The following is a 227,887-nucleotide window of genomic DNA, read 5'->3' on the forward strand; positions in this document are numbered from 1 at the left end:
CGCGACATCTTCTGGCGGGCGATCTACAACACGTCCTGGTTCGTCGTGCTGCAGGTCGGGTTCATGATCCTGTTTTCCCTGCTGACAGCGCTGATCCTCAATCGCGACATCCCCTTCCGAGGCTTCTTTCGCGGCGTGTTCTTCTATCCCGTGCTCCTGTCGCCGGTGGTGGTCGCACTGATCTGGAAATGGATCCTCCAGCGCTACGGCGTGCTGAACGCCGGGCTTGAAGGCGTTGGCCTGCCGACGGTCAACTGGCTGATCAGCGCCGACTGGGCGTTTTTCTGGGTGATCTTCGTCTCGATCTGGGCGCATATGGGCTTCTACACGCTGATCCTCCTCGCCGGCCTTCAGGCCATCCCCTCCGACGTCTACGAGGCGGCGGAGATGGACGGCGCCTCGCGCTGGCGTGTGTTCTCCAGGATCACCATGCCGCTGTTGATGCCGACCATGGTCGTCGTCCTTGTCCTCTCACTCATCCGCGCGGTGCAGGCATTCGACGAGATCTTCGTCCTGACCGGCGGCGGTCCGGGCACGGCGACGACGCTGATCCTGCAATATATCTACGAGACGGGCTTTGCCTCGCGGCCGCAGCTTTTCGGCCTCGCCGCCGCCGCCTCGATCCTGATGGCCGTGGTGCTCCTGGTGCTGACATTGTTGCAATTGCGGGCGACCCGCAGCCAGGCGGAGGGCTGAGAACATGGTCTGGTCCTTCATCTCGCGCACCCGCGGCCGCAATCGCTTCGATCTGACCGACTGGCTCACCTGGGGCTATCTGATCTTCGGCATCCTCCTGATGTTCGGGCCGGTGCTCTGGGTTGCCATGAGTTCGTTCAAGACCGACGCGGCCCTGTCTGAATATCCGCCGACCTTCTTGCCGCTTTCGCCCCAGACTGTCATGGTCGAGGGCTATGACGAGCCGCTGCCGCTCTACGAGATCACCGGCGGCGAATATGAAGGCCGCACGCTGGCGCAGATCCGGCGCATCGGGCTGAACGCCCAGATGGTCGATCCGCAGGCGCCGGGCGAGAGGCTCAACGTCTCGATCAACGACCGCGAACCGGCACGGGAGTTCTCGGTGGCCTGGGGCAATTACACCCAGCTCTTCGAGCGCTTCAATTTCATGCAGTATTTCTGGAATTCGGCCTTCATCACCGTGGTCGCGACGATCATCACCGTGATCTTCAACTCCATGGCCGCTTTCGCGCTGGCGAAATACAAGTTCCGGGGCCGAACGGTCGTGTTCCTCCTGATCATCGCGACCCTGATGATCCCGCCGACCATCAATCTCGTGCCGATCTATCTGGTCGTGAACGAGCTCGGCATCGTCAATTCGCCCTGGGGCGTCATCTGGCCCGCCGTGGCGACGCCGACGGGTGTCTTCCTCCTGCGCCAATACATGCTGACGATCCCGGATGACCTTCTCGACGCGGCGCGCATGGACCACGCATCCGAATGGCGGGTCTATTGGCGGATCGTCCTGCCGCTCGCGGCTCCGGCCATCGCGGTTCTGGTCATCTTCTCGGTGATGTGGCGCTGGAACGAGTTCCTCTGGCCATTGATCGTTCTCACCCGGTCGGAAGAATTCACCCTGCAGCTCGCGCTCAACGCCTTCCAGGGCGACCTTCAGACCTCGTGGAGCGGGCTCCTCGCCATGACCGTGCTGACGCTCCTGCCGATCACCATCATCTTTGCGCTTCTGCAGAAGAACATCACCGCCGGCATCGCCCAGAGCGGCGTGAAATAGGAAGGCGAGCATGGCCGTCGTCGAACTTGAAAAACTCGTCAAGGATTATGCCGGTTTCCGCGCGATCCACGGCGTCGACCTGACCATCGAGGACGGAGAATTCTGCGTCTTCGTCGGCCCGTCCGGCTGCGGCAAGTCCACGCTCCTTCGGATGATCGCCGGGCTGGAGGACATCTCCGGCGGCGAACTTCGCATTGATGGTGAGCGGGTCAACGAGCAGCGGGCCGCCGAGCGCGGGCTCGCCATGGTGTTCCAGTCCTACGCCCTCTATCCGCACATGACCGTGCGCGAGAACCTTGCCTTCGGGCTGGAGAACATCCGCACACCCAAGGACGAGATCCGCCGCCGCGTCGACGATGCGGCGCGCATGCTGCAGATCGAGGAGCATATGCAGCGCCGGCCGAAGCAGCTCTCCGGCGGCCAGCGCCAGCGCGTCGCCATCGGCCGGGCCGTGGTGCGCGAGCCGAAGGTCTTCCTGTTCGACGAGCCCCTCTCCAATCTCGACGCCGAGCTTCGAGTCGTCATGCGCGGCGAGATTTCCTCGCTCCATCGCCGGCTCGGCAACACCATGATCTACGTGACCCACGACCAGGTCGAAGCCATGACCATGGCCGACAAGATCGTCGTCCTGAAGCTCGGCACGATCCAGCAGGTCGGCTCGCCGCTCGATCTCTACAATCGCCCGGCCAACCAGTTCGTCGCCGGCTTCATCGGCTCGCCGCGCATGAACTTCCTTAAGATGAGCGTCGCCGAAACCCGCGCCGAGTCCATCGTGGTGAAAGAGGAAAACGGCCGCAGCTTCGAGGCGGCGGTCTCCCCGGAGGGGGTCAAGGCCGGGGACAAGGTAACGGTCGGCATCCGCCCCGAACACCTGGAGATCGGGTCCGAGCGCGGTCACCCCGTCACGATCGATTCCATCGAGCAGCTCGGCGGCGAATCCTATCTCTACTGCACCGACGCCGGCGGCCATCCCGTCACCATTCACAAATCCGGCCAGACCCGTCTGCGCGCTGGCGAGGAGGCGCAGGTCTTTCTGCCCGCCGAGTCGATCCACGTCTTCAAGGAAGACGGGATGGCGCTGGAGCGGCTGCGGATCGGCGAGGCGGTGTAGGGTTTAAAAGGCAAATGATGGTGGAGGCGGCCTGCCCCCTCTGTCCTGCCGGACATCTCCCCCACAAGGGGGGAGAGTGATCTCGCGCCCTTGCTCACATACTCTGAATCGTCGCATTTGGCACAACCGCTGAAGGAAAAACGCTATCCGCCGAAGCTGCCAGTCTCCCCCCTTGCGGGGGAGATCTCCGGCAGGACAGAGGGGGGTACCCAGGGCGCTGGCCTCTCGCGCTTGCGACCCATTGCAACAGACCACCAAGGCTCCCGCAAATGACCATCCTCAGCGCCACCGGCCCGGCAGAAGCGACATCGAACGGGCTCGCCATGCCGCTCAGTGCCGGCTTCACCCTTAAGATCGAGGTGCTGGAGGACTGGCTGACCCGCATCGCCATCGTGCCGGAGGGCGGGTTCGGCGTCGACCGCACCTGGATGGTCGCGCCGACGGGCGATACGCCCTGGGAGGGCCGTGGCCGTCTATCGTCTGAGGATTTCTCGCTGCCCGGTGCCAGCCATTCGGCCGAGAACGGCGTCGAAACCCTCACGGCCGGCGACACGCGCATCCTGATCGAGCCCGCGCCCCTGCGGCTCACGGTCCAGCGCAAGAGCGGCGAGAGCTGGCGCACGGTCCTCAAGGACCGCGAGCGCAGCGCCTATGACTGGCTGGAGAAGCGGGGCGGCTTTCGTCATTACCAGACGCGATCGCCGAGCGAGCGCCATTACGGCCTTGGCGACAAGGCCGGCGCGCTCGATCGGACCGGGCGGCGCTTCCGCTGCCTGCAGATCGATTCCATGGGCTACAACGCCGAGACCACCGATCCGCTCTACAAGCACGCCCCCTTCGTCATGGTCGAAGCCGAAGACGGCACGGCGACGGGGCTTCTCTACGATACGATGTCGGAGATGGCGGTTGATCTCGGGGCCGAGCATTCGAACTATTACGACCCCTATCGCCATGTCGACATTCTGGAAAAGGGCCTCGTCCTTTACGTGATCGCCGGCCCGCGCCTTGCCGACATCACGCCGCGGCTGATGCAGCTGACGGGTAAGCCGCACCTGCCGCCGCGCTGGTCGATGGGCTTTGCCTTCACCACCATGCACCATGCCGACTCCCCCAATGCCCAGGAGGTGATGACGGGATTCGCCGAGCGCTGCCGGGCCGACGACATTCCGATCTCGGCCATCCATTCGGGCTCGGGCTACACCACCAAAGCGGATGGGCGGCGCTATGTTTTCACGTGGAACATGTCGAAGTTCCCCGATCGCGCCGGCTTCTTCAAACGCCTCAAGGAACTCGGCTATCACACCTGCGCCAACGTCAAGCCGGTGCTTTTGAAAGAGCATCCGGCCTATGAGGCAGCCGCCGAGGAAGGTATCTTCGTCAAGCGCGCCGACGGCACGCCCGCCGTCGAGATGTTCTGGGGCGGCGAGGGCGCGAGCCTCGATCTGTCAAACCCGGACACCGTCGCCTGGTGGCAGACCGGCATTCGCGAGCAGGTTCTCGAAGCCGGCTTCGACGCCGCCTGGAACGACAATAACGAGGCGGAACTCTGGGACGAGACGGCCCGCGTCGACGGGTTCGGCAACGAAATGCCGGCGATCGAGGCGAAGCCCCTCCAGGCCCTGCTCATGACCCGCGCGACCTTCGAGGCGACCCAGGCGCTCGATCTCGACAAGCGCCCCTACACGATCAGCCGGGCGGGCCCCATCGGCATCGCCCGCTATGGCGAGACCTGGACCGGCGACAATTATACGAGCTTCCATACGCTGAAGTGGAACATCCGCAACGGCGCCTCGATGAGCCTCTCGGGCATGCCCTTCATCGGCCACGACATTGGCGGCTTTTCCGGACCGAAGCCGGGGCCGGAACTCTTCGTGCGCTTCGTCGAATTGATGGCGCTGCATCCGCGTGCGGTCATGAACTCCTGGAAGCCCGACCTCGCCGATCCGGTGAACGTGCCCTGGATGCACGATCGGGTGACGGAGCATGTGCGCAGCGCCTTGCGTCTGCGCTATCGGTTCCTTCCGCTGCTCTATTCCCTCGCCCATCGCTGCCATCAGACCGGCGAGCCAATCGTCGCCCCGCTGCTCTATCATTTCCCGGACGCGTCCTGCCGGACCGATCCCGACGCCTTCATGCTCGGCCCGGATGTGCTCGTCGCACCCAACGTCACCGAAGGCGCGGACACGGTGACGATCGACCTGCCGCAGGCCGGAGGGGGCTGGCACGATTTCTGGAGCGATACGATCCATGAAAGCGGAACCCGCGTGACGGTAGCGGCTCCGCTCGGCCGGCTGCCGCTCTTCGTGCGCTCGGGCGCCATCCTGCCGCTGGCGACCGACTGGCCGGCAGAAAGCCCCCATGACGCGACCCATGTCGCGCTCACCGCCTTCGCCTCGCCAGGTGCCGGGCAATCCAGCCGCACGCTCTTCTTCGACGATGGCGAGACCTGGCGCTACCGCGACGGGGATGCCTCGCTGCTGACCTGCGATCTGACCTGCGATGCGAACCTGGTGCGCCTGGCCGTCACCGAAACGGCGACGGGCCGCGGCCGGCCGGTCCTCTCGGTCGGATTTCGCGGTCTCGCGGGGCGCTCCTTCGAAAAAGCCTTGCCTTGACGGTGATGATCACACCGCCAATCCTCGGCGCCGAGACATGCGGCCAACGCTGACCCCGCGCCGGTCGACACTGAAGCCCACGGCCTCGCAGCCAGAGCAGTGCAACACGATATCCGGAGGACCCGATGACCCAAGATTCCTTCGAACTCACCCTCGATGCCGGCTGCGCGCTGGGCGAATGCCCGGTCTGGTCGGGAGAGGAAGGCGTCCTTTACTTCGTCGACATCAAGGGCATGAAGCTTCACCGCTTCGATCCCGAAGCCGGACGGCACACCTCCATCGGCCTGTCGGAGGAGATCGCCTGCTTCGCGCCGATGAAGGGCGGCGGCTTCGTCGCGGGGCTGCGCTCGGGCGTCTGGCAGCTCGACGAAAAGGGTGAGCGGGTCGCGATGCTAGCACCCAATCCTGAGGACCAGGCGGCGAGCCGCTTCAATGACGGGCGGACCGACCCTTCCGGCCGCTTCTGGCTCGGCACGATCGACGAGCCCAAGGCCGGCGGCAAGGCGCATCTTTACCGCTATGACAAGCGCGGGCTGGTCGCGGTCGAAGGTGGCCTGATGACATCCAACGGCCTCGCCTTCTCGCCGGACGGGCGGACGATGTATCATTCGGACACGCCTCGCTTCACCATCTATCGCTACGACTACGACGTTGAGACCGGAGAGGCGACGAACCGGGCCGTGTTCAAGACCTTGCAGCCCGAAGGCGCGGATCGCGGCCGGCCGGATGGCGCGGCCGTCGACGCGGAAGGCTGCTACTGGACCGCGCTCTACGAGGGCGGGCGGGTGCAGCGCTACTCGCCGGACGCCGAGCTTCTGGCCGAATATCCCGTGCCGGCGCAATGCCCGACCATGCTCGCCTTCGGCGGCGCCGACCGCAAGACCCTCTACGTCACGACCGCCCGCGACGGCCGGCCGGACGCAGAACTCAAGACCCTCCCCCATTCCGGCGGCGTCTTTGCCATGCAGGTAGAGACGCCGGGGCTTCCCGAGCCGCTATTCGATCCGGAGCGCTGATCCGCCCATGTCCACACCCTATGATACCGTCCGCTACACCTCGCTCGACGGGCGCGCGGTCCTTGTCACCGGCGGCGCTTCCGGAATCGGCGAAGCCATCGTGAGAGCCTTCGCGGCCCAGAATGCCCGCGTCGCCTTCCTCGATATCGACCGGGAAGCCGGCGAAAAGCTCGCGGGAGAAACCGGCGCAAGGTTCGAGCCTTGCGACGTGACCGACATCGCGGCGCTGCGCAAAGCGATCGCGTCGATCGAAGAGGCGTTCGGCGGGATCGACGTTCTCGTCAACAATGCCGGCAAGGACGACCGGCACGCCATGGAAACGGTCGAGCCGGACTACTGGCGGCGCATGCTGTCGCTCAATCTCGACCATCAGTTCTTCGCGACCCAGGCCGTCGCCAAGGGCATGAAGGCGCGCGGCGGCGGCTCGGTCGTCATGCTCGGTTCGATCTCCTGGATGCGCGGCCGGCCGGGCCTCGTCGGCTACACCACCGCCAAGGCGGCGATCAACGGCATGACCAAGACGCTCGCGCGCGAACTCGGCGCCGACGGCATCCGCGTCAACTGCATCGTGCCGGGCGCGATCCTCACCGAGCGCCAGAAGGCGCTTTGGCTGACGCCGGAACTCGATGCCGAATTCATCCGTCTGCAGGCGCTGAAGTTCCGGCTCGACGCCGGCCATGTCGCGCGCCTTGCCCTCTTCCTCGGCTCGGACGAAAGCGCCGGCTGCACGGCCGCCAATTTCGTCGTCGATGCCGGCCTGACCCAGAATTGAGGCCCTGCCCGTGAAGCTCGTTCCGCATGATGGAGGCTTCGACCTCCTGTTCGGCGATCGCCTGATCCTTCGCCATCGCTCCGACTCGCCGTCGCTGTACGTCGGTCGCGGCGAAGAGCGCATGGCGATGTATCGCGGCAATTTCGACATCGAGGACTATGTCACCGCCCGCGTCCCGCTGAGCGCGGCGACGATCGAGAGCCTCGAAGACGGATGGCGCGTCGCCTTCGCCACTCAGCCGGACACGACCCCGGCCCTGACGCTGGACGTCAAGGGTGACAAGCGCAGCGGCTCGATTGCATTCACCGCCCATGACGAGACCCTCAACCGCTTCTGGCTGCGCGTCGCGTCGGAGGTCGGCGAGCATGTCTGGGGCGGCGGCGAGCAGATGTCCTATCTCGACCTCAAGGGCCGGCGCTTTCCTCTCTGGACCTCCGAACCGGGGGTCGGGCGCGACAAGACGAGCCCGATCACCTTCGAGGCCGATCGCACGGGACGCGCCGGCGGCGACTATTACAACACCAACTATCCGCAGCCGACCTGGCTCTCCTCGCGCCGCTACGCGCTGCATGTGGAAACCAGCGCCTATGCGGTGTTCGACTTCCGGCATGAGGATTTCCACGAGATCGAGGTGTGGGCACTGCCTCAACGGATCGAGCTTTTCGCCGGCGCGAGTTTCGTCGATCTGGTCAAGGCGCTGTCGGATCGCTTCGGCCGCCAGCCACGCCTGCCGGACTGGGCGCTGGAAGGCGCGATCATCGGCCTGAAGGACGGCGAAAACTCCTTCGCGCGCCTGGAACGCTATCTGGAAGCGGGCAGCGTCGTCTCGGGCCTGTGGTGCGAGGACTGGGTGGGCCTGCGCGAAACCTCCTTCGGCCGGCGCCTGTTCTGGGACTGGACGGCCAGCGAGAGCCGCTATCCGGACCTGAAGCAGCGCATCGCAAAGTTGCGTGATCGCGGTATCCGCTTTCTCGGCTATGTGAACCCGTATCTCTGCAATGACGGCCCGCTCTTTGCCGAGGCCGAAAGCCAGGGTTTCCTCGCGACGGACACCGCCGGCGCCACCTATCTCGTCGATTTCGGCGAATTCGATTGCGGCGTGGTGGACTTTACCATCCCCGAGGCCTCCCGCTGGTTCGAGGACCGGATCATCGGCCGGAACATGATCGATCTCGGCATGACCGGCTGGATGGCAGATTTCGGCGAATATCTGCCGATCGACCTGTGCCTCAAGGACGGCTCCGACCCCAAGCTCATGCACAATCGCTGGCCGGTGCTCTGGGGCGAGATCAACGCCCGCGCCGTCGAACGGGCCGGGCAGACCGGCGACACAGTCTATTTCATGCGCGCGGGCTACACTGGCATCCAGGCGGCCTGTCCGCTGATCTGGGCGGGCGACCAGTCGGTCGACTTCTCCCGGCATGACGGCCTCGTCACCGTCATCGTCGGCGCGCTCTCCTCCGGCCTTCTCGGCAATGCCTATCACCACTCGGATGTCGGCGGCTATACGAGCCTCTTCGGCAATCGCCGCACGGCCGAACTGATCATGCGCTGGGCCGAGATGGCGGCCTTCACCCCGGTCCTGCGCACCCATGAGGGCAACCGGCCGACGGAAAACCTGCAGATCGACCAGGACGGCGACGTGCTCACGCATTTCGCCCGGATGACCCGCATCCATGCGGGCCTGAAGCCCTATCTCGCCGCACTCTGCGACGAAGCGGCAGCGACGGGCCTGCCGCTGCAGCGCCCATTCTTCCTGCATCACGAGGACGACGCCCGGGCCTACACCATCTGGGACGCCTATCTGCTCGGCCCGGACCTCCTCGTCGCGCCGGTCTGGCATGAAGGGGCCCAGGAATGGCGCCCTTATCTGCCCGCGGGCGCAGAGTGGATGCATCTGTGGACCGGCGAGCGCCATGCCGGCGGCAGCGAGCCGACGGTTGCGGCTCCGTTCGGCCACCCGCCGGTCTTCTATCGCGTCGGCTCGGCCTTCACGCCGCTGTTCGAGGGCCTGCGCTCACTTTGAGACGAGGGCTGTGACTGTCGCGGCCGAGCCGCGAGCATAGAGCGCCGTCAGGGCATTGGTCACCGGAACGGTGAAGGCGGAATTGTCGCGCAGGTCGCGGCCGAAGACTTCGCTCACCGCCAGATAGCCGGCGGCCACGTCGTCCGGCTGGTGGCCGGCCTCGTCGGCGATCGCCTTCAGGCGCACGGCGAGCGGGTCCTTGACGTCGATCGTCGCACCCTTTTCGTCGACGCCGGTGACATAGCGCATCCAGGCGGCAACGCCGAGCGCCAGCCGGTCGATGGGCTGGCCCGCTTCGAGCCGATCGCGGATCGTGCCCAGCAGGCGCTGCGGCAGTTTCTGCGATCCGTCCATGGCAATCTGCCAGGTTCGGTGCTTCAGGGCCGGATTGTGGAACCGCGCAATCAGCGCGTCGCGATAGGCCGGAAGATCGGCGCCGGCAACGTCCAGCGTCGGGATCACCTCCTCGCTCATCAGCTCCCCGACCAGACGCTCGAATGCAGGATCGGCCATCGTCTTCGAGACGGTCTCGTATCCGGCGAGATAGCCGAGATAGGCGAGCGTCGAATGGGAGCCGTTGAGCATTCTGAGCTTCATGCGCTCATAGGGCTCGACATCGGGGACCATCTCCGCGCCGACGCTCGCAAAGTCCGGTCGCCCGGTCGGGAAGCGATCCTCGATCACCCATTGGGTGAAGGGCTCGGTCACCACCGGCCAGGCGTCCTTGACCCCGAGGGTGGCGCAGATCTCGTCCGTGTCCGCGTCGGTTGTCGCCGGCACGATCCGGTCGACCATGGTGCCGGCCACCGCCACGTCCCGTTCGACGAAGCGGGCGAGTTCGCCGTCGATGAGAGCTGCATATTGCGACATGATGCGGTGGACGGTCGGCCCATTAGCCGGCAAATTATCGCAGGGCATGACCGTGAACGGCACGATGCCGGCGTCGCGCCGGCGCCGGAGCGCCTCGACGAGAAGGCCCGGCGCCGAGGTCGGCGCGCGCGGATTCGCCAGATCCGCCTTCACGTCCGGATGCTCGGCATTGAGGTCTCCCGTCGCCGGATCGTGGCAATAGCCCTTCTCCGTCACCGTCAGCGAGACGATCTTCACGTTGGGATCGCACATCGCCGAAAGCAGCGCCTCCGGGTCTTCCGGCGCGACGAGAATGTCGCGGATCGAGGCGACGATGCGCAGTTTCGTGCCCTCGCCCGAACGCACCGCCACGGCGTAAAGACCATCCTGCGGCGCCATGGCGTCGCGCATGTCCGGCCGGCGCAGCGAGGCGCCGACAATGCCCCATTGCGGATCGGTGGCCAGGAGATCGTCGAGATAGACCGCCTGATGCGCGCGATGGAAGGCGCCGACGCCGAGATGGACGATGCCTGTCGCCACCTGGCGCGGATCATAGCCCGGCCGCGCCACGTCTTCCGGCAGGCGGCCGAGGGTTTCGAAGGACAGGCGGTCGTCTGCGGAATTCATGGCGTCGTTCTCGAGACTGGGGCTGAAGGAGGATGCGGGAAGATAGGTCACCGGCACCGCGGCGGCGAAAATCGAAACCGGGCATCGGGGCGTCGACTGGCGATTCCCCCGAAAAGGCAAACTCGACAGGCTACCGCCCGAATGACCGCCGAAACCGAACCCAACTCCCGCCGCGACTGAGATGTGCGGGTTGGTATGGTAGTATCCTAGAAGCGTCAAGGAACCACCTTCCGGCCCCTCACGTCCTCGTCAAGCACGGCCATCGCGGCGGCCCGGATCGCTATTCAAAGCCGAAGGGCACGATATCACGGCGCTGGTGATCGATGATCAGCCGGCGTTTCAGCGGCGGCACGGCGCGCTGGTGGCAGTTCACGCGTTCGCAGATCCGGCAGGAGATGCCGATCGGCTCGAAGGCCTGATCGCGACCCATGTCGAGATCGTCCGCATAGACGAGATCGCGCGCATGGGTGACCTCGCAGCCGAGCGCCAGCGCATAGGTCTGCACGGGGGCGCGAAAGCCGCCGGTCGGCTTGGTAACGGTCATGGCCAGGCATAGATAGCGCCGCCCGTCCGGCGTCTCGGCCAATTGCCGAATGATCGCGTTCGGCGTCTCGAAGGCGCGATGGACGTTCCATAACGGACAAGCCGAGCCGAAACGGGCAAATTGCAGCTTAGTCGCGCTGTGGCGCTTGGTGATGTTGCCGGCCCTGTCCACCCGCGCGAAGAAGAACGGAATGCCCTGCCGCCCCGGCCGCTGCAGGGTCGACAGCCGGTGCATCACCTGTTCGGCGCTGGTCCCGAAGCGCTCCGCCAGAAGATCGAGGTCGTGGCGTAGCTCCTGCGCGGCCGCGAGAAACGCGCCGTAGGGCAAGAGAACCGCGCCGGCAAAGTAATTAGCCAGACCGATGCGACAGACCGCACCGGCATCGCGCGAGCGGAAGTCGGCCTTCGCAATCACCGCGTCGATCGTCTCGCCATAGGCGACAAGGGCGATCTGGTGGGCGATCTGAAAGGCATTGGTGGACGGCCCCGAGCGGGCGTTGAGCGAGAGGAGGCGTGCTTTCGGATCGAAATGCCGCAGCGCGCCGGGCAGGGACGGAACGTCGTCGATCACAACACGGATGCCGTGGGCCTTTTCGAGATGGACGGCGAGAACGCGCAGCTTGTCCTCTCTGCCGCCGCCGAGTTCACCCGCAAGGGCTTCGGCCGCCCGGTCGAGCGGATCGATGTAGTTGTCGATGTAGTGGAAGAAGTCGCGCACCTCTTCATAGGGGGTCGGCTCGGCCTCGGCGCCCCGTCGCTCGATTGTATCGCCGAGTTCGGCAAGCCGCTCGCCGGAGCGGCGCAGCGCCTGATGCATCGACAGGAAGGCGTGGGCGACCGCCGGGGCGTTCTGGACGAGAAGCCGCACATCCTGCATCGGCGGCTGCTGGCCACTGAAGGCCGGATCGGCAAAGGCTTCCGCCAGATCGGCGAGCAGGCGGTCATCGTCGCTGCCGGAGAATTCGCGGATCTCCACGGCAAATTTTTCGGCCAGCGCCAGAAGGACGGGCGCCGTGACGTGACGCTGGTTGTTCTCGAGCTGGTTCAGATAGCTGGTGGAAATGCCGATCTCACCAGCGAACACGGCCTGAGTCAGGCTGCGCTCCTGGCGGATGGCGCGAATTTTCCGCCCGGCGAAGATTTTGGAAGTGCGCATATTTGCAAATTCGCAAATGACAGTTTGATAATTTCCTAAATTCACAAGGTCGCTAATTCAACCCTGTCTCGTCCCGGGCAAACCCGCTATCGGCTGAAAATCAGGCTGGCAGCGCTAGTATTGCGTGCAGTCATGGTGAGTGGGAGTGAAAGGGCCTGATGCAGGAGATTCTCCAACAGCTCGAAGAAAAGCGCGCCGAGGCGCGGCTCGGCGGCGGACAAAGACGCATCGACGCCCAGCACGCCAAGGGCAAGCTGACGGCCTATGAGCGCCTCGACGTGCTCCTCGACGAGGGCTCCTTCGAGGAATACGACACGTTCAAGACCCATCGCTGCACCGATTTCGGCATGGCGGAGCAGCAATATCCCGGCGACGGCGTCGTCACAGGCTGGGGCACGATCAACGGCCGGCCGGTCTACGTCTTCTCCCAGGACTTCACCGTCTTCGGCGGCTCGCTGTCGGAAACCCACGCGGAGAAGATCTGCAAGATCATGGATCTCGCCGTCCAGAACGGCGTGCCCGTCATCGGGCTCAACGATTCCGGCGGCGCGCGCATCCAGGAGGGCGTCGCGTCCCTCGGCGGCTATGCCGAGGTCTTCTGGCGCAACGTCCAGGCCTCGGGCGTGGTGCCGCAGATCTCGGTGATCATGGGCCCCTGCGCCGGCGGCGCGGTCTATTCCCCGGCGATGACCGACTTCATCTTCATGGTGCGCGACACGAGCTACATGTTCGTCACCGGGCCGGACGTGGTGAAGACCGTGACCAACGAGGTCGTCACCGCCGAGGAGCTGGGTGGCGCGACGACCCATACGAAGAAATCCTCCGTTGCGGACGCCGCCTTCGACAACGATGTCGAGACGTTGCTGGAAGTGCGGCGAATGTTCGATTTCCTGCCGCTGTCGGCCCGAGAAGCGCCGCCCGCCATCCCGACCCCCGATCCCGGCGAACGGCTCGAGCTCTCCCTCGACACGATCATCCCCGCCAATCCGAACATTCCCTATGACATGCGCGAGGTGGTGACGAAGACCGCCGACGAGGGCAATTTCTTCGAGATCCAGAAGGATCATGCCGGCAACATCCTCACCGGCTTCATCCGGCTCAACGGTTCGACGGTGGGCGTCGTCGCCAATCAGCCGATGGTGCTCGCCGGCGTCCTCGACATCGATTCGGCCCGCAAGGCCGGCCGCTTCGTAAGGTTCTGCGACGCCTTCAACGTTCCGGTGCTGACCTTCGTCGACGTGCCGGGCTTCCTGCCGGGTGTGTCTCAGGAACTCGGCGGTATCATCAAGCACGGCGCCAAGCTGCTCTTCGCCTATGCCCAGGCGACGGTGCCGAAGGTCACCGTCATCACCCGCAAGGCCTATGGCGGCGCCTATGACGTGATGGCCTCCAAGCACATCCGTGCCGACGTCAATTATGCCTGGCCGACCGCCCAGATCGCGGTGATGGGGGCGAAGGGCGCCACCGAGATCCTCTATCGCTCCGAACTCGGCGATCCCGACAAGATCGCCGCGCGTACGAAGGAATACGAAGACCGCTTCGCCAATCCCTTCGTCGCCGCCCAGCGCGGCTTCATCGACGAGGTGATCATGCCGCACTCGACCCGCCGCCGGGTGATCCGGGCGTTCGAGATGCTGAAGACGAAACAGGTCCCCGAGCCGAAGAGGAAACACGACAACATCCCGCTGTGAGGCGAAAGGCGGGGCATCGTTTTGCGGACGGACCGTCACCGCTCGCCGTCCGCGCCCGCCTCGATATGTTCTCGCATGCGATGCGTCGCATCGCCTCGGATTTTGAATAAAGACAGGTCGAACCCTCATGGCCGACGAAAACAAGTTTCCGCCCGAAAAGAACCTTCCGGCAGGCTATGTGCCGGCCAAGGTCTGGAGCCCGAACGCCGAATCCGGCGGTGCTTTCGCCTCGATCAACAAGCCGACGGCCGGCGCGCAATATGAGAAGGAGCTGCCGGTCGGCGAGCATCCGCTGCAGCTTTATTCCCTGGGCACGCCCAACGGCGTCAAGGTGACGATCATGCTCGAGGAGCTGCTCGCCGCCGGCCACTCTGAAGCCGAGTATGACGCGTGGCTGATCCGCATCAACAAGGGCGACCAGTTCGGCTCGGGCTTCGTGTCGGTCAACCCGAACTCGAAGATCCCGGCGATGATGGATCACAAGCCGAAGGACGGCGGCGCGCCTTTGCGCCTGTTCGAATCCGGCTCGATCCTCCTCTACCTCGCCGAGAAGTTCGGCGCCTTCCTGCCGGGCGACATTCGCGGCCGCACGGAGACCCTGAACTGGCTGTTCTGGCAGATGGGCGCCGGCCCGTTCCTCGGCGGCGGCTTCGGCCATTTCTACGCCTATGCGCCGATGAAGATCGAATATGCCATCGACCGCTTCGCCATGGAGGTGAAGCGCCAGCTCGACCTTCTCGACAAGCAGCTGAAGGACAACGAGTATATCGCCGGCAGCGAATATTCGATCGCGGACATGGCGATCTGGCCCTGGTACGGGCGTCTCGCGGCCCATGGGGCCTATGATGACGCCGGCACGTTCCTCGCGGTGGACGAATACGAGAACGTCCAGCGCTGGCGAAAGCAGATCGGCGAGCGCCAGGGCGCGAAGCGCGGTTCGATGGTCAATTCCGTGACCGGCGATCCCTCCACCCAGCTCCACGAGCGCCACGACGCCTCGGACTTCGACACGAAGACCCAGGACAAGATCGGGGATGGCGCCGCCTGATGATCAAACGTCTGATCGAGCACTGGGTCTATGGTGGCTTTCTGGCGGGACTCCTGTTCCTCGCCCTGACGCCGGTCTTCGCCTGGCAGTGGACGGCGGCCATGACGCTCGTCTTCCTGCAATTGCCGGTCTACATGATCCATCAGTTCGAGGAACATGACGATGGCCGCTTCGCGGCGGCCATCAACGCCCTGCTCGGTCGGGGCCGGATCGTGCTCGACGACACGGCGGTGTTCGTCATCAACGTTCCCGGCGTCTGGGGCGTCAACGCCATCTCCATCTGGCTCGCCTTCGCCGCCGGGATCGGCTGGGGTCTCATCGGCGTCTATCTCACCCTCGTCAACGCGCTGGCGCATATCGGCCAGGCGATCCGGCTGAGGGCCTACAATCCGGGACTCGTCACGGCGGTCCTTCTCTTCCTGCCGGTCGGGCTCCTTGCGGCCTTTACCGTGGGCGCAGAGCCCACCGTCACCACGACACACCATGTCGTCGGCCTTCTGGTCGCGGTGGCGATCCACGCTGCAATCATCGTCTACGTCTTCTCGCGCCGGAGGTCCGCAAGCTGATGGCGAAACTCCCCGACATGACCAAGCACCGCGGCATTCCTTCGGGACTGCCGGGAACCGGTTTCCAGTTCACAATTCGCAGAGCCAATCCGAAAGGCGCGACGAAGATCATCGAGCGCAAGCGCTACAATGATCGCACCCCGACCGAGAAGCTCGCCGACGCCGCCTTCCTCCATGCGCTCTGGCACCAGTTCGGCCCCGAGCCCTTCGAACGCGGCAATCTCGACGCCGGCCGCATCTCCTGGCTGTTCAATCGCGAGATCGTGCCGGCGGAAAAGCCGTTCGACCCGGCCTCCTACGAGGCGCTGCTGATGATCGACGAGGATGCGGGAAGGAAAAGCTATCCGGAGGCGTTCGAGGAGGTGCTGGAGGTGTGAGCTGCCATTTCTCCCCCTGGGAGGGGGAGAAAGCAAAAGCTTGGGCTTGGCCCCGCCAAGTCCTTAGCTTTTGCAAGAGAGGGGGACATGGGTTGCAGGAAAGGCTGCGAGGGTTTGCCAAGGGCATGCGCAAGGCGCCAACGGATGCGGAATACGCTCTTTGGCAGATGCTCCGTGCCCGGCGCCTCAATGGACTGAAATTCAAACGGCAGGAGCCGCTCGGACCATACATATGCGATTTTGTCTGCCACGAGCGGAGACTGATCGTTGAGGCCGATGGATGGCAACATGAAGGATCGAAGCGCGACGCCGATCGCGATCGGTACTTCGAAGATCGCGGGTACCGGACCATCCGGTTCAGCAACGGGACAATATTGGAGGACGCGGATGCGGTTGCATCTCAAATCATTGACGCAGCCCGGCGCTAGGCCCCCTCTCTTGCGATTTCTGGCACTTGGCCTTCGGCCAAGACACCGAAATCGCTTTCTCCCCCTCAAGGGGGGAGAGGGAGCGAGCTGATGACCAAACCCTTCTCCAAAATCCTCATCGCCAATCGCGGCGAGATCGCCTGCCGGGTCATCAAGTCCGCCAGGAAGATGGGCATCGCCACCGTCGCGGTCTATTCAGACGCGGACAAGGATGCGGTGCATGTGCGCATGGCCGACGAGGCGGTGCATCTCGGCCCGCCCCAGGCGGCGAAATCCTATCTTCTGGCCGACAAGATCATCGCCGCCTGCAAGGAGACCGGCGCGGAGGCGGTGCATCCGGGCTACGGCTTCCTGTCGGAAAACGCCAAATTCTGCGCCGCACTGGAAGAGGCGGGGATCGTCTTCATCGGCCCGAAGCCCAAGGCAATCGAGGCGATGGGCGACAAGATCACGTCCAAGAAGATCGCGGCCGAGGCCGGCGTTTCCACCGTGCCCGGCCATATGGGCCTGATCGAGGATGCGGCCGAGGCGGCGCGGATCGCCGCAGACATCGGCTATCCGGTGATGATCAAGGCATCGGCCGGCGGTGGCGGCAAGGGCATGCGCATCGCCTGGACCGACGAGGAAGCCAAGGAAGGCTTCGAGCGCTCCAAATCCGAAGCCGCCTCCTCCTTCGGCGACGACCGGATCTTCATCGAGAAATTCGTCGTCGAGCCGCGCCATATCGAGATCCAGGTGCTGGCCGACGCGCACGGCAACTGCCTCTACCTCAATGAGCGCGAATGCTCGATCCAGCGGCGCAACCAGAAGGTCGTCGAGGAGGCGCCCTCGCCCTTTCTCGACGAGGAAACCCGCCGCGCCATGGGCGAACAGTCGGTGGCGCTGGCGAAAGCCGTCGACTATCAGAGCGCCGGCACGGTCGAGTTCATCGTCGACAAGGACCGGAACTTCTACTTCCTCGAGATGAACACCCGCCTGCAGGTGGAGCATCCGGTGACGGAGCTGATCACCGGCGTCGATCTGGTCGAGCAGATGATCCGGATCGCGAGCGGCGAAAAACTGGCGCTGACCCAGGCCGATATCGGCATCGACGGCTGGGCGATCGAAAGCCGCCTTTATGCCGAGGACCCCTATCGCAACTTCCTGCCCTCGATCGGCCGCTTGACGGCCTATGCTCCGCCGCCCGAAGGACCGGTGGGCGATCATCGGGAGGCGAAGCCGATCACTGACGGGCCGGCCGGCTCGGCAATCGGGGGCGGCCTGCCGGTCATCCGCAACGACACCGGCGTCGACGAGGGCGGCGAGATCTCGATGTTCTACGATCCGATGATCGCCAAGCTCTGCACCTGGGCGCCGACGCGCGAAGCGGCCATCGAAGCGATGGCGGATGCGCTCGACAGTTTCGAGATCGAGGGCATCGGCCACAATCTGCCCTTCCTGCAGGCGGTGATGGAGCACCCGCGGTTCAAGAAGGGCGAGCTGTCGACCGCCTTCATCGCCGAGGAATATCCGGACGGCTTTGCGGGCGCCGCGCTCGACGACGACAGGCTCCGCCTCGTCGCCGCCACCGTCGCCATGGCGCGCTGGATCACTGAGCGGCGCGCCTCCTTCATCACCGGCCGCATGAAGCCGGTTTCGAAAGCGGGTCCGAAGACGGTGCCGCTGATCGTCTCGGCGGCGGGCCAGAGCTTCGAGATCGCCATCGATCACGCCGCGAGCGCCGGCTTCTACGAGCGTGACGCCATCGTCTCACCCTATGAAGACGAGACAGGTGCTCCGGTCTTCCTCCGCTTCGTCGATGAGGACGAGGCGCGCAGCTACCGGATCGCCTGGAAGCCGGGTTTCAAGGTCGCGACCCTGTTCTCGGGCCAGGCCGGCGGCGAGGACTGGCGGAAGATTGCCGCCCTCAAGCTCGATCTGCTGCCCGGCGGTTTCCGTGTCCGCTATCGCGGCGCCGATCTGAAGGTCGCTGTCATGTCGCCGAAGGTGGCGAAACTCGCCGCCCTGATGCCGGAAAAGGTGCCGCCGGACACCTCCAACCTGCTTCTCTGCCCCATGCCGGGCCTCGTCGTGGCACTGCATGTCGAGGAAGGCCAGCGCGTCGAACAGGGCCAGGCGCTCGCCATTATCGAGGCGATGAAGATGGAGAACGTCCTGCGGGCCGAAAACGCCGGAACGGTCGCCAAGATCCCCGTCGCGGTCGGCGAAAGCCTCGCGGTGGATCAGGTGATCATGGAATTCGAGCGGTGAAACGCGGCGACGCCGCAGGGGAGGAGTGCCATGTCTAGGACCAAACGCGACTGGCTCGATCTGGCCGCCAGGGAAATCAAGAAGGATCCCGACGCCCTCGACTGGGAGACCGCCGAAGGGATCACCATCAAGCCGCTCTATACGGCCGAGGACATGCCGAGCGGCATGGCGGACGAGCTGCCGGGCTTTGCGCCCTTCACCCGCGGCGTCAAGGCGACGATGTATGCGGGACGGCCCTGGACGATCCGGCAATATGCCGGCTTCTCGACGGCGGAGGAATCGAACGCCTTCTACCGGCGCAATCTCGCCGCCGGTCAGAAGGGGCTGTCCGTCGCCTTCGATCTCGCCACCCATCGCGGCTATGATTCCGACCACCCCCGCGTGTCGGGCGATGTCGGCAAGGCGGGCGTGGCGATCGATTCCGTCGAGGACATGAAGATCCTGTTCGACGGCATTCCGCTCGACGAGATGAGCGTCTCGATGACCATGAACGGCGCGATCATTCCCGTGCTCGCCATGTTCATCGTTGCCGGCGAGGAGCAGGGCGTCGACAAGGCCAAGCTCACCGGCACGGTCCAGAACGACATTCTCAAGGAGTTCATGGTCCGCAACACCTATATCTATCCGCCCGAACCCTCGATGCGGATCGTCGCGGATATCATCGAATTCACCGCGCGCGAGATGCCGCGCTTCAACTCCATCTCGATCTCCGGCTACCACATGCAGGAAGCCGGCTCGACGCTCGCCCAGGAGCTCGCCTATACGCTGGCCGACGGCATGGAATATGTCCGCGCCGCCCTGTCGCGCGGGCTCGATATCGACGCCTTCGCCCCGAGGCTCTCCTTCTTCTTCGCGATCGGCATGAACTTCTTCATGGAGGCTGCCAAGCTCCGGGCCGCGCGCCAGCTCTGGGCGAAGATCATGGAGGATTTCGGCGCCAAGTCCGACCGCTCGAAGATGCTGCGCACCCACTGCCAGACCTCGGGCGTCTCGCTGACCGAACAGGACCCCTACAACAATGTCGTGCGCACGGCCTATGAGGCGCTGGCGGCGGTGCTCGGCGGCACCCAGTCGCTGCACACCAACGCCTTCGACGAGGCGATGGCGCTGCCGACCGAGTTTTCCGCCCGCATCGCCCGCAACACCCAGCTGATCCTCGCCCATGAAACCGGCATCACCAATGTCGTCGACCCGCTCGGCGGCTCCTACTATGTCGAGGCGCTGACCAAGGAACTGGCGGACAAGGCTCAGGAGCTGATCGCGGAGGTCGAAGCCGCCGGCGGCATGACCAAGGCCGTCGAAGAGGGGCTGCCGAAGATGCGGATCGAGGAGGCGGCGGCCGCCCGTCAGGCGCGCATCGACCGCGGCGAAGACGTGATCGTCGGCGTCAACCGCTTCCGTCCCGCCGATCCGGACAAGGTCGACATTCTCGACATCGATATCTCCAAGGTCCGGGCCGCGCAGATCGCCAAGCTGAAGAAGGTTCGCGAGAGCCGCGACCAGGCGCGATGCGACGAAGCCCTCGCCCATCTGGAGAAGGTCGCGAAGGGGGAAGGCAATCTCTTGGAAGCAGCGGTCGAGGCCGCCCGCGCCCGCGCGACGCTCGGCGAGATTTCCGACGCAATGGAAAAGGCCTTCAACCGCCACAAGGCGGTCACGCGCGTCATCTCCGGCGTCTATGGCAACGCCTACAAGGACGATCCGGAATATGTGTCAATCCGCTCGAAGATCGCCGAGTTCGCCGAGTCGCGAGGGCAACAGCCGCATATCCTCGTCGCCAAGATGGGCCAGGATGGCCACGACCGCGGCGCCAAGGTGATCGCCTCGGCCTTTGCCGACATGGGCTTCAAGGTCGATCTCTCCGACATGTTCGAAACACCGGAAGAGGTGGCCGAGAAGGCAGCGTCCATGGGCGTCGACGTGGTCGGGGTCTCGTCGCTTGCCGCCGGCCATAAGACACTGGTGCCGGAACTGATCGAAAAGCTGAGGGCCGCGCCCGGTGGTGAGGACATCATCGTCGTTGCGGGCGGCGTGATCCCCGAACAGGACTATGCGGGCCTGCGCGAGGCCGGCGTGGCGGAAATCTTCGGGCCGGGCTCTAACGTCCTGGACGCGGCCAACGCCGTGCTCCAGCAGATCCAGGGCGTGAGGCGAAACCGATAGAGCAGCAGCCCCTTGGGCCGCATGTTGCTCGTCATCCACGGGGGGCCGCCAGGCTGACCAGCGCGTCAATGCCAGTGACGGAATGGATTGGATGAATCGCCGCCGGTTTGGTCCCCTCCATCCTCCTCACGCCCGCGCTCTCTCGTTACTTTTGCGGCGGCGGTGGCGCACGCGTTCCGCGAGCGAGGCGTTGGCGGGGACGAGCACCATCTGCAGGAGCGCGGCGAAGAGGACGCCGAAGCCCAGGCTGACGGCCGTCGGGATCAGGAACTGGGCCTGCACGGAGGTTTCGAGGATCAGGGGCGTGATGCCGAGGAAGGTGGTGAGCGTTGTGAGCACGATCGGCCGGAAGCGGGCGATCGCCGCTTCCTCGATGGCGTCGGCCGGCTCGGCGCCGTCTGCTTCCTGCTGCTGCATGAAGGTCACGATCAGCAGGCTGCCGTTCACCACGACACCGGCCAGTCCGATGATGCCGAACATGCTGAGGAGCGTCAGGTTCAGCCCGAGAAGCAGATGCCCGAGGATCGCGCCGATCACGCCGAAGGGGATGACCAGAAGGACGACGATCGGCAGCAGATAGCTGCCGAAGGCGAGCGCCAGCACGGCATAGATGCCGAACAGGGCCAGCGAGAAATTATAGGCGAGATTGGAGCCGAAGCGGCCGGCCTCCTCCTGCTCGCCGCCGGTCTCGACGACGAGGTCGGGATAGTCCTTGAGCAATTGCGGAACGACATTGTTCATCAGCCAGGAGGTTTCCGCTCCGCCGGTGGTGACCGCATTGTCGACATCGGCCGTCAGCGTCGTGATCGTGCGGCCGTTGATCCGGCTGATCTCGACCGGCGCCGACTGATAGTTGAGATCGGCGAGGACCGTGAGCGGGATCAGGTCGCCCCGCTCCTCCGAGGTCGCCGGCGCCGGAATGCGCAAGGCCAGGAGGTCGGCCACGGAATCGCGCTGCTCCTCGACGAGGCGCAGGCGGATGTCGACCTCCTCGCGCTCGCGGGCGAACTGGTCGATCTGCGCGCCATAAAGCGCCGCGCGGACGTTCTGCGCAAGCTCCTCGACGCTCACGCCATAGGCCCGCGCGGCCGCCGTCGGCTCGATGGCGATCTCGCGGGCCGCGCTGAAGCGGTCGTCCCGGATGTCCACCACCCCGTCCCGCTCGCTCACAGCCTGCCGCAAGCGCTCGGTCGCGCCGAAGCGCGTCTCCTCGCTGTCTGCCGAGATCTCGATCAGGATAGCCGCGCCGACGCCGACGACGGAGGACGAAAACAGGACCTCCTTCGCCCCCGCGACGTCGCCGACCGCCTGGCGCCAGGCGCTCTCGAAGGCGGCCGCCGCGGTCTCGCGCTGATTGGCGGCCAGGAGCTTCGCCTCGATCGTGGCGGTGGAGCCGGTCTGGGTTCCGGAGGCGGCGCTCGGATCGCCACCACTGCCGGCAAAGCCGACGCGAACCGCCACGTTCTGGAGCAAATTCTCCTCGCCGAGTTCGTCGGCCGCCGCCTGGGCGGCTTCAACGAAGCGGTTGGCGCGCCGCACCGTCTCCTGATCGCTCGTGCCTTCGGGAAAGCGGAGCTCCGCATTGACGAAATTGCCCTCGATCGCGGGGAAGAAGACGAAGCGCACGAGCCCGCCATTGATCACGCCGACCGAGGCGATGCCGATCGCCAGGCACGCGACGACGACGAAGATCGGATGCCGGATCGACACGCGCACAACCTTGCGCAACGGGCCGTTGGCGAAACGGTCGAAGCCGCCATTCAGCCGCTTGCGCAGGGGCTCGGTCAAGCGGCGCGGCGAGAGCTTGCGGGGGCGCTTGAGTTTCACATGGCTGAGATGGCCGGGCAGGATGAAGAAGCATTCGACCAGGGACACGACCAGCACGTAGATCACCACGGCGGCCACCGGTCCGATGAACGAGCCGGAGGAGCCCGGCAGGAACAGCAGCGGCACGAAGGCCAGGACGGTCGTCGAGACGGCGAACATGATCGGCCGCCACACCTTGGTAATCGCCCGCTCGGCCGCGTCGTCCTCAGATCCCGCTTCGAGTTCCGAAAAGGTCTGCTCGCCGACGACGATCGCATCGTCCACGACGATTCCGAGCGCCAGAATGAAGCCGAAGAGAGAAAGCTGGTTGATCGTCGGCCCCAGGAACAGCATCGGTGCAAAGGCGCCGATGAAGGCGACCACCACGCCGGCGGCGACCCAGGCGGCGACACGCAGGTCGAGCACCAGCATCAGAACCGTCAGGATGAGCATGGCGCCGAGGGCGCCGTTCTTGGTGAGAAGGTCGATGCGCCCCTGCAGCACGGCGCCCTCATTGCGCCAGACCTCGGCCCGGATGCTGTCCGGCAGGGAAGGTTTCAACTCCTCCTCCAGATAGGTGAGGACGGCGGAGGAGACGCCGAGCACCTGTTCGGAAGCTGCCCGGTTGACCGATACAAAGACCGCCGGTTCGCCTGATACGGTCGCGCGGATGCCGCTCTCGGCCAGCGTCTCGCGGATCGTGGCGATGTCGCTCAACTGAACCGTCGCACCGTTTTCGTCGGAGAAGAGTTCGGTGTCGCGAAACTCCTCGGCGCTTTGCGCCTCGCCCAGCGTGCGCACCTGAACCGTGGAGGTGCCCGTATCGAGCTGCCCCGAACTCAGGTCGACATTCTGCGAAGACAGGCGACCGGCAAGGTCGAGAAGACCAAGACCATAGCTGCGCAGCGTCTCGCGCCGCACCTCGATGTCGATCTGATCGGCCGGAACGCCGGCGAGCGAGACCTGGCTGACGCCCTCGAGGCTGGTCAGTTCGTCGCGGACCCGAAAGGCCAGATCCTTGAGCGTCTCGCGCGCCACCGCGCCGTAAAGGACCAGTTCGACCGCAAGTTCTTCGGGTTCGACCTCGGCGATGCGCGGCGACTCCGCTCCGTCGGGAAAGGTGGTGATCCGCGCCACCTCGGTCTCGATATCGTCTTTCACCAGCCGCGGGTCTGCGCCGCTGGTGAGTTCGGCGACGACTGTGCCGACATCCTGCGCGGCCGTCGACTGAAGCTCGCGCACGCCCTCCAGCCCTTCGAGGCGCTGCTCGATCGGGGTCAGGATGGATTGCGCGATATCGGACGGGCTCGCACCGGGATAGGCGACGGTCACCGAAATTCGCGAGGTGGCGATTTCGGGGAAGGTGCGCACCGTCACGCTGGTCATCGCCGTTGCGCCGATGGCGAGCAACGAGACCATCAGGAGATTGACGGCGACAGGATTCTTGAGGAACCAGCGGATCAGTGCGCCCATGTCACTGCCCCGCCGCTGCCGCGCTTTCGGTAGCTTCGGCCCTCTCGTCCGCGACGCGTACCTCCTGGCCTTCGATCGCTGCCGGGAGGTCGCTGACCATGACCTCAGAGCCCTCGGGGAGCATTTCGCCATCCAAGAGGACGCGTGTTTCCTCGCGCAGGATCAGGCCCGGCTCTGCGCGGCGCAGTCTGCCGTTCTCGACGATCCAGACGAGGTTGCGACCCTTGACCGCCTCCGGCGGCACCTGAACGACGAGCCGGCCTTGGATCGCCACCGGGAGCGCCGCTTCCACCAGTTCGTCGATCCTCAAGGGCCGGCGGCGGTTCTCGTCGGCATCGGCGGAAAACGGCCGCGGCACCTCGACGATAAGCGCGACGGTCCGTGTTCCCTGGACGATCTGGGGATCGACGCTGACGACGGTTCCCGATCCGAGTGCCATGGCGTCCGCGCCGGTGCCACGGAGCTCGACCCGGCCGCCGATCGCGCGCTCCGGCGTGCCAAGGATTTCGAGGTCGGCGGGCGTCAGCCCCATCTTCAGCTCGGCCGCTTCGGCATCGATGAGCGTGCCGAGCATCGTCCCCGGCTGAACGAGGCTGCCGACAGCCGCCGATTCCGCCGTGACGAGGGCATCGAAGGGCGCGCGAATCTCGGCGTCCGCCAGGGCGTTCTGCGCCTGCGTCAGCCCGGCCTCGGCATTGGCGAGATCGGCTTCGGCGCTGGCGACCTGGACGATCGTGTCCTCAAGTTCCGCTTCGCTCGAAAAATCCTGCTGCGCCAGCCGTTCCTGGCGTTCGCGGGCGACGCGGGCATCCGCCAACGAGGCTCGTGCCTGCGCCACGCGGGCTTCGGCCTGCTCGACATCGGCCTGAAGGTCTTCGGTTTCGAGGGCGACGAGAAGCTCGTCTTCACTCACCCGCTCTCCGACGCGGAGATCCTCGCTCACCATGCGAATGCGACCCGGCGCCTCGGCGGTTACCGAGACTTCGGCGCGAGGCCGCAGGAATGCCGTCTGGGTGATGACGAGTTGCGAAGCGGCCTGCGCCGTGGCCGTTTCGACCAGGGGAGCCGCCGGCGGCTGCTGTTCCGATTGCGGGCCGGGCCGGGTCAGCCACCAGTAGGCCCCGGCACCGATGGCGAGAACCACCAGCCCTGCCAGCGCCCACAGAACCCACCCCCAGCGACTGGAAGATTCCCGATCGCGATCGTCCCGTTCTTCCTCCGCGGTCGTCATTCGGCGTCGTCGGAGCCAGAATCCTCGACGACCACCGAGCCATCGAGCGGATCGATGACGATCTGTGCCACCGGGACGCGGCGCGTCTCCTCGTCGCCGAAGCCGAGAAAGCCATCCGACGTTTCCAGGACGACCGTGCGGACCCGCGCATCTTCCAGCGTGACGAGAACATCCGAGATGGTGCCGATCTCGTTGCCTTCGCCGTCCATGGCGGATTGGCCGATGAGATCCGCCGTCGAAACGATCTCGCGGGTCAGCCCGACATCGGGCACGGCCGGAGAGTCTGTCTCGTCCGGCGTCTGCGCCCCGTCAGCCGATGCAACTTCCTGCCCGGTCCGGGTGTCATCGCTGGCATTCGTGGCCGTCGTCATATCGGCATCGGCCTCATGGCGGGAATCGCCGGGTGTCGTATCGGTGGTGACGATCCCGTCAATGTTATTCGGACCCTGATCCTCTTGCGGGGACGGATCCTGGTTTCGCGATGCCTGATCCTCCGGAGGCGCGATCGTGACCGTGCTGCTGCTATCGACCATCTCCCTTGCGTCCGCCGTCTCGCCGTCGAGGCCGGTCGTATCGGAGTCGGAGCCGGGCAAGCTCGTCTCGGAGGAACGCATTTCGGCATCGCCGCCGGGTGCCGCGGGCGTCGGCCCTCTGTCAGACGCCACGATCTCGGACGCGAAATCCTCGCCGGTGCCGTCGTCGGCCGGACTGGTCTCGGCAGCGCTGACGTCCGTGTTCCCGCCGTCGCTCTGGCGCGCCGCCCCTGTCGAGGCGTCGTCAGCCGAAGCCACCTGATCGCTTGGCTGGTCGTCGTCGACGAAAGCCGTGGGAGCGAAGCCGGGCGGCAGAAGCACACGGTCGATCGCATGGACGATGATCCCATCCTGCCCGGCAACATTGCCGGTCACCACGCGCGTTTCATCCGCGGCGCGGGCGCGCAGGAGGTCGGTGAGATTCTCCGTCCCCTTCGGCGGAGGAACCTGCAACGTCAATTCGCCCCGCGAATAGGTGGTGACGAGACGCCCGAGCCCTTCTTCCTCGGCAAAGGTCTGCATCTCGACGGGAATGTCATCGGCATCATGCGGGCCCGATGGCACGATATGAAGCTTCACGATCTGGTCGGCCGCTTCCTCGTGCTGGGTGCCTTGCATTTCCTCGACCAGCGCGGCCGGAAGACGGTCGAAGGCCTCGTTCGTCGGGGCAAAGACCGTCGCGGTCTCCAGCCCATCCAGATCCGCGGACTCTGCCAGCGCGGCAAAGGTGCTGAATCGGCTTTCGTTCTGCAAAAGCTCGCGTAACGTCGCCTCGTCGGCAGGGGCCGCGCCCGTCGAAGAGAGCAAAGCAGCAAGCGACACGGTCACCATCGCGCTGGTGGCCCCGCGCTTGCGGGCCGGATATCGATGCCCGCGGCCCTTCACCTGTGCCTCATGCTCTCGAACTCCGTGATCGACGTCATTGCCTGCTTCTCCGAAAGCCTGTTGGGTGTTTCGAGCCGCCATTCGACAGCGGATGCGGGGATGACAACGAGCCGATCAGAAGATAGTCCCGGCTCGTGGCCAGGCGAGTTTCACCCGCCGTCGCCTTCCAAGTCTGCCGCGAGAACCGCCAGCGGTGGCTCGTGTCAGATGAGCTCGGGCTCGCTGAAAAGCGGGGGGCGGAATGCCCGGCGCACTTGATCCCAGGGCTCCTGCGGACAGGCTCCAAGCGGAAATTCGACCTTCAGGGAATTGTTCCGGTCGAGGTCGCTAGGCGGGGCCCGATCCGGCCTTACCCTCAGGGCGCTCAAGAGCCCCAACCAGTTGAAAAGCATCTGTCACGAGGCCGTCGTCGCATGCGTCAAATCGCGCAGGTGGCCGGCTTTGCGGATAATCAGGGGTGCTGGCTTTTTCCGCAGAAGAGGAAAAGACGCTGGAGCCCGAAGCACCAGCACCGGCCGTGCAACGAGGCACCCCGTCTTCAGACCGGCCGGCTCCAGCGGCAGGAATCAGCGCAGGACCTTCACCAGCGCCGCGATCACGAGGACGATCAGGACCAGCCAGAGCAGCCCCCATAATCCCATTCCGAAGGGCATCCAGCCCCACATGCCGTCATACCCATCATGCATCATGACTGGGAGTCCTTTCCGTGTTCCACAGGTCGGCCGGCTTCGCGCCAGCCCTTGAGGCCCCCTTCGATCGGCTGGGCCCGATAGCCCATCTCTCCAAGGGTCGCGGCGGCAAGGCTCGCCCGGGCGCCCGAGGCGCACAGCACGTGGACGGGATCGCCCTTGGCATGGGCCTCGTGAAGCGCCTTCTCGCCGCCCTCATTGGTCGGATCGGCCTTGGCTTCGAGAAAGCCGCGCGGAACATGCAAGGCGCCGGGCACCTTGCCGTCTTCGGTGAGTTCGTGGGCTTCACGGACATCGAGGACCAGTCCGTCGACGTGCTGTGGCTCGATCGACCCGCCGGTCATCTCTTTCGCGTCTGCCACGAAGTCTTTCATCGTCTTGGCCATCAGGGCCTCCCTCACAATCGATTCACGGGAATCTTCAGATAGACATGGCCGTCGGACTCCGCCGGCGGCAGGCGACCCGCCCTGAGATTGATCTGCAGGGCGTGCAGCATGCGGTCCGGCAGGGAGAGCGTCTCGTCGCGCTCGGTGCGCGTCTTGACGAACTCCTCCTTGGTGACGCCGTCGCGGACATGCTTGTTGTCGCGCCGGTGTTCGGCGACCGTCGCCTCCCAGAAGATCTCGTCGCGCTCCTCGGTTCCGTAATCGTGACCGACGAAGAGCCGGGTCTCTTCGGGCAGTGACAGGATCGTCTGGATCGAATCCCACAACATGCCCGCGTCGCCGCCGGGAAAGTCTGCCCGGCTCGACCCCATGTCCGGATACATCAGCGTGTCGTGGACGAATGCCGCATCGCCGACGACATAGGTGATGGAGCCAAGCGTGTGACCGGGAGACAGGATCACCCGCGCCTCGATCCCCCCGATCCTGAAGATCTCGCTGTCCGAGTACAGACTGTCGAAGTCACGGGCCGGGTCGAAGGCGTCAGGCAGGTGATAGAGATCCCGCCACAGATCGGCGATTTCCAGGACCTTCTCGCCGATCGCGTTCGGGACGGAGAGCTTGTCCTTCAGATAGGCGGAGGCCATCAGATGGTCGGCATGGGGATGGGTGTCGAGCACGCGCTCGATCGCGATCCCTTGTTCCTCGGCGAAAGCAAGGATCTCGTCGGCGCTCTCGAAACTGGTGCGCGCTTCCGCCGGATCGAAATTCTGGACCACGTCGATCACGGCGCCCTTACGGCTGTCGGGATCGGCGACGAGATACTGGATCGAGCCGGTGTCTTCTTCGTAGAAGCCCCAGACGTCCGGAGAGCCTGGCCCTTTCGAGGGACTGTGGCGAGTCAGCATGGCTGCCTCCATTGGTGTATTGCAGTTCAAGCGGTTGTGCGCGATATATGAGCGATGTCTAAATTAGCAAGTCCTGATATAGAGATGCTGGAGCAGCGATCCGAGCATGTGGCGGCGCTGCTTTCCCTGATCGCCAATCCGGCGCGCCTGCGGATTCTCTGTCTTTTGGCCAAGGAGGAGATGCAGGTCGGGGCGATGGCGGGTGCGCTCGGCCTCAGCCAGTCTGCGCTCTCGCAGCATCTTGCGAGGCTCAGGGCCGGTGGGGTCGTCGAGACCCGCCGCGACCGGCAGGCGATCTTCTATCGCCTCGCCGATGGCGAGATCCGCGCCATCATGGACAGCCTTTACGACATCTTCTGCGGCAGCGCAGAGACGGATCTCGAAGACAACGCCTAGGTGCTGCCCTTGGTTGGCCTGCGGCGTTTGGTTGGCTCCACCAGACATCTCCTGGCCTCCTTCGGCAGCAGGCTGCGTCAATACGCCCGCAGCAGCCGGCGGCATGCGTGACGCGCGGCTTCATTTTCCGCCGATCCGGCGCATAGAGGTCATGCAACCGCAAAAATCACGGGTCCTGAAGGCCGTCCCGCACCGCGATTTTTGGAGGCTGCTAGCATTTCGTCAGGCTTCGGATCGTTGAACCCAGGGGGCTCCGGGCTAGCTGGGCGCTGACCAACCGGTGGCCCCGTTCGGCAGGTTCGAACGTACGGGTCGGCCGGACACGGCGATCAGCCTGGAGGAACATCATGGCCCGCCTCTCTCCCCAGCCCCAATCCCATGCCGCAGCCAGCCCCTCGACGCTTGGTGACCAGTACCGACGCGTTCGCGAGGACAGCCGGCGGCTCGGCGAACCGCTCTCGGACGCGGATGCGACCGTCCAGTCCATGCCCGATGCAAGCCCGGCGAAATGGCACCTCGCCCACACCACCTGGTTCTTCGAGACGATGGTGCTGAAGCCCAATCTCGACGGCTACAAGCCGTTCGACGAGCGCTTCGACTATCTGTTCAACTCCTATTACGAGACGCTGGGCGAACGGCATCCGCGGCCGCGCCGCGGCATGATCACCCGGCCCGCGCTCGATACGATCTTCGATTTCCGTGCCCATGTGGACGAAGGGATCGACAAGCTTCTCGCCAGCGATCCCGATCCGTCCGTCGCCGAACTCGTCGAACTCGGCTGTCATCACGAGCAGCAGCACCAGGAACTGCTCCTCACCGACATCCTACATCTCTTCGCGCAAAACCCGACGAAGCCGGCCTATCGCGATCCCCAGCCGCTGGCCGTCGAGCCGGGCGAGGCGGATGACGCGCGCTTCGTCTCCTTCGACGGCGGTATCGTCGAGGTTGGCCATGATGGCGAGGGCTTCGCCTTCGACTGCGAAGGGCCGCGCCACCGCGTCCTGCTGGAGCCCTATCGCCTCGCCGACCGGCTGGTGACCAATCGCGAGTTCATCGCCTTCATCGAGGATGGCGGCTATTGCGATCCGCTCCTGTGGCTCTCCGCCGGCTGGGCCGACATTCTGGCGAATGGCTGGTCGAAGCCCTTCTACTGGGAGGAGCGCGACGGCGAATACTGGACAATGACCCTGCGAGGCGCCCAGCCAGTCGACCTCGACGCGCCCGTCACCCATCTCAGCTATTTCGAGGCCGACGCCTTCGCCGCCTGGTCGGGCAAGCGCCTGCCTACCGAGTTCGAATGGGAAAACGCCGTCCAGTCGCTGCCGGTGGAAGGCAATCTCGCCGATTCCGGTCGCCTGCGTCCGCGCCCGGCCCAGGCGGGCGAGGGGCTGCGGCAGATGTATGGCGACGTGTGGGAGTGGACGCGCAGCGCATTCTCGCCCTATCCGCGTTTCAAGCCGGCCGAAGGCGCTGTCGGCGAGTACAATGGCAAGTTCATGTGCGGCCAGTTCGTGCTGCGCGGCGGCTCCTGCGCGACGCCGGCCGGGCACATCCGTGCGACCTACCGCAATTTCTTTCCACCCGACGCACGCTGGCAGTTCTCCGGCCTGCGGCTGGCGGAGGATGCGTGATGCTCGACCGCACCGATACTCTGACGCTCCAGCGCGAAGCCTTTCGCCGCGACGTGCTGGAAGGTCTCGCCCTGTCGCAAAAGACCATTCCGGCCCGCTGGCTCTATGATGATCGGGGCTCGGAACTCTTCGAGGACATCACGAAGCTCGACGAGTATTACCCGACGCGCACCGAGCGGGCGATCCTGGAACGCCACGCCGGCGACATCGCGCAGAAGCTCGGGCCCAAGGCGTCGCTCATCGAGTATGGAGCGGGCGCCGGCATCAAGACGGAAATCGTCCTCGATGCTCTCGACGACCCGGAACTCTACGTGCCGATCGACATTGCCGGCGACTTCCTGGAGGCTTCGGCCGAACGGCTCCGCGGGCGCTTCCCGGCTCTCGACGTGCATCCCGTGGTCGGCGACTTCACCGACGACATCGACCTGCCGGACAGCCTCCCCGACGAGGGGCGGCGGTGCGGCTTCTTTCCCGGTTCCACCATCGGCAATCTCGACCCGAAGGATGCGGTGACCTTCCTGAAGCGCATGCGCGGCCATGTGGGTCGAGGCGGCCGGGCGGTGCTCGGCGCCGATCTGAAGAAGCCGATCGAAGACCTTCGACGCGCCTATGACGACAGCGAGGGCGTGACGGCCGCCTTCAACCAGAACCTCCTGATCCGCATCAACCGCGAACTCGGCGGCGATTTTCCCCATGACGCGTTTCATCACGAGGCGCGATGGAACGACGCGGAATCGGCGGTCGAGATGCATCTCGTCGCCGACCGGGAGGTTTCGGTCAGCGTTGCCGGCCAGAGTTTCGACTTCCACGAGGGCGAGACGATCCATACCGAAAGCTCGCGCAAATACGATCGCGCGAGCCTCGGAAAACTCGCCGGATCGGCAGGATGGGAGATCGAATCCTTCTGGACCGACGACAAGGACCGCTTCTCGGTGACCATGCTGAAGGCGGCGTAACAGGCCGGAGGACATCAAGGCGGCCGGGAGTTCCGCAAGGCCCGGCCGTCTGCTTTGTCCAACGCCCCGCCTTCCCGGCGGACGCCGACCCATCGACGACGGCTCAGACAAGGGTTGATGATGGGAAGACAGAAGCCGACTAGCGACCACTTGAAACGGCGCAAAATCAACACCTTGCTGACGCGTCCTTCGGCATCCGGCCAAGCCTGATCGCGGATCGCCCGCATTGAAACGGACGCGCATCGCCTTAATCCTCAAACCATGTTCGTCTTGAGAAGATCGTGAGGGTGGGGCTCGTGGATCTGGTCACGAAGATCATCGTCATTTGCGCGGTCTCGGCGCTCGCCATCTTTGCCCTCTGGCGAACCGGAGCGAAGGACGCCACCGCGCCCCAGCAGCTTCCCTATCTCGGCGGCGGCACCCCGGATACCCATGCCTGGCAGCGCTATCATGTGCGCTATTACTCGATGACGCTGCTCTTCATCGCCTTCGAGATGGAGATGATGTTCATGTATCCCTGGGCCGTCGTCTTCGTCGAAGAGGGCGGCAAGGCGATGATGGAAATGGGGATGTTCCTGGCGATCCTGTCCATCGGCATCGTCTATGCCTGGCGCGAGGGCGTGTTCCGGTGGCAGTGAGCGCGCTGAAGAGATGGGCGGGCAAGGCCCCGGCGTCGGTCTTCGTCGCAATCGGCGAAGGGATGCGCGAACGCGTCGAACGCCTCTTCGCCGATCCGAGGATCGAGCGGGCGGCGACGCCGCGCCATGCCGCGATCTTTCTGATCGCCGGACCGATGCGACTTGAGGATCGCGAGGACCTGCGCCGCCTCCACGACCAGATGCCGCATCCCCGCGCGACGCTTCTGTGGGCTGCAGAGGTCGGCGAGGCGTTGGGCGATGCCGAAAAGCTCAACTTCACCCTCCAGCCTGCTGACACGAGCCGGGCAGATGAGGCAGCGCTTGACCGTCTCACCCGGATCTGGGCCGAACTTTCGGACGGCGAGCGGCCGAGTGAACCGGACCTGTTGCACGACGAGCCGCCCAATCCCTGGCAGGGGATCGGTCCCCACGGCCAGGGCGGCAAGGGCATGATGGGCGGCACGCCCTACGGACGGCCGATGGCGATGACCGCCGACGATCTGAGAGACGGCCTCGCGCTCGATCCGTATACCGCGCGCTTCGGCCCGTTCCTGCCGATGTTTCCGCCTGGGTTGTTGTTGGAGATGACGTTGCAGGGCGACGTGATCCAGTCCGCCAAGGTCTTGCGACCGCCCCTGCCTCAGGCAGCGAGGGATGATGCTTCGGCTGCGCTGCTCAGGCTGGCGCGGCTCCTCGATCTCCTTGGCCTGCCCGTGCTCGGCCATCGCGCTCGGCTTGCGGCGGCGGGCGATCGGCCATCATCGACGCTTGAAACTCTCGGCCGTGCCATCCGCTGGTCCGGCTCCACGCTCGCCATCCGCCCGGGGCTTGGTGCGGTCGAAGGACAGGGGGACCTGCGCACCCGTTTTGATGATCTCCTGGCCGTGACGGGCGGTTCTTCGGCCGAGACACGGCCCGAACTGCCGGAATCGGCCCATCTCTCCTCGCTCCTGCCCGGCCTCGAATGGTCCGAGGCTATGCTCGTCCTGAACAGCTTCGACGACGAGACGCTTTCGGCGCTGGCCGTGGTCAAGGAGGACGAAGACAAGGATGGCCACGACCATGAGGGCAGCGGCTACATGCACCATGAACACCACGGCCATGGGGGCCATCAAGGCGACGGTGGGCATGACCATCATGCGGGCCACGGAGGCGGCGCATGACCACATTTCTCGCCGCTCTCCTCCTCATCCTCTTCCTGTCGGTCGGCTTCGCCGGCGCGGCCGTCGCCGACCGGGCCATTCCCGCTTTTCTCGCCGGACAAACCGCCCCGTCCTGGCGTCTCTCCCTCGCCGACGCCGTGCGTCTTCTCCAGACCCAGCGCATCCGCACCGAAGCGCCCGACGCGCTGCTCTGGTGGCTCGCGCCAGCCCTCTACCTCGCCCTCGCGATCGTTGGTCTCGCCGTTATCCCCTTCGGCCAAGACCTCGTTGCCATCCCGAGCGAAGTCGGCATCGTCGTCTGGGGCAGTTGCGAGGCGTTGACCATCGTCGCGGTCTTCATGTTCGGCTGGTCCGCCAATGCGCCGCTGGCGTTGATCGGCGCTTATCGCTATGTGGCGATCGGCTTGCCGGCGATGCTTCTGTCGATGTTCGTGCTGATCGGCGCGGCGCTTCCGGCGGAGTCCCTCGGCTTCATCGAGATCGTCGAGGCGCAGCGCACGGTCTGGAACGTCGTGCGCCAGCCGGCGGGGCTGATCCTCTTCCTGATGCTCGGCCTCGCAATCAGCCTGCGCGGACCCTTCGACTATGCCAGCCCGGAAGACCTTGCCGGCGGCGTGACAGCGGATGTCTCCGGTCCCGGCCTGCTCGCCTGGAAGATCGCCCGGCTCACGATGCTGGTCTCGGTCTCGGCGGTGACGGCTACGGCCTTTCTCGGCGGCTATCTCGGGCCGATCCTGCCGGGCTTCGTCTGGCTGCTGCTCAAGACTGCGGTGGTTCTGCTCGTCCTGATCTGGGCGGGCAGCGTGTTCGCGCGCATGCCCCCCGCCCGCATGATGAGCGTCATCTGGACGATGCTCCTGCCGCTCTCCTTCCTCATGCTTCTCGTCGTCGGAGTGGAGTTGCTGCTATGGGGCTGACCGATCTTCTCTTCTTCGCCCTGTCGGCCGTCGCGATCGTTTCCGGATGGCGTGTCTTCGCCACCGATTCCATGGTGCGCGCGTCCTTCCTGCTGCTTCTCTCCTTTGTCGCGGTCGGCCTGATCATCGTCATGCTGGCCGCCCCCTATATCGGCGTCGCGACCGTTTTCATGATGGCTGTCGAGATGATGGTCATGGCCCTCTTCATGGTCATGTTCATGATGAACCCGGCCGGGCTCAACCCGATGATGATGGTGCATCAGCATCGCTTCTCGATCGCAGCCGGCGTTCTCGCCTTCGCCGGGCTCACCGCCGCGATCCTCTTCACGAGCTTTCCCGAAAACTCCGTCGATCCTTCGACGCCGGTCGTCCACGATCTCGGCATCGAGCTTCTCGGGCCCTCCATGCTGATCTTCGAGACGGCAGGCGTGACACTGCTCGCCACCATGATCGGCTCGGTGATCCTCTCCTCGCGCTCGGGCCGTTTCGGCATGGCGGATCAGGGCTCGAAACCGCCCGGCCTCGAACCGGACGGCGAACCCGCTGGACGCCAGCCCGAACAGGGCGGCGGCCACCATCATCATTAGGAGGCCGAAACCCGTGACGCTCGCCACCGTCCTCATCGTCGCCGCGGCCCTGATCGGCATCGGACTATACGGCGCCCTGTCGCAGCAGAGTTTCGTCATGCTGATGATGGGGCTCGAACTGATGCTGAATGGCGGGCTGCTCGCCGTGATCGGGCTATGGGCGAACACCATGGGCGGCGCGCCGGAGGGCCAGCTTCTGGCGATCATCATCATGGCGGTGATGGCCGTCGACATGGCGATCGGCTTCGCTCTGGTGACAGCCGTCTATCGCAAGCGGCAGGCCGACGTGACCGAAAGCCTGACGACGATGAAGCACTGATCGATGGCGTTTCTTCTCCCCCTCCTGCCGATCCTCTTCGCCATCGCAACCACGTTTGCGCCGCGCGGAGATGATGGACGTCAGCGTCTTTGGCTGACGGGTCTGGCGGTCGCCGCCATGGCGCTGACGGCATTCGCCGCCGCCCTGGGCGCGGCAGGGGGATGGACCGGCCATATCGCCTGGCACGAGCCGCTCGGGCTGACGGCCGCCCTGCCGCCACTGGCCGGGGCGATGGCGATCCTCGTGCCGCTCATCGCGCTGCCCGTCCTCGCCTATGCCGCTTTCCATGAGGAAGGCCGCGGCCTGCGCCGGCTCGTCGCCATCCTCCTCGTCTTCGTCGGCGGCATGGAGCTTCTGGTCGTCGCGGCGGATTTCCTGACGCTTCTGATCGGCTGGGAGCTGGTCGGCGTCTGCTCCTATCTCCTGATCTCCCATGAGTGGCGAAACCGCGAAAACACCGCCTCCGGCCTCTATGCCTTCCTGATGACGCGCTTCGGCGATCTCGGGCTCTTCGCCGCCGCCATGGCGGTCTTTTCGGCGACGGGCTCCTTTTCCTATGACGGCCTTGGCCTCATGGAGGGCGTGCCGGCGGCGGTCGCGGGCTTTGGCCTGCTCTTGGCCGCCGCCTCGAAATCCGGCCAGATCCCCTTCGCGCCCTGGCTCTTCCGGGCGATGGCGGGGCCGACCTCGGTCTCGGCGCTCCTCCATGCCGCGACCATGGTCGCGGCTGGCGCCTTCATCCTCTTGCGCCTCGAACCCTTCCTCGCCTCCGTGCCGGGCCTGCCGGGGACGATCATCGCCGTAGGTGCTGCAACCGCGCTCTCGGGTGGCATCGTGGCGCTGCTCCAGACCCATGCGAAGCGCCTGCTCGCCGCCTCCACCTCGGCCCATTATGGGCTGATGTTCGTGGCGGTCGGCGCCGGCTATCCGGGCGTCGCCTTCCTCCACCTCGTCGCCCACGCGGCCTTCAAGGCCCTGCTCTTCCTCGCGGCCGGTGTCGCTCACGAGAAGACTGGCAGCTACGATCTCTCGGCAATGCGCCTCGGCCGGGCCTTGCCGCTGGTGGGCCTTTTGACACTCGTCGGCGCCCTGTCGCTCGCCGGCGTGCCGCCGCTCGGCGGGGGCTGGACCAAGGAAGCGGTAACGACGGCGGCCGAGCATTGGAGCCTATGGGCCGCCGGGGCGGTGATTCTCGCCGGGGCTCTCAGCGCCGCCTATGCCGCACGATTCCAGCTTTCCGCCTTTGGCCAGGCCGAGGAACAGGACGATGAGGACGAGGGCGAAACCGCGCCGCTCTGGCCGCAGACCCGCGCCCGGCAGGTCGAGATTGGCGCGATGGCGCTGCTTGCCCTCTTCGTTCTCCTGACCTCGCTGCTTTGGCTCCCGCCGGTCCGGTCGACCCTCGAAGAACTCCTGCAAACCGCGCTTCCGGAGGCGAGCGTCGCGACCCTTGTTCTCTCGCTGATCGGCGTCGGTCTCGGCCTTCTCACCGGAACCATGATCGCCCGGCAGTATCGCACTCTCGGCACCGAGGGCGCTGCCGCCGAAGCGGCCCACTGGCTCGGCCTGCCGGCGCTGATCGATGCCGCGGTCACCGGCCCCGTGCTCTGGCTGTCACGGAAGGCCGCCAAGCTCGATGACAAGCTCATCGACGGCGCGGTTCGGCTCGTCGCGCTCGGCGGCCGAGGCGCCTCCTGGGTGATGCGCCAGAAGGGCGAGGCCGGCGCGGAAGGCCTCGTCACCCAGGCGACCGGTCTCGTCGGAAGCCTTTCGCGGACCACGTCCCGCTTCGGCGAATGGCTGACCGACGGCCTCGTCGAAGGCCTCGCGCTCACCGTCGGCCAGAGCGGGCGCGATGCACGGCGCCTGCAAACCGGCCTTTCCCACCATTACTATGCGATCGCAACGCTCGGTGCCGGCGCGGCGATCATCCTCCTGTTGGGCCTGTCCTGATCCATGCTGACGCTCTCGATCCTCATCCCGCTTCTTGCCTCGCTCGGCCTGTTCGTCTGGTCGGATGCCACCAAGGATAAAGCACGCCGCGTCGCCCTCGGCGCCTCGGCCCTGTCGCTGATCTGCCTGATCATCGTCTGGCTCGGCTTCGATAGCGGGCCCGAGGCGCCAGCCTTCCAGGCGGTCTCGGAGGTCGGCTGGATCGACGCGCTAGGCGTCGCCTGGCGGGTGGGCGTCGACGGCATGTCGCTCGCCGTCTCGCTGATGAGCGGCCTCCTGTTCCTCTGTGCCATTGCCTGGCCGGCGGAGACGAAAGGCCGCGCCCGGCAATATTACGCCTGGTTCCTGTTTCTCCAGGGCGTCTCGCTCGGCCTCTTCCTGACGCTCGATCTCCTCATCTTCTACGTCTTCTTCGACCTGACGCTGGTCGGCATGTATTTCCTGATCGGCCGCTGGGGTCATGACCAGGCCGAATACGCGGCGCTGAAATTCTTCGTCTATACGCTGGCCGGCTCGCTCGCGATCCTTCTCGCCATCCTCGGCCTGGTGCTTGCGAACGACACGCTCACCTTCGACATGCCAGCCCTGATCGCCGCCCAGCCGCTCGGCGGAACAGACCTGCGTGCAAGCCTCATCCTCCTTGGCTTCCTCGTCGGCTTCGCCATCAAGACGCCGCTGGTGCCGTTCCACACCTGGCTTCCGCTCGCCCATGTGGAGGCGCCGGGGCCGGCCTCGGCCGTTCTCGCGGGCGTGCTTCTGAAAATGGGCACCTATGGCATGGTGCGCATACCCTTCCAGATGATGCGCGAGACCTTCGCGGCCTATGCGTTTCCGCTGGCCATCGTCGCCCTCGTCGCAATCCTCTGGGGTGCGCTCGTGGCGCTCGGCCAGACGAACCTCAAACGCCGCATCGCCTACACCTCGGTCAATCACATGGGCTACACCGTGCTCGGCATCGCCGCCGCCGGTGCGATGATCGGCAGCGACAGCGTGCGGACACTCGCCCTGTCGGGCGCGGTGACGGAGATGGTCGCCCACGGCCTCATCACCGGTGCGCTCTTCCTCATCGCCGGCAGTTTCTATACCCGCACCGGCACCTATGATCTCGCCCGCTATGGCGGCCTCGCCCGCATCGCGCCGCTTCTGATGGCGGCCTATTTCCTCTCGGCCTTCGCCAGCTTCGGCCTGCCGGGCCTCGCGGGCTTCGTCGCCGAGTTCCAGATCTTCGCCGGCAGTTTCGGCGTCTATCCCGTCCTCGCCGCGATCGGTCTTCTCGGCCTCGTTGTCACCGCGGCGCTCTTCCTGATGATGGGCCAGCAGATCTTCTTCGGCACGCCCGCGCCGGGGATGATGGCGATCAAGGACCTGAAACCCGCCGAAATCGGGCCGCTCGCGGTGCTCCTTGTCCTGGTGGTGTTGATCGGCCTCCTGCCCGGCTGGCTCCTTGACATGATCCAGACCGGCTCGGCCTTCGCGCCGTTCCAGGCAGTCGGCGGGGCGCAGTAACGTGATGCCGCTCGGAGATATCCTGCCGGAGATCGCCGTGCTGCTGACGGCCGTGGCGATCGTACTCCTGGCCAGCTTCCTGCCGCGCCGGCTGCAGTGGACCGGCGCGCCGGTGGCGCTGGCAGGGCTCGCAATCGCGGCCCTTTTCCTGCTTGCCCAAGCGAGCGGCGAGGCCCGCGCGACCTTCTCGCAGACCTACGCGCTCGACATGGCGAGCGTCGAGGGCCGTCTCCTCATCCTCTTCGCGACGGCCGTCACCGTGCTCCTCTCCCCGCGGTGGTTCGCCACTGACCAACGCCACGGCGAATTCTACGCCATGCTCCTGTTTTCGACCCTCGGCGCGATGGTGCTGGCCGGGGCGCTCGACCTGCTCCTCGTCCTGATCGGCGTGCTTCTGTCCTCGGCCACGGGCTACGTGCTCGCCGCCTATCACCGGGATTGGGCGCTCTCGGTGGAAGCGGGGATGAAATACTTCCTCGTCGGCGCGCTGGCGAACACCGCGCTGGCGCTGGGTGCGACCTTCATGATCGGCATGCTCGGCTACCCCGGCTTCGGCGAGATGGCGGCGGCGCTCGCCGTCGGCGAAGCCTCGCCGCTTCTCCTCGTCGGCCTCGGCCTCGTCGTGATCGGCATGGCCTACAAGCTTGGCGCCGTGCCCGCCCATGCCTGGCTGCCGGATGTTGCGGAGGGCGCCCCGGCCCCTGCCGCCGCCTTCCTGACGGTCGCGCCCAAGATCGGCGCGGCGATCGCGCTCGCCCGGCTCGTTTCGCTCTTTCCCGAGACCGGTTTCGCCATCCGGCCGCTGGTTGCCGCGCTCGCCGTCATCACCATGACCCTCGGCAATCTCGCGGCCCTGTGGCAGGACGACATGCGCCGCATGCTCGGCTGGTCCTCGGTCTCCCAGGCGGGCTATCTCCTGATGGCCGTCACCGTCGCGGGCCTGAGCGATCAGGCGATGCCTGCCCTACTCATCTTCCTCGCCGGCTACACCGCCGCCAATCTCGCCGCCTTCGCGGCCGTTACCCATCTGCGCGGCCGGACCGCCCGAAACGACTATGCCGGCCTCCTGAAAACCGCGCCGTTCGCCGCGATCGCCCTCATCATCGCCTTCCTGTCGCTGGTCGGCATCCCGCCACTCGGCGGCTTCCTTGGCAAGCTGGAACTCTTCCTCGTGACGATCGACGGCGGCTATGGCTGGCTCGCCGTTGCGGCGCTCTTCAACACCGTTCTGTCGCTCGTCTACTATCTGCGCTTTGCCGTGCCGATGATCTGGCGCGAGCCAAGCGGCACTCTTTACCGGCTGGGGGCCTGGTCGGCCGTCGCCTTGGGAATCGCCCTCGCCGCGACAGTGGCTGTCGGGCTCCTCGCGCAAGCGATCCTTGGCCCGCTGGCGGGGGCGGCATTCCTTCCCTGAGGGAGAATTGCCAGACCCACAAGAACCGCGGTCGGCGCGTTCATTGCTCCCGTGCGAGGGCGACGACGATCGCGCCGAGGATCGAGAAGCCCGCCGTGATCAGGACGGCTTCGTCCCATCCCTCGACGAGACCCTCCGCGCCGCCCACCTCGGCGCCATGGGCGATCAGCACGGCCCCGATGGTGATACCGATCGCCGAGCCGAGATAGCGCGCCGTGTTGTTGGCGCCGCTTCCCATCGCCGTGCGGTCGGCGGGAACGGTCGCCACCGCCTGTTGCCCGAGCGCGGCGTTGAGCACGCCGTTCGCCACGCCGGCGAGAAACAGGCCCGGCAGGAGCGCGACGATCGATCCCCCCACGGACGGGCCGTAGACCAGAAGCTGGGCCAGTGCGCAGCCGCCGAGACCGCCGGCGAGAACCATTCGGCGCGACCAGCTCTCCGGGATCCAACGCCCAGCGAATGCGGTGACGACGCTCGTCGCCGACCAGGCGCAAAGCACGATGCCGGCAGTGATCGCGCTGACGCCCATCGCCCGCGACATGAGCACCGGCACCAGCGACATCAGTGCGAGAATGCCCGCACCCGAGGCAAAGGCGGCGACGGTCGCGCCGACGAAGCCACCACTGCGAAAGAGGCGAAGGTCGAGAAGCGGATCGCGGCGCCGCGCCTCGACGAAGACGAAGCCTGCGAGAAGCGCGAGCCCCCCGAAGAGGAGACCGAGAACGAGGGGCCGGCCGATCCCGAGCCGCATTTCGGTCAGCCCCGCCATCACCAAGGCGAGCCCCGCCATCAGGAGGGCGGCTCCGAACCAGTCGACCCGGCGGTTTCCGGACGTCTCGTCCGCCGGCAGAACCCTGTGACCGACGGCAAGAAGAGCGAAGGAGGCGAGCGCATCGCCCCAATAGGAAGCCGTCCATCCGCCCGCGCTGGTCATCAGCGCCGCGAGGATCGGCCCAGTGGCGACCCCGGCCCCGAGAGAAGCCGCCCAGACGGCGGTGGCGCGGGTCCGCTCCTGTCCGCCGGGATAGACGCGGCCGAGAAGCCCGAGGCCGCAGGCCATGACGGCCGCGCCGCCGAGCCCCTGCACGATGCGGGCGAGGATCAGAACAAGCGGGGTCGGCGCGAAGGCACCGGCAACCGATGCCGCCGCCATCACGGCCAACCCGAAGAGAAAGACGGTCCGGCGTCCGCGATCGTCGCCGAGCGCGCCTGCGCTGAGAAGGCCGGTCGCGGCGCCGAGAGGCATGGCGCTGAGGAGCCAGGCCTGGGCGCCCGGCCCGGCGGCAAGGGCGGCCGCCGTGGGTTCGATCGTCGTCAGAGGCACGGTGAAGATGACGAGGACGAGCATCGTCGCCGCCGAGACGACGGCGAGAGTGGGCGCGCCCTGCGCGCCCACCGACATGTCGGCCGTCGTCACTCTGCGGCTCGGGCATATTGCTCGTCGGTCACCGGGTCGCCCCAGACGACGTTCTCGCCCTCCTCATATTGCTGGACAGCGTAGTGCGTGACCGCCGTGGTGTCGGTCGCGCCGTGCCAATGCTGGACGTCCGGCGGACACCAGACGACGTCACCGGACTGGATGATCTCCTTCGGCTGGCCTTCCTCCTGAACCCAGCCGGTGCCCTCGGTGACGATGAGCATCTGGCCGGCCGGATGGTGATGCCAGTTCGACCGGGCGCCGGGCAGGAAGGTGACCTTGCCGGCATTGACGACGAAGGGATCACGGTTGTCGAATACGGGTTCGACATAGGCCGTGCCGGTGAAATAGTCGGACGAGCCGATCATGCCCTCGCGACTGCCGTTCTTGATGATCTCCTGGCTCTGCGCCAGGGCGCCGGTGCTGACGATAGCCGCGGCGAGAGTAGTGGCTGCAAGTCTGAGCATTCTCTGGTCTCCTTCAGTCGTCACTTGATTGCTTCTGGCGGCCGTGGACCGCGATGATGCGCTCCCTGGATCGGAGCGCGCTTCCGCCGTTGGGGCGGAATTCCTGTCTCCGTCCGGTCGAACGGAACGGAGCGAGATGCCGGTCGAACACTTGATGAGCCGGCTTATTTTCGAACAATTTCGTGACGCAGCCAGACCACGCCGCCGTCGAGCACCTCGCAGGCAGAGAGCCGCAGATGCTGACCCCCGGCGGGATGGCTGCCGGTTTCGCCCGGATGGTCGTAGATGGCGGCGATGCCGGCCAGGCCGTCGATCGCCGGGCAGATCAGCGTGCTTGTCTCGTCGATCAGGCCCGCGGCCAGAAATGCGCCATTGGTCACGCCCCCGCCTTCGAGGATCAGACGCGTGGCCGCGAACCTCTCTGCGATGGTCTCAAGCGCCGCCTCGAGGTCGCGGCCGTCGCCGCCGGCAAAGACGTAGGCCACGCCTGCCGCACGAAGCCGGTCGAGCGTGGCGTCACTGACACGTTCGGAAAGGATGGCGATTACCTGCTCTCCCTCCAGTTCACCACTCTCGAAGCCGAGCCGTCCGGAGGGGTCGAGCGCGATGGCGAGCTGGCGGCCTTTTCGCTCCGTCACATGGGGCTCACGCGGTTGCGGCTCATCGAGAAGTGCGAGGGCTTCGATCTCGGGCACATAGGCTGCCATCGTCTTGCGCCCGACGATCCAGCCATCGGCTTCGAGACGCTCGGCGGTCGTGTCGTAGTGCCGGCCGATCAGATCGTCGATCGTCCCCTCCGCCGGATCGCTCCAGCGCTCCGGGTGCAGGCGCCCGTCGAGCGAGGTGACCATGTGGCAGGTGATTCTGGGTCGCGTCATCCTTCGGCTCTCTTGCGAATGTGGAATACCGTCCAGCTAGGTCGTCGGAAGCGCGACGATTACCGACCGGTTTTCACTGGCACCTATGAGAGGGGCTCATGGGCCGTGTGTAGCGGCAGCCGATCGAAGCGACCAACGAGCTTTGAGCCGCCGGGCTGGGCGCAGGCAAACCCGGCCGTCACCACGGCAAAGGGTTTGAGGAAGCGGGCGATGCGAAGCGGCCCGGAATTGAGCTCCCGGCCTTCAACGTCATTGTGAACGCCCTGCGGCATCCTTGGGCGCTCTGACACTGCCGCAATCCCTTCGCTGTCTCTCAGGGACGGCAAAGATCGCCGCGTCTCGTACAGAGGCGGCACCCGCTCCCGCGGGAGCCGCCCACGCATCACTTGCGAAGCCTCGGGCGTCGCCCGGACATCAGCTCTCCCGGCCGTCGAACACTTCCTTGGCGACCGGCATGGCGGAGAAGACGTTTGGCCAGCCGGCATAGAAGGCGAGATGGGACAGCAGCGCCGAGGCCTCGTCCTTCGACAACCCATTGTCCATCGCCCGGTTCAGGTGGAAGGTGATCTGCTGGACGTGGCCGGCGGCGATCAGCGCCGCGACGGTGACGAGGCTGCGGTCGCGCGGTTCGAGACCGGGGCGCAGCCAGAGATCGAGGAACAGAAGCTCCTCGGTGTTGTCGACGACGCCCTGGCTGACGTCACCGTAGCGCTCCTGAACCGACGATTGGCGTGCGTCTTCGGCCTCCTGGTCGAGCGGCAGCATGTCGTCGGGCTCGGCCGCCGGCAGCTGATCGGCGGAGATGCCACGCTCGGAGAAAACGCTTCCCGCCGCATCGACGCCGATCATCGCGTTCTGCCAGCCGGCATAGAAGGCGAGATGGGTGATCGTTTCGGAGACCTCCGTCGGCGTCACCCCATTGTCGAGAGCGTAAGCGATGTAGTCGCGCAGCCCTTCGCTCTGGCTGCGGGCGATCAGCGCGGCAATCGTCGCAAGGCTGCGATCGCGTTTCGAAAGAGCCTCGTCGCTCCAGACCTGACCGAAGAGATCGTCGGCGGTGTAGGATTCGAGCGCCGGCGAGACGTCCCCGATCGGGGCCCGGTCGAGGGGCAGGCTTTCTTGGGCGAAGACCGGCGAGGCGGCCAGTGTGAAGCTGCAGGCAATGGCTGCGATCTTGCGCATGGTCGATCCTTTATCGTCTTGAGCGCCGCACGGGTGGCGGCGCGATGATCCGGCGTCGGTTTCGCCGATGATTGTCAGCTAGGCCCTGCACGATCGATCATTGAGCGCATCGAGATGATAGGTCTCATGAGACAGGCTCATCGATCACGGGCCGACCTTCCGAAAAGGAAGCGCGGCAGGGGAAACAGCGTTCCATGAACGCGACTCATAAGTCTTCGCTGCGAAATCATCCTAATCTCATCGGCATGTCAGCCCACCTCGTGTGGTGCTTGGTGTAAAGCGAGGGAACAACGCGCCCTCGAACAGGCTCAGGCGATGCGGAACGATCGGCACGCCCCGGGCTTCAGCTCCCGGGATACCCGGCCTCCGTTGAAAGGCCGCGCCCGGCACATCCGCGCACAAAGGAGACACGATATGAAGATCACCCGTCCTGGAGACACACCCTCCGGCAAGGGCCCGGCAGACTATTTCACCGGCACGGTTCGCCTCGATCCGCTCTTTTCCGCGGAGGAGCCGGGGCGCGTATCGGGCGCCTCGGTGACGTTCGAGCCGGGTGCGCGCACAGCCTGGCACACCCATCCGGCCGGCCAGACGCTGATCGTGACGGCGGGCTTCGGCCGCGTGCAGCGCGAGGGCGGCCCGATCGAGGAGATCCGTCCCGGCGACATCGTCTGGTTTCCCGCAGGCGAAAAGCACTGGCACGGGGCCGCGCCCGAGGTCGCCATGACCCATATCGCCATCCAGGAAGCGATCGACGGCAGCCCCGTCACCTGGCTGGAGAAAGTAACCGACGAGCAATATGAGGGCTGACAGCCCCCGCTTCGGTCTTGTCAGGGAAAGCAGAAAGCGGGGCTGGTGCCCCGCTCAGCGGATCTCCAGCGGCTCCTGCTGCAGCGTGACGCCAAAGCGCTCGAAGACCGCGGACTTGATCGTCTCTGCGAGGGCCGAAATATCGTGGGCGGTGGCGCGGCCGTGGTTCACGATGATCAGCGCGTGCTTTTCGTACACGCCGGCATCGCCGACACGATGACCCTTGAGGCCGCAGCTCTCGATGAGCCAACCGGCCGACAGCTTCACCGTGCCGTCGGGCTGGGGATATCTCGGCGCCCCCGGGATCGTGTCGGCAACGGCTCCGGAAACGACCGGATTGTGGAAGAAGGAACCGGCATTGCCGAGAACGCGCCAGTCCGGGAGCTTCGAACCGCGCAACGCGAGCACCCGCTCCATGATGGTCTTCGGATCGACGGTCTCGTCCAGGCTGTCGAGGCCGGCATAGCCGAGGATCGGTCGCCATTCACCCGGCAGGGCCAGCGTCACCTCGGTGATGACGAAACGGCCCGGATCGTCCTTGAAGACGCTCTGGCGGTAGCGGAAGCGGCAATCCTCGCGCCGGAAGACCCGCCAGTGCCGCTCGGCCCTGTCGTAGGCGGTCAGCGAATGGAAACGGTCGGCGAGCTCGATTCCATAGGCGCCGATATTCTGGACCGGCGCCGCCCCGACCGTTCCGGGGATTCCGGCGAGATTCTCGATTCCGCCAAAACCCTGGGCGACCGTCCATTGCACGAAGTCCGGCCAGTCTTCGCCCGCCTGGGCGGTGACGAGGAGATCACCGTCCGCCTCGCCGGTCACCGCCCGGCCCCGAGTCGCGAGCACGGCCACGACCGCGTCGATCTCGGGATGGAGAACGACATTGCTGCCGCCCCCCAGGACCACGAAGGGAAGCCCCACTTCCCCCGCGAAACGCGCCAGCGCGTCGATTTCCTGCGCCTCGTGCACGAAGGCGCCATAGCGCGCCCTTGCCGCCAGCCCCAGACTGTTGCGCCGGCTCAGATCGAAATCCGAAATGGCCCGGCAGTCCGCCGCATCAGGCCTGGTCATGGGCCGACTGTCCATCGCGATCCTCGCTCGCTCCCCCCGTCCCCGAGGCACTCCCGGTCGAGATGCTCGCGTTCGAGCGGCCTCAGATGCAGGATATCCTCGCCCCGCCGCATCTTGATGTTGATACGGAAGGAATTGCCGATCCGTTCCGAGCGCTCGATAAAGGCCGCCGCCACATCCGGCGGGCAGGTGTCCTGAACCGTCAGCCGGAAGAGCGCGAGCCAGCGCCTGAAATGGGCGTCGCCCAGTTCGGGAATCGCCAGATGCCTGGGCATCGGCCGGCCGTCATAGCGCCGCGTGCCCAGAAAGGACGCACTCCAGAAGTCGGTGATCGTGTCCAGATGGTCCTGCCACTGAGCGTCCGGCACCACGCGCCGGAAGATGGGCCCGAGGAGGTCGTCCTCGCGCGCGGCCGCGTAGAAGCGCGTCACCACCTGTCGGATCAGGGCCTCGTCCAGACCGGGAAGCGATCGGGTCGGAACGGCCGTCTCCGCCCGCGCGGCATCGATGCGTGTCGTCGGCATGCTCATGCCTCTTTGATGATGTAGGTGCAGCGTCGACCGCCCGAGACGATGTGTTCGGCGCGGTCAATCGCGACGGAGGGCCCCAGCACGGACTTGAAGACCTGCAGCTCGGCCCGGCAGAAGCCCTGGCAGGCGCTGGCGGCGGCGCAGATCGGACAGTGGTTTTCGGTCAGAAGCAGGGAGCCATCCTCCCGCTCCTGCCATTCGGCCATGTAGCCCTCGGCGGTGCGCATGGCGGCCAGCGCCGCGACGCGTTCGTTCAGCTGCGAGCAGTCGCGCATCGCGGCCTCGTAGGTTCGGCGGGTCTCGGTCTCCCTGCGGGCGATGACGCGATTCAGCGCGTCCTCGCCCAGCGCCGTGCGAATGCTGTCGAGAAGCTCGACGGTCAACGCCGCATGGGTGTCGGGAAAGCGCGCCTGGGCGGCCTCGGTCAAGGCCCATCTCTGGGTCGGCCGACCCCGGCCCGCCGGCCGGCTCTCGGCCGCGACCAGCCCATCCTCGCCCAGCCGCACAAGTTGCTGACGCGCCGCTTCCGCGGTCGTGCCGAGCTTGTCGCCCAACGCCGCGGCGGTCATGGCGCCATGCATCTTCAGCGTCATCAGCACCCGCTCCGACGGCTTGCGCGGCGACCACGCCGTTTTTTCCAAGAGATTGCTTGACATAATCCTTGCGATATTTTTCAAAGATCTCACTTGGAAAATAGCCGCCCGCGCCTTTCGGCGCAACCGCGGCACAGGAAAACAAGGAGATACATCATGGCTTTCGTGCTGCCCAATCTGCCCTATGCCCATGCAGCCCTCGCCACCCGCGGCATGAGCCAGGAGACCCTGGAACTCCACCACGACAAGCACCATCAGGCCTATGTGACGGCCCTGAACGGTTTCGTCGAGAAGTACGACGATCTGAAGGACAAGTCGCTCGAAGAGATCATCACGCTCGTCAAGGACGATGCAGACCGCGCCCCGGTCTTCAACAATGCCGGCCAGCACTGGAACCACATCCATTTCTGGAACGCGCTGTCCCCCGAAGGCGGCCGCCTGCCGGGCCGGCTCGAAGCCAAGATCACGGAAGATTTCGGCTCGGTCGATGCGTTCAAGGAGGCCTTCAAGGCCGCGGCCCTCGGCCAGTTCGGTTCGGGCTGGGCCTGGCTCGTCCTCGGCCCCGACGGCAAGCTGAAGGCCACCAAGACGCCGAACGGTTCGAACCCGATCGCCACCGGCGAGGGCACCCCGATCCTCGGCCTCGATGTCTGGGAGCACAGCTATTACGTCGACTTCCGTAACCGCCGGCCCGACTATGTGGTGAACTTCCTCGACAATCTCGCCAACTACGAATTCGCCGAGGCCAATCTCGGCTGAGACGGTCCTGACCTCGATGCACCATCCGCGCACGGACACGCGGCGGGATGGTGCATCGCTTTTTCTGATCCCTGAGAGGAGCGGCTGCTCGTGCGGCCTTTTCCGATCGTGCGAAGGAGGCTCGCGGGTGAAAATTCTCCAGAACGAACCCGAGATGCCGGACGGACTCAATCTGAGATCGCCCGCGCGGCCGGCGGTCGATCCGCGCCCCTATCGCGATGCCATGGCTTCGATCGGCGCAACCGTCGGCCTTGCCACCGTCCGGCTCGACAATGACCGCCTGGGGCGAACGGTGACGTCCTTCTTTTCGCTGTCGATCGACCCGCCCACGATCCTGGTCTCGATCGACCGCGGCAGCAGCTTCGCCGCCCATGTCGTCACGACCGGGGGCTTTTCCTTCGCCATGCTCGCCGAAGGCCAGGAGGATGTGGCCAATACTTTCGCCGGGGCCGGCGACCCGGAGCGGCGCTTCGACACGGGACGCTGGACGACCTGGAATTCCGGCCATCCCCGGCTCGAGGAGGCGCTCGTCGCCATGGATTGCGAACTCCTCGGGGTCATCGAGACAGGCAGCCACATGCTTTTCGCCGGCGGTGTCGTGGGCCTCGCCACGCCCCAGGACCGCGCCCCCCTGATCTGGCACCGCCGCCGCTACACCTGCGTCACGCACTGACGAGACGCAGTTTCGCCAAAGCGCGCAGCGCCGGCCACCTGAATCCGGTTCCGGAAATGGGCCAAATTCGGCTCCACCTTACGGGACCTGATCGATGACGAGATCGCCTGCCACGGAAAATAACCGTTTCCCGCATCAGGCCGGTGTGCGAGCGCGCTGAGAGTTCGACACTGCGGTGTTCACCGGACAGTCGTTTCGCGCCCCGTCATGTCCTGACGAGGGCATGAGGCAAAAGCGCGCATTTCTCTACCAGCCTAGCAAGTTTTAGAAGCATTCCACATTTGCGGACCTGCCTCTCCTCCTAGGTCTCTTCCCAATCTCGAAACGAGCGATCCGACAGGGTGGCCGACGACGAGCCCATGCGGGCCGGCGGCTGCTGCTTGTCGCCATCACAACGGGAATGGAGGATGGATCGAATGGGCCATCACCGAGACGACGAGCAGAATAGCGCCGGCAAGCCGAAGGCCGGGGTAACGAGCCCGGAGGTCACGCGGCGCGGCTTTCTGGGTGGCACGGCGACGGCAGGGGCGACCGCCCTTGCAGGCATCGCCAGCACCGCCAAGGAGGCGATGGCCCAGGAAATGGAGGCCGGCGGCAGCGAGACCGTCGATGTCAGCCTCGTCATCAATGGTGGCCCTGTCGAGCGGAGCCTCGACGCGCGGACGACCGTCCTCGACCTTCTGCGCGAGGAGCTCGACCTCACCGGCACCAAGGTGGGCTGCAATCACGGCCAGTGCGGCGCCTGCACGGTGCTGATGAATGGCACGCGGATCAATTCCTGCCTGACGCTGGCGGCCATGGCCGATGGCGCGCGCATCACCACGATCGAAGGGGTGACAGAGGGCAAGGGCGAGTTGCATCCGATGCAGGCGGCCTTCCTCGAACATGACGGCTTCCAGTGCGGCTACTGTACGCCGGGCCAGATCGTCTCGGCGATCGGCTGCGTGAAGGAAGGCCACGCCGACAGCGAGGCGGAGATCCGCGAATACATGTCCGGCAATCTCTGCCGCTGCGGTGCCTACAAGGGCATCACCGAGGCGATCCTCGAAGCGCGCGACGCCACGCGTTCCAGCGACGGGGGGGGTGCGTGATGAAGCCGTTTCGCTATCAGGCCCCCGGCTCGGTCAATGCTGCCGTGGAGGCGGTCGAACCGATGGGCATCGCCGGACAGGGCGGAGCCTTCCTCGCCGGCGGCACCACGCTCATCGACCTGATGAAGCTTCATGTGCTGACGCCGCCGAGCCTCACGGACGTCAAGAATCTCGGCCTCGACACCATCGAGGAGAGTGATGGCGAGGTGCGGATCGGCGCCCGCGTCACCATGGCGCAAGCCTCCGAGCATCCGATCTTCGTCGAGCGGGCGCCGGCGCTGTCCGACGCCTTGTGGAAAGCGGCGAGCCCGCAGCTTCGCAATGTCGCGACGCTCGGCGGCAATGTGCTTCAGCGCACGCGCTGCCCTTACTTTCGCGACAATGTCAGCCCCTGCAACAAGCGCGATCCCGGTTCCGGCTGCGCGGCGATCGGCGGCATCAACCGGCTTCTGGCCGTCCTCGGCACGTCGGAGAACTGCATCGCCACCTATGCCGGCGACTTCGCGAATGCGCTCATCCTGTTCGATGCGACGGTCGAAACCCGGACGGACGAAGGCTCGCGCGAGATCGCCTTTGAAGATCTCCATGTCCTGCCGGAAGACCACCCCGAGCGCGAAACCATCCTCGGCGACGACGAGCTGATCACCGGCTACCGATTCCAGCTTCCCGACTGGGCGCGACGCTCGGTCTATGTGAAGGCGCGCGATCGCGAGTCCTATGCCTTCGCGCTGGCCTCCGCCGCCGTCGCGCTCGATCTCGATGGCGACACGATCCGCGAGGCACGCTTGGGCCTTGGCGGCGTCGCGACCGTCCCATGGCGGGCACGCGAGGCGGAGGAATTCCTGCAAGGCAAGACGGTGAGCGAGGACACGGCTCTCGAAGCCGGCCGCATCGCTTTCGAAGGCGCGCAAGGCTACGAGCACAACACCTTCAAGATCCCGCTCGGGCGGCAGGTCGTCGCCAAGGCGATCCTCGATGCGGCGCGGATGGATCTTTCCGGCGCTCCCAACTCCAGCGGCACATCCGAAGGAGCCAACTGATGGCCGACGACACGATGACCTTCGAAGCAACGCCCACCATGGACATCGAAACCCAGGACAAGGTGGAAAGCGCCGAGCGCGCTGCGGAGAACAACAATGTCGGCGCCGCCATCAGCCGCGTCGATGGACCGCTGAAGGTGACCGGCCAGGCGCGTTACGCCGCCGATTTCGCCGTGCCCAACCCGCTCTATGCCCATCTCGTGATTTCGACCATCGGCAAGGGGCGGATCACCGGGATCGACGACCAGGCCGCGCGCCAGGTGAAGGGCGTGCGGGAGATCTACAGCCACGCCAACAAGCTCGACGAGGGATCGGCGAAGTTCTTCGCCGCCGGCGGTCAGGCCCAGCAATCCTGGGAGCCTTTCGCGGAACCGGATGTGCGCTTCTACGGCGAGACGATCGGCCTCGTCGTCGCCGAGACCATCCTCGGCGCACGTGAGGCCGCGGCCGAACTCGTCTTTCAATATGAGAGCGAGGATCCCGCGGCCGTCATCGACGCGTCAGGCGTGGAACGCCAGGAGATGCCGGACAAGGCGGTGACCAAGGGCGATTTCGACAGCGCCTTCGAGGCTGCGCCGGTGAAGATCGACAGCGACTACGAGACCGCGCCAAACGTCCACAACGCCATGGAGCTCTTCGCCACCACGGCCCATTGGGTCGGCGACAAGCTGACGGTCTATGTCCCGAGTCAGTGGGTGAAGGGCTTCCAGATCGGGCTCGCCGAGGAACTCGGCATCGACGAGGCCAATATCGAAGTCGTCTGCCCCTTCGTCGGCGGCGGCTTCGGCGGCAAGGGCTCGCTCTTCACCTGGGTGTCGCTGATCGCGGCCGCCTCGCGCGATCTCGGCCGTCCGGTGAAGCTGTACGTGACCCGCGAACAGGGCTTCACGACCGCCTCGTTCCGCGCCGAGACCCGCCAGAGCGTCCGGCTCGCGGCGGCTGAGGACGGCACGTTCCAGGCGCTCGAACACACTGGCGACGAACTGACCTCGCGGGCCGACAACTACTTCGTCAACGGCCAGGACGCGACGGTGCGCATGTATCAGGCCGATGCGATCCGCACCGGGCTCACCACCGTCCATGCCGACCGCCAGACGCCGGGCTTCATGCGCGCGCCGGCGGAGACGCCCTATTTCTTCGGGCTGGAATCGGCGGTGGACGAGATCGCCCGTGAACTCTCGATGGACCCGGTGGAACTCAGGATCAAGAACGACACCATGATCGATCCGGTCGACGGGGTGCCCTACACCTCGCGGTCGCTGAAGGAGTGTTTCCGCCAGGGCGGCGAGTCCTTCGGCTGGTCGAACTACACGCCCGAGATCGGTTCGATGAACGAGGGCGAATGGATGATCGGCTGGGGCGTGGCGACAGCCACCTATCCGACCCAGATGTCACCCTGCACGGTACGGATCCATCTCGACGTGTCCGGCGAGGCGCGGCTGCAGGTGGCGAGCCATGATGTCGGCACCGGCGCCTATACGGTGCTCACCCAGGCGGTCGCCGACGAGCTCGGCATCCCGGTCGAGAAAGTGCGCGTCGAACTCGGCGATTCCCGTCTGCCGCCCGGCACCATCGCCGGCGGCTCGATCTCGACGGCTTCCAACGTCTCGGCGATCATGATCGCCTGCGAGCGCATCCGCCAGCGGCTCGGCCTCGAACGCGGCGCAGACAACGATCTGGCGGCGGCCTTCGAGAATTTCGGCCAGGCGGGCATCGAGGAATATGCCGAGTGGAACCCCTCCGCCGCCAAGAAGAACGCAACGAAGACGCTCTATAACGGGCAGGTGATGATCGTCGGCGGCCCTGAGGAGGACTATACGGCCTTCGCCTTCGGCGCGATCTTCTCCGAAGTGCGGATCAACCGGTTCACCCATGAGATCCGCGTGCCGCGCATGACCGGCGCCTTTGCCGCCGGGCGGATCATGAACGCCAAGACCGCCAAGAGCCAGTATCTCGGCGGCATGGTCTGGGGCATCGGCCACGCGCTGCACGAAACGGCGGAAGTCGATCCGCGGACCGGCGCCTACATGAACGACAACATCTCGGAATATCTCGTGCCGGTGAATGCCGACGTTCCGAACATGGACGCGATCATCGTGCCCGAGGTGGACGACAAGGTGAATCCGGCAGGGGTGAAGGGCATCGGCGAGATCGGCATCGTCGGCGTCGCCGCTTCGATCGCCAATGCCGTCCATCATGCGACTGGCACAAGGCTCCGCCGGATTCCGATCCGGCTGGAAGATCTCGTTCAGGCGTAAGCCGCGCCCTCGGGTGCCGAGTTCGACCTCGGTCAGCCCTACCGCAGAAAAAAGCTGACAGATCGGCCCGTTCCCGCGGGCCGATCTTCGTGCGGGAAGTTCACGACGTCGGATGGCGAGCCGACGAACTCCTCAACGAAAGAGCCGCCGAGCCCGCGCAGGATCCCCTTCAGATCAGCGTCATGCCACCGCGCGCTGGCGGGGCACGATGCGCAGATGGCTGGCGGTCTTGCCGCCCGGCAGCGCCGCGATGCGGTCGGCGGCGGCCAGAAGCTTCGTCCGGTCGATGCCGGTCGCAACGCCGCCTTCCTCGAAGGCGAAGTGCAGATCCTCGGTCGCCGTATTGCCGGTCGCGCCCGGCGCAAAGGGGCAGCCGCCGAGGCCCGCTGCGGCGCCTTCGATGATCGAGACGCCGACCGAATGGGCAAAGAGCGCGTTGGCGACGCCCATGCCGAAGGTATCGTGACCGTGAAAGGCCCAGACCGCGCCGGCCGGGCCATCGGCCATGACCGTCTCGAAGCGTCGGGCGACGGTCAGCGGGTCGGCGCGCCCGGTCGTGTCGCAGAGCGCGAATTCCGCCTTCGGCGCGATCTCCAGTGCCTCGGCGAAGACCCGCCGTACGTCATCGAGCGGGACGGTCCCTTCAAAGGGACAGTCGAAGGAGGTCGCGAGATCGACGCGGATTCCCTCCCCGCCGGTGCCGGCTTCGGAGACGATCGCGCGAAGCTGGTCGAGCGACTGGGCGACCGTCTGGCGGACATTGTTGAGATTGTGGGCCTCGGAGACCGAAACCACGAAGACGAGATCGGGATAGCCCGCTTCGAGCGCCAGACTCGCGCCCTTGGCGTTGGGCACCAGAACCGAGAGCTTGCAGCCTTCCCGGCCTTTGAAATGCGCAGCGATCTTCGCCATGTCGCCCATTTGCGGAATCGCCTTGGGGCTGACGAAGGAGCCGAGCTCCATGCGGGTCACGCCGGCATCGAGCAGCATCTCGACGATGGCGATCTTCTCTTCGGTCGGAAGCGGCTCGGCGATCGACTGGAAGCCGTCGCGCGGGGCGACTTCGAGAAGCGTGACGGATGCCCTGTCGTTCATGCGGCCCCCTTGGCGTTCTGCCCCGGCGCGATTTGATTATGGCGGCGCTTCGCGATCCAGCTGACGACGCCACCCTGTTCCATGATCTCGATCTGGCGCGGCGTCAGATCGTGACGAAGCGTCAGCGACCGCTCGTTTCCGTCCTCGCCGATCGCCTTCGCCGCGACCCGCCGGCCGTTTTCGAGCTGACCCCGGATATCCTCGATCACGATGCGTTCGCCCACGGAAAGCCCGACCGGTTCCCCGTCGAACACCAGCGGCAAGACACCGAAGCTCGACAGGTTCTGCCAGTGGATGCGGGCGAAGCTCTCGGCGATCACCACGCGCAGACCCATGATCCGGGGCACGAGCGCGGCGTTCTCGCGGCTGGAGCCCTGTCCGTAATTCTTGCCGCCGACGATGGCGTGGCCCGCTTCGGCCTGTTTCGCCCGATCGGAATAGGTATCGTCGACCTGTTCGAAAGCGTGATCCGCCGTGGCGAAGACATCCGACCAGAGCGGCAGGACGCGGCCGGCGGGGATGATGTCGTCGGTCGAGACGTCGTCGCCCAGCGAGAGCAGCACCGGCACATCGATCCGATCGGGATACCGGTCGAAATCGGGAAGCGAAGGTGTGTATCGGGTGCGATAGAGTTCCGGCCGATGACCGGATTTCGGGAAGACGAAACCGGCTTCGTTCATCGGCATCCGGACCGGCTCGGCGTTGCGGGGATAGGCCATGTCGAGGGTGCGCGGATCGGTGATGACGCCAAAGAGCGCGGAGGCCGCCACCGTTTCGGGGCTTGCCAGAAAGACCGAATCCTCGCGCGTGCCGGAGCGGCCGGGGAAGTTGCGCGGCACGGTTCTGAGCGAATTGCGGCCCGTCGCGGGCGCCTGGCCCATGCCGATGCAGCCGTTGCAGCCCGCCTGGTGCAGCCGCGCGCCGGCCGCCACCAGCGCGCCGAGCTTGCCTTCCGAGACGAGCGTCTGCAGCACCTGCCGCGAGGAGGGATTGATGTCGAGGGAGACGCCTTCCGCCGCCCGCCGGCCGGCGACGATGTCGGCCACGACCGCGAAGTCGCGATAGCCTGGATTGGCCGAAGAGCCGACATAGGCCTGATAGATCGGCTCGCCAGCGATCTCGCGCACGGGCACGACATTACCGGGACTCTGCGGCTTGGCGATCAACGGTTCCAACTGAGAGAGATCGATCCGGTCGTGCCGGTCGTAGGAGGCGCCCTCGTCGCGGGAAAGCGGCTTGAAGTCGGCGCCGCGCCCGCGCGCTTCGAGGAAGCGCTTCACTGCGTCATCGCTCGGGAACACGGAGGTCGTGGCGCCCATCTCCGCGCCCATGTTGGCGATGACGTGCCGATCCATGGCCGAGAGACAGTCGAGACCCGGGCCATAATATTCGATGATGGTGTTGGTGCCACCCGACGTTCCGTGCCGGCGCAGCATTTCCAGGATCACGTCCTTGGCCGAGACCCAGTCGGGCAGTTCGCCGACGAGTTCGACGCCGAAGATCTCGGGACAGGCGATGTAGAAGGGCTCGCCCGCCATGGCCAACGCCACCTCGACCCCGCCCGCACCGATCGCCAGCATGCCGAGCGAACCGGCCGCCACCGTGTGGCTGTCGGAGCCGATGAGCGAGGCGCCTGGCACGCCGAAACGTTCCATGTGAACGGGATGGCTGATGCCGTTGCCGGGGCCCGAATAGACGACGCCGAAGCGTTCGCAGGCGCTCTTCAGGAAAAGATGCGCGTCGGCATTGATTTCGTCGGACTGGACGAGACCATGGTCGATATATTGCACGCTCGGCCGGGTGGTGACGCGCTCGACGCCCATGGCTTCCAGTTCGAGCATGACCAACGTGCCGAGCACGTCCTGCAGCAACACCTGCTGCATGGTGAGCGCGATCTCCGCGCCGGGCTTCAGCTCGCCGCCGGCGAGATGGGCGCGCAGGAGCTTGGTCGCGAGGTTCTCAGACATAGTTCGCGCCGTCCGACTTCGGCTGCTTCGGTCGCACGAGGTTAAGAAGGAACTGCAGGCCGAGCGCCCCGAACCCGATCGGGAGCATCGCGTAGGGGATCCAGTTGGGCGTGCCGAAGGCCGAGGAGACTCGCTCGCCATAGACCCAGGCGTCATGGGTCATCAGCCAGCCGCGCCAGGCCAGGATCCCGCAGAAGACGAGGCCGATAAGGCTGATCAGGCCGAGAACGATCCGCCGTGCCGTGGGGCGGAGCGCATCCGGCAGGAGCGTGATGCCGATATGCTCGCCGCGCCGTTCGACATCGGCCGCACACATCAGCGCCAGATAGACGACCAGGAAGGAGTTGATCTCCAGGCTCCAGGACGTCGGCGCCGCGAAGGCATAGCGCATCAGGGCGTCATAGGTGACGGTGACCGCCATGAAGGCGAGCGCCACGACACCGCCGATTTCCAGAATGCGGGCCAGGCCGTCGATCGTCCGGATCACTCCCGCCTTCATGGCGTCCTCCTCAAGGTCGGTCCACGCGCCGGGCAGGGTGGCACCGGCGCGTGGGTTTCAGCGTTCCTCAGGCGTCTTCGCCCATGGCCAGCGCGATCGCCTTGCGGCCGACCTCCTCGCCAACCTCCGACGCCCAGGCGTCGCGAACGTTGGAGCTGACCTCGGCGAAGCGGTCGAGCATGGCCTGGTCAGGCTCGATCACTTCGAGACCACCCTCCTTGAAGGCCGGCCAGTACTGCTCCTCGTAATAGTCCTGGTTCGCGGTGCGGGCGCTGTTCTCGTCGAACCAGTCGACGCCGGCCATGATGGCGTTCCTGACGTCCTCGGGCATCGCCTCCCAGCGATCCGTCTGGACGAAGATGCCGATCGCATAGGCCGTCACCGGGACGCGGAGCACCTGCTTGACCTGCTCCTGGATGGAGCGGCCGTTGATGGTCGAGATATTGGCGACCGCCGCATCGACCGTGCCGCGCTGAAGCGCGAGGTAGAGTTCGGACGAGGGAATGCGCACCGCGGCCCCGCCGAAATCCTCGATCGCCTTGGTGGCCTCGAAGGAGACGACGCGGATCTTCTTGCCGTCGATCGCCTGGAGATCGCGAATACCCGGATCGCCGGCCGACCAGATATATTCCGGCTCCATGATGCCGCCGCCGAGCGACAGGACGGTCAAGCCCTGCTTCTTCAGCTCGTCCTGGATCAGGTTGAACAGCGGCGAGCCGCGCTTCAGGCGCTCCGGGTTCTCGTAGAGCGGTCCGACGACGCCCGGCAGGCCGGTGATGCCGAGGATCGGCAGCGAGCGGGTGATGTAGCTCGTCGTGTGGAACATGAAGTCGATCGTTCCCGAGCGAAGCGCCGGAAGCTGCTCGTCGGCCGAAAGCAGCCGGCCGGAATCGTAGAAATCGATCGCGACGGCGTCGGGCGAGTTCTCGTTGACGAAGTCGACGAAGCCCTGCGAGCCATAGGCGAGATCGGCGTAGGACGGCGGAAGATAGGTGACGCCGGTGAGCGTCTGCTGGGCGTAGGCCGGCATCGCGCCGAAGCCGAAGGCGGTACCGGCCGAAAGCGCGGCACTGCCGGCGAGAAAGCTGCGTCTGTGAAGTTTCATATCGTTTTCTCCTCCCTTTGAGACAGTCATTTGACGAGGTTCGGCAGCCAGAGGCTGATCGAGGGAACCAGGACGAACAAGGCGAGCATCAGGAACTGGATGATGACGAAGGGTACGACCGAACGGATGATCTCCTCGATCTTCAGGGTCGGCACGACCGCCTTCAACGTGTAGAGATTGAGCCCCACCGGCGGCGTGATCACCGCGATTTCCAGGTTCATGACGAGGATGATGCCGAACCACAGCGGATCGTAGCCGAGCGCTGTGACGAGCGGCAGAAGGATCGGCGTCGTCACCACGATCAGCGAGACGGCGTCGACCAGCATGCCGAGGCCGACCAGGATCAGCATGATCAGCATCAGGATGACTTCGGGCGGCAGGTCGGTGCCGATCAGCAGGCTGGAGACCGCATCGGGGACGCGAACCAGGTTGAGATAGTCGCCGAAGATGCGGGCGCAGCCCATGATGATCAGGATCGCGCCGGAGATGCGCGCGCTCGAACCGAGCACCTTCATAACGCCCTTCAGATCAAGGCAGCGGAAGACGCCAACGGCGATCAGGAACGCGCCGACCGCACCGAAGGCGGCGGCCTCGCTCGGCGTGGCGATGCCGGAATAGATCGCTCCCAGAACGACGATGATCAGAAGCATCGCGTGCCAGATGCCGCCGAGAGCCCGCAGCCTTTCGCCCCAGCTATAGTGGACGCGCTCGCCGCTCGGCGCCTCCTCCGGGTTGAGGAGCGCGCGGAAATAGACATAGACGCAGAGTGCCAGCGCCAATGCGATCCCGGGGACGATGCCGCCGATAAAGAGGTCGGCGACCGAGACCGAGGACACCGCGCCATAGATGATCAGCGGCACGCTCGGCGGAATCAGCATGGCCAGCGCGCCGGAGGCGACGACGCTGCCTGCGGCGAGCGAGCGCGAATAGCCACGGTCGAGCATCTGTGGCACCGCGATCGAACCGACGGCGGCGACACCCGCGATCGACACGCCGCTGACCGCGCCGAACACCGCCGAGGCGTTGACGGTCGCGATCGCCAGCCCGCCGCGCAGCCATTGCAGCCAGATCACCGCCGCCCGGAACAGATTGGCGCCGACCGGAGTCGCAGCAAGGAAATTGCCCATCAGCACGAAGAGCGGCAGCGCCAGGAGTTCGAAGCTGTTGAGCTGACCGAAGATCGAGGTCGGCCCGAAGAAGAAGGCCATGGCGCCGCGCGCCATGTAGAGACCCGTGAGCCCGGCCGCGCCGAGTGCCAGGAAGATCGGCGCGCCGAGCGCGATGAGGCCGAGCAGGATGACGACGACAATGATGGGTTCAATCATCGCAGCGCCCCCTCTGGCGTGTCAGGAGGAAGCACGGCGCCATCAGACGACATGCGCCGATTTGAGGGCCGCGATCCGGGCGTCGTCGTAGCCGAGCCACTCGCCCAGAACAGCGTCGGTGTGTTCGCCAAGCTTCGGACCGGTGCGCTCGATCGAACCGGGCGAAGCGGACAATTTCGGAAACACGTTCTGCATCGCGAGTGAACCGATCTCCGGATCCTCGACCCGGGTGATCGATTCGCGCGCCTGAAAATGCCGATCGGCCAGCATATCCGGCGCCTTGTAGGTCAAGCCCGCCGGCACGCCGTTCTCCGCAAGCGTCTCGACGATCTCGGAGGCCGTATGCCCGGCGGTCCACTCTGAAATGATCGCGTCGATTTCCGCCTGGTTTCGGCCGCGCGCCTGGTGGGAAGAAAAGCGTTCGTCCTCGCTGAGTTCCGGCTGGCCCATGACCTTGCAGAGGCGCCTGAACAGGCTGTCCTGATTGGCGCCGACGATGACCGTTTCGCCGTCCCTGGTCGGATAGGCGTTGGAGGGCGCGATGCCCGGCAGGAAGCTGCCCGAACGCTCGCGCACATGGCCGCCGCCGTCATATTCGGAGACGACGCTTTCCATGACCGACAGCACGGCCTCGTAGATCGAGGCGTCGACGACCTGTCCTTCGCCGGTCCGGTTGCGGTGCTGAAGCGCGAGCAGCGCGCCCTGGAAGCCGCTCTGGCCGGCCAGCGTATCGCCGATCGAGATTCCGGCCCTGACCGGCGGGCGATCGGGATATCCGGCGATGTAGCGCATGCCGCCCATCGCCTCGCAGACCGAGGCGAAGCCCGCCCGATCCGCATAGGGACCGGTCTGGCCAAAGCCGGTCACGCGCACCATGATCAACCCCGGATTGCGCTCTTTCAGCACATCATAGCCAAGGCCCCATTCCTCCATGCGACCGACACGGAAATTTTCGATGAGAATATCGGCCTTTTCGGCGAGCTCGCGCACGATCGCCTGGGCTTCCGGCTTGCGAAGATCGAGCGTCAGCGACTTCTTGCCGCGGGCGATGACAGGCCACCAGAGCGTGTGCCCGGCTTCATCCTTGCGACCCCATTGGCGCATGGCGTCGCCGGTCTTCGGCGGCTCGATCTTCACGACCTCGGCGCCAAAATCCGCCATCAGCTGGCCGCAGAACGGCCCGGCGATCAGCTGTCCCATTTCCAGGACGCGAATGCCCGTCAACGGTTTCAAGTCTTCCTCCCGATCGAGGGCGTTTCCTCCCGCCCCCGAAACGCCGACCTCCCGGCGCCATGCTGTTCCTCGAACGCGAAAAGGCTTCGTCTATTGTATCCAAATTGTCAAGTCCGCTACAATAAGCCCCGGTTACGAGGCGTTATTTGTATCCAATGAGGCTCGACATGGCGGGTGAGAGGCGCAGCAGCAAGGCCGGCAAACGCACCGCCGACCGGGTCTATGAGGACATTCGCCGGGGCATCCTGACGGGGCTTCTGAAACCCGGCGAACGCATTACCGAGGAGCTTCTGGCAGAGCGTTTCGGCGCCAGCCGCACCCCCGTCCGTTCGGCGATGGTCCGGCTCGCCGGCGACGGGTTCGTGGAGATGACGCCACGCTCGGGCACGATCGTGAAGCAGCGCAGCCCCCGCGAGATCGCCGAGATTTACGACGTGCGCGCCCTTCTGGAGAGCGAGGCGGCGCGGCTTGCGGCCGAGCGCCACGACGAATCCGATCTTTCGACCCTCAAGACCGTTCAGGACGAACTCGATGCCCTGGCTGCGCGCGAGGAGAAGACGGAACCCGTGATCGAGAAACTCTCGATGCTCAATCGCGATTTCCACCACGCCATCCTGGCGGCAGGGCGCAATACGACGCTCACGGATTCCGCCGTGCGGCTGATGGAGATCGGCTTTCTGATCAACACCTATGCCCGGTTCGGCTGCGACGAGATCGAGCGGAGCCTGTCGGATCACCGCAAGCTTCTGGCCGCCATCGAGACGCGGGACGGGGCCTGGGCCGAAGCGATCATGCGATCCCATATCCTCGGCGCCCGCAACAGCCTGGCCGACGCCGTCGACATTCCCCGCACTTCGGCGCCGAAGCGCGTGAGGCGGCGGGATTGAAGCATTCGGCGAGTTCCGACGGGGACCTCAGGCTTTCGCATTTCAGAAGCAACCTGCCTCATGAAACCAGCGGTGTCCCCTGCCGTCTCAGGCGGATCGTCTCCACCCAGAGGCGTCCCTCGATCGCGCCTTCCAGGATCTCGAAGGCGAGCGAGATCGGGCGGCCGACATCCTCCACGGTGAAGGCCTGAGTAAGAGCAAGGCGCCCCTGCCCGGGCAGGATCGTTTCCAGTTGGCTGCGATTGAGCGCTCCCTCGAAAACTTTGAAGGCAAGCTTGTTCTCAGACCAATTCTCGTCGATCGCAATAACCACTTCGACCAGCCAGTTGCCCGGCACCAGGTGATAGGCTGGCCCCGTCAGGAGCCGGCGGGCCTTGCCGACCATTTCGATGGGGGCCTCGAACGGTTCGTCGCGTTGCTGCGGTTCGAAGAGCGCCTGAACGGGCCAGGAGAGTTGATGCGTCGTCTCCACCTCCGTCGGCCTTCCATAGTAAGTCCTGACAGAATCCAGCAGCGCCAGCTCGCCCTCGTTCAATCGCTCGATTTCACCGCGGATCTTGTCGATGTAAGGTGCAAAGGCCTGGAGGGCCTCGCCCACCGTCACGTCGGCATGGGTGGATTGAAGCCCCAGCGCCTTAAAGACCGTCTCGATCCCTTCGCTGTCTAGTTCCACCCCCACGAAACCGGACAGGGATTCGATCAACGGGACGAGGCGTGAATCCAGATGGGGCTGCGGGTAGAAGAGCGTGCTCGCCGTCTCCGCAAACCAGGCAAAGTTGGCCGACATCCATGTTGCATGCTGAAGCGACGACCGGAAACTGCGCTTGTCGCGGATCATGATGGTTCCGACCAGATCGGTCAGTTCGTCCTGAAACAGGACAACGATCGACTGGGTCTTCTGCAGGAGCTTCGGGATACGGGAATCGCCTGGCTGGATCAAAGCCACCAGCGCCTTGTCACCCCGATTCTTGTAGTGCTCATGAAACTTCTCGAGACGCGCAAACCGAGCTGCCGCGACCTCCGGATAAGCGTTGCGAGCAATCGCCTGCACCAGGGTGAAACCGAATTGGCTGTAAACGCCATTCAGTCCCGACAGGAGAAACAGCATCGAAGGCCCTTCCAAGAGACGATTGCCGTCCAAGACGCAAAGGGGAGATCGAGGGCGGGTTCAGCGGCGTTCGACCGAACATGCCGCGCCCTGTGCCCGTGAACAACGGCCGATCCCGGCAGAATGATGGCGGAGGCGCTGTCAGTCCCGTCGCTTGAGATCGTTCGAGTCGACTCATATTGCCGCCCCTCATGGGCTGACGGCCCTGGACAAACGTTCGGCGCAGGATTCGACAACCCCGTTCAGTAAGATCGCTGAAACGTAACGGTGAAGTAACCCCCTCACCCCATAGTCTCCGCCCAAGGCGCATTGGGGACTGTACCCGACTGCGCCCGATGTAAGCCGGGTACATGGCGAGAAGATGCGTAAATGTCGATCAGGATAAGACTCATCGCCGGTTGCATGGTGTTCGCCTGCCTTACGATCGCCTTCGGATTTCTTGCCTACACCAAGCAGACTGCCTCGATCGCACAGATGGGTCTGTTCTATACCGACAGTGTCCGACCGCTGACCCGGATCACGTCCAGCCTCACGAACATCAACGAGGTGCGAAGCCGGCTCGCAGGATTCCTCGAGGTCGCGGGGGAGGAAACCAGACGCAGCCCTCTGTCCGGCCGCAATCTGGAAGACGTGCTCGCCGCGATCTCGGAATTTCGAAGCCAGGCCGACGAAGTCCTTGCGGCAGACATTCCCGAACCCGCCGCCCGGACGCTGCGTGATGCCCTTTATCCCGCCCGCCTTGTGGATTCCGGTTACGCGTCCCTGACTCATCTGACCATGGTGCGAGAACTGAACAAGATCGCACTCGGCCTCGAAAAGGCCGCTCGTCAGATGCGCAGCGATCTTGAGGAACGGAAGGACACTGCGGAGAATGCGCTTGCCAGCACCACGGTCCAGAATGTGGTCGGCCTTGCTTCGGTGCTTCTGGCGACGATCGGCTTCGCCTTCTTTCTGATCCGTTCGATCGCCGGTCCGGTCCGGCGCCTCGCCGATACAGCCCAGGCGATCGCGGCCGACGAACCAGGCATTTCGCTCGAAGCCAAGGGTCCGTCCGAAGTCCGCCGCGCCATGGATGCGCTCCGCGAAGTGGCGACGAGCTACGAAGAACTGAAGTCCACGCTGCACGAGAAGACGAACCTTCTCTCCGGCCAGATCGCGACCCAGCAGGATCAGCTGCAAGCGGCGCTCGACAACATGACCCAGGCGCTCTGCATGCTGAACGGGCAGAAACAGCTACTCCTGTGCAACGGCGTCTTCGCCGCCCGATTCGGCGAATTCGAGCCGCTGACGCCGGCCAAGAAGTTCTTCACCGATCCCCAGCTCACCGCGCCCCTGCGCGAACACGAGACCGATTCCCATCACATGCAGACGCCGGAGGGCGTCATTCTCGACGTCAAACGCCGGGGCATGGCCGGCAAAGGTCTTCTGCTCACCTTCGAGGACATCACCGAACGCGAGCGGATTTCCCAGCGCCTTCAGCATCTCGCCGGCCATGACGGGCTCACCGACCTTCCCAATCGTCGCAAGTTCGGCGAGGAGCTTGACCAGCTTCTGAGAAGCGCGCGCAAGCCCTTCGCCGTGGCCGTCATCGACATTCGCAATTTCAAGTCGATCAACGACACGTTCGGCCACCCTGTCGGCGACGCTCTGCTGCGCTCATGCGGCGACCGGATGGCGTCGCTGGTCGATGCCCGGGCGAGCGTCGCCCGGCTGGGCGGCGACGAATTCGCGATCATCGCACCGCAGGCGAGGTCCGGAGTGGAAGCCGACGCGCTCGGCGCGTCGATCGTCGAAGCCTTCGACCAGCCCTTCGAAATCGACGGCCGGCGTATCTTCGCCAGCGCAAGCGTCGGTCTCGTCGCGCATTCCCCTTCCGGCGACGACAAGGACGCGATCAACGCGGACATCATGCTGCAGAATTGCGATCTCGCGCTCTACAAGGCCAAGGAGGAGCGGCAGGGCGCCTATCGCATCTTCCAGCCGGCGATGCGGCAGAAGCTGAAGCAGCGCCGAGAAATGGAACTCGACCTGCAGGTCGCACTCGAACAGGACCAGTTCGAACTCTATTATCAGCCCTTCGTCGACATTGCCGAAAACCGCGTGAGCGGCTTCGAGGCGCTGCTGCGCTGGCGCCATCCCGAAAAAGGCATGATCTCGCCCGGCGAATTCGTGCCGCTCGCCGAGGAGACCGGGCTGATCGAACGGCTCGGCATCTGGTGCGTCGAGACCGCCTGCGCGGAAGCGGCGAGCTGGCCCGCCTCGATGATCATCTCGGTCAATTTCTCGCCGGTGCAGTTCAAGAGCGCGAGCCTCGTCGCCGACATCGATCGTGCGCTGCAGACTTCGGGCCTCGCCGCAAACCGGCTGCAGATCGAGGTCACCGAATCGCTGTTCCTCGACGAGAGCGACGAAATCCTGAAGATCCTGAGCGAGCTTCGACGCCGCGGCCTGACCATCTCCATGGACGATTTCGGCACCGGCTATTCCTCGCTCGGCTATCTCAGCCGTTTCCCCTTCGACAAGATCAAGATCGACCAGTCCTTCGTGCGCGATCTGGCCCGCTCCGAGAACATGGCGATTGTGCGGTCGGTCATCGGCCTGTCGCGGGCGCTCAACATGCAGGTGATCGCCGAAGGCATCGAGACGCAGGGCCAGATGCGGGCGCTCTTCAACGAAGGCTGCCGCGAGATGCAGGGCTATTTCTTCTCGAGGCCCCAGCCGAAAGAGGAACTGCCGGCAACGATCGCCGCGATCACCAAGCGCTTCACCACCGATCTTGCCATCGAAGGTCCGAAAGAGCGGTCCAGGGCGGCCTGAGTCGCGCGAGCCGATTTTCCGTCAGTCGCGCGGCCTGATGCCGTTCAGAACGATGGTCAGCACTGCCTGGGCGGCCTGCTCGTAAAAGCCCGGCTGTTCGACCTGCGATCCCAGGACCGCCCGGATCTGCGCGTCGAAATCGGCGTAGTGCTGGGTCGTTGCCCAGATCAGGAAGATCAGATGGACCGGATCGACCGGTGCCAGACGGCCCTCGCCCACCCAGCGGCGGATCACGGCTGCCTTGTCATGCACCAGGGTGCGCAGCCGGCTTCTGAGAAAATCGCCAATGACCGGTGCGCCGGCCAGGATCTCATTGGCAAAAAGCCGTGAGGCGGCTGGATTTTCCGCCGACATTTCGAGCTTCAGCGTGATGTAGCGCCGAAGCTGCTCGATCGGATCGCCCTCCGCATCGATCGCCTCGAGCGGCGCCAGCCAGTCGTCCAGCGTATGCTGAAGGACGGCGTAGTAGATGTCCTGCTTGCGGCGATAATAGTAGAGGAGGTTGGGCTTCGACATGGCGGCCCGGGTCGCGATCTGATCGACCGTCGATCCCCGGAAGCCGTGGGTCGCGAAGACTTCGAGCGCCGCCTCGAGAATGATCTCCCGATTGATCGCCTGAATGCGCGTCGGCTGGCGCTTCGCCTCGCCCTCCTCCGTCTCCCCGTCGAGCTTGGCGTCCAAGACTTCCCCCATCTGGCTCGCCGTCCGTCGCGGCAAATCCGCTTGACCGGTCCGAGCCGAGCTTCTAGCGTCCGATTTGACCAAATAGTCAAGATTCCGGACGCGAAACGCAACCGCTTCCGCGGATCGGCGGCTCAAGACCGACGGAAGGCGAGCGGCGATGAACGAGCATTCCACCATCGTTCCCAACAATCTCGAAGCCTTCTGGATGCCGTTTTCGGCAAACCGGCAGTTCAAGAAGGCCCCGCGGCTCTTCGCCTCGGCCCGCGACATGCACTACACGACCGTGGACGGGCGGCAGGTGCTGGACGGAACGGCGGGCCTCTGGTGCGTGAATGCCGGCCATTGCCGGCCGAAGATCACCGAAGCGATCCAGACCCAGGCCGCCGAGCTCGACTACGCCCCGGCGTTTCAGATGGGCCATCCCAAGGCCTTCGAACTCGCCTCGCGCCTCGCCACCATCGCGCCAGAGGGGCTCGACCACGTCTTCTTCACAAATTCCGGTTCGGAATCCGTCGAAACCGCGCTGAAGATCGCCCTCGCCTATCACCGAGCAAAGGGCGATGGCGCGCGGTTCCGCCTGATCGGCCGCGAGCGCGGCTATCACGGCGTCAATTTCGGCGGCATTTCGGTGGGCGGCATCGTCGCCAACCGCAAGATGTTCGGCACGCTGCTCACCGGCGTCGACCACATGCGCCATACCCATGACCCGGCCCGCAACGGCTATTCGCGGGGCGAAACCGAACACGGCGCGGAGCTGGCCGAAGACCTTCTCAGAATCGCGACGCTGCACGATCCTTCCACCATCGCCGCCGTCATCGTCGAGCCGGTTGCCGGCTCAACCGGCGTGCTGCCGCCGCCGAAGGGCTATCTGAAGCGGTTGCGCGAGATCTGCGATCAGCACGGCATCCTCCTGATCTTCGACGAGGTCATCACCGGCTATGGCCGCATGGGCACCGCCTTTGCCGCCGACTATTTCGGCGTGACGCCCGACATCATGATCACCGCCAAGGGGCTGACCAACGGCGTCATCCCGATGGGCGCGGTCTATGTGAAGAGCGAGATCTACGAGACCTTCATGAGCGGGCCGGAACATCTGATCGAGTTCGCCCACGGCTACACCTATTCCGGCAACCCGATCGCCGCCGCCACGGCCCTCGCCACGCTCGAGACCTATCAGGAAGAAGGCCTGTTCGAGCGGGCGAAGGCGCTGGAGCCGGTTTGGGCCGACGCCATCCATTCCCTGAAAGGCACGCGCCACGTCATCGACATCCGCACCATCGGCCTCATCGGGGCGATCGAGCTGGAACCGATGAAGGGTGAGCCGGCCAAGCGCGCCTTTTCCGCCTTCGTGAAGGCCTTCGAAGAGGGGCTGCTGATCCGGGTGACCGGCGACATCATCGCTCTGTCGCCGCCGCTGATCGTCTCGGAAGAGCAGATCGGGGAGATCGTCGATACACTGAAAGGCGTTCTCGAAGCGCTGGATTGATCCCTGAACCGGTTCGACCGAATGCCGAAGAAGACATGAGCATCAATGTCGTCATCCCAGGCTTGACCCGGGATGACGCGGCTTTCGGGAGCTGCGCAGAATAGTCATTCCCGATTTTGCCCTCGCCCTGGGTCGGGCAGAACTTTCAGTCATTGCAAGAGGACAGACCATGAGCCAGCTTTCCAACCTCCAGATCAACGGCGATCGGCTCTGGGATTCGCTCATGGAAATGGCGAAGATCGGCCCGGGCGTGGCGGGCGGCAACAACCGGCAGACCCTGACCGACGAGGACGGCGAGGGCCGCCATCTCTTCAAGCGCTGGTGCGAGGAAGCCGGGCTCGAAATGGGTCTCGACACGATGGGCAACATGTTCGCCCGGCGCGAGGGCACCGATCCCGACGCCCTGCCCGTCTATGTAGGCTCGCATCTCGACACCCAGCCGACCGGCGGCAAGTATGACGGCGTTCTCGGCGTGCTCGGCGCTCTGGAGCTGGTACGCACGCTGAACGATCTGAACATCAAGACGAAACACCCGATCGTCGTCACCAACTGGACCAACGAGGAAGGCACGCGCTTCGCCCCGGCGATGCTCTCCTCCGGCGTCTTTGCCGGCGTGCATGAGGAGGAGTGGGCGAAGGCCCGCGTCGATTCCAAGGGCAAGAGCTTCGGCGAGGAGCTGAAGCGCATCGGCTGGGAAGGCGACGAGCCCGTCGGCGCGCGCAAGATGAAGGCCTTCTTCGAACTGCACATCGAGCAGGGTCCGATCCTCGAGGACGAAGACCTCGACATCGGCGTCGTCACCCATGGCCAGGGGCTCTACTGGCTGCAGGTGACGCTGACCGGCAAGGAGAGCCACACCGGCTCCACGCCCATGCCCAAGCGCCGCAATGCCGGCCTCGGCATGGCCCGCGTCACTGAGCTCGTCCACGAAACCGCCATGGACTATCAGCCGAACGCCGTCGGCGCGATCGGCCATGTCGAGGTCTATCCGAACTCCCGCAACATCATCCCCGGCAAATGCGTCTTCACGGTCGACATCCGTTCGCCATCGAAAGAGACGCTGGAGACGATGAAGATGCGGATCGAGGACGGGATCGAGACCATCGTCGATGCGATGGACATTTCGGCGGAAGTCGAGGTTGTCGGCCATTTCGACCCCGTCACCTTCGACGAGAATTGCGTCAAGGCCGTGCGCGACGCCGCCGAGCGTCTGGGCTACTCCCACACCAACATCGTCTCCGGCGCCGGCCACGACGCCTGCTGGATCAACCGCGTCGCCCCCACCGCCATGGTCATGTGCCCCTGCGTCGACGGGCTGTCGCACAACGAAGCCGAAGAGATCTCGAAGGAATGGGCGACCGCCGGCGCCAATGTGCTGATGCATGCGGTGGTGGAGACGGCCGGGGTGGTGGAGTAGGATCGCCCTCGCAGCACGGATCAGGAGGCGGCGATGGGACGCCCAACGGAATTGACGGAAGAAGAGCGGCAGGAACTGCTGGCGCAGGGCTGGCGACCGCATGAAATCTGGTTGCCGGATTGGAACAATCCGCTGTTCAAGGCCAAGATTGAAGAGGAAGCCAGGGCAATCTATCAGTCCGATCGCAATGATCCGGATGTCGATGACTGGATCGTGCAGGTTCGCGGCGATCTGTGGGACGATGACGCAGCGTGAGGCGGGGCGACGTCTTTACGGTGTCCGTGGGAGGCCAATCGAAGATACCCCGCCCTGGCGTCATCATCCACGCGACGAGCCTGATCATTCCGGATGGTCCGATCCTTGTCTGCCCCCTCACGAGCCGTTTGCTCACGGATATGATCACCCGGCCGACGATCGAACCGTCGCAGTCCAATGGTCTGCTCGTCCCATCGCAGCCAATGGTGAACCGGATGACCAGTGCATCTCCTCGGGAAATCGGATCGATCATCGGCAGCTTGAGCCAGGATGATCTGCAACAATTGGATCTCGCGCTCATCATCGTACTTGAATTGGGGCCGGCGTTTTTTGCAGCCCCGCCGAAAGGAGAGGCTTCATGACCACAGTCATCAAAGGCGGCACCATCGTCACCGCCGATCTCACCTATAAGGCCGACATCCTGATCGACGGCGACAAGATCGTCCAGATCGGACCGGACCTTTCCGGCGACGAGGTCATCGATGCCTCCGGCGCCTATGTCATGCCGGGCGGGATCGATCCGCACACCCATATGGAAATGCCCTTCATGGGCACCTTTTCCTCGGACGACTTCGATTCCGGCACGGCCGCCGCGCTCTCCGGCGGCACCACGATGACGGTGGATTTCTGCCTGCCGGGGCCGGACGAGAGCCCCATGGACGCGCTGCAGACCTGGTTCCAGAAGGCCGGGCCCGCGCGCACGGACTATTCCTTCCACATGGGCGTCACCTGGTGGGGCGAGAAGTTCTTCAACGACATGCCGAAGGTGGTCGACGCCGGCATCAACACCTTCAAGCACTTCATGGCCTATAAGGGCGCCTTGATGGTGAATGACGACGAGATGTTCGCGTCCTTCAACCGCTGCGCCGAGATCGGCGCGATGCCGCTCGTCCACGCCGAAAACGGCGACGTCGTCGCCTTTCTCCAGCAGAAGCTGATGGCCGAGGGCAACAACGGCCCCGAAGCCCATGCCTATTCCCGCCCGCCGGAAGTCGAGGGCGAGGCGGTGAACCGGGCGATCATGATCGCCGACCAGGCCGGCGTTCCGCTCTATGTGGTGCACACCTCCTGCGAACAGGCCCATGAGGCGATCCGGCGCGCCCGGCAGAAGGGCATGCGGGTCTATGGCGAGCCGCTGATCCAGCATCTGGTGCTCGACGACACCGAATATTCCCATCCCGACTGGGATCATGCCGCCCGGCGCGTCATGTCCCCGCCCTTCCGGAACAAGCAGCATCAGGATTCGCTCTGGGCAGGTCTCGCGAGCGGCTCGCTGCAGGTGGTCGCGACCGACCATTGCGCCTTCACCACCGAGCAGAAGCGCATGGGGCTGGGCGATTTCACCAAGATCCCCAACGGCACCGGCGGTCTCGAAGACCGGCTCTCGGTGCTCTGGACCAAGGGCGTCGTCACCGGCCGCCTGACCATGAACGAGTTCGTCGCCGTCACCTCGACGAACATCGCCAAGATCCTGAACATCTATCCGAAGAAGGGCGCGATCCTTGTCGACGCCGACGCCGATCTCGTGATCTTCGACCCCACCGCGTCCAAGACGATTTCGGCCAAGACCCAGAAATCGGCGATCGACTACAACGTCTTCGAGGGCGTCGAGGTCACCGGCCTCGCCGTGATGACCTTCTCGCGCGGCAAGCTCGTCTACAAGGAAGGCGACGTGCGCGCCGAAAAGGGCGACGGCCGCTTCGTCGAACGCCCGGCCAACGCCCCGGTCAACAAGGCGCTGTCGACCTGGAAGGAACTCACGGCGCCGCGCAAGGTCGAGCGGACGGGGATTCCAGCGAGCGGGGTTTGATAGGGCCGACAAGGTCGCAATCGTCACGGCCGGTGGGTCGGGAATGGGTGCGGGCGCAGCCCGCAACCTCGCCGAGAAGGGCTTCCGTGTGGCGATCCTGTCCTCTTCGGGCAAGGGCGAGGCGCTGGCCAAGGAACTTGGCGGGATCGGGGTCACCGGCTCGAATCAATCGAACGAGGACCTCAAGCGTCTGGTCGATACGGTTCACGAAGAGTGGGGCCGGGTTGACGTCCTGGTGAACAGCGCGGGCCATGGTCCCCGCGCGCCGATTCTCGAGATCACCGACGAGGACTGGTATCGCGGCATGGAGGTCTACTTCCTGAGCGCGGTCAGGCCGACCCGCCTCGTCGCGCCGATCATGGCCGAGAATGGCGGCGGCGCGATCATCAACATCTCGACCTTTGCGGCCTTCGAGCCGAGCGAGGTGTTTCCGACCTCGGCCGTGTTCCGGGCGGGGCTAGCGTCCTTCACCAAGCTCTTTGCGGACCAATGGGCGGCGAAAAACGTCAGGATGAACAATGTCCTGCCGGGCTTCATCGACAGCCTGCCGGAGAAGGAGGCTTTTCGCGAAAAGATCCCGCTCGGGCGCTACGGGCATGTGGAGGAGGTGGCGGAAACCATCGCCTTTCTCGCCTCCGATGGCGCGGCCTACATCACAGGACAGAACATCCGGATCGACGGTGGCATCACGCGGTCTGTGTGAGTTCAGATGCCTGATCTCTTCGAGGCACAGGGCCCAAACCCGTCACTGAGCCGTGATCTTGATCGTCCGCGCCGAACCCTCCCAGCTGTAAGCCACACTTGACGCTTCGCCTTGCTGAATGAGATGGCCTCGAACGCTTGATCCGAACATTTTCATCCAGCTTCCAGATGAAGAGGACGTCGGCCACGGATTCAGCCATGTCTTACTCAAAGACGAAGGCAAAACCTTTAATCACTTGTTTTTCCCGTTCTGGCTAACATCATCCAAATTCCCCAAATCTTAGCCGCAAATGATGCGCGATGCTCTGGGAGAGCGTATCCTGGGCCAAGTGGCGAATTACGGTGTCGATCAGGACGCGGTTTTATACAGATGGCTGGAATTTATGAGATTGTGTAAAAGTAAAACATACACATACAGAGGTCCATGGTACGAGATACTTGCTTTTTTCTTAATTCCTATTTTTGCTGCCAACTCCCTGCTGCTACCGGGAATTATATCGCGAATCTTCACAGGAAAATATGGTTTATCTCATTTCATTTCACCTTCTAGGGTACTCGACGACATTATTACACTTATCACTTTTTCAGTTGTCGTTTATCCTCTTGCTGCAATGTATAGTATAATACCATTCTTTGTGGGTATTGGCGCAATTCATAGTTTCAGATTCCAAAGTCGCACCAGTTTCGCAATTGTCGGCGCTCTTTCTGGTTCTTTATTGAATATTCCAGTAATTGCAGATGGACATATTTCGCTAGCGGCGCTGATGCTATTTCCGTTTGGCGGTTGTTTGACCGCTCTAGGGTATCATCTCGTGGTGTACAGCAGCCGCGCCATACACGTCGCTGCCCTCATCCTCATCCGCGCCGACGGCAAGACGCTCCTCGTCCGCAAGCGGGGAAAAAGGCGGTTCATGCCGCCAGGCGGCAAGCCGGAGAGGCTTGAGATCTTCCGCGAGGCAGCTGTGCGCGAAGCGTCCGAAGAGTTAGGCGTGAAGCTCAATCTTCACGTGCTGTCAAAGCATGGTGTCTATACCTCAAAGGCCGCGAACGAGAAGGGCAGGAAGGTCGTCGCCCATGTTTTCAGCGCACGATATGACGAGCCAATCGTTGCGGGTACGGAAATTGAGGAAGCGATATGGATCGACCCCCGGGCCAAACTGGCCGTTCCGCTCGCTCCCCTGACCGAAGAGCACATCCTTCCCCTCTGTCGTGAGTTGACAGATCGCACAGCTGACCGGCAGAGCACGGCGAATGGGCGGCAATACCGGATTTGAGTATGATTACCGGCAAAAGGCCCGCGCGTTGAACACGCGCGAGCCTTTACTCACCCAAGGGGACAGCGTGGCCGCCTAACCCTTCTTGTTCTGCCGATTGTCGATCAGATCATCCACCACGCCCGGATCAGCCAGTGTCGACGTATCGCCCAGCGAGCCGAAATCGTCCTCGGCGATCTTGCGCAGGATGCGGCGCATGATCTTGCCGGAGCGGGTCTTGGGCAGGCTGGGGGCGAACTGGATCTTGTCCGGCGAAGCGATCGGGCCGATCTCGTTGCGGACATGGGCGACGAGCTCCTTCTTGAGATCGTCGGTGCCTTCCTCGCCCTCCATGAGGGTGACGTAGCAGTAGATGCCCTGCCCCTTCATGTCGTGAGGATAGCCGACCACCGCGGCTTCCGAGACCTTGGCGTGGGAGACGAGCGCCGATTCCACCTCGGCCGTTCCCATGCGGTGGCCCGAGACGTTGATCACGTCGTCGACGCGGCCGGTGATCCACCAATAGCCGTCCTCGTCGCGCTTCGCCCCGTCGCCGGTGAAGTACTTGTTCTTGTAGGTCGCGAAATAGGTCTGCTCGAAGCGTTCGTGATCGCCATAGACGGTGCGCATCTGGCCTGGCCAGGAATCGATGATGCACAGATTGCCCTCGGTGGCGCCCTCCAGCACATGGCCCTCATTGTCGACCAGTTGTGGCTGGACGCCGAAGAAGGGTCGCGTCGCCGAACCGGGCTTGAGGTCCGTCGCGCCCGGCAGCGGGGTGATCAGGATGCCGCCGGTCTCGGTCTGCCACCAGGTGTCCACGATCGGGCAGCGCTCGTCGCCCACCACCTTGTAGTACCAGTTCCAGGCTTCCGGATTGATCGGCTCGCCGACCGAGCCCAGTACCTTCAATGTTTCACGTGAAGCGCGGGTGACCTTGTCGTCGCCGGCGCCCATCAGCGCGCGGATCGCGGTCGGCGCGGTGTAGAAGATCGAGACCTTGTGCTTGTCGACCACGTCCCACATGCGGCCGGCATCGGGATAGTTCGGCACGCCCTCGAACATCAGCGTCGTCGCGCCATTGGCGAGCGGGCCGTAGACGATGTAGCTGTGGCCGGTCACCCAGCCGACATCGGCGGTGCACCAGTAGATGTCGCCCTCATGCCAGTCGAAGACGTATTCGTGGGTCATCGAGGCGTAGACGAGGTAGCCACCCGAGGTGTGGACGACGCCCTTCGGCTTGCCGGTCGAGCCCGACGTATAGAGGATGAACAGCGGATCCTCGGCCTTCATCTCTTCCGGCGCGCAATCGGCGGAGGTCTTTTCCTTCGCCTCGTGCCACCAGATGTCTCGGCCCTCGGTCCATTCGATGTCGCCGCCGGTGCGCTTGACGACGAGGATCGTCTCGACCGTCTGCCCGGCCTTCTTGGCGATCTCGCAGGCCTTGTCGGCGTTCTTCTTCAGCGGCACCTTGCGTCCGCCGCGCAGACCTTCGTCGGCGGTGATCAGGACGCTGGAGGCCGCGCCCTCGAGGCGCCCGGCCAGCGCATCCGGCGAGAAACCGCCGAAGACCACCGAGTGGATCGCGCCGATCCGTGCGCAGGCGAGCATGGCGAAGGCCGCCTCCGGAATCATCGGCATGTAGAGGGTGACACGGTCGCCCTTCTTCACGCCGCGCTCCTTGAGGACGTTCGCCATGCGGCCAACCTCCTCGTGGAGTTCGCGATAGGTGATCGCCTTGGATTCCGAGGGGTCATCCCCCTCCCAGAGGATCGCCACCTGGTCGCCGCGCTTGTCGAGATGGCGGTCGATGCAGTTCGCCGCGACGTTCAGCGTGCCGTCCTCGAACCAGCGAATGTCGATATTGCCCGGCGCGTAGGAGGTGTTCTTGACCTTCGAATAGGGCTTGATCCAGTCGATCCGCTTGCCGTGCTCGGCCCAGAAGCCCTCCGGGTCCGAGACGCTCTTTTCGTACCATTCGCGATAAGTGGCGTCGTCGATCTTGGCGCGCGCCTTCCACTCGTCCTTGACGGTGATCGTCGTCATGAAACCTCCTCCCATGAATTCTTGAGGCCGCCCTGGGCGGCACCCGTCGCGCAAACTTACGGCGAAAGAGCCGGAGCGGTCCAGTTCAGGCCCATAAGACTTTGGGCCCGGATCGCGCCTTGCATGTCACTTTGCCGGCGCGATCTGTCGCCGAATTGAGACGCGCCCTATGGTGGGCGCATTTCTTGAGCGAGTCAGGCCATGATGCCGATGACGAGACTCATGATCACGAAGACGCCCAGCCAGTGCCCGGCATTGATCAGGGTCAGCTTGCGCGGCCGCGCCTCGAAGGAATGGTCGACGACGATGGTGGCGAGGACGAAGCCCGCCCAGATCATGATGCCGCTGACCAGGGTGTTCCAAAGCGTCACGCCGCCGATATGGCCGACGATGCCGGCGAGCATGCCGGCAATCACCAGATAGGCGATGAAGACGACGACCAGCGGCGCGACCTTCAAGGCCGGCTTGCCGCGATAGCCTTCCGCGGTCATCCAGGATTTCTCGAACATGCGGTGCCAGGCAAAGCCGAAGGCGAAGGCCAGAATGGCGGCGATCACGGTGGCGAGCGAATCGATGGCGGCAAAGCCCATCGGGCGTTTCTCCCATTTCAAAGGCGTTTCCCATCCGGGTGGACGGCGCCGTTTCAATCGAGAGGAGAACGCCGCGGGCCGCGCTTCGTTTCAGCCCTTCGACCAGCCCCGGCACTCGCCATCATACGCCCCGCCGAGCGTGTCCTTGACGTAGAGCTCACGCACGAACACCATCAGCACCGCGACCATCGGCACGGCGAGCGCGATGCCGAGCGTGCCCAGAAGCACGCCGAACACCACCTGTGAACCCAAGGTCAGCACCGGCGGCAGCGCGCTCGTGTAGCGCTGGGCGATCGGCTGCGAGACATTGCTCTCGACACCCTGGACCAGCACATAGACGCCGAGCCCCCACAGCGCCTGGGTCATGGAGTCCGACAGACCGACGAGCACGATCGGGATTCCGGCGATGAAGGGGCCGAGTGTCGGGATGAAGGCGAGAAGGCCGGCCTGGAGCGCCAGCAGGAAGGCGTTTGGCATCTCGACGAAGATCAGCCCGACCCAGGTGACGGCGAAGACCGTGACCATCGAGATGCCGGTGCCGCAGACCCACAGGATCAACTCATGGGTGGCCTCGTAGATCGTGTGGTCGATGCGGTCGCGTTTCGAAGCGGGAAAAAGGCTGACCACGCCATGGCGATAAAGCCTTGGCTGGGCCAGCGTGAACAGGGCGATGAAGACGATGACGAAGATGTTGCCGAGACCGCCGAGCACGGAGAACATGGCCTGCGAGGCCGAAGAGAAGATCCCGGAGGCGTCGGGGAAGAGGGCGCTGATCCCGACCGGATCCGTGCCCTGCCCTGCATCCTCGCCGCTGGGCCCGACGCCCATCTCCGCCAGCATCTCGGCGATGGCGCGAAGCTGATCGCGCAACTGCCGCCAGAGCTCGTTGAACTCGCTGACGAGCGTCATCCCACCATAGAACAGGCCGGCCGCCAGGGCCCCGAAGAACACCAGGGAGACGATGCCGACCGCCCAGCGATAGCTCAGCCCCAGCCATTGCAGGGGCCGGGCAAGGGCGGCCAGAATCGCGGCGAGAAGCAGACCGCCAAAAAGCAGGAGAAATGCCGGCGCAGCCGCCCAGACCAGCGCCGCCGTCGCTCCCATGGCCAGAACGACGGACGTGACGATCGTCGCCTGCTTGACCAGTCGCTCCTCGGTTTCGTCCTTCACGGGGCCTCCAATCCTGCTCCTGGGTGGAGAGCCATATGGGACCGTCGGCCCGCATGCCCTCCCCTGCCAAACGATCGAGACCGTCGCCGACTAACGAAATCTAGGCGTCGTCCGGAGCGCCCGGCGGCAAGGCTCAGCCATAGTCCCGGGCGCCAAAAATCGCCGACCCGACGCGGACCGAGGTCGCGCCCATCTCGACGGCCGTCTCGAAGTCACCGCTCATGCCCATGGAGAGCTTGGCGAGACCGGCGTCCTCGGCGAGCTTGCGAAGCAGCGCGAAATGCGGGCCGGGGTTCTCGTCGGCCGGCGGAATGCACATCAGCCCCTCAATTGCGAGGCCGTGCTCCTCGCGGCAACGCGCGACGAAGGCGACAGCCTCCTTCGGCGGAATGCCGGCCTTCTGCTCCTCCTCGCCGGTGTTCACCTGCACATAGAGCCGCGGCGCCCTCTCCTGCTTCTTCATCTCCTTGGCGAGCTCCCGCGCGATCTTCTCGCGATCGACGGATTCGATCACGTCGAACAGGGCGACGGCATCCCCCGCCTTGTTGGACTGCAACGGCCCGATCAGCCTGAGCTCGATGTCCGGGAACCGCTCCCGCAAGGCCGGCCACTTCCCCTTGGCCTCCTGCACCTTGTTCTCCCCAAACACACGCTGTCCGGCCTCGATGACCGGCAGGATCGCCTCCTCGCCATGGGTCTTGGAGACGGCGACGAGGGTGACGGCGGCAGGGTCGCGGCCGACGTCTGCGGCGGCTTTGGCAATGCGGGTGGTCACGTCGTGGTAGCCGCTGAGATGGGGATCGGCGGCAGTCTCGTTGGTCATGGAGAGTGTCTCGGTTCGAATTCTGGCTACGCCTCATATCGGTCATCCGCGTCCCGATTCCAGAATGGCGGAAAGCGGGCCGGCATCTCTGGGGCAATCGAGCCGGGAAGCTGCCGTCTCGCAGTCGACCCTTCCAAGCCATTGTGAGCCCAGAGCGCAGGCAGTCTGCGCCTGTGATCGGACGGTGGCCGCTATTGCCAATCGCATCGGCCGTTTCGATATCCGGGGTCAGCGAGCGAACTCATGAGGACCCGACCCAATGGATATTCAGCGCCTTCTCTCCGATTTCCTTGGCAGCCAGACGCAGGGGGGCTCGTCGTCCCGCCGCGATCCCTATCGCGCCGGTGACGCGGCGCGGGGCGGCAGTTCGGGCGGCTCTCTGATCGATCAGGTCGGCGGCATGCTTCAGGGGCGCGGCGGCTCGATGGTGACCAGCGCTGTCGTCGGCGGTCTGGCCTCGCAGCTCTTCAAGAAGAAGCGCGGCAAGTCCTTCGGCAGCAGCGCGCTCAAGCTCGGTGGCGCCGCGCTGGTCGCGGGCCTCGCCTACAAGGCCTACCAGAACTACCAGACGAAATCCGGGGCCACCGCATTGCCCGGCGCCGAACCCGTGCGGACCCTGCCCTCGACGCAGAGCCCCGACGAGGTACCAGAGCCCCATGGCACCGCCTTCATGCCCTCCGGCGAGGAGGATGATCGCGCCCGGCTGATGCTGTCGGCCATGATCGCCGCCGCCAAAGCCGACGGCTATATCGACGCCGACGAGGAAAATGCGATCTTCGGCAAGATCGACGAGATGGATATGGCGAGCGGCGAAAAGGCCCTCGTCATGGACGAACTCCGCCGCCCCAAGACCGTCGACGACCTCGCCTCTGAAGCGAAAACGCCCGAAATCGCCATGGAAATCTACACCGCCTCGGTTCTGGCCATCGACGCCGACCACCCGGCCGAACGCGCCTATCTCGATCTCCTGGCGGCCAGGCTCAACCTGCCTGCCGAGCTCGCGCGGGAGATCAGGCAGACGGCAGGCGCGGAGTAGGGGGCGAAGCGGCCACGCTCCGGCATCCGTCTTCGCGGTGCATTATCAAACAAGGCTCGATCGGCGGCATTTGATCCTTTGCGGTAATTCGGGCCCCGCGTTGGGAATGTTCGCTTCAAACCGAATCTCACCGATGCTGCAATTTGATCGAATGACGGCTTGTAGACGGTCGCAGGCCAGCGACTTACAGCACGCGTGAAGATCAATCTTTACTAGCTACGGTATTAACGGTAGGCTGAAGATATCGGTGACTGTGAGCAGATAGAGCTGCCGTCCATAAGAGGAAAATCGACCCTGTTTGAGAAGATAAAGAAAGCGGAAGGTGAAATATCGGTTCAATTGGCTGATTTACTCGTCTTTTTCGGGTATTTTGGCCTATGTCTTTATATTGGTGGCGTCGCATACACCACTGCCTTCAATGATTTTTTTGGAATAACAATATTAGATAAATCGGGAGTAGTTGAAACGTCATTTTTGTTCGTAAGATCAGCCCAGCTGGGTGTATTCGGATTTGTTATACTTGTCATATTCATATTAATTCTATCAATTTTCTTCTTCTTGTCACGTTTTGTTTTCAAGCTATATTTTGGCTATTCTGCTATTATTACGATATTCTGCATATCCACGCTGGTGGCATCATATATCGGCGCATATCTAGGAACTAAGACCGCATCAAACTCGGTTGACGCTGATACCTCAAATCTCCCAACTTTTAAGTCTTCTGACAAAGATGAGCGATATCAAAACGGCTCTTACAAGCTCCTCCATGACGACGGAAAAAATCTGTACTTAACGAAATTGGTTGCAGCGGGTTCGCTTGTCCAGATCGATATTCTGTCGAAAAGCAAGATTACGAATTACGAGGTTACACTAAAATGAAAGTCCAACTTGTAACCCTGTTTTTCATTTGTCTTTCTAAACCAGCGATCTCAGATGTCTTGAAGATCGAAACTAACAATTGGGATCTGCGTCGGGAGCTCGTATGGACAGCAAAACTGGTGGAACTTAATCAAGAAACCGGAATTGCCGAATTTATCTACATTAATAAAGGAATCGAAGAGAAAATACTGGTCCATTTTACTCGTATATATTCAATCACATTTGACAATGATCAAATTGTTAACAGCACATTTCCACCAACGAGATCCGACTTAACAACACCTCTCGGTGATATTCCCAGGAGCCGAGAACGTATCTTACTGGAAAATGATGGATTTCTAGAAATACCAAGCGACGTGAAAGTTGTACCCGATCGTGATGCTAGAAATTATACTCTCAAAGGTGGCATTGTGTCATTGACGACCCAACAAGTGAATATTGAAGCATTGGCAGAACGAAACGAGCAAAAGTTATTCACCGTACCACAAGCCGCATTCATCAACTGGATTCGGGGATAATAGATGACTGCAGAAATTGACCCCATTTGATCTCACGGTATTGCGGGCTCGGATAGCGGGCTCTCAATGTTGAAATCTCAAATTCCACCTCCGCATAGTTGCCGCTGGCCAGCGGTCCCGCGAATGACAGCTTTCCACCCTTGGCGGTCAATCGGGCCGGCCAGTAGCGCGTCAGCTTGGGTGAGTTGCGAAGAACCCAGCTGACGTGCAGTGCAGCCCGCCATTGCGCTTTGGCACGGACGCGGATAACCCCTCGCATGAGGGAAAAGTCGGTTCTTCATGACCGATCTCCCGCCCTTTCATCCGCACGAAGACCGCCCGAGCATCCAATCCATGACCACCGAACGCTACAATCCCCGTACCGCCGAGCCGAAATGGCAGAAAGCCTGGGCCGAGGCGAAGCTCTTCGAGACGCAGACGGACGCGGCGGGCGAGAAATACTACGTCCTCGAGATGTTCCCCTATCCGTCAGGGCGCATCCATATGGGCCATGTGCGCAATTATGCGCTGGGCGACGTGGTGGCGCGCTACAAGCGGGCCAAGGGATTCAACGTTCTCCACCCCATGGGCTGGGACGCCTTCGGCATGCCGGCAGAAAACGCCGCCATGCAGAACAAGGTGCATCCGGCGAAATGGACCTATGAGAACATCGACGCGATGCGCACCCAGCTGAAATCGATGGGCTTGTCGCTGGACTGGTCGCGCGAATTCGCCACCTGCGACGTCGATTACTATCACCGCCAGCAGATGCTCTTCCTCGACATGCTGGACAAGGGCCTCGCCTATCGCAAGAAGTCGAAGGTGAACTGGGATCCGGTCGACATGACCGTGCTCGCCAACGAGCAGGTGATCGACGGCAAGGGCTGGCGCTCGGGCGCCGACGTGGAGCAGCGCGAACTGGTCCAGTGGTTCTTCAAGATCACCGACTTCGCCGACGATCTGGCGGCCGCCCTCGACGCCCTGCCGAACTGGCCGGAAAAGGTCCGGCTGATGCAGCGGAACTGGATCGGCAAGTCGGAAGGCCTGATGCTGCGCTGGGCATTGGAGACCGCGACGGCGCCCGAAGGCCAGCGCGAGGTCACGGTCTTCACCACGCGGCCCGACACCCTTTTCGGCGCATCCTTCATCGCGGTCGCCGCCGATCATCCGCTGGCGCAGAAGGCCGCCGAGAACAATCCCGACCTGCAGGCCTTCATCGCCGAATGCCGACGCACCGGCACCAGCGCCGAAGCGCTGGAAAAGGCGGAGAAGAAGGGTTTCGCCACCGGGATCGAGGCGGTGCACCCGTTCGACCCGGAATGGCGCGTGCCGGTCTATGTCGCAAATTTCGTGCTGATGGAATACGGCACCGGCGCGGTCTTCGGCTGCCCGGCCCACGACCAGCGCGACCTCGATTTCGCCCGCAAATACGGCCTGCCTGTCAAGCCCGTGGTGCTGCCGCCGCATGAGGACCCGGTGGCCTTCTCGGTCGGCAACGAGGCCTTTACGGACGACGGCACGATCTACAATTCCGGCTTTCTCGACGGCAAGACGCCGGACGAAGCCTTCGAGGCGGTGGCCGAGAGGCTGGAGGCGACGGACCTGTTCGGCGCTCCCCAGGCCGAGCGACGGGTGAACTACCGCCTGCGCGACTGGGGCATTTCGCGCCAGCGCTATTGGGGCTGCCCGATCCCGGTGCTCCATTGCGAAAGCTGCGGCGTCGTGCCGGAGGCCCGCGAGAACCTGCCCGTCAAGCTGCCCGACGACATCGACTTCGAAAAGCCCGGCAATCCGCTCGACCGTCACGCCACCTGGCGCAAGGCCATCTGCCCGCGCTGCGGCGGCGATGCTTCACGTGAAACAGACACGATGGACACCTTCGTCGATTCCTCGTGGTACTTCGCCCGCTTCACCGCGCCGCGCGCCGACGAGCCCACCGACCCGCAGGCCGCCAATGCCTGGCTGCCGGTCGACCAGTATATCGGCGGCATCGAGCATGCGATCCTGCATCTCCTCTATTCCCGCTTCTTCGTGCGCGCGATGCGCAAGTGCGGTCATCTGGATCTCGACGAGCCCTTCAAGGGCCTGTTCACCCAAGGCATGGTCGTTCACGAAACCTATCGCGACGGCCGCGAATGGGTGCCGCCGGTGGATGTGCGCTTCGAGGAGGCGGAGGGAGCCCGCCGCGCGATCCGCATCTCCTCCGGCCAGCCGATCGAGATCGGCGGCATCGAGAAGATGTCGAAGTCGAAGAAGAACGTGGTCGATCCGGACGACATCATCGGCTCCTACGGCGCCGACACCGCCCGCTGGTTCGTCCTGTCGGACTCGCCGCCGGATCGCGACGTGATCTGGACCGAGGCCGGCGTCGAAGGCGCCCACCGCTTCGTCCAGCGCTTGTGGCGGCTCGTCACCGAGACCGCTCCAAAGCTGAGGGACGCGCCCTCCTCCGCGTCTGGTGGAGAGGACGACGAGGCGCTGACGATCCGCAAGGCCGCACACCGCACCGTCGCCGGTGTCGGCGAAGACATCGAGCGTCTCGGCTTCAACAAGGCCATCGCCCGGGTACACGAGCTGGTCAACCAGCTCGCTGCGGCCTTCGCCAAGCTCGATGCGGGGAGCCCCCCTGCCCGGCTCGCCGCGGCGCGCGAAGCCCTCTCGATGCTGGTCCGCGCCATCGCACCGATGATGCCGCATCTCGCCGAATCCGCCTGGGAGGCGATCGGCGAAGACGGGCTCGTCGCAGCCGCGCCCTGGCCAACGGTGGACGACACGCTTCTGAGCGACGATACGGTCACACTCCCGGTCCAGATCAACGGCAAGAAGCGCGGCGACTTGACCGTTCCGGCCGAGGCCGGCAAAGCTGACATCGAACAGGCGACCCTGGCGCTCGATTTCGTCGTGGCCGCGCTGGACGGGAAGACACCGAAACGGCTCGTCGTCGTGCCGGGGAGAATCGTCAATGTGGTCGTGTAAGGTCTCCGGCAATCATCCCGGAACGCCCTCTCGCCGAAATCGCCGCGGGAGCCGTACGTTGCGTGTCGGCCTCGCGCTTGCCGCCGCGACGGTGCTCGCCGGCTGCCAGGCCGGACCGCTCTACGGGACGGCCGGCGTGTATACCTTCTCCACCGAGCCGCAGAGCTATGGCTATGAAGGCCGCATCGCGATTCCGGAGCCGAATTCGCGCACCGAACAGCTCCTGCGCAACGAGCTTCTCTTCCGGCTCAATCGCGGGACACCGGTCACCCAGCCGATCTACGAATTGCGGCTCGCTCTCGACAGCCAGGCCCGCGGCCTGATCGCCGATACGGGCGACATTCCCCGTTCGGCGATCTTCGTGGAGAAGGCCCGATTCACGCTGGTTCGTCTCTCCGACAATCAGGTGGTGCTCTCCGGCGACCGCATGGCAACAGTGCCCTATGATTCGACCGAGCAGCTCTATCAGAACCAGCGCGCTCTGCTCGACGCGCGCAAGCAGACGAGCCGGCTCCTCGCCTCGCAGATCGAACTCGCCGTCAACGCAGCCTTGAGCGGCGGCGCCTGACGTCGGCCGGTACTGACGTCTCGGCCGGACTGACGCATCGCCCTCTCCTGGCAAACGACGGTCCTGATCACTGGCGAAGCGCGGGAGGTTCGATCCGTGGCCCAGAAGAAAGCCGGAGAAGTCGAGGCCTTCCTGAGCCGACCGGACTATTCCCATTCGCTCGTCCTTCTTTACGGACCCGATACCGGCCTCGTGGCGGAGCGCTCGGCGAAACTCGCCAAGAATTTCGGTGTCGATCTGACCGATCCGTTTGCCGCCGTCACGCTGGCGGCCGATGATCTGGAGAAGGATATCGGCCGGCTCTATGACGAGGCCCGCACGCTCTCACTGATGGGCGGGCGGCGCTATGTGCGGGTACGCGGAGCGGGGGCCGGCAAGAGCCTCGCCGATGCGGTGGCGGAGCTTGCGGGCGAGAAGCTGGAGGAAACGCTGATCGTCATCGAGGCGGGCGATCTGAAGAAGAGCGCAGGTCTCAGGATCAATGTCGAGCGTGGCCGGTTCGCCGTGGCGCTGCCCTGCTACCAGGACGAAGGCCGGGCGCTCGACAGGATGATCGACGAAGAACTCGACCTCGCCGGTCTCACCATGGATCGCGAGGCCCGCGAAGCGCTGAAGGCACGCCTCGGAGCGGACCGCATCGCCTCGCGGGGTGAGGTGCAGAAGCTCTGCCTCTACGGCCTCGGCGCCCCCACGATCACCGAAGAGGATGTGCGCGCCGTCGTCGGAGACGTTTCCTCGGACACGCTGGAGGAAGCCGTCGATGCGGCCGCCGCCGGCGAGGTCAAGCGCCTGCCCCATCTCATCGAACGGCTCACGACCGCCGGCATCGCGACGTTCCAGCTTCATCTTGCCCTTCTGCGCTATTTCCAGCAGCTCCAGGCCATGCGCGAGACCGTCGAGCGACGCGGCGAAACGGTCGCCCGCGCCGTCGAACGACGCCGCCCGCATTTCCGCCGCCGGCACGCAATGGAAACCGCGCTCGGCGCCTGGACCCTTTCGGCGATCGGCGATCGGTTGCAGGCAATCGAGGCCGACATCCTGCAAAGCCGCAAGGAGGCTGCGCTAGCGCTCACCATCACCCACAAGACGCTACTCGACACCGCCGTCGAGGCCGCGCGTCTGAAGGCGCGGCGCCTGAGCTGAGCGTTCTTGGGTCACCCGATCATCTGCTGGAGGGCGGCCGTGAAGCTGGCCCTCGCTCGAGCCCGGAGACGCTCTCACGCTTGACGCAGTCCGATGAACAAGACGCCTGACGAAGAAGATCCGACTACTTGTTCACTCGAGACGTGGCGTGCTACTTGACCAAACGTCAGTCTCGCTTGGGAACATCGTGGATGAAAATATCGCTTCTCATGGCCGCCTCAGTCGTCGCGGCCATTTTCGTCGCTCCCGCACAGGCACAGTCCATCGACATCTGGAGCTACAACACCCTTTCCACCGAATTTCGCGGGCCCAATATGCGGCTCGACGTCTATAATGGCGGCCCGAAGAACAACTTGACGCATCTGGCGCCGGCCCAGGACGTGTCCGGCCAGTACTGGCGTTTTTCTCCGGCGGGAGGCGACTATTGGCGCCTGACCACCATGTTCCGCGGTCAGGACATGTGCCTCGACGTCTTCAATGGTGGTCCGCGGAACAACCAGGTCCATCTGGCGCCTTGCGGCAATTATACCGGCCAGTTCTGGTCGTTCCGCCCGGATGGCGGCGCGTACCGCCTCGTGACCCAGTTCCGGGGACCGAACATGTGCCTGGACATCTTCAATGGCGGTCCCGACAACAACCAGCCGCATCTGACACGTTGCGACAACTATTCAGGCCAGTACTGGCAGGTTCGCTCGACCGGGCAACCGGTGGATTGAGACCGACGGCATCGGTCGTTGACCGGTGCCGCTCCTGTCCAATCCGCGGAGGCCGGAACGATCCAACGGCCGAGTGCGTCGGCACCCTCGGTCATTGCTACGGGACCGGCGAGAAATCTGCGGCCCGAACCGGTCTCAAACCGACCGGAGCCGCGGTCCCTGCTCGATATGACGCACCGCGCGGGAATCGGCATCCTGCAAGCGCTGAAGCAGGTTTTCCACGTCTCCCGGGCCAGAGAGGCTGAGTTCGACGCTGACGCCGCCGCCCTTGGTGCGGGAGACGGCAACCGGATGGCCCACCGCATCGCCAAGGCGCCGCTCCCAGTCGAGGATCTCCTCGCTCTTCTTCGTTTCGCGCGCCGCCCGTCCACGTCCTGAAGACACAGACTGACCCGCCGCGGGCTCGATCACCTCAGGATCGCGTGCCAGCGCTTCGGCCTCCCGCACCGAGAGGTTCTCCTTGACGATCCGCTGGGCGAGCGCCACCGGATCTTCGGCAGTGACGACGGTGCGCGCGGCGCCGGCCGAAAGGGCACCTTCCTCGACCATGGCGCGGACTTCCGGCGGAAGCTTCAGGAGCCGCAGCGTATTGGCCACATGGCTGCGGCTCTTGCCCAGGATCTCGGCCAGATCCGCCTGGGTGTAGCCATGCTCGTCGATCAGCGTCTGATAGCCCTGGGCCTCCTCGATCGCGTTGAGATCGGCCCGCTGGACGTTCTCGATGATGGCGATTTCGAGCGACTGCCGGTCGTTGATCTCCCGCATGACCACAGGCACTTCGGCGAGGCCCGCGAGGCCCGCCGCCCGCCAGCGCCGTTCGCCGGCGACGATCTCGAAGCGCTCGCGTTGCCCGGGCTGAGGTCGCACCAGCAAGGGCTGGACGACGCCGTGCTGGCGGATCGAGGCGGCAAGTTCGTCGAGTTCGGCCTGGTTGAACACCCGGCGCGGATTGTGGGGGTTCGGCGCGATCCGGTCGATCGGCACCGAGCGCTCGGGCTGGATCGTGGGCGCGGCCGGCTGCGGATCGAACCCGGGAACCGGCCGGGCAGGGGCGGCGACGCCTGCCCCGATCAGCGAGGCGAGACCCCGCCCCAGTCTTTGCCGCGATCTGTCTTCGCTCATGTCATTCTCCCATGCGGCCCGTCGCGAGGCCCCGGATTCTGCCGAAATCTCAGGCGGCGACCAGCCGGCGCTCGCGCTGGATCACCTCCGAGGCGAGCTGGATATAGGCCTGGCTGCCCGGGCATTTCATGTCGTAGAGGATCGCCGGCTTGCCATAGGATGGCGCCTCCGAGACCCGCACATTGCGGGGGATCACCGTGTCGTAGACATGCTCGCCCATATAGGCGCGCACATCCCGCACCACCTGCGTCGCAAGATTGTTGCGGCTGTCATACATGGTCAGGACAATGCCGTGGAGCCCGAGCATCGGGTTGAGGCTGTCACGCACCTGCTCGACCGTCTGCAGAAGCTGCGACAGGCCTTCCAGCGCGAAGAACTCGCATTGCAGCGGCACCAGGATCGCGTCGGCGGCCGCCATGGCATTGATGGTCAACAGATTGAGGGAAGGGGGGCAGTCGATCAGCACGAAATCGAACTGTGCGCCTTCCTCCTGATGAAAGTGCAGGGCGTCGCGCAGCCGATAGGCGCGGCCATTGACGCCGGAAATCTCCATCTCCAGCCCCAGAAGATCCATGGTGGAGGGGATGATCGAGAGATTGGGCACGACCGTCGGCTGCGCCGCATTGGTGATCGAGACCGTCTCCTTCAGGACATCGTAGGACGAGACCTCGCGATCGTCCTTGTCGATGCCGAGACCGGTCGAGGCGTTCCCTTGGGGATCGAGATCGATCAGGAGGGCGCGCTTGTCGATCGCGGCGAGCGCCGTCGCGAGATTGATCGCCGTCGTCGTCTTGCCGACGCCACCCTTCTGGTTGGCTATGGTGATGATCCGCATGGGCTCTTCGCTTGCCACATCCATCGGCTGAAACATCCGCTTGTCTTGTGGTCGGTCTGGGTCGAGCGGCCGCCGCGCTCCTCTTTCAGAACCGCGGTCCGGGCGGCGCTCACGCCGAATATCGCGCGCTCAGCCGTCTCGCGCGACGATCTCGGAGACTTCCAGCACGACCGAATCGTCTTCGACCTCCGATTCGTGAATTATCATGCTGAATCGCCAATGGGCAGCGGCATCGGAAATTTCCTGTTCATGACTGCGGCCCTTGGCGAAGAAACAGCGTGTTTCACGTGAAATATGCGGCGCGACGAGGCTCAACAGATCACCGAAAGGCGCCAGCGCCCGGGCCGTGACGATGTCCGCCGAACCAAGCACCCCTTCAGCATCCTCGATGCGCGCAGCGTGGACCCGGCCGCGAACCCCCATCTCGCGCTGTGCCGTCGCCAGAAACGCGGCCTTCTTGCCGCTCGACTCGATCATGTCGACCGCGGCCTCGGGTCGGCAAGCCGCGATGACCAAGGCCGGAAGCCCGCCACCCGAGCCGAGGTCAACGGCCTGCGAAAAGGCCGGCAGGCGGTGTTCCAGAGAGATCGCATCCGCGACATGCCGATGCCACACATCGCCGACCGTGGAGGGCGCCACGAGATTGATCCGCGCCTGCCACTCGGTCAGCAACCGGACGAACAGGTCGAGACGCGCCTGCGTTTCACGTGAAACGGCGAAGCGCTCCGTGAACCATTGCCGGCCTTCGGCTTGGGCGGACGCGATTTCGCTTGCGGACGGCTTCTTTGCTGTCGGCTTCGAGAAATTTTGCCCGGCGCGTGCTCGCGGATCGAAGCGACCGGCTCGGCCGTCTTCCCGGCCCCGTCCTTCATCGCGCGAGAAGCGGCCGCGAGGGCGATCACGCCGCATTGGCAAGAGCGCTCCGGCGGGTGGCAACGAGGATCAAGGCGAGGGCGGCCGGCGTCATCCCGTCGATGCGTTCGGCCTCCGCCACACTCGCGGGACGCCGCTCTGCGAGCTTCTGCTTGAGCTCGTTCGACAGGCCGGGGATGGCGGAGAAATCAAGCGTTGCAGGGATCTCGTGCGCTTCGTCCCGGCGAAGCTGTTCCTGGTCACGGCGCTGGCGCTCCAAATAGACGTCATAAGCCGCTTCGATCTTCACCCGCCCGAAGGTCCCGGGCGTGATCGTTTCCAGCTGCGGCCAGATGGACAGGAGCCGTGGCCGGTCGAGGCCGAGGTCGCTCTGGGCGAGAAGCTGCCAGGCGCTGCGGCGCCGGCCATCCTGATTGACGTTGAGACCATGGCGCGCCGCCTCGGCCGGCGTCAGCGTGGCGGCCTCCAGCTCCCGGCGCGCCGCGAGGAAGGCCTTTTCGGTCTCGGCGAAGACCCGAGCCCGTTCGGACGAAGCAATGCCCCATTCGATCGCCGAAGGCGTCAGCCGGCGATCGGCATTGTCGGCCCTAAGCGACAGGCGGAATTCGGCCCGCGAGGTGAACATGCGATAGGGCTCGCTGACGCCGGTTCGAGTCAGATCGTCGATCATCACGCCGATATAAGCGTCGGCCCGACCGATGATGACGGGTGCCGCGCCACCGGCCAGCCGCGCCGCGTTCAGCCCGGCGACGAGACCCTGGGCAGCCGCCTCCTCATAGCCGGTCGTGCCATTGATCTGGCCGGCGAGAAACAGGCCCGGCGCCTTGCGCACGGCGAGCGAGCGGTCGAGCTCGCGCGGATCGACATGATCATATTCGATGGCATAGCCGGGCTTCAGGATCGTAACCCGTTCGAGCCCCGGGATCGAGCGCAGGAAAGCGTCCTGAACCTCTTCGGGAAGCGAGGTGGACAAGCCGTTCGGATAGACCGTGTCGTCGTCGAGGCCTTCCGGTTCCAGAAAGATTTGATGCCCGTCGCGATCGCCGAACTTGACGATCTTGTCCTCGATCGACGGGCAGTAGCGCGGACCGACGCCCTCGATCTTGCCCGAATAGAGCGCCGAGCGGGAAAGGTTTTCGCGGATGATCGCATGGGTCGCAGGCGTCGTGCGGGTGATGCCGCAGTCGATCTGCCGGGTTTCGATGCGCTCGGTGAGGAAGGAGAAGGGGACCGGCTCGTCATCCGGTCGCTGCCGGTCGAGCGCGTCCCAGTCGATCGTCCGGCCGTCGAGGCGGGCGGGCGTGCCGGTCTTCAACCGGCCGAGTGCGAGCCCCAACCTGCGCAGCGTACCGGAAAGCCCGAGCGTGGGATCCTCGCCCATCCGCCCGGCCGGAATCTGGCGATCGCCGATATGGATCAGGCCGCCGAGGAAGGTTCCGGTCGTCAGCACAACGGCGCGGCAGGCGATCCGCCGTCCATCACCGAGGATGACGCCCGAGACCGCGCCCGCCGCATCCAGCTCCAGATCGAAGACATCGCCCTCGACGATCGAAAGCCCCGCCTGAGCGCGGATCAGCTCCTGCATGGCGGCGCGATAGAGCTTGCGGTCGGCCTGGGTGCGCGGGCCCCAGACCGCCGGCCCTTTGCGGCGGTTGAGCATGCGAAACTGAATGCCGCCGCGATCGGCCGCAAGCCCCATGAGCCCGCCCAGCGCATCGATCTCGCGCACCAGATGGCCCTTGCCGATCCCGCCGATCGCCGGATTGCAGCTCATGGCACCGATCGTGTCGAAGCGGTGAGTAACGAGCACGGTTTCGGCCCCCGCCCGTGCGGCCGCGCTCGCAGCTTCCGAGCCCGCATGGCCGCCGCCCACCACGACGACGTCGCAGGCGGCGGGGGAAGGGGATTGTGTCTGGTCGATGGCACTCATGGCAGCGAGATCGATCCGAAGTGTGTGGGTTTCAAGCGCCTTGTGACGGTTTGGGAGACTTGTCGGGCCTCTCAGACATGGCGCTCGCGCGCCAGTGCGCGGCAATTGTGACCTTGCTATAGAAGAAAGGCTGGCGGGGAACAATGATTAGCGGCTCGGAGCATCAGAACCGATCACCACAGGAGTATGGCGGGCACTTGCATCATGGCGGACGCTGACCTGCGCACCGCGCACGGTGTGGCATGCGCCCCGTCTATAAACAGAGCGCAGCCATGGACTGCGGTGTGGTGCTCAGTTGGCTCTTTTTTCAGCGCTCATCCCTTTGCGTCTCTCAGACGCCATCCCTCCGTGTCCGTCATTCTCGGGCTTGTCCCGAGAATCTACCAAGGCTGTTTGTCGACCGCTCCGTGGGACGAAGAGTATCCGGGTACGGTTTTGGTGCGTCACCGGCAGTAGATCCTTGGGACAAGCCCAAGGATGACGATGCGTCAAAGGGTTAGAGAGTTTTCATCCGCTCGGCGCGGCGGCCTGGTTCTGTTGTGCGCGCTCTTCGCGACCACATCTGCTGGACTGGCTTAATACGTGAGGATCGAGGTAAAATGGGCGCGGTTCAGCAAGGGACCGTTCCTATGAGCTTGTCCGACTATCAGCCCTGGACCGTCGCGGATTTCTTCTCCTGGCAGCAAGACCAGGAGGAACGCTATGAGTTGGTCGGCGGCTTTCCGAAGCTTCAGCCGTTTCGCAGGATGGGCCACAATCTCATCGTGACCAACGTTCTGACCAGTCTCGTCGACCTCCTCCGAAAAACCCCGTTCAGACCTTTCTCGGCAAACATCGGGGTCGAAACCTTTCCCGGCCAGATCCGTCGACCGGATGCCGGTGTCGATTGCGGGGCGTTCGATCCGGACGGGTATCTCGCGGCGGAACCGGTCGTCGTCTTCGAAGTCCTCTCGCCGTCGACTCGGGATTTCGATCGGTTGCGCAAGGTCGAGGAATACAAGGGCGTATCCTCCATGCGCCATATCGTCGTGGTCGAGCCGGAAGGGCCACAGGTGCTGGTCTGGAGCCGCGAGGAGCAAGGGGAATGGAGCGTCGAGATCATCACCGGGCTTGAGGCCAGTCTACCGCTTCCCGCACTCGCGATCGACCTGCCGATGGCCGAGCTCTACGACAGGCTGGACGTTTCCGACTGATCGGCCGTTGCCGGCTCGTTTACACCCTCCGCCTCGCGTGGCGGTGCTGCGCGAAGACGCGCCATCAGGAAAGTATCGACGAGCCTGCCATCGCTCACTTTCCGATGCAGAATTCGGAGAAGATCACGTCAAGGAGGTCTTCCACCCCGACCTGGCCGGTGATCGCGCCCAGCCGGTTGGACGCGCGGCGCAGCGTCTCGGCGCCGATCTCGGCCGGCTGATCGGCATTTTCGACAAACTCATCGAGGTTTCGGAGCGCATCGGCGACCAGCTCCTTCTGGCGCGTGCGCAGCGGGATCGCCTCGCCCAGGGAGCCGGCGCCATCGAGCCCGGCAGCCTCCGCCGCGAGTTCGGCAATCCTGTTCATCAGGGCGTCCAGACCCTCACCGGTCCTGGAGGAAATCTGAAAGTCGAATTTGAAATCCGTCCATTCGTTTCCGAACCGGGCGACGAGGCCCCTGGGCTCCGCCTGGTCGGCTTTGGTGCGCACGGTGAGGATCCGGCGGCGTCCGCGTGCGGTGCCCTGATCGAGATCCTCCAGCGAGGCATCGGCGGCGAGCATCATCGGATGTTTCACGTGAGACAAAAGGTCGGTGATGCGAGCCAGCGGCCCATGACCATGCTGCGGGTCGACGAGGGCCAGAACCAGATCGGCCCGGGCCATCACCTCCCGCGCCCGCTCGACGCCGATGGCCTCGACCTTGTCGGATGTCTCGCGAATGCCGGCCGTGTCGGAAAAGCGGACCGGAATGCCGCCGAGATCGAGCGTCGCCTCGATCACGTCCCGCGTCGTTCCCGGAACTTCGGTGACGATCGCCACCTCGCGATCGGCCAGCGCGTTCAGGAGGCTCGACTTGCCGGCATTCGGGGCACCGACGATCGCGACCTTGAAGCCGCTCTTCAGGATCTCGCCCCGGTCGGCACGTTGCAGATGCCGACGGATTTCCTTGATGAGGGACGTGATCTCGCCCGCGACGGCATCGGCGACGTCCTCGCCGACATCGCCTTCGTCGGAAAAGTCGAAGGAGGCTTCGAGGCGAGCCCGGGCGTCGGTCAGGCGCTTCATCCAGCCTTCGTAGAGTGCCCGCAGCGCGCCGCCAGCCTGCGAGATCGCGGCCCTGTGCTGGCCTTCGGTCTCCGCCGCGATCAGATCGGCGAGGCCCTCGGCTTCGGTCAGATCGATCCGGCCGTTCTCGAAGGCACGACGTGTGAACTCCCCGGCTTCGGCCAGTCGCACACCGACCGTTGCCGTGATGGCGTCGAGACAGGCCTCGACCACAGCCCGGCCGCCATGGAGATGAAATTCGGCGATATCCTCGCCGGTGACGCTGTTCGGCCCGGGAAAGAAGATCGCGATCCCCCGGTCGATGATGTCACCGGCCTCGTTGCGAAAGGCGCGCAGGCTCGCCCGCCGCGCCGGCGGCACGGCGCCGCAGAGGTTTTCGAGAACCGTCTTCGCATCCGCCCCGCTGACGCGCACCACCGCGACACCGGAGGGCAGGGCGCCAGAGGACAAGGCGGCAATGGTATCGGCGTGCATGAAGCGCCCTTGGCAAGGTGGGGAGGGATCGACGGTCGTTCATCGGCCGCGGTCGGGCCGCTCCGGCAGAGCCTACGACATTGTGGTCGCAGTTGCGAACCGTCCCATGTGGAAATTGCGCTTTCCGTCCCGCAATCCCGGAACGTCAGACCCGCCGGAAGGCCGCATAGGCGGCCTCGCCAAGGATCAGGGCGCCGGCGCTGCCGATCGTGGCACCGGCCGCGCGGTTCAGCCGCTTCAGCGCCGCCGGCCGAGTCATCAGGCTGCGCGCCTTGGCTGCCAGAAGGGCGTAGGGTGCCAGGACGGCGAAAAGCACCAGCACCGTCACCACGGCAAGCAGCGTCCATTCGAACAGGCCGACGGCGTTGAGATCGAGGACGGTCGGAAGGAGGGCAAGATAGAAGACGATCCTCTTCGGATTGCCGAGCGTCACGGTGAATCCCGCCAGAAAGGCCTTTCCACCGCCCCGCGCCCTGGCGGTCCGGACACCCACGAGCCCCGCTCCGCTCGTCCAGAAAACCCATGCAAGATAGACGAGATAAAGACCGCCGATGATCTTCACCACGAGAAAGGCCTCGGCAAAGAGCTCGGCCAGCGCCGCCAGACCGGCCACGGCAATCGAGAGGTAGACGAGGTCGCCCAGCGCCAGGCCCGCCAGGAAGAAAAAGGATGTCCGCAACCCGCTGCCCAGAGACTCTCCCACGAGCGCGGCGACACCCGGCCCGGGGATGAAGGCAGCAATGCCCAAGGCAGCGGCGTAGGCGAGGAGCGGGAGGAGGGAAGCGGCCATAGTAGCCAAATGCAGGCGGGTGGTTGGCGGGACGAAAAAACCCCGCAGAAGCGGGGTTCTCTCGTAGATTTACACGGGTAGCTATTGGGTCGTTCCGAACAGCAACGCTGTTGCCTTGGCCTCAGCTCCCATGTGCTTTTCGCCCCTGAACACCTCTCCCAAGCGGTGAGTGTTGGTGCCAAGATGCTGGGCAATGATATTGTACTTGCATCCTTGGGCGCGCAGCACGAACGCTGTTACAGCCTCCTCGTAAGTGAGGGCCTTACGTTCGATCACCACGGGGTTCAGTTCTATTCCTGTCAAAGGATGAAGATAAGCAGCCATTAAGGGCCCTTCCTGAAAGAGCTGGCCGGACGGATTGACAAACACAAGAGATGACGTAAAACCATACCCAAGTGATCACTTAACCCGCCGGCCAGCGGGAAACCAGACAATCCAGAAGCCGAGGCGTCCTACCGCCTCGGCTTTGTCTTTGGTGCTGGTGATTCCAAAGACCCTTGAGAATTCGGAATTTGCCTGTTGCGAGTCAAGTCGATTTCAGTCTTTGACTTCTGCTATGCACGGAAAAACGCAAAAACTGGCGATTTTGGAAGCACATCAGCGAAAGCTAGCATGGTTTCATGAGCCCGCTGACAGAATCGCCGCTCGCATTGGCTTTACCCATTGGCGGAAATGCCAGAAGTAAAACCACGCCGATTCGTCATTTTATCCATCGAACTCTCCCGCCAATGCACTAGCCTCCGTCCAAATCAAGCAATGTATCGCTGATTACGGAGGCCGCGATGATCGAAGGCAACCAGCTCGCCGAAGCCGTGAGCCCCTATCTCCTGCAGCACAGGGACAATCCCGTCCATTGGCGGGAGTGGTCCGATGCAGCCCGCGAGGAGGCGAAGACGCGTGACTGCCCGATCCTTCTCTCGGTCGGCTATGCCGCCTGCCACTGGTGCCATGTGATGGCCCATGAGAGCTTCGAGGACGACGGCGTTGCGGCGGTGATGAACCGGCTGTTCGTCAATGTGAAGGTCGACCGGGAAGAACGGCCGGATATCGACCATCTCTACATGACCGCACTCCACGCGCTCGGCGAGCAGGGCGGCTGGCCGATGACCATGTTCCTCACGCCCGACGGCCGGCCGTTCTTTGGCGGCACCTATTACCCGAAAGAACCGCGCTACGGCCGTCCGGGCTTCGTCCAGGTGCTGGAGGCCGTCGCCAAGGCCTGGAACGAGCGCCGCGCCGAGATCGACCAGAGCGCCGGCACCATCGCCGAGCGGCTTCAGTCGGTGATCGGCGGTGCCGGGGCGAACGGGCCGCTGGAAGCGCTGGATCTGGAAAAAAGCGCCGCGCGGATCGCCCAGATCGTCGATCCGGTCCAGGGCGGGCTGTCCGGTGCGCCGAAATTCCCGAACGCGCCCCACATGGAAATCCTTGCCCGCTCGGCCTTCGAGACCGGCAACGAGGCCCATCGCGACGGCTTTCTCAAGACGGTGCGGGCGCTTTCGAGCGGCGGCATCTACGATCATCTCGGCGGCGGGCTCCACCGCTATTCCACCGACGATCGCTGGCTGGTGCCGCATTTCGAGAAAATGCTCTACGACAACGCCCAGTTCCTGCGGCATCTCGGTTGGGCGTATCGGGCGACCGGGGACACGCTCTATCGCGAGCGCATGGAAGAGACCATCGGCTGGCTCGACCGCGAGATGCTAACGACCGGCGGCGGCTTCGCGTCCTCGCTGGATGCCGACAGCCTCAATGCCGACGGTCATTCGGAGGAGGGCGCCTTCTATGTCTGGCGTGAAGACGAGGTCGATGCCCTGCTCGGCCGCGACGCGGCCGAGTTCAAACGCGCCTATGACGTCAGTGCGGAGGGCAATTGGGAGGGCAAGTCGATCCTCCATCGCCTGCATCCCGGTGCCCGAACCGGCGATCCCGATTTCGGCGAAGCCCGCACCCGACTGCTGGATGCGCGCGAAGAGCGGCCCTGGCCCGGACGCGACGACAAGGTGCTCGCCGACTGGAACGGCATGACGATCCGCGCTCTCGCGGAAAGCTCGGCGATCCTCGGACACACACGGGCATTAGATATGGCGAAAGGCGCCTTCGCCTTCGTCATGGACGCGATGGTGGTGGACGGAAGGCTTCACCACGCGACGCGCGACGGCCGCATCGCCGGGCTGGGACTGTCATCCGACTATGGCGCTCTGATCCACGCGGCGGTCGCGCTCTTCGCTCAAACCCTCGACCGGACTTATGTGGATCAAGCGCTCTGGCTCGCCGAAGAGCTCGCGAAATGGCATGGCGACGGGGCCGACGGGCACATGCTGACGAGCCGCGATGCGACCGATGTCCTCTTCAGCCTGCGCGGCGACCAGGACGATGCGGTTCCGAGCGGAACGTCGCTGGTGATCGAAGGCCTGTCGTTGCTGGGCCAGGTCTCGGGCTCGATCGCCATCGGCGAACAGGCCGAGCGCGCCGCCATGGCAGCAGCCGGCCGCGTTGGTGAAGCGGCAGTCAATCACCCGGGCATCGTCACCGCAGCCAGTCGCATCCGCCGCGGCAGCGAGCTTTGCATCATAGCCGAGGAAGGAGACGAGACCGGTCAGGCGATGCGCGAAGCCGCATGGAGCGCCGTCGATCTCGATCGCCTCGACCTCTTCGCGAACGATCTGTCGGGGCTTCCGGAAGAGCTGCCGATCGCATCGATGAAGCCGGCAAAGAAACCCGCTGCGTTCCTCTGCCGCTCCCGCGTTTGCGAGGCGCCGACATACGATGCAACGGAGCTGAAACGCCGGCTTATTAAGATTTAGATTAGTCGGCGTATTTAAGCTGCAGAAACGATCAGCGCACCGGCCCGACGGTTGCGCCCGTCGCGCTGCGGAGCTGAAGCGGCACGACTTCGAAGACGTGGTTCGGCGAGCCGGCTGCCGCCCAGACCGTTGCGTATGCGAAGAGATCCTCGTCCATATAGACGACCGCCTCTCCGGTCCCGCCGATCGGGGCGACCCCGCCAATGGCAAAGCCCGTCACCTCGCGCACGAAGTCGGCGTTCGGCCGCTCGAGCGCTTCGCCCAGCGCGCCCATCACCGCCGTCTCTTCCACCCGGTTGGCCCCGGAAACCAGGAGGAGATAGGGCTTGCCACTGTCGACGCCCCGGAACACCAGCGACTTGACGATCTGGCCGACCTCGGCGCCGACAGCCGCGGCGGCCTCCTCGGCCGAGCGGGCCGTCTTCTCGGTTCTGACGATCTTGATCTTGAGGCCCTTGGCTTCGGCTGCCTCGGCGACGCGCGCGACAGCGGGCGGTTGCTTCTCCGTCATGATCGCTCCGTTCGATGTTCTGCCGCGTTCCGTGATGCCCGCGCCAGATGCCGCGGGTCAAACGACAATGTGACCGCCAAGCGTTCCGTCAACGGGTTTTTGCCGTGCCCGATCCCTGTGCGGCTTCGAAAAGCTGGGGTATAGCATGTCTTCCCTAACGGAAGCATGGAGGCAGGCATGCGCAGTTTTCGCTATGGTCTCGCCGCAATTTCACTGACTCTTGCCGCCACTGCCGCAACAGGCGCCGCGACCGCCCATGACTGGCGGTCCCATTTCGCCACCGAGATTCCCTATCGCGTCACCGGCATCGCCTATAACGACGTTCTCAATGTCCGCGAGGGACCCGGCACCGACTACCGGATCATCGACGGGCTTCATGACGGTGACAGCGGGATCTTCATCGAACGTTGCGTGCGGCATGCAAGCTGGTGCCTGATCAATTATGGCGGCGATGGGCGTCGTGGCTGGGTGGCGTCGCGCTTCCTGAGCGGTTACGCGACCTGACGCCGCCCGATCCTGCCGACGGCGACGCCCCGGACGCCACGTTCCTTATGCGACTGCCCGATCTCTGCGAGCGGATGCCATGCTCCGTGTCGCTTCCTGCCCCGAAAGAGCAGCCGGATCCCTGTCGGGCGCGAAGGGCGCAATGGTCATCCGACCGTCCGGCCAGACCGAGAGCACGGAGGAGGGCGGCACGATCGTCCACGCCTCGTCTGCCGCGTCGTAGGGCTCGGAGGCGATCACCACACCGGCTCCCGCCGCATGGTTGAGCCGCCGCCAATAGAGCGAGGGAGGCTGCCCGCGATCGGACCAGCGAAAGGCGATCAGCCGCTCGCCGTCGCAATAGGTCGCGGCGAAGGAGAGGTGGCCGTCCTCGCACCCTTCCGACTGGCTGTTCGTTCCATCCAGGCCGGCTTCAGCGACGATGGAAGCGATGGCGGCCAGGGTCTTGGAAAGGGCGGCGATGGGGTCGTTCTGCAGCCCGCGGCCGCAGGCCGACAGGAAGATCGCCTCGGAGTCGCAGCTTCCTCGGCGCAAAGGTGCATGATCCTTGCCGATCAGGGCATCGATCCGGTTGTGGAGGCGCTCATAGTTCCGAACCTGGCCATTGTGCATGAAGAGTTGCCGCCCCTCGCCAAAGGGATGGCAGTTTTCGGGAGAGACCGCGCCACTGGTCGCCGCGCGCACATGGGCGAGAAACAGCGGCGACGAGGTCTGGCGGGCAAACGCCAGGAGTTCGTTGTCCGACCAGGCCGGCCGCGTGCCCCGGTAGAGCTCGGGTTCAGGCCGGGCGCCGTACCAGCCGACGCCGCTGCCATCGCCATTGACCGGCGTCTTCGCCAGCCGCGCCGCCCGCGACTGGGCGATCAACGACCACTCCGGCTCCACCAGAAGCTGGTGCAGGCAGATCGGCGATCCGGCATAGGCAAGCTGGCGGCACATGGGCGAACGACGAAAGGCTCCGAAACCAAGGGGCTGCCCCTCGGAATGGAAACGCCAGGGGCCTGCTGGACGATCTTCGTCGGTATCGATGGCGCCGGGCTGACGTCACGCGGTACGGGCTCTTTGCCCAGGGCGGCGGACGAATGTCGCGATTGACTTGCCCCCGCGATTCAAGCGAGGACGAAGCGCAACCCGCCGCTGGAAGACCGCATGAAGAATGCCCTGATCGCCCTCGCCATCACCGTCGTCCTGGCGGCGCTGATGTTCCTCCTGATTCCGGCTTCCGCCTATCTGTGGGTCAAGGTCGTTCACCTCTTCGCGGTGATCGCCTGGATGGCCGGCATGCTCTATCTGCCGCGGCTCTTCGTCTATCATGCCGAGGCCGGCCCCCACACGCCGCAGTCGGAGACCTTCAAGGTCATGGAGCGGCGGCTTCTCAAGGGCATCATCAATCCGTCGATGATCGCGACCTGGGTTGCCGGCCTCTGGCTCGGCGTCTTCGGCGGCTGGTTCACAGGCGGCGCGTGGCTCCACGCCAAGATCGTGCTCGTCCTGATCCTGTCCGGCATCCACGGCATCCTGTCGGCCGCCGTCCGCCGCTTCGCCGAAGACCGCAACACCAAATCCTCGCGCTATTGGCGCATCCTCAACGAAGTGCCGGCGGTACTTCTCGCCTTCATCCTCATCCTGGTGGTGGTGAAGCCGTTCTGAGGGTCAGAGCGCATGCGGTCTCTGAGGCTCGGCGCGCCGCGCATACTCTTGCACTGGCAGCGTTCCGAAGGCGGAGTGGCTACTCCCGCCGCTCGTCCTCGTCGTTCCGCTCGTTCCCATTGGAGCGAACCGGCTCGTGACCGCCAGTCGTCTCCTCGTCGAGACTGTCTTCGCCCTCAAGCGTGTCCAGGAATTCCCGAGCCGAAAAATCCTCGTCCGTCATGGGCTCGCCCTGCGCCTCGCCGCCGAGGACGGCCGCGGCGATCGCGGTCTGGGCCATGACCGGCTTCTTGGGCGGTACGAGCACGGTCGCCGGGCGGATGCGCAGCTTGGAGATACGGTTCTTCTCACGCTTCAGGACGGTGAAGCGCTTGTTGAAGAAGGTGAAGGCCTGGCGTTCCTCGGGGATCGTCTGGGTCTCGTGGATGACAAGACCGGCGATCGTCACCGCCTCGTCGTCCGGCAGGTTCCAGTCGAGTGCGCGGTTGAGGTCGCGGATCGGCACCTGACCGTCCACCACCACCGAACCGTCGGCCTCGGTCTTCACGCCCTCCATCTCGAGGTCGTGTTCGTCGGCGATGTTGCCGACGATCTCCTCCAGAATATCTTCCAGCGTGATCAGGCCTTCGACTTCGCCATATTCGTCGACGACGATGGCGAAATGGCTCTTGCGACGCAGAAAGGCGTTGAGCTGGTCCTGAAGCGTCGTCGTCTCGGGAACGAACCAGGGCCGGGCGCAGATCTTCATGATGTTGATCTTGCTCGGATCGTTGTCGACCTCGTGCAAGGCGCGCAGGAGGTCCTTGGCGTGGACGACGCCGACGATGTTGTCGTAGTGGCCGCGCCAGATCGGCATGCGGGTATAGGGGCTTTCGAGGATCTGCTTGACGATGTCGGCGGGCGGATCGTCGGCATTGACCTGCCGCATCCCCGTGCGATGGACCATCACGTCGGAGACTTCGAGCTCGTGCAGGTCGAGAAGGCCGCCGAGCCGGTTGCGATCGGCATTGACCAGCGAGCCCTCGCGGTGAAGCACCTCCACGGCGCCGCGCAGCTCTTCGTGTGCCGTCAGCAGCGAGGCGTCGGAGTCGAGGCCGAAACGGAACAGCGCCAGGATGCGCCGGACGATGAAGTTCACACCCGCCGTCAGCGGCCCGAGCACCGCGACGACGATCGAGACCGGCCGGGCCACCGTGAGCGCAAAGCCGTCCGGGCGCGCGATGGCGGCCGATTTCGGCAGCACCTCGGCGAAGATGACGACGAGGATCGTCATGCCGACGGTCGCATAGACGACGCCCGTCTCGCCGAAGAGGCCGATGAAGGCGGTCGTAGCGAGCGAGGAGGCGAGGATGTTGACGAGATTGTTGCCGATCAGGAGCGCGCCGATCAGCCGGTCCTTCTTCTCGATCAGGCTCTGAACGATGCCGGCGCGCTTGTCGCCATTCTTCTCATAGCTCATCAGCCGCGCCCGCGAGACGGCGGTCAGCGCCGTCTCCGAGCCCGAGAAGAAGGACGAGACACAGATCAGGGCGAGAACGATCGCCAGGTAGATCCACAGCGCCGTCGTCATCGGGCGAGTTCCTCGTCGAGAAAGGATTCAACTTCAGCCGGCTCGACATCCCTGGCGATGAAGGACTGGCCGATGCCGCGGGTAAGGATGAAGACGAGCTGCCCGCGCGAGACCTTCTTGTCCTGGGCGATCGCGTCCATCAGGGTTTGGCGGTCGAAGCGCTCGCCGGGAATCTCGGCAAGACTGGTCGGCAAACCGACGGCACGAAGATGGGCCGTCACGCGGCCGGCGTCCTGGCCGGTGCAAAGGCCGCGCCTGACGGAAAAGCGATGGGCCATCGCCATACCGATCGCCACACCTTCGCCATGGACGAGCCGGGCCGCGTCGTAGCCGACGGCGGCTTCCAGCGCATGGCCAAAGGTATGGCCGAGATTGAGAAGCGCCCGCGCGCCCGTCTCCCGCTCGTCCGCCGCGACCACCGCCGCTTTCGCCTCGCAGGATGTGGCGATCGCCTCGACCCGCTGCGGCCCGCCGGCGAAGACCTCGCGCCAGTTCTCTTCCAGAAAGGCGAAGAAGTCCGGCCGGTCGATCAGCCCGTATTTCGCGACTTCCGCATAGCCGGCGGCGAATTCGCGCGGGGTCAGCGTGTCGAGCAGCGCCGTGTCGGCAAGGACGAGGGCAGGCTGATGAAAGGCGCCAACGAGGTTCTTGCCGCGATGGGTGTTGATGCCGGTCTTGCCGCCGACGGACGAATCGACCTGGGCGAGCAGTGTCGTCGGGATCTGGACGAAGCGGGTGCCGCGCTTGACAATGGCCGAGGCAAAACCGGCGAGATCGCCGATGACACCGCCCCCGAAGGCGATCACCGCGTCACCGCGTTCGAGGCGGGCGGCAAGAATGGCGTCGACCGTCTGTTCCAGATGCGCGAAGGACTTGGTCTTCTCGCCAGCCGGCAGGCGGACCACGGACCAGTCGATCCCGGCGGCGCGCAGCGCGATTTCGAGGCGCTCCAGATGCAGCCCCGCCACCGTTTCGTCGGTGACGACGACGGCGCGGATGCCCGGGAGCCGCTCGGCGAACTCTTCGCCCGCCCGGTCGATCAGGCCGGGGCCGATCAGAATGTCGTAGGCGCGCTCGCCCAGCGCGACCCGCACTTGCCGTTCCTCGCCGGCCTTGCGCGCCGGCGTCGTCAGCGAACTCATCGCTCGGACCTTTCGGATAGATACTCCTCGATCGCCTGGATCACCTCGGCGGCGACCACCTCGCGCTTGACCGCGCGCGACTGCACGGTGACATCGGCCTCGCCATAGACCGGATAACGAACCGCCATGAGATCCTGCATAACCTGCCGCGGATTCTCCGCCTTCAGGAGTGGCCGATCGCCGCGCCGTCCGACCCGCTCCATCAACGTGTCGAGATCGGCCTTCAGCCAGACGGTGACGGCGCTGTCGGCGAGGAGCGACCGGGTTTCGGCATTCATGAAGGCGCCGCCGCCGGTGGCGATCACCTGCGGCCCTTCCTGGGCGAGCCGCGCGATCACCCGGGCTTCCAGCGCCCGGAACTCCGGCTCGCCATAGGCTTCGAAGAGTTCGGGGACGGACATGGTCGAAACCTGTTCGATCTCCGCATCGCTGTCGACGAAGGGCAGGGACAGGAGCGTCGCGACGCGCCGCCCGACCGTCGTCTTGCCGGCCCCCATCAGGCCGACGAGCACGATCGAGCGGTCGCCGAGCCGCTCCTGGATCGAAGCCCTGTTGTTCGACGCGATATCCGTTTCCATGCGCTCAAGCCCGCGCCCGCAAGCGGAGCCCTTCCCCTCATTCCTCGTTTGCGGCGGGCCTCAGCGGCCTCCACGCGTGTTCATCCGTTGGTTCGGCTTGCGTCTTTCGCCACAGCCGGTAGAAGCAGGCATCAGGGACGCCGGCCTAGCCGCCAAACGAGTCAACGCCCTTAATGCCGACCCTGACACGCCTTTTGACGATCCTCGCCGTTCTTGCCGGCATCATCTACGGCATCATGGCCGCCCTCGTCTACTTGGTCGAGCCGGTCCGCCGCGAGGTGACAGTGCCGATCGAACTGCCCGAACCAGATGGTGCGGCCCGCCAGATCGACACCGAAGGCCTGTCGGAACTGCGCCGATGAGCGGCAAACCCCGACCCCAGACGGGTGTGCCCGGCCGACGGGGCGCGGCGATGGCAGCCGACATCGAGGCGTTCCTGGAGATGATGGCGGTGGAGCGCGGCGCTTCGGAAAACACGCTTGCCGCCTATCGACGCGATCTGGAGGACGCGAGCGGCCATCTCGCCCGCCGCGGCACCTCGCTGAAGCGGGCCGATACGGACGCGATCCGCTCCTATGTAGCTGCGCTGGCCGCCGAGGGGCTGGCCGAGTCGAGCCGGGCCCGGCGGCTTTCGGCGCTTCGCCAGTTCTACCGCTTTCTCTACACTGAGGGTCTGCGCGGCGACGACCCGACTGGGCCGATCGAAGGTGCCAGGAAGAAGCGGCCGCTGCCCAAGGTGATGAGCGAGGAGGAGGTCGATCGGCTGATCGATCTCGCCGCCGCCGAGGCCGCCAACACAGCCCTCTCGCCCTCAGCACGGCTACGGGCCGCGCGCCTGCATGCGCTGGTCGAGCTTCTCTATGCGACGGGCCTGCGCGTTTCGGAGCTCGTCTCGCTGCCCCGCTCGGTGCTGCGCACGACCGGCCAGGCGATCGTCGTGCGCGGCAAGGGCAACAAGGAGCGGATGGTGCCGATCGGCGACGCGGCCGAAGACGCGATCCGGCGCTTTGCCGAGGTGGCGAAGGAAACCAGGAAGACCGGGGACGAGCGCTTCCTGTTTCCTGCCGATTCCGAAGCCGGCCACCTGACGCGGCAGGCCTTTGCCCGCGATCTCAAGGCGCTCGCCGCCCGCGCCGGCATCGCGTCGGCGAAGATCTCGCCGCATGTGCTGCGCCATGCCTTCGCCAGCCACCTCCTGAAACACGGGGCGGATCTGCGCGCCGTGCAGGAGCTTCTCGGCCACAGCGATATCTCGACCACGCAGATCTACACCCATGTGCTCGAAGAGCGTCTCATCCGCCTCGTCAGCGATCATCACCCGCTATCGCCAGCGAGCCGGGAATAGCGGCCGACGTTCGATCGCGGAATCAGGCGTGCCCGATCCAGCCGCGCCAGGTGAAGGCGGCGTAGAAAAGGGCGGCATCCGCGAAGCCGCCATCCCGCAGGATTGCTTCGTCCTGTTCGGGGGCGAAGCTGTTCAGGCTGGCAGCGACCGCGGCGCGGGCCTTATGCACGTCGGCCGGTTCCGCTCCCATGGCGATCGGATAGGCGGCGTAGCGATCGAGCCAGATGTCACGCTCGGCGGCGTCTTGGGGAAAACTCGCATGGGCGGCCACGAACGGCGCGCCAGGGCGCAGCCTGCGATGGATTTCCCGGACCGTGCGGGTTCGCTCCGGCTTCTCGAGAAAATGCAGCGTCAACAGGCAGGTTGCCGCATGGAAGGGGCCCTCCGGCGCATCGTCGATATAACCCTCGAGGAGTTCGACCCGCTCCATCAGCGGTCCCAGCACCCGTTCGGCAAGACCCAGCATCTCTCCGGCGGGATCGACCCCGACGAACCGCCATCCCGGATGGGCCTCGGCCAGCGCCTTGAGTTCGCTGCCGCCGCCCGCCCCGAGGACCAGCACCCTGGCGTCTTCGGGGGCGCATTCGGCCAGCATCAAACCCGTCATGCGATGCAGCGCTTCGAGGCCGGGCACGAAGCGGCGCGGGCCTTCGGAGTACCGCGCAACGGCGGCAGGATCGTTGAAACTTTTGAGAAACATCTCCTGGCCAGGCTGGACATCAATGCTCATGGCGATCTCCGGACGGCGTGTGTTTCGTATCGGGATGGTGTGCGGTGGAGGCGCTGTTCCACTCCGGGTGCGCCGCGAGACGCCGGTGGAAACTCGCGCTCAACTGCGCGAGCGTGACCGTGCCGAAGGAATCGAGAAGCAGCGTCTCGGCTTCCTGCAGCCTTTGATCGAGCGCTTCGTTGACGGCCTGCTCGACAGCGCAGCCCGGCGCCTCATGGCGATGGCCGATCGCAAACAGCGATGGCGAGCCAATGCCGCGATAGATGTCGAGCAGGGTGAGGGTGGAAAGATCGCGGGCGAGCGACCAGCCGCCGCCATGCCCTCGTTCCGAACGTACATAGCCCTGGTCGCGCAGTCCCGCCATGACGCGTCGGATGACGACCGGATTGGTTCGCATCATGCGCGCGAGCGCTTCGGAGGTCACCGGCCCCTCCTGCTCGGCCATGTGCAACAGGACGTGCAGGACACCGGACAGTTTGCTGTCCCGATTCATGTAACTTCATATGTTACAATTCGGGCCATGCGTCAAGCGGCGGGCTCGAGGACATCCGCCTGCCGCAACGGATCAGCTCATGAAGGTCAGGCCGGCCCTTTATCGCTGGCTGAGTTCTGATCTGAGTTGGGCCATCTCCGCACGGAGGGCCCGCACCTCTTCGAGCACATGCCCTGTCTCGTTCATCATCGCCTCGCGCTCGGCATGGGCGTCGGTCTGGTGCTGGCTCTGCATCGCGTCGACGATGATGCCGACGAACAGGTTCAGGACGGCGAAGGTGGTGATCACGATGAAGGGCACGAAGAACGCCCAGGCATAGGGGAACGCTTCCATCACCGGCCGCACGATGCCCATCGACCAGCTCTCCAGTGTCATGATCTGGAACAGCGAATAGGCCGAGCCCCCAAGCGTGCCGAACCAGTCAGGGAAGGCGGCGCCGAAGAGCTTCGTCGCCATCACGGCGAAGACGTAGAAGATCAGCGCCAGAAGCAGCGCGATGGAGCCCATGCCAGGGATCGCCTTCAAAAGGCCGGCGACGACGCGGCGCATGGAGGGGATCGTGCCGATCAGACGCAGAACCCGCAGAATGCGGAAGGCGCGCAGGATGGAAAGATTGCCCGTCGCCGGCAGCAGCGCGATCCCGACGACGACCAGATCGAACACCCGCCAGGGATCCCGGAAGAAGGCGAGCCTGCGAACATAGAAGCGGATCGCGAGTTCGATGACGAAGATGGCCAGGATCAGGCGATCCACGGCGATCAGGAGCGGGCCGGCCGCCGCCATGGCCCGCTCGCTGGTCTCAAGACCCAAAGTGACGGCGTTCAGGATGATGAGTGCCATGATCGCGCGCTCGAAGGCGCTCGTCTCGATCAGGGCGCGAAGGCGCTCGCGAAGGGAAGGATGCATCGGGGGTCAGTCTGTCTCTGGCTGATCTCGCGGTGACGACGCTCGCAGTGGGACGCCTCCGATTCCCCTCCGGGGTGTCGGCAGCGGTCCATCGGTGACGCCGCCGCAAATCTGATGTCTGCGACGCTCCTCGGCAAGCGATTTGCGCTGAACGGTCTGCAGACAATCGCCGGCAATGCGCTCGATCGAGCGAAAACGGAAAGGTGGCCGCTGACCAGATGAGGAGCGAGGAGTTCCGACGGCGGCCGTCATCCCGCCCTTGCGACGACCAACCGATAGCATCCGCGCCGGGTTCAGAATCACCCGCGCCCAGAGCGAAGCTTCGCAGCGACCAATGGGCAAGGCAAAAAGCGGGCTTCTCGTCAGAGCGCCGCCCCGGCTGCGGCCGCGCTCAGCGATAGACCATGTCGATACTGTCGAAGGCCCCCTGGGCATGGTCCTGGCGGAAGAAGGCGTGATCGGCTTCGAGCCGGTCGGCGGCCTCCTCGGCAAAGCGCATGATGTCGGCGACGAAGAGCCCCCGCGGACTCGCGGCCGCAATGATCGAGGGTTCCACGTCGTAGTCGATCTGGCCGAGATCGTCGGAAAGCGCGTGGGCCTGGGCCAAGGCTGCTCCGCAGGTTCGTGCGTATTCCTTCCAGGTGCCGTAGCTGAGCTCGTCCAGATCGATGTCGTCGCGAAACGGGGCGCGTTCCCGGCTCATGAAGCTCTCGCCGTCGATCTCGACGGCGCCATAGAAAATGTCGCCCCTGGCGAGCTGCACCGCCTGGCCATGCGCGATCCGGTCGGCCTTGTCACCGGCATTGAAGTCCGATGGCGGGGACAGGCCGTCGAGCGCCGAGCGCCGGGCACGCTTGAACTCGATGATCAGGTCGTCGGTTGCGTCCTTCGAAGGTCCCTCGAGCAGGACGTAATAGCGCGGCAGGCCGAGCGAGGCCGTTCCCTGGCCGTGGCGGACGCAGACATCCTTGACCTTGAGTTCGCCCGTCCGCTCGGGCGCGTCGATCCCGTTGGATTTTGCCAGATCGTCGATGGCCTTCTGGAACTTCTCCACCTGGTTGGTGATCGGCTGCAGCTCGTCACTGGCCTTGAAGCCCCGTCCCGAAGGCTTGAGATAGTCATCCCACAGCCATGTCTGCCGTTCTTCCCAAGCTTCCTTGAAAAGCCGCTGGACCACCTCGGGGGAGTTGTCCATCCGGTAGTTGTCGTTCTTCTCGGTGGCATGTTCGGCATAGGCCTCCATCGCCTCGAGATAGCCCTTCACGAACTTCTTGACGATCTTGCGCCGCTTCTTGCGCGTGAAACCGGCCTCCTCGCCGGCTCCGATCCAGAAGCCCACGGCACCGCGCTTGAGGTCCCAGGTGAAGGGGGCATAGACGGTCTCGTCGAAATCGTTGACGCCGAAGATCGGCGTCCCGTGCGCGTCCGGCATTACCCCGAAATTCTCGGGATGAACGTCCCCCAGCGCCATCACGGAGGGCATGTTGGAATCCTGCCCCACCATGTCACGGTAGAACAGGAGGGCGGTGCCGCGAAAGAACTTGAAGAGATTGTCGGCCAGCTTGTCGAACTTTTCCTCCGCGCCATGGCTGCGCTGTTCGATCCGTTGGGCATGGTCCTCGCGCAACGTCGAGCGAACATGCTCGCGACGCGCCTGGCCGGTCAGAAGAACAGGCGGGATGACCTCTTCCCCGGCGGCGATACGCTGGGAGAGTTCGCGAAACGCATCGACCCGGCCGCTCGCCTTGCGGGACGGCTTGATGTCGGCTGGCTGCGCTTCCGTGTCCGTCGCCTTCTTCTTCTGTCCTGCGGCCATGAGCACTGATCCTTTCCCGTTATCACGGCAACGCGGCGCAAAGCACTGCCGTTCCGTCATCCCGCGCGATCCTTCCGGGCGCAGTCCGGACCGGAGTTGGAGGCTGAGGTTCAAGAGCAGCACCAGGACGTGACGAGAAGGATCAGAAAGGGGTGGATATGGAAGCGAGCCGAGCGCAGCACGATGAAGACGACGCGGCAAACATCGCGCGAAAGGGGCCATGGCCAGGCCTTCACTGGCTATGGCCGGTCAGGACCGGCGGCGTCCGAAGCCCTCCGATCCTTGAGCGGCCGAACGCCGGTGCCGTCCATCGTTCATTCGGATGCCCTGGCGCCATCGACAGAGCGCTGCTGATCGCGCGATCGGGACCGAAGGGTTTCGAAGAGTTTTCTCAGGAAGGACTTGGTTCCGCATGATGTCTTCGCTGGCGTCTCGTCGATGCCGTCAAAATATTTCTCAAGTTCCGTCATGTTGATCATCGGTCCTTTCACCGCTTTCTTGCTTGGGAATCGTGCCGCGTTTCCTTGGCGAGGTCCGGTTTAGGCGGCTCGAGGCGGGCCGGCTGTGTCGCGGGTCACAGGGAAGCGGGTTCAGGATTTGCGCTGACGCTACCGCCGATGGACAGGGTGCGCGATCGGTGTTCGGGGGGTTATCCCTCCGGCTTACCGCGACTGTCGTTTCGCGATGACAGGAACGGTCGCGATCGCTTCGCGCGGTTTTCCGTCTCTGCCTTCGATGGTCGCTGTCAGGACCAGCTTGCCGGGCCGTATCCCCGTATCGAAGCTTGCCGAGAACGACTGCTCGTACGGGTTTGTGGGATCGGACGCGCTCTCGTCTCTTTCCAGACGCAGCGGAATCGGAGCTTCGCCGGGCCTCGCCAGTGTCAGGTGGATCCGGCCGGCATCGACCGCCGCCATCGTGTCCGGGCGGATGTGAAGGAGCGCCTTGGCCTGCTGGCCCGTCCGAAAGATCGGCTGCTCGGGCTGAAGGCTCACGCCGACAAGCGAGACGAAGTCGCCGAGCGATGTCAGGATCGACGTTCTCTCGCGAACCGGAACCCGGTGCAGGGCCTCCTGCGGGCCATGGGCCAGCGCGGCGACGACGAAATCCTGCGCCGACGACTCATTAAGGATGCCCTGATGGGTGGCAAAGCTCGTCCGGAAGACATGGCGGCCGTCGAGCATGGCGCTGTCGCGGATGACCACGCCGTCGCCGTTCCAGCTCGTCTTGATCAGAAGCTCCGCCTCCTCGGCCTCGAAATCGAGGGCATATTGTTCGGGCGTGCGTTGATCGACGCCAATGATGATCGCCTCCTCGATCCCGGCCGGGAGCGGGCGCTCGAGGATCTGTCGGAGCCTCATCTGGCGTTCGCGAACCGCTTCGGGATCAGGCAGGCTCTCCTCGTTTACACCCGTCCAATTGAGCGCGACCCAGGTCTTGAGATCGTTCGGATCGAACTCCGAGCCGGCGGCAGCTGCGTGAGCGTAAGATCCCGCATAGCGGGGCGTGAGATCGAAGGTCGAGGGAAATGTCAGGACGGTGCGTCGGAAGGTCTCCAGGCCGCCCATGAAGACATTGGCAAGGCCCCAGCCATTCTCGATCTGGTCGAACACCTCGACCGAGCCGCGCAATGGCGCGCCGGCGCTCATCAGCTGCGCGATCCGGTCCGTTCCCCCTTCTTCGAGCGCATAGATGCGGGCGATCAAACCGCCCATGCTGTGTGCGACGATATCGATCTTGCGATCTTCGGGGACGTTTTCGTCGACGAATTCGGCGAGCTTCCTGGCATTGTCGAAGACGCTGAGCCGCCAGTCATAGTCGAAAAGGAAGAGCGTCTTGCCTTCGACGTAACCGTCGCTCTCCAGCCGCTCGACGAAGCCGGAATAAACCGCCTGACTGTAGACGCCGAGATAGGAGATTTCACGGATGAGGCCGCACGGGTAGACCTCGCCCGGGGCGGAGCCAAGCGCCAGCGCCGGGAATTCGGTGATCGCGCCGACCGTGCCCCAGACGATCTCCTCGTCGCCCGAGTCCGTCTTGCGGCACAGTTTCGAGCCGAGGAGACCCGGCACCATCACCACGGGTCTCTTATCCGCTGCGGCGGCACTCGTCTTCGCGGCGGCGGCATTCGTGTTCGCGATGCTGCCGGCCAGGGCGATCCCGAGGGCCAGCAGGAGATGGCAGACCGGGTTGGAAAAACTGAACTGTCTCATCTGACGTCTACTTCTGAACTCTGCCGTGCTGAGAAGGATCTCCTGATCTCTGAGCTTGTCGCGAGACGATCCTTCCGGACATTCGGCTGCTATCGGTTGCGCTGTCCTCCATCGGCGATGCGTGGAGGAGCAATCTCGGTGAGCGAATAGCCGAGCGGCCGAGCGGCATCTGTGACGCGCGTTACACCGACTTTCCCGTCGGTCGCCGAAAATGGATCGTCGGCCTCCGGCCGGGCGAAGCGTTCCCTTCTATCGCCTTGCTTGACATTGCCCCGCCCCATCGCCAGTTTCCGCCGCGATTGAATTCCCGCCGCAGGCGGGGCGGTGCCGGGTCGAGCGGTGCTGCCGAAACCGCCTTGCGGTCGGCCTGCCGGCGTTCACCCTTATCCCTTTGCCGGAACGGCCTCACGCCGCAGGACGCATGCACAACTATCTGGATTTCGAAAAACCGGTCGCCGATCTGGAAGGCCAGATCTTCGAATTGAAGAAGATCGAGACGGGCGAGGACGCCGTCGACGTGACCGAAGAGGTCCAGCGCCTGGAAAAGCGCTCCCGCGACGCGCTGGAAGACCTCTACAAGAAGCTTACCCCCTGGCAGAAGACCCAGGTCGCCCGCCATCCCGACCGGCCCCATTGCCTCGACTATATCGGACGGCTGATCACCGATTTCGTGCCGCTGGCCGGCGATCGCTATTTCGCCGAGGACTACGCCATCATCGCCGGCTTCGGCCGCTTCGACGGGCAGTCCGTCGCGGTGATTGGCCAGGAGAAGGGCAACGACACCCAGACCCGGCTGAAGCACAATTTCGGCATGGCGCGGCCTGAGGGCTATCGCAAGGCGGTCCGCATCATGGAGCTTGCCGAGCGCTTCGACATTCCGGTGCTCACCCTGGTCGACACGGCCGGCGCCTATCCCGGCATCGGCGCCGAGGAGCGCGGCCAGGCCGAAGCGATCGCCCGTTCGATCGAAGCCTGCCTCAATCTCAAGGTGCCGCTGGTCTCGCTGGTGATCGGCGAGGGCGGCTCGGGCGGGGCGATGGCGATCGCCGCCGCCAACCGCGTCCTGATGATGGAACACGCAATCTACAACGTGATCGCGCCGGAAGCCGGCGCCTCGATCCTTTACCGCGACTCGACCCGCGCCCGCGACGTCGCCCAGGCGATGAAGATGACCGCCCAGGATCTGAAGGGCTTCGGCATCGTCGACACCATCGTCCAGGAACCGATGGGCGGCGCCCATCGCGACCCGGACGCGGCGATGGAACAGGCCGCCGAGGAGGTCCGCGGGGCTCTCGCGGAACTCGCCGGCAAGGACGGCCCGACGCTGCGCAAGGAGCGGCGGGAGAAGTTCCTCGCCATCGGCCGCAATCTCTGATCCGAATAGCCACGAGGAGTTGCCCGTCTGCCACAGACTCGCGCTTCCCTTCCCGAGAGTCATTTGCCAGAATATCGCCATCGTCTCGGGAGATGATCCCGATCGACACAAGGCATGGCATGCGGCCGATCGCGAAAGGGGAGCGAGAGGCCGTCGAGGGGGCGAAACGGTTTACGGCTGTTTAAGAAAACCGTGACAAAATCGCCTGCAAGCAGGCGCCGCGGCGATCGATCTTGAGATCGCCCAGGGCGTGAAGGAGGGCGATGCATCGTTTCGGCATCGTCGTTCGATTGGGGGCGGTGAGCCGCTTTGGCGGTTCCCGCAAGGCGATGGGGACTTGAGGGGATGTTCGTCCGACGTATCGTGACGGCCGCGGCTCTGGCCACGGCACTTTTGACCGTTTCCGCCTGTCAGTACGAAGACATGATTCCGGCCGATGCGCCGCTTCCGGCCGACCTTGTTCGCGCCATGAAGGCGAACGGCATGGGCGAGAACTCGCCGATCCTGGTCCGGCTGTTCAAGGAAGAGTCGGATCTGGAAATCTGGAAGCAGAAGACCGACGGCACTTACGCGCTTCTGAAGACCTACGAGATCTGCGCCTGGTCGGGCAAGCTCGGGCCGAAGAAGAAGGAAGGCGACCGGCAGGCGCCCGAGGGCTTCTACACCGTGACGCCGGCGCAGCTGAACCCGAATTCGAACTACCATCTCGCCATCAACATGGGCTATCCGAACGCCTATGACCGGGCGAACGGGCGCACCGGCAGCCATCTGATGATCCACGGATCGTGCAACTCGTCCGGCTGCTACGCCATGGACGACGAGCAGGTTCAGGAGATCTACGCGCTCGCCCGCCATTCGTTCGAAGGCGGCCAGCGCGCCTTCCAGATCCAGGCCTATCCCTTCCGGATGACACCGAAGAACATGGCCCGGCACAAGAATTCCGAGCATTACGACTTCTGGAAGATGCTGAAGAAGGGCTCGGATCATTTCGAGATCACCCAGCGCCCGCCGAATGTCGGCGTGTGCGAGCGCGGCTACATCTTCGACCAGACGGCCGAGACGGTGGCGGGCCTGCGTCCGAACGGACCGTGCCCCGAAGTCGAAATGGCCCCGCAGATCGCCGCCAAGCACCACGCGGAAGAGGCCGAGGCGGAGAAGATCGCCGCGCGCATGGCGCCCAGCGAGTTCGCGACCTCTTCGACCTTCACCTACCGCACCGGCCAGCCGATTTCGGCCGAAGCCTACGCCCAGGAACAGCATCGCCGCGAGGGCTATGACCGCGACGGCAACCGGGTTGGCGGCGCGCAGGGCTCGATCTTCTCGAGCTTCTTCGACTGATGAGGCAAGGCGGCGCGTGCGAGATTGCGTCGCCTTCACTCACCCACCGGAGACATCTTCGGCCTTGAGCATCCTTACGATCGCGCCGACCTGTCGGCGCGCGTCATCAAGGCCGGTCCCGGTGTCGATCAGGTAATCAGCGCGGGCGCGTTTTTCGGCGTCGGGCACCTGCTTTTCCAGGATCTGCCGAAATTTCTCCTCGCTCATGCCGGGCCGCGCCAGAACCCGCCGGCGCTGCACGTCTTCGGGCGCCGAGACGACCACGATCCGGTCGCAACGGCGATCGGCGCCGGTTTCGAACAGAAGCGGAATGTCGAGAATGGCAGCGGGTGCGCCGGCCGCTCTCGCTTCTTCGACGAAAGCAAGCTCCACTTCGCCGACGAGCGGGTGGACGATGGCTTCGAGCCGCTTCAGAGCCTCCCGGTCTACCAGCACCTGCCGACCCAGCCGATCCCGGTCGACGACACCATCGATCACCGTTCCCGGAAAGGCCGCCTCGATCTGAGGCGCCGCGGCCCCCGCGTAGAGCCGGTGCACGGCAGCGTCGGCGGAATGCACCGGCAGGCCGGCTTCGGAAAAGAGTTCGGCGGTGGTCGACTTGCCCATGCCGATCGAGCCGGTGAGACCGACGATGATCATGGCGCTCCGTCCCAATTCCCGTCGGTCGCTTCGCTGCCGTCCCACTCTTCGTCTTCGAGTTCGTCCTCGCCCGGCTCCTCATTGACAGCCAGGACGATCCGCCAGCTCTCGCCGAGAGAACCACCGCGCCGCAGCGTATAGCGGCAGACGAATTCCATCGCCGCATCGCCGTCGATCCGCTCCTGCCGCCATGCGAGCGTCACCAGCGCCGTATTGCCGCTGATCGCAGCATCCAGCGCGGCGAAATCCGAGCGCACGATGCCCTCGGTCTCGTAGACGGCGAGAAGCGCCTCGATGTTCTCGGCAAGTTCTTCCTCGTCGACAAAGATATTGCCCTTGTCGAGCTGCCAGATCGTGACGGGATAGGCGAAGCAGCCCAGGATCCTGTCCGCATCGAAATCGTCGAAACCCTCGGCATAGGCCCGAAAGACCGCCTCGATCGCGACGGGCAGAGAGGCGGCCTCGACGGCCTCGAACGGAGCTTCGCCTTCGCTCATGTCTTACAGACCGCTTTCGATATCCGCGACGATCGCCTGGCGCAGCGCGTCGCTGACGGTCGGCGTCTGTCCGAACCAGCGCTCGAAGCCCGGCACCGCCTGGTGCAGCAGCATGCCGAGCCCATCGGCAAACTTCAGGCCGCGCTTTTCGGCGGCCTGAAGCGTCGGCGTCATCAGCGGCGTGTAGACGATGTCGGTCACCAGCGCGTGGTCCGGCAGGGCGGAGAGATCCGGCAGTTTCGGCGGGAACCAGTCCGGCGTCTCGTCGTCCGGGTCGCGCGGCGGGATCGGTACGGTGTTCACCAGAAGGTCGGTGCGTGCCAGGAGAGCCTCCCGCTCCTCTTCGCCATGGGCCGTGGCGCCGCGGCCAGAAAACATGCCGTCGAAGCGTGCCGCGAGTTCTTCGGCCCGGGCCCTGGTGCGATTGACGATCGCCACCTCTTTGACGCCGCGTTTCAGCAAAGCGTAGACGACCGCCCGCGCCGCGCCGCCGGCGCCAAGCACCAGCGCGGTCTCGGCATCGGCCCAGCCGGCAAGACGTTCGTCGAGATTGGCGGAAAAGCCATGGGAATCGGTGTTGCCGCCGACGAGCCGACCGGATTTGTCGAACCAGACGGTGTTGACTGCCCCGATCGCCTCGGCCGCGGCGTTGCGGCGTGACACGGCCTCAAAGGCTGCGACCTTGTGCGGGATGGTGACATTGCCGCCGACGAAACCGCTCTTGCGCAGCGATTTCAGAAACTCGTCGATCTCTTCGGGCGGCACGCCCTTGCGCACATAGGAGCCGGCGATCCCCAGCTCCTTCAGCCAGGTCGTATGGATCTTCGGCGAGCGCGAATGCCAGACCGGCCAGCCGGTAACGAAGGCCTTCGGTCCCTCGGTCTCGGCCGCATTCCGGTTCGGATCGAAGATCGAACCTTCGCCGCGGGGCCGCTCGGCGCCGCTGACATAGGGCGTCGGCGTCCAGTCCTCCTCCCGCTCAGCCATCGATCTCGCCTCGTTCGCGCAGCTCTTTCAAGAGGGGCAGAAGCGGCAGGCCGATGATGGTGAAATAATCTCCCTCGATCTTCTCCATCAGCTGCGCCCCCTCGCGTTCGATCTGATAGGCGCCGACGCTGGTCAGCGCGCGCGGTCCCACCATGGCGAGATAGCGGCCGATAAAACCGGGATCGAGCTTGCGAAGAGTGATCTCGGCAACCGCCACATGGCGCCATGTGACGTTACCGTCCTCGACGAGCACGACCGCGCTGTTCAAGGTGTGCGTCTTGCCGGACAGGGCGAGAAGCGTGCGCCGCGCCTCCTCCATCGAGGCCGGCTTGTGGAAGACGTCCTCGCCCAGCGCCAGCGTCTGGTCGGCGCCGATGACGACTTCACCGGGATGGTTTTCGGAAACATCCGTCGCCTTCGCCTCGGCGAGCACCTGGGCGACGTCGCCCGGAGTGGCGCCGGAATTGACCAGCGGCGCCTCGATCGCCCGCTCGTCGAGGTCCGAAGGTCGGACGGTGCAGTCGACGCCGGCATTCTTCAAGAGTTCGCGGCGATGGACGCTGCCCGATGCGAGCACGATGCCTTTGGGCATGATTCCTCCGGATTTTAACGAAGTCTTTAATGGTCCGGCCGTTTGATAGCGATGGACGCTTCGAATGGCTACCGGGTGCGGATTCGATTCGCGACGGCAATACAAGCCATCGGTCGCGAAACGCACGGGATTCTCGCCGGGCTGTGGGCGACGGACTCATAAATGGGAGAGGCCCGCGATGGCGGGGCTCAGCCTGTTCATGAAACTGTCATCTATCCACAAACGGTCGCAGACCGGGCTTGTGAATCGACTCGGCTCATATTGTGGCAAAGTCGCGCGGGCGGAGCGTTTTTCTCCCAAGCCGAACCCCATGCTTCGATCGACCCTGTGCCGGCGGAAGTATCTTTCCTGCCTGAGAGAATCCCGACCGTCCCCAGACTTCACGGGCCCCCTCACAGCCATTCTGCGTCGATGATCGGACGGATGGCCGATGCAATCGGGATTTGGTGTTGGGTGTGGATTCCGGCTATCCACCGATTCATAGAATCAAGAATCCTTTTAAGAGAGATTCTTATTTGATTGGGAGAACCGGACGGATGGATCAGCGCAAGCTTCTCCGCGTGCTCGATGGCGAGCGGGTGTTTCCCCCACCCGTTTGGCTGATGCGCCAGGCCGGCCGCTATCTGCCGGAATATCGCGAAGTCCGGGCGAAGGCCGGCGGCTTCCTCGATCTCTGCTATGATCCGGATCTTGCGACCGAAGTCACGCTGCAGCCCATCCGCCGCTTCGGCTTCGACGCGGCGATCCTGTTCTCCGACATTCTTGTGATCCCGGATGCGCTCGATCGCGGTCTGCACTTCGTCACCGGCGAGGGGCCGAAGCTGACGCCGATCCGTGAGGACGAGATCGGCGCGCTCGAACCCGGACGGGCCGAGACGCATCTGGCACCGGTCATCGCGACGGTCGGACGGCTTCGAGAGGAGCTCCCCCCGGAGACGACGTTGATCGGCTTCTGCGGGGCGCCCTGGACCGTGGCGACCTATATGATCGCCGGTCACGGCACACCAGACCAGGCGCCGGCGCGGATGTTCGGCTATCAGCATCCCGAAGCGATGGAGAAGCTCCTCTACATCCTCGCCGAGATGAGCGCCGACTATCTGATCCGCCAGCTCACAGCCGGGGCCGATTGCGTGCAGATCTTCGATTCCTGGGCGGGCGTTCTCGACGAGGCTTCGTTCGAGGCCTATGCGATCGGTCCGGTCAAGCGCATGGTCGACAAGGTCCGCGCCGCCGTGCCCAATGCCAAGATCATCGGCTTTGCCAAAGGGGCCGGGCCGTTCCTGTCCACCTATCGCGAGAAAACCGGTGTCGATGCGGTCGGCCTCGATTGGGGGGTGCCGATGGATTTCGCCAAGGGTCTGCAGAAGGGTGGCGCGATCCAGGGCAATCTCGACCCGCTTCGGCTGATCGCAGGGGGCAGGGCGCTCGAGGAAGGCGTCGACCGCATTCTCGAACACCTCTCCGACGGCCCGCTGATCTTCAATCTCGGCCATGGCATCACGCCGAACGCGCCGATCGAGCATGTCGAGGCGCTGCTCAAACGAATCCGAGGCTGAGAGCGGCTCTCAGACCGACAGGGCAAGCGGCCGCGGCGTGATTTCCTCTGTTGCTGTGCCGATGGTGAAACCGTAGACGCGCCTTGTCGCCGTTGACTGCGCCGTACAAGGAGACTTGCGAAGACCCCGAGCGAGCCTCTAGAGTTTCCACTCATAACCCCGTGTTGCCGCGGCTGCTGAACCACGCGCAAACACGGAGATACTCCCATGTTCACGGACAATCAGTCCGCGATCCGCCACGCCATAGCCGGCGGACACGACGTCGTTCAGGTTCTGGCCGACGGCGAGAGCGATCGGCAGATCGCGCGGGCGGTGGCCGATCTCGAAGCGGCCCTGCCCGAGCCGGAGGCGCTCACCGCTGCGGATGCCGCCATTCGCCGGATCGCGACCACGCCCGATTTCCATCCCGGCAAGCCGGTGCCTGTCGGCGTGGTCGTCGACGTAGAAGGCGCGATCCTGCCGCATCTCGTCGGCAACGACATCGGCTGCGGCATGCGGCTCGTCGTGCTCGACGGGCTGACCCGCGATGACATCGAGGCCGCCGGCGATCTCGAAGCCCATCTGCGCCACGTCTTCTTCCAGGGCGGGCGCGATCTCGCCATGACCGGGCGGGATCGCCGCGCCATTCTGGAGGCCGGCGTGCCGGGCCTGATCGAATCCCTCGAAAGCGGACAGCCGAAAGGCCTGCTCGCGCGCCAGTCGATCGCCGATCTCTGGCACGACGCCGACCGCATGGCGGAGGCCGGGGTCTTCGAGAGCAAGGGGCTGGAGCCGGGCTTTGCTGATTACGGCCGGATGGACGATGACCACCGCCATGACGCGATCATGGGCACGATCGGCGGCGGCAATCATTTCGTCGAGATCGGCGTCGTCGACGAGATCCGCGACGGCGCTTTCGCCAATCATTGCGGGCTGAAGGCCGGCACGGTCTGCCTCGTCGTCCATTCCGGCTCTCTCGATTTCGGCCAGCGGGTGGGCTCGACGACCGCCGAGAAGATGGCGGCAGAGCCCGGCGAGGGCGATCGGCGGATCGTCTCCTTCGCGCACCGTCCGGCGCTTGCCGAGCGCTACCGGGTCGGTCTGGCGAACGCGACTAATGCCGCCTTCGTCAACCGGATGACCATTGCCATGGCCGGTATCATGGTCATGGAGCGCGCGACGGGGCGGGAGATCCACGGGCGGCTCGTCTATGACGCGCCCCACAACGTGGCCTGGATCGATCCGTCCGGCGTGACCCGCCACCGCAAGGGGGCGTGCCCCGCGCGGGGATCGGACGCCATGGCGGGGACGCCCTATGCGTGGTTCGGCGAGCCGGTGATCCTGCCAGGCTCGATGGGCGACGGCACCTGGCTCTTGGTGGGCACCGGCCATGCGGCGACGCTGGAATCCTCGGCCCATGGGGCCGGCCGGCGCCTGTCGCGCGGCGAGGCGCGGCTCGAGGCGGTCGTTCCGGGTGCGTTGCGGGTGGTGGGGCCGGTCGATTTCGCCGCCCCGCAACTGGCGGGGCGCCGGGACGTGCTCGACGATGCCGAGGCGAGGCTCCGCGAGGAGGCGCCCGGCGCCTATCGCCCGCTGGAACGGGTCGCCGAACCCATGGAGCGGGCCGGCATGGCCCGGCGGGCGGCCCGCATCCGGCCGCTCCTGACCGTGAAGGGCTGAGAACGAGCGAGCCTGCGGCGGGCCAAAAGGTCCGCCGCCTCAGCCCTGGCCGGAAAGATGCCGGACGGCGATGGCGGTGGCGGCGGCGCGGTTTTCGACGCCGAGTTTGCGAAAGACGACTTCCAGATGCTTGTTCACCGTGCGCGGGCTGAGCTTCAGGATTTCCGCGATGTCGCGATTGGCCTTGCCGCGGGCCAGCCACAACAGCACTTCCGCTTCCCTTGCGGTGATGTTGAGATGGCCCTGCAGCGTCTCGATTTCCTGGCGGGAGCCCTCCCGGGTAATGCGCAGGAGGAACTCCTTCGGCCCCAGCCGGCCGATGACGGCCGCCGAGAGGTCCTGCGAAAGAGACAGCGTCGCGCCGATGCGCAGCTTGTCGGCTGAAACCGCAAGGGCCGCGTCATGGGCGTCCTCGTCGTCGGCGAGGAGTTCGCGCGCCTGGCGCGTCGCCCAGAGGATCTCGCCGGTGCCGTTGGTGGCGAAGAGATGCCGGCCCGTGGTGTCGAGCGCCATCTTGGTGCTGCGGCTGACCTTGGCGTTCTGGCTGTGGACGCCGATCCTCGCGACCAGTTCCTCGGGCTTGATCGGCTTGGTCACATAGTCGACGCCGCCGACGGCGAAGGCGCGCACGATGTGCTCGGTCTCGCTCAGGCCGGTCATGAAGATGATCGGAATGTCGGAGACCTTGTCGTTGGCCTTCATGCCCAGCGTGGCGGAAAACCCGTCCATGCCGGGCATGATCGCGTCCATCAGGATCAGGTCGGGCGCGGTGCGTTCGGCGATCGTGATGGCGCGGGCGCCGTCGGTCGCGACCAGCACCGACATGCCGTTGGCTTCGAGCGTCGCGACCAGGAAGCTCGCCTCCTCGGGCGAATCGTCGACCACCAGCACCACCAGCCCCGTCTCGGCCCGATCAGTCGCCATCCCCGTCTCCTTCGAGGATGCGGAGACAGGCGCGGAAGTCGAGGCGCTCGAGATGCTCGCGAAGTCGGCAGACCACGGGGCCGGCATCGGCCTGGCCGGTTGCGATAGCGTCGAGTTTTGCATGGATTCCCCTCACATATCCGATGTCGAGCAGGGTGATCAGTTCGGCGCGATCGGCCTTGGACAGGCGCGTGCTGGCGGCCAGCTTCACCGCATCCTGGCCGCCGATCGGGGCGGGCGCTTCCTGGTTTTCGAAGCGCCATTTCACCGCGAGCGCACGGGCGATCACGTCGAGCAGGGCCGCGATCGACAGGGGTTTGGCGATCCAGTCGTCATAGAGATGGCGGTCGCGCGCCGGCGGGCGGGCACTCGCCGAAAGCATGACGATGGGAACGCCTGGGCTCTGCTCGCGCGCCGCCCGCGCGACCGCCCAGCCGTCGATGCCCGGCATGTTGATGTCGAGCAGGAACAAGTCCGGCTTGCAGAGCTTGGCCATGCGCAGGCAGGTCTCGCCGCCGTCGGCCGTCAGCACCTTGAAGCCGAGCGGCGTCAGGATCTCCTCGACCAGTTGCCGGTGCACCGGCTCGTCGTCGGCAGACAGGATCGTCAGGCGCGGGCCGTCATAGCCGACGATGCGCTGCTTCTTCTCCTCGGCCGCCGTATCGTCGGTCACCGAGCCCAGCATCAGCCGCACATGGAAGGCCGAGCCCTTGCCGAGTTCGCTTTCGACCTGGATGTCGCCGCCGAGGATTTCGGCGAACAGCTTGGTGATGGTCAGCCCCAGCCCCATGCCGGGCGTTGTGCGCGCGCCCTCGATCCGCTCGAAGGGCTCGAAGATGCGTTCGAGATCCGGCGCGGAGATGCCGGGTCCGGTGTCGATCACCGAGAAGCTGGCGATCTGGTTGCGGTAGCGCACCCGGAAGCGGACGCTGCCCGTCTCGGTGAACTTGATCGCGTTCGACAGAAGATTGATCAGGATCTGGCGCACCCGCTTCTCGTCGCCCCTCACATGGGAGGGCAGGAGGCCGTCGGCCTCGTAGACGAAGTCGAGCCCTGCATTGCCGGCCTGCAGGCGGAACATCTCGACGATCTGATTGAGAAGCTGGGCGAAGGAGAAGACGTCGTTATAGACCTCGATCTTGCCGGCCTCGATGCGCGAAATGTCGAGCAGCCCGTCGATCAGACCGGCCAGATGCTCGCCGCTGCGGCGGATGACGCTGAGGCCTTCGCGATGCTTGCCGATGGTGGCGGGATCGTCCTCCAGGATCTGGGCGAAGCCGAGGATCGAGTTGAGCGGGGTGCGCAGTTCGTGGCTCATGCCGACCACGAAGCGCGTCTTGGCGAGGCTCGCCGCCTCGGCCTTCTCCTTGGCGAGCTGCAATTCGGCGTCGGTCGCCTGGTGGGCCTCGATCTCCTGGGTGAGGAGCAGGGTCTGGCGGCTCGATTCCTCCTGCGCCACGCGCCGGCTTTCATGGGCGAGCACGAGCAGCCAGGAGGCGATGCCGATCAGGATGACCAGGACGATGAAGACCTGGACGAGGACGAGGGCCGAGGTTCCCGCATCCGCCTGCCGTGACAGGGTGGTCTGGAAATGGATGAGCGAGAGCGCCGCTGCGCTCAGCCCGATCAGGATGGTGAAGATCGCCAGATAATGCCCTTGAGGCGAATCGACGAAGGTCGCCAGCCGCTCCGACACGGCCCGCCGCAACCCGCCGACGATCTGTTCGCGCACCCGGCTGCCGGTCTTGCAGAGATCGTGGCAGCGCGCGTCGAGCGAACAACAGAGCGAACAGATCGGGCCGGAATAGGCCGGGCAGAAGGCCATGTCCTCGGGCTCGAAATGATGCTCGCAGATACAGCAGGCGATCGTCTCGAGCCCCGCCCAGTCCTGGCGCGGGCGCCGGGCGATGTAGAAGCGGCCGCGGGTCCACAGCGCGATCAGCGGGGCGGCGAGGAACGCGGTAATCAGCGAGGCGTAGACGGCGAGCGCGGCGGCTTCCTCGCCGAAGAGGCCCGTGTGCAGGGTCACGCCGACGAAAATGCCGGCGCCCATGGCTCCGAAGCCGACCGGATTGATGTCGTAGAGATGGGCGCGCTTGAACTCGATATGCCGGGGCGAGAGCCGCAGCGGCTTGTTGACGACGAGATCGGCGCAGAGCGGCGCGACCCAGGAGACGGCGAGAATGGCATAGAGGCCGAGGATTTCCTCGAGCGCCTGCAGGATGCCCATTTCCATCAGCAGGATGGCGATGGCGACGTTGAAGACCAGCCAGACGACGCGGCCGGGATGGCTGTGGGTCAGGCGCGAGAAGAAGTTCGACCAGGCGATCGAGCCGGCATAGGCGTTGGTGACGTTGATCTTCATCTGGGCGATGACGACGAACAGCGCCATCAGGACGAGCGCCAGCCCGGGATTGGCGAAGACGCGCTGGTAGAGCGCCTCGTACATGGCTGTCGGCTGCTGGGCGTACCAGGGCGCCGCACCCGCTTCGAGGAGAAGCACGGCGAGGATCGAGCCGAGGAGGATCTTGACGGCGCCGATCACGGTCCAGCCCGGGCCGCCGGCGATCAGCGCGCTCCACCAGCCGAGATGATGGCCAGGCTTGCGGCGCGGCAGGAAGCGCAGATAGTCCACCTGCTCGCCGATCTGGGCCGTCAGGGCGAACAGGATCGCCGAGGCGCCGCCGAACATCACCAGGTCGAAGCCGCCATCGCCGCCATTCACGCCGGGATAGGCGGCCCATTCGTCGATCGGCAGCTCGCCCCGCCAGGCGAGATAGGCGAAGGGCAGGAAATTGAGGGCGAGCCAGAGGGGTTGGGTGATGGCCTGGAACCGGCTGATCAGCCCGATGCCGAGGGTGACGATCGGGATAACCACCACTGCGGAGACGATGTAGCCGATCCACAAGGGCAGGGCGAACAGCATCTGCAGCGCCATCGCCATGATGGCCGCCTCGATCGCCAGGAAGATGAAGGTGAAACAGGCGTAGATCAGCGAGGTGACGGTGGAGCCGAGATAGCCGAAGCCGGCCCCGCGGGTCAGAAGGTCGATGTCGACGCCGTATTTCGCGGCGTTGTAGCAGATCGGCAGGGCGGCGGCGAAGATCATCACGCCGGTGACCAGCAGCGCGACCATCATGTTGGTGAAGCCGTAGCTCAGGATCACCGAGCCGCCGATCGCTTCGAGCGCGAGGAAGGAAATGCCGCCGCAGGCGGTGGTCGCGATCTGGAAGGGGGTGAAGCGGCGCGCGCGCTTGGCCGTGAAGCGCAGCGCGAAATCCTCCAGCGTCTCGTCCGCGACCCACTGGTTATAGCTGCGGCGGACCCGCAGGATGCGTTGCGGGGCCGTCACGGAGCCACTCTCGGGCGTGTCGTCGGCGCGGCGAGACTTGCGCCGGTTGGCGTTTCTCGCCTCGAAGAGACAATCAAGACGCGATCCCGCTCAGTTCGATCCCCTGTCGTCTTTGCGAAGGAAAGTTGATGTCCGCGCCAGTGCTTAGGAGCATTTCGGCGGCATCTGACGGTCCGTCGCGCAGGTCTTCAGACGGGAGTCTCGCCTGCTTCCTGCATCCAGAACATACGCATTTTGACGTATTGTTGCTCCGCAGCATCCGCCGCCATGCTCCCCCCTGTCAATCGCCGGGCTTCGCTCGGTTGGCAATCGTCCCGGCAACCCAATTCGACAGGGGGTTTTCATGAAAACCAACGACAAGGGCGCGGCACCGCGCTCGATGCTGCGCCGCAAACTGATGATCGGCTCCGCCGCTCTGGCGCTCTCTCTCGCCATGGCGCCGCGTCCCGGTCTGGCGCAGTCGCCGCCCACCAGCGAGGTCAACACGACGGGTCTCGCCGTCACCGACGACACGGTCACGGTCGGCATTCTCCACTCGATCACCGGCACCATGGCGATCTCCGAGACCGGTTCGGTGCAGGCGGAAAAGCTCGCCATCGAACAGATCAACGAGATGGGCGGCGTTCTCGGCCGCAAGATCGAGTACATCCAGGAGGACGGCGCATCCGACTGGCCGACCTTCGCCGAAAAGGCCAAGAAGCTGCTGGTTCAGGACAAGGTCGCGGCGGTCTTCGGCTGCTGGACCTCGGCCTCGCGCAAGGCGGTGCTGCCGGTGTTCGAGCAGTATAACGGCATGCTCTACTACCCGACCTTCTACGAGGGTCTCGAAGAGTCGCCGAACGTGATCTACACGGGCCAGGAAGCGACCCAGCAGATCATCGCCGGCCTCAACTGGGTGGCCGAGGAAAAGGGCGCCGAGACCTTCTATCTTCTCGGCTCGGACTACATCTGGCCGCGCACCTCGAACAAGATCGCGCGCAAGCATATCGAGGACAAGCTGGGCCTCAAGGTCGTCGGCGAGGAGTATTACCCGCTCGGCCACACCCAGTTCAATTCGGTGATCAACAAGATCAAGCTCAGAAAGCCCGACGTGATCTACGCGATCGTCGTCGGCGGGTCGAACGTCGCCTTCTACAAGCAGCTCAAGGCGGCCGGCATCGACATGACCCAGGAAAAGCCGATCGTCATGACGATCTCGGTGACCGAGGACGAGATCCGCGGCATCGGCGGCGAGAACATCGAGGGCGCCTACGCCACGATGAAGTACTTCCAGTCGCTCGAAAACGAGAACAACCAGGAATTCGTCTCCGCCTTCAAGGCGATGTGGGGCGAGGACATGGTCATCGGTGACGTCACCCAGGCCGCCTATCTCGGGCCCTGGCTGTGGAAGGCCGCGGTCGAAAAGGCCGGCAGCTTCGACATCGACAAGGTCCGGGAGGCCTCGCCGGGCATCGAGCTGACCACCGCGCCGGAAGGCTATGTCCGGATCCACGAGAACCATCACCTCTGGTCCAAGACCCGCGTCGGCCACGCCAAGGCGGATGGCCAGTACGAGGTGGTCTACGAGACGACGGATCTGATGGAGCCCGATCCGTTCCCGGAAGGCTATCAATAAGCCAACTAAGCTGGAGCCGTGCGGCACGGATCGCGCGGCTCCTTCCTGCCTCCAAGCCCTTTCCCGTCATGCTCACCTTCGGAGCATCCCATGTTCGCGGACTACACCTGGAGCGAGCTCGGATCGATCTTCGCCATGCAGGGCTTTGCCGGCCTGGTCTTGTTTTCGGTCTTCGTGCTCATGGCCCTCGGCCTTGCCATCATCTTCGGCCAGATGGGCGTCATCAACATGGCGCATGGCGAGTTCATGATCCTCGGCGCCTACGTCACCTACATGTGCTCGAACTTCTTCCAGAGCGCGGCGCCGGCGCTGATGCCGATCTCGTTCTTCGTGGCGATGGTCCTGGCCTTCTTCGCGTCCGGGGCGCTTGGCATGCTGGTCGAGATGGGGCTCATCCGCTTCCTCTACAAACGTCCGCTCGACACGCTGCTCGCGACCTGGGGCCTGTCGCTCATCCTCCAGCAGACCTACCGCACGATCTTCGGCGCGCGTGAGGTGGGCGTCACGCTGCCCGACTGGATGATGGGTTCGCTCCCCCTGACCGATCTCGTCGAGATCCCGATCAACGGCCTGATCGTCATGGCGATCACCCTTTCGATCACGGTGGCGGTGGCGATCGTGATGTTTCGCTCGCGCTTCGGGGCGCAGGTGCGCGCCGTCGTCCAGAACCGGCAGATGGCCGGTGCCGTCGGCATCGACACCGAAAAGGTCGACCGTTTCACCTTCGGCCTCGGCTGCGGCATCGCCGGCGTGGCGGGCTCGGCCTTCACCATGATCGGCTCGACCGGTCCGAGTTCGGGCCAGCTCTACATCGTCGACACCTTCCTCGTCGTCGTCTTCGGCGGCGCCACCAGCCTGATCGGCACCGTCGCCTCGGCCTTCACCATCTCCCAGGCCCAGTCGACCATGGAATTCTTCCTGTCCGGATCGATGGCGAAGGTTCTCACCCTCCTGACCGTGGTCGGCATCCTGATGCTGCGCCCGCAGGGTCTCTTCGTCCTCAAAGTCCGCCGCTGAGGAGGCCGCCATGACACCCATGCTCACATCCGCCAGGAAGACCGAACTCATCGGCTTCGTCATCGTCGCTGCGGTCATCCTCCTTCTTCTGCCGGCGGTGACCGACGCCTTCCGCCTCAACCTCGTCGGCAAATATCTGACCTACGCCTTTGTCGCCGTCGGCCTGGTGCTGTGCTGGGGCTCGGCCGGTATCCTCTCGCTCGGCCAGGGCATCTTCTTCGGCCTCGGCGGCTACTGCATGGCGATGTTCCTCAAGCTCGAGGCTTCGACCCCGGAGGCGACGAGCATCCAGTCGACGCCCGGCATTCCGGACTTCATGGACTGGAACCAGATCACCGCGCTGCCCTGGTTCTGGGAGCCGTTCCATTCCTTCGGCTTCACCCTCGTCGCCGTCGTCGTGGTGCCCGCGATCCTCGCCTTCATCATCGGCTTTGCGATGTTCACGCGGCGGGTCGGCGGCGTCTACTTCGCCATCATCACCCAGGCCATCGCCGCGATCCTAACCATCCTGATCATCGGTCAGCAGGGCTATACGGGCGGCGTCAACGGCATCACCGATCTGCGCACGCTGCTCGGCTGGGACATCCGCACCGACTCCGCCAAGACGATCCTCTATTTCGTCAACGCCTTCCTGCTCCTGGCGGTGATCGCCCTGTCGATGGCAGTGCGCTCCTCCAAGCTGGGGCGCATTCTGGTGGCGCTGCGCGACAAGGAGGACCGGGTCCGCTTCTCCGGCTACGACGTCGCGGCCTTCAAGATCTTCGTCTTCTGCTTCGCCGCGGCGATCTCGGGCATCGGCGGTGCCATGTTCACCCTTCAGGTGGGCTTCATGTCGCCCTCCTTCGTCGGCATCGTGCCCTCGATCGAGATGGTGATCTTCTGCGCCGTCGGTGGTCGCCATTCGCTGATCGGGGCGGTCTACGGCACGCTGCTCGTCAACTGGGCGAAGACGAGCTTTTCCGAAAGCTTCCCCGAACTCTGGCTGTTCGCCATGGGCGCCCTGTTCATCGCCGTCGTCATGGCGTTCCCGAACGGTCTCGCCGGTCTCTACACCAGCCATGTCCAGCCGCTTTTCAAGCGGTTCGGCCGGAAATCTGCCGGCCGGTCCGCCGCAAGCGGCACCGAAACCCCCGCCATTGCCGAGTGAGGAGAGGCCGTCATGACCACCAACAACGACTTTCTTCTCTCGGTCGAAGGGCTCACCGTCTCCTTCGACGGCTTCAAGGCGGTGGACGATCTGTCCTTCTACGTCGACCCCAACGAAATCCACGTCATCATCGGCCCGAACGGGGCCGGCAAGACGACGGCGCTCGATCTGATCTGCGGCAAGACCCGCGCCACCTCCGGCTCGATCCGCTTCCGGGGCAAGGAACTGACCGAGATGAAGGAGCATCAGATCGTCCATGCCGGCGTCGGGCGGAAGTTCCAGAACCCTTCGATCTACGAGGACCTGACGGTTTTCGAGAATCTGGAAATCTCCTTTCCGCGCGGCCGCAGCGTCTTCGGCGCGCTCGCCTTCAAGCGTGACAAGGAGGTGAGGGAGCGGGTGGCGGAGATCGCCGAGATGATCTTCCTCGAAGACCATCTGGAGGAGCGGGCCGAATATCTCAGCCACGGCCAGAAGCAGTGGCTGGAGATCGGCATGCTGCTCATCCAGAACCCCGAACTCCTGATGCTCGACGAGCCGGTGGCCGGCATGAGCGTCTCGGAACGGGTGAAGACCGCCGAACTCCTCAACCGGATCATCCAGGGCCGCGCGGTCATCGTCATCGAGCACGACATGAAGTTCGTCGAGGACATCGCCCACAAGGTGACCGTGCTGCACCAGGGCAAGGTGCTCTCCGAGGGCTCCATGACTCACGTGAAATCCGACCCGAAGGTCGTCGAAGTCTATCTCGGTCATTGAGGACACCGCCATGCTGAACGTCTCGGGTCTGCACGTCGCCTATGGATCGAGCGAGGTGCTGCACGGCCTCAACTTCAATGTCGCGCCGGGGGAGATCGTCGCGATCATGGGCCGCAACGGCATGGGCAAGACGACGCTCATGAAGTCGCTGATGGGGCTGGTGCCGACGAAATCCGGCCGGGTGAATGTCGATGGGGCGGACATCACCAGCGCCAAGAGCCACGAGCGGGTGAAGGGCGGGGTCGGCTACGTGCCCCAGGGGCGGATGATCTTCTCCACCATGACGGTGCGGGAGAATATCGAGACGGGGCTCACCGTCACCGGCGAGACCGCGGTGCCGGGCGACATCTACGAGCTGTTTCCCGTGCTTCTGGAAATGAAGAAGCGCCGCGGCGGCAATCTCTCGGGCGGCCAGCAGCAGCAGCTCGCCGTCGCCCGGGCGCTCGCCTCGCGGCCGAAAGTGCTTCTCCTCGACGAGCCGACCGAGGGCATCCAGCCTTCGATCATTCGCGACATGGGCCGCACGCTGAAGAAGATCCGCGACGAGAAGGGCCTGTCCATCGTCGTCTCGGAACAGGTCCTCTCCTTCGCCCTCGACATCGCCGACCGGGTTCTCGTCCTGGAGAACGGCGAACTCGTCCATGACGAGCCGATCGCCGAAGTCGATGAGGCGAAGGTCGCCAAATACCTGTCGGTCTGACCGGCTCCCGTTCTCGCGGGCCCTTCGATCGACAGCTTCGTTCCCAAAAGCCGCCAAAGGAGTGAAACGGCATGACCGACACATTGATCAAGGTCGACCTCAAGACCTCGCCCCACGACAACGAGATGGTCCACAATCGCTGGCATCCGGACATTCCGATGGCCTGCTGGGTGGAACCGGGCGACGACTTCAAGATCGAGACCTATGACTGGACCGGCGGCCAGATCAAGAACGACGATTCGGCCGAGGACGTCCGCGACGTGGAGCTGGAGCAGGTCCACTATCTCTCTGGCCCGATCGGCGTGAAGGGCGCGGAACCCGGCGATCTCCTGGTGGTCGACATTCTCGACATCGGCGCCAAGGACGACAGCCTCTGGGGCTTCAACGGCTTCTTCTCCAAGCAGAATGGCGGCGGCTTCCTGACCGAGCATTTCCCCGAGGCCCAGAAGTCAATCTGGGACATCGAGGGCATGTTCACCAAGTCCCGTCACGTGCCGGGCGTGCGCTATGCGGGCCTGATCCATCCGGGCCTCATCGGCTGCCTGCCGAGCCGCGACATGCTGGACATGTGGAACACCCGCGAAAAGGCGCTGTTCGACACCGATCCCGAGCGCGTTCCGCAGCTTGCGGCCCTGCCCACCACCCAGTCCGCCCACATGGGCAAGATGAAGGGCGAGGCCCGCGACAAGGCGGCGGCCGAAGGCGCGCGCACCGTGCCGCCGCGCGAACATGGCGGCAATTGCGACATCAAGGACCTGTCGCGCGGCTCGAAGATCTATTTCCCGGTCTACGTCGACGGCGCCGGGCTCTCCATGGGCGATCTGCACTTCTCCCAGGGCGACGGCGAGATCACCTTTTGCGGCGCGATCGAGATGGCCGGCTGGCTGCATCTGAAAGTCACGCTGATCAAGGACGGCATGGCGAAATACGGGATCAAGAACCCGATCTTCCGCCCTTCGCCGATCGCGCCGAAATATGACGACTACCTGATCTTCGAAGGCATTTCCGTCGACGAGGCCGGCAAGCAGCATTATCTCGACGTCCACATCGCCTATCGCCAGGCCTGCCTCAACGCCATCGAATATCTGAAGAAGTTCGGCTTCTCCGGCGCCCAGGCCTATGCGATCCTCGGCACCGCGCCGGTGCAGGGGCATATCTCCGGCGTGGTCGACATTCCGAACGCCTGCGCGACGCTCTGGCTGCCGACCGACATCTTCGAGTTCGATGTCATGCCCGGATCGGATGGGCCGACCAAGTTCCTCGACGGCTCCATCGACGTGCCGCTCGCCAAGGATCTGTGAGGCGATCGATGCCCTTCTACGACTATGCCTGCGACGATTGCGGGCCCTTCACCAGCCTGCGCCCCATGGCGCAGGCTTCCGAGCCCTGCGATTGCCCCGCCTGCGGGGAAAGCGCCCGGCGGGTCATCCTGACGGCGCCGCGCCTGTCGATCATGGACGGGGCCAAGCGCTCGGCCTTCGCCACCAACGAGCAAAGCGCCAACGCGCCAAAACTCGCCTCGAAGGGGCATGGCGCCGGGTGCAGTTGCTGCGGACCGGCCCGGCCGAAAGCGGCGACGACCGCCGCACCGCTGGCGGCCAAATCCTTCGCCGGAAAGCGGCCGTGGATGATCAGTCACTGATCACAAGAGAGATCCGCGGCGCCTGAGCAGGGGCCGGGCCGGAACCGCAGCGTGCGCGGGGCCGGCTCGGCCTCAGGCTTTTGCACGGAAAGCCGCGATGGCATTCCCTTGGCGAACTCAGCGGAAGCGGACCGGAACCGTGAGCGAAACGCGGCGGCGGTTCGGGGGCGCCGGGAACGGACTCGCCCGTCTGACCAGCGAGACCGCTGCAGAATCCAGCGCCCGACTCCCGCTCGAGCCGGTGACACGGGCGCCGAGGACACGGCCGTTTCCATCCATGGTGAAGGCCACGCGCACCGTGCCGCGACCGCCGCCCGCGGGCGTGCGCTTGTAGCGGTTGAGCCGCGCCTGCACCCGCGACTGCCAGGAGGCTATGGCCGCGCGTGACACCTGCGCTCCTTGCGAGGCCTTGCGCTGGCGCTGACCCTGCGAGGCCGCCGAGGGAGCCGGAGAGCGACGCTGCTGGCGCGCGGCCTCCTTCTTGCGGGTCTGCCGTTTCTGGGCGGTGGCCTTCTTCCGCTTCGGGGCAGGCTGCGCCGTCTGCTTCTTCCGCGGCTCGCGCTTGACCTCCCGCACCGGCGGGGGCGGATCCGGCCGCGCCGTCGGGATCGGCACATTGGCGACGGCGGTCGCTTCCGGCGGTTCCGGAGCGGCGACGGGCAGCGGCACCTCGTCGGGCGGGGGAGCGACGCTCTCCTGTGGTTGCGGGGCAGGTTCCGGTTCGGCGATGGGCTCAGGTTCGGGCTCGGCGACCGGTTCGGGGACAGGCTCCGGCTCCGTGACAGGCTCCGGCGGCGTCTCGGGCTGCGGCTCGGCCACCGGTTCCGGCTCGGGCTCCGGCGTTGGTTCCGGCTCGGGTTCGTCGGGGGGCGGTGGCGCCTCGTCGACGGCCGGTTCCGGCGTGTCGATCGGCTCCGGGGCCGGTGCGGCCTGATCCAGCGCTGCCACTTGCTCGGAGGCCGCCGGCGGGGCGAGATCGATCAGGATCGGGGCCGCCGGGGCACCCTGGGGCGGGCTGTCAGGACTCTGGGACATGATCGCATAGGCCGCCGTGCCATGGGCGAGAAGCACGACCAGACCCGCCACGAGCCAGCGGTGACCGCCGGCGAACCGGGATGAGCCGCCGTGTATGTCGAAGCCGCTTGGGGGTCGCGACGCCATGTCCGTTACTCGCCAGCCGTGGAGCCCGGCGCCGAAGCCGCTTCGGCGGCGGACTGCTGCGCCTGGGCCGGGTCTTCGAGCCCCACCAGCGCGATCTTCAGATAGCCCGAGCGGCGCAGGAGGTTCATCACATCCATGATGTCGGAATAGGGAACGGCGCCGTCGGCGCGCAGGAAGATGCGTTCCTCGTGATCGGCTTCCGTCAGCCCGTCGAGCCGGCTGGCGAGCGCCTCGCGGGCGACCGGGTCCTCGCCCAGCGTCAGGGACAGATCCTCCTGGACGGTCAGATAGACCGGCTCGTCCGGCCGTTCCTGCGGTTCGGCATTGGAGGTCGGCAGGTCGACCGGCACGTCGACCGTGGAAAGCGGCGCCGCCACCATGAAGATGATCAGAAGCACCAGCATCACGTCGATGAAGGGCGTGACGTTGATTTCCGAGAGCTCGCCGGTCGCGTCGTCGTCGCCGCTGTTCAGATTGACGCCCATTTTTCCGCTACTCCGCCGCTTGCGCCAGGGGGACGTTGCGATCGCGATGAAGCCGCTCGCGCTCCAGGTCGCGGGACAGATGCTGCATGACCAGAGCCGAGGCGTCCGACAATACCGCCTTGTAGCCGGCGATCGACCGGGCGAAGACGTTGTAGATGATCACGGCCGGGATCGCGGCGACGAGGCCGATCGCGGTGGCGAGCAGCGCTTCGGCGATGCCCGGCGCGACCACGGCGAGATTGGTGGTGTTCGCCTCCGAGATGCCGATGAAGGAGTTCATGATTCCCCAGACGGTGCCGAACAGACCGACGAAGGGGGCGGTCGAGCCGATCGTGGCGAGGAAGCCCGTACCTCGCGCGATCGAACGACCGGCATGGGCCTCGATACGGGCAAGCCCCATCGCCACCCGCTCCTTGACCCCGTTGGCCGACAGGGCGCCCGAACGGGTGTGCTCGTATTCGGCGGATTTCGCCAGCGCCGCGACCGGGCCGCGCCAGCGTTTGGCCTGACGTTCGCTGCCGATCGCCTCCGATAGCGATCCCGCTTCGGCGAGGCGCTTCACGCCGGAGCGCGCGCGCCATTTGGCCAGCATCACCTCCAAGCCCTTCACCAGAAGGATCGTCCAGGTGACCAGGGAGGCGAGCGCCAGCCCGATCATCACGCTCTTCACCACCCAGTCGGCGGCCATGAACATGCCCATCGGCGAAAGATCGTGGGGCAGCCGCACGTCCCGGTCATCGCCCGTGACCGGGTCCGGGTTCGCGGTTCCCGGCACGGGGGACTCCTCCGCCTCGGATGCGGTGCCTTCGGCCGAACCCGACCCTGCCGCGCCAGCACCCGCCGATGCTGCGTCGGACGGGTTTTCCGAAGCCGAGCCGACGGCGCTGCCGGCAGCCGCGTCTGCGGTGCCCTCGCTCGCCGTGCCGCCTTCGGCAGATGGCGTTTCGCCAGGAGACGCCGCCGTACCGGCGGGCGCCGGCTCGGCGCCGGCGGGCGTGACCGTCTCCTGATCGGAGTTGTCGGAAGCCCCGGAGGCCGCTTGCGCTGGGCGCACCCGCTCGCTGGTTTCGCCTGCAGAGGAATCCGGGGCCGCGGTCTCGGGGCCGGCGGCCTCTGTCGCCGACGTTTCGGGCTCGGGCGTTCCGGTCTGCGCCATCGCGGCGCCGCTGGTCAGGGCGCCCCAGGAAAGTGCAAAGGCCAGCAGGAGAGGCCCGAAGCGGGTCTGGTGGGCGGAAGAAAGTGTCATGAAAGGCCGATCTCGTCCGCGTCCCGGCGGGCGCGCAAGGCGCCTGCGACCGGTGAAGTGGCTATGGTCATCGCCTCCTTTATGAAAACATGACCATGAATGTCAATTTTATATGCGCGAAGAACGTCTTGCCGGCAAGGTGAGGGCCGCGGGGCCACTCTCCCCGTTACGCCGTCCAGTATGCCGAGATGTAGGATTCGCGCGCGGTCAGGCGGAGATGGTCGCGGAAATGCCGCCGCGCCTTCGTCGCGAGCGCCCGCTCGGCCGCGATCCAGACGAAGCGGCTCGATCCAGCCGGCGGCAGGTCGACGGCTGAGAGCCGATCCCAGAGCCCCGATCCTTCGCCTCGCTGCAACCATTCCACATTCATTCCAGAAGGTGCGGCCAGCGGCATCTGGTCGCCCGGATCGCCGATCTCGAGGAAGACATGGCCGCGCCGGTCGGCTGGTGACAATTCGAGGATGCGCCGGATCGCCGGCAATGCCGTCTCGTCGCCGGCGATCAGCAGGAAATCGCTCTCCGGCGGTTTGCCGCCCCCGGGCCCCATGATTCCGATCACGTCTCCGACCTGGGCTGTCTGGGCCCAGCGCGTCGCAAGGCCGCCTTCGTGGACGAACAGATCGAAGCTGAACCGACGCTCATCCGGCTCGATGGCGACGAAGGTGTAGGCGGGGTTGTGCAGCGCGTCGTCGCCCTTGGGCCATTGGGTCCGGCCGGCCTCGTCGAGACGCGGCCAGATCGGCTCGCGGCCTTGAGGAGGAAGGGCAAGCCGGAAATGCATGCCCCCCTCGCGAAAATCCTCGACCTTATCGGCTTCGAGCGTGACCCGCAGGAAATTGCGGGAGACAGGTTCGGCCGCGACGAACCGGGCCTTGCGAAAGTTCGGCGGATAGGTGGTCTTCGCAACGTCGCCCTCCCATCGCATTCGGCCCGAGACGCCGGGAGCGGCATCGTCGAGGACATGCAGGAAGGCTTCGCGGATCATGTGGAGTTCGGCCGACCCGGCGGCCCCGATCGTGACGGTCAGCCCGTCCTCGTCGAGCCGTGCTTCGAGACGGCCTTCGGGGGCGGAGACGACCAGACCAGCGGTCTCTTGGGCCACGGGATAGCCATGCTCGGCGATGGTTTGGGCGAGGCCGGGGACGAGCCCATCCGGCAATGCGCCGGTCGTCTTGCCGATGGCTTGCGTCTGATTGCTCATGGAAACACTCTGCGCGGCCGGCATGGGACAGCTGCCGGACCCTTGATCGACGAAGGGCGGGAAAGGATGAGGCCGAAGCCCGTCGCGCCTCGGTGAAGCGGTTTCTATTTTTCATGATAAAATGAGTCAAGTATTGGGGCGCGTCCAGTCGACCGGGCCCGGACTCCGGCCCTTGGACCGGTATCGTTGCTGAAAGTCCGATCCTGAGGACCTCGACTATGCAGAGCCCAGGATCTAGGGCTTCTGTCCGAAGGCCGTCGTATTCGGCCAATCCTGCAGCTGGGCGGGACGAATGACGGCCATTCCGGTCGACGGTGCATCGTTCCTCGACCATATCGGGTTCCAACCCCCCGGGCGGGCCTGAAACGAAGGATGCGGGTATACGCATCGAAGAAGATAGAGAAGAGTGTGGAATGGCGTCCACGGCCTCGCAACCATCAAACCACGCGCATGGGCATCACCACGATCATGACGATGGTCACCATCATCATGCGCCGACCGTTTCGCGAAACAACGAGCGGGCGGTCTTCTTCGGCTTTCTCCTCACCTTCGGCTTCATGATCGCCGAAGTCGTCGGCGGTCTCGTCTCCGGCTCGCTGGCGCTGATCGCCGACGCAGGGCACATGCTGACCGACGCTGCCGCGTTGGCGCTGGCCTGGGCGGGGTTCCGCTTCGGCCGCCGGGGGGCCGACAGCAAGCGCACCTTCGGCTACATGCGCTTCGAAATCCTGGCGGGTTTCGTCAACGCCCTGGCGCTGATCCTGCTCATCCTCTGGATCGCCTATGAGGCGGTGATGCGCCTGATCGAGCCGGGGCCGGTGCTCGCCGGGCCGATGTTGATCATCGCCGTCCTCGGCCTTCTGGTGAATATCGGCGTCTTCTTCATGCTGCGCCAGGGCGACCAGGAGCATGTGAACATCAAGGGCGCGATGCTCCACGTCCTCGGCGATCTGCTGGGCTCCGTCGCCGCCATTCTCGCCGCGATCATCATCTATTTCACGGACTTCACGCCGGTCGATCCGATCCTCTCGCTGCTCCTGTCGGCGCTGATCCTCAGAAGCGCCTGGGCCCTCCTCAAGAACTCGCTCAACATCCTCATGGAAGGCACGCCGAGCGGCCTCGTGCTCGACGAGATCCGCGCCGATCTATGCCGAAAGGTGCCGGGCGTGACGGCGGTCAACCATCTCCATGTCTGGTCGATCACCTCCGGCCAGCCCCTGGCGACCATGGAGGTGCAGATCGCCGACGAAGCCAATGCGAGAGGGGTTGTTTCACAGGTCAAGCAGCGCCTCGCGGCGGATTTCGGCATCGGCCACTCTACCATCGAGATCGATTTCGAAGGCACGCCCGACCGTTGCACGCTCGATCCGCACGAGCATGAACATGACGATCACGAACATCACGACGAGGCGCATCACGCCGCTCACGCTCCTGCGACGGCTTGAGGGGTATGGGGCCGGCCGGGACGCTCCTTTCTCCCCCCTTGTGGGGGAGATGCCGGCAGGCAGAGGGGGGTATCCTCGCGCAAACCCTCAAACGCCGGCGCCGCACCCCCCTCTGGGTTGCCACCCATCTCCCCCGCAAGGGGGGAGAAAGGCTTGTCGCGCTGCTTGGGCGCTCTTCAGCCGTCAAAAATCGGAGATGATGCCGTTCTTCTCCCAATCGCCGAAGCGGGTGGGTTCGGGGCCGTCGCGGCCGTTCACTTCGGCAGGGCGTTCCGCGGCTTCGCGCTTGGCTTCGGCACGGCGGCGTTCCTCGGCTTCGGCGAGCGCGCGCTTGGCGGCGGCTGAGAGCTCGCGGGGAGCTTCGGATTGTTGTTCCGGGGCGTCAGTCATGGGCGCGCTCCTGATCGGGGAACGAAGAAGAGGGTCAAAATCGCTATGGCCCTGATGTGGGTGGCAGGAGCGGGTTTCGCCAATCCGGCGAAGCCGCCCGCCCTCAGCCGCTGATCGGCGCCAGCGTCTCGACGAATTCGGCTGGTGCCCCGGTCGAGGGCGTCACGATCTCGCTTTCCCACATCACCCTGGTCCCCCGCACGAAGGTGCCGACCGGCCAGCCGGTGACGCGCTTGCCGTCATAGGGCGTCCATTGCGACTTCGAGCCGATCCAGGCGTTCTCGATCACGGTCTCGCGCTTCAGATCGACGACCGTGAAATCCGCATCGTAGCCGAGTGCGATACGGCCTTTTCGCGACAGGCCGAAGATGCGCTGCGGGCCGGCCGAGGTGAGATCGACGAAGCGGGCAAGCGACAGCCGGCCATTCGCCACATGGTCGAGCATGATCGGCACCAGCGTCTGCACCCCGGTCATGCCTGATGGCGACTTCGGATAGGCTTGCGCCTTTTCCTCGAGCGTATGCGGCGCGTGGTCGGAGCCCAGCACGTCGACGACGCCCTCGGCGATCCCGCGCCAGATGCCGTCGCGGTGGCGGCCTTCGCGCACCGGCGGGTTCATCTGCAGCCTGGTGCCGAGCGTCGCATAGTCGTCGGCGGTCATCGTCAGATGATGCGGCGTCGCCTCGCAGGTGGCATTGCGCTTGTGATGGGCGAGGAACTCGATCTCTTCGGCCGTCGAGATGTGCAGCACATGGATGCGCGCGCCGGTTTCCTCGGCGATCCGCACGAGACGCTCGGTGCAGGTGAGCGCGGCGATCTCGTCGCGCCAGACCGGGTGGGAGGAGGGGTCGTTTTCCAATCTCTCCGAAAGACGCTCGCGCAGACGGTATTCGTCCTCGGAATGGAAGGCGGCGCGGCGGCGGGTGCGCTTCAGGATCTCGGTGACGCCCTGATCGTCTTCGACCAGCAGGGAGCCGGTGGAGGAGCCCATGAACACCTTGATGCCGGCCGCACCGGGCAGGCGTTCCAGTTCGGCGACATCGGCGGCGTTCTCGCGCGTGCCGCCCACCCAGAAGGCGAAATCGCAATGCATGCGGTTCCGCCCGCGCTTCACCTTGTCGGCCAGCGCCGCCTCGGTGATGGTGAGCGGGTTGGTGTTCGGCATTTCGAAGACACAGGTGACGCCCCCCAGAACCGCGGCGCGCGAGCCCGATTCCAGATCTTCCTTGTGCTCGGCGCCGGGCTCGCGAAAGTGCACCTGGCTATCGATCACGCCGGGCAGGATGGTGAGGCCGGTGCAGTCGATCGTCTCGCCTGCGCTGGCGGACGACAGATCGCCGATGGCGGCGATCCGGCCCTCCTTGATGCCGACGTCGCGCGGGCCGATGCCGTCCTGATTGACCAGCGTGCCGTTCTTCAGAACCGTGTCGAAAGTCTGGGGCATCGTTTCCTGTCCGCTTGTCGGTGTGGTGGCTCCGGCTTACGTAAACCTTCGGGCGACCTCAAGCCTGCCTCGAATCGACACCCCTTCGACCAAGAGCCGCGCCATGCCCTTTGCACCCCTCTCCGATCGCGCCGTTCTGACCCTCACGGGAGAAGAAACGGAAGAATTTCTGCAAGGCCTCGTCACCGCCGACATGGCGCCGATGAGCGCCGATTCCGTCCGCCCGGCGGCGCTTTTGACGCCCCAGGGCAAGGTGATGTTCGAATTCCTCATGAGCCGCATCGAGGGCGGCGTGCGGATCGACTGCCCGGCCGCGATGCGGGCCGATTTCAAGAAGCGCCTCACGCTCTATCGCCTGCGCCGCAAGATCGAGATCGCCGAGAGCGAGGATAAGGTCTTCGCCGTCTGGGGCGAGGGGGCGACCGGTTTAGTCGACAGTCGCTTTCCCGATGAAGACGTCACCCGAGCCTATGGCGCGGCACCGGCCGGGCTGGAAGAGGTGGATGCGGAAGAGTTTCGGGCGCTGCGCATTGCCCAGGGCGTCGCCGAGATCGGCGCCGACTACGCAGCCTCGGACGTGTTCCCTCACGATGTCCTGATGGACTTCAACGGCGCGGTCTCCTTCAAGAAGGGCTGTTTCGTCGGTCAGGAGGTGGTGTCGCGCATGCAGCATCGCGGCACGGCGCGGCGGCGGCTGATGCTCGTTTCCGCCGCGACCCCGCTGATGGCCAATGCCGACATCATGGCCGGCGAAAAGAGCGTCGGACAAATCCTGTCGATCGCGGACGAAAACGGTCTGGCCTTGGTGCGGATCGACCGGCTGGCGAATGCCGCCGCGAAGGACGCGGCGCTCACCGTCGACGGCGTGCCCGTGGCGCTCGAAATCCCCGCCTTTGCCGGCTACGTGATCCCCGAACGCCAGGGCGACGACACCGGAGAGGCCGGCGACGCGGCATGAGGCAGCCGGCCAGGAAAGCCGCCGCGAAGGCGCCGCCGCGCGTCTGGCAGCGCATGCTGTCGGGCCGGCGGCTCGATCTGATCGACCCCTCGCCCCTCGATGTGGAGATCACCGACATCGCCCATGGCCTCGCCCGCGTCGCCCGCTGGAACGGCCAGACGCGGGGCGATTTCGCCTTTTCCGTCGCCCAGCATTCGCTGATCGTCGAAGAAATCGTTGCGGAAAGGGAGCCGGACCCGCGCTGGCGGTTGGCGGCGCTGCTTCACGATGCGCCGGAATATGTGATCGGGGACATGATCTCGCCCTTCAAGACCGTGCTCGGCAGCGATTACAAGGCCGTGGAAAAGCGCCTGCAGGCGGCGGTGCATCTGCGCTTCGGCCTGCCCGGCGAACTGCCGCAGCGGATCGAAAAGGCGATCAAGGCCGCCGACCGTCTCTCGGCCTATCACGAGGCGACGCGGCTTGCCGGTTTCGCGGCAGGCGAGGCGGCGAAATTCTTTGGCGAACCGGGCCAGACCGGGTGCGACCTCGCCTGGTTCGACCCGCGGCCGGCGCGGGAGATGGAAGAGCGCTTCCTAGAGCGCTTCGAAGCCCTCGACGCTCGGCTGACCGGCGGCGAGAAGGAGATGATCGCGCAGCCAACGGATGGTAGCATCGGCCCATGACCTATCTCGTCGTCTCCTCCCTCGCGGACATGCCCGAGACCGTTGCCAGCCACGGCGCTCTCGATCTCCTTACCCTGATCAACGCCGACACGCCGGTTCCGCGGCCGGCGACGATCGAGGCGACGCGCCATCTCTTCATCGGCGTGAACGACATCGCCGCGCCGATGGAGGGCTACACCGCCCCTTCCGTCGACCATCTGGACCAGCTTCTCGATTTCGGCCGGCGCTGGAGCCGCGACGCGCCGCTCGCCGTCCATTGCTGGGCCGGCATCAGCCGCTCCACCGCCGCCGCCTATATCCTCGCACTCGCTATCAATCCCGAGCTCGACGAGGAAGCGCTCGCGAAAGAGCTGCGCAGGCGCTCACCGTCCGCGACCCCCAACCCGATGCTGGTTGCCCTTGCCGATGAAAGACTTGAGCGCGGCGGCCGCATGGTCACGGCGATCAAGGCCATCGGGCGGGGAGAGAATGCCTTTGCCGGCACGCCGTTCGTTCTGCCGCTGACGCTTTGAGAGGAAAGGAGACGGTGGGGCCTGAGGGGTGAAACGGCATTGATCATTCCCATCCCGAGGGCGTGCGTTTCGGCTGTGTCGCGCATCACCGAGAGGGGAGGGGCGGTTCGGTAGCTTCTGGACATTGGCGGTCGCAAGGAACTGCCGCAACCCAGAAGGAAACGAATGATGATCCGCAACACCCTGTTTGCCCTTGCCGCTCTTGGCACTTCGCGCCGTTGATGTCAGTTCCTAGGCCCAAAGCGGTCATCGCAACTTAGGAGCCCGCCCTGAGCGATCCGGTCTTCCCCGGGAACTGCGCCTTCGGATTCTGCCGCCACCAGAACTCCACCGAGACAGGGATGCGGTGGTGTTGCGCGAGGCGCGAGACTTCCTTCCACACGTCCGACGCGGACTGCCCCTGCACCGAGATGCCCAGGTCCTGGTGGTACTTGAAGCCGTCGTGCTCGTAACGCTCTGCCTTTGCCGGGACCCCGAGTTCACGGACCAGCTTGTCGCCCTCAAGGCCGGTCTTGTTCTTCACAGCCGCGATGGTCGTCAGCAGGATTGAGGACCAGCGAGGGCTCTGCAGGTTCTTGCCGTTGATTGTGACCTTCAGCGGCTTGGTGAAGGAAAGGCCGGGCGTGCTCTCGAAGTGCATAACGTTCCCGGTGGTCACCACCGCTTCGTCCCCTTCGTCGTCCTGCTCCAAGCCCAGTTGCTCCATGGTTTCGCGGATTACGCGATCCAGCGTCTCAGCGGGCGTCTTGGTGCCCCACCAGGTCGAGATTGACTTTAGGTTAGCGAACGCGGCGTCATTGATACGTATGACAGGCATCATGTGATCCTCCATGGCTCGATGCAGGATCCATGTTACATATCTCATTACTCATAGCAAGGAAATATGTAACATCTTCCCTTGAAGGGTATGTTGCCGCAACTTCGACAGTCCTAGGCGCCACTGGCGAGCATTACGTCATGTGCCAGCTGCCTTGCCCTTCAAACGCAAAAATTTCCCAGTTAGCACCGTCTCCTCAAGCCGCCGTGCTATCCACGATCAGCACCGGCCTCCCCCGCGAACACCTCTCCACCCGCGCCTCCACCCGGTAAATCTCGCGCAGCATTTGCGGGGTGATCACCTCGGCGGTGGGGCCGCTCGCCTGCATGCGGCCGTCGGCGACGACGATGGTGTGGTCGCAATAGCGCAGGGCATGGTTGAGGTCGTGGAGGGCGATGAGGACGGCCATGCCTGCGGATCGCGCGCGGCGCTGCATGAAGGCCAGCACTTCGATCTGGCGATAGAGATCGAGCGCCGAAGTCGGCTCGTCCATCAGGAGAACTTCCGGCTTGCGGACGAGCGCCTGGGCGATGGCGACGAGCTGGCGTTGGCCGCCGGAGAGTTCGCCGAGTTCGCGAAAGGCCAGTGCCTTGATGTCGAGGGCGGCGAGGATCTCGTCGATCCCGGCGAGCTCCTGATCGCTGACCCGCCAGCCCGAGCCCTGCTTGGCGGCGAGAAGCACCGATTCATAGACGGTCAGCACCGCGTTGCCGCCGGTGTCCTGCGGCATGTAGCGGATCGCGTCCTTGCCGCTCGTGGCATTGGTCAGATGCACGGTGCCCGGCCCCGACAGCAGCCCGGCAATGCGCTTGAACAGCGTCGACTTGCCGGCGGCGTTCGGCCCGATCAACGCGGTGAGCGATCCGCCTTGCAGAAGTTCGGTGGTGATGCCGGAAACGATCGGCCGTTTGCCATAGGCGGCGCCGACGTCTTGGAGTGCGAGGGCTACCATGCGCGCCTCCGGCTGCCGAAGATCAGGACGAAGAAAAACGGAACGCCGACGAGCGCGGTGATGACGCCGATGGGCAGGATCGCCCCGGGCAGGATCGTCTTCGAGACCACCGATGTGACGGAGAGAAGCAGCGCGCCGCACAGCACAGAGGCGGGCAGGAAGAAGCGCTGATCCTCGCCGACCAGCATGCGCGCCATGTGCGGGCCGACCAGCCCGACGAAGCCGATCGTGCCGACGAAGGAGACAGGGATCGCGGCGAGCAGGCTGACGGTCAGCATGGTCCTGAGGCGAAGACTGCGCACATTGACGCCGAAGCTCGCGGCCTTGTCCTCGCCGAGCCTGAGCGCCGTCAGCGCCCAGGCCTGGCGCGCGAACAGCGGGATGGTGGCGACCAGGACCGCAGCGGTGATCCAGACCTTCGGCCAGGTGGCCTTGGTGAGGCTTCCCATCGTCCAGAAGACGACGGCGGCGAGGGCCTGTTCGGAGGCGAGATACTGGAGGAGCGCGAGGAGCGCGTTGAAGGTGAAGACGAGCGCGATGCCGAGAAGCACGATGGTCTCGACCGTCACCCCCCGCAGGGTCGAGGCGAAATGGATGAACAGCGCCGCCGCCATCGCCATCGCGAAGGCATTGATCGGCACCATGTAGTTCACGGCGATCGGCAGGATCGCCATGCCGGCGACGAGCGCCAGCGCCGCGCCGAAGGAGGCGGCGGCCGAAATGCCCAGGGTAAAGGGGCTGGCCAGCGGATTGGCGAGGATCGTCTGCATCTGCGCGCCGGCGACCGAGAGCGAGGCCCCGACCGTCACGGCCATCAACGCGATCGGCATGCGGATGTCCCAGACGACGACTCTGAGCTGGTCGCTGACCTGGTCCGCCTGGAACAGGGCCGAGAGCACTTCCCCGATCGTGTAGTTCGCCGGCCCGAGCGCCATGTCGACACAGACGCTGGCGAAGAGCGCCGCGGCTAGAAGCAGCAAGAGTGCAATGCGGCGAAGGGCGAGAACACGATAGTGTTCCCGCCCCACGTGAATCGTGGCTGGTGAAGTGAGAATGCTCATTCCTCGTTCGACAGCGAGACGAAGTAACCCGGCTTGTAGTCGAGCGGCAGGAAGCGCTCGTGCAGCTCCTTGAAGGTCGCTTCGGGATCGAGATCGGCGAAGAGATCCGGATGCAGCCATTTGGCGATCTGCTGGACCGCGACGAACTGGTAGGGGTTGTTGTAGAACTGGTGCCAGATCGCATGCACCTTGTCGTTCTCCACCGCCTTGATACCGGTGAAGGCCGGGCGCCTGGTCAGCGCTTCGAGCTTTTCGCGCGCCACCGAAACGTCGGCGCCGTAGCCGACGCCAACCCAGTTGCCGCCGGGCACATAGCCTTCCCAATTGCCGCCGGTGATGATCACCTGGTCGGGGTCGGAGGCGATGATCTGTTCGGGGTTCACAGTGCCGAAGGTGCCGGGAATGATGTCCTTGGCCATGTTGCTGCCCCCGGCGAGTTCGACCATCTTGCCGTAGTTCTCGTCGCCAAATGACATGCAGCAATCGTCCGAATAGCCGCCGGCACGCTCCATGAAGACGAGGGGACGCTCGGGCTTCTCGCGCTCGATCACGTCCGTCACCTTCGCGATGCTCTCTTTGCGGAAGGCGATGAACTCCTCGGCGATCTCCTCCTTGCCGAACAGCTTGCCGAGAAGGCGCATGGAAGGCTCGGTGTTGACCATCGGCTCTTCGCGGAAATCGACATAGACAAGGGGAATGCCGACCTTCTCCAGCGTCTCGATGTAGCCGGATTCTTCCGTCGCGGTCTTGGCGTCGACATTCATGATGATGACGTCGGGATCGAGCGCCACCGCCTGCTCCACGTCGAAGGTGCCGTCCTTCATGCCGCCGAAGGTCGGCAGATCGGCGATTTCGGGGTACTTCTCGAGATAGGCCCTGTAGCTTTCCGGATCCGCCTTGGTCAGGTCGTCCCGCCAGCCGACGACCCGCTCGAACGGAGCTTCACGGTCGAGTGCGCCGACGAAATAGATCTGCCGGCCTTCGCCGAGAATCACCCGCTCCACCGGCGTCTCGACCTCCACCTGCCGACCCGTGACATCGGTGACCGTCGTGGTCTCCGCTGCTGCGGAATGAACACCGAAGACGAGCGCGACGGTGGAAATCGCGGCCAAGCGGCAGAAGGCATACATGGTCGAATTCCTTTCGGATGGCTGATAGGCCTACTTGGAATTCTTGATGCTTTCAGTCAATATTTATCTTTTAGAAGCTTTCAAAGGCATGGAAGGCGACGAGGGGCATGAACATGGTCGGGGCGAACTACACGTTGCGCGACGAGATCCGGGAGTACTGGTCGGAGCGCGCGGCGACCTTCGACGAGTCTCCGGGACACGGAATCTTTTCTGAAAGCGAGCGCATGGCCTGGCATGGGCTGTTCGCGCGACATCTCGGCCCTGCAGAAGGTCGCAGTGCCCTGGACCTCGCATCGGGAACCGGCGTCGTGTCGCATCTGCTCGATGAACTCGGCTTTCGGGTGACCGGCCTCGACTGGTCAGAGACGATGCTGGAGAGGGCGAAGGCGAAATCGGCGGTGCGCAAGAGCCGTATCGCCTTTCGGCTGGGGGATGCGGAACGCATCATGGAGGAGGATGCGAGTTTCGACGTGATCGTGACCCGGCATCTGGTCTGGACGCTGGTCGATCCGGCCGCGGCCTTCGCCGAGTGGCTGAGGGTTCTGAAGCCCGGCGGGACGCTGATCGTGATCGACGGCGACTTCGTGAATCAGGGGCGGATCGAGCGACTGATCGTCAGGCTCGAAAGCCTGTTGGCGCGGCGCGGGAGAGGCGGCAACGGCACGGCACTTTCCGGCGATCTCGCCGAACGCCATCGCAGCATCCTGGCGCGTCTCCCGTTCCGCGAGGGCGCCCGCGCCGAGAAGGTCGCCGCGATGGTCGAACAGGCCGGCTTTTGCGATATCGCGATCGACCGGCGTCTCGGGGCGATCCACCGCGCCCAGGCTCGGCACATGTCGCTCACGAGAGGCCTCGTCCGCCAAGTGCAACACCGATATGCCATTAGGGCGGTGAAACCGGTCGATTAAGGCATCGGACCGAAAAGCGCAGCCGGCTTTCTGATGATCCGACGCGAAAACAAGGGCTGTAGCGCGGGCATCGAGTAGCCCCTCATCCTGAGCCTGTCGAAGGGCGCTTGGCGTCGGCGTTGCCTCTTCCCCCGTCCTTCGACAGGCTCAGGATGAGGGAAGAGGCGGAAGCGGCAAGTCTCGGGCGTTGTTCCGGCCACCGCGAGCCGCAGGCTGCCTACTCCGCCGCCGTCTTCAGCGCGGCGTCGCCGGCGTCGAGGGGGGTGAAGAGTTCCTTCGGCTCCTCGACGCCGTCGAGGCGGTGGGCGCCGACGGAGGCCCAGCGGCCCGGCATCAGCCGGGCGACGTGGTCGGTGGCGAGGACATTGGTGTCCAGCGTCTTGGTCAGCTTCTCGATCCGCGCCACCTCGGTGACTGTCGGCCCGATGACGGTGAAGGCGAGGCGCTCGGGAACGCCGATATTGCCGAACACCACTTCGCCGACATTGAGACCGATGCCGAAATTGATCGTGTCGAGGCCCGCCTCGCGCCGTCTGGCATTGACCTGATCGCGCATGCGGAAGGATTCGGCGACCGCATCGAGGACGCAGGCCGTCAGGCATTCGCCCTCCGGCTTCTCCTCCAGCGGAAAGATCACGAGAACCGCATCACCGATGAAGGCAAGTACCTCGCCGCCGACGCGGATCGCCGGCCGCGCGGCGCATTCGAAATAGTCGTTCAGAAGCGCAAGATAGTCGTCGCTCGACAGAGAGCCGGTCAGATGGGTGGAATCGCGCAGGTCGGAATACCAGACGAGCGCGCGGGTCTTTGCCCCGTCGCCGAGCCGGATATTGCCTTCGAGCACGCTGCGGCCCGCCTGCCGGCCGAGATAGGTCTCGACGATGTTGGTGGTGATTTCCGCCTGGATCACCGATTTGCAGACGAGCGCCAGACTGCGCTGGATCTGCTCCAGAATATCGATGTCCTCGTCGGTGAAGCCGGTCGGCCGGTCGGAGGTCCAGATGACGATGATCCCGGCGTGGCGCGAATTGAGGAACAGGCCCGGCTGCTCATAGCCCGACAGGAAGGCGACATAGTCGGTATAGCCCTCGTCGGCGAGTTCCTCCAGAATCGCGAAATCGGTCAGTTTCTCGGGACCGGCGAGCCTGCGCCGAAAGATCGGCAGAGCTTCGTCCACCATGTAGCGGAGCGGGCTTTTCTGCCAGGCGTCGGTGTTGGCGTCCTGGTGATGGAAATGATCGAGGCGCGCGCGCCTTTCGCCCCTGTGCCAGGAGATCATCTCCGCCCGGAAGAGGGGATGTAGCGTCGGCCAATTGAGGCGGGCCCGTGCGACCGGCAGGCCGATGCCCGTCAGTCGGACGCAAAGCTTGTAGAACAGATCGTCGAGTCTCGGCTTGCCCATGGCCTCCGTCAGGAGCCATTCGCGGACGTGTTTCGCCATGGACATCGGCTCGGGCCCTCGCTCGAAAGAATGCGCGAACGGCGGGCGGCGGCTTTTCGCTCAAATCGAGAGCGTCAGCCCCGTACGCGCCACCATGGCGCCGGCGAACCGAGCCTTCGCTTCGGTCTCCAGCGCCTCCAGCCACTCGTCCGTTCGCAGGACGTCGTGGTGAGATATGATCAAGGAGGCGACATTGCCAGCCTCGCAGATGCGAACGCCCTGTTGCCAGGTGGAGTGCCCGAAGCCGGCGTATCTTTCGAATTCGTCGTCCGTATAGGTGCTGTCGTAGATCATCACCTCGGCGCCGGCGACGAAATCGCAGAGGTCGCGATCGAGCCTACCCGGCTCGTGCTCGGTATCGGTAATGTAACAGACCGAGCGGCCGGCATATTCCACCCGAAAGCCGACGGCGCCATTGGGGTGATTGAGGCGGAACGTGCGGACCAGAATGCCGTCGCCGAGCTCGATCATCTCGGGCGGGCGGAAATCGCGATAGTCGATCCTGGCCGCGAACTGTTTCGGCGTGACCGGGAAATAGGGCGGCCGCATGAAGCGCTCGACCATGTTGCGGCAGGTGGTGGCGTCGAAGAAATGGCCGGCGAAGATGCGGGTGCTGACATGATCCTTGTAGAGCGGGATCAGGAAGGGCAGCCCCATGATGTGGTCGAAATGGCAATGGGTGAGGAGGACGTCGAAGTCATGAACCTTCTCCTCGTAGAGCTTGCGGCCGCAAGGCACGATGCCGGTGCCGGCGTCGAGGAGGATCGTCCGCTCCCCGCATCGCAGCTCCACGCAGCTCGTGTCGCTGCCGAACCGGGTGTTGGCCGCGGCCGGGGCGGGGATCGAGCCGCGCGCCCCCCAGACCGTCAGCTCGAAGCGGCTCATTGCGGTGCGCCTCGCCCGGCTGCCAGATTGCGGGCCCGCGCCAGCTCCTCATTGGTGTGGGACAGGCGTTCGGCGAGCCCGCGCATCACTTCGGTAGCGATCTCCGGAAACTGCCGGACGAGCTGCAGAAAGGCTTCCTTGCGCACCCTCAGCGCCGAAAGCTGCGAGGTGGCTGTGACGGTCGCGGTGCGCGGCACGTCGCACAGGATCGAGATCTCGCCGACCACGTCGCCATTCTTCAGATTGGCGACGGTGAAATCGCCGCCTTCGGTGGCGATCGAGACGGCCGCCTCGCCCTCCATGATCACGAAGGCCGCATCGCCCGTCTCGCCCTGCCGGCACAGGATCTGGCCTTCCCGGTACGCCACGGTGTCGGCGGTATAGGCGATCAGCTTCAGCCGCTGGGGCTCGATACCGGCGAACAGCGGCACGGCGCGCAACAGGCCGATCTCCGACTTCAGCAGCACCGTCCGCCACCTCCGTAGGCCGCGCGCCGCAGGGCGCCGCGACGCCAGTTCTTCGTCTTTTCGGGCATGAGAACCCTGAAACTCCACACTTGGCCCTGCCGCCGGACCGTGAAGCAAGCTTGGCACGGCTTTGTGGAAAGCATCAATAGCGCAAAGCGTCGAATTGTCGCCACGATCCGCCTCATGCCAGTTCCAGAGGTTCGGCGGGTTCGTTGCCCGCCTCGACCATCCGCCCCTCGCGGAACTCGATCGTTCGGTCGAAGGCGGCGGCATGATCGGGATTGCCGAGCACCCAGAGCACGACCTGCTCCGGAACACCCAGGGTCTGCCGTGCCTTCAGAACTGCCGCGATGATCCGCATCTGCGCCTCGCCATCGAGAGCGGCGAGGGGGCGATTGAGCACCAGGAGATCGGGACGCTTCAGCACGGCCCGGGCGAGTGTCAACTTCTGCTGCTGGCCGGAGGAGAGGCGCTTGGCGCCCGATCCGATATCGAAGGCGAGGCCAAGCTCGAAGACCAGCCCTGACAGCCCGGTCTCCTCCAGCGTTTCGGACAGGACCGTGTTGATGCGCGCCGGCGCTTCGGCATAGCGGGTGACGATACGCCCGAACAGGATGTTGTCCTGCAGGCTCGCTGACCGGTTGACGCCGTTCTCGTCATGGAGCGAGACCGCATCGGCGAGATCCGGATCGAGCCCGTCGGCGAAATGGGTTCGCGCCGCGACGATCGCCGTGCGCAGATCGTCATCGAGAAGACCCAGGCGATCGCGCGGCTCGACATAGCCGAAAGCCAGAGTCTGGAATGCCTGGCGATCCGCCGGATCCATCTTGCCCTCGCCATCGACCCGGCGGAGCGCCGAGCGGTAAACCTCGACTTCCTCCGGCGACATCAGGTCGATTTCGTCGAGAAGCGGATTGTCCGGCGCGAGATCACCGAAGATCTCGATCAGCGTCTCGGCGATCTGCCGGCCCATCGTAAAGAGCCTCTCGTCGAGACCTGTCGCGGCCAGCACCTTCTGGACACCCGGGCGTGCGGCGAGCGGCCGTTCGGCTTCGGCCTCCTGATCGGCGATACCGAAGACCATGTTCTCGAAGACGGTGGCGTAGTCGGAATAACGGGTCTTGTCGAAACTCTCGAAATAGTCCTCGTCGCCGCCTTCGATCAGGCGCTGGCGAAACCGTCTGCGCGCGGCAAGGATTTCCTCGACCGTCCCTTCCCCCACAGTCTCCGGCATGCGGCTCCTCAGGCCGAGGCGGGCGATCTCCGATTTCAGTTCGACGATCGAGAGAATCTCGGCAAGCCGCTCGTTCAATCTCGCGGGTTCGCTGACGCCGGCGGCCGTGTAGTCGTTCCAGTCGTCGCGAATATCGAGATCGATATTGCCCGCAAGTCGCGCCTCCATGAGCCGCGTTGCTTCGTCCTGCCCGCTGCGCTTCTGGCGGATCATCGGCACGTGCTTCAGCCCGTAGGTCAGGGCGTCCCGCACGCTCATCTGCGGCAGATAGAGGCCGGCGGCCGAATAGCCGAGACGGCGTCCGGCAAAGGCATCGTCGAGCCCGTCGAGCGGCCGGCCCGCAAAGGCAATGCGCCCGCCCGAGGGCTCCGCCAGCCGCACCAGCGCCTCGGCCAGATACTCGCCGCCACCCCCGAGCGGGCCCACCACCGCAACCGCCTCGCCGGGCTTCAGCCGCAGGGTCGTCGGCAGGAGAAGCTCGTTGCCGGATTCGTCGGAGATGCGGAGGCCGTTGACGGCGATCTCGCCGTCGAGGCGGGGCGGGGCATCGAAACTGACCCGCTGGACCTGCGGCGCGACCAGTCCCGGCATGACGAACTGTTCGCGGATCTGGGCGTATTTGGACTGCACATCGACCCGGTACTGGTCCCAGGCGATCAGCTCCTTCAGGGGCGAGGGCAGATCCTTGTAGGCGGCGATGACGGCGACGAGTTGGCCGATGTCGAGCCGGCCGGTGATGACGAAATAGCCGCCGGCGAGATAGAAGATGAAGGGCGTGGTCTGGGCGAGCAGATTGTTCAGGAAGTTCACGAAGAACTTCCATTGGAAGAAGTCGTAGCGGATCTTCAGGATCTTGCCGAGCCGGTCGCCCAGCTCCGCGCGCTCCCAGTTGGATGTATCGTTGGTGCGGATCGAGGGGATGCTCTCGACCACCTCGCCGATGCGCCCCGAAAGGAGCCGGGCGGTGAGCTGGCGCGCCCGCGCCAGCTTGACGAGGCGGCGGCGCATGCGCGGGATCAGGATGATCTGCACCGCGACGACCATGCCGGCCACGAGGCCGAGCCAGAAATTCTGCAGAACGATGAAGACAAGGGCCGTCAGCGCCTGGCTCATCAGCAGCGCGGGATCGGCGAAGGCCGAACCGCCGAAGCCACCGACGGGCTCAGTCTCGTCCTTGATCATCGAGGCGATTTCCGGCCCGCGCACATGCTTGAATCGGTTGGTCGGAAAGCGCAGCACCCGGTCGACGAGCTGATAGCGCAGGCGCCGGAGCAACCGCTCGCCGAGCCGCCCCTTGTAGACGTTGAGATAGTATTTGAAGAGGCCGTTGACGACGACGAAGAACAGGAAGGTGAGCGAGAGCGCGACGAGAACGCCCAGGCGATCGAGCGTCAGGCCGTCGAAGACCTGCCAGCTCCCTCCGCCGAGGAAATCCGGCAGGGGAACCGCGAAGTCGAAGACCGTCTGGGTTTCGCCCGGCTGCCATTCCCCCTGGATGGGTCCGTTGACGATGCGCTTCGGCAGGTCGAGCGTCAGATAATAGAGGGGCAGCGAGACCAGAAGCACGGCGAAGAGCCAAAGCTGCTGCCGGCGCGTGTGGCGCCAGACATAGCGGAAGATGCTCTCGTGGAGTTCGCCTGAACCGCTCATCGACCCTTTCCGGCGCGGTCGAAATCGAGGTTCGCCGCGCGCACGAAATGTTCGGGCGAAGCTTCCAGGAGCGGCGGCAGCGGCTGATCCGGTGTGACCGTGAACGGCGCCGGCCAGTCGCGACGGCCGATCAGGCCCATCTCGGGAAGGTGGTCGAAATCAAGGGGCCGCGACAGATCGGCGTGCGGCACGGCCTGGATCAGAAGCCGGGTGTAGGGGTGGAGCGGATTGCGGAAGAGCTCCTTGCGCGGTGCCAGTTCGACGAGCGAACCGTCGCACATCACCGCGATCCGGTCGGCGATATGGTTCACCACCGCGAGATTGTGGGTGATGAACACATAGGTGAGGCCCGAAATCTTCTGCAGATCCTTCAGGAGGTTGAGGATCTGCGCCTGGACGGAGACGTCGAGCGCCGCCACCGGCTCGTCGCAGATCAGGAGTTCGGGCTCGAGCGCCAGTGCCCGGGCGATGCCGATACGCTGGCGCTGACCGCCGGAAAAGCTGTGAGGGTAGCGCGAGGCGAAGCTCGGCTCGAGCCCGACTGCCGCGAGCAGCCGCTCCACCCTTTCGCGGCGCTCGCCCTTTTCGCAAAGCCCGTGGATCTCGAAGGGTTCGGCCAGGATCGCGCCGACCGTCATGCGTGGATCGAGGGAGGAAAACGGATCCTGGAAGACATACTGCATCCGCTTTCGCACTGAGAACATCGCGTCCTGATCGGCGGTGACGAGATCGACTGGAGCATCCGTCCCCTCCTGGCCATGAAACAGGATTTCGCCCTCATCCACCGGCACGGCGCGCATCAGGGCCCGGGCAAGGGTCGTCTTGCCGGAGCCGGACTCGCCGACGAGGCCGAGGCACTCGCCGCGGCGCACCGTCAGGGAGATGTCGTTCAAAGCCCGGATCGTGCGCAGGGGAGAGCGGCCGAAGAGCCGCCGGTCGCCGCGAAGCGTGAAGCTCTTCATCAGCCCGTTCACGGTGACGAGCGGTGCGCCAGCCGGCCCGCATATTTTCGGCTTCACCAGCGCATCGGGATCGATCCTTATCTCGCGGATCGGTTTCAGCCGGCGCTGCTCTTCATGGGCGAAATCCGGCACCGCTTTCATCAGCGAGACGAGATAGGGATGTTCGGGCTTTTCGAAAATCGTCCTGGCGGGGCCGGATTCGACGATCTTGCCGTGGTGCATGACCACGACCTCTTCGGCCAGATTGGCGACGACACCGAGATCATGGGTGATCAGCAGCACCGCCATGTCGAGTTCGGACTGGAGATCCTTGAGCAGCTTGAGGATCTGGGCCTGAAGCGTCACGTCGAGGGCCGTCGTCGGCTCGTCGGCGATCAGGAGCGGCGGCCGGCACATCAGCGCCATGGCGATCATCGCGCGCTGGCGAAGGCCCCCGGACAGTTCGAACGGATACATGCGCAGCGCCCGCTCGGGTTCGGGAAAGCGCACGAGCCGCAGCGTATCGACGGTGAGTTCGCGGATTTCTGCGCTCGAGGCCCGGCGATGGGTGGCCGCCATCTCGCCGATCTGGTCGCCCAGCGTGTGAAGTGGCGAAAACGCCGTCATCGGCTCCTGAAAAACCATGGCGATGGAGCGGCCGCGCACCGAACGGAACTGTGGCGAGGTGCGGGGCAACTTCGCCAGATCGACATCGCCGAGCTTGGGATCGCGAAAGTCGATGCTGCCGCCGGTGATCACGCCGTTCTTCGGCAGGAGGCCGAGGATCGCCTGCGAGGTCACGGATTTGCCGGAGCCGGATTCACCGACCAGGGCGACGGTCCGCCCGGGGTGAATGGCCATGGTCATGCCGTTGACCGCCTTGGTGGTTCCCGCAAGCGAGCGGAACTCCACCGAAAGCCCGTCGACGGACAGGAGCGGGGCTGTCTGCCTCGCGGCCGGCGCCGTCCCGTCCGATGCCGGTCGATCCAGGATCGCTGCCTCACCCGCCAAGACGCCTTCCCCCTGCTCATGTGCCGGTCTCGACCGGCTGGACGCTCGCGGTGCGATGCGTCGCCGCCCATTATTGCGGCAGAACGCGCCCGCCGCCAGAGAAATCGGCGAGGGCGGCGCTATTCGTAGCCGTGACCGGCGCGCAGACCCTCGCGCACCTGATGGGCGATCTTCAGGAACTCCGGCGTGTCGCGGATGTCGAGCGGGCGGTCGGGACCGAGATCGCAATCGATGATCTCGTGAATCCGGCCGGGTCGCGGGCTCATCACCACGATGCGGGTCGAGAGGAACACCGCCTCGGGGATCGAATGGGTGACGAAGACGATGGTCTTGTCGGTCTTGGCCCAGAGTTTCAGGAGTTCGGCGTTCAGATGATCGCGAACGATCTCGTCCAGCGCGCCGAAGGGCTCGTCCATCAGGAGAAGATCCGGGTCGAAGGAGAGCGCCCGGGCGATCGAGGCCCGCTGCTGCATGCCACCGGACAATTGCCAGGGAAATTTGCCGCCAAAGCCGGTGAGCCCCACGAGGTCGAGCCCCTGATCGATCCGCCGCTTCTGCTCGGCCCGGTCGATTCCCATGATTTCGAGCGGCAGCGCGATGTTCCGGGCGATGGTGCGCCAGGGATAGAGCGCGGCGGCCTGAAACACGTAGCCATAGGCCCGTGCTCGCCGCGCCTCGTCCGGCGACATGCCGTTCACGGTGATCGACCCGCCCGTCGGCCGTTCCAGATCCGCGATCACCCGCAAGAGGGTGGTTTTTCCGCAACCCGACGGCCCGATCAGCGAAACGAATTCGCCGCGGCGGATCGAAAGGTCGACGTCCTTCAACGCATGCACCGGCGCATCGGCGGTCTCGAAGACGAGGTTGAGGCCCTCCGCCGCGATGACGGGGGCTTCGTCCCGGGATGTTTCAAGCGCAGCAGTCATGATCACACTCTCAACAATCCGGCAGGACAGACACGAGATTTCGTGAGAAATCAGTCAACCCTGATCTTCCGGAAAGTGCTGAAACACCACCACGGAGTCGACCGGTCTGCATGGGGCGATCTCTTTAGGTCTTCGACAGGGCCGCCCTGAACTCGATGGACCAAGGCCTGGCGATGCTTCCTAACCCGGGGCAACGGCTATTTGATCAGGTAATCATAGGTGGGTGCGATATATTCATCCATCGTCTTGCGGGCGATGTCCTTGGCACTGGCCGACATCGGACTGGTCGTCTTCCGCAGCACGCACATGAAATCCATATGATAGGTTGGCTGGATTGCGACGAGTTCCATCTGGATCAGATCGAGATCGATCAAGTCCGCAACGATCTGCGGAAATGTGATGGGATCATAATGCCACTGATGAACGAACGAGTTCTTGGCATTCTCGCCTTCCGCCATGATCATCTGCTTCAAGACCTGGCGCCAGTTGGGAGTCTTGTGCTGGAGCGGAAGGGAGACCTCTGCGGGCGTCCATCCACCCACCTTGACACCCTCAGGCCGCGCACCGTAGCGGGTCTCGTCGACAAAGGAGCGGATCGTCCCCTGGGTCCGGCGCTGAAGAAACGCTTCGACGAACATGCCAAGGGTTGAGGCGGGTTTCAGGCAGTCGAAGCAGTAATTGCGGTCCGGGATCAGCAGGGCGTAGACGCCGCCTTCCGAGAGGATCGAGGTCACGTCCCGCAAATGGGTGATCGTGTCCGGGATATGCTCAATGACGTGCGAAGAGACGACCCAGTCGAATGTCTCCCCTTCCACCATTTCGGAGAGCGACTTCTCCCTGTCCAGCAGAAAATCGATCTCTTCGACCACTTTCGGATCGCGGCCCTGGTCGGTCATCAATTGTTTGAGTTCATCCGTCCCACGGCTTTCGAGATACTTGACCGAGTGGCCTTCGCTCTTGCGGAACATCGGGGCAACATGGGGGCCGAGCTCAAGCCCGGGCGTGCTCTTCGAATCGAAATGAGCGGCGAGAAGAGCGATTTTCTGTTTGCGGGTTAAAGGCACGTGGTCAAAGCTCTCGCTGAGAATGGATGGGGCACTTGGGGCAATTGATGGACGCGGAGTCATCCCATAGCGTCATGCATCGCTTGTCTCAAGCTCTGCGAGGCGATATTGAGCGCTGAAAACCCGACACGATAGGCGATCGATGAAAAGTCAAAGTACCCGTGATTCCGCGTCCGTTTGGTGGGGAGAGCCTGCGAAAGACAGCCCGCGCAAGACTTTTGTCTGTTTTGGTGTTCCCCGCGGCGGAACGAGTGCGATCGCCGGAGTCATGCGCAAGCTCGGGCTCTTCATGGGCGAGGACATCCCTGACAATCACGAAGATCAGGAAATGGTCGGGCGCCCGAACCATCACCGGCTCAAGGTGATCGAGAAGCGCAATGCCGACCACAAGATCTGGGGCTGGAAAGATCCCAACGCCGTCAATTATCTCCATCAGCTCGCACCGAAGCTGCATAACCCGCACTACGTCATTGTCAGCCGCGACGTGATCGCCACGACCAAGGGGCACATGCGCTGGCATGCCCGCGAGGCGAAGTTCGCCGTCGGCGACATTACCGTCCAGCAGCAGCGCAACATCATGTTCGCGCTTTCCGCCGGTGCACCGGTGATGCTGGTGTCTTACGAAAAGTCTGTCCTGAACCCCAAATCCCTGCTGATCGAGATGGCGGACTTCATGGGCGTCCCCTATCCCGAGGATGACAAGGCGTTCATCGAATTTCTCGCGCCAGGCTCCTACAAGAGCGTCTGAGGTTACTTGTGATACACCGCCTTACCATTGGTGAGGCGGTGTCAACGGTATCGACCGCAAGGCTGCGATCGTGATGCGGTCGGGGAACTGGCATTGCGCGCAAGCGCGCGCCAAGAGCTGCCGAGCCGCATCGCCGGCGGGGCCCTTCGTTCCCTGTCGCCGCGACACAGGAAAGAGCCGCAATGACAACCGCTTCGCTTGCCGACCCGTCCCGCAGCGGTCCCTGGCTCGAGGATCCCGTCCATCGCGCCTTCCTGATGAACGATGTGCGCCGGCAGTTGACGTTTTTCGACGGAAGCCTGCGCGCCGATGGCGGCTTCGACGTGCTCGACTGGGACGGCTCGGCCCTGCCCCGGGCGGGTCAGGAACTGCACACCACGACGCGACTCGTCCATTCCTACGCTCTTGGCCAGGCCGTGGGCCATCCCGGCGCGGAGCGGATCATCGACGCGGGGATGGCGTTTCTCTGGACCCGGCATCGCGACGTTCAGCATGGCGGCTATCTCTGGTCGGTCGACGAGACCGGGATCCATGACGATGTGAAGCTCGCCTATGGCCATGCCTTCGTCCTCCTTGCCGCCTCGAGCGCGAAGGTCGCGGGTCATCCCGACGCCGACCGGCTGTTCGCCGACGTGGCCGAAGTGCTCGACAGACACTATTGGGACGAAGCGGCCGGCCTCTTCCGCGACGAGTTCGCCCGCGACTGGCAGCCCTTCTCCACCTATCGCGGCATGAACGCCAACATGCACGGCGTCGAAGCCATGCTCGCGGCCTTCGAAGCGACGGGGGAAGCGCTGTGGCTCCAGCGGGCCGGTCGCATCCTCGACTTCTTCACTGGGCGGATCGCGCCGGCCCATGGCTGGCGGTTGCCCGAGCACTACACCGAGGACTGGCAGGTCGATCCGGACTATGCCGGCAACCCGATGTTCCGCCCGGCCGGCAGCACGCCCGGCCATTCCTTTGAGCTCGGCCGGCTGCTGATCCAGCACTGGGACCTTTCCGGCCGCCCCCAAGGCGACGCGCCGGAGCGGGCCCGCCAGCTCATCGAGCAGGCGCTTGCCGACGCCTGGCTGCCCGAGGGCGGCTTCGCCTACACGCTGCGAAACGACGGGACCATCGACATCTCCGATCGCTACTGGTGGCCCGTGACGGAGGCGATCGGTGCGATAGCCACCCTTCAGAAGCTCGGCGCGACCGAGGAGGACGAGAGCCGGTATCGCCGGCTCTGGCAGTTCGCCGACGCCACACTGATCGATCACCAGCGGGGCGGCTGGTACCCGGAACTCGACGCGTCCGGCCGGCCCGTCGCCCGGCAGTTCCACGGCAAGCCGGACATCTACCACGCGCTTCAGGCCGTGCTGTTTCCCCTGGCGCCCGGGGTCTCGCGGCAGGCGACGCAGCTGCCCGCAGTCTGATCCCCTCCGTCGCTCCGGCGGAACAATTCGACAATTCCGGATCGCGGGGCTTTCAAATCGCCCCGCGGCGAACGGTGCCAACCAGCCAGACAAGGCCGGCATGGCGGCCGTCTGACAGACGGGCTTGAAAACCTGACTATTTTAGTCCTTTTATCGCCGGACATGAGACGGACGGGTCTCATCGGGATTCGCGGCCCGCGGCGGGCCGCTCCTCGAGCCAAGCGTAGTGAGAAGAAGCGACGACATGAAAATCCATCAGATCTTCGGCATGATCGGGCTGGCTTTCGGCCTGATCGCCGCTTCCCCGAGTTTCGCTGACGAGGGGAGCGACCCCCAACGCATCGTCTCCGTTGGCGGAGCCGTCACCGAAATCGTCTATGCGTTGGGGCATGGCGACGCCATCGTCGGTGTGGACAGCACCAGCACCTATCCGCCCGAAGCCCGGGCCAAGCCCGATGTCGGCTACATGCGCCAGCTCTCGGCGGAGGGCGTGATCGCTCTGCAACCCGATCTGCTCCTGATCGAGCAGGGCTCCGGCCCGGCCGAAGCTCTGTCCTTGCTCAAAGCCTCCGGGGTTCCCGTCATCACGGTTCCGTCGGGGCATGAGGCGGGCGCGCTGCGCTCGAAGATCGCGACTGTGGCCGAGGCGCTCGGCGAGGAGGAGGCCGGGGCCGAACTCGGTCAGACCGTTATGGATGAATTGGCATCCCTGAAGGCGGATCTGGAAGCGATCGAGGATCGCAAGCGCGTGCTCTTCATCCTGTCGCTGGCGGATGGCCGGCCCACCGCGGGTGGCTCGGGAACCGGCGCCGACGCGATGATCGAGATGGCCGGCGGGCTCAACGTCTTTGCGGATGTCGAGGGATACAAGCGGTTGTCCTCGGAATCGGTGGCGACGCTCAGGCCGGAGGTGATCGTGATGATGGATCGCGGCACCGCCGCCGAACATGGCAGCACCGATCCCTTCGCGATCCCGGCGCTCGCCGCATCGCCTGCCGGTGAGGCGGAGGCGTTGATCCGCATGGACGCGCTCTTCCTTCTCGGCTTCGGCCCGCGCACGCCCGCCGCCGCCCGGGAACTTGCCGCCAAGCTCTATCCCGAGCGCATCGAAGCCGGCTCCAGCGAGTCCGCGTCGCAATGATTGAAGGCGGCACCATGCTTCGCGGCGCCGCCAATGGCGATCGCGCCGCCGCCGAACGCATGACACTGGCCGTTCTGGCAGGCCTTCTCCTGCTCGTCGCCGTGGTGGCGATCGGGGTCGGGCCTTCGGGCCTTTCCCCCGATCGTGTCGTCGCATTGCTGGCGGCCGGTCCCGGGACCGATCGGTTCCCGGTGAGCGAGAGCATCATCGTCTGGCAGATCCGGCTGCCCCGGGTGCTGATGGGCGCCATCATCGGCGCTGCGCTCGCCGTGGCGGGCGCGACCCTTCAGGGGCTGTTCCGCAACCCGCTTGCCGATCCCGGGCTCGTCGGCGTCTCGCCCGGTGCGGCGCTGGCGGCCGTCGCGGTGATCGTGCTCGGCAACGGCATTCTCGCGCCGCTCGTCCAGCCCCTCGGCATCTTCGCTCTGCCGATCGCGGCTTTCGTCGGCGCGCTTCTCTCGACTTTCCTTCTCTACACCATCGCGACGCGTGGCGGCCGCACATCCGTGGCGACGCTGCTCCTTGCAGGGATTGCGCTCGGCGCGTTCTCCGGCGCGATCACCGGCTTCTTCCTGTTCCTGTCCGACGACGACCAATTGCGCGACATCACCTTCTGGACCCTCGGGGGGCTGGGCGGCACGACCTGGCTGAAGCTCTTTGCCTGCGGGCCGATCATGCTCGCGGCCGTTCTGGCCAGTCCGGTCCTTGCGCGCGGCCTGAACGCCCTGACCCTCGGCGAATCCGAAGCGTTTCATCTCGGCCTCGAGGTTCAGCGGATGAAGACGCTCGCCATCGTTCTCGTCGCGGGCGCGGTCGGCGCTTCCGTAGCGGCGGCGGGGATCATCGGCTTCGTCGGCATCATCGTGCCGCATCTCCTGCGGCTCGCCGTCGGAGCCGACCATCGATTCCTGCTCCCCGGTTCGGCCCTGCTCGGGGCCGCGCTGCTCGTGCTGGCCGACGCCCTCGCGCGGACTGTCGCCGCGCCCGCCGAACTGCCGATCGGGATCATCACGGCGGCGATCGGAGCGCCCTTCTTCCTCTGGCTGCTGCTCAGACGTCGCGGTCTTCTGGGGGTGTGAGGCCGTGATGCTGGAACTCGATGCGGTCGAAGTCCTTGCCGGAGAACGACGGATCCTCGGCCCCGTGAGCTTCGGCCTGCCGGCTGGCGGACTGGTCGCGATTGTCGGCCCCAACGGTGCCGGCAAGTCGACGCTTCTCAAGGTGCTCGCCGGCGAGACCCCGCCGATGGGGGGCGAAGTCCGCTTCCAGGGTGAAGACATGGCGGCGTTTTCGGCCAGCCGTCTCGCCCGCCGTCGCGCGGTCCTGTCGCAATCCCTGGAGGTCGCCTTTCCGTTCACCGTCTTCGAAGTGGTGAGCCTCGGCTTCGATGGCGCGCCCCGAGCGCTGACGGCCGGGCAGAAGGCGGCGCGGATCGAGGCGATGCTGGAGAGGGTCGATCTCGCCGGTTTCGGCTCGCGCAATGTCCAGACACTCTCCGGCGGCGAGCGCCAGCGCGCTCATCTCGCCCGGGTTCTGTGCCAGATCGGCGAGGCGGTGGACGAGGAAGGGCCGAAGCTCCTGCTCCTCGACGAACCGGTGTCGAGCCTCGACATCCGCCATCAGGTCGACACGCTGCGCATGGCCCGCGACTTCGCGCGAGAGGGCGGTCTAGTCGTGGTCGTGCTCCACGATCTCAACCTTGCCGCTTCCTTTGCGGACCGGATGATCCTGATGCGAAACGGTCGGATCGCCGAGGATTGCGACCCCGCAGCGCTTCTGAACGGCCAGACCGTTGACGAGGTCTTCGCCATCGCGATGACCCGGATCGATCGCGGCCCGGGCCGACCGCCGGTGGTCATGCCGCACGCGGTATGACGAGTTCGCGCTGACTCATGCCGCGGCGTGCGGGTTGGGTGTGCTGCGCGTTGGGGTTACGCCGGCACAGGCTTGCCGTGAATGACGCCGACCAGATGGTAGATCGGCGTTTGCGGGTCCTGATCCAGGAGCTGCTGGGCCTCGCGAGCAGACAGGGGGGTCTCGCCCTTTTCGTCGGCAAAGAACTCGCAGACGAAGTCCCCCTCGACGCCGGTGCCCTTCAGGGCCTTCTCCAGCGTGACGAAGAAGGAGATGTCCGTACCGACGTCCTGACGCACGATCTGGGAGTGCAGGAGGCGCGGCGCGTATCCGTTGGCCTCGAACATTTCCATGATGATCCGCGTGCCGATCCGACAGCCGAAATTCATCACGACGTCCGCTTCGGGCGCATGTTTGCGCACCCGCTGCAGCAGCGCCTCGTTCAGCCCGAGGCCGACCGAATTGAACGGATAGGTGTCGAACATCGCCCAGGGATAGTAGTGGGCGATATGATCCTCGGCCTTCGCTTCGGCCGTTTCGGCGAGGGGAACCGACTGAGCCTCGCGGAAGGCCGAAAGATGCGGGTCGGTGGGATCGCCCACCTGCGGCAGACAGCCGATCACCACGTCCGACTGGGCGATCCTGGCGTGGGCCTCGTCCGTGTCGATCAGGCTGACCGGGCCCTTCACCGGGTGGAAGCGATCAGCCTGCTCGGGAGCCAGGCTGCGCACATTGCGCTCGGCCAGTTCGACGAGGCGCGGATCGAGATCGCTGCCATAGACCTCGGCCGCCTCGCACTGCCGCAACAGGAAGGCCGCGTTGATTCCCGTGCCGATCCCCACCTCGTAGACCTTCTTGCCCTTGAGACCCGCCAGTTCCAAGCCTCTCTGGAACGTCTGGGTCCACGGATCGGTCGGGTTGAAGGCGAAGCTGGGTGCCTCCGCTGTCAGCACATGCTCATCGGCTCCGTGCGGCGATGAATTCGCCCTGGAGCTGGTGGGATTGAGCATCGAATTCCTTTCCAGAACTCTCGGTGATCAGCGACATGGGTTCGCCGCGGTCCCCATGGACGATCTCCACCACTGTCCGAAGACCCGCTGATGACACCGATCGTGATTCTCGGGCTCGGCCCGCTTCCGAAGCTTAGCGCTTCGCGCCCTCATAGATCGGCGTGCGCTTGGCCTGCGGGACGAAGCGGACGCTGCCAGCCCGGTCGCCGAGGCACGAGGCAAGCCGCTTGTGATCGCAATCGGCGTCGACCAGGACACCCAGCGGAGACGTCCTGTCGGACAGGCGCAGAAGCGCCTGCTTGATCCTCAGGACGGTCGGCGCGGCTGACAATCCGGTGCAGTTGACCGTTTGCGATACATTCATGAGGTCGCTCCTTCCTCGTAGCAAATCCGACCGGCGCCTTCGCCAGAACGATGGCCGGACCCAAAAATCTCGTTTCGCGTTTTTCACCGCTGCGACCGACGCAAGACCCCTAAAGTCTTGCACTGGCGCAAACCGTCGATCGTCCTGGTCCCCCGGGCGTCCTCAAGGAACATTGGAGCAGCCAGAGAACCCGATTTTCCTGGCCCATGCCGATCATGGTCCATGAGCGGACCCGATGATCTGCGTCCACTCCGGACGCCGTGCCAGGACCGGCTGGAGGCGGCGGTTTTCGCACTGCGGAAACGCCACGCTCCTTCCCTGTCGCACGATCAATCTGGGATCTGCCCCTGACCGTGTGACGATTCGTGATGGTCGGCTGGAACATAACACTACGCACGACCGCTGCAACGAAAAAAAATTCTTCCATTCGTCCAGTTCGGGGTAGGCTAGGAAGGCATCGGAGGGCTGTCAAGAATAGATTGGCTAGTTGTTATGCGTGATGAAAAATTCACCATATTCGTCAGCGAGGCAGAGCGATCCAAGCCTTTGATGCAATGCAAAAAAAGCGGAGGGCTGTCGGTTTGTTGTGCTTTCGAAAAAACATGACCGACCGGTGCCGCGCACCCGACGAATCAGAGCGCGGCTCGGCCGATCAGGCCGGCATCAGTTCCTGAAGCCGGGGTCGAGCCGATCCGCGAGGCGCATCTGGGCCTCCCATTCGAGGGCGAGATCGCCGTCGGCGATGGAGGTCTGGTCGTACTGTTCCTTGGCATGCTGCGCGATGGCGGGCGGGATATCCGCGAGCGGCCGGCCCATGGCGAGGGTCGATTCCTGAATTTCGCAGGCCCGGTTCAGATAGAACATGTTGGAGAACATCTGGCCGGCGGTCTCGCCCACAGTCAGCAGGCCATGGTTCTTGAGGATCAGGGCCGGATGGTCGGCAAGGCTCTGGGTGATGCGCTCGCGCTCGTCGAGGTCGAGTGCGATGCCCTCGTAGGCGTGGTAGCCGACCCGGCCATAGAATTGCAGCGCGATCTGATTGAGGGGCAGAAGCCCGTCCGCAAGACAGGACACCGCAACGCCCGAGCGGGTGTGGGTGTGCATGACCCAGGCGGCGTCGTGGCGGGTCATGTGGACGGCGCTGTGAATGGTGAAGCCAGCGGGGTTCACCGGATTCGGATTGTCGCCGACCTTGTTTCCGTCGACATCGATCTTGACCAGCGAGGAGGCGGTGATCTCCTCCCACATGTAGCCATAGGGATTGATCAGGAAGTGCCCCGGCTCGCCCGGCACGCGGGCGGTGGTGTGGGTGTAGATGAGATCGGTCATCTTGTAGTGCGCCGCAAGCCGGTAGCAGGCGGCGAGTTCGACCCGGGTCTCGTATTCGGCGTCGCTGGCGGCGGAAATTGCTTTGACGTTCGACATATCCTCGTCCCCTTCTGCCCTTTGCCGCCCGGCGCGCTGCCTCGAAGAAGGAGATCTCCGTGCGGCGGGCGGCTTGCCGTGTTGATATACGATTGTATAACTAGGGCGAAGGCGCAAGCGCTAATTCGCGCCATGGACGGGTTCCCACGGGGGATCCGGCGCGCGCGGCGACAAACGAAGGACGGGGAGACAGGGCGATCATGGCCGACCGAGGGACGATCTTTGGCGTTCTCCTGAGCGAGACGATGGATCTGAAGGGCTTTTACGGGCTCGATTTCGGCGATCGTGCGCCCGAAGTGCGCCTCCTCAACCCCGACGAGGTGGATGATCCGGCGGCGATCCGCTTCGCCGTGTGCTGGTTGCCCGGCTCCGACGCCTTCGCGGCCTATCCCAATCTCGAAATGGCCATGTCCATCGGGGCAGGCGTCGATGCCATGCTCGGCCATCCGGGGCTTGGCGAGGACGTGGCGATCTGCCGGGTGCGCGATCCCCATCAGGCCGATCTGATGGCGGGCTACGCGCTCCACGAGATCCTCCATGTCGAGCGCGGCTTTGCTCGGATGGACCGCAATCGGGCGGAAGCGAAATGGGTGCCGCTGCCGATGCGCCCGCCGGAGCAATGCCGGATCGCGGTGCTGGGCCACGGCACCATGGGGCGGGCGGTCGCCAAGGCGCTCGCCGCTGCGGGCTTCTCTGTCTCGGTCGCCTGCCGCAGCGAACCGGCCGAGCCGCTGCCGGGCGTGCGCTATTTTGCCGGCGCGGATGCGGTTCTCCAGGCGGCGGAGGGCGCGAATTTCGTCGTCAACATCCTGCCTCTGACGCCACAGACCGAGAACGTCCTGAACGCCGCGCTGTTCGACCGGCTCGCGGAGGGCGCATGGCTGGTCCAGATCGGCCGGGGCGAGCATCTCGACGAGGCGGATTTTCAGGCCGCGCTCGAGGCGGGGCGGCTGGCCGGCGCGAGCCTCGACGTGTTCCGCGAGGAGCCCTTGCCGCCGGACCATCCGTTCTGGCGCGACCCGCGCATCCGGATCACGCCGCATATCGCCAGCGATTCGACGCCGAGCGTGGTGACTGAGCAGGTTCTGACATCCGCGCGCGAGCTTCTGGAGGGCCGTCCCTTGACGCTTTCGGTCGACCGGAGCCAGGGCTACTGAACCGGACTGGTCGCGCGATGATCCGACCGGCCGGTCGGCCACCGGCCAAGCGGGCGGTTCAGACAGTCCCGCCCGTCGACGTCGAGGAGTTATTCGATTGTATAACAGGCAGGTGTCCCGCCCATGCACTGGATCGGCCCGCACCCGCGCGTTGCCGTCTCGGCGATGAAGCATGAGCAGAAAGGCCTTTCAGCGCCTCTCCCAGGACGACAGGCGGCGGGACCTCATCGAGGCAACGCTCGTCTGCATCGCGCAGCACGGGCTGCATGGTGCCACGGTGCGGCGGATCGCCGATCAGGCCGGAGTGACGCCCGGCCTCGTGCGGCATCATTTCGGCAGCAAGGAGGAGATGATCCGCAACGCCTACGCCTATCTGGTCGGCCAGCTGACCACGGAGGCGAGCGAGCGCGCCCGCCAGGCGCGGGGCGCCGCGGACGCGCAGCTGCGGCAGTTCCTCGTTGCCAACATGACGGCGCCCAATCTGTCCGAAGAGAAGGTCTCGCTCTGGGCGACCTTCGTCGGCCGGGTCCGGTACGAGGCGGATTTCGCCACGATCCATCGCGAAGGCTATCGCGAATTCCTGCATCTACTCGAAGCGCTGATCGAGCCGGTCCTGATCGATCATGGGCTGCCACACGACACCGCCACCTGCCGCCGCCACGCGATCGCGCTGAACGGGCTGATCGACGGTCTGTGGGTCGAAGGCTCCCTGAACTCGGGCCTCTACGGCCAAGCATTGCTGCCGGATCTTCTCCTGGACGCAAGCGAGCGCCTGCTGGGCCTTCCCGCCAACACGCTTTCCCGATCACACTGACAAGCGAGTGACAACACCATGCGCTATGCCGGAATCACCGAGCGCCTTGCCGATCTGGGCGGCGAGAAATGGGCCGTCCACAATGCGGCCCGCGAGAAAATGGCCCGGGGCGAGGCGATCATCGAACTGACGATCGGCGAGCCGGATGTCCCCGTCGACCCGGCCCTGATCGAAGTGTGCCACCAGTCCATGCTGCGCGGCCGGACCCATTATTCCAACGGCCGGGGGGAGGTGGGTCTCCTGAATGCGCTGGTCGAGAAGTACCGGCCGCGTCATCCGGGCATCACGACCGACAACATCCTCTGTTTCCCGGGCACTCAGACGGCGCTCTACGCGGTGATCACCGCGCTCGTCGACGCGGGCGAGGGCGTTCTCGTCGGCGATCCCTATTATGCGACCTATGCCGGCGTCATCCAGGCGCCCGGCGCGGTGCTTCAACCGGTCCCGCTCAACATCGAGAACGGCTTCGTCATGCAGCCGGCGGATCTACGGGCGGCGGTCACGCCGCAAAGCCGGGTTCTCCTCCTCAACACGCCGCACAATCCAACCGGCGCGCTTCTTGATGCGGACACGATCGCCGAGCTCGGCCAGATCGCGATCGAGCACGATCTCTGGATCGTCTGCGACGAGGTCTACGAGGATCTGATCTTCGAGGGGATCTTCGCCTCCCCGCTGGAATTCGCCGAACTGCGCGCGCGCACGATCGTCGTCTCCTCGATCTCCAAGACCTTCGCTGCGACGGGCTTTCGCAGCGGCTGGGCGGTGGGGCCGGCGGAGTTCTGCACCAAGCTCCTGCCGATCTCGGAGACGATCCTCTTCGGCAACCAGCCCTTCATCGCCGACATGACCGAGGCGGCGCTGCGCGGCACCTTCGACACCGCCGAGCGCATGTGCCGGAGCTACGCCGCCCGCGTCGGCATGATCACCGACGAGCTGGCGACCTGTCCGAGCCTCAAGGCGGGCAAGGCGTCCGGAGGCATGTTCGTGATGATCGACGTCGAAGGGACGGGCCTCGACGGCGAGGCGTTCGCCTGGCGCCTCCTTGAGGAACAGGGCGTCGCGGTGATGCCGGGCGCGTCCTTCGGCGACAACACCAGAGACCTCATCCGCGTTGCCCTGACCAAGCCCGACGAGACCCTGCGCGAAGCCATGCGTCGCATCCACGCCTTCGCGAGCGCGCTGGCGACAAAGTCGAAGGCCGCTGCGATGTGAGACCTTGCAGCCGAAGGCGTCTCCGCTCAAAGGCCGAACGACGCCAGGCGATGAGCCTTTCTCCCCCTCCTGAGCCTGTCGAAGGGGCGGGGGAGATGCCGGCAGGCAGAGGGGGATACGCCTGCGGTAAACCTTCGAGAGGCGGTGTCGCATCCCCCTCTGGGTTGCCACCCATCTCCCCCGCCCCTTCGACAGGCTCAGGAGGGGGAGACCGGAGCTTCACTGCCGATATCTCGTCTCAAGCGACCGCATTCTTTGACAAACCTTGTCGAACAGCTTCATTGAAGACCAGCGCCGCCGTAAATCCAATACGCGAACCGCTCAGCCCGAGCGCCGGTTCAAGATGACGCCTTCGATGAGCTCGGCGTCGGCGTCGTAGTCGGCGGCGCGGGTGAGCCACTGGTCGCGGAGCCTGGGCTCGCGCTCGCCGAGCTGGCGCAGAAGCGTTGCCTTCTCGCGATGGGCGCGCAGGCTCTCGTAGAGGCTGCGCTCCAGCATCTCGTCCTGCTTCACCCGCAGCGTCTTCTCCGTGTAGGCGTGGCCGGTATGGCAGCGAAAGCGCAGGATGGCGTTGTCGTCGATCTCCCAGAGAACGCCGTTGCAATCCGGGCAGTTGTAGGGGGTCAGCGATCCCAGCTTCTCTTCGGTCTTCATGGAGGACTTCTCCAATCCGGCAATGGACAGTTCCAGCCTGATCTTTTCGTCGGCCTCGATCGGTTCGGCGGCGGGCATGGTGGCGATCTCGGCGAGCTTGGCTCCCATATCCGCAGCCGTCTCGATCATGTCCGGCTCCCCGAGGGCGCTGATCGCGGCCCGGGGCATGTCGGGCGTCGTGGCCTCGGCCGGGCTCTGGACGCAGGTCGTGCCGCCGGTCGAGGCGATGGCTCTGAGGCCGGCCGAACCATCGTCGAGATAGCCTGACAGGATGACCCCGCTCGCCCGTGTCGAGGCAAAGACCGCCAGTGCCCGGAACAGGGGGTCGATCGACGGGCGAAAATTGTTCTCGCGGGGACCGCGGCGCAGATGGACGTGGCGCGCGCCGATCAGCATGTGCCGGTCGCGCGGCGCGACATAGACGTGGCCGGGCTCGATCGGCACGCCGTCCTCGGGCTCGATCACCTTGAGCGGCGTCGCCTTCTGCAGCAGTTCCGGCAGGTGATGCGAGCCTTCCGCGCGATGCACGACCACGAAGATCGCGGCCTCTTTCCGGTCGCCGAAGGCTTCGAGAAGCTGCATCAGGGGCTGCAGCGATCCGGCGCTGCCGCCGATCCCGATGATGTTACGCGGATTCGCCATGGGGGGCCTTTCTGGCGAGCAGCGTCGCCGCCCGGTTCAGAACTGCCGTCAGACTGGCCGGCTTGTTCAGCACCATCTTGGCCGACACCGTCGCCGGCAGGTCCAGGCTCGAACCATAGGCCGTGACGATCAGGACGGGCACGCCCCGCTCGCCCAGCTTGTCGATGAGCCCGAGCGCGGCATTTCCGGCGATGTTGTAGTCCACGACCGCCAGATCGAGCGGCTCTGCGAGAACCTCGTCCTTCACCTGCTTGAGCTGGGTGAACGGCCCGACCACCTGCGCCCCGACATCGGCGAGGGCTCCGGCATGTTGCTCTGCGACCAGCCATTCGTCGTCGATCACCAGAACCCGCTTGCCGCCCAGCACTTCGGCGGGGGAAACCGGCGCTTCCGCGCGCGGCGGTTCCCGGCGCTGGGGCGTCGCGACGAAATTGCGAAGCTGCGCGACCGGGATGGTGATGACCGCCTTGAGACCGGTTTCGCGAAAGTCCAGATCGACCGTGGCATCGAGCTGCGAGATCAGGATGCGTTCGAGAACGGTGGAGCCGAAGCCCTTTCGGGTGGGCTTTTCGACCTTCGGTCCGCCGCGCTCGATCCATTGCAGCGTCAGCCGGCGTTCGCCATTCGGCGCCTCGATCCGCCACAGGATGTCGAGCTCGCCGGATTCCACTGACAGGGACCCGTATTTCGCCGCGTTCGTGGCCAGCTCGTGGATCGCCATGGAGATCGACTGGGCCGCGGCCGGAGCGATGTCGATGTCGGGGCCGGAGAGCTGGATCGCCTCGCCGAGACGATACTGGCGCACCTCGCTTTCGAGGATCGACCGGAGATCGGCCCCGTCCCACTGCTTCTCCGCGATCAGGCTGTGGGTTCGCCCCATGGCATTGAGACGTTCGGTGAACTCGTTGACGAACTGCCGCTTGTCCGACGTGCTGCCGGCGGTGATCTTGGTGATCGACAGGATGATGCTCAACAGGTTCTTCACCCGGTGGTCGAGCTCGCGCATCATGAACAGGGTGCGTTCCTGCACCTCCTTGTCCGCGGTGATGTCCGCGCTTACCCCGAGCACCGTTTTGCCCTGCTCCTCCTCGATCCGCACCGCGCGGCCGGAGAGCCAGCGTTCGTCGCCATCGGGGGTGACAAAGCGGAATTCCTCGTGGAAGGGCGCACCGGTGCGCAGGGTCCGCTCGAGGCCCGCCTCGACGCGCTCACGGTCGTCCGGCGCGATCATTTCGAGCGCCGCCTCGAAGGTCGGCTGCGTCAGCGTGTCCTGGACGCCCAGCATGTCCCGCAGCCGTTCGTCCCAATGGATCTTGCCCTTGGCTGCCTCGTAGCGCCAGACGCCCATATTGGCCGCCCGGATGATCAGTTCGAGCATGATCTGCTCGCGGAACAGCGAGCGCTCGCGGGTGATCTGCATGACCGTTGCGGCGATGATGTTGGCCGCATTGACGATCACCGCCAGATCTTCCTCGCGGAAGGCGTTCTTTTCCCGGTCGTGCAGGCCGATCACCCCCCAGCAGCGGTCATGGATGAAGATGCCGGCGCTGATGCCCGAGACCACGTTGTGGTCGGTCAGGAGCTGCGGCAGCTCGAAGCGGCGTTCCTTCGCTCCGTCGGTCACGATCACGGCATCGCGGGTGCGGGCTGTGAAACCGGCCTGGCTCTTCACGCCCGCATCGACGCTGACCCGGCCGACCATGCCCGGCTTCCAGCCTATCCCGGCCCTCAGGTCGAAACGATCCTGTGCCTCGTCATAGACGAGAATCTTTGCATAATCGCATTCGAGTGCCATGCGCAGGGCGCTGCAGACGTCTTCCAGGAAACGCTGTTCGTCGCGCGCCCCGATGGCGGTCTTGCCGAGTTCGGCGATGATGCGTTGCTGTCGCTCGCGGCCCTCGAGCCGGCGGGTCACCGTGGCCAGGGTGGTGATGTCGGTATAGGTGACGACGACGCCGTCGATCCGGTCGTTCCCCGTGCGATAGGGCTGGGCCCGGCGAAGATAGATGTGGCCGTCGGCGGAGTTGATCTCCACCTCGTTGGCATGAAGATCCTGGAGCACCGCCCGGCAGTCTTCCGTCAGGCTCCGGTCATCCACCTTCATGGCGAGATCGCTGAGCGGCCGGCCGATATCGCTTCCGCGCAGATCGATGATCGCCTTCATCGCCGGGGTGAAGCTGGCGATCTTGAATTCGCTGTTCAGAAACAGGACCGGCAGCCGCGTGCTGGCCAGAAGGTTGCGCAGGTCGTCGGTCGCCCTCTCGACTTCGCCGATCTTTTCCTGGAGCTGATTGTTGACCGTGATGAGTTCTTCATTGAGCGATTGCAGTTCTTCGCGCGAAGTCTCCAGCTCCTCGTTGGCCGATTGCAATTCCTCGTTTGCGGCCATCGCCTCTTCGTTCGAGGCCTTCAGTTCCTCGTTCGAGGTCTCCAGTTCCTCCACGGTGGTCTGCAGTTCCTCGCGGACCGTGGCAAGCTCGTTTTCCAGGAACTCGACCTGTTCGGACGTGTCGTCCGAAACCTCCGCGGCCTTGCTCGCCTTCCGCTTTCTTCCGGAGACCTCGCGTCCCGCTTCCGCCTGAAAGGAGACGAGAAACAGTTCGGAATCAGCATGATTGATGCGGACGCATTCGACCGAGACGTTGGTCTCGATGCCGTCGTTTGCGATGCGAGCCGTCCCCTGGCCGCGGTCCTCGCCATTCCTGACCGCGCGCAGGGTCTCGCGAACCCGGGCGCGCAGCGGCGGAGGCAGAAGGTCGAAGAGATTGGTCGAGGGCTCGCCTTCAGGGGTGTCGATGAATCGTCGAATCGAGCCGTGATAATAGGCGATCCGACCGTCGGCGTGGATGGCCGCCGCCGCCGGCGAGAAGCGCGTCAGGAGCGACTGTTTGACGATGTCGCCCAGTTCGCGCTGCCGTGCGCGCGGACGGTTTTCGACCGCGAAATTCGATGCCTGGTTCCGCGAGCCCTTGTCGACTCCGACAGGAAAAGCTGCGGTCCCGCGTCCCGGCAGACGTTGATAGATGCGGGTCTTGGCCGAGACCGACTTGAACCCGGAATGACTGGCGCCAAGGGATTCGGATGTCCCCAGCAGGAGATATCCGTCCTCGACCAGACCGAAATGGAAGGCGTCGAGGACGCGGCGCTGGTAGGAATTGTCCAGATAGATAAGGAAGTTGCGGCAACTCACCAGATCGAGTTTCGAAAAGGGCGGATCGGTGAGAAGGTTGTGGCGGGCAAAGACCACCTGCTCCCTCAGGCTCTTGCTGATCCGGTAACTGCCGCCTTCCTTTTGAAAATATCGGCCGAGAATGTCGGAGGGAATGTCGGATTCGATCGATGCCGGGTAGAGGCCTTCGCGTCCCGTGAGCAGGGCATCGGCGTCCAGATCGGAGGCGAAGATCTGCCAGTCCGTATCCGTCTTCCGGGCGATCTTCTCTTCCTCGAAGAGCATCGCCAGGCTATAGGGCTCCTCTCCGCTGGAACAGGCAGGAACCCAGATCCGGATCGGCTCGTCTCCGGCCTTCTCGATCATCGGTCGCACGACCGATGTCCTGATCGTCTCCCACACGTCCCGGTCGCGAAAGAAGCACGTGACGTTGATCAGCATGTCCTCGAACAGCTGCCGGACCTCGTTCTCGTTGGTCCGCAGATAGCCCGAATAGTCGGCGATATCGTCGAAGCCGAGCAGATTCATGCGCCGCAGGATGCGGCGGCCGATCGTTCCGGTCTTGTAGGCGGAAAAGTCTTGCCCGGTTCGAGCCTTGAGGACCGATATCGGACCATTGAGGTCCTCGCGGGAGAACCCCTCCGTGCTGGATTTCGACTTGCGGGCCGTCACGGCGAGGAGTTCGCGGCAGATTTCCTCGATCGACCCTGTGAAATCCACGGCCCCGATCTCGATCGCCGCTTTCGGCATGCCGTCATAAAGCGCCGTCGAAGGGGACTGTGCGAAGGTGATGCCGCCCGCGCCCTTGATTTCCCGGATGCCGATCGCCCCGTCCTGACCGGTCCCGGACAGGACGACGCCAATGGCGCGATTGCCGACGATATGGGCGAGCGAACGCATGAAGTGATCGATCGGCATGCGCTGTCCGCGTGGTGCGGTCGGCTCCTCGGTGAACAGGCCGTGATCGATGATGCGCAGATAGCGGTCGGGCGGCAGGACGTAGATATGGCCCTTGTTGACCGACATCTCCCCGTGGGCTTCAAGCGTCGGCAGATGGGCCGAGCGCGACAGGATTTCGGTCAACTGGCTTTCGTGGTCGGGCGACAGGTGCTGCAGGACGACGAAACTCGCCTCGGTGTCTGAAGGAATGCCGGCGACGAACGCCTTCAGCGCTTCGATTCCTCCCGCGGACGCACCGATCGCGACCACGGGATGTGAGAAATCTTCCGACATCGACATGCCATTCCAAGCAGTCACGATTTTGCGAATGTTCCCCGAAGCGAACCGTCGCTGCGCACCGGACGTGGCGGTTCACCCTCGGCTGCCACAGGTCTGCCATATTTGGCCAAACCTATCAACTAAACCGATGATTGGTCAGCAAATCATGCCATCATCAGGAGGGCGGGGTCATCTGCCGGAAACGGGCACGGACCTCCTCTTTCAGGCCGGTCGATGGCACCGAAATAGCGATTGATTTCCTGCATGTTTCCGCAATTTGTGGCCGCGTCTGACTCCGGCCCGAGGATCAGCCCTTGCGACCGGGCAGGGCCGTCTCCGGCAGGGTCGTCACGTCGCTCAGAAACCGGATGACGATCGCCGCCTCCTCGTCGGACAGGCGTTCGATGATCGCTTTCAGATGGTCTCGCCATTCGCGATTGGCGTCCAGAACCGGCCGCGCCCTCGCTTCGACCAGTCTGATGGTGATGCCGCGGCGATCCGCCGGGTTGGGCTGCCGCTCGACATAGCCTTCCCGTTCGAGACGGTCGAGCAGCGCCGTCGTCGCACCGGATGAGAGCCCGACATGTTCCGCGATCATCTTGGCGCTGACGGGCGGCGGCGCGTTTTCCAGAAACCCGAGACAGCTCAGATCGGTCAGGGCCAGGCCATGGCGGGAAGCCATTTCACGGTCGATGGTCTGGGCGATATGGCCGGTCTGCTTCAAGAGACGTGCCAACTCCAGAATGCGGGGACTCGCCGGTATGCCGGTCCCTGCGCTCCGCGTCTTCGATCCCATTGACCACTCCGCCTGTTTGATATACCTTTATCATAAAGCAATTTTACGATGAAGCAAATTGGCCGAGCCCATGCCGTTTCCGGGGATGAAGCGCTTCCATAAGGCGGGATGGTCCGCGGGACTTGTCGCGGTCGGTGCGCTCGTTAGTGCCTGTACGGCACAGGAGGAGGCGCTCGAGCGCCCGCTGGAGCCGGTGGCCTACGTCACCGTCGAGCCCGAGGACTACAGCGACACTGTCACCTTGACCGGGGAGATCGTCGCCCGCCACACCGCGACCTATTCCTTCAAGACCAGCGGCCGGGTCACCGACGTCTTCGTCGACGTCGGCAGTGAAGTCGAACCGGGCACCGCGCTTGCAAGGCTCGATCCGACGCAGCAGGAGGCGAGCGTCGCGGCGGCGGAGGCGGCTCTGCAATCGGCGAATGCGCGGCTGCGCCAGGCGACGGCCACCTATGAACGCCAGGAGCAGCTTCTCGCCAAGGGTTTCACCACCCAGGGCGAATTCGACTCCGCCGAGAATGCGCTTTCGGCCGCAAGGAGCGCCGTCAGTGCGGCGGAGGCCGATCTTTCCACCGCCCGCACGAACCTCGAAGAGACAACGTTGCGGGCCGATGCCGCCGGCGTCATTACGAGCCGAAGCGTCGATCCGGGCCAGGTGGTGAGTGCCGCGCAGACCGCCTTCGGCTTCGCGCGGCAGGGCGGGCGGGACGCCGTTTTCGACATCCAGGCGCAACTCCTCATTCCGGACAAGCAGCCCGAAACCGTCGAGGTCGCACTCGTCGGCAATCCCGGCGTCACCGCTAAGGGCCGCATCCGCGAAGTCTCCCCCCTCATCGACACCGCCACCGGCACGGTGGAGGTCAAGGTCGGCCTGGAGGACACCCCGCCTGACATGACGCTTGGCTCGGCGGTCGTCGGGCGGGCGAGCGGCGTGACCCCGAAACGCGCGATCTTCGTGCCCTGGCAAGCCCTCATGGCAAAGAACGGCCGTCCGAGCGTCTGGATCGTCGGCGACGACGGGGCGGCCAGCCTCACCACGGTGGAGATCGGCGGTTACCAGACCGGCCGAATCCGCATCGCATCAGGGCTCGAGGCAGGCGATCGGGTGATCACCCGCGGCTCCCAGATCGTGCGGCCGGGCCAGGTGGTGGCGCTGCTCGATCCCTCGGACCCTGCTGCAGCGGATCCGCTGACGCAGGACTCGCCGAATGAGGGGACTTCGATGCCAGACGCTTCGAAGGATGAGGCCGCGCAATGATCGCTCGTCTTGTTGTGCCGTTAGCCGTGGTCGCGGCCGGCCTTTTGATGGCGGCCTGCTCGCAATCGGAGGATACGGAAACGGCCCCCGCGCCGCCGCGTCCGGTCCTTTCCGTCGTCGTTTCGAAGGCCGACACGCAGACGATCGGCTTCAGCGGTACTGTCGAGCCGCGTTTCGAGACGACGCTCGCCTTCAGGACCCTCGGCCGGATCGTCGCGCGCGAGGTGGATGTCGGCGACCGGGTCGAGAAGGGGCAGATGCTGGCGGCGATCGATGCCGAGAGTCTCGCCGCCGACCTGCGCTCCGCCCAGGCGCAGCTGTCCAACGCCCGCATCCAGGCGGAAACCGCCGAGGCGAGCGCCCGGCGCACCCGGCAGCTCTTCGAGGAGAACACCGCCTCCCAGTCGGAGCTCGACCGGGTGGAGCAGAACCTTGCCTCCGCCGAGGCCGAACTCGTCAATGCGCGCGCCCAGGTCGACAAGGCCGAGAATGCCTTGTCATACACGGTCCTGACGGCGCCCTTTGCCGGCGTCATCACCGACCGCGAGGCCGATGTCGGCCAGGTGGTGGCGGCCGGCGCCACAGTGATGACGCTCGCCCGGACCGATCAGCGCGAGGCGGTGGTGGACATCCCGGCCGCCGAGACGTCGCGGATGGAGAAGGGTTCGCCCTTCCGCGTCGTCCTGCAGATCGAGCCTTCCCTGACCGCCAGTGGTGCAATCCGCGAGATCGCGCCCCAGGCCGATGCCCTGACCCGCACGAACCGGGTGCGCATCCTCCTCGACGATCCGCCGGAAGCGTTCCGGATCGGCGCCCTCGTCACCGCCGTGCCGCTCGATCCCGAAGCGCAATCCTCGATCTTCCTGCCGGCCTCGGCGGTCTTTCGTGAAGACGGCGAGACGAAAGCCTGGGTGGTCGATCCTGACACGCAAACGGTCCACAAGCGGGCGGTCACGCTTTCCGACGGCGTCCCTCTCTCCGCCGAGACGGGTCAGGTCACGGTCGCAAAGGGTCTGACGCCCGGCGACCGGGTGGTGACCGCCGGCGTCAACGAACTCGAAGAGGCGCAGGCCGTCTCGATCCCTACCGATGGTGCCGCGTGACGTCCTTCAATCTTTCCGACTGGGCCCTCAGACATCGCTCGCTGATCTGGTTCTTCATGGCGATCGCCTGCGTGGCGGGGATCCTGTCCTACCTCAATCTCGGCCGCGAGGAAGACCCGGACTTCGCCATCAAGACCATGGTGGTCTCCGGTGCGATGCCGGGCGCGACGGTGCGCGAGATGACCGAACAGGTCACCGACCGCATCGAGAAGAAGCTCCAGGAACTCGATAGCCTCGATTACACCCGCTCGATCACCACGCCGGGCCAGTCGGTGATCTTCGTCAATCTGCTTCCCACCACGCCGGCCGGCCGGATCGACGAGATCTGGACCCGCGTGCGCCACATGATGACGGATATCCGCGCCGATTTTCCCAGCGAGTTCAGGGGATTTGCCTTCAACGACCAGTTCGGCGACGTGTTCGGCAACATCTATGCCTTCACCGCCGACGGCCTGAGCCACCGGCAATTGCGCGACTATGTCGAAGAAGTGCGCACGGAAGTGCTGCAATTGGAGGAGGCGGGCAAGGTCGAACTCGTCGGCGCACAGGACGAGGTGATCTATCTGGAGTTCTCGCTCCGCAAGACCGCCAGTCTCGGCATCGACCAGCAGTCGATCATCAATACGCTCCAGTCCCAGAACGCGATCGCCCCGTCCGGCGTGATCCAGTCCGGGCCGGAGCGCATCTTCGTCCGGGTCTCCGGCCAGTATACGTCCGAGGAGAGCCTTCGCGAGGTCAACCTCAGGGTCAACGACCGCTTCTTCCGCCTCAGCGACGTCGCGACCATCACCAGGGGCTATGAAGACCCGCCCCAGAGCCTGTTCCGCTACAATGGCGAACCAGCGATCGGGCTTGCCATCGGCATGCGCGAAAACGGCAACATCCTCGATTTCGGCGAGGCGCTGAACGAGAAGATGACCGAGGTCGGGAACGAGCTTCCCGTCGGCATCGACATTCACCGCGTGGCCGACCAGTCGGCGGTGGTGGAGGAATCGGTCGGCGGCTTCACCCGCGCCCTGTTCGAGGCGGTCGCCATCGTGCTGGCCGTCAGCTTCGTCAGCCTCGGCTTCCGGGCGGGCCTCGTCGTCACCCTGTCGATCCCGCTCGTGCTCGCGCTCACCTTCGTCGGCATGGAGATGTACGGGCTGACGCTCCAGCGCATCTCGCTGGGCGCGCTGATCATCGCGCTCGGTCTCCTCGTCGACGACGCCATGATCGCCATCGAGACCATGGTCTCGCGGCTGGAGGCCGGCGACAGCCGCGAGAAGGCGGCGAGCTTTGCCTGGACCTCGATCGCCTTTCCGATGCTCTCGGGCACCCTGGTGACGGTCGCCGGCTTCCTGCCGATCGGTTTCAACAACTCGAACGCCGGCGAATACACCTTCTCGCTCTTCGTGGTGATCGCGCTGTCGCTGCTCCTGTCGTGGGTCGTCGCCGTCCTGTTCACGCCGCTGATCGGGGTGAAGCTTCTGCCGCGCACCATGCATCAGCACGACGCCAAGCCGGGCTTCGTCCGTCGCGCCTTCTCGAAGATGCTGCGGGCGGTGATGCGTTTCCGCTGGCTGACGATCCTCGTCACGGTCGCGCTCTTCGCCCTGTCGCTCTACGGCATGCGCTTCGTGCAGCAGCAGTTCTTCCCGACCTCTGACCGGCCGGAACTGGTGGTCGACTTCACCCTCCGCCACAACGCCTCGATCGCCGAGACGCGAGCCCAGATGGACAAGCTCGAGGCGACGCTCGTCGGCGACGAGGATGTCGACCACTGGAGCTCCTATGTCGGCCGTTCGGCCCAGCGCTTCATCCTGGCCTATGACGTCCAGCCCGCCAATCCGTTCTTCGGCCAGGTGGTCATCGTCAACAAGAGTCTGGAAGCCCGCGACCGGGTCCGCGAGAAGCTTCAGGCTTTCGCCCGCGAGGAACTCGTCGGCACCGACGTCTATGTGAAGAACCTCGAACTCGGTCCGCCGGTCGGTCGTCCGGTGCAGTACCGCATCGGCGGACCGGACATCGAGACGGTGCGCACGAAGGCGCGGGAACTGGCCGCTCTCGTCGCCGAGGACGAGCGGCTGCGTTCGATCGTCATGGACTGGAACGAACCGGCCCGCGAGCTGAAGGTCGAGATCCTTCAGGACAAGGCGCGACAGCTCGGCGTTTCGTCGCAGCAAATCGCCTCCAACCTCAATCTCATCCTCGACGGTTCCACCATCACCCAGATCCGCGACGGCATCTATCTCATCGACGTGGTGGCGCGCGGCCGGCAGTCGGACCGCGACACGATCGAGGCGATCGAGAACCTGCAGCTCACCAGTTCCAGCGGTCAGGCGATCCCCCTCGCAACACTCGCGAGCTATCGCTACGAATATGAAGACCCGATCCTCTATTCGCGTTCGCGCGTGCCGACCATCACGGTCAAGGCGGCGATCGCCGGGTCGGCCCAGCCTGCGACCATCGTCACCGATCTTCAGCCCCAGATCGACGCGTTCCGCGAGGATCTGCCGCCGGAATACTCCGTCGAGGTCGGCGGTGCGGTGGAATCGAGCGCCGAAAGCCAGGGGCCGATCGCGGCCGTCGTGCCGGTGATGCTCGTCGCGATGCTGACTTTGATCATGGTCCAGATGCAGAGCTTCCGCTCCATGCTCGTGGTGCTCAGCGCAGCGCCGCTCGGCCTCATCGGCGTCGTCGCGGCGCTGGTGCCCTCCGGCGCCCCGCTCGGCTTCGTGGCCATCCTCGGCGTTCTGGCCCTGGTCGGCATCCTCATCCGCAACTCGATCATCCTCGTCCATCAGGTCGACGTGTTGCGCGAGGAGGGGCTGCATCCCTGGGTCGCCGTCTACAAGGCGAGCGAGATGCGCGCCCGGCCGATCCTGCTGACGGCCGCTGCCGCGTCTCTGGCGCTGATCCCGATCGCCCGCGAGGTGTTCTGGGGGCCGATGGCCTATGCCATGATGGGCGGCATCATCGCCGGAACGCTGATCACGCTCCTCTTCGTGCCGGCGCTCTACCTCGCCGTCTTCCGGATCAAGAGGCCGGATGATGTCGATGCGGAGCTGGCCGCGGCGGATGCCAAGCTGCCCAATATGTAAGGATGGCCGCGCCCCGAAGATGGCGTTGGGGGCGAAGATTGAGCGCTACAGCCCCCGCTCGCCTTCGCCGACGCGCCCGACCGCGGGCGGTGGCTCGATGCTCGATCCGAACGGCCCGGCGCGGGTCAGGTAGTCCGACAGCGTCAGGCCGAAGAGGATCGTCAGCCAGACGATTCCAGCCATCCCCGACAGCACCACGACGGTCATCGCCCGCCGCATGTGCATGAAGAAGATCAGCACCAGCGCGGCCATGACCGCGGCGATCAGGAGCGAGACGAGAAGGCTGAGCGAGCCGAAGAGCGGCAGGAGGGCGAGGATCAGTGACAGGGCGGCGAGGCCGACGAGGGCCGCAAAGACGGTCACTTCGGGAAAGAGGTCGAGCCCTTCGAAGGCCCGCTTTGCCCGCGCCGACATCGTATCCTTCGCGGCGGCACCCGCTTTTTCGCTCTGGGCGCTCATCCGGCCCTCCCGGCGAGATAGAGAAGCGGCCACAGGAACAGCCACATCAGATCGACGAAGGCCCAGTACAGCCCGGCGATGCGAACCCTGGAATTGTCGGACAGCGAGAAGTTGCGCCGCCGCGCCATCTCCCAGATGACCGCCCAGATGCCGAGCCCCACCGTCATGTGCACCGCATGGAGGCCGGTCATCACCCAGTAGAGTGACCAGAACAGCTTCGCCGCCGGCGCTTCGAGCGGAAAGTCGGGGCTGGTCGGGTAGAGGTGATGGTGGATGTCGAGCCAGTACTCGAAACCCTTGGCTGCCAGGAAGGCGAGGCCGAGAAGGATGGTGATCCCGATCAGGAGAAGAACGGCATCATGCCGGTTCTGGCCCGCCGCCTTCACCGCCAGCGCCGCCGTCAGGCCCGAGGTGAGCAGGATCGCGGTGTTGATCGTGCCGATGAGGATCTCGGTCTCGGCCGCCGCCTCGAAGAACGGTCCGGGATGGAGCAGCGCATAGACCAGATAGGCCGCGAACAGCCCACCGAAGAACAGGATTTCGGTCGCAAGGAAGATCCACAGGCCGAGATCGTGAGCGGCCTTCTGCTGGGAGAGATCGTGAAAGTGGGAGGCGAGGGCGCGGGGCGGCAGGGCCGCCGCCTCCTGTCCGGGAAAAGGGGTCTTACTCATCGCGCGGATTCCGTCGCGGATGATAGGCGTAGACGTCGCCGGAGACGTCCGGATTGGCCAGGAAATTATGCTTGGGCGGCGGCGAGGTGGTCTGCCATTCGAGCCCGTGGGCGCGCCAGGGATTGCGACCCGCCTTGCGACCCCAGATCAGCGACCAGGCGAGATAGAAGAGCGGCATCAGATAGGCCGCCGCCAGGATCACCGCGCCCGCCGACGACAGGACGTGCCAGACCTGAAACTCGTCCGGATAGGCGTGGTAGCGTCGCGGCATGCCGATATTGCCGAGGATGAACTGGGGGAAGAAGGTCAGGTTGAAGCCGAAGAACATCAGCATCGCCGCGATCCGCGCCGCCGTCTCGGGATACATCCGACCGGTGATCTTCGGCCACCAGAAATGCAGGCCGGCGAAGAAGGCCGATACCATGCCGCCCACCATGATGTAGTGGAAATGGGCGACGACGAAATAGGTGTCGTGCATGTGAAGATCGACGGGCACCGAGGCGAGGAACAGCCCGGTCAGTCCGCCCATGGTGAACAGGCCGACGAAGCCCATGGCATAGAGCATCGAGGCCTCGAAGGTGATCTGGCCGCGATAGAGCGTCGCCGTCCAGTTGAACACCTTGATCGCCGAGGGCACCGCCACGATGAAGGACAGGAAGGAAAAGGTCAGCGAGGCGTACATGGACTGCCCGCTCGTGAACATGTGGTGGCCCCAGACGAAGAAGCCGATCACCGCGATCGCCAGCAGCGCATAGACCATCGCCTTGTAACCGAAGACCCGGCGCCGCGCGAAGCAGGTGATCACCTCGGTCACCACGCCCATGCCGGGCAGGATCATGATGTAGACGGCCGGATGGGAGTAGAACCAGAACAGGTGCTGGAACAGGATAGGGTCGCCGCCATACTCCGGATTGAAGATGCCGAGCCCGAGCAGGCGTTCCGTGATCAGGAGCGTCAGCACGATGGCGAGCACCGGCGTCGACAGAAGCATGATCAGGCTGGTCGCATAGATCGCCCAGACGAAGAGCGGCATGCGGAACCAGCCCATGCCGGCCGGGCGCATCGTATGGACGGTGACGATCATGTTGACGCCGGTGGCGATCGTCGAGAAGCCCGAAATAAACACGCCGATCGCCGTCAGCGAGACGTGGGAATTTGCGAAAGCCGTCGAATAGGGGGTGTAGAAGGTCCAGCCGGTGTCGACGCCGCCGGCCAGCATCGCCCAGACGGCGAAGCCGCCGCCGATGATGTTGAGATACCAGGAGGCGAGATTGAGCCGGGGGAAGGCGAGGTCCTTCGCCCCCAGCATCAAGGGAATGAGGAAGTTGCCGAGCACCGAGGGGATCACCGGCACCAGGAAGAACCAGACCATGACCACGCCGTGGAGCGTGAACACCTTGTTGTAGCCGTCGTCGGTCAGAAGGTCGCCGGCGGGGGTGAAGAGCTCCAGCCGGATCAACACCGCCGCCGCGCCACCGATGAAGAAGAAGAACGTCGTCGAGATCAGATAGAGAATGCCGATGCGTTTGTGGTCGGTGGTCGTCAGCCAGGACCAGAGCGAGAAGCGCTCCTCCAGATAGTTCGCCTCGGCGGTGCTCGGGCCCGCCTCGTCCTCTTCGAGGTCGACGTCTCTAAACGGAATGTCGCTCATGGCGTCCCCCCGGTTGCGGTGGCGTCGCGACGGCCCAGGCTGCGGATATAGGCGGTGAGGGCGACGAGTTCGCCTTCGTCGAGGGCGCCGGCAAAGCTCGGCATGATCGGCGCAAACCCGGCCACAACGTCCTTCTTCGGCTGCAGGATGGAATCGCGGATATAGGCGTCGTCTGCCGTCACCGTGCGCCCATCGGCCAGCGGTACGGGCCCGCCGAACACCCCTTCGAGCCGCGGCGCCCGCACCTTGGACGAGCCCTCATGGCAGCCGGCACAACCGCGCGAAACGAAGAGCTGCCGTCCTTCGGTACTCAGATCGTCGCCCTCCGGCTGTATCGACAGCCAGTCGGCATAGGCTTCCTTGGAAAGGACCACGACCCGGCCGATCATCGCCGAATGCTCCGAGCCGCAATATTCGGCGCAGAACAGCCGGTAGGTGCCGGTGCGGGTAGGGCGGATGCGCATCCGCGTCGTATGGCCGGGCACCACGTCCTGCTTCAGCCGGAAGGCCGGAATGTAGAAGGAATGGATCACGTCCTGGCTGTTGAGCACGAGGTCGATCGTTTCGCCGACAGGCAGGTGCAGCTCGTTGATCTCGCGCTGGCCGCCGGGATGCTCGATCTTCCACATCCATTGCTTGCCGACGGCATGCACCTCGGTGGCCCGCTGTGGCGGCACGGCGAGGGCGAAATCTTGCGAGGCCGCCCAGGCGAAGATCGCGACGAAGAGACCACCGGTGGCGAGCGTCCAGCCGAGTTCGAGGTCGCTGTCGAACCAGGCCGGCAGGCGTCCGCGGCTCGCCTTCGAGCCCTTGCGGTAGCGGATGGCGAAGATGCCGACGAGGCCCGCGACCAGGAGTGTGATCAGGCTCGAAATGATGATGAGGCCCAAAAGCTTGCCGTCGGTGGAACCGGCCTCGACGCTCGCCTGCGGCAGGATGATCTCGATCTCACCCATGGCCGTTCTCCCCGGCCGGGAGGGGCGTGATGCCAGCCTGTCGCTCCGGTCGGGACCGGCGCCTTTCGCGAAGAAGCATGAGGCCGACGAAGCCGGCGACCAGCGCCACCGTACCGCCGCATCCCGCCAGAAGCATCCGGTCGACGAGCGGCGTATAGCGGCCGGTCTCCGCATCCCAACCGTAGCAGGAGAGGATCGCCCGTTCGATGATCGTGCCGGCCTTGCCGCCCGACGCCTCGATCAGGGCGAAGCGGAGCGTTTCGGGCTCGAGCGAGACGAGATCGAGGGCGCGGACGATCCGCCCATTCGCCCCGACGAGCAGTGCCCCGGCAGGGTGGGCGAACTGGTCGCGCGTGTCGTCATAGGAGGTCTTCAGCCCGGCCGCGTCGATCAGACGGGCGGTGTCGGTGGCCGAGGTCGACAGGAACGCGGCCTCGCCGAGCGATGCGGCCTGCGGATTGCCGGCGAGCCAGGCGGCGCGGTCCTCGGCGTTGTCCCGCGGATCGAAACCGATGACGAGGATGCGATGGTCGATGCCGCCCTCCTTCAACGCGGCTTCGGCCGCCGCGAGGGCATTGACCGCGACGCCACAGACGGTCTCGCAGGTATAGTCGACGAAGGCGACGAGGCCGGCTTCGCCCCCGAGCCGGGCACCGAGGTTTGCCGTCTTCCCCGCCGCGTCGTCGAAGGGGATGTCGGCAGGGAGCGTCCGGCCTGCCCGGTCGGCAAAACCGACATCACTCAATTCGGCGCGCGTGAGTCCGGCCTGAGCCGGTCCTGACAGGGTGGCAGCAATCGTCCAGACAGCGAGCATCAGGGTCGCAGCGCCGCGGCGGATGGAGATGCGCAACCGGCCGGTCATCCGCCGCCCCCCGTCTGGCTCTGCGATCCGGGATCGGGTGTGCGATAGGTCGGCGTGCCGGAAAGCTCCGAGGCCGGGACCCGCGTGTCTTCGCCTTCGAGCCCCGGCATGGCCGGTCCGCTTTCGCCAGCCTCTGTTTCGCCGGCCGTCGGTGCCATCGCGCCGGTGCCAGCCCCGGCGGTGAAGCCGGCGGGCGCCAGCGTGCCGCCGCTCGCCCTTCCTGCCGCGATCTGCGCCGCCATGGCGCGTTTGGAGGGCGAATCCGGAACGTCGGCGGGGTCGAGAAGCGGCGCGAGCGGATCGCCGCGTTCGAGCAGCCGCTCCATCGCCGCCTCGATCGGCATCGCTCCCTCGATCAGCGCCTTCTGCTGACGGCGTTCGGCTTCCAGGAGGTCCACCGCCGGGTTCACTTGGAGCCGAGGCGCAGGAAACTCGGAAGCTTGTTCCTCCGCCATCTCGGTCGGCCAGATGCCGAGCATGTACTGAAACGCCCCGGCGAGAAGCGCCATGACGAGAATCGCCGTGCCGAGGGCGACCAGAACCGGAAGGACGACCCGGCGGGCGGGAACGTCGGCGTCGGCCTGGATCGGGGTCGCGAGTTCCTCGCTCACGGAGCGCCTCCCGTGGCTCGGGCGGCAGTGCTGCGCCGGCTTTCATCGCTTGAGCGCGAGCGGCTCCGTCCGCCGCCCTTCGCCGCGGCGATCATTGCCATGGCCGCGGCGGCAAGGGCAATGAGTGAGAAGACCACGCCCAGCGCATTGTCAAAGGTCGGCGCCATTTCCCACCAGAGGAACAGAAGTGCCGCGACGAGGGTGACGAGCCCGGCGAAGCGGGTGGCACTGCGGCTTTGCCTGAGCGCGGTGCGGCTGAGGATGACGAAGGCGAGCGCCGCCGCGCCGAGTGAAAGGATCAGGACCCCCTGCCAGAGAACCGAACCGCGCAGGAGATAATACTCGACCTTCTCCGGCAGATTGCCCGACCATTGGACGAGAAACTGCATGAATGTCATGTAGACCACGCCGAGAATCGAGGCGAGCGTGAGCTTGGCAAGGTCGTCGCGGGGACGGGCCTCGCCGCCCGCATCGACCCAGAGAAGCAGCGCCAGAGCGATGGCGATCTGGGTGATGGCGAAGAGCGCGCCAAAGGTGGTGGAGGCCCAATGGGGCTCCAGCGACATGATCCAGTCGATCGCGGCGAAATTCACGGTGAAGGCGTAAAGCGCGAGAAAGAGGCCGCTGGCGATGCGATTGACGAAGGCGAGCCCCGCCGCCGAGACCGCCATTGCCGACCAGAGCGCCAGGATGAAGACGAGGCGGATGCCGAAACCGAGCGGGTTGAGATAAAGGCTTGCAACCGCCGGCCGCTCGGAGAGGGCTCCTTCGCCGATCCAGGGATAGATGGCGAACTGCAAGACGATCAGAGCCAGACCGGCGATTGACACGAAGGGAACTGTCGCCGCCAAGCCTTCCAGGGTGGGCCGCGCCGCCTCGCCCCAGAAGCCGCCGGTCAGCCGGTGGGCGTGCAACAGGACGCTCGCCCCCATGCCGGCCGAGATCGCGAGCACGAAGGCGGCGAGATAGGCCTCTGCCATCGCTTCGGCCGCCAGAATGACGAGGATGACCGCCGCCAGCGCCAGGATCGCGAAGAGCCGCTGGGATTGCGGAGGCTGCGCCCGGACATGTCTGAGGAAACGACCGGCAAGGCTCATCGGCCGGCCTCCCCGCCTGCGTCCGCCATCTCGCCGGCGCCGGCGAGCTGCAGCGCGCGGATATAGGCCGCGATCGCCCAGCGGTCGCGCGGCTCGACGCGGGCGGCGTAGGAGTACATCACTCCCCAGCCATTGGTGATGACGTCGACGAAATGCTCGGCCGGCGCGGCCCGGAGGCGTGGCTCCATGTAGGAAGGCGGCGGCGGAAAGCCGCGCTCGACGATGATCCCGTCGCCCCGGCCAGCGAGTCCGTGGCAGGGCGTGCAGTAGATCTCGTATTGCGCGCGCCCCCGATCGAGCAGCGCGGCGTCGACTTTCGGCGGCGTCCGCAGGGCGGCGATCCGCTCGGGCTCGTCGCGCGCCACCGTGCCGAAGGGAATGGCGCGCGCCTCGGCATTCTGGTCGAATGCTTCGGCCGAGGAATAGGGCTTCAGCTTGGGTTGCTCGACCATGTCGTTGCAGGCGGAGACGAGGCCGGCGCAGAGGAGGAGTGCGAGGATGCGTGCAGCACGAGCGCACGGCCACTGACCCCCGGACAACAGGGCGACAAGAGCGGGAGCGGGAGGAGAGTCAGATGGCTGTCGCATCGCCCCTCTCCTGTATCGTGATCGGCCGGTACCGGTCGAGAACCGCCCGCACTTCGCCATCGGCTTCCTGGTCGCCGCGAAGCTCGATCTCGAGAAAGAAGCGGTCGTCGCTCGCGCGCTCGAAACCCTCCCAGTCGAAGACGCGATGGTTGAGCCTCGGCAGGTTCGAGCCGATGATCATGGTGAGGAAGCCGCCGATCGCCGCCGAGATGATGGTGATCTCGAAGGTCACCATCATGAAGGCCGGCCAGGCGTTATAGGGCCTGCCGCCGGAATTGAACGGATAGGCGACGACCGAACTCCAATATTGCAGGAAGAAGGCGGCGAGCGCCCCGCATATCGCGGCCACGACCATGATCGTCCGCACCTTCGAGGGTCCGGCGCCTCGCGCCGAAAGCACGTCATCGATCTCCGACAGGGCATAGGGCGAATAGGTCTCGAAGCGATGCGGGCCTTTGGTGCCCACGAGTTCGCGCACGGCCGAAACCAGCGCGTCTGCGGTCGAAAACTCGGCCATGATCATCCGCACAGTCATCGCGCCGCGCCCTCCTTGTGGGCGAGTTCGCGAATCTCGTGGATCGAGGCGGCCGGGATCACTTTGGCGAAAAGGAAGAACAGGAAGCAGAACAGGCCGAAGGAGCCGAGGAACATCAGCCAGTCCCAGATGGTCGGGACGTAGAAGGAGAAGGTCGATGGCAGATGGCCGTGGGCGAGCGTGTTCATGTTGATGAGAATACGCTCGAGCCACATGCCGACATTGACCAGCACGCCGACGATGAACAGCGGCACGAGGCCGCGCCGGAAGCGGCGCCACCAGAAGAGCTGCGGCGCCAGACCGTTACAGGCGAGCATCATCCAGTATAGCCAGCCATAGGGCCCGAAGAACTGGAAGGCGATCAGGCTGCGCTCGGCCTCGCCGCCGGAATACCAGCCGGCGAACCATTCGAACGAGTACGAGAAGCTCATGATGATCCCGCCGAGAAGCAGGATCTTCGCCATCGCGTCGAGATGATCGAGGGTGATGATCGACTGAAGGCCGAGGGCCCAGCGGATCGGGATCGTCAGTGTCACCACCATGGCGAAGCCGGAGAACATCGCGCCGACGACGAAATAGGGAGGAAAGATCGTCTCCTGCCAGCCGGGCATCAGCGTCGCGGCATAGTCGAGGCCGACGACGGAGTGGATCGAGACGACCAGCGGCACGCCAAGGGCTGCCATCGCGTAGTAATAGGAATTGTAGTTCTTCCACTGGCGGGACGAGCCGTTCCAGCCGAGGGCGAAGATGCCATAGGCGACCTTGGTGAAGCGGTGTTTGGCCTTGTCGCGCAGGGTGGCGAGGTCGGGGATGAGGCCGGTGTACCAGAACAGGATCGAGAACAGGATGTAGCAGGCGATCGCGAACATGTCCCAGACGAGTGGCGAGCGCCATTGCGGCCACAAGGTCATGGTGTTCGGATAAGGCGCCAGCCAATAGGCGAGCCACGGCCGCCCCACGTGAAGCAGCGGGAAGATGCCGGCGATCGCCGCCGCAAACAGCGTCATCGCCTCGGCATAGCGGTTGATCGAGGCGCGCCAGCGCTGGCGGGTCAGAAGCAGCATGCAGGAGATCAGCGTGCCGGCATTGCCGATGCCGATCCACCAGACGTAGTTCGCGACCGCAAAGCCCCAGACCACCTCGGAATTGACGCCCCAGATGCCGGTGCCTTCGACGAGAAGCACGAGGATCGAGATGCCGAAGAGGATGACGCCGAGAAACGACACGCCGACCAGCACCAGCCACAGGCGCGAGGGCTTCCGGAAGATCGCCGCGGCCACCTCGTCGGTGATCGTGCCATAGGGCATTTCGGCGGGCATCAGCCCGTCGCGCGTGCGCCCGTGATTGGCGATCAGTTCGCGGCCGGTGAGGGTTGCGTCGCTCATGTCGCGTCGCCCTCCTCGTCTGGGGCCTTTGCCGCGCCGAGCTCGGGCTGGACATGGGCCAGATAGGTGGTGCGCGGCCGCGTGCCGAGCTCCGCCAGCAGCGCGTAATGATGCGGCTCTTCGCGCAGCCGGTTCACCGCCGAACCCTTCTCGGACAGATTGCCGAAGCTGATCGCCTCGGTCGGGCAAGCCTGCTGGCAGGCGGTGACGACCTCGCCCTCGGCGATGATCCGCCCCTCGCGCGTCGCCTCGCGGCGGGCGCCGGAAATCCGCTGGACGCAATAGGTGCATTTTTCCATGACGCCGCGCGCCCGGACGGTCACATCCGGGTTCTGCAGGGCATTCAGCATCGGGTCGCCGAGATCGGCATATTCCTGGCCGGCCGCATAGCCGAAGAAATTGAACCGGCGCACCTTGTAGGGACAGTTCGACTGGCAGTCGCGCGTGCCGACACAGCGATTGTAGACTTGGACGTTCAGCCCTTCGGAATCATGGATCGCCGCCTCGACCGGGCACATCGGCTCGCAGGGCGCCTTTTCGCAATGCATGCAGGGCACCGGCTGCGTTGCGACCCTTGGCGCATCCTCCTCGCCCTCGAAATAGCTGTCGATGCGCAGCCAGTGCATGTCCCGGCCGCGGCGGATCTCCTCCGGCCCGACGACCGGCACGTTGTTCTCGGCCTGGCAGGCGACGACACAGGCATTGCAGGCGATGCAGAGCGTCTGGTCGATCACCATCGCCCATTCATAGGGACCGCGCTCGAATTCCGGGAAGAGCGTCGGCGGTTCGCCTTCGAAATGCGCGCCGGTCTCGTGACCTTCGTCGAGATCGCCGAGCGGCACGGTGCGCACGATCTCGCGGCCCTCCATCTGATGCGACCCTTGCGTTGTCGCCAGCGTGACATGGGCGCCGATGGGCGTCGCGGTCGCCTCAGTGAACCACAGGCTGTCCCTCGTGCGCAGCGGATAGACGTCGGTGCCGATGCCGCGGGCGATCGAGCCGATCGTGCGGCCATAGCCGAGTGTCACGCCGATCGTGCCGCGCGCCTGACCGGGCACGGCCATGGTCGGGATGGTGATGCGCTGCTCGTCCGCCGTGTCGAGGGCGATGAGCGAGCCGTCGCGAAGCCCCAGCGCGCGATGATCCGCCGGGTGCATCGCCGCCGCATTTCCCCAGACCTCGGAGGTGATCGGCCGCGGCGTTTCCTGCAGCCACGCATTGTTGGAGAACCGACCGTCCCAGACGCTGGTGTCGGGGTTGAACACGATCTCGAAGGCGCCGTCGCCCGGCGGGGCGTCGGAGAGCGGTGGGAGATCGAAAGCGCCGGGTTGCGAGAAGTCGCTCGAAGGGGCTCCGTCGGCTCCCTCGACCCCGGTGTCGGGGACGAGGCCGGTTGCGAGGACGTTTCGCCAGAAATCCTCGAAACCGCCTTGGGCCGCCTCGTCGGAGCCGCCGCCGCTGCGGCGCTGGCTCCAGGTTTCGTAGACCGCCTGATGGCTGCTGACCGCATAGTCGCCGGCAAGGGCCGCCAGAAGCGACAGCGGCGAATGGCCTTCATAGAGCGGCGAGACCAGCGGCTGGACGATCGAGACGAGCCCGGACTTCGCCCGCGTGTCCCCCCACTCCTCCAGGGGATGAAGCTGCGGGATCTGCCAGCGGCACGCTTCGCTCGTCTCGTCCTGATAGAGCGAGAGATGAACGCTCGTCGGCACCGCTTCGAGCGCGCCGGCAAAATCGAGGTCGGCCGGGGCCGTATAGACCGGGTTCGCGCCGAAGATGACGAGTTCCTGGACGGCCTCATCCCGCATGCGTTCGGTGAGGCTGGCCAGTGCTTCGGCTGACGTTCCGGCGGTCTGTTCGATGATCGGCGGCAGAATCCGGACGGTCTCGCCCAGCGCGCCGAGATGGGCGTTGATCCGGTGCGCGAGCGCGTGGACATGCGGCGGCTGCGCCTCGCCCACCATGACGAGCGCGGCTTGTCCGGCGCCGCGAAGCTCGGCGGCGAGCGTTTCGACAAAGGCCTCTTCCCGTCCCTTGAGCCCATCGGGGGCCACGATGCCGGGCACGCCCAGCGCGGCGGCCGTCGCGCGGAGTAGCCGGTCACCGCGCGAGCGGGGAAGCGGCAGCCGCAGATCGGCGGTGGCGCCGGTGCCGGACATCACCGGCTCGGCGACGGCGAGCCGCGTCATGGTTCGGCTGCCGGTGCGGACCTTGCGCCCTTGTGCGAAGGCGCGGGCGAGCCCGACCTGTTGCGGGCCCGGTCCGAGGAAGTCGGCGTCGAGGGCGAAGATCGCCTTCGCCCGATCAGGGTGCCAGGCGAGGGCTCCGTCGTCGCCGAAGGCCAGACGAACGCCCGCCCGCTCATTGTCCCGGCCGACCGGCTCGAAGACGGTGTGCCGCAGCTTCGGAAAGCTCTCTTTCAGCGCCGCCATCAGGCGTTGGAATGTCGGCGAGGAGACCGCGCCGGTCAGGATTTCGAGCCCGTCGCCCTCGCTCTCCTGCCAGCGCGCCCGCATGCGGGTCAGGTCGCCGAGGAAATCGTCATAGGTCGAAAAGCGTCGGTCCTTCCTCACCAGCGAGGCGCGGCCGGGATCGTAGAGCGAGAGCACCATCGCCTGATGGAAGGCGTCGGTGCCGCCGAGCGAGGCCGGATGGTCGGGATTGCCGTCGATCTTGGTGGGCCGGCCTTCGTGGCTTTCGGCGAGGAGGCCGGTGGCGATGCCTTCGAGTTCGAAGGCCGTGGCGAAATAGCGCGGCTTGCCGGCGACGAGCCCTTCCGGCATCGTCACATAGGGCACGATCTCCTCCGCCGGCGCCGAACAGGCGGTGAGCGGGATCGCGGCCGAAAGCCCCATCAGTTTCAGGACGCTGCGCCGGTCGAACGTCGTGGATCGCGCCTCGGGCAGAAGCTCCTCGCCGGAGGGAGCCGGCCAGCTGTCCGAAACGAAGGCCTCGCGCGGCCGGAAGGGGGTGGGAGACGAACTCATCGATGGCACACGGAGCAATCGGTGAGGTGGTCCTTGCGGATGCCGTAATGGGCCAGAAGCGCGCGTCCCTTTCGTCGCTGATCGGCGGGTTTTTCCCAGGCCGTGTTGTAGATTTCGGATTCCGGGCGAAGGTTCTTCGCCGGGTCGCGATGGCAATCCAGGCACCAGCCCATGGTCAGCGGTTCGGCCTTGGCCATCAGCGGCATGTCGGCGACGTCGCCATGGCAGGAGGAGCAGCCGACGCCATTGGTCACATGCACCGAATGGTCGAAATAGACGTAGTCCGCCAGGTCGTGCACCCGGTTCCAGCGGATCGGCGTGTTGGTGGCGAGACTCGCGCGGATCGGCGCCAGCATCTCGGCATTGGTCCAGATCTGCGAATGGCAGGTCATGCAGGTCTCGGTGGGCGGCAGGCCGGCGAAGGCGGCCTTTTCCACCTGGGTGTGGCAATAGCGGCAGTCGATCCCGAGTTCACCGGCGTGATGGCGATGGGAGAAGGGCACCGGCTGCTGCACATAGGCGCCGACGCCGGTGTAGTAGCTGGAGCGGTAATAGGCGAAGCCGCTGACCGCCATGGTGAGGGGAAGGACGACGAGGGCGAGGAGGCCCAGTCGGAGGAAAAGGTCTGCCCGGGCGGAAAAGAGCTGCGCCAATCCCGATTCCCTTCGACGGTTTCCTATTCCATGCTCGACCAAAAGCTTAGAGGCGGTCCAATCGGCGGCAATGCAATTTCGTCAGGCTCGGTGAAATTTTCTCGGATGGCAACCCGCCACGAGGTCATGAAAAGCGAAGACCCCGATTGTTCGGGCACCGGGGTCTTGGCCATGCCCGCCATTCGCGGCGCGGCTCAATCGCAGACCTTGTAGCGCTTCCACTCGTAGATCGGCTGACCATAAAGGTCGCGGCCGATGACGATCTTCTTTCTCATCCAGCGGCAGTGCTTCTTCTGGCCGGCGAACTTGTAGTCGCCGAGAAACATGGTGCCGCTGCCATAATGGCTCGCAGCCGCGCCCGAGGCCGTGGCCATTGCGGCAACAGTGAGGGTGGCGAAGGTGATCAGCGTCTTCTTGAACATGGGGCTTTCCTTGGTTTCCGGATGAAGCCTCGTGCCTCAGCCGATGCGATGAAGCCCTATCGGGACGGCCCGAACGCCGCTGTGTCGCGCGTCACAGGCCCGCAATCGCCCGGCGCCTGGTCGCAACGCGCGCAAAAAAGCCCCCGACGTCTTGTAACGTCGAGGGCCGTGGTCTGCTGGTCGAACCGGGGCACTGCTCAGTGGCAGACCCGGAAACGCTTCCACTTGAAGATCGGCTTGCCGTAGTAGTCGTAGCCGATGAAGATCTTCTTCTTGATCCAGTTGCAGTGCTTCTTGTAGCCGACGAACTTGTGGAAGCCGTGCGACTTGTGAAAGCCGTGCGACTTGTGAAAGCCGTGCGACTTGTAGCCGGCATTCGCGGTCGAGGCCGTAGCGGTTGCGACGACGGCGAGGGTGGCAAGGCCGATCAGGGTCTTCTTGAACATGGTCTCTTCTCCTTGGGTTGGCGGGTGAGGCCTCTTGCCTCGCCCGATGAGAAGGACCCTACCGAGACGGCCGTCCGGTCGCTGTGTCGCGTGTCACAGGGTGAACAGGACGGTTCTTGTCGTGCTGCTGCGATGAAGAGAAGGGCGGGAGCTCCGCCTCACTCCGTGGAGGCGATCGCCTCCAGGATTGCCGGATCGGGAATGATCAGCCAGCCGTCCTTGAGATCGATGATCTGGCGCTTCTGCCACCCCTTGAGGCACCGGTTCACATTCTCCCGCGAACCGCCGATCATGTCGGCGAGTTCGCTCTGGGAGAGCGCGAGCCGCGTGCCGGAGGGACCGCGGCGGCTGGCCGGCGAATCGATCACCCGAAGAAGCGCTTTGGCCAGACGTTTGGAAATGTCGAGGAAGGCGAGCTCGGCCATGCGTTCGTCGGAGCGTCGCAGCCGCTTGCACAGGAGTTCGAGCAGTTTCAGCGCCCCTTCCGGGTGGCGCATCAGATTCTGCAGCACGTCGCGGCGGTCGAGCACGAGCAGCGTCACATTGGTCATCGCGCGGGCATCTGCCGAGCGCTCCCCGCCGTCGAGCAGCGCGACCTCGCCGAAGACGTCGCCGGCATGGAGATCGGCGAGGACCACATCGCGGGCGCTTGGCGTCGTGATGCCGATCCGCACCTGACCTTGAACGATCGCCATCATGCTCTGGCCTTCCGACCCGGCCGCGAAGATCAGGTCGCCGGACTTGTGCTGGCGCAGATAGGCGTGCGCAGCGAGGTCTTCCTGGGCTTCGGGAGCGAGCGCCTGGAAGATCAGGCATTTCGAAAGCAGCTTCTGCTTTTCCGGGATTTCGATCCCTTGCGGCGCGTTCATCGGCTGTCTCTCCTTGGGGCATGAGAGGGGCGGCGCCGATCCTGACGCATTCGGGGGGAAAAGTCTTCGCCATTTGCCGGCTTCGGCGGTGTCCGACCCGCGCGGTTTCTGCTCTATTGTCTCGTCACACACGCAACCATCGGGCCGGGGGTAAGGCATGTTGCACAGCGCCAAGGGATTGAACGGCTGCGTCACCGCGCCCCATCTGGCGGCCTCGCTCGCCGGGCGGGATGTGCTTGCGGCAGGTGGCACGGCGATCGAGGCGATGGTCGCGGCGGCGGCCACCATCGCCGTCACCTATCCCCACATGAACGGGATCGGTGGCGACGGCTTCTGGCTCGTCGAAAGGCCCGGCGAAAAGCCCGTCGGCATCTCCGCCTGCGGGCGCGCGGCGGGGCTGGCAACGCCGGATTATTATGCCGAGCGCGGCCATGGGGAGGCGATCCCCTCGCGCGGGGCCCTGGCTGCGCTCACCGTTCCCGGCACGATCTCCGGTTGGGCGAAGGCGCTGGAGATGGTGGCGCCCGAGCGGCGCCTGCCGCTTTCGGATCTCCTCGCACCGGCCATCAGCTACGCCCGCGACGGAATTGTCGTGACGGGCAACCAGACCGACTGCACGAAAGCCAAGAGCGACGGGCTCAAGGACGTCCCGGGCTTCGCCGGGATCTTCCTGCCCGGCGGCGCCCCGCCCGAGGAGGGCAGCGTTCTGAAGCAGGGAGCTCTCGCGAGGACCTTCGAGGCCCTGGTCGCGGAAGGCCTCGACAGCTTCTATCGCGGCAGTCTCGCCGAGACCCATGCGCTCTTCTTCGAGGAGACCGGCTCGCCGCTCCGGCTTTCCGATTTCCGCATGTACGAGGCCGAGATCGTCGAGCCCCTGTCTGTGGACTTGTCGGTCGGCACGGTCTTCAACATGCCGCCGCCGACGCAAGGAGTCTCGTCCCTGATGATCCTGGCACTGTTCGACCGGCTGAAGGTCGAAACCGGCGAAGGCTTCGACCATCTGCACGGGCTGATCGAGGCGACCAAACAGGCCTTCATCCGCCGCAATGCCGAACTGGGCGACCCGGACTTCATGGATCCCCCCGCGATGGATTGGCTGGCGAACAAGGCTTTGGCGCCCCTTCTCGACCGGATCGACCGCAGACAGGCGCTCACCTGGCCCCACGAGGCGATGGCCGGCGATACGATCTGGATGGGCGCGGCCGATCGTGACGGAACCGTCGTCAGTTTCATCCAGAGCGTCTTCTGGGAATTCGGATCGGGACTCACCTGCCCCGAGACGGGCGTCGTCTTCCAGAACCGCGGCGCGGGATTCTCGCTCGGGCCCGGGCCGAACCAGCTCGGTCCCTTCCGTCGGCCTTTCCACACGCTGAACCCGGCGCTCGCCCATCTCGAGGACGGCCGCGTCATGGCCTATGGCACCATGGGCGGCGAGGGCCAGCCCCAGACCCAGGCGGCGATCTTCTCGCGCTATTCCTTCTACGGCCAGGGCCTCCAACAGGCGGTGACCGCGCCGCGCTGGCTGCTCGGCAAGACCTGGGGCGATGCGACCACGACCCTCAAGCTCGAAGACCGCTTCCCCGGCGCGCTGATCGACGATCTGCGCGCTGGCGGCCACCAGGTCGAGATGATCGCCCCCTTTTCCGATCTTGCCGGTCATGCCGGCGCTGTCGTCCGGCACCCCTCGGGCGTGATCGAAGGCGCCTCCGATCCTCGCGCCGATGGGGCGGCGCTGGCGTTTTGAACGGCCGGAAACGAACGAGTTCGGTGCGCCACCTGCCGATTGGCCCCGAGTGAGCGAAATCCCCGCATTCTCTCGGGCACGAACCGCGTCACAGGATTGACTCGCTCAACGCGTCGTCATCCTCGGGCTCGTCCCGAGGATCTACTGCCGGTCACGCACCAGAAGCCTCGCCAAGTGTCCTTCCTCGCATGGAGTGCCGTGGGATCACCGCCGGTAGATCCTCGGGACGAGCCCGAGGATGACGACGTCGAGGGGTAGGGACCTGAAAGATCGGCCGTTTGTGTAGCGCACCTCATCCCCCTTGCGGGGGAGATGCCCGGCAGGGCAGAGGGGGGTGAGAGCGCCAAGGCGATGAGAATGGCCCGCCAGCAACATATGGCCGCAACGTATGGAGAATCCGCAATGCGGCTTGTGACGATCGACAAGTTCGTGGTGGGTCTGGCACTGGCCGTCATTCTCGCCATCCTTTGGCCCGAGGGCGGGCGCACAGGCGGGCTGCTGCATTGGGAGTATGTGACGACCTACGGCATTTGCGGGGTCTTCTTCCTCTACGGCCTGACGCTCGCGCCGGAGCGCATGCGTGAGGGGTTGACCAAGTGGAAGGCCCATATCGCCGTGGTGCTGGCGACCTTCGGCCTGTTTCCGGCCGTTGTGTTGGCGGGCGAGGCACTGGCGCCGGATCTCCTGCCGCAGGCGGCCGATATCGGCTTCTTCTATGTCGCGGCGCTTCCTTCGACGGTCTCCTCGGCGGTCGCGATGGTCTCGCTGGCGCGGGGCGACGTGCCGGTGGCGATCTTCAACGCGACGCTTTCGAGCCTTCTGGGCGTCTTCGTCACGCCGGCGCTGATGGCCTGGTATCTCCAGTCGAGCGGGGCGCCGGTGCCGCTTCTGCCGACGATCATGAAGGTCGTGCTGCTGGTGCTCTTGCCGATCGTCGTCGGGCAGGTGGCGCGGCGCTGGCTCGGTGGCTGGGCGAAACGGCACTCGCGCTTCGTCAAGCTCGCCGATCGGGGCATCATCCTGGCGATCGTCTATGGCGCCTTCTCCAACTCCATGGCCGAAGGCGTGTGGAGCGAGCACGACCCGCTGGTGGTGGTGGAGATCGCGATCGGGGCGATCCTGCTTTTCGTCGCGGTCTACGGGCTGACCGTTCTGATGGCGCGGGCCCAGCGCATGCCGCGCGCCGAGCGGATCGCCGTTCAGTTCTGCGGCTCGAAGAAGTCGCTGGCCACCGGCGTGCCGCTCGCCCCGGTGATCTTCGCCGGTCGCGGCGATATCGGTCTGATCATCCTGCCGATCATGCTGTTTCACTTCTTCCAGCTTCTGATCGTCAGCTTCCTGGCCGCGCGGCTGGCCCGGGAAAAGGAGGCGGGGTCTTCCGACAGAAAAGGCCCCGGCGCGGGCGCCGGGGCCGAGGCATGATGGCGAGTGGTCCGAGCGTCGATCAGGCGAAGACGTCGGCGAGATCGGAGAAGCCGACTCCGTCCTTGATCTCGCGCAGCCGGGCATAGGCGACCGCCACCGCGACCGACGCGATGGCCGCGGTGATGCCGCCGGCAACACCCTGCAGGACCAGGAAGACCATCGGCATGTCGGCAGCGACCAGCGCGCCCAGGATGCCGATGGCGAAGCTCGCGGCGTAGAAGATCAGATAGATGACGATCATGAAGCCTATGATCGGCCAGCGGTATTCCTTGGTCAGCTGGGCGCTGCGCTTCAGGGCACCGAAGCCCGCACCCTCGACCATGATCGCCGGAACGATCACCGAGAAGACGCCGAGCAGCCAGATGCCGGGAATGACGAGCAGCGCGAATCCGACGCCGATCAGGAGCCAGGCGACGATGGCGGTTCCGATCAGCGGCAGGAGGTTCTTGAACGCTGCGCCCACATAGGAGCCGACGCCTGCCGAGCGGCCCGCCTTGGCGTCGTAGGCAGCGGCTACCAGCATGCCGGTCATGATGGAGTAGAGAAGCAGCGGCACGAGGACCGCAGCGACCATGAACAGGACCGGGTTCTGGGCCACGAGCTGGGCGTTCGGATCCTGAGCGGTCGGGTCGAAGGCGGTCGGGCCGAGGATCAAGAAGTTCGGCAACTGCATCAACAGGCCGACGGCGATGCCGATCACGGCAAAGACGCCGAAGCGGCTGAAGAAGATCGAAAAGGTCTCGCCGATCCGGCTGCCGACGCCGAAGCTCGGCTTCGGCATGGCGGTGCTTGCGTCAATCGCTGTCATGGTCTCGTCCCTTTCTCCTGTGTGGGGGCGCTTGCGGTGGTGTGGGAGGCTGCATCAATTCGGGGCGTGTCGTCCTCCCGGTGGAACTTGTCGGCGCGGGCTTCGCCCATCAGCTTCTTCTGTTCGAGATAGCTGCGCTGGGCGACGTAGAAGCTCTGGAGGAAGGCCTCCTCCTCGGCCGGGGAAACCGTCTCCTCATAGCCGATCTTGGCCCGGATGCTCTGGCCGATCTTGGCGAGACCGGCATAGCGTTCCGGGCCCGGGCGCGATGCCTCGCCGCCGCGCAAGAGACGCTCCAGGACCTGGAGTTCGTAGGCACCATAGAGATCGAGCTGGGCGCTGGAAAACACGAAGCGCTCGCGCGCGGTCGCGTCCGCCTGCCCGGCGACATCGGCGAGGAGCAGGGGTTTCGGGGTCAGGACAACGGCGGTGTCGGCGATCAGATCGCCGATCCGCTGATTGGCCTTGTTGCGGATGGGGACCGCGAAGACGAAGACGAGCCAGGCGAGCATCGCCACGACGAACCATGGCGAGGCGCCCTGTCCGGTCATGAGAAACGATACCGGCACGAAGACCTCCACCTCCTTGGTCAGATTGCGCACGACGATCTGATGGGTGGAAAGGCCAGAGCCATCCTTGGAGACGACGCGCAGGCCGAGCATGCGCTTGCCGAAGGTGCGGCCGTTCATCAAGAGCTCAGTGATGATGTAGTAGGGCGCGCCGATCAGGAGCAGGAGAAAGGCCGAGATCGCCCCGAGCGCGTCGGGGCTCGCGAAGCCGGCGTAGACGAAGGCGAGAAGGACGAGGACCAGGCCGATCGTGGTGATGACCAGATCGACGAACTGCGCGCCGAAGCGGGCGCCGAGACTGGCGATGTCGAGGTGAAGCGGCACGCCTTCCGGCGGCGTCAGGGTCAGTCGCTTTCTCCGGTCCTTGACGCGTTGCGGGCGTCCAGCCGTCGCCTGCGCCTTGCGCCGGAGCCTGAGCGCGGCCATCAGTGCGCCACCGCAAGGTTGGGGGATTGCGCCGGAGCGGCGTTTCGCCCGGCGAGAGCGAACCAGGCGAGCCAGAGGAGGCCGATCCCCCAGCCGATCGCAATCCGCGCCCAGAAATCGGTGACGAGCTGGCGGCCGAAGCCTTCGAGAAGCCCTGCCGCGATCAGCATCAGGGCGGCGACGATCGCAAGCTTCACCGCGTCGCGGCCGGCATGGCGCAGAGCCGCCCCGCGGGTCCGTCGGCCGGGAAACAGCATCGCATAGCCGAGCGACAGCCCGCCCGCGGTCGCGATCGCCACCGCCGAAAGCTCGGTCACGCCGTGGATCGACAGCCAGCCGAAGAAGTCGACCCCCAGCCCCTTGGCCGCGTGGATCTCGACGAAGGCTCCGAGGACTGCGCCATTGTAGAGGATGAGAAGCACGCTCGGCACGCAGAAGACGACGCCGAGCGCGAAGGCGAACAGGCTGACCTTGGTGTTGTGGGAGAAGAGATAGGCCGCGAAGGCCCCGAGCTGGCCGAGCTGATTGTCGCCCTCGCCATAGATCATCTTCTCCAGCGCCTCGGCGCTGGCGCGGGGCCCGCGACCACCGGCCAGATCCCCGGGCACGAAGGCGTAGAACCAGTTGGGATCGTTCTGCGTCAGCAGATAGGCGGCGACGGCGCCGGCCGCCAGCAGGAGATAAGCGACCAGGATCGCCCGATACGAACGGCGCACCGCCGCCGGGCCCGAGCGGGTGAAGAAGCGCGAGAACAGCCCGGCGAGGCTTGCGCGCGGCGCGTAGATGACGAGATAAGCGCGCGCGCAGAGGCTCTCCAGATAGGTCGCGACGGCCGAATCGAGCGAGATCTCCCGTGCGACGGAGAGCGAGTTGGTCGCCTGGCGGTAAAGCAGCACGAGGTCGCGCGCGTCGTCGAAGTCGAGCCGCGACAGGCCCAGTGTCTCGGCCCGCTCGACGATCTCGCCGAGGCGCTTCCAGTCGGCCTCGCGCTCGGCCCTAAAGCGGCTGGAACGGATGAGGTCGGCGCGCTCGCTCATATCAGTTCCCGGGCCTTGATGGTGAGATAGGTGGAGACGAGCCGGGCGGTGATGCCGCCGGGGTCGGTGTCGATGACGAAGACGCCGATCCGCGCCAGCCGTTCGAGCACCAGCCGGCGCTCGCGTTCGAGGCCGGCGGCGGCAACCGCCGCGGCGACGGCGCCGAGATCCTCGGCCGCATGGCGCTGATAGGCGACGATCAGCGGATCGCGGATCGAGACGAAGACGACCACGTGGTGCCGGTTCAGGACCTGGACGTTCTCCACCAGAAGCTCGGCCGTGGTGGTGTCGACGAAGTCGGAGAAGACGACGACCAGGCTCCGACGGGAGAGACGCTGGCCGAGATGGGTCATGGCGAGGGTGTGGTTGGTCTCGATCGCCCGATAGGAGAGTTCGGCGGCGCGGGCGCGCAGCTGGGCGAAGGCGCGGCGCCCGCCGCCGGGCGGCAGGTAAAGCCGCGGCCGCGCGTCGAAGGCGAAGAGCCCGACCAGATCGCCGCCCTGAATGCCGGCCCAGCCGAGGGCGAGCGCCGAATTGATCATATGGTCGATCTTGGCGAGGCCGGCGATCTCCTCGCGCATGAGATGGCCGTTATCAAGGGCGAGCACGATGTTGTGGTTCTTCTCCGCCCGCATCTCCCGGGCGACCAGCGCCCCGTGCCGGGCCGAGCGCTTGTAGTCGATCGTGCGGCTGTCCATCCCGGCGACGAAGTCTCGAAGCTGGTGGAACTCCGAGCCTTCGCCGCGCGACAGGGCGGCGCGCGATCCGAAGGCCTCGGTTGCGATCTGGACGTCGATGTCGCCCGAGGTGATGGCGCGGACGTTGGGCACCACCACGAGCCGCGTCGGGCAGGGATAGGATGCCACCATGTCCAGAAGTTTCAGCCGGCTGCGGCGCAGGATGGCGACTTCCTCCAGCGCGAAATTTCCCCGGCGCGCGCCAGTGACCTCGATATCGGCGACGGCCGTCCGGTTCTCGGGCGCAAGCGCGAATTCGGCCGGTCCGTTGAGGCCGAGAGGCCAGGCGAGCCGGGCGAGTGCGGTGCCGGCGGCCGGCCCGTTCTCGCGGCGGGGGACGAGGCGAAAACGCAGCCCAGCCGTTTCGCCGACGAAGATTTCCCGGGTCGCCGGTGCGTCGAGGGTGAAGCGTTTCGCGCCCGGGGTCGCCAGAAGATCGAACAGGATCGCGGCGGCCAGAAGCGCCCAGGCGACCGGGATCGTCTCGACCGGCAGGGCCGGGATCGCCACCACCGCCAGGGACAGGATGGCGATCACGGTGGCAGTCAGGAGGAGACGTTGCGAAGGGCGCATGGGCGGCGGGACCTAACGCGGTGCCGGCGTCTGCTCGACGATCGAAGCCAGCACCGCGTCCGGGCTGCGGCCTTCGATCTCGGCGGTGGGCGACAGGACGATGCGGTGGCGCATGGCAGGGCCGAACAAGAGCTTGACGTCGTCGGGAATGGCGTAGTCGCGGCCGTCGAGCGCGGCGCGTGCCCGGACGGCGCCGCAGAGCCCGTCGGCGGCGCGCGTCGAGACGCCGAAGGCGATGTCGACATCGGCGCGGGTCGCCCGCGACAGGGCAAGCACGTAGCGCAGGATTTCCTCGTCCAGGCGGATGCCGTCGACCACGGCCTGGCCGGCGCGGATCTCCTCAAGCGCCGCGACCGGTTCGATCGCCGCGCGGCGCGCGTCCTGGTCGAGCGGCTGGCCGGCATGGCGTCTGAGGATCGAAAGCTCCGATTCCTCCTCGGGGAAATCGATCTGCAGCTTGAACAGGAAGCGGTCGAGCTGGGCTTCGGGCAGGGGATAGGTGCCCTGCTGCTCGATCGGGTTCTGGGTCGCGACGACGAAGAAGACGTCGCCCACCGAATGATCGGTGCCGTCGATCGTCACCCGCCGCTCGTTCATCACCTGCAGGAGCGCCGCCTGGGTCTTGGGCGGGGCTCGGTTGATCTCGTCGGACAAGAGGATGTCGGTGAAGATCGGGCCCTTCACCAGCTCGAAGCGGCGGGCGCCGAAATCGTAGATGTTCGAGCCGATCACGTCGCCCGGCATCAGGTCCGGGGTGAACTGGATGCGCTTGAAGTCCAGCGACAGGGCCGAGGCGAGGCTCTGGGCGAGCAGCGTCTTGGCGGTGCCCGGCGGCCCTTCGAGCAGGCAGTGACCGCGGGCGAACAGCGAGACCAGAAGAAGCTCGACGATTGCCGCCTGGCCCTGCACCGCCTTTTCGATCTCAGCGGCGATCCTGTCGCGCAGGGCCCGCAAGCCGTCCAAATTCATGCCATGTCTCCTGAATGACGGATTCGAAGGCGGCCAGCGCCTCGAAGCGTGAGCGTTCGCCGGCCACCGGTTCGATCACCGCCCGGTACGCCTCCGCAAGGCGAGTGGAAAGGCCGGGCTGTCGTCGATACAGAAATTTCGTCAGGGCGGTCAGATCGTCGCTCTCGGACCGTCCCTTGCGGCGGGGGCCGAGCAGGCCGGAGGCGAGCGCTTCCAGCCGGTCGCGCACATGCATGTCGATCAGCGCCCGGTCGGCCTTGGCAAGGAGCAGGATGCGCTGCGAGGCTTCGATCGTGCGGCGTTTCGAGGCGTCGGCGGGTTCCGCCTCCTCGTCGGGCCGGCCAAACCGGCGGCTGCCGCGCCACAGTGCCAGCCCGGTGGCGAGCGCCGCACCGATCCAGAACAGCGAGAACGGATAGGCGAAGAAGCGCTCCAGATCGGAAATCGTGCGCTCGCGGGTGTCGCGGCCGGCGATCTCCTCGGTCCGTGGCGCCGCCCCCGGCTCGTTGTCGATGAAGACGGGCTGGCCGCCGGCCAGATCGCGGAGGATCGTCAGCGCCAGCGCGGGGTTGGCCCCGTTGGCGAGGCCGTGATTGTTGACGAGATCCGGGTCGGAGAGGAGATAAAACGGGGCTGTCTGGCCTTCCGCCTCAAAGAAAGCACCCGTGCAATCGGCGAGGAGTGTGCCGCGACCGGGGATCGTCAGCAGCGGCCGGCACAGTTCGTCGAACCTCTCGGACAACACCTGGGCCGAATAGAGCTTGCCACGGTCTTGCAGCACCGTGCCGGTTCGCCGGTCCGCCACCGAATAGTCGGCGAGGCCCGCCTCGGAGAGGCGTCGGATCGGACGCTCTTCGAAGAACCTCATGCGCACCGGGGAGACCAGGAGATCGGGGTGCACACGGCCGCGATCGATCACGCCGCCCCGCCATTTCGGCAAGACGGCGAGTGTCGGGCCGGAGCGCGCCTTGGTCGCGATGGCATCCTCGGTGATCTGGCGCAGAGAGAGGGGTCCGCGTTCCTCTTCGAGATAGTCGCGTTCCCGCTCTTCGGTCGACAGGGCGGCGATGTTGATGTCGTAGATCGGCAGGATCCGCAGAGCCTTGCCGACCTCATCCGCGTTCTGCGAAATCAGCGGCAGCGTCTCGACGCCGTTCTCCTCGAGCCACAGACCGAGACCGTCCATTCCGATCGCGCTCTTCTCCAGCCGCCGCGCGCCGCCGAGATAGATCAGGAGCCCGATCAGAGCCGCGACGCCGACGATGATGGCGATCTGCTTCATCGAATCGCCGCGCGCCGCTCCGCGTTCGGATGATCCTCCCGATGTCGCCGCCTCGGTCGCGTTCGCCATGGTCATGTCGCCGTCCTCTTCAGGAAGGGCGCGGCGAGGTCGAGGCATTCGCGATAGTCGTCGCGGCTGATCTCGCGACCGCCGAACAGGACGAGCTCGGTGCGGCGGGCCAGAAGCTCCAGCGCTTCGCGATGGGCCCAGCCGCCGGGCAGTCGCTGCACCAGTTCGCGGGTGGTGAGGCTGCGTTTCAGGACGATGGCGTTGTCTTGCGCTGCCAGGGCCAGAAAGCGTTCGAGCACCATTCTGAGCCCGACGCGCGGATCGTCCTCGCGCTTCAGCCGGGCGATCAGATCGTGGTCGAGATCGGCATGAGACAGATCGGGGGTGCGCAGGACCCGATGGCGCGGGGTGAGTTTGCGGTTTTTCGGGCCGACGAGATCGGCGAGTTGCCCGCGCCCCAGCCAGAGGAGCAGGCAGAGAAGCAGGAAAAGCAGCACCAGCACCCCCGTGGCGCCCCATTCCACGGTTTCCGATCGTCCGGGCGCGGCGTCGGGTTCCGGCTCTTCCGGTTCGGCGTCGAGCGGGGCGTCGGGCGGGAGATAGAGGATCGGCACCTGCAGCCCGTTCGCCGTGGCGGTCTTCAGATAGGTTTCCGCCGCCTCGGAACGCTGCGGCGTGAGTGGTGCGGCGGTGGGCGGCGTCGTCTGCGCGACGGCGAGCGCGGGCGCGGTGCAAAGGGCCGCCGCAAGGCCGAGCCGTCCGCTCATCAGGCACCAGCAAATTGATTTCACGACGAAACGCCCGGGCTTGCCCTTAGGGAATGTGTTTGGTGGCACAGTTTGCTGAAAACCGCCAGCCCGACCTGCCGTCATTCCAAGGCAGGCTTATGACGACGCGTTGAACGAAGCGACTGGGGCGGCTTGCCTTCGCCGTTCCCATTCAAGCGATCGGGGGGTCTTGCCGCCGGCGGTGTCGAAAGGATCCTGCAACGCTCGCTGCAGCGGCGACAGCGTGCTCGCTCAACGCCTTGCCGTCAGGGCGGGATCGATGTCCATCTGGGTCGCGGCCAGGATCCGGCCGGGGCTGCCGTCCTCGTTGACCGCCTGGATCATCGCCGCACAGCCATGAATGGTGCCGTCATCGGTGAGGATCGAGGACATGGGGAGTTCGACCTCCATGCCGTCCGCACCCACCATGCCCATCACCTGCCAACTGCGGACGGGATGGGTATTGACGAGGGTGCGGCCTTCGTTCTCGCCGCGATCCACTTGGGTCTCCATCCGGTCGGCGAAGGTGACGAAGACGAGCATCGGCCGCTTCTTTCCGGGACGGCGGGGGATGCCGCTCGTTATCACGTGCAGATTCTCGCCGTCCCGGTGGATCCGGACGCTGACGCCGCTATCGGGCTCGATCCGGCTTTGGGCCATCAGCTTCTCGATCTTGCCGCGATGGGAGCCGACGACGTCTTGCGCTCCATTGATCACGAGTTGCGGCGTGTAGACCGTCTTGTTGGAAAAACTGCGCGCATAGGCGCGCTGCCGTTCGGTGTTGTGGCTGGAGCCGAAGACGTCGCGCCAGCCGATATAGTCCCAATAGTCCACGTGATAGGACAGGCCCAGCACATGCGGCCGGTCGGCGAGCGCGCTCAGAGTCTCGTCGGCCGGCGGACAGCTCGAGCAGCCCTGGCTGGTGAAAAGCTCCAGCACATGGGTGATCTCGGTCTTCGCCTTGTCGCCGCCCTGTGCCGGCACCGGCAGGAACGTGAACAGGCAGACGAGCGCGAACAGTGGCCGGCAAGCGCACAGGATACTGGTTGCGGAAGCTTCCATCAGGGCCGGTCCACCCCTGGGCCCTGCCGGAAGAGCGGCGGGACGGGCACGATAGACGCGGTGCTGCCGGAGCGATGCTCTGACCTCTGGCGTCTGCGGGCGGACGATTCCCGATGCCGGAATTTATCTGTTTGACTGACAATCATGAACCATGCCTTTCCCGCGCACGACACTACGCAATCCGAGGTGCCACGGGCTACTCAATTGCGGGTGAAAGACGAGTGACGAAATCTGTGGCCGGCAAAAAGACGAGCCGCCGGAGTGACCGGCGGCTCGCGTCATGTCGAAAGCGGGCGCTGAGACTCCAGCGCCCCCCGATCAGGCGGCCAGACGCCGCAGCACATAGTGCAGGATACCGCCGTTCTTGTAGTATTCGAGCTCGTCCTCGGTATCGATGCGGGCCTTGATCTTGACGGTCTCCGTGGAGCCGTCGGCCTTTTCGATCCTGGCTTCCATCACCTGCCGGGGCTTCAGCTCGGTCAGGCCTTCGATGGTCACCTTCTCGTCGCCCTTCAGGCCGAGCGAGGACCAGGAAGTGCCTTCCTCCGCAAAGACGAAGGGCACGACGCCCATGCCGACGAGGTTCGAACGGTGGATGCGCTCGAAGCTCTCCGCGATCACCGCCTTGACGCCCAGAAGCACGGTGCCCTTGGCCGCCCAGTCGCGCGACGAGCCGGTGCCGTATTCCTTGCCGGCGAAGACGACCAGCGGCACGCCCTCGTCCTTGTACTTCATGGCCGCGTCGTAGATCGACATCTCCTCGCCTGAGGGATGGTGGATCGTCACGCCGCCCTCGGTGCCAGGCACCATCTGGTTCTTGATGCGGATATTGGCGAAGGTGCCGCGCATCATCACCTGATGGTTGCCTCTGCGGGCGCCATAGGAGTTGAAGTCGATCGGCCGGACCTGATGCGAGACCAGATATTCGCCGGCCGGGCCGTCCTTCTTGATCGAGCCGGCAGGCGAGATGTGGTCGGTGGTGATCGAATCCCCGAAGAGACCCAGGATGCGCGCGCCCTTCACGTCGGTAACCGGCTTCGGCTCCTGGTCCATCCCCTCGAAATAGGGCGGGTTCTGGACATAGGTGGAGCGGTCGTCCCAGTCATAGGTGAGGCCGCCGGAAACGTCGATCTTCTGCCAGTGCTCGTCGCCCTTGAAGACGTCGGCATAGCGGGTTTCGAACATCTCGCGCGTCACCGTCTCGCGGACGATCTCGGCGACCTCATGGGTCGTCGGCCAGATGTCCTTGAGATAGACGTCGTTGCCGTCCTTGTCCTGTCCGAGCGGCTCCGTCGTGATGTCGGTGAACATCGAGCCGGCGATAGCGTAGGCCACGACCAGCGGCGGCGAGGCGAGATAGTTCGCCCGGACATCCGGGTTCACGCGGCCCTCGAAGTTGCGGTTGCCCGACAGCACCGAGCAGGCGACGAGGTCGTTCTTGGTGATCGCCTCGGAGATCGGCTCAGGCAGCGGGCCGGAATTGCCGATGCAGGTGGTGCAGCCATAGCCGACGAGGTTGAAGCCCATATTGTCCAGATCTTTCTGGAGATCGGCCTTCTTCAGATATTCCGTCACGACCTGGGAGCCGGGCGCGAGCGAGGTCTTCACCCAGGGCTTGACCTTCAGACCCTTCTCATAGGCCTTGCGGGCGACGAGGCCGGCCGCGACCAGGACGTTCGGGTTCGACGTGTTGGTGCAGGAGGTGATCGCCGCGATGACGACGTCGCCATCAGCGAGGCCGTGATCGGCGCCCTCGACGTCATGGCGCACCGTCTCCGGCGTCTCGTTCGGCGGCACGGCGCCTTCGTCCATGTAGCGCGAATCGCCCTCGGACTGGGGTGTCTCGCTCTTCTTGCGGCCACCCTTGATCTCGTCGAGTGCCGTGACGAATTCCTTCGCCGCGTCGGTCAGGGCAACGCGGTCCTGCGGGCGCTTCGGGCCGGCAAGCGATGGGACGATCGTCGACAGGTCGAGCTCCAGCGTGTCGGTGAAGACCGGATCGGCAATGCCGTCCTCGCGGAACATGCCCTGCGCCTTGGCATAGGCCTCGACCAGCGCGATGCGGTCCTTGTCGCGGCCGGTGGCTTCCAGATAGGCGATCGTGTCCTTGTCGATCGGGAAGAAGCCGCAGGTCGCACCGTATTCCGGCGCCATGTTGCCGATGGTCGCCTGATCCTCGAGGGTGAGGTTCGACAGGCCCGGGCCGAAGAACTCGACGAACTTGCCGACGACCTTCTTCTTGCGCAGCATCTCGGTGACGGTGAGGACGAGGTCGGTTGCCGTCGTGCCCTCGGGCAGCTTGCCGGTCATCCTGAAGCCGATGACTTCGGGAATCATCATCGAGATCGGCTGGCCGAGCATGGCCGCTTCCGCCTCGATGCCGCCGACGCCCCAGCCGAGGACCGACAGGCCGTTGACCATGGTGGTGTGGGAGTCCGTGCCGACCAGCGTGTCGGGATAGGCGATCGTTTCGCCGTTCTCGTCACGGGTCCAGACGGTCTGGGCGAGATATTCCAGATTCACCTGATGGCAGATGCCGGTGCCGGGAGGCACGACGCGGAAGTTCTGGAAGGCTTCCTGGCCCCAGCGCAGGAAGGTGTAGCGCTCGCCATTGCGGCCGTATTCGGCGTCGACATTCTTCGAGAACGCGTCGGGCGAGGCGAAATAGTCGACCATGACCGAATGGTCGATGACGAGGTCGACCGGAACCAGCGGATTGACCTTCTTCGGGTCGGCGCCGAGATTCTTCGTCGCGTCACGCATGGCGGCGAGATCGACCACCGCCGGAACGCCGGTGAAATCCTGCATCAGGACGCGGGCCGGGCGATAGGCGATCTCGTAGCCGGCGGACCCCTTGTCGTCGATCCATTTGGCGACGGCCTTGATGTCCTCGGCGGTGACCGAGCGGCCGTCTTCGTTGCGGAGCAGGTTTTCCAGGACGACCTTCATGGAGAAGGGCAGCCGCGAGGCGCCCTCGAGGCCGTTCTTTTCGGCCTCCTTGAGATCGAAATAGACGTAGTCCTTGCCGTTGACGGAAAGCGTCTTGCGGGCTTTGAAACTGTCTGGATGATGGGACACGAGGCTCACATTCCTTCTCGAACCGGATGAGTCCGAAGGGCGAACGGCCTTCATGCGCCGCGGAAAAGCGCTCGAAGATGCGGGTGCGACCATTTCCGCTGTCCGCCCTGACGCCCGCCGGTGCCGTGCGGGGGTCATAAGATCGGCGCTTGATGATATCCACGCCGGTCGCTGGAGTGGTTGGGGCCGTTATAGGCAAGTTTGTAATGCCTATAAAGGGTGTGCGGTGCAAACTGCTGCGGAAAATGCATGCGGGTAAGGGCTTGCAAGTGATCGTGAGCCCGGCCATTGCGGGCGGGTGAGGAAAAAGGACAGCCGATGAGCGCGATTACGACGATCGAGGAATTGCGGGCCCTTTACGGCGAACCGGGCGTCCGCTCGCTCCAGAAGCAGATGCCGATGCTCGACCGGCACGCCCGGGCGTTTCTTAAAAAGAGCCCCTTTGTCCTGATCGGATCCTCTGCCCCCGGAAAGCTGCCCGACGTCAGCCCCAAAGGCGATCATCCGGGCTTCACCCACGTCGTCGACGACCGGACGCTGGTGATTCCCGACCGGCCGGGCAACAAGCGCCTCGATACCTTCGAGAATGTCATCTTGAACCCGATGGTCGGCCTTCTCTTCCTCCTGCCCGGCATGGACGAAACCCTGCGCGTCAACGGGCGGGCCGAGATCCGCACGGATCCCGAGCTTCTGGAAGCGACCACCCATGAGGGCAAGGCGCCGATCAGCGTTCTGCTGGTCAAAGCCGAAGAGGTCTACATGCATTGCGCCAAGGCGTTCATGCGCTCAAAGCTCTGGAACCCGGAAACCTTCATCGACCGCAAGACCATGCCGACGCTCGGCGCCATGCTGAAGGACCAGATCGGGCTCGCCGGCGAGGTGGCCGAGATCGATCGGGAGATGGAAGAGCGCTACAAGGTCACGCTCTACTAGACATGGATCGCCGCATGCTGACCGTCAGGGCGAGCGGCCTCCATGTGGGTCGCGGCAACGCCGCCATCGCCGGGCCGTTCGACTTCGAGTTGACGGGCGGCACGGCGCTGGTCGTCACCGGCCCGAACGGGGCGGGCAAGTCGACGCTTCTGAGGACGCTCGCCGGCCTGTTGCGGCCGATCGCCGGCGAGATCGCGCTCTCCGGCGTGAACGCCGCCGATGGCGAACCGGCCGAGCGTCTGGCCGAGGTCGCCCATTATGTCGGCCATCGCCACGGCATGAAGACGGCAATCACCGTGGGCGAGAATCTCGCTTTCTGGCAGCGCTATCTCGGAGGCCAGAGCCAGCCGGGATTGGCTGGCGTATCGCCGGCGGCCGCGCTCGCCGCCGTCGGCCTGCCGGGTCTCGAACGCATTCCCTTCGCCTATCTCTCCGCCGGCCAGCAGCGCCGCGCGAGCCTCGCCCGGCTCCTGGTGGCCAAACGACCTGTCTGGCTCCTGGACGAGCCGACCTCGGCCCTCGACGTGGCCTCACAGGCGCGGTTCGCCGCGCTGGTTCATGAACACTTGGCCGAAGGCGGCGTGGTGATCGCCGCGACCCACCAGCCGCTCGGGCTGGAAACGGCCGAGACCCTGCAGATCGCGTCGAGGGGGGCGCAAGAAGCCGGCGTCCCCGGCGTCGAAATCGACGAGGCGGATCTGGCCGCCGCCGAGGGCTGGCTGTGACGGCGCTGTTTCTTCGCGATCTCAAGCTTGCGCTGACCGGCGGGGGCGGGGCGATGACCGGGGTCATCTTCTTCCTCGCCGTCGTCGCGACGATCCCCTTCGGCATCGGGCCGGACCTCAATCTCCTGTCACGGATCGGCCCGGCGATCCTGTGGATCGGCGCGCTGCTCTCGACGCTGCTCACCCTCGACCGCCTGTTTCAGGCCGATCGCGAGGACGGCACGCTCGATCTCCTGATCGCCGGCCCCTTGCCCATGCCGCTGGTGGTGCTGGCCAAATGCTTCGCCCTCTGGGCCGCCTCCTGCCTGCCGCTGGTCGCAGCCTCGCCCCTCCTCGGCCTGTTCCTGGCGCTCGAGCCGGCGGCCTTGTTCGCGGTGATGGCCACCCTCTTCGTCGGCACGCCGGCGATCGTCTTCATCGGCGCCGTCGGCGCGGCCGTCGCCGTCGCCCTGCCGCGTGGCGGCCTCCTCGTCTCCGTTCTCGTTCTGCCGCTGGCGATCCCGGTCCTGATCTTCGGCGTGATGGCGACCTATGGCGCCGTCAACGAGCCCGACCCCTTCCTGCCGCCCTTCCTCGTCCTTTGCGCCCTGACCCTGTTCTTCGGCGCGCTGGGGCCGGTGGCCGCGGGCGCGGCGTTGAAGGCGAGTGGAGATTGAGGGGCCTTCTGCAGCCGGGGTAGTGAAACAGAATACAATGATTCTGTTTCACTCACGGCTTCGGCTCATGGGCCTGCACATAGGCAGAAAGAACGGCCGCCATCCGCGACGTGTAACCTTTCGGGCTCTCGGCCTTGAAGAAGTTCAGGACCTCTTCCGGCAGCCGCAGAGAGACATTTGGTTTCGTTCGCGGAGGCGAGACCTTGGCGTTTTTCCAGAAGGTCTCGTCCAGTGCCGCGATGTCGCTCGTGTCGATCTCGCTGTCCGGCAGGGCGGCCATGTCTTCAGGCGTCAAGGGCTCTTCGTATTTCCTGTTCATAGCGCTTCCTTTCGTGTCTGAGGGCCGGTCGCGCCGAGATGATCCGGCAATTTCCGTTTCGATCCGTGTGAACGACTACGAGAACCGCGGCTCCGTTGATCATGCCGAGGCTGACTTCACGGAGTTCGCCATAGGTAAAGCGTTCATCGATCCAGTTGACGGTGAAACCGTCGAAGATTTGTGCCGCCTGCTCGAAACTCACACCATGCTTGGCAACGTTTTGGCGGCTCTTCTCGTCATCCCATTCGAATTCCATGCCGCGCCGCTTCCACCGCTCGAAATGTATGACGTTTTGTATGACGTCGCAATGAGAGAGATCCTTTGCAGGCGAGTGGGTCGGGAAAAGCGCCCCGGGGGACTTTGCGCGCCCAAAGCGATCAGAGTGCTTCCGCTCTTCTCTCAGCATCGTCTACCGGTGCGCCACGCTCGTAACCGCATGCCAACAGGTCTCCCCCCTCACACCACCGCCTTGCGATAGATGTGCCACGTCGCATGGCCCAGCACCGGCAGGACGACGAGCAGGCCGAGGAAGGCCGGAACGGCCGCGAGGATCACCGACAGGGTCACGAACACGCCCCAGCCGAGCATCACCACCGGGCTGGCGAGAACCGTGCGCACGGAGGTGATCATCGCCGTGACGAAATCGACGTCGCGCTCCAGGAGGAGGGGGATCGAGGTAAGCGTCACCGAGAACAGGACGGTGGCGAGCACCGCACCGACCACATGGCCGACGGCGAGGAAGATCCAGCCCTGCTCGGTCGTGAACACGACCTCCGCGAACCGCTCGAAGGTGGAAAACGACATCCGCCCCAGGATGATCGCGACGAGAAGGCGCACTTGGTAGATCCAGATCCAGAAGATGAAGAGGATGACGAAGGCCATCCAGGAGAGCTCGCGCCGGGACTGGGCGCGCACCAGAGAGAGGATCTCGCTCCAGACGAGCGGTTCGCCATTCTCCAGCCGTTTCGAGACGCTGTAGAGCCCGACGGCCGCGAACGGCCCGATCAGCGGAAAGCCGATGATGACCGGATAGATCAGCCAGCCCTGATTGGCCGACGTCAGCGCGGCCACGATCACCAGGCCGCCCAGCGTGTAGAACCCTGCGAAGAACAGGCCGAACAGGGGCGCCCGCCGGAAATCGGCAAGGCCTCGCGAGAAGGCGTCCTGGAGGTCGGCCAGGCCGAGTGCGCGAACCTGCGGCATGCTGGACCGGGGCTCGCTCGTCTGGTGAATGTGCGTCTCGCCATTATCCGACGACATTGCTGCCTTCCTCCCATTCGTCGAGGCGGCCCGCGACATGATTGCGCGCGACGGGCGCCGCTTTCACTCCCCTTGTCGAATCCATCATGCCTCGAAAAACACCGCCCGCGAAGACTTCCGATATTTCCGCAGGCGGCCGATCGGGGAGATGGCATGGCTGTCCCGGTGTTGCAGAAGGTTTTCAGCGTCTGCGATCGGTGAGACCGCGGCTATCGGAGAGCCGCCGGCTCACGTTTCCGTCCTTGCTCCAGCAGCACGATGGCCGCGCCGCTCCCGCAGATCAGGGCAATTCCGGCGAGGGCAGGTCCGTTAGGGGCCGTACCCCAGACGACGATCCCGGCCAAGACTCCCCAAAGCGCGAAACTGTAGAAGAACGGGGCGACCGAGGCGGGACGGCCGAGCCGATAGGCCAGGAGAAGGCCGACATGGCCCAGGGCGACCAGCATCCCCGCGAGACCGAGGGACGCAACATGCCCGATTTTCGGCGGCGTCCAGGTCTCGACGCTGAGCGACATGGCGCCTGCTGCCGCGGAGAGTATCACCAGGGTCGAAAGATTCACCACCGACACCGGAATACGGGCCGGCACGTTGCGTCCGGCCAAATCGCGCACGGCCCCGAGGGTCGCGGCGCCGAAGGCGAGAAGGATTGCCGGGTTGACTCCCGTCGCGCCGGGTTGAGCCACGAGGAGGGCGCCTGAAAATCCGACCAATGCAAGGCTGGTGCGGGTGGCACCGATCCGCTCGCGCAGAAGGAGCGCCGCTCCGAGGACGACGAGCAGCGGTGTCGTCTGGATGATCGCGATCATGTCGGCGATCGGCAGGAGAGCAAGGGCGAGCACATAGCACAGCGTGCAGAGCGTTTCTCCCATCGCCCGCAGAAGCGCGTTGAGATCGAAGACGCCGGAGATCGATCCCCATTCTCCGCGCACGGTCACCAGGACCGCGCAGGTGAGACTGGCGGCGACGCTCCGCAGGAACAGGACTTCGTAGGGTGGCAGTTCTTCCGTGGCCAGTTTCATGACAGTGTCGGCGATCACGAAGAACCCGGTCGCGCAAAGCATGGCGACGATGCCGCCGAGATTGGTGGTTTTGCGCATTTGAAGGGTCGAAACCATATTGTGCAGACGCTGACCGGTTCGAGGATGATCCGCCGTGGGTGCTGCGAAACCGGTTTGGAAATCGATGACAATCTTCTGGTCCCCGTCCGACCCGACTGGAAGACTCTCTCGATTCACATTATTCAATATTGTTGAAACTGGTATCCTTCACCCGAAAGCAAGACAACCGCCGTCCCGACGGACAGATTTGCGGAGCCTCCGCCTCGAAGCAGCCTGGCCTCTCTGTCTGAAGCCGCGAGAGTCTGTCCGGATTTGTGCTCGGCGGCGAAACCCCTGGCAGCCTCACGCCCATGACCGACTGGAACGCCGATCTCTATCTGAAATTCGCCGCGGAGCGGACGCGGCCGGCGGCCGAGCTTCTGGCGCGGGTGCCGCTTGAGACCGTCGAACGGGCGCTCGATCTCGGCTGCGGGCCGGGCAATTCGACCGAGCTGATCGTCAGACGGTTCCCCGGCGCTTCGGTCGAAGGCATCGACACCTCGCCGGCCATGCTGGGAAAGGCGCGGGCACGGTTGCCTCAGGTGCGCTTCACCCAGTCCGATGTTGCGGGTTTCCGGGCCGAGCCGCCCGCAAGCCTCATCTTCGCCAACGCCGTGCTGCAATGGGTGCCGGACCATGAGGCCCTGTTTCCGCAATTGATGGAAGGCCTCGTGCCCGGCGGTGTTCTGGCCGTGCAGATGCCGGACAATCTCGACGAACCCTCGCACCGCCTGATGCGGGAGGAGGCGGCCCAGCCGGATTTCGCCGAAAGGATCGGCGATGTCCGCGGGACGCGTGCCGAAATCCTCAGTGTCCAGGATTACTATGATATCCTTGCGCCCCACGGCGCTGCGATCGACATCTGGCGCACGACCTACGTCCATGTGATGGATGATGCGTCCGCAATCGTCGATTGGCTCAGCGCCAGCGGTCTGAAGCCGTTCCTCGACCCGCTGGACGTCGACGAGCGGGCCGCCTTCCTCGAGGCCTATACGGACAGGGTGACCGAGGCCTATCCCCGCCGGATCGACGGCAAGGTCGTGCTGCCCTTTCCCCGCCTCTTCATCGTGGCGACCAAGGGCGCCGCCGGGGGATCGTCCTAGTCGATTGAATCTGACATTCGACACCCTCCTGGTTTCGAGCGGCGCATCGAATGTGAAATTCGAAAAATCCACTGGCCTCAATAATCTACCTGGTGGTGTCTTTACCGAGACATTTGGTTCGGCGCCTGACACAAACGGGGACCAGATGTCTCGGTCACACCCCTAGGCTTCGGCGACCCGCTCTTTTTCGGCGTCGCCCTCTCCCTCGGATTCTCGCTCGGCTTCGGCCTGTTCCACCGCCCAGGTTCCGGCCGCTTCCACCGCGACGGGTGAGGCCGTCGGCACAACGACGACATAGGATTCGGTCTGGCTCACCGGAACGGCCGAGCGCTGGGTCATCCGATAGAGCGCGTAGAGCGCGATGGCGGCAAAGGTGGCGCTCAGCACCAGCCAGAAGGCGAAGGGGCTGACCCCCTGCATCGCCCAGCCCGTGACCAGCGGGCCGACGATGGCGCCGATGCCGAAGGTGAAGACGAGACCGCCGGAAGCGGCCGGCATGTCCTCCGACGACAGAAAATCGTTCGTATAGGCCAGAAACAGCGCATAGAGCGGCGTCGTCATGCCGCCGGCGAAGAAGGCGGCCGCCATCAGTGGCCACAGGCCGTCGCCGGCCATCCACCCCAAAAGGCAGGACGCTGCGCCGATGGCGGAGGTGCCGAAGATCAGCCAGCGCCGGTCCATCCGATCCGAAAGCCAGCCGACCGGATATTGAAAGACCAGCGCACCGGCAAACAGCATGGCGATGAAGAGCGCGATCTGGCTCGCTGTCAGGTCGATCTTCGTGCCGAAGACCGCGCCCATGCCCGATTGCGTCGCATAGACGCTGCCAAGAAGGAAGATTCCGACCGTGCCGAGCGGCGAACCGGAGAAGAGGTCGCGCAGCGGCATCGGCCGTGCGACGTCAGTGGTGGGCGTGCGCGATGCGGTCAGGAGGATCGGGGCGAAGGAGATCGACACCAGAATGGAAGCGCCTATGAACAGCACCGAGGTTGCGGCGTCGCCAAGGGTCAGGAGCCATTGGGCGCCGATGATGCCGAGGGTCTGGGCGATCATGTAGGCCGACAGCACTTTTCCCCGGGTTTCATTGGTGGCGGCGTCGTTCAGCCAGCTCTCGGCGGTGACGTAGATGCCCGACATGCAGAAACCCACGAGCAGGCGCAGAATTGTCCATGCCCAGGGCTCGGTCACGAGCGGAAAGGTGATGAGCCCCGCCGACATGAAGCTGCCGAGCGCGGCAAAAACGCGGACATGACCGACATTGCGGATCAGCTTCGGCGTGTAACGGGCGCCCGAGAGGAAGCCCATGAAATAGCCCGAGGTGACGATGGCGAGTTCCGTCGCCGAAAACCCCTCGATCCCGCCGCGGAGACCGATCAGGGTGAAATGCATGCCGTTGCCGAGCATGATCAGCACGACGCCGATCAGAAGGGCCCAGATTCCGGACAAGACCTGAAACATCGAATGGCCCTTGGTGCTGACGGCGTCCTGAAAAGGAGCCTATCACAGATCAGGTGGACGGCTAGGAAAGACGATCCGCGACGATACGAAACATAAGCCGTGTCCACGCCATTCCCGCCACTGGTCCCAAGGTAGCGGTGCGCTCATGATCGTTGAAAGGCGAATAGCAATCGTCGGCTTCATTGCCACGGCCGTCGCCTTCGGTCCGGGGCGGATGGCCTATGGTATGTTTCTGCCGCAGCTGCGGGAGACGTTCGAGTTCGGAACCGGTACGGGCGGCCTTGTTGCGGGCCTGGGTTTCGCGGCCTTCTTCCTCGCTCTTCTTGTCACCGGCTGGCTGGCCCCGCGCCTCGGGCCGCGTTTGCCGGTGATCGTCGGCGGCATGTCAGCGTTGGCGGGCTTCGTGCTGACGGCCCTGGCACCGGGTCTCCTTTTGATGAGCGTGGGGATCGCCCTGGCCTCGGCCAGCGCCGGTTTTGCCTGGACGCCGTTCAACGACATGGCCCAGAAGGTCGTGGCGGAGCATCATCAAAAGCGCGTGCTGTCGATCGTCAGCACCGGCACCACCTTCGGCATCATCGCCGCCGGCCTTCTGGCTTTGGGCGTGGCGCTCCTTGGCCAACCCTGGCAGATCGCCTGGTGGGTCTTTGCGGCGATCTCGCTCAGCGTCCTCGTCGCGCCGATGTTTCTTCTGTCGAAGCAGGAGGTCTTCGAAGGGCCGTACCAGCTTGATCTCGGGCGGGTGTTCAGGGAGCTACGCTATCACAAGGCGATCCCCCTCTATGGCTTTGCCTTTTCCTTCGGCGCGACGAACGGCACTTACCTGTCCTACTGGATCGAGCACATCTCCCAATCCGGGGGGCTTGTGGGTATTCCCGCCGAGCTGATCGGTCCCGTCCTGTTCGTCGCGTTCGGCCTTGCCGGATGTCTTGGTCTCCTGACCGGCGACATCGAGGAGAAGATCGGTCTTCGGCCCCTGCTTCTGATCGTCTTCACCAGTTCGGCCGTCTCGCTGCTGCTTCTGGCCTTCCTTCCCGCCAACTGGTTCGGGGCGGTGGCCTCTGCCGCCCTGCAGGGAATTTGCCTGATGGCGCTCAGCGCGATCTATTCCTTCTGGAGCGAACGCCTCTACCCGGATATTCCGTCACTGAGCTTTACTGCCGTCCTCGTCGTCTATGCGACCGGCAATGTAATCGCGCCGCCGCTGGCCGGGCTGATGAGCAACGGATTGGGGCTGGGGATCACGCTGGCGATCTACGGTGGCGTGTCGCTGGCGTCCCTGCCACTGGTTCGCTGGGTCGAGGAGGTGTGAGGCGGATCACGACATGGTACGGGTAGGGCAAAGCGTCTCTGTGGTCTCCATTCGTCGAAAAATGACGAAACCGCCATTTGCCCGCCCCTTTGAGAATGTCTAAATTCCGGCCATGACCGAATACGCCGCCAGCGCCAAACCCTCGCGCTTTACCATTCTCGCCAACCCGACACGCTTTCTGGAGCTGTCGGGCAAGCTCCAGCCGTGGCTCTACGGCTTCGCGCTCGCGGCGATCGCCGTCGGGATCGGTCTCGGCTTCACCGCACCGCCTGACTATCAGCAGGGCGCCACCGTCCAGATCATGTTCATCCACGTGCCCTTTGCCTGGCTCTGCATGATGATCTGGACCCTGATGAGCCTTTCGGCGCTTGGCACGCTCGTCTGGCGACACCCGCTCGCCGACGTCTCGGTCAAGGCCGCGGCACCGATCGGGGCCGTCTTCACGGCATTGGCGCTGATTACCGGCTCGATCTGGGGCCGGCCGATGTGGGGCACCTGGTGGGTCTGGGACGCGCGACTGACATCCGTCTTCGTGCTCTTCCTCATGTATCTCGGCCTGATCGCGCTCACCCGGGCGCTCGAAGAGCCGGGCAAGAGCGCCAAGGCTGCGGCGATCCTGGTCCTCGTCGGCTTCGTCAACATTCCGATCATCAAGTTCTCGGTCGACTGGTGGAACACGCTGCACCAGCCGGCGAGCGTGATCCGCGCCGACGGCCCGTCGATGCCGACGGAATATCTGGTGCCGCTGCTGCTTGCGGCGCTCGGCTTTTCGCTTCTGTTCTTCGCGCTGCACCTGACCGCAATGCGCACGGAAATTCTGCGGCGGCGCGTGGCGGCTCTTTCGAAACTCGCCGCCCGACGCGCCGAAGCTTGACGGGATAAGGTCTCATGCAGGGTGAGTATTTCGGCTTCATCGCCTCGGCCTATGTGATTTCGGCTCTCGCCATCGCCGGCCTCTTCGTTTGGGTGATCCTCGACGCGAAGGCCCAGCGCGGAGCGCTTGCGGCGCTCGAAGCGCGCGGCATCCGCCGCCGCTCGGCGCAGAAGGGCTCTCAGAGCCAGAATGCCAATGCGGGAGAGGCGCGGTGAGCGAGACCCATTCCGACGACACACTTCTTCAAACCGCCGAGAGCGATCAGCCGCAGCCGGGGCGTCCTCGGTCGCGGCGGAAGCTCGTCGTTCTCCTGCCGCTCCTTCTGTTCTTCGGCCTTGCCGGGGTCTTTCTCTACCAGCTTCTGTCCGGCCACGACCCGAAGGAGATTCCCTCCGTCCTGATCGGCAAGACGGCCCCGTCGACCGAATTGCCGGCGCTGGCGGGTGTCACGGGTCCCAATGGCCAACCCATGCCGGGGCTCGACCTGACCGGACCGGGCGACGGGCGGCCCGTGCTCGTCAACGTCTTTGCCTCCTGGTGCGCCCCCTGCCGCCAGGAGCATCCGATCCTCATGGAGCTGGCCCGCGACGACCGTTTCCGTCTGGTCGCGATCAACTACAAGGACAAGCCGGCCAACGCGCGGGAGTTTCTGTCCTCCCTCGGCAATCCCTACGAGGCGATCGGCGTCGACGAAAAGGGGGCGGCGACCATCGATTGGGGCGTCTACGGCGTGCCGGAAAGCTTCCTCGTCGCGCCCGATGGCGAGATCTTGTTCAAGCAGACCGGTCCGTTCACGCCCGAATCCGTTCGTGACGGGCTGATGCCGGCCGTCGATGCCGCGCTGAAACGCGAGCCGAAGCCCCGCGCTCCGACGAGTTGATGGTATCGAGGTTGCGGGCGACTATACAACGGTCCAAGGCGGGAACACAGCAATGAGTTCGGTCAAGACGTTCCAGCTCGGTCAGCATTTCGAAACCTTCGTGGAAGCGCAGGTCGAGGAAGGCCGCTTTGCCAGCGCCGACGAGGTGGTGCGCGCGGGGCTTTCGCTCCTTGAGCGCGAGAGCGCCGAGGAGGAGGCGAGAATTCGTGCCGCCATCGAAGAGGGATTTGCCAGCGGCGAGCCCACGTCTTTCGACTTCGAGGCGTTTCGGGGTCGGATGCATGAGAGGCTTGGCATCAAAGAGTGATGAGCCGCGTTCGGTTCACACCGGCTGCCGAGCGCGACCTTGCCGCCGTCTACGTTCATTCGTTCTTGCGGTTCGGCCTCGCCCAGGCCGACCGCTACACCGCCTCGATCGATGAGCGGTGTCGTGCCGTCGCCAGCGGAAAAATGCCTAGCCGCGATGCCTCGAAATACCGGAAGGGACTGCGAAGTCACCGCACCGGAAGCCATATCGTCTTTCATATGGATGACGGCGCCGGTGGGTTGGACGTCATCCGCATTCTCCATTCCCGCATGAACATTTCAGACCATCTATAGGCCCATGGCCGAACCGTCCTTCTCCCTCCGTACGCCCGACGATGACAATCAGCCGCGCAGGATCTGCGACAATTGCGGCTTCGTCGCCTATGAGAATCCGAAGATCGTCGTCGGCTCCGTTGTCCGGCATGAGGGAGCGATCCTGTTGTGTCGGCGAGCGATCGAGCCGCGCCGCGGCTTCTGGACGATCCCGGCGGGCTATCTCGAGCTCAACGAAACGCCGGAGGAGGGGGCACGGCGCGAGGCCCGGGAGGAGGCGGAAGCCGAGCTCGCGATTTCGCGGCTGCTGGCGGTCTATTCGGTGCCGCGCATCAGCCAGGTGCAGCTGATCTATCGGGCGGGCCTGAAACAGCCCGGCTTTGCCGCGGGGCCTGAGAGCCTGGAGGTCAAGCTGTTCCGCTTCGAGGAGATTCCCTGGGATGAACTGGCCTTTCCCTCGGTCCATTGGGCGCTCGGTCATGATGCCGAGGCGGAGGCGGGCGCCCCGACGGTCCCTTTCGCCAACCCTGCTGGGGAGACTGGCAGCCACATGCCCGATGGCAGACGGGTTGCGTCCGGCGACGCATGATTCTCCGCCATCGACCGCAAGACCGGCAGACACGAAAAAGGCGGCGCGCCCTCCGGGGCCGCGCCGCCTGATCCGATTGGCCCTTGGTCGTTGCGACCATGGGCCACAAATGACTTACTGAGACGCTGCGGCTTCGAGCGCTGCGGCCGGATCGCGCTGGCTGCCGTCCTCGGCGAAGCTGGCGAGATAGGCGATCACGTCGTTCAGCTCTTTTTCCTTCTTGAGGCCCGGGAACACCATCTTGGTGCCCTTGACCGTGCCGCGCGGATCGGAGAGCCAGGTCGTCATGAGCTCGTGGTCCCAGGCGGCCTTGTCCGCTGCCCAGTCCTGGAACGGCTTGGAGAAGCTGTAGCTTTCCACCGCGCCGGGCTTTTCGCCGATGATGCCGTTCAGTTCCGGCCCGATCTTGTTCTTCGCGCCTTCGCCGACGGCGTGGCAGGCACGACATTTGTTGAAGACTTTCTCGCCCGCAGCGGGGTCGCCAACGTCTTGTGCCGATGCGACACCCGTCGTGGCAAAAGCAAACACCGCTCCGGCGATGGCGAGACTGAAGTTACGCATGAACCCTCCCCAGTGAGTTTGATGGGTGCAAAACAGTGATCCCATAACCCCTTTCAATAGGGTTCTGAGCGGGTCTTGGCAATTGTTGTTGAGAATAAATCCAATCTGAGGGAGCCAACCGATCCCGGATTCCGGGCGTTTCCGGCCTCAATCCGCGACGATTTGCACATCCGGCGGGACACTGCGTTCCAGGACAGTTTTCATGTTGAGTAGATCGTTGCCGTCGAGCTTGGCGGTGAGCGCCTCGCCGGAAAGACCGTAGCCGATCCAGCGCTCGGTCAGTCTGCGTCGCAGCTCTTCCTCGGGAACAACCAGCATCGCCGACAGGTCGAAATAGGCGCGAAGCGGTGCCCACGCGGGATCGTCCAACAGCAGATAGTTGCCTTCGAAGATCACCGTGCGAATCTCCGGCCCGATGATTCTTGCGCCGGCTCGGGCGATCTCGATGGCGCGGTCGAAAACCGGAACCGCGATCTCCCCCTCGTGATCCTCGGACAGCCTTTTCAGGAGCGCGGCCAATCCGCCCGTATCGAACGTGTGCGGCGCGCCCTTGCGCGGCCGGTGGCCGCGCATGTCGAGGACCATGTCGTCGAAGTGAAATCCGTCCATCGGCAGAACCGCGGCCGTGCCGGGGCGCCTTTCGTTCACCGCCTCGCAAAGCCAGTCTGCGAAGGTGCTCTTGCCCGCCCCGGGCGCGCCGACAATGGCCACGATACGCCGCCGGTCCGCCGGCAGTTCGAGCACCGTGGCGAGGAATTCTTCCGGCGAGGCTTGGCGCGGCATGGTCACCCTTTTTTCGTCCTGCGGCCGGGCGATGGCGATCGGGCCCTCCGCTTTTCAAGCGAGACCATAGCTCATGCCCGGCATCGGATCGATCACCTCGCCGCTTGACCGGTCGCTTGGCGGCGTGGCAACTCGCGGTCGATCGTAACAAGGCCCTTGAGGGCCCTTGCCGGACCAAAGCCTCGCCATGTCTGTCATTCCCCCGCATATGGACCCGCGCCGTTCCTTCCAGGCGCTGATCCTGACCCTGCACCGCTATTGGGCCGATTATGGCTGCGTGGTGCTCCAGCCCTACGACATGGAAGTCGGCGCCGGCACCTTCCACCCGGCGACGACCCTGCGCGCGCTCGGGCCGCGGCCGTGGAACGCGGCCTATGTCCAGCCGTCGCGCCGGCCGAAGGACGGGCGCTATGGCGAAAATCCCAACCGGTATCAGCACTATTACCAGTATCAGGTGATCCTGAAGCCGAACCCGGCGAATCTTCAGGAGCTTTATCTCGGCTCCTTGAAGGCGATCGGCATCGATCCGCTTCTCCATGACATCCGCTTCGTCGAGGACGACTGGGAAAGCCCGACGCTCGGTGCCTGGGGGCTCGGCTGGGAGTGCTGGTGTGACGGGATGGAGGTCTCCCAGTTCACCTATTTCCAGCAGGTCTGCGGTATCGAATGCGCACCCGTCGCCGGCGAACTGACATACGGGCTCGAACGGCTGGCGATGTACGTCCAGGGCGTCGACAATTTCAGGGACATCAATTTCAACGGCCGCGAGGGCGACGAGAAGGTCACCTATGGCGACGTCTTCCTCCAGGCGGAAGAGGAATATTCGCGCTACAATTTCGAATATGCCAATACGAAGATGCTTCATCAGCACTTCATCGATGCGGAGACCGAGTGCCAGGCCCTGCTTGCAGCGGGAGCCCCTGACATCGGGGGGGGCAATCCGGCGTCGGCGCTGCACAAATGCGTCTTTCCGGCCTACGACCAGTGCATCAAGGCGAGCCACGTCTTCAATCTGCTCGACGCCCGCGGGGTGATCTCTGTGACCGAGCGCCAGAGCTATATTCTGAGGGTCCGCAATCTCGCCAAAGCCTGCGGCGAGGCGTTCTTGCTGACGAAGGCCGGCGGCGCTTGAGGCCGTCGCATTGGGCCTGAACGAAGGGTGCTCGATCCGGCGCTGGGTGGCGCCCGGACCGGCTGCTTAAGCCAGCCGCGCGAAAAGCGGTGTTTCGGCGCTGTCGCCGCTGCCGTGTTTCTCCTCGATGGACACGGCGATCATGTAGAGATCGCTGGGCGACATCCGGCTCATGCCGAAACCGTCGAACTGGGATTGCTCGATATCGGCGCGTGACTGCAGGACGACGCCCGTATGTCTCGGGTCCGACTGGATTCGCAGGAAGAGGAGATCGACCACCTCCTCCGGCCCTTCGAGGATCTGCGTGACCATTCGCCCGTCGAAGGCGATCGCGCCCCGGATCGCATGCTGCTCGTTCCATTCGCGAGCATGCTTCAGGATTTCGGCGAATTCCTCGGCCGAAAGACCGTTCGCCATGCTGCTGTATGAGATGTGCCGCATCTCGGCCCCAAGCCAATGCGACGCGGAGAATTCCGCGTCCGTTCACGTTACCCCATGGCGTTGCCCGCCCGTGCCACAGGTGCTTCGGAACGACATGCTAGGCAGAGGCGACCGGTGAGTCCAGTTCGTTGAAAATGAATAGAAATTGCTGACGCTTAGTCGGCAGGGTGAAATTGCCCTGCTGTCATTTTCCGCACCAGCGCAGATGAATCGGTGCGCCGGGGTCGCGACCAAGCTCGACGCAGCCCGTTCCTTCGCTGCAAAACTGCCAGCCGCCGCCGGTGGCGCCGGAGGCCGCAAGAACGAGTTCCGGAATCGGCGCACGGTCGAGGCGGTAGACATAGGCGCCGTCTTCGAGGCGCGCGTTGGGCGGCGGCTCCATGCCCGCGCCCGAACCTTCGATCCGGCCCTGAAGCACCGTCAGCCCTTCCGGCCCGGCGCGCCAGGTTTCCTCCCAGCGTGTCTTCTCGACGGAGTGCGTCCAGGTCAGGGTGAAGAGCGAGGCGGCGATGGTCGTGATCTTGCCGCCGGCTGCAATGCAGATCATGCCGGCGAGCGCGGTGCGCTCGACCGCGCTGCCGTCTCGTCACGGTGATCCACGCTCTTCTTCCGCGTCATCCAATGGGTGGCAATCGTTCCTGCCGCCAGCGCGAAGCCGATCTCGTCGGTGAGCGGCAAAGCGGCGATCAGCGTGAAGGCCGCCGCCGCCGCGGGCAGGCGCTGCCACCAGGGCATCGGCGCCAGGAGATAACCGATCGCGGCCGCCCCCCACAGCCCGATGGCGAGGCACGCCTTGAAGACGATGTAGGCCACCGCCGGAACATAGCCGATGGCTTCCGCGAGCGGCCCGCCATCCTGCAGCATCAGGGCGGGTGTGTAGACCGCCATGAAGGGGATGACGAAGCCGGCGAGCGCGACTTTCACCGCCTCGAAGGAGATCCTGAGGCCCGGCGCCTTGGCGATGGGCGCGGCGGCAAAACAGGCGAGCGCCACCGGCGGCGTCAGATCGGCGAGGATGCCGAAATAGAAGACGAACATGTGGCTGACGATCAGCGGCACGCCGAGTTCCAGAAGGGCGGGGCCGGCAATCGAGGAGGTGATGATGTAGTTCGGGATCGTCGGGATGCCCATGCCGAGGATGAGGCAGGTGATCATCGTGAGGATCAGCGAGAGGAAGAGCGAGGTGTCGCCGACCGAGACGATGAACTGGCCGAAGGTGTTGGCGACGCCCGTCAGTGTCATCGTGCCGACGATGATGCCGACGATGGCGCAGGCGATGCCGACGGGAAGGGCGGTCTTGGCGCCGTCGGCGAGCGCGTCGCGGCTGACGATCAGGGTCTCGCGCCCGCCCTTGAGGAAAACGCAGCCGACGACTAGAGCGGCGAGGGCGATCACCACGGGCATGATGCCATATTGGAAGAAGGCCGCCGCCGCGAGGCCGATCGCGATCCAGAAGACGTAACGCATGGCGAGGGCCGGCATGGCCGCGGCGATCGGCGCACCGAGGATCAGGAGCGCCGTCAGCGCGAGACCGATCGTGCCGGCATAAAGCGGCGTGTAGCCGGCAAAGAGCAGCCAGACCAGGACGGCGAGCGGCAGGATCAGATACCAGCCGACCTTCAGCGCGCGCCAGGCAGAGGGGAGTTCCTCCTTCGACAGGCCGAGGAGGTTCCGCTTGCCGGCTTCGAGATGCACCATCCAGAAAACGGAAGCGAAATAGAGGACCGCCGGGATCAGCGCCGCCGTCACCACCTCGGCATAGGCGACGTTGAGCGTCTCGGCCATGATGAAGGCGACCGCCCCCATGACCGGCGGCATGATCTGCCCGCCCATGGAGGAGGTCGATTCCACGCCGCCGGCAAACTCCGCCCGGTAGCCGAAGCGCTTCATCAGCGGGATCGTGAACTGGCCCGTCGTCACCACATTGGCGACGCCCGAGCCCGAGATCGTGCCCATCAGGCCTGAGGAGAAGACCGCGACCTTGGCCGCCCCGCCCTTCGCCCCGCCGACGAGACCGAGGGCGATATCGGTGAACAGCTTGATCATGCCGGCGCGCTCCAGAAACGAGCCGAACAGGATGAACAGGAAGATGTAGGAGGAGGAGACGTAGGTCGGGATGCCGTAGATGCCCTCGGTGCCGAAGGCCATGTGATCGATCACCTGGGAAAAGGCATAGCCCCGGGTGATGAAGGGGGAGGGCAGATATTCGCCGAACAGGCAATAGGCGAGGAACAGCCCGGCGATGATCGGCAGGGCCGGCCCCATGATCCTCCAGGTGGCGATGAAGAGCACGACGAGGGCGACGACGCCCACCACCGTATCCAGGGTCGTCGGTGTGCCAGCGCGAAAGATCAGCGCCTCGTATTCCCACCATTGATAGAAGGCGACGGCCATGCCGAGCAGGCCGAGGACCCAGAACAGGGCGCGCAGTGGCACGGCCTGGTGCTTGAGCGCCGCGACCAGCGGCAGGCCGAGCAGGCACAGAAAGCCGACATGCACCGCCCGCACGATCTGGCTCGGCATGTCCCAGAGATGGGCGGCGGTCAGTAGCTGGAAGGTGGAGAAGGCAATGGCGATCGCAAAGAGCAGGCGGCCTTCGAGGCTTGCCGGAAAGCTGGAAGCCAGCGGGTCGTGAATTTCCGAACGCTCGTCGTCGGTCGGGTTCAGGCTGCTCGTTTCTTGCGTACTCATGCAGGCAGCCCCTCCCAAGGCCTCGTGGGAAGCGAGATTAGCCGGGGGCGGGTTTTTCGCAAAGGGGATTGCGGGAAGGCAAAACGATCTCTTGAAGATTGGGCTGAGGGAGCGAGGTCAACTGATCTCCCGCTGCTGGGCCTGTCGAACGGCGGGGGAGATGTCCGGCAGGGCTGAGCAGAAGCCGCCCGCGAATAATCGTCCGACGCTGGTGCCAGACCCCCCTCTGGGTTGCCACCCATCTCCCCCACAAGGGGGGACAAAGGCCTTCATGGACGTTGGCTCCCACCACTCTCCCCCCTTGCGGGCGAGATGTCGGCGGAGCCGACACAGGGCGGTAACCCCTGTTTAAGTCACGCTGTGGGTTCCCGCTGGAGAATCCTCCTATCCTCGCCCGCCGCCGAAGCCCGCTTCGTCAGTGCCAGCCGGCGCAGAAGGGCGAGGATGAACAGCCCGGTCAGCACCAGCACGATCGTCGGCGCCGGTGCGGAGTCGATGAAGAAGGCGAGATAGGTGCCCGTCAGCATCGAGAGCATGCAGACGGCAACCGCCGTGACCAGCATTCGCCCGAAGCTGCGCACGAGCAGGAAGGCGATGGCGCCGGGCGTGACGAGGAGCGCAACCGCGAGGATCAGCCCGACCGAGGTCAGCGTCGCGACGATGGTGAGCGAGAGCGCTGCGAGGAGGCCGTAGTGCAGGAGGCCGGTGTTGAGCCCCGCCGCCTGGGCCTGGGCGGGATCGAAGGCGTGGAGCAGCAGGTCCTTCCATTTCAGCAACAGGACGACGGCCACGGCGAGTGCGATGATGCCGGCAGTCAACAGATCGTCCGGGCCGATGCCCAGCATGTTGCCGAAGAGAATATGGTCGAGATGCTGGTTGGTCTGGACCGCGGTGAACAGGATGATGCCGAGGCCGAACATGCCGGAGAAAACGACGCCCATCACCGTGTCCTGCTTCACTCGGCTGTTGTCCGACAGATAGCCGGTCAGCAGCGCGCAGCCCATGCCCGCGGCGAAGGCTCCGACCACCAGCGGAATGTTGAGGATCCAGGCGAGCACCACGCCGGGCAGGATCGCATGGCTGACGGCGTCGCCCATCAGCGCCCAGCCTTTCAGGACCAGAAAGCAGGACAGAAGCGCCGTCGGCACCGCGACGAGGATCGCGATCAGAAAGGCATTCTGCATGAAGGGGAACTGGAACGGCAGGAGCGCGGCGTCGAGCGTCATGGCCGTACCCTTGCCAGCGGCGGGCGCGAAGCTTCAGTCGTCTCGGTCTCCTTCAGGGCGGCCGCGGCCTTGCGCTTTGCGGCCAGGAGCCCGTGTTTCGGCGCGAACAGGAAGGCGAGCAGAAAGATCGCCGTCTGCAGCGAGACGATGACGCCGCCCGTGGCGCCGTCCAAGAAATAGGAGAGATAGGCACCGAGAAAGCTGGTCACGGCGCCGATCGCCACGGACAACGCGATCAGCCGCGGAAAGCGGTCCGACAGCAGATAGGCGGTGGCGCCCGGCGTCACCACCATGGCGATGACGAGGAAGGCACCGACCGTCTGCATCGCCGCGACGATCGCCGCCGAGAGCAGGCAGAAGAACACCGCCTTCAACAGACCGGGACGCAGCCCGATCGAGCGGGCGTGGCTCTCGTCGAAGAACACCGCCATCAGATCCCGCCATTTGAGGATGAGGATCGCGAGCGACACGACGCCGATGATCGCGAGCTGCAGCGTGTCTTCCGGGGTAATGGCGAGGATGTTGCCCATCACGATGGTCTGGACGCTGATCGCCATCGGATTCATCGAGACCATGAACAGGCCGAGGCCGAAGAAGGAGGTGAAGATGATGCCGATCACCACGTCGACCTTCAGCCCCGAACGATCCGACAGGAAGAGCATCGCGCCGGCCGCGAGCCCGCCGGAAATGAAGGCCCCGAGCGCGAAGGGCAGGCCCAGCATATAGGCGCCGGCGACGCCCGGCACGACGGAATGGGACAGCGCATCGCCGATGAGCGACCAGCCCTTGAGCATCAGATAGGCCGACAGAAAGGCGCAGACCGCGCCGGTCAGTGCCGACACCCACATGGCGTTCGCCATGTAGGAATAGGTGAAGGGCTCGATCAGCGCCGCGATCATCGGGGCGGACCTTCCGAGACCACCATCTGGTCGCCATAGTCGATGAAGGGGCGTTCGTCGTCGGTGATGATCCTCACCTTGCGTGGATCATCATCGTCGTGAAGCGCGGCACCGCCCAGGGTGAAATGGCGCAACACGCCGCCGAAGGCACGCTCCAGATTGGCTCTCGTGAAGGTCTCGGCGGTCGGGCCATAGGCGAGCACCGTGCCCTTGACGAAGACCGTGCGGTCGCAGAATTCCGGCACCGAGCCGAGATTGTGGGTCGAGACCAGCATGACCCGGCCCTCGTCGCGCAGTTCGCCCAGAAGCTTGACGATCTGGTCCTCGGTCTTCACGTCGACGCCGGTGAAGGGCTCGTCGAGCAGGATCACCTTGCCGTCCTGGGCCAGCGCGCGGGCGAGGAAGACGCGCTTCTTCTGTCCGCCGGAGAGTTCACCGATCTGGCGCTCGCGAAACTCCGTCATGTTGACCCGGGCGAGAGCCTGTTCGACCGCTGCGTGATCGGCTTGGCTCGGCCGGCGCAGAAAGCCCATATGGCCGTAGCGCCCCATCATCACCACGTCTTCCACCAACACCGGGAAGCTCCAGTCGACCTCCTCGGCCTGGGGGACATAGGCGATGAGCTTTTCCTTCAGCGCCTGGCGCACGGTCCGGCCGAGAAGCCGGATCTCGCCCCTTGCGACCGGCACGAAGCCCATCAACGCTTTGAAAAGCGTCGACTTTCCCGCCCCATTGACGCCGACGAGCCCCGTCACCGTGCCGCGCGGGATCTGAAAGCTCGCGTCGCGCAGCGCGGTGTGGCCGTTGCGATAGGTGACGGCGACGCCCTCGACGCGGATGCCGTCGGCGCTGTCGGTGGTCTTCGGAAGATCGGCGCGGTCATCCATGGGATGTTTGCCTCGCCACGGTCGTGAAGGTCCACGACCCGGCTTCGTTTGCAGGCTTCGATCGGGTGCGGCAAGACCCCCCTCTGTCGGCTACGCCGACATCTCCCCCGCAAGGGGCGAGAGTGGTGGGAGGAAATTTCGATGAAGAGCCATTCTCCCCCCTTGCGGGGGAGATGTCCGGCAGGACAGAGGGGGGTAAACCACCTCGCAAACGCGCGGAAACCGAGGTGATTGGCATCCGTACCTCCAGCCCCCTCAATTCGTCGCCCCGCTCAGGCCGTCGGCGACGGTCTGGGCGGTGACGCGCAGGAGGTCGAGATAGGTCGGCACCGGCCCGTCCGGCTGGGAGAGCGAATCCACATAGAGCACCCCGCCATAGGCCGCGCCGGTCTCGCGGGCGACCTGTTCGGCCGGAGCGGTATTCACCGTCGATTCGCAGAAGACCGCCGGCACGTCGTGTTCCTCGACCCCGTCGATCACCTTGCGCACCTGCTGGGGCGTGCCGGTCTGGTCGGCATTGATCGGCCAGAGATAGAGCTCCTTCAGACCGAAATCGCGGGCGAGATAGCTGAAGGCGCCCTCGCATGTGACGAGCCAGCGCTTGTTCTCGGGCAGCCCGGCGATCCGATCGCGCAAGGGCTCGATCGTGTCGCGGATCTCCTGCTTGTAGGCCTCCGCATTCGCTCGGTAGGTCTCGGCATTGTCGGGGTCGTATTCCACGAAGGCGTCGCGGATATTGTCCACATAGATCAGCGCCGTCTCGAGCCCCATCCAGGCATGGGGGTTCGCCTGGCCCTCATAGGAGCCTTCCGAAATCGGGATCGGGTCGATCCCCTCCGACAGGGTCACCGACGGCACGTCTCCGAGATTCTGCAGGAACTGTTCGAACCAGAGTTCGAGATTGAGCCCGTTTCTGAGGATGAGATCGGCGCCATAGGCGTTGACGATGTCGCGCGGTGTCGGCTCGTAGCCGTGGATTTCCGCGCCCGGCTTCGTCACCGAAACCACCTCCGCCGCGTCGCCGGCGACGTTCCTTGCCATGTCGGCGATGACGGTGAAGGTGGTGACGACCTTGAACCCATCCTCCTGCGCACGGGCAGGAAGGGACGCGAGGATCGTCGCGAGCGCGGCGATCGAAGCCCCGAACAGCGCCGATCGAACTGGACATGCCATGGAAACGGTCTCCTTTCAGCCGATTCCAATCAGGTCTTTTCTGCTTTTGCAAGTTATTTGCATTAAGTCACGGAAATGGGAATGCGGATGGTGGCAGGGAGAGCGGTTTCGACGATTTCTGGTTATGTTTTGTCAGGAGGGCACGGTTAGCCTGCGCGTGTCGTTCATGCTTCGGAGTTCGGTGGCCAATGATCCGCAGGATTCTGCTGTCGCTTGCCGTTTGCCTACTGGGCATGCTCGCTGGTTGCAGCATCTCCGAATGGAACCAGAAGATGGTTCTGGTGGTGGAGACGCCCGAGGGTATCAAGACCGGCGAGAGTGTTGTGCGCATCGGCTTCACGGCCAATCGCATGGACTTGGCGAAGAGCTTGCCCGGCGCGAAGGTGAAGTGGATCCCGCATGGCGAGGCGGTCGTGGTCGATCTCGGCGAGCGCGGCGTGCTGATCGCCCTGCTCAAGGGTGAGAAGGGCTATATGGGCGATGCCGGCCCGAACGCCTCCTTCGCGTTCAATACCGGCCGATTTTATCCCGGCAGCGAGGAGACGATCGAGAACGTGCTCGATCAGCGGACGGGTGTCGCCGTGCTGATCCCGCGCAAGGCGTATCCGCTGCTCGTCACCTTCCGGGACATCTCCGACCCCTCGACCATCGAGCAGGTCGACCCGGACGATCTGGCGAAGAGTTTCGGCGAAGGCGTGAGGCTGAAGAGCCTGACGCTGGAGAGGACGGAAGAAGATATGACTGATGGGCCGCTACCGGAGATGTTGCCTTGTCATCAAAAATTGCAGCAGTGCGTACCAGTCGATTTTTCGCTTCCCTATGACGATCGGATGAGAAGCGTCCCCAATTGGGCATTCTGGAGCAACTAATCGAAGACCATCTCCAGGGACTGGTTTATCGCCGTACATCTTTCAAGCGTCGGCCGCGTGTTGCTTGGTTTGACGCCAACCGTCATCCCGGCCTTGAGCCGGGATCCATGCCAAATCGATCATGACAAGAACT

General features: G+C 65.0%; 206 protein-coding genes (1 of these 206 only partly in view). 94 read left to right on the forward strand and 112 right to left on the reverse strand.

Annotation, left to right across the window (positions count from 1 at the left end; genetic code table 11):
* The 7 genes from MF134_RS04595 to MF134_RS04625 all read left to right on the forward strand — a co-directional run.
* On the forward strand, window positions 1-696 hold the 3' portion of the coding sequence (locus tag MF134_RS04595; protein ID WP_255338225.1) for a carbohydrate ABC transporter permease. Its footprint begins 297 nt before the window's first position; only the last 696 of its 993 coding nucleotides appear in the window; the start codon falls outside the window, past its left edge; its stop codon occupies window positions 694-696.
* 4 nt (window positions 697-700) lie between these two features.
* Window positions 701-1,747: a carbohydrate ABC transporter permease gene (locus tag MF134_RS04600; protein WP_255338226.1), complete on the forward strand. Its 1,047-nt coding sequence runs from the start codon at window positions 701-703 to the stop codon at window positions 1,745-1,747.
* Window positions 1,748-1,757: 10 nt separating this feature from the next.
* On the forward strand, window positions 1,758-2,858 hold the full coding sequence (locus MF134_RS04605) for an ABC transporter ATP-binding protein (RefSeq protein ID WP_255338227.1): 1,101 nt from the start codon (window positions 1,758-1,760) through the stop codon (window positions 2,856-2,858).
* A 269-nt stretch (window positions 2,859-3,127) separates the two neighbouring features.
* Window positions 3,128-5,473, forward strand: coding sequence for a glycoside hydrolase family 31 protein (locus MF134_RS04610; protein WP_255338228.1), 2,346 nt, complete (start codon window positions 3,128-3,130; stop codon window positions 5,471-5,473).
* 125 nt (window positions 5,474-5,598) lie between these two features.
* Window positions 5,599-6,489 (forward strand): SMP-30/gluconolactonase/LRE family protein, encoded by an 891-nt coding sequence (locus tag MF134_RS04615; RefSeq protein WP_255338229.1) that lies wholly within the window; start codon window positions 5,599-5,601, stop codon window positions 6,487-6,489.
* A 7-nt stretch (window positions 6,490-6,496) separates the two neighbouring features.
* Window positions 6,497-7,261 carry an SDR family NAD(P)-dependent oxidoreductase gene (locus MF134_RS04620; protein WP_255338230.1) on the forward strand — a complete coding sequence of 255 codons (765 nt, stop codon included), beginning with the start codon at window positions 6,497-6,499 and terminating at the stop codon, window positions 7,259-7,261.
* Window positions 7,262-7,271: 10 nt separating this feature from the next.
* A complete protein-coding gene (locus tag MF134_RS04625; RefSeq protein WP_255338231.1) occupies window positions 7,272-9,287 on the forward strand; it encodes an alpha-glucosidase in 2,016 nt (671 codons plus the stop codon).
* Here MF134_RS04625 and MF134_RS04630 read toward each other — a convergent pair.
* A complete protein-coding gene (locus tag MF134_RS04630) occupies window positions 9,279-10,763 on the reverse strand; it encodes a mannitol dehydrogenase family protein (protein ID WP_255338232.1) in 1,485 nt (494 codons plus the stop codon). The genes MF134_RS04625 and MF134_RS04630 overlap by 9 nt on opposite strands.
* Window positions 10,764-11,043: 280 nt before the next feature.
* Complete coding sequence (locus MF134_RS04635; RefSeq protein WP_255338233.1) at window positions 11,044-12,462, reverse strand: helix-turn-helix transcriptional regulator; 1,419 nt, start codon at window positions 12,460-12,462, stop codon at window positions 11,044-11,046.
* A 158-nt stretch (window positions 12,463-12,620) separates the two neighbouring features.
* Between MF134_RS04635 and MF134_RS04640 the strand changes: the two genes are divergently transcribed.
* The 7 genes from MF134_RS04640 (at window position 12,621) to scpA (ending at window position 20,985) form a co-directional block, all read left to right on the forward strand.
* Complete coding sequence (locus MF134_RS04640; protein ID WP_255338234.1) at window positions 12,621-14,153, forward strand: acyl-CoA carboxylase subunit beta; 1,533 nt, start codon at window positions 12,621-12,623, stop codon at window positions 14,151-14,153.
* Between the two features lie 127 nt (window positions 14,154-14,280).
* A complete protein-coding gene (gene yghU / locus MF134_RS04645) occupies window positions 14,281-15,201 on the forward strand; it encodes a glutathione-dependent disulfide-bond oxidoreductase (RefSeq protein WP_255338235.1) in 921 nt (306 codons plus the stop codon).
* A complete protein-coding gene (locus tag MF134_RS04650) occupies window positions 15,201-15,767 on the forward strand; it encodes an HXXEE domain-containing protein (RefSeq protein WP_255338236.1) in 567 nt (188 codons plus the stop codon). Before yghU ends, MF134_RS04650 begins: the two co-directional genes overlap by 1 nt.
* Window positions 15,767-16,144, forward strand: coding sequence for a hypothetical protein (locus MF134_RS04655; protein WP_255338237.1), 378 nt, complete (start codon window positions 15,767-15,769; stop codon window positions 16,142-16,144). Before MF134_RS04650 ends, MF134_RS04655 begins: the two co-directional genes overlap by 1 nt.
* Complete coding sequence (locus MF134_RS04660) at window positions 16,141-16,572, forward strand: endonuclease domain-containing protein (protein ID WP_255338238.1); 432 nt, start codon at window positions 16,141-16,143, stop codon at window positions 16,570-16,572. Before MF134_RS04655 ends, MF134_RS04660 begins: the two co-directional genes overlap by 4 nt.
* Before the next feature lie 90 nt (window positions 16,573-16,662).
* Entirely contained in the window at window positions 16,663-18,822 is a 2,160-nt protein-coding gene (locus MF134_RS04665) for an acetyl-CoA carboxylase biotin carboxylase subunit (protein WP_255338239.1), read from the forward strand.
* A gap of 30 nt (window positions 18,823-18,852) precedes the next feature.
* Window positions 18,853-20,985, forward strand: coding sequence for a methylmalonyl-CoA mutase (gene scpA, locus MF134_RS04670; protein ID WP_255338240.1), 2,133 nt, complete (start codon window positions 18,853-18,855; stop codon window positions 20,983-20,985).
* Window positions 20,986-21,111: 126 nt separating this feature from the next.
* On the opposite strand, the gene MF134_RS04675 is transcribed toward scpA, so the two are convergent.
* From MF134_RS04675 to MF134_RS04700, 6 genes are all read right to left on the reverse strand, one after another.
* Window positions 21,112-24,264 carry an efflux RND transporter permease subunit gene (locus MF134_RS04675; protein WP_255338241.1) on the reverse strand — a complete coding sequence of 1,051 codons (3,153 nt, stop codon included), beginning with the start codon at window positions 24,262-24,264 and terminating at the stop codon, window positions 21,112-21,114.
* A gap of 1 nt (window position 24,265) precedes the next feature.
* Window positions 24,266-25,495, reverse strand: coding sequence for an efflux RND transporter periplasmic adaptor subunit (locus tag MF134_RS04680; protein WP_255338242.1), 1,230 nt, complete (start codon window positions 25,493-25,495; stop codon window positions 24,266-24,268).
* The gene (locus MF134_RS04685; RefSeq protein ID WP_255338243.1) at window positions 25,492-26,913 is read right to left on the reverse strand and encodes a fasciclin domain-containing protein; all 1,422 of its coding nucleotides are present in this window, start codon (window positions 26,911-26,913) and stop codon (window positions 25,492-25,494) included. The genes MF134_RS04680 and MF134_RS04685 overlap by 4 nt, the downstream gene beginning before the upstream one ends.
* Window positions 26,914-27,479: 566 nt before the next feature.
* Window positions 27,480-27,602: a hypothetical protein gene (locus MF134_RS04690; RefSeq protein WP_255338244.1), complete on the reverse strand. Its 123-nt coding sequence runs from the start codon at window positions 27,600-27,602 to the stop codon at window positions 27,480-27,482.
* Window positions 27,599-27,988 carry a rhodanese-like domain-containing protein gene (locus MF134_RS04695; RefSeq protein WP_255338245.1) on the reverse strand — a complete coding sequence of 130 codons (390 nt, stop codon included), beginning with the start codon at window positions 27,986-27,988 and terminating at the stop codon, window positions 27,599-27,601. The genes MF134_RS04690 and MF134_RS04695 overlap by 4 nt, the downstream gene beginning before the upstream one ends.
* An 11-nt stretch (window positions 27,989-27,999) precedes the next feature.
* Window positions 28,000-28,893: an MBL fold metallo-hydrolase gene (locus MF134_RS04700; protein WP_255338246.1), complete on the reverse strand. Its 894-nt coding sequence runs from the start codon at window positions 28,891-28,893 to the stop codon at window positions 28,000-28,002.
* A gap of 84 nt (window positions 28,894-28,977) precedes the next feature.
* Between MF134_RS04700 and MF134_RS04705 the strand changes: the two genes are divergently transcribed.
* From MF134_RS04705 to MF134_RS04755, 11 genes are all read left to right on the forward strand, one after another.
* Window positions 28,978-29,289 (forward strand): ArsR/SmtB family transcription factor, encoded by a 312-nt coding sequence (locus tag MF134_RS04705; RefSeq protein WP_255338247.1) that lies wholly within the window; start codon window positions 28,978-28,980, stop codon window positions 29,287-29,289.
* Between the two features lie 347 nt (window positions 29,290-29,636).
* On the forward strand, window positions 29,637-30,920 hold the full coding sequence (egtB, locus tag MF134_RS04710) for an ergothioneine biosynthesis protein EgtB (RefSeq protein WP_255338248.1): 1,284 nt from the start codon (window positions 29,637-29,639) through the stop codon (window positions 30,918-30,920).
* Window positions 30,920-31,876 (forward strand): L-histidine N(alpha)-methyltransferase, encoded by a 957-nt coding sequence (egtD, locus tag MF134_RS04715; RefSeq protein WP_255338249.1) that lies wholly within the window; start codon window positions 30,920-30,922, stop codon window positions 31,874-31,876. Before egtB ends, egtD begins: the two co-directional genes overlap by 1 nt.
* A gap of 287 nt (window positions 31,877-32,163) precedes the next feature.
* Window positions 32,164-32,514 (forward strand): NADH-quinone oxidoreductase subunit A, encoded by a 351-nt coding sequence (locus MF134_RS04720; protein ID WP_255338250.1) that lies wholly within the window; start codon window positions 32,164-32,166, stop codon window positions 32,512-32,514.
* Complete coding sequence (locus MF134_RS04725; protein WP_255338251.1) at window positions 32,505-33,677, forward strand: hypothetical protein; 1,173 nt, start codon at window positions 32,505-32,507, stop codon at window positions 33,675-33,677. Before MF134_RS04720 ends, MF134_RS04725 begins: the two co-directional genes overlap by 10 nt.
* Window positions 33,674-34,594, forward strand: coding sequence for a complex I subunit 1 family protein (locus MF134_RS04730; protein WP_255338252.1), 921 nt, complete (start codon window positions 33,674-33,676; stop codon window positions 34,592-34,594). Before MF134_RS04725 ends, MF134_RS04730 begins: the two co-directional genes overlap by 4 nt.
* Window positions 34,585-35,181, forward strand: a complete 597-nt coding sequence (locus MF134_RS04735) for an NADH-quinone oxidoreductase subunit J family protein (RefSeq protein WP_255338253.1) — start codon at window positions 34,585-34,587, stop codon at window positions 35,179-35,181. The genes MF134_RS04730 and MF134_RS04735 overlap by 10 nt, the downstream gene beginning before the upstream one ends.
* Window positions 35,182-35,194: 13 nt before the next feature.
* Complete coding sequence (nuoK, locus tag MF134_RS04740) at window positions 35,195-35,500, forward strand: NADH-quinone oxidoreductase subunit NuoK (protein WP_007068914.1); 306 nt, start codon at window positions 35,195-35,197, stop codon at window positions 35,498-35,500.
* Window positions 35,501-35,503: 3 nt separating this feature from the next.
* A complete protein-coding gene (locus MF134_RS04745) occupies window positions 35,504-37,453 on the forward strand; it encodes an NADH-quinone oxidoreductase subunit 5 family protein (protein ID WP_255338254.1) in 1,950 nt (649 codons plus the stop codon).
* 3 nt (window positions 37,454-37,456) lie between these two features.
* On the forward strand, window positions 37,457-38,959 hold the full coding sequence (locus MF134_RS04750; RefSeq protein ID WP_255338255.1) for a complex I subunit 4 family protein: 1,503 nt from the start codon (window positions 37,457-37,459) through the stop codon (window positions 38,957-38,959).
* 4 nt (window positions 38,960-38,963) lie between these two features.
* A complete protein-coding gene (locus MF134_RS04755) occupies window positions 38,964-40,373 on the forward strand; it encodes an NADH-quinone oxidoreductase subunit N (RefSeq protein WP_255338256.1) in 1,410 nt (469 codons plus the stop codon).
* A gap of 40 nt (window positions 40,374-40,413) precedes the next feature.
* Here the strand turns inward: MF134_RS04755 and MF134_RS04760 are convergent, their stop codons facing one another.
* The 5 genes from MF134_RS04760 to MF134_RS04780 form a co-directional block, all read right to left on the reverse strand.
* The gene (locus MF134_RS04760) at window positions 40,414-41,790 is read right to left on the reverse strand and encodes an MFS transporter (protein WP_255338257.1); all 1,377 of its coding nucleotides are present in this window, start codon (window positions 41,788-41,790) and stop codon (window positions 40,414-40,416) included.
* Window positions 41,787-42,257: a (R)-mandelonitrile lyase gene (locus tag MF134_RS04765; protein WP_255338258.1), complete on the reverse strand. Its 471-nt coding sequence runs from the start codon at window positions 42,255-42,257 to the stop codon at window positions 41,787-41,789. The genes MF134_RS04760 and MF134_RS04765 overlap by 4 nt, the downstream gene beginning before the upstream one ends.
* A 164-nt stretch (window positions 42,258-42,421) precedes the next feature.
* A complete protein-coding gene (locus MF134_RS04770) occupies window positions 42,422-43,135 on the reverse strand; it encodes a RibD family protein (RefSeq protein ID WP_255338259.1) in 714 nt (237 codons plus the stop codon).
* 83 nt (window positions 43,136-43,218) lie between these two features.
* Entirely contained in the window at window positions 43,219-43,407 is a 189-nt protein-coding gene (locus MF134_RS04775; protein WP_255338260.1) for a hypothetical protein, read from the reverse strand.
* A 142-nt stretch (window positions 43,408-43,549) separates the two neighbouring features.
* Window positions 43,550-44,317: a carboxymuconolactone decarboxylase family protein gene (locus MF134_RS04780; RefSeq protein ID WP_255338261.1), complete on the reverse strand. Its 768-nt coding sequence runs from the start codon at window positions 44,315-44,317 to the stop codon at window positions 43,550-43,552.
* A 414-nt stretch (window positions 44,318-44,731) separates the two neighbouring features.
* Between MF134_RS04780 and MF134_RS04785 the strand changes: the two genes are divergently transcribed.
* Complete coding sequence (locus MF134_RS04785) at window positions 44,732-45,127, forward strand: (R)-mandelonitrile lyase (RefSeq protein WP_255338262.1); 396 nt, start codon at window positions 44,732-44,734, stop codon at window positions 45,125-45,127.
* 54 nt (window positions 45,128-45,181) lie between these two features.
* On the opposite strand, the gene murB is transcribed toward MF134_RS04785, so the two are convergent.
* Genes murB through MF134_RS04800 form a run of 3 tightly spaced genes read right to left on the reverse strand, consistent with a single transcriptional unit; the run spans window position 45,182 to window position 47,318 of the window.
* Complete coding sequence (gene murB, locus MF134_RS04790) at window positions 45,182-46,195, reverse strand: UDP-N-acetylmuramate dehydrogenase (protein ID WP_255338263.1); 1,014 nt, start codon at window positions 46,193-46,195, stop codon at window positions 45,182-45,184.
* On the reverse strand, window positions 46,192-46,719 hold the full coding sequence (locus tag MF134_RS04795; RefSeq protein ID WP_255338264.1) for a group III truncated hemoglobin: 528 nt from the start codon (window positions 46,717-46,719) through the stop codon (window positions 46,192-46,194). Before MF134_RS04795 ends, murB begins: the two co-directional genes overlap by 4 nt.
* 2 nt (window positions 46,720-46,721) lie before the next feature.
* A complete protein-coding gene (locus tag MF134_RS04800) occupies window positions 46,722-47,318 on the reverse strand; it encodes a helix-turn-helix transcriptional regulator (protein ID WP_255338265.1) in 597 nt (198 codons plus the stop codon).
* 156 nt (window positions 47,319-47,474) lie between these two features.
* Between MF134_RS04800 and MF134_RS04805 the strand changes: the two genes are divergently transcribed.
* The 5 genes from MF134_RS04805 (at window position 47,475) to MF134_RS04825 (ending at window position 53,139) form a co-directional block, all read left to right on the forward strand.
* Window positions 47,475-48,077: a superoxide dismutase gene (locus MF134_RS04805; protein ID WP_255338266.1), complete on the forward strand. Its 603-nt coding sequence runs from the start codon at window positions 47,475-47,477 to the stop codon at window positions 48,075-48,077.
* A 127-nt stretch (window positions 48,078-48,204) separates the two neighbouring features.
* Complete coding sequence (locus MF134_RS04810) at window positions 48,205-48,750, forward strand: flavin reductase family protein (protein WP_255338267.1); 546 nt, start codon at window positions 48,205-48,207, stop codon at window positions 48,748-48,750.
* A 416-nt stretch (window positions 48,751-49,166) separates the two neighbouring features.
* Window positions 49,167-49,841, forward strand: coding sequence for a (2Fe-2S)-binding protein (locus MF134_RS04815; protein ID WP_255338268.1), 675 nt, complete (start codon window positions 49,167-49,169; stop codon window positions 49,839-49,841).
* Complete coding sequence (locus tag MF134_RS04820) at window positions 49,841-50,881, forward strand: FAD binding domain-containing protein (RefSeq protein WP_255338269.1); 1,041 nt, start codon at window positions 49,841-49,843, stop codon at window positions 50,879-50,881. The genes MF134_RS04815 and MF134_RS04820 overlap by 1 nt, the downstream gene beginning before the upstream one ends.
* On the forward strand, window positions 50,881-53,139 hold the full coding sequence (locus MF134_RS04825) for a xanthine dehydrogenase family protein molybdopterin-binding subunit (RefSeq protein ID WP_255338270.1): 2,259 nt from the start codon (window positions 50,881-50,883) through the stop codon (window positions 53,137-53,139). The genes MF134_RS04820 and MF134_RS04825 overlap by 1 nt, the downstream gene beginning before the upstream one ends.
* A gap of 180 nt (window positions 53,140-53,319) precedes the next feature.
* Here MF134_RS04825 and MF134_RS04830 read toward each other — a convergent pair whose 3' ends face one another.
* The 6 genes from MF134_RS04830 to MF134_RS04855 form a co-directional block, all read right to left on the reverse strand.
* Entirely contained in the window at window positions 53,320-54,234 is a 915-nt protein-coding gene (locus MF134_RS04830) for a hydroxymethylglutaryl-CoA lyase (protein WP_255338271.1), read from the reverse strand.
* Complete coding sequence (locus tag MF134_RS04835) at window positions 54,231-56,201, reverse strand: aconitate hydratase (RefSeq protein WP_255338272.1); 1,971 nt, start codon at window positions 56,199-56,201, stop codon at window positions 54,231-54,233. The genes MF134_RS04830 and MF134_RS04835 overlap by 4 nt, the downstream gene beginning before the upstream one ends.
* Window positions 56,194-56,700, reverse strand: coding sequence for a TRAP transporter small permease (locus MF134_RS04840; protein ID WP_255338273.1), 507 nt, complete (start codon window positions 56,698-56,700; stop codon window positions 56,194-56,196). The genes MF134_RS04835 and MF134_RS04840 overlap by 8 nt, the downstream gene beginning before the upstream one ends.
* Before the next feature lie 67 nt (window positions 56,701-56,767).
* The gene (locus MF134_RS04845) at window positions 56,768-57,805 is read right to left on the reverse strand and encodes a TRAP transporter substrate-binding protein (RefSeq protein ID WP_255338274.1); all 1,038 of its coding nucleotides are present in this window, start codon (window positions 57,803-57,805) and stop codon (window positions 56,768-56,770) included.
* A 26-nt stretch (window positions 57,806-57,831) separates the two neighbouring features.
* Window positions 57,832-59,130 (reverse strand): TRAP transporter large permease, encoded by a 1,299-nt coding sequence (locus tag MF134_RS04850; RefSeq protein WP_255338275.1) that lies wholly within the window; start codon window positions 59,128-59,130, stop codon window positions 57,832-57,834.
* Window positions 59,131-59,172: 42 nt separating this feature from the next.
* Window positions 59,173-60,363, reverse strand: coding sequence for a CaiB/BaiF CoA transferase family protein (locus MF134_RS04855; RefSeq protein ID WP_255338276.1), 1,191 nt, complete (start codon window positions 60,361-60,363; stop codon window positions 59,173-59,175).
* A 167-nt stretch (window positions 60,364-60,530) separates the two neighbouring features.
* Here MF134_RS04855 and MF134_RS04860 point away from each other — a divergent pair, with 167 nt between their 5' ends.
* Window positions 60,531-61,250: a GntR family transcriptional regulator gene (locus MF134_RS04860; protein WP_255338277.1), complete on the forward strand. Its 720-nt coding sequence runs from the start codon at window positions 60,531-60,533 to the stop codon at window positions 61,248-61,250.
* Between the two features lie 58 nt (window positions 61,251-61,308).
* Here MF134_RS04860 and MF134_RS04865 read toward each other — a convergent pair whose 3' ends face one another.
* The gene (locus MF134_RS04865) at window positions 61,309-62,358 is read right to left on the reverse strand and encodes a hypothetical protein (protein ID WP_255338278.1); all 1,050 of its coding nucleotides are present in this window, start codon (window positions 62,356-62,358) and stop codon (window positions 61,309-61,311) included.
* Window positions 62,359-62,727: 369 nt separating this feature from the next.
* Between MF134_RS04865 and MF134_RS04870 the strand changes: the two genes are divergently transcribed.
* The gene (locus MF134_RS04870) at window positions 62,728-65,175 is read left to right on the forward strand and encodes an EAL domain-containing protein (RefSeq protein ID WP_255338279.1); all 2,448 of its coding nucleotides are present in this window, start codon (window positions 62,728-62,730) and stop codon (window positions 65,173-65,175) included.
* Window positions 65,176-65,196: 21 nt separating this feature from the next.
* Here MF134_RS04870 and MF134_RS04875 read toward each other — a convergent pair whose 3' ends face one another.
* Window positions 65,197-65,868, reverse strand: a complete 672-nt coding sequence (locus tag MF134_RS04875; RefSeq protein ID WP_255338280.1) for a TetR family transcriptional regulator C-terminal domain-containing protein — start codon at window positions 65,866-65,868, stop codon at window positions 65,197-65,199.
* A 148-nt stretch (window positions 65,869-66,016) separates the two neighbouring features.
* On the opposite strand from MF134_RS04875, the gene MF134_RS04880 reads away from it, so the two are divergent.
* From MF134_RS04880 to MF134_RS04910, 7 genes are all read left to right on the forward strand, one after another.
* Entirely contained in the window at window positions 66,017-67,345 is a 1,329-nt protein-coding gene (locus tag MF134_RS04880; protein WP_255338281.1) for an aspartate aminotransferase family protein, read from the forward strand.
* Window positions 67,346-67,514: 169 nt separating this feature from the next.
* Window positions 67,515-68,762: a Zn-dependent hydrolase gene (locus MF134_RS04885; protein WP_255338282.1), complete on the forward strand. Its 1,248-nt coding sequence runs from the start codon at window positions 67,515-67,517 to the stop codon at window positions 68,760-68,762.
* 51 nt (window positions 68,763-68,813) lie between these two features.
* Complete coding sequence (locus MF134_RS04890) at window positions 68,814-69,017, forward strand: antitoxin MazE-like protein (protein ID WP_255338283.1); 204 nt, start codon at window positions 68,814-68,816, stop codon at window positions 69,015-69,017.
* On the forward strand, window positions 69,014-69,379 hold the full coding sequence (locus tag MF134_RS04895; RefSeq protein ID WP_255338284.1) for a type II toxin-antitoxin system PemK/MazF family toxin: 366 nt from the start codon (window positions 69,014-69,016) through the stop codon (window positions 69,377-69,379). The genes MF134_RS04890 and MF134_RS04895 overlap by 4 nt, the downstream gene beginning before the upstream one ends.
* The gene (hydA, locus tag MF134_RS04900; protein WP_255338285.1) at window positions 69,376-70,827 is read left to right on the forward strand and encodes a dihydropyrimidinase; all 1,452 of its coding nucleotides are present in this window, start codon (window positions 69,376-69,378) and stop codon (window positions 70,825-70,827) included. The genes MF134_RS04895 and hydA overlap by 4 nt, the downstream gene beginning before the upstream one ends.
* Before the next feature lie 19 nt (window positions 70,828-70,846).
* The gene (locus MF134_RS04905; protein ID WP_255338527.1) at window positions 70,847-71,530 is read left to right on the forward strand and encodes an SDR family oxidoreductase; all 684 of its coding nucleotides are present in this window, start codon (window positions 70,847-70,849) and stop codon (window positions 71,528-71,530) included.
* Window positions 71,531-71,819: 289 nt separating this feature from the next.
* Window positions 71,820-72,803, forward strand: a complete 984-nt coding sequence (locus MF134_RS04910; protein WP_255338286.1) for an NUDIX hydrolase — start codon at window positions 71,820-71,822, stop codon at window positions 72,801-72,803.
* Window positions 72,804-72,878: 75 nt separating this feature from the next.
* On the opposite strand, the gene acs is transcribed toward MF134_RS04910, so the two are convergent.
* The 4 genes from acs to MF134_RS04930 form a co-directional block, all read right to left on the reverse strand.
* Window positions 72,879-74,828, reverse strand: a complete 1,950-nt coding sequence (gene acs, locus MF134_RS04915) for an acetate--CoA ligase (protein WP_255338287.1) — start codon at window positions 74,826-74,828, stop codon at window positions 72,879-72,881.
* Window positions 74,829-75,022: 194 nt separating this feature from the next.
* Entirely contained in the window at window positions 75,023-75,418 is a 396-nt protein-coding gene (locus tag MF134_RS04920; protein WP_255338288.1) for a DUF1761 domain-containing protein, read from the reverse strand.
* Window positions 75,419-75,508: 90 nt separating this feature from the next.
* The gene (locus tag MF134_RS04925) at window positions 75,509-76,588 is read right to left on the reverse strand and encodes an AI-2E family transporter (RefSeq protein WP_255338289.1); all 1,080 of its coding nucleotides are present in this window, start codon (window positions 76,586-76,588) and stop codon (window positions 75,509-75,511) included.
* A 133-nt stretch (window positions 76,589-76,721) separates the two neighbouring features.
* Entirely contained in the window at window positions 76,722-77,411 is a 690-nt protein-coding gene (locus tag MF134_RS04930) for a YggS family pyridoxal phosphate-dependent enzyme (protein WP_255338290.1), read from the reverse strand.
* Between the two features lie 259 nt (window positions 77,412-77,670).
* On the opposite strand from MF134_RS04930, the gene MF134_RS04935 reads away from it, so the two are divergent.
* From MF134_RS04935 to MF134_RS04960, 6 genes are all read left to right on the forward strand, one after another.
* The gene (locus MF134_RS04935; RefSeq protein ID WP_255338291.1) at window positions 77,671-78,447 is read left to right on the forward strand and encodes a tellurite resistance TerB family protein; all 777 of its coding nucleotides are present in this window, start codon (window positions 77,671-77,673) and stop codon (window positions 78,445-78,447) included.
* Between the two features lie 875 nt (window positions 78,448-79,322).
* The gene (locus MF134_RS04940) at window positions 79,323-79,844 is read left to right on the forward strand and encodes a hypothetical protein (protein ID WP_255338292.1); all 522 of its coding nucleotides are present in this window, start codon (window positions 79,323-79,325) and stop codon (window positions 79,842-79,844) included.
* A 333-nt stretch (window positions 79,845-80,177) separates the two neighbouring features.
* Window positions 80,178-82,799 carry a leucine--tRNA ligase gene (gene leuS, locus MF134_RS04945; RefSeq protein ID WP_255338293.1) on the forward strand — a complete coding sequence of 874 codons (2,622 nt, stop codon included), beginning with the start codon at window positions 80,178-80,180 and terminating at the stop codon, window positions 82,797-82,799.
* Window positions 82,800-82,857: 58 nt separating this feature from the next.
* Entirely contained in the window at window positions 82,858-83,367 is a 510-nt protein-coding gene (locus tag MF134_RS04950) for a hypothetical protein (protein ID WP_255338294.1), read from the forward strand.
* Between the two features lie 96 nt (window positions 83,368-83,463).
* A complete protein-coding gene (gene holA, locus MF134_RS04955; RefSeq protein WP_255338295.1) occupies window positions 83,464-84,510 on the forward strand; it encodes a DNA polymerase III subunit delta in 1,047 nt (348 codons plus the stop codon).
* 191 nt (window positions 84,511-84,701) lie between these two features.
* Window positions 84,702-85,226, forward strand: coding sequence for an RICIN domain-containing protein (locus MF134_RS04960; protein ID WP_255338296.1), 525 nt, complete (start codon window positions 84,702-84,704; stop codon window positions 85,224-85,226).
* Between the two features lie 135 nt (window positions 85,227-85,361).
* On the opposite strand, the gene MF134_RS04965 is transcribed toward MF134_RS04960, so the two are convergent.
* The 4 genes from MF134_RS04965 to mnmG all read right to left on the reverse strand — a co-directional run bounded on the left by MF134_RS04965 (window position 85,362) and on the right by mnmG (window position 89,986).
* On the reverse strand, window positions 85,362-86,348 hold the full coding sequence (locus tag MF134_RS04965; RefSeq protein WP_255338297.1) for a ParB/RepB/Spo0J family partition protein: 987 nt from the start codon (window positions 86,346-86,348) through the stop codon (window positions 85,362-85,364).
* A gap of 49 nt (window positions 86,349-86,397) precedes the next feature.
* Window positions 86,398-87,183, reverse strand: coding sequence for a ParA family protein (locus MF134_RS04970; RefSeq protein WP_255338528.1), 786 nt, complete (start codon window positions 87,181-87,183; stop codon window positions 86,398-86,400).
* Window positions 87,184-87,312: 129 nt separating this feature from the next.
* Window positions 87,313-88,092 carry a 16S rRNA (guanine(527)-N(7))-methyltransferase RsmG gene (gene rsmG, locus MF134_RS04975; RefSeq protein ID WP_255338298.1) on the reverse strand — a complete coding sequence of 260 codons (780 nt, stop codon included), beginning with the start codon at window positions 88,090-88,092 and terminating at the stop codon, window positions 87,313-87,315.
* The gene (mnmG, locus tag MF134_RS04980; RefSeq protein ID WP_255338299.1) at window positions 88,082-89,986 is read right to left on the reverse strand and encodes a tRNA uridine-5-carboxymethylaminomethyl(34) synthesis enzyme MnmG; all 1,905 of its coding nucleotides are present in this window, start codon (window positions 89,984-89,986) and stop codon (window positions 88,082-88,084) included. Before mnmG ends, rsmG begins: the two co-directional genes overlap by 11 nt.
* A gap of 629 nt (window positions 89,987-90,615) precedes the next feature.
* On the opposite strand from mnmG, the gene MF134_RS04985 reads away from it, so the two are divergent.
* Window positions 90,616-91,179: a Uma2 family endonuclease gene (locus MF134_RS04985; RefSeq protein WP_255338300.1), complete on the forward strand. Its 564-nt coding sequence runs from the start codon at window positions 90,616-90,618 to the stop codon at window positions 91,177-91,179.
* Window positions 91,180-91,273: 94 nt separating this feature from the next.
* Here the strand turns inward: MF134_RS04985 and mnmE are convergent, their stop codons facing one another.
* From mnmE to MF134_RS05000, 3 genes are all read right to left on the reverse strand, one after another.
* A complete protein-coding gene (mnmE, locus tag MF134_RS04990) occupies window positions 91,274-92,719 on the reverse strand; it encodes a tRNA uridine-5-carboxymethylaminomethyl(34) synthesis GTPase MnmE (protein WP_255338301.1) in 1,446 nt (481 codons plus the stop codon).
* Between the two features lie 145 nt (window positions 92,720-92,864).
* On the reverse strand, window positions 92,865-93,509 hold the full coding sequence (locus tag MF134_RS04995; RefSeq protein WP_255338302.1) for a LysE family translocator: 645 nt from the start codon (window positions 93,507-93,509) through the stop codon (window positions 92,865-92,867).
* An 81-nt stretch (window positions 93,510-93,590) separates the two neighbouring features.
* A complete protein-coding gene (locus MF134_RS05000; protein ID WP_255338303.1) occupies window positions 93,591-93,833 on the reverse strand; it encodes a hypothetical protein in 243 nt (80 codons plus the stop codon).
* Window positions 93,834-94,291: 458 nt separating this feature from the next.
* Here MF134_RS05000 and MF134_RS05005 point away from each other — a divergent pair, with 458 nt between their 5' ends.
* A complete protein-coding gene (locus MF134_RS05005; protein WP_255338304.1) occupies window positions 94,292-96,316 on the forward strand; it encodes a thioredoxin domain-containing protein in 2,025 nt (674 codons plus the stop codon).
* A gap of 31 nt (window positions 96,317-96,347) precedes the next feature.
* Here MF134_RS05005 and MF134_RS05010 read toward each other — a convergent pair whose 3' ends face one another.
* Entirely contained in the window at window positions 96,348-96,827 is a 480-nt protein-coding gene (locus tag MF134_RS05010) for a YbaK/EbsC family protein (RefSeq protein ID WP_255338305.1), read from the reverse strand.
* A gap of 177 nt (window positions 96,828-97,004) precedes the next feature.
* On the opposite strand from MF134_RS05010, the gene MF134_RS05015 reads away from it, so the two are divergent.
* The gene (locus MF134_RS05015; protein WP_255338306.1) at window positions 97,005-97,331 is read left to right on the forward strand and encodes an SH3 domain-containing protein; all 327 of its coding nucleotides are present in this window, start codon (window positions 97,005-97,007) and stop codon (window positions 97,329-97,331) included.
* A gap of 45 nt (window positions 97,332-97,376) precedes the next feature.
* Here MF134_RS05015 and MF134_RS05020 read toward each other — a convergent pair whose 3' ends face one another.
* Window positions 97,377-98,270: a class II glutamine amidotransferase gene (locus tag MF134_RS05020; protein ID WP_255338307.1), complete on the reverse strand. Its 894-nt coding sequence runs from the start codon at window positions 98,268-98,270 to the stop codon at window positions 97,377-97,379.
* 210 nt (window positions 98,271-98,480) lie between these two features.
* On the opposite strand from MF134_RS05020, the gene hemJ reads away from it, so the two are divergent.
* Complete coding sequence (gene hemJ / locus MF134_RS05025) at window positions 98,481-98,981, forward strand: protoporphyrinogen oxidase HemJ (RefSeq protein ID WP_255338308.1); 501 nt, start codon at window positions 98,481-98,483, stop codon at window positions 98,979-98,981.
* A gap of 79 nt (window positions 98,982-99,060) precedes the next feature.
* Here hemJ and MF134_RS05030 read toward each other — a convergent pair whose 3' ends face one another.
* The 3 genes from MF134_RS05030 to MF134_RS05040 are packed head-to-tail and all read right to left on the reverse strand — an operon-like array spanning window position 99,061 to window position 102,271.
* The gene (locus MF134_RS05030) at window positions 99,061-100,551 is read right to left on the reverse strand and encodes an HlyC/CorC family transporter (RefSeq protein WP_255338309.1); all 1,491 of its coding nucleotides are present in this window, start codon (window positions 100,549-100,551) and stop codon (window positions 99,061-99,063) included.
* Window positions 100,548-101,693, reverse strand: coding sequence for a 3-dehydroquinate synthase (gene aroB, locus MF134_RS05035; protein WP_255338310.1), 1,146 nt, complete (start codon window positions 101,691-101,693; stop codon window positions 100,548-100,550). Before aroB ends, MF134_RS05030 begins: the two co-directional genes overlap by 4 nt.
* Window positions 101,690-102,271: a shikimate kinase gene (locus MF134_RS05040; protein WP_255338311.1), complete on the reverse strand. Its 582-nt coding sequence runs from the start codon at window positions 102,269-102,271 to the stop codon at window positions 101,690-101,692. The genes aroB and MF134_RS05040 overlap by 4 nt, the downstream gene beginning before the upstream one ends.
* A gap of 173 nt (window positions 102,272-102,444) precedes the next feature.
* Between MF134_RS05040 and MF134_RS05045 the strand changes: the two genes are divergently transcribed.
* Both MF134_RS05045 and xerD read left to right on the forward strand, forming a co-directional pair.
* On the forward strand, window positions 102,445-102,633 hold the full coding sequence (locus MF134_RS05045; protein WP_255338312.1) for a hypothetical protein: 189 nt from the start codon (window positions 102,445-102,447) through the stop codon (window positions 102,631-102,633).
* A gap of 50 nt (window positions 102,634-102,683) precedes the next feature.
* Complete coding sequence (xerD, locus tag MF134_RS05050) at window positions 102,684-103,616, forward strand: site-specific tyrosine recombinase XerD (protein WP_255338529.1); 933 nt, start codon at window positions 102,684-102,686, stop codon at window positions 103,614-103,616.
* Between the two features lie 22 nt (window positions 103,617-103,638).
* Here the strand turns inward: xerD and MF134_RS05055 are convergent, their stop codons facing one another.
* The 5 genes from MF134_RS05055 to MF134_RS05075 form a co-directional block, all read right to left on the reverse strand.
* The gene (locus tag MF134_RS05055) at window positions 103,639-104,346 is read right to left on the reverse strand and encodes a class I SAM-dependent methyltransferase (protein ID WP_255338313.1); all 708 of its coding nucleotides are present in this window, start codon (window positions 104,344-104,346) and stop codon (window positions 103,639-103,641) included.
* Window positions 104,336-104,839: an Rrf2 family transcriptional regulator gene (locus MF134_RS05060; RefSeq protein WP_255338314.1), complete on the reverse strand. Its 504-nt coding sequence runs from the start codon at window positions 104,837-104,839 to the stop codon at window positions 104,336-104,338. The genes MF134_RS05055 and MF134_RS05060 overlap by 11 nt, the downstream gene beginning before the upstream one ends.
* Before the next feature lie 99 nt (window positions 104,840-104,938).
* Window positions 104,939-105,745 (reverse strand): ion transporter, encoded by an 807-nt coding sequence (locus MF134_RS05065; RefSeq protein ID WP_255338315.1) that lies wholly within the window; start codon window positions 105,743-105,745, stop codon window positions 104,939-104,941.
* A gap of 391 nt (window positions 105,746-106,136) precedes the next feature.
* Entirely contained in the window at window positions 106,137-107,561 is a 1,425-nt protein-coding gene (locus tag MF134_RS05070; RefSeq protein WP_255338316.1) for a DUF2252 domain-containing protein, read from the reverse strand.
* Window positions 107,562-108,223: 662 nt separating this feature from the next.
* Complete coding sequence (locus MF134_RS05075) at window positions 108,224-109,774, reverse strand: esterase/lipase family protein (protein ID WP_255338317.1); 1,551 nt, start codon at window positions 109,772-109,774, stop codon at window positions 108,224-108,226.
* A gap of 421 nt (window positions 109,775-110,195) precedes the next feature.
* Here MF134_RS05075 and MF134_RS05080 point away from each other — a divergent pair, with 421 nt between their 5' ends.
* Both MF134_RS05080 and MF134_RS05085 read left to right on the forward strand, forming a co-directional pair.
* A complete protein-coding gene (locus MF134_RS05080; protein ID WP_255338318.1) occupies window positions 110,196-111,149 on the forward strand; it encodes an acetyl-CoA carboxylase carboxyltransferase subunit alpha in 954 nt (317 codons plus the stop codon).
* Between the two features lie 345 nt (window positions 111,150-111,494).
* A complete protein-coding gene (locus MF134_RS05085; RefSeq protein WP_255338319.1) occupies window positions 111,495-112,487 on the forward strand; it encodes a L,D-transpeptidase family protein in 993 nt (330 codons plus the stop codon).
* A 39-nt stretch (window positions 112,488-112,526) separates the two neighbouring features.
* On the opposite strand, the gene coaE is transcribed toward MF134_RS05085, so the two are convergent.
* From coaE to MF134_RS05105, 4 genes are read right to left on the reverse strand one after another with little or no spacing between them, the layout of a single operon-like run.
* Complete coding sequence (coaE, locus tag MF134_RS05090) at window positions 112,527-113,126, reverse strand: dephospho-CoA kinase (protein ID WP_255338320.1); 600 nt, start codon at window positions 113,124-113,126, stop codon at window positions 112,527-112,529.
* Complete coding sequence (locus tag MF134_RS05095) at window positions 113,123-113,623, reverse strand: Cif family virulence factor (RefSeq protein ID WP_255338321.1); 501 nt, start codon at window positions 113,621-113,623, stop codon at window positions 113,123-113,125. The genes coaE and MF134_RS05095 overlap by 4 nt, the downstream gene beginning before the upstream one ends.
* A 3-nt stretch (window positions 113,624-113,626) precedes the next feature.
* A complete protein-coding gene (locus MF134_RS05100) occupies window positions 113,627-114,610 on the reverse strand; it encodes a shikimate dehydrogenase (RefSeq protein ID WP_255338322.1) in 984 nt (327 codons plus the stop codon).
* Window positions 114,603-115,202 carry a Maf-like protein gene (locus MF134_RS05105; RefSeq protein ID WP_255338323.1) on the reverse strand — a complete coding sequence of 200 codons (600 nt, stop codon included), beginning with the start codon at window positions 115,200-115,202 and terminating at the stop codon, window positions 114,603-114,605. Before MF134_RS05105 ends, MF134_RS05100 begins: the two co-directional genes overlap by 8 nt.
* A gap of 536 nt (window positions 115,203-115,738) precedes the next feature.
* Here MF134_RS05105 and hemE point away from each other — a divergent pair.
* Window positions 115,739-116,758, forward strand: a complete 1,020-nt coding sequence (gene hemE, locus MF134_RS05110) for a uroporphyrinogen decarboxylase (protein WP_255338324.1) — start codon at window positions 115,739-115,741, stop codon at window positions 116,756-116,758.
* Between the two features lie 207 nt (window positions 116,759-116,965).
* Entirely contained in the window at window positions 116,966-118,417 is a 1,452-nt protein-coding gene (locus MF134_RS05115) for an RtcB family protein (protein ID WP_255338325.1), read from the forward strand.
* A gap of 39 nt (window positions 118,418-118,456) precedes the next feature.
* Here MF134_RS05115 and MF134_RS05120 read toward each other — a convergent pair whose 3' ends face one another.
* Entirely contained in the window at window positions 118,457-119,341 is an 885-nt protein-coding gene (locus MF134_RS05120) for a response regulator transcription factor (protein WP_255338326.1), read from the reverse strand.
* Window positions 119,331-122,693 carry a hybrid sensor histidine kinase/response regulator gene (locus MF134_RS05125; RefSeq protein ID WP_255338327.1) on the reverse strand — a complete coding sequence of 1,121 codons (3,363 nt, stop codon included), beginning with the start codon at window positions 122,691-122,693 and terminating at the stop codon, window positions 119,331-119,333. Before MF134_RS05125 ends, MF134_RS05120 begins: the two co-directional genes overlap by 11 nt.
* Before the next feature lie 343 nt (window positions 122,694-123,036).
* Here MF134_RS05125 and urtA point away from each other — a divergent pair, with 343 nt between their 5' ends.
* The 7 genes from urtA (at window position 123,037) to MF134_RS05160 (ending at window position 129,573) form a co-directional block, all read left to right on the forward strand.
* Window positions 123,037-124,308 (forward strand): urea ABC transporter substrate-binding protein, encoded by a 1,272-nt coding sequence (gene urtA, locus MF134_RS05130; RefSeq protein ID WP_255338328.1) that lies wholly within the window; start codon window positions 123,037-123,039, stop codon window positions 124,306-124,308.
* 90 nt (window positions 124,309-124,398) lie between these two features.
* The gene (gene urtB / locus MF134_RS05135) at window positions 124,399-125,325 is read left to right on the forward strand and encodes an urea ABC transporter permease subunit UrtB (protein ID WP_255338329.1); all 927 of its coding nucleotides are present in this window, start codon (window positions 124,399-124,401) and stop codon (window positions 125,323-125,325) included.
* Between the two features lie 10 nt (window positions 125,326-125,335).
* Window positions 125,336-126,472, forward strand: coding sequence for an urea ABC transporter permease subunit UrtC (urtC, locus tag MF134_RS05140; protein ID WP_457589946.1), 1,137 nt, complete (start codon window positions 125,336-125,338; stop codon window positions 126,470-126,472).
* A 12-nt stretch (window positions 126,473-126,484) separates the two neighbouring features.
* Window positions 126,485-127,231 carry an urea ABC transporter ATP-binding protein UrtD gene (gene urtD / locus MF134_RS05145; protein WP_255338330.1) on the forward strand — a complete coding sequence of 249 codons (747 nt, stop codon included), beginning with the start codon at window positions 126,485-126,487 and terminating at the stop codon, window positions 127,229-127,231.
* Between the two features lie 10 nt (window positions 127,232-127,241).
* Complete coding sequence (gene urtE, locus MF134_RS05150; protein WP_255338331.1) at window positions 127,242-127,931, forward strand: urea ABC transporter ATP-binding subunit UrtE; 690 nt, start codon at window positions 127,242-127,244, stop codon at window positions 127,929-127,931.
* Between the two features lie 71 nt (window positions 127,932-128,002).
* Complete coding sequence (gene fmdA, locus MF134_RS05155) at window positions 128,003-129,232, forward strand: formamidase (protein WP_255338332.1); 1,230 nt, start codon at window positions 128,003-128,005, stop codon at window positions 129,230-129,232.
* A gap of 8 nt (window positions 129,233-129,240) precedes the next feature.
* On the forward strand, window positions 129,241-129,573 hold the full coding sequence (locus MF134_RS05160; protein ID WP_255338333.1) for an FmdB family zinc ribbon protein: 333 nt from the start codon (window positions 129,241-129,243) through the stop codon (window positions 129,571-129,573).
* A 117-nt stretch (window positions 129,574-129,690) separates the two neighbouring features.
* Here the strand turns inward: MF134_RS05160 and MF134_RS05165 are convergent, their stop codons facing one another.
* From MF134_RS05165 to MF134_RS05180, 4 genes are all read right to left on the reverse strand, one after another.
* Window positions 129,691-130,734, reverse strand: coding sequence for an energy transducer TonB (locus tag MF134_RS05165; protein WP_255338334.1), 1,044 nt, complete (start codon window positions 130,732-130,734; stop codon window positions 129,691-129,693).
* Window positions 130,735-130,739: 5 nt separating this feature from the next.
* Window positions 130,740-131,219 (reverse strand): TonB system transport protein ExbD, encoded by a 480-nt coding sequence (gene exbD, locus MF134_RS05170; RefSeq protein ID WP_255338335.1) that lies wholly within the window; start codon window positions 131,217-131,219, stop codon window positions 130,740-130,742.
* Window positions 131,220-131,226: 7 nt separating this feature from the next.
* Window positions 131,227-132,465, reverse strand: coding sequence for a tonB-system energizer ExbB (gene exbB / locus MF134_RS05175; protein WP_304363616.1), 1,239 nt, complete (start codon window positions 132,463-132,465; stop codon window positions 131,227-131,229).
* A 166-nt stretch (window positions 132,466-132,631) separates the two neighbouring features.
* Complete coding sequence (locus MF134_RS05180) at window positions 132,632-133,666, reverse strand: siderophore-interacting protein (RefSeq protein WP_255338336.1); 1,035 nt, start codon at window positions 133,664-133,666, stop codon at window positions 132,632-132,634.
* Between the two features lie 413 nt (window positions 133,667-134,079).
* Here MF134_RS05180 and MF134_RS05185 point away from each other — a divergent pair, with 413 nt between their 5' ends.
* A complete protein-coding gene (locus tag MF134_RS05185) occupies window positions 134,080-135,111 on the forward strand; it encodes a cation diffusion facilitator family transporter (RefSeq protein ID WP_255338337.1) in 1,032 nt (343 codons plus the stop codon).
* 183 nt (window positions 135,112-135,294) lie between these two features.
* Here the strand turns inward: MF134_RS05185 and MF134_RS05190 are convergent, their stop codons facing one another.
* Both MF134_RS05190 and MF134_RS05195 read right to left on the reverse strand, forming a co-directional pair.
* A complete protein-coding gene (locus tag MF134_RS05190) occupies window positions 135,295-135,501 on the reverse strand; it encodes a DUF1674 domain-containing protein (RefSeq protein WP_255338338.1) in 207 nt (68 codons plus the stop codon).
* A 103-nt stretch (window positions 135,502-135,604) separates the two neighbouring features.
* A complete protein-coding gene (locus tag MF134_RS05195) occupies window positions 135,605-136,945 on the reverse strand; it encodes a dihydroorotase (protein ID WP_255338339.1) in 1,341 nt (446 codons plus the stop codon).
* A gap of 103 nt (window positions 136,946-137,048) precedes the next feature.
* Here MF134_RS05195 and ygfZ point away from each other — a divergent pair, with 103 nt between their 5' ends.
* The 3 genes from ygfZ to MF134_RS05210 are packed head-to-tail and all read left to right on the forward strand — an operon-like array spanning window position 137,049 to window position 139,080.
* The gene (gene ygfZ / locus MF134_RS05200; protein ID WP_255338340.1) at window positions 137,049-137,903 is read left to right on the forward strand and encodes a CAF17-like 4Fe-4S cluster assembly/insertion protein YgfZ; all 855 of its coding nucleotides are present in this window, start codon (window positions 137,049-137,051) and stop codon (window positions 137,901-137,903) included.
* Window positions 137,900-138,568, forward strand: coding sequence for an HD family hydrolase (locus MF134_RS05205; protein ID WP_255338341.1), 669 nt, complete (start codon window positions 137,900-137,902; stop codon window positions 138,566-138,568). Before ygfZ ends, MF134_RS05205 begins: the two co-directional genes overlap by 4 nt.
* On the forward strand, window positions 138,565-139,080 hold the full coding sequence (locus MF134_RS05210; RefSeq protein ID WP_255338342.1) for a tyrosine phosphatase family protein: 516 nt from the start codon (window positions 138,565-138,567) through the stop codon (window positions 139,078-139,080). Before MF134_RS05205 ends, MF134_RS05210 begins: the two co-directional genes overlap by 4 nt.
* Before the next feature lie 256 nt (window positions 139,081-139,336).
* On the opposite strand, the gene MF134_RS05215 is transcribed toward MF134_RS05210, so the two are convergent.
* The 4 genes from MF134_RS05215 to MF134_RS05230 all read right to left on the reverse strand — a co-directional run bounded on the left by MF134_RS05215 (window position 139,337) and on the right by MF134_RS05230 (window position 143,040).
* On the reverse strand, window positions 139,337-139,900 hold the full coding sequence (locus tag MF134_RS05215) for a T4SS efffector SepA family protein (RefSeq protein WP_255338343.1): 564 nt from the start codon (window positions 139,898-139,900) through the stop codon (window positions 139,337-139,339).
* Window positions 139,901-140,093: 193 nt separating this feature from the next.
* Window positions 140,094-140,849 (reverse strand): ABC transporter ATP-binding protein, encoded by a 756-nt coding sequence (locus MF134_RS05220; protein WP_255338344.1) that lies wholly within the window; start codon window positions 140,847-140,849, stop codon window positions 140,094-140,096.
* Window positions 140,843-141,910: a FecCD family ABC transporter permease gene (locus tag MF134_RS05225; RefSeq protein ID WP_255338345.1), complete on the reverse strand. Its 1,068-nt coding sequence runs from the start codon at window positions 141,908-141,910 to the stop codon at window positions 140,843-140,845. The genes MF134_RS05220 and MF134_RS05225 overlap by 7 nt, the downstream gene beginning before the upstream one ends.
* Window positions 141,907-143,040 carry an ABC transporter substrate-binding protein gene (locus MF134_RS05230; RefSeq protein WP_255338346.1) on the reverse strand — a complete coding sequence of 378 codons (1,134 nt, stop codon included), beginning with the start codon at window positions 143,038-143,040 and terminating at the stop codon, window positions 141,907-141,909. The genes MF134_RS05225 and MF134_RS05230 overlap by 4 nt, the downstream gene beginning before the upstream one ends.
* 107 nt (window positions 143,041-143,147) lie before the next feature.
* Between MF134_RS05230 and MF134_RS05235 the strand changes: the two genes are divergently transcribed.
* Window positions 143,148-143,948 carry a class I SAM-dependent methyltransferase gene (locus MF134_RS05235; RefSeq protein ID WP_255338347.1) on the forward strand — a complete coding sequence of 267 codons (801 nt, stop codon included), beginning with the start codon at window positions 143,148-143,150 and terminating at the stop codon, window positions 143,946-143,948.
* 217 nt (window positions 143,949-144,165) lie between these two features.
* Here MF134_RS05235 and MF134_RS05240 read toward each other — a convergent pair whose 3' ends face one another.
* From MF134_RS05240 to MF134_RS05270, 7 genes are all read right to left on the reverse strand, one after another.
* Window positions 144,166-145,389 (reverse strand): adenylate/guanylate cyclase domain-containing protein, encoded by a 1,224-nt coding sequence (locus MF134_RS05240; protein ID WP_255338348.1) that lies wholly within the window; start codon window positions 145,387-145,389, stop codon window positions 144,166-144,168.
* Between the two features lie 60 nt (window positions 145,390-145,449).
* The gene (locus MF134_RS05245) at window positions 145,450-146,274 is read right to left on the reverse strand and encodes an MBL fold metallo-hydrolase (protein ID WP_255338349.1); all 825 of its coding nucleotides are present in this window, start codon (window positions 146,272-146,274) and stop codon (window positions 145,450-145,452) included.
* Window positions 146,271-146,741: a cyclic nucleotide-binding domain-containing protein gene (locus tag MF134_RS05250; RefSeq protein WP_255338350.1), complete on the reverse strand. Its 471-nt coding sequence runs from the start codon at window positions 146,739-146,741 to the stop codon at window positions 146,271-146,273. Before MF134_RS05250 ends, MF134_RS05245 begins: the two co-directional genes overlap by 4 nt.
* Window positions 146,742-146,922: 181 nt before the next feature.
* Window positions 146,923-149,625, reverse strand: coding sequence for an ABC transporter transmembrane domain-containing protein (locus MF134_RS05255; RefSeq protein WP_255338351.1), 2,703 nt, complete (start codon window positions 149,623-149,625; stop codon window positions 146,923-146,925).
* Complete coding sequence (locus tag MF134_RS05260; RefSeq protein WP_255338352.1) at window positions 149,622-151,577, reverse strand: ABC transporter ATP-binding protein; 1,956 nt, start codon at window positions 151,575-151,577, stop codon at window positions 149,622-149,624. The genes MF134_RS05255 and MF134_RS05260 overlap by 4 nt, the downstream gene beginning before the upstream one ends.
* A gap of 119 nt (window positions 151,578-151,696) precedes the next feature.
* Window positions 151,697-152,503: an ABC transporter ATP-binding protein gene (locus MF134_RS05265; protein ID WP_255338353.1), complete on the reverse strand. Its 807-nt coding sequence runs from the start codon at window positions 152,501-152,503 to the stop codon at window positions 151,697-151,699.
* A 197-nt stretch (window positions 152,504-152,700) separates the two neighbouring features.
* Window positions 152,701-153,471 carry a class I SAM-dependent methyltransferase gene (locus MF134_RS05270; protein WP_255338354.1) on the reverse strand — a complete coding sequence of 257 codons (771 nt, stop codon included), beginning with the start codon at window positions 153,469-153,471 and terminating at the stop codon, window positions 152,701-152,703.
* 364 nt (window positions 153,472-153,835) lie between these two features.
* Between MF134_RS05270 and MF134_RS05275 the strand changes: the two genes are divergently transcribed.
* The 5 genes from MF134_RS05275 (at window position 153,836) to MF134_RS05295 (ending at window position 158,746) form a co-directional block, all read left to right on the forward strand.
* Window positions 153,836-154,315, forward strand: coding sequence for a hypothetical protein (locus MF134_RS05275; protein ID WP_255338355.1), 480 nt, complete (start codon window positions 153,836-153,838; stop codon window positions 154,313-154,315).
* A 182-nt stretch (window positions 154,316-154,497) separates the two neighbouring features.
* On the forward strand, window positions 154,498-155,730 hold the full coding sequence (locus MF134_RS05280; protein ID WP_255338356.1) for an AGE family epimerase/isomerase: 1,233 nt from the start codon (window positions 154,498-154,500) through the stop codon (window positions 155,728-155,730).
* A 244-nt stretch (window positions 155,731-155,974) separates the two neighbouring features.
* Window positions 155,975-156,871: a heme/hemin ABC transporter substrate-binding protein gene (locus tag MF134_RS05285; RefSeq protein ID WP_255338357.1), complete on the forward strand. Its 897-nt coding sequence runs from the start codon at window positions 155,975-155,977 to the stop codon at window positions 156,869-156,871.
* Between the two features lie 14 nt (window positions 156,872-156,885).
* The gene (locus tag MF134_RS05290) at window positions 156,886-157,950 is read left to right on the forward strand and encodes a FecCD family ABC transporter permease (RefSeq protein WP_255338358.1); all 1,065 of its coding nucleotides are present in this window, start codon (window positions 156,886-156,888) and stop codon (window positions 157,948-157,950) included.
* Window positions 157,951-157,957: 7 nt separating this feature from the next.
* Window positions 157,958-158,746 carry a heme ABC transporter ATP-binding protein gene (locus MF134_RS05295; protein WP_255338359.1) on the forward strand — a complete coding sequence of 263 codons (789 nt, stop codon included), beginning with the start codon at window positions 157,958-157,960 and terminating at the stop codon, window positions 158,744-158,746.
* Between the two features lie 56 nt (window positions 158,747-158,802).
* On the opposite strand, the gene MF134_RS05300 is transcribed toward MF134_RS05295, so the two are convergent.
* The 3 genes from MF134_RS05300 to MF134_RS05310 form a co-directional block, all read right to left on the reverse strand.
* Window positions 158,803-159,678: a hypothetical protein gene (locus MF134_RS05300; RefSeq protein ID WP_255338360.1), complete on the reverse strand. Its 876-nt coding sequence runs from the start codon at window positions 159,676-159,678 to the stop codon at window positions 158,803-158,805.
* 190 nt (window positions 159,679-159,868) lie between these two features.
* Complete coding sequence (locus MF134_RS05305) at window positions 159,869-160,099, reverse strand: hypothetical protein (protein ID WP_255338361.1); 231 nt, start codon at window positions 160,097-160,099, stop codon at window positions 159,869-159,871.
* A 663-nt stretch (window positions 160,100-160,762) separates the two neighbouring features.
* Window positions 160,763-161,524 (reverse strand): class II aldolase/adducin family protein, encoded by a 762-nt coding sequence (locus tag MF134_RS05310; RefSeq protein WP_255338362.1) that lies wholly within the window; start codon window positions 161,522-161,524, stop codon window positions 160,763-160,765.
* 200 nt (window positions 161,525-161,724) lie between these two features.
* Between MF134_RS05310 and MF134_RS05315 the strand changes: the two genes are divergently transcribed.
* The 3 genes from MF134_RS05315 (at window position 161,725) to MF134_RS05325 (ending at window position 164,707) form a co-directional block, all read left to right on the forward strand.
* On the forward strand, window positions 161,725-162,681 hold the full coding sequence (locus MF134_RS05315; protein ID WP_255338363.1) for an NAD(P)-dependent oxidoreductase: 957 nt from the start codon (window positions 161,725-161,727) through the stop codon (window positions 162,679-162,681).
* 172 nt (window positions 162,682-162,853) lie between these two features.
* Complete coding sequence (locus MF134_RS05320) at window positions 162,854-163,495, forward strand: TetR family transcriptional regulator C-terminal domain-containing protein (RefSeq protein WP_255338364.1); 642 nt, start codon at window positions 162,854-162,856, stop codon at window positions 163,493-163,495.
* Window positions 163,496-163,513: 18 nt separating this feature from the next.
* Window positions 163,514-164,707: a pyridoxal phosphate-dependent aminotransferase gene (locus MF134_RS05325; protein ID WP_255338365.1), complete on the forward strand. Its 1,194-nt coding sequence runs from the start codon at window positions 163,514-163,516 to the stop codon at window positions 164,705-164,707.
* 321 nt (window positions 164,708-165,028) lie between these two features.
* Here MF134_RS05325 and MF134_RS05330 read toward each other — a convergent pair whose 3' ends face one another.
* The 3 genes from MF134_RS05330 to MF134_RS05340 all read right to left on the reverse strand — a co-directional run bounded on the left by MF134_RS05330 (window position 165,029) and on the right by MF134_RS05340 (window position 171,186).
* Window positions 165,029-166,003 carry a chemotaxis protein CheB gene (locus MF134_RS05330; RefSeq protein ID WP_255338366.1) on the reverse strand — a complete coding sequence of 325 codons (975 nt, stop codon included), beginning with the start codon at window positions 166,001-166,003 and terminating at the stop codon, window positions 165,029-165,031.
* The gene (locus MF134_RS05335) at window positions 165,987-170,405 is read right to left on the reverse strand and encodes a chemotaxis protein CheB (protein WP_255338367.1); all 4,419 of its coding nucleotides are present in this window, start codon (window positions 170,403-170,405) and stop codon (window positions 165,987-165,989) included. Before MF134_RS05335 ends, MF134_RS05330 begins: the two co-directional genes overlap by 17 nt.
* Before the next feature lie 292 nt (window positions 170,406-170,697).
* Window positions 170,698-171,186, reverse strand: coding sequence for a MarR family winged helix-turn-helix transcriptional regulator (locus MF134_RS05340; RefSeq protein ID WP_255338368.1), 489 nt, complete (start codon window positions 171,184-171,186; stop codon window positions 170,698-170,700).
* 58 nt (window positions 171,187-171,244) lie between these two features.
* On the opposite strand from MF134_RS05340, the gene MF134_RS05345 reads away from it, so the two are divergent.
* Genes MF134_RS05345 through MF134_RS05355 form a run of 3 tightly spaced genes read left to right on the forward strand, consistent with a single transcriptional unit; the run spans window position 171,245 to window position 176,630 of the window.
* Window positions 171,245-172,444, forward strand: coding sequence for an efflux RND transporter periplasmic adaptor subunit (locus MF134_RS05345; protein ID WP_255338369.1), 1,200 nt, complete (start codon window positions 171,245-171,247; stop codon window positions 172,442-172,444).
* Entirely contained in the window at window positions 172,441-173,547 is a 1,107-nt protein-coding gene (locus tag MF134_RS05350; RefSeq protein ID WP_255338370.1) for an efflux RND transporter periplasmic adaptor subunit, read from the forward strand. Before MF134_RS05345 ends, MF134_RS05350 begins: the two co-directional genes overlap by 4 nt.
* Window positions 173,544-176,630, forward strand: coding sequence for an efflux RND transporter permease subunit (locus tag MF134_RS05355; protein WP_255338371.1), 3,087 nt, complete (start codon window positions 173,544-173,546; stop codon window positions 176,628-176,630). The genes MF134_RS05350 and MF134_RS05355 overlap by 4 nt, the downstream gene beginning before the upstream one ends.
* A 45-nt stretch (window positions 176,631-176,675) precedes the next feature.
* Here MF134_RS05355 and MF134_RS05360 read toward each other — a convergent pair whose 3' ends face one another.
* The 15 genes from MF134_RS05360 to MF134_RS05430 form a co-directional block, all read right to left on the reverse strand.
* The gene (locus MF134_RS05360; protein ID WP_255338372.1) at window positions 176,676-177,089 is read right to left on the reverse strand and encodes a cytochrome C oxidase subunit IV family protein; all 414 of its coding nucleotides are present in this window, start codon (window positions 177,087-177,089) and stop codon (window positions 176,676-176,678) included.
* Entirely contained in the window at window positions 177,086-177,760 is a 675-nt protein-coding gene (locus MF134_RS05365; RefSeq protein WP_255338373.1) for a cytochrome c oxidase subunit 3, read from the reverse strand. The genes MF134_RS05360 and MF134_RS05365 overlap by 4 nt, the downstream gene beginning before the upstream one ends.
* A complete protein-coding gene (gene ctaD / locus MF134_RS05370; protein WP_255338374.1) occupies window positions 177,753-179,411 on the reverse strand; it encodes a cytochrome c oxidase subunit I in 1,659 nt (552 codons plus the stop codon). The genes MF134_RS05365 and ctaD overlap by 8 nt, the downstream gene beginning before the upstream one ends.
* Window positions 179,408-180,367 carry a cytochrome c oxidase subunit II gene (coxB, locus tag MF134_RS05375; protein ID WP_255338375.1) on the reverse strand — a complete coding sequence of 320 codons (960 nt, stop codon included), beginning with the start codon at window positions 180,365-180,367 and terminating at the stop codon, window positions 179,408-179,410. Before coxB ends, ctaD begins: the two co-directional genes overlap by 4 nt.
* The gene (locus MF134_RS05380; protein ID WP_255338376.1) at window positions 180,360-181,229 is read right to left on the reverse strand and encodes an SCO family protein; all 870 of its coding nucleotides are present in this window, start codon (window positions 181,227-181,229) and stop codon (window positions 180,360-180,362) included. The genes coxB and MF134_RS05380 overlap by 8 nt, the downstream gene beginning before the upstream one ends.
* Complete coding sequence (locus MF134_RS05385) at window positions 181,226-181,840, reverse strand: hypothetical protein (RefSeq protein WP_255338377.1); 615 nt, start codon at window positions 181,838-181,840, stop codon at window positions 181,226-181,228. The genes MF134_RS05380 and MF134_RS05385 overlap by 4 nt, the downstream gene beginning before the upstream one ends.
* The gene (locus tag MF134_RS05390; protein ID WP_255338378.1) at window positions 181,837-182,937 is read right to left on the reverse strand and encodes a hypothetical protein; all 1,101 of its coding nucleotides are present in this window, start codon (window positions 182,935-182,937) and stop codon (window positions 181,837-181,839) included. Before MF134_RS05390 ends, MF134_RS05385 begins: the two co-directional genes overlap by 4 nt.
* Complete coding sequence (locus MF134_RS05395; RefSeq protein ID WP_255338532.1) at window positions 182,934-183,389, reverse strand: c-type cytochrome; 456 nt, start codon at window positions 183,387-183,389, stop codon at window positions 182,934-182,936. The genes MF134_RS05390 and MF134_RS05395 overlap by 4 nt, the downstream gene beginning before the upstream one ends.
* A gap of 118 nt (window positions 183,390-183,507) precedes the next feature.
* The gene (locus MF134_RS05400) at window positions 183,508-184,059 is read right to left on the reverse strand and encodes a DUF3341 domain-containing protein (RefSeq protein WP_255338379.1); all 552 of its coding nucleotides are present in this window, start codon (window positions 184,057-184,059) and stop codon (window positions 183,508-183,510) included.
* Window positions 184,056-185,444 carry an NrfD/PsrC family molybdoenzyme membrane anchor subunit gene (nrfD, locus tag MF134_RS05405; protein ID WP_457589947.1) on the reverse strand — a complete coding sequence of 463 codons (1,389 nt, stop codon included), beginning with the start codon at window positions 185,442-185,444 and terminating at the stop codon, window positions 184,056-184,058. The genes MF134_RS05400 and nrfD overlap by 4 nt, the downstream gene beginning before the upstream one ends.
* Window positions 185,441-188,431, reverse strand: coding sequence for a 4Fe-4S dicluster domain-containing protein (locus tag MF134_RS05410; RefSeq protein WP_255338380.1), 2,991 nt, complete (start codon window positions 188,429-188,431; stop codon window positions 185,441-185,443). The genes nrfD and MF134_RS05410 overlap by 4 nt, the downstream gene beginning before the upstream one ends.
* Window positions 188,428-189,084: a cytochrome c3 family protein gene (locus MF134_RS05415; RefSeq protein WP_255338381.1), complete on the reverse strand. Its 657-nt coding sequence runs from the start codon at window positions 189,082-189,084 to the stop codon at window positions 188,428-188,430. The genes MF134_RS05410 and MF134_RS05415 overlap by 4 nt, the downstream gene beginning before the upstream one ends.
* Window positions 189,085-189,278: 194 nt before the next feature.
* On the reverse strand, window positions 189,279-189,506 hold the full coding sequence (locus MF134_RS05420; protein WP_255338382.1) for a hypothetical protein: 228 nt from the start codon (window positions 189,504-189,506) through the stop codon (window positions 189,279-189,281).
* A gap of 197 nt (window positions 189,507-189,703) precedes the next feature.
* On the reverse strand, window positions 189,704-189,952 hold the full coding sequence (locus tag MF134_RS05425; RefSeq protein WP_255338383.1) for a hypothetical protein: 249 nt from the start codon (window positions 189,950-189,952) through the stop codon (window positions 189,704-189,706).
* Window positions 189,953-190,110: 158 nt separating this feature from the next.
* Window positions 190,111-190,821, reverse strand: a complete 711-nt coding sequence (locus MF134_RS05430) for a Crp/Fnr family transcriptional regulator (RefSeq protein WP_255338384.1) — start codon at window positions 190,819-190,821, stop codon at window positions 190,111-190,113.
* Between the two features lie 157 nt (window positions 190,822-190,978).
* On the opposite strand from MF134_RS05430, the gene MF134_RS05435 reads away from it, so the two are divergent.
* Both MF134_RS05435 and MF134_RS05440 read left to right on the forward strand, forming a co-directional pair.
* Window positions 190,979-192,565 (forward strand): gamma-glutamyltransferase family protein, encoded by a 1,587-nt coding sequence (locus tag MF134_RS05435; protein ID WP_255338385.1) that lies wholly within the window; start codon window positions 190,979-190,981, stop codon window positions 192,563-192,565.
* A gap of 402 nt (window positions 192,566-192,967) precedes the next feature.
* On the forward strand, window positions 192,968-193,987 hold the full coding sequence (locus MF134_RS05440; protein WP_255338386.1) for a bile acid:sodium symporter family protein: 1,020 nt from the start codon (window positions 192,968-192,970) through the stop codon (window positions 193,985-193,987).
* Window positions 193,988-194,009: 22 nt separating this feature from the next.
* On the opposite strand, the gene MF134_RS05445 is transcribed toward MF134_RS05440, so the two are convergent.
* The 9 genes from MF134_RS05445 to acnA all read right to left on the reverse strand — a co-directional run bounded on the left by MF134_RS05445 (window position 194,010) and on the right by acnA (window position 205,307).
* Entirely contained in the window at window positions 194,010-194,798 is a 789-nt protein-coding gene (locus MF134_RS05445; protein WP_255338387.1) for a hypothetical protein, read from the reverse strand.
* Window positions 194,795-195,793 (reverse strand): RDD family protein, encoded by a 999-nt coding sequence (locus tag MF134_RS05450; RefSeq protein WP_255338388.1) that lies wholly within the window; start codon window positions 195,791-195,793, stop codon window positions 194,795-194,797. Before MF134_RS05450 ends, MF134_RS05445 begins: the two co-directional genes overlap by 4 nt.
* Entirely contained in the window at window positions 195,793-196,830 is a 1,038-nt protein-coding gene (locus MF134_RS05455) for a stage II sporulation protein M (protein WP_255338389.1), read from the reverse strand. The genes MF134_RS05450 and MF134_RS05455 overlap by 1 nt, the downstream gene beginning before the upstream one ends.
* Window positions 196,827-198,140: a DUF58 domain-containing protein gene (locus tag MF134_RS05460; protein WP_255338390.1), complete on the reverse strand. Its 1,314-nt coding sequence runs from the start codon at window positions 198,138-198,140 to the stop codon at window positions 196,827-196,829. Before MF134_RS05460 ends, MF134_RS05455 begins: the two co-directional genes overlap by 4 nt.
* A 12-nt stretch (window positions 198,141-198,152) precedes the next feature.
* Entirely contained in the window at window positions 198,153-199,109 is a 957-nt protein-coding gene (locus MF134_RS05465; RefSeq protein ID WP_255338391.1) for an AAA family ATPase, read from the reverse strand.
* Window positions 199,063-200,466: a hypothetical protein gene (locus tag MF134_RS05470; RefSeq protein WP_255338392.1), complete on the reverse strand. Its 1,404-nt coding sequence runs from the start codon at window positions 200,464-200,466 to the stop codon at window positions 199,063-199,065. Before MF134_RS05470 ends, MF134_RS05465 begins: the two co-directional genes overlap by 47 nt.
* Window positions 200,463-201,191 (reverse strand): DUF4129 domain-containing protein, encoded by a 729-nt coding sequence (locus tag MF134_RS23970; protein WP_255338393.1) that lies wholly within the window; start codon window positions 201,189-201,191, stop codon window positions 200,463-200,465. The genes MF134_RS05470 and MF134_RS23970 overlap by 4 nt, the downstream gene beginning before the upstream one ends.
* Window positions 201,192-201,419: 228 nt before the next feature.
* Window positions 201,420-202,229, reverse strand: a complete 810-nt coding sequence (locus tag MF134_RS05480; protein ID WP_255338394.1) for a DUF1223 domain-containing protein — start codon at window positions 202,227-202,229, stop codon at window positions 201,420-201,422.
* Between the two features lie 318 nt (window positions 202,230-202,547).
* Window positions 202,548-205,307 carry an aconitate hydratase AcnA gene (gene acnA / locus MF134_RS05485; protein WP_255338395.1) on the reverse strand — a complete coding sequence of 920 codons (2,760 nt, stop codon included), beginning with the start codon at window positions 205,305-205,307 and terminating at the stop codon, window positions 202,548-202,550.
* Between the two features lie 318 nt (window positions 205,308-205,625).
* Here acnA and MF134_RS05490 point away from each other — a divergent pair, with 318 nt between their 5' ends.
* Genes MF134_RS05490 through ccmB form a run of 3 tightly spaced genes read left to right on the forward strand, consistent with a single transcriptional unit; the run spans window position 205,626 to window position 207,621 of the window.
* Window positions 205,626-206,240, forward strand: a complete 615-nt coding sequence (locus tag MF134_RS05490; RefSeq protein WP_255338396.1) for a pyridoxamine 5'-phosphate oxidase family protein — start codon at window positions 205,626-205,628, stop codon at window positions 206,238-206,240.
* A gap of 14 nt (window positions 206,241-206,254) precedes the next feature.
* Complete coding sequence (gene ccmA / locus MF134_RS05495) at window positions 206,255-206,965, forward strand: heme ABC exporter ATP-binding protein CcmA (RefSeq protein WP_255338397.1); 711 nt, start codon at window positions 206,255-206,257, stop codon at window positions 206,963-206,965.
* The gene (gene ccmB, locus MF134_RS05500) at window positions 206,962-207,621 is read left to right on the forward strand and encodes a heme exporter protein CcmB (protein ID WP_255338398.1); all 660 of its coding nucleotides are present in this window, start codon (window positions 206,962-206,964) and stop codon (window positions 207,619-207,621) included. Before ccmA ends, ccmB begins: the two co-directional genes overlap by 4 nt.
* A 52-nt stretch (window positions 207,622-207,673) precedes the next feature.
* Here the strand turns inward: ccmB and MF134_RS05505 are convergent, their stop codons facing one another.
* The 4 genes from MF134_RS05505 to MF134_RS05520 all read right to left on the reverse strand — a co-directional run bounded on the left by MF134_RS05505 (window position 207,674) and on the right by MF134_RS05520 (window position 210,297).
* Complete coding sequence (locus tag MF134_RS05505; RefSeq protein WP_255338399.1) at window positions 207,674-207,916, reverse strand: BrnA antitoxin family protein; 243 nt, start codon at window positions 207,914-207,916, stop codon at window positions 207,674-207,676.
* Window positions 207,906-208,196 carry a BrnT family toxin gene (locus MF134_RS05510; RefSeq protein ID WP_255338400.1) on the reverse strand — a complete coding sequence of 97 codons (291 nt, stop codon included), beginning with the start codon at window positions 208,194-208,196 and terminating at the stop codon, window positions 207,906-207,908. Before MF134_RS05510 ends, MF134_RS05505 begins: the two co-directional genes overlap by 11 nt.
* A 200-nt stretch (window positions 208,197-208,396) precedes the next feature.
* Window positions 208,397-209,200, reverse strand: a complete 804-nt coding sequence (locus MF134_RS05515; protein WP_255338401.1) for a DUF2189 domain-containing protein — start codon at window positions 209,198-209,200, stop codon at window positions 208,397-208,399.
* A gap of 209 nt (window positions 209,201-209,409) precedes the next feature.
* Entirely contained in the window at window positions 209,410-210,297 is an 888-nt protein-coding gene (locus MF134_RS05520; protein WP_255338402.1) for a DMT family transporter, read from the reverse strand.
* Window positions 210,298-210,608: 311 nt separating this feature from the next.
* Between MF134_RS05520 and tam the strand changes: the two genes are divergently transcribed.
* Entirely contained in the window at window positions 210,609-211,400 is a 792-nt protein-coding gene (gene tam, locus MF134_RS05525; protein ID WP_255338403.1) for a trans-aconitate 2-methyltransferase, read from the forward strand.
* 162 nt (window positions 211,401-211,562) lie between these two features.
* Here the strand turns inward: tam and MF134_RS05530 are convergent, their stop codons facing one another.
* The gene (locus MF134_RS05530) at window positions 211,563-212,858 is read right to left on the reverse strand and encodes an MFS transporter (protein WP_255338404.1); all 1,296 of its coding nucleotides are present in this window, start codon (window positions 212,856-212,858) and stop codon (window positions 211,563-211,565) included.
* A 145-nt stretch (window positions 212,859-213,003) separates the two neighbouring features.
* Here MF134_RS05530 and MF134_RS05535 point away from each other — a divergent pair, with 145 nt between their 5' ends.
* The 7 genes from MF134_RS05535 (at window position 213,004) to MF134_RS05565 (ending at window position 217,092) form a co-directional block, all read left to right on the forward strand.
* Complete coding sequence (locus tag MF134_RS05535; protein WP_255338405.1) at window positions 213,004-214,170, forward strand: MFS transporter; 1,167 nt, start codon at window positions 213,004-213,006, stop codon at window positions 214,168-214,170.
* Window positions 214,171-214,282: 112 nt separating this feature from the next.
* A complete protein-coding gene (locus MF134_RS05540; RefSeq protein WP_255338406.1) occupies window positions 214,283-215,044 on the forward strand; it encodes a heme ABC transporter permease in 762 nt (253 codons plus the stop codon).
* A 14-nt stretch (window positions 215,045-215,058) separates the two neighbouring features.
* Entirely contained in the window at window positions 215,059-215,259 is a 201-nt protein-coding gene (gene ccmD, locus MF134_RS05545) for a heme exporter protein CcmD (RefSeq protein ID WP_255338407.1), read from the forward strand.
* The gene (locus MF134_RS05550) at window positions 215,256-215,924 is read left to right on the forward strand and encodes a DsbE family thiol:disulfide interchange protein (protein ID WP_457589948.1); all 669 of its coding nucleotides are present in this window, start codon (window positions 215,256-215,258) and stop codon (window positions 215,922-215,924) included. Before ccmD ends, MF134_RS05550 begins: the two co-directional genes overlap by 4 nt.
* 52 nt (window positions 215,925-215,976) lie before the next feature.
* Window positions 215,977-216,231, forward strand: a complete 255-nt coding sequence (locus MF134_RS05555; protein WP_255338408.1) for a type II toxin-antitoxin system ParD family antitoxin — start codon at window positions 215,977-215,979, stop codon at window positions 216,229-216,231.
* Window positions 216,231-216,524 (forward strand): type II toxin-antitoxin system RelE/ParE family toxin, encoded by a 294-nt coding sequence (locus MF134_RS05560; protein WP_255338409.1) that lies wholly within the window; start codon window positions 216,231-216,233, stop codon window positions 216,522-216,524. Before MF134_RS05555 ends, MF134_RS05560 begins: the two co-directional genes overlap by 1 nt.
* Window positions 216,525-216,528: 4 nt before the next feature.
* Window positions 216,529-217,092 carry an NUDIX hydrolase gene (locus tag MF134_RS05565; RefSeq protein ID WP_255338410.1) on the forward strand — a complete coding sequence of 188 codons (564 nt, stop codon included), beginning with the start codon at window positions 216,529-216,531 and terminating at the stop codon, window positions 217,090-217,092.
* 114 nt (window positions 217,093-217,206) lie between these two features.
* Here MF134_RS05565 and MF134_RS05570 read toward each other — a convergent pair whose 3' ends face one another.
* Window positions 217,207-217,653, reverse strand: a complete 447-nt coding sequence (locus MF134_RS05570) for a c-type cytochrome (RefSeq protein WP_255338411.1) — start codon at window positions 217,651-217,653, stop codon at window positions 217,207-217,209.
* Between the two features lie 147 nt (window positions 217,654-217,800).
* Entirely contained in the window at window positions 217,801-218,436 is a 636-nt protein-coding gene (locus MF134_RS05575; RefSeq protein WP_255338412.1) for a nucleoside/nucleotide kinase family protein, read from the reverse strand.
* A 187-nt stretch (window positions 218,437-218,623) separates the two neighbouring features.
* Between MF134_RS05575 and MF134_RS05580 the strand changes: the two genes are divergently transcribed.
* Complete coding sequence (locus tag MF134_RS05580; RefSeq protein WP_255338413.1) at window positions 218,624-219,568, forward strand: glycine--tRNA ligase subunit alpha; 945 nt, start codon at window positions 218,624-218,626, stop codon at window positions 219,566-219,568.
* Window positions 219,569-219,634: 66 nt separating this feature from the next.
* Here MF134_RS05580 and MF134_RS05585 read toward each other — a convergent pair whose 3' ends face one another.
* The 7 genes from MF134_RS05585 to MF134_RS05615 all read right to left on the reverse strand — a co-directional run bounded on the left by MF134_RS05585 (window position 219,635) and on the right by MF134_RS05615 (window position 226,885).
* The gene (locus tag MF134_RS05585) at window positions 219,635-220,009 is read right to left on the reverse strand and encodes a BLUF domain-containing protein (RefSeq protein WP_255338414.1); all 375 of its coding nucleotides are present in this window, start codon (window positions 220,007-220,009) and stop codon (window positions 219,635-219,637) included.
* Between the two features lie 184 nt (window positions 220,010-220,193).
* Complete coding sequence (locus MF134_RS05590) at window positions 220,194-220,556, reverse strand: DUF1850 domain-containing protein (RefSeq protein ID WP_255338415.1); 363 nt, start codon at window positions 220,554-220,556, stop codon at window positions 220,194-220,196.
* Window positions 220,553-222,700 (reverse strand): TRAP transporter permease, encoded by a 2,148-nt coding sequence (locus tag MF134_RS05595; RefSeq protein ID WP_255338416.1) that lies wholly within the window; start codon window positions 222,698-222,700, stop codon window positions 220,553-220,555. The genes MF134_RS05590 and MF134_RS05595 overlap by 4 nt, the downstream gene beginning before the upstream one ends.
* Before the next feature lie 353 nt (window positions 222,701-223,053).
* Window positions 223,054-223,926, reverse strand: a complete 873-nt coding sequence (locus MF134_RS05600; RefSeq protein WP_255338417.1) for a metal ABC transporter permease — start codon at window positions 223,924-223,926, stop codon at window positions 223,054-223,056.
* Window positions 223,923-224,825, reverse strand: a complete 903-nt coding sequence (locus tag MF134_RS05605; RefSeq protein WP_255338418.1) for a metal ABC transporter permease — start codon at window positions 224,823-224,825, stop codon at window positions 223,923-223,925. The genes MF134_RS05600 and MF134_RS05605 overlap by 4 nt, the downstream gene beginning before the upstream one ends.
* Window positions 224,822-225,712 carry a manganese/iron ABC transporter ATP-binding protein gene (locus MF134_RS05610; protein WP_255338419.1) on the reverse strand — a complete coding sequence of 297 codons (891 nt, stop codon included), beginning with the start codon at window positions 225,710-225,712 and terminating at the stop codon, window positions 224,822-224,824. Before MF134_RS05610 ends, MF134_RS05605 begins: the two co-directional genes overlap by 4 nt.
* Before the next feature lie 255 nt (window positions 225,713-225,967).
* A complete protein-coding gene (locus MF134_RS05615; RefSeq protein WP_255338420.1) occupies window positions 225,968-226,885 on the reverse strand; it encodes a metal ABC transporter substrate-binding protein in 918 nt (305 codons plus the stop codon).
* Here MF134_RS05615 and MF134_RS05620 point away from each other — a divergent pair.
* Window positions 226,879-227,754 carry a hypothetical protein gene (locus tag MF134_RS05620; RefSeq protein WP_255338421.1) on the forward strand — a complete coding sequence of 292 codons (876 nt, stop codon included), beginning with the start codon at window positions 226,879-226,881 and terminating at the stop codon, window positions 227,752-227,754. The two genes, MF134_RS05615 and MF134_RS05620, sit on opposite strands and share 7 nt — an antisense overlap.
* The last annotated feature ends 133 nt before the right edge of the window (window positions 227,755-227,887 follow it).

Origin of the sequence: Jiella marina (assembly GCF_024359545.1) — a bacterium.
Taxonomy (GTDB): Bacteria; Pseudomonadota; Alphaproteobacteria; order Rhizobiales; family Rhizobiaceae; genus Jiella.

Excerpts from the sequence above, each read along its gene's own strand:
- MF134_RS04600 (WP_255338226.1), top strand. The coding sequence starts at position 701 with ATGGTCTGGTCCTTCATCTCGCGCACCCGCGGCCGCAATCGCTTCGAT.
- MF134_RS04605 (WP_255338227.1), top strand. The coding sequence starts at position 1,758 with ATGGCCGTCGTCGAACTTGAAAAACTCGTCAAGGATTATGCCGGTTTC.
- MF134_RS04610 (WP_255338228.1), top strand. The coding sequence starts at position 3,128 with ATGACCATCCTCAGCGCCACCGGCCCGGCAGAAGCGACATCGAACGGG.
- MF134_RS04615 (WP_255338229.1), top strand. The coding sequence starts at position 5,599 with ATGACCCAAGATTCCTTCGAACTCACCCTCGATGCCGGCTGCGCGCTG.
- MF134_RS04620 (WP_255338230.1), top strand. The coding sequence starts at position 6,497 with ATGTCCACACCCTATGATACCGTCCGCTACACCTCGCTCGACGGGCGC.
- MF134_RS04630 (WP_255338232.1), bottom strand. The coding sequence starts at position 10,763 with ATGAATTCCGCAGACGACCGCCTGTCCTTCGAAACCCTCGGCCGCCTG.
- MF134_RS04635 (WP_255338233.1), bottom strand. The coding sequence starts at position 12,462 with ATGCGCACTTCCAAAATCTTCGCCGGGCGGAAAATTCGCGCCATCCGC.
- MF134_RS04640 (WP_255338234.1), top strand. The coding sequence starts at position 12,621 with ATGCAGGAGATTCTCCAACAGCTCGAAGAAAAGCGCGCCGAGGCGCGG.
- yghU (WP_255338235.1), top strand. The coding sequence starts at position 14,281 with ATGGCCGACGAAAACAAGTTTCCGCCCGAAAAGAACCTTCCGGCAGGC.
- MF134_RS04650 (WP_255338236.1), top strand. The coding sequence starts at position 15,201 with ATGATCAAACGTCTGATCGAGCACTGGGTCTATGGTGGCTTTCTGGCG.
- MF134_RS04655 (WP_255338237.1), top strand. The coding sequence starts at position 15,767 with ATGGCGAAACTCCCCGACATGACCAAGCACCGCGGCATTCCTTCGGGA.
- MF134_RS04665 (WP_255338239.1), top strand. The coding sequence starts at position 16,663 with ATGACCAAACCCTTCTCCAAAATCCTCATCGCCAATCGCGGCGAGATC.
- scpA (WP_255338240.1), top strand. The coding sequence starts at position 18,853 with ATGTCTAGGACCAAACGCGACTGGCTCGATCTGGCCGCCAGGGAAATC.
- MF134_RS04675 (WP_255338241.1), bottom strand. The coding sequence starts at position 24,264 with ATGGGCGCACTGATCCGCTGGTTCCTCAAGAATCCTGTCGCCGTCAAT.
- MF134_RS04680 (WP_255338242.1), bottom strand. The coding sequence starts at position 25,495 with ATGACGACCGCGGAGGAAGAACGGGACGATCGCGATCGGGAATCTTCC.
- MF134_RS04690 (WP_255338244.1), bottom strand. The coding sequence starts at position 27,602 with ATGATGCATGATGGGTATGACGGCATGTGGGGCTGGATGCCCTTCGGA.
- MF134_RS04695 (WP_255338245.1), bottom strand. The coding sequence starts at position 27,988 with ATGGCCAAGACGATGAAAGACTTCGTGGCAGACGCGAAAGAGATGACC.
- MF134_RS04700 (WP_255338246.1), bottom strand. The coding sequence starts at position 28,893 with ATGCTGACTCGCCACAGTCCCTCGAAAGGGCCAGGCTCTCCGGACGTC.
- MF134_RS04705 (WP_255338247.1), top strand. The coding sequence starts at position 28,978 with ATGCTGGAGCAGCGATCCGAGCATGTGGCGGCGCTGCTTTCCCTGATC.
- egtB (WP_255338248.1), top strand. The coding sequence starts at position 29,637 with ATGGCCCGCCTCTCTCCCCAGCCCCAATCCCATGCCGCAGCCAGCCCC.
- egtD (WP_255338249.1), top strand. The coding sequence starts at position 30,920 with ATGCTCGACCGCACCGATACTCTGACGCTCCAGCGCGAAGCCTTTCGC.
- MF134_RS04730 (WP_255338252.1), top strand. The coding sequence starts at position 33,674 with ATGACCACATTTCTCGCCGCTCTCCTCCTCATCCTCTTCCTGTCGGTC.
- MF134_RS04735 (WP_255338253.1), top strand. The coding sequence starts at position 34,585 with ATGGGGCTGACCGATCTTCTCTTCTTCGCCCTGTCGGCCGTCGCGATC.
- MF134_RS04745 (WP_255338254.1), top strand. The coding sequence starts at position 35,504 with ATGGCGTTTCTTCTCCCCCTCCTGCCGATCCTCTTCGCCATCGCAACC.
- MF134_RS04750 (WP_255338255.1), top strand. The coding sequence starts at position 37,457 with ATGCTGACGCTCTCGATCCTCATCCCGCTTCTTGCCTCGCTCGGCCTG.
- MF134_RS04755 (WP_255338256.1), top strand. The coding sequence starts at position 38,964 with ATGCCGCTCGGAGATATCCTGCCGGAGATCGCCGTGCTGCTGACGGCC.
- MF134_RS04765 (WP_255338258.1), bottom strand. The coding sequence starts at position 42,257 with ATGCTCAGACTTGCAGCCACTACTCTCGCCGCGGCTATCGTCAGCACC.
- MF134_RS04770 (WP_255338259.1), bottom strand. The coding sequence starts at position 43,135 with ATGACGCGACCCAGAATCACCTGCCACATGGTCACCTCGCTCGACGGG.
- MF134_RS04775 (WP_255338260.1), bottom strand. The coding sequence starts at position 43,407 with ATGCCGCAGGGCGTTCACAATGACGTTGAAGGCCGGGAGCTCAATTCC.
- MF134_RS04780 (WP_255338261.1), bottom strand. The coding sequence starts at position 44,317 with ATGCGCAAGATCGCAGCCATTGCCTGCAGCTTCACACTGGCCGCCTCG.
- MF134_RS04785 (WP_255338262.1), top strand. The coding sequence starts at position 44,732 with ATGAAGATCACCCGTCCTGGAGACACACCCTCCGGCAAGGGCCCGGCA.
- murB (WP_255338263.1), bottom strand. The coding sequence starts at position 46,195 with ATGACCAGGCCTGATGCGGCGGACTGCCGGGCCATTTCGGATTTCGAT.
- MF134_RS04795 (WP_255338264.1), bottom strand. The coding sequence starts at position 46,719 with ATGCCGACGACACGCATCGATGCCGCGCGGGCGGAGACGGCCGTTCCG.
- MF134_RS04800 (WP_255338265.1), bottom strand. The coding sequence starts at position 47,318 with ATGACGCTGAAGATGCATGGCGCCATGACCGCCGCGGCGTTGGGCGAC.
- MF134_RS04805 (WP_255338266.1), top strand. The coding sequence starts at position 47,475 with ATGGCTTTCGTGCTGCCCAATCTGCCCTATGCCCATGCAGCCCTCGCC.
- MF134_RS04815 (WP_255338268.1), top strand. The coding sequence starts at position 49,167 with ATGGGCCATCACCGAGACGACGAGCAGAATAGCGCCGGCAAGCCGAAG.
- MF134_RS04820 (WP_255338269.1), top strand. The coding sequence starts at position 49,841 with ATGAAGCCGTTTCGCTATCAGGCCCCCGGCTCGGTCAATGCTGCCGTG.
- MF134_RS04825 (WP_255338270.1), top strand. The coding sequence starts at position 50,881 with ATGGCCGACGACACGATGACCTTCGAAGCAACGCCCACCATGGACATC.
- MF134_RS04830 (WP_255338271.1), bottom strand. The coding sequence starts at position 54,234 with ATGAACGACAGGGCATCCGTCACGCTTCTCGAAGTCGCCCCGCGCGAC.
- MF134_RS04835 (WP_255338272.1), bottom strand. The coding sequence starts at position 56,201 with ATGTCTGAGAACCTCGCGACCAAGCTCCTGCGCGCCCATCTCGCCGGC.
- MF134_RS04840 (WP_255338273.1), bottom strand. The coding sequence starts at position 56,700 with ATGAAGGCGGGAGTGATCCGGACGATCGACGGCCTGGCCCGCATTCTG.
- MF134_RS04845 (WP_255338274.1), bottom strand. The coding sequence starts at position 57,805 with ATGAAACTTCACAGACGCAGCTTTCTCGCCGGCAGTGCCGCGCTTTCG.
- MF134_RS04850 (WP_255338275.1), bottom strand. The coding sequence starts at position 59,130 with ATGATTGAACCCATCATTGTCGTCGTCATCCTGCTCGGCCTCATCGCG.
- MF134_RS04860 (WP_255338277.1), top strand. The coding sequence starts at position 60,531 with ATGGCGGGTGAGAGGCGCAGCAGCAAGGCCGGCAAACGCACCGCCGAC.
- MF134_RS04865 (WP_255338278.1), bottom strand. The coding sequence starts at position 62,358 with ATGCTGTTTCTCCTGTCGGGACTGAATGGCGTTTACAGCCAATTCGGT.
- MF134_RS04870 (WP_255338279.1), top strand. The coding sequence starts at position 62,728 with ATGTCGATCAGGATAAGACTCATCGCCGGTTGCATGGTGTTCGCCTGC.
- MF134_RS04875 (WP_255338280.1), bottom strand. The coding sequence starts at position 65,868 with ATGGGGGAAGTCTTGGACGCCAAGCTCGACGGGGAGACGGAGGAGGGC.
- MF134_RS04880 (WP_255338281.1), top strand. The coding sequence starts at position 66,017 with ATGAACGAGCATTCCACCATCGTTCCCAACAATCTCGAAGCCTTCTGG.
- MF134_RS04885 (WP_255338282.1), top strand. The coding sequence starts at position 67,515 with ATGAGCCAGCTTTCCAACCTCCAGATCAACGGCGATCGGCTCTGGGAT.
- hydA (WP_255338285.1), top strand. The coding sequence starts at position 69,376 with ATGACCACAGTCATCAAAGGCGGCACCATCGTCACCGCCGATCTCACC.
- MF134_RS04910 (WP_255338286.1), top strand. The coding sequence starts at position 71,820 with ATGATGCGCGATGCTCTGGGAGAGCGTATCCTGGGCCAAGTGGCGAAT.
- acs (WP_255338287.1), bottom strand. The coding sequence starts at position 74,828 with ATGACGACGATCACCGTCAAGGACGAGTGGAAGGCGCGCGCCAAGATC.
- MF134_RS04920 (WP_255338288.1), bottom strand. The coding sequence starts at position 75,418 with ATGGGCTTTGCCGCCATCGATTCGCTCGCCACCGTGATCGCCGCCATT.
- MF134_RS04930 (WP_255338290.1), bottom strand. The coding sequence starts at position 77,411 with ATGACCAACGAGACTGCCGCCGATCCCCATCTCAGCGGCTACCACGAC.
- MF134_RS04935 (WP_255338291.1), top strand. The coding sequence starts at position 77,671 with ATGGATATTCAGCGCCTTCTCTCCGATTTCCTTGGCAGCCAGACGCAG.
- MF134_RS04940 (WP_255338292.1), top strand. The coding sequence starts at position 79,323 with ATGAAAGTCCAACTTGTAACCCTGTTTTTCATTTGTCTTTCTAAACCA.
- leuS (WP_255338293.1), top strand. The coding sequence starts at position 80,178 with ATGACCACCGAACGCTACAATCCCCGTACCGCCGAGCCGAAATGGCAG.
- MF134_RS04960 (WP_255338296.1), top strand. The coding sequence starts at position 84,702 with ATGAAAATATCGCTTCTCATGGCCGCCTCAGTCGTCGCGGCCATTTTC.
- MF134_RS04965 (WP_255338297.1), bottom strand. The coding sequence starts at position 86,348 with ATGAGCGAAGACAGATCGCGGCAAAGACTGGGGCGGGGTCTCGCCTCG.
- MF134_RS04970 (WP_255338528.1), bottom strand. The coding sequence starts at position 87,183 with ATGCGGATCATCACCATAGCCAACCAGAAGGGTGGCGTCGGCAAGACG.
- rsmG (WP_255338298.1), bottom strand. The coding sequence starts at position 88,092 with ATGCGGCGTGATCGCCCTCGCGGCCGCTTCTCGCGCGATGAAGGACGG.
- mnmG (WP_255338299.1), bottom strand. The coding sequence starts at position 89,986 with ATGAGTGCCATCGACCAGACACAATCCCCTTCCCCCGCCGCCTGCGAC.
- MF134_RS04985 (WP_255338300.1), top strand. The coding sequence starts at position 90,616 with ATGAGCTTGTCCGACTATCAGCCCTGGACCGTCGCGGATTTCTTCTCC.
- mnmE (WP_255338301.1), bottom strand. The coding sequence starts at position 92,719 with ATGCACGCCGATACCATTGCCGCCTTGTCCTCTGGCGCCCTGCCCTCC.
- MF134_RS04995 (WP_255338302.1), bottom strand. The coding sequence starts at position 93,509 with ATGGCCGCTTCCCTCCTCCCGCTCCTCGCCTACGCCGCTGCCTTGGGC.
- MF134_RS05000 (WP_255338303.1), bottom strand. The coding sequence starts at position 93,833 with ATGGCTGCTTATCTTCATCCTTTGACAGGAATAGAACTGAACCCCGTG.
- MF134_RS05005 (WP_255338304.1), top strand. The coding sequence starts at position 94,292 with ATGATCGAAGGCAACCAGCTCGCCGAAGCCGTGAGCCCCTATCTCCTG.
- MF134_RS05010 (WP_255338305.1), bottom strand. The coding sequence starts at position 96,827 with ATGACGGAGAAGCAACCGCCCGCTGTCGCGCGCGTCGCCGAGGCAGCC.
- MF134_RS05015 (WP_255338306.1), top strand. The coding sequence starts at position 97,005 with ATGCGCAGTTTTCGCTATGGTCTCGCCGCAATTTCACTGACTCTTGCC.
- MF134_RS05020 (WP_255338307.1), bottom strand. The coding sequence starts at position 98,270 with ATGTGCCGCCAGCTTGCCTATGCCGGATCGCCGATCTGCCTGCACCAG.
- hemJ (WP_255338308.1), top strand. The coding sequence starts at position 98,481 with ATGAAGAATGCCCTGATCGCCCTCGCCATCACCGTCGTCCTGGCGGCG.
- MF134_RS05030 (WP_255338309.1), bottom strand. The coding sequence starts at position 100,551 with ATGACGACGGCGCTGTGGATCTACCTGGCGATCGTTCTCGCCCTGATC.
- aroB (WP_255338310.1), bottom strand. The coding sequence starts at position 101,693 with ATGAGTTCGCTGACGACGCCGGCGCGCAAGGCCGGCGAGGAACGGCAA.
- MF134_RS05040 (WP_255338311.1), bottom strand. The coding sequence starts at position 102,271 with ATGGAAACGGATATCGCGTCGAACAACAGGGCTTCGATCCAGGAGCGG.
- MF134_RS05045 (WP_255338312.1), top strand. The coding sequence starts at position 102,445 with ATGCCGACCCTGACACGCCTTTTGACGATCCTCGCCGTTCTTGCCGGC.
- xerD (WP_255338529.1), top strand. The coding sequence starts at position 102,684 with ATGGCAGCCGACATCGAGGCGTTCCTGGAGATGATGGCGGTGGAGCGC.
- MF134_RS05055 (WP_255338313.1), bottom strand. The coding sequence starts at position 104,346 with ATGAGCATTGATGTCCAGCCTGGCCAGGAGATGTTTCTCAAAAGTTTC.
- MF134_RS05060 (WP_255338314.1), bottom strand. The coding sequence starts at position 104,839 with ATGAATCGGGACAGCAAACTGTCCGGTGTCCTGCACGTCCTGTTGCAC.
- MF134_RS05065 (WP_255338315.1), bottom strand. The coding sequence starts at position 105,745 with ATGCATCCTTCCCTTCGCGAGCGCCTTCGCGCCCTGATCGAGACGAGC.
- MF134_RS05070 (WP_255338316.1), bottom strand. The coding sequence starts at position 107,561 with ATGGCCGCAGGACAGAAGAAGAAGGCGACGGACACGGAAGCGCAGCCA.
- MF134_RS05075 (WP_255338317.1), bottom strand. The coding sequence starts at position 109,774 with ATGAGACAGTTCAGTTTTTCCAACCCGGTCTGCCATCTCCTGCTGGCC.
- MF134_RS05080 (WP_255338318.1), top strand. The coding sequence starts at position 110,196 with ATGCACAACTATCTGGATTTCGAAAAACCGGTCGCCGATCTGGAAGGC.
- MF134_RS05085 (WP_255338319.1), top strand. The coding sequence starts at position 111,495 with ATGTTCGTCCGACGTATCGTGACGGCCGCGGCTCTGGCCACGGCACTT.
- coaE (WP_255338320.1), bottom strand. The coding sequence starts at position 113,126 with ATGATCATCGTCGGTCTCACCGGCTCGATCGGCATGGGCAAGTCGACC.
- MF134_RS05095 (WP_255338321.1), bottom strand. The coding sequence starts at position 113,623 with ATGAGCGAAGGCGAAGCTCCGTTCGAGGCCGTCGAGGCCGCCTCTCTG.
- MF134_RS05100 (WP_255338322.1), bottom strand. The coding sequence starts at position 114,610 with ATGGCTGAGCGGGAGGAGGACTGGACGCCGACGCCCTATGTCAGCGGC.
- MF134_RS05105 (WP_255338323.1), bottom strand. The coding sequence starts at position 115,202 with ATGCCCAAAGGCATCGTGCTCGCATCGGGCAGCGTCCATCGCCGCGAA.
- hemE (WP_255338324.1), top strand. The coding sequence starts at position 115,739 with ATGGATCAGCGCAAGCTTCTCCGCGTGCTCGATGGCGAGCGGGTGTTT.
- MF134_RS05115 (WP_255338325.1), top strand. The coding sequence starts at position 116,966 with ATGTTCACGGACAATCAGTCCGCGATCCGCCACGCCATAGCCGGCGGA.
- MF134_RS05120 (WP_255338326.1), bottom strand. The coding sequence starts at position 119,341 with ATGGCGACTGATCGGGCCGAGACGGGGCTGGTGGTGCTGGTGGTCGAC.
- urtA (WP_255338328.1), top strand. The coding sequence starts at position 123,037 with ATGAAAACCAACGACAAGGGCGCGGCACCGCGCTCGATGCTGCGCCGC.
- urtB (WP_255338329.1), top strand. The coding sequence starts at position 124,399 with ATGTTCGCGGACTACACCTGGAGCGAGCTCGGATCGATCTTCGCCATG.
- urtC (WP_457589946.1), top strand. The coding sequence starts at position 125,336 with ATGACACCCATGCTCACATCCGCCAGGAAGACCGAACTCATCGGCTTC.
- urtD (WP_255338330.1), top strand. The coding sequence starts at position 126,485 with ATGACCACCAACAACGACTTTCTTCTCTCGGTCGAAGGGCTCACCGTC.
- urtE (WP_255338331.1), top strand. The coding sequence starts at position 127,242 with ATGCTGAACGTCTCGGGTCTGCACGTCGCCTATGGATCGAGCGAGGTG.
- fmdA (WP_255338332.1), top strand. The coding sequence starts at position 128,003 with ATGACCGACACATTGATCAAGGTCGACCTCAAGACCTCGCCCCACGAC.
- MF134_RS05160 (WP_255338333.1), top strand. The coding sequence starts at position 129,241 with ATGCCCTTCTACGACTATGCCTGCGACGATTGCGGGCCCTTCACCAGC.
- MF134_RS05165 (WP_255338334.1), bottom strand. The coding sequence starts at position 130,734 with ATGGCGTCGCGACCCCCAAGCGGCTTCGACATACACGGCGGCTCATCC.
- exbD (WP_255338335.1), bottom strand. The coding sequence starts at position 131,219 with ATGGGCGTCAATCTGAACAGCGGCGACGACGACGCGACCGGCGAGCTC.
- exbB (WP_304363616.1), bottom strand. The coding sequence starts at position 132,465 with ATGACACTTTCTTCCGCCCACCAGACCCGCTTCGGGCCTCTCCTGCTG.
- MF134_RS05180 (WP_255338336.1), bottom strand. The coding sequence starts at position 133,666 with ATGAGCAATCAGACGCAAGCCATCGGCAAGACGACCGGCGCATTGCCG.
- MF134_RS05185 (WP_255338337.1), top strand. The coding sequence starts at position 134,080 with ATGGCGTCCACGGCCTCGCAACCATCAAACCACGCGCATGGGCATCAC.
- MF134_RS05190 (WP_255338338.1), bottom strand. The coding sequence starts at position 135,501 with ATGACTGACGCCCCGGAACAACAATCCGAAGCTCCCCGCGAGCTCTCA.
- MF134_RS05195 (WP_255338339.1), bottom strand. The coding sequence starts at position 136,945 with ATGCCCCAGACTTTCGACACGGTTCTGAAGAACGGCACGCTGGTCAAT.
- ygfZ (WP_255338340.1), top strand. The coding sequence starts at position 137,049 with ATGCCCTTTGCACCCCTCTCCGATCGCGCCGTTCTGACCCTCACGGGA.
- MF134_RS05205 (WP_255338341.1), top strand. The coding sequence starts at position 137,900 with ATGAGGCAGCCGGCCAGGAAAGCCGCCGCGAAGGCGCCGCCGCGCGTC.
- MF134_RS05210 (WP_255338342.1), top strand. The coding sequence starts at position 138,565 with ATGACCTATCTCGTCGTCTCCTCCCTCGCGGACATGCCCGAGACCGTT.
- MF134_RS05215 (WP_255338343.1), bottom strand. The coding sequence starts at position 139,900 with ATGATGCCTGTCATACGTATCAATGACGCCGCGTTCGCTAACCTAAAG.
- MF134_RS05220 (WP_255338344.1), bottom strand. The coding sequence starts at position 140,849 with ATGGTAGCCCTCGCACTCCAAGACGTCGGCGCCGCCTATGGCAAACGG.
- MF134_RS05225 (WP_255338345.1), bottom strand. The coding sequence starts at position 141,910 with ATGAGCATTCTCACTTCACCAGCCACGATTCACGTGGGGCGGGAACAC.
- MF134_RS05230 (WP_255338346.1), bottom strand. The coding sequence starts at position 143,040 with ATGTATGCCTTCTGCCGCTTGGCCGCGATTTCCACCGTCGCGCTCGTC.
- MF134_RS05235 (WP_255338347.1), top strand. The coding sequence starts at position 143,148 with ATGAACATGGTCGGGGCGAACTACACGTTGCGCGACGAGATCCGGGAG.
- MF134_RS05240 (WP_255338348.1), bottom strand. The coding sequence starts at position 145,389 with ATGGCGAAACACGTCCGCGAATGGCTCCTGACGGAGGCCATGGGCAAG.
- MF134_RS05245 (WP_255338349.1), bottom strand. The coding sequence starts at position 146,274 with ATGAGCCGCTTCGAGCTGACGGTCTGGGGGGCGCGCGGCTCGATCCCC.
- MF134_RS05255 (WP_255338351.1), bottom strand. The coding sequence starts at position 149,625 with ATGAGCGGTTCAGGCGAACTCCACGAGAGCATCTTCCGCTATGTCTGG.
- MF134_RS05265 (WP_255338353.1), bottom strand. The coding sequence starts at position 152,503 with ATGACTGCTGCGCTTGAAACATCCCGGGACGAAGCCCCCGTCATCGCG.
- MF134_RS05270 (WP_255338354.1), bottom strand. The coding sequence starts at position 153,471 with ATGTTCCGCAAGAGCGAAGGCCACTCGGTCAAGTATCTCGAAAGCCGT.
- MF134_RS05275 (WP_255338355.1), top strand. The coding sequence starts at position 153,836 with ATGCGCAAGCTCGGGCTCTTCATGGGCGAGGACATCCCTGACAATCAC.
- MF134_RS05280 (WP_255338356.1), top strand. The coding sequence starts at position 154,498 with ATGACAACCGCTTCGCTTGCCGACCCGTCCCGCAGCGGTCCCTGGCTC.
- MF134_RS05285 (WP_255338357.1), top strand. The coding sequence starts at position 155,975 with ATGAAAATCCATCAGATCTTCGGCATGATCGGGCTGGCTTTCGGCCTG.
- MF134_RS05290 (WP_255338358.1), top strand. The coding sequence starts at position 156,886 with ATGCTTCGCGGCGCCGCCAATGGCGATCGCGCCGCCGCCGAACGCATG.
- MF134_RS05295 (WP_255338359.1), top strand. The coding sequence starts at position 157,958 with ATGCTGGAACTCGATGCGGTCGAAGTCCTTGCCGGAGAACGACGGATC.
- MF134_RS05305 (WP_255338361.1), bottom strand. The coding sequence starts at position 160,099 with ATGAATGTATCGCAAACGGTCAACTGCACCGGATTGTCAGCCGCGCCG.
- MF134_RS05310 (WP_255338362.1), bottom strand. The coding sequence starts at position 161,524 with ATGTCGAACGTCAAAGCAATTTCCGCCGCCAGCGACGCCGAATACGAG.
- MF134_RS05315 (WP_255338363.1), top strand. The coding sequence starts at position 161,725 with ATGGCCGACCGAGGGACGATCTTTGGCGTTCTCCTGAGCGAGACGATG.
- MF134_RS05320 (WP_255338364.1), top strand. The coding sequence starts at position 162,854 with ATGAGCAGAAAGGCCTTTCAGCGCCTCTCCCAGGACGACAGGCGGCGG.
- MF134_RS05325 (WP_255338365.1), top strand. The coding sequence starts at position 163,514 with ATGCGCTATGCCGGAATCACCGAGCGCCTTGCCGATCTGGGCGGCGAG.
- MF134_RS05330 (WP_255338366.1), bottom strand. The coding sequence starts at position 166,003 with ATGGCGAATCCGCGTAACATCATCGGGATCGGCGGCAGCGCCGGATCG.
- MF134_RS05335 (WP_255338367.1), bottom strand. The coding sequence starts at position 170,405 with ATGTCGGAAGATTTCTCACATCCCGTGGTCGCGATCGGTGCGTCCGCG.
- MF134_RS05340 (WP_255338368.1), bottom strand. The coding sequence starts at position 171,186 with ATGGGATCGAAGACGCGGAGCGCAGGGACCGGCATACCGGCGAGTCCC.
- MF134_RS05350 (WP_255338370.1), top strand. The coding sequence starts at position 172,441 with ATGATCGCTCGTCTTGTTGTGCCGTTAGCCGTGGTCGCGGCCGGCCTT.
- MF134_RS05360 (WP_255338372.1), bottom strand. The coding sequence starts at position 177,089 with ATGAGCGCCCAGAGCGAAAAAGCGGGTGCCGCCGCGAAGGATACGATG.
- MF134_RS05365 (WP_255338373.1), bottom strand. The coding sequence starts at position 177,760 with ATGAGTAAGACCCCTTTTCCCGGACAGGAGGCGGCGGCCCTGCCGCCC.
- ctaD (WP_255338374.1), bottom strand. The coding sequence starts at position 179,411 with ATGAGCGACATTCCGTTTAGAGACGTCGACCTCGAAGAGGACGAGGCG.
- coxB (WP_255338375.1), bottom strand. The coding sequence starts at position 180,367 with ATGGGTGAGATCGAGATCATCCTGCCGCAGGCGAGCGTCGAGGCCGGT.
- MF134_RS05380 (WP_255338376.1), bottom strand. The coding sequence starts at position 181,229 with ATGACCGGCCGGTTGCGCATCTCCATCCGCCGCGGCGCTGCGACCCTG.
- MF134_RS05390 (WP_255338378.1), bottom strand. The coding sequence starts at position 182,937 with ATGAGCCTTGCCGGTCGTTTCCTCAGACATGTCCGGGCGCAGCCTCCG.
- MF134_RS05395 (WP_255338532.1), bottom strand. The coding sequence starts at position 183,389 with ATGGTCGAGCAACCCAAGCTGAAGCCCTATTCCTCGGCCGAAGCATTC.
- MF134_RS05400 (WP_255338379.1), bottom strand. The coding sequence starts at position 184,059 with ATGACTGTGCGGATGATCATGGCCGAGTTTTCGACCGCAGACGCGCTG.
- nrfD (WP_457589947.1), bottom strand. The coding sequence starts at position 185,444 with ATGAGCGACGCAACCCTCACCGGCCGCGAACTGATCGCCAATCACGGG.
- MF134_RS05410 (WP_255338380.1), bottom strand. The coding sequence starts at position 188,431 with ATGAGTTCGTCTCCCACCCCCTTCCGGCCGCGCGAGGCCTTCGTTTCG.
- MF134_RS05420 (WP_255338382.1), bottom strand. The coding sequence starts at position 189,506 with ATGTTCAAGAAGACGCTGATCACCTTCGCCACCCTCACTGTTGCCGCA.
- MF134_RS05425 (WP_255338383.1), bottom strand. The coding sequence starts at position 189,952 with ATGTTCAAGAAGACCCTGATCGGCCTTGCCACCCTCGCCGTCGTCGCA.
- MF134_RS05430 (WP_255338384.1), bottom strand. The coding sequence starts at position 190,821 with ATGAACGCGCCGCAAGGGATCGAAATCCCGGAAAAGCAGAAGCTGCTT.
- MF134_RS05435 (WP_255338385.1), top strand. The coding sequence starts at position 190,979 with ATGTTGCACAGCGCCAAGGGATTGAACGGCTGCGTCACCGCGCCCCAT.
- MF134_RS05440 (WP_255338386.1), top strand. The coding sequence starts at position 192,968 with ATGCGGCTTGTGACGATCGACAAGTTCGTGGTGGGTCTGGCACTGGCC.
- MF134_RS05445 (WP_255338387.1), bottom strand. The coding sequence starts at position 194,798 with ATGACAGCGATTGACGCAAGCACCGCCATGCCGAAGCCGAGCTTCGGC.
- MF134_RS05450 (WP_255338388.1), bottom strand. The coding sequence starts at position 195,793 with ATGGCCGCGCTCAGGCTCCGGCGCAAGGCGCAGGCGACGGCTGGACGC.
- MF134_RS05455 (WP_255338389.1), bottom strand. The coding sequence starts at position 196,830 with ATGAGCGAGCGCGCCGACCTCATCCGTTCCAGCCGCTTTAGGGCCGAG.
- MF134_RS05460 (WP_255338390.1), bottom strand. The coding sequence starts at position 198,140 with ATGCGCCCTTCGCAACGTCTCCTCCTGACTGCCACCGTGATCGCCATC.
- MF134_RS05465 (WP_255338391.1), bottom strand. The coding sequence starts at position 199,109 with ATGAATTTGGACGGCTTGCGGGCCCTGCGCGACAGGATCGCCGCTGAG.
- MF134_RS05470 (WP_255338392.1), bottom strand. The coding sequence starts at position 200,466 with ATGACCATGGCGAACGCGACCGAGGCGGCGACATCGGGAGGATCATCC.
- MF134_RS05480 (WP_255338394.1), bottom strand. The coding sequence starts at position 202,229 with ATGGAAGCTTCCGCAACCAGTATCCTGTGCGCTTGCCGGCCACTGTTC.
- MF134_RS05490 (WP_255338396.1), top strand. The coding sequence starts at position 205,626 with ATGAGCGCGATTACGACGATCGAGGAATTGCGGGCCCTTTACGGCGAA.
- ccmA (WP_255338397.1), top strand. The coding sequence starts at position 206,255 with ATGCTGACCGTCAGGGCGAGCGGCCTCCATGTGGGTCGCGGCAACGCC.
- MF134_RS05510 (WP_255338400.1), bottom strand. The coding sequence starts at position 208,196 with ATGGAATTCGAATGGGATGACGAGAAGAGCCGCCAAAACGTTGCCAAG.
- MF134_RS05515 (WP_255338401.1), bottom strand. The coding sequence starts at position 209,200 with ATGTCGTCGGATAATGGCGAGACGCACATTCACCAGACGAGCGAGCCC.
- MF134_RS05520 (WP_255338402.1), bottom strand. The coding sequence starts at position 210,297 with ATGCGCAAAACCACCAATCTCGGCGGCATCGTCGCCATGCTTTGCGCG.
- tam (WP_255338403.1), top strand. The coding sequence starts at position 210,609 with ATGACCGACTGGAACGCCGATCTCTATCTGAAATTCGCCGCGGAGCGG.
- MF134_RS05530 (WP_255338404.1), bottom strand. The coding sequence starts at position 212,858 with ATGTTTCAGGTCTTGTCCGGAATCTGGGCCCTTCTGATCGGCGTCGTG.
- MF134_RS05535 (WP_255338405.1), top strand. The coding sequence starts at position 213,004 with ATGATCGTTGAAAGGCGAATAGCAATCGTCGGCTTCATTGCCACGGCC.
- MF134_RS05540 (WP_255338406.1), top strand. The coding sequence starts at position 214,283 with ATGACCGAATACGCCGCCAGCGCCAAACCCTCGCGCTTTACCATTCTC.
- ccmD (WP_255338407.1), top strand. The coding sequence starts at position 215,059 with ATGCAGGGTGAGTATTTCGGCTTCATCGCCTCGGCCTATGTGATTTCG.
- MF134_RS05555 (WP_255338408.1), top strand. The coding sequence starts at position 215,977 with ATGAGTTCGGTCAAGACGTTCCAGCTCGGTCAGCATTTCGAAACCTTC.
- MF134_RS05560 (WP_255338409.1), top strand. The coding sequence starts at position 216,231 with ATGAGCCGCGTTCGGTTCACACCGGCTGCCGAGCGCGACCTTGCCGCC.
- MF134_RS05565 (WP_255338410.1), top strand. The coding sequence starts at position 216,529 with ATGGCCGAACCGTCCTTCTCCCTCCGTACGCCCGACGATGACAATCAG.
- MF134_RS05570 (WP_255338411.1), bottom strand. The coding sequence starts at position 217,653 with ATGCGTAACTTCAGTCTCGCCATCGCCGGAGCGGTGTTTGCTTTTGCC.
- MF134_RS05575 (WP_255338412.1), bottom strand. The coding sequence starts at position 218,436 with ATGCCGCGCCAAGCCTCGCCGGAAGAATTCCTCGCCACGGTGCTCGAA.
- MF134_RS05580 (WP_255338413.1), top strand. The coding sequence starts at position 218,624 with ATGTCTGTCATTCCCCCGCATATGGACCCGCGCCGTTCCTTCCAGGCG.
- MF134_RS05585 (WP_255338414.1), bottom strand. The coding sequence starts at position 220,009 with ATGCGGCACATCTCATACAGCAGCATGGCGAACGGTCTTTCGGCCGAG.
- MF134_RS05590 (WP_255338415.1), bottom strand. The coding sequence starts at position 220,556 with ATGATCTGCATTGCAGCCGGCGGCAAGATCACGACCATCGCCGCCTCG.
- MF134_RS05595 (WP_255338416.1), bottom strand. The coding sequence starts at position 222,700 with ATGAGTACGCAAGAAACGAGCAGCCTGAACCCGACCGACGACGAGCGT.
- MF134_RS05600 (WP_255338417.1), bottom strand. The coding sequence starts at position 223,926 with ATGACGCTCGACGCCGCGCTCCTGCCGTTCCAGTTCCCCTTCATGCAG.
- MF134_RS05605 (WP_255338418.1), bottom strand. The coding sequence starts at position 224,825 with ATGATCGCGGCGCTGATCGAGCCCTTCACCTATTCCTACATGGCGAAC.
- MF134_RS05610 (WP_255338419.1), bottom strand. The coding sequence starts at position 225,712 with ATGGATGACCGCGCCGATCTTCCGAAGACCACCGACAGCGCCGACGGC.
- MF134_RS05620 (WP_255338421.1), top strand. The coding sequence starts at position 226,879 with ATGCCATGGAAACGGTCTCCTTTCAGCCGATTCCAATCAGGTCTTTTC.
- MF134_RS05615 (WP_255338420.1), bottom strand. The coding sequence starts at position 226,885 with ATGGCATGTCCAGTTCGATCGGCGCTGTTCGGGGCTTCGATCGCCGCG.